Raw genomic sequence first — 228498 nt, 5'->3', positions numbered from 1 at the left:
AAGTTCTACAAGTGAGTAGTGGAAGTTATTACCGATGGAAAAAACAAACAATCACTGCAAGACAGCAACGAAAAATCGCCATAAAAGAAAAGATAACAGTGATTTATTTTGAATCCAAACAACGATACGGAAGTCCTAGAATAACATTAGAACTTAGGAGTATTGGTTATAAAATTTCAAGAATTAGTGTAGCAAAATATATGAAACAGCTAGGCTTACGAAGTAAATTATGCAAGAAATTCAAAGTAACGACCAACTCAAATCATAATTATTTAATCGTTGAAAATATATTAAACAGAGGGTTTATTGTAAAAATGCCTTCAAAAGCTTGGGTTTCTGATATCACCTATATTCAAACCAAAGAGGGATTTGTATACCTGACAACTATTATGGATTTGTACGACCGAAAAATTATAGGTTGGAGTTTGAGCGATGGAATGAGTACGGATGAAACCTCGCTTAAGGCTTGGAAAATGGCGGTTAAAAACCGAAATATTAAGGAAGGTTTGATTTTTCATTCCGACAGAGGTGTTCAATATGCAAGCAAAAAGTTTGTAAATGTTCTTGATTCCTATAAAAAAATAACCCGCAGTATGAGCCGCAAAGGAAATTGTTGGGACAATGCAGTAGCGGAAAGCTTTTTTAAATCCTTGAAAACTGAATTGATTTATGGAAACAAACTTATTTCTAAAGAACAAATGAAACTAGAAATCTTTGAATACATTGAAATTTGGTACAACAGAAAAAGGAGACATTCTGCTTTGAATTATGCAACTATTGAAGAATTTAACAATCAAATTAATTACAAAAATGTAGCTTAACTTAATGTGCAGTTTTCATTTGCATATCCATACCATAAAGTAAAGCATTACATAATAAATTACAAAGCATCCCTAAGATTTATTTATTTTACTCTATCCCCTTTTAAATAAGTACTTACCGGCTTCATTTTAATAATTTTACCCTCATCAATTTTCATTAAATCTTGATTATAAATCACAAAATCAGCCCACTTACCCACTTCTAAACTTCCCTTTTCTTTTTCTTCGAAATTAGAATAGGCAGCCCAAATAGTCATTCCTTTTAAAGTCTCTTGCCTTGTCAATGCATTTTCCATCTGGAAACCACCTTTTGGATAATTCTTACTATCTTTTCTCGCCACTGCAGCGTGAAAAGTTAACATAGGATTTACCTCTTCTACTGGGAAATCAGTACCCAAAGCTATAATTCCAGCTTTTTGAAGTAACTTTTTATAAGCATAGGCATTTTTTATTCTTTCTTTCCCCAATCTTTCACTAGCCCAATACATATCTGAAGTGGCATGTGTAGGTTGCACCGAAGGAATAATTCCAAATTTAAAATAATCAAAATCCTCTTCCCTCAAGACTTGTGCATGTTCAATTTTCCATCTTCGGTCTTTTTTACCAGCTAAAACTTCCTTATATATCTTTAGCAAAACCGTATTTGCCGAATCGCCAATAGCGTGCGAATTCAGCTGAAAAGGAGAAGCTGCAATTTGTTTAGCTATCGATTTTAATTCTGAAATAGGAGACAGCAGTTCACCAAACTGTTTTGGCTTATCTGAATATGGCTTATGCATGCAAGCACCGCGAGAGCCCAAAGCACCATCACCATACATCTTAAAGGAACGCACATTTAGATTATCCGTTTTATAAATCCCCTTTTTTAGGAACAAATCAATATTCTTTTGGTTTGCAGTGACCATAGCATATACATTGAGCTTCATCAATTTTGCTTTCTGCAAACTATCCATCAAATAAATAATATCCGGATCCAATCCTGCATCATTTACGGTTGTCAGTCCGTAATCATACATTACTTTTTCGGCATCCAATAAAGCGGCAATTTGTATTTTACGGGTTGGTTTTGGGATTATTTTAAAAATTAACTCCATGGGATTATCCACTAAAATTCCGGTTGGTTCTCCATTTGCTATTTCAATCTGACCGCCGGCCGCTTTCGTATCTTTTGTAATTCCCGCTAATTGTAACGCTTTACTATTCACAAGTATTGCATGGCCATCTACTCTATTTAAAACAACGGGAATATTTGGAAATTCGGCATCTAAATCTGCTTTTGTTGGGTATTTCTTTACCTCCCAATCATTCTGATCCCAACCATTACCAACAATAAAATCGGGATTTTTTTCTTTTTGAAAAGTCTTTATACGAGTAATTATTTCCTTCATACTCCTAGTTCCGCGCAAATCAACTTCTTGCAAGCTGAGTCCGAAGCCATAATAATGACAATGTGCATCAATCAAACCAGGGTAAATAAATTTCCCTTTACAATCCACCGTATTTTTAGATTCATAACTATTTGTTATTTCTTCATTGGAACCAATTTTAAGAATTTTTCCATCACTCACAGCCATAGCAGTTGCAGTGCCAAATGTTTTGTCCACTTTATAAATAGTCGCGTCCGTAATAATCAAATCAACGGTATTCTTATTTTTTTTAAGACAAGAAACAAGTGAAAATAAAGCAATAATTAAAATATAGCGTTTCATAGAAGGGTGTTTAATTAGGCTAATATAAAAAACTGCAACCAATTATTTAGATAATGCCTGATTTTAAAGTTTTTTGTACTTCCATATTTTCGAATAAAGGTTGTTTTTTCAAACGAAAAAAGACGCTCTCCAAATGGAGAACGCCTTAATCTATTTATAAAATCTTGATTGAATTAAACTTTCATATATGCATCATCATGTACACTAGCAACCGCTCTTCCGGAAGGATCATTCATGTTCTTGAATGCTTCATCCCACTCTAACGCAATTTTTGTACTACACGCCACGCTTGCTTCTTGTGGAACACACAAAGCAGCTGCATCACTTGGAAAATGCTCATGAAAAATAGAACGATAATAATATTCCTCTTTTGAAGTTGGCGTTTGTAAAGGGAACTTGTATTTCGCATTTGCTAATTGCTCATCCGAAACTTCTACCGCTACGACTTCTTTTAAGGTATCAATCCAACCGTATCCTACACCATCACTAAATTGTTCTTTTTGTCTCCAAGCTACACTTGCCGGTAACATATCTTCAAAAGCTTTACGAACTACCCATTTTTCCATTGGGTGTTCTGCATTGATCATTTTATCTTGGGGATTAACTCTCATCGCCACATCCATAAACTCTTTATCTAAAAACGGTACACGTCCTTCAATTCCCCATGCAGCTAAACTTTTGTTAGCACGCAAACAATCGTACATGTGCAATTTACCTAATTTACGCACGTTTTCTTCATGAAATTCTCTAGCGTTTGGCGCTTTGTGGAAATACAAGTATCCTCCAAAAAGTTCATCTGCTCCTTCCCCTGATAACACCATTTTGATACCCATAGATTTAATAACTCTTGCCATTAACCACATTGGTGTTGATGCTCTGATCGTAGTCACATCATACGTTTCTAAGTTGTAAATCACATCTTTAACCGCATCCAATCCTTCTTGGATAGTGAATTTAATTTCGTGATGAATGGTTCCAATATGATCCGCCACTATTTGAGCTGCCGCTAAATCTGGAGAACCTTCTAATCCTACCGAGAACGAGTGCAATTGAGGATACCATGCATCAGCAACATCTCCGGATTCAATACGTTTTTGCGCATATTTTTTGGCCACAGCCGAAGTAATAGAAGAATCTAACCCTCCTGAAAGCAATACTCCATAGGGCACATCACTCATTAATTGTCTATGAACCGCTGCTTCTAAAGCCACTTTAATTTCGTTAATGCTGGTTACATTGTCTTTTACGGCATCATAATCAACCCATTCTCTTTTATACCATTGTACAAATTCGCCATCTTTGCTTGACATATAATGTCCCGGAGGAAACAATTGGATTTTTGTACAATATCCTTCTAATGCTTTCAATTCTGAAGCCACATAGAATGTTCCGTGTTCATCCCAACCAATGTATAACGGAATAATTCCCATGTGATCACGAGCAACAAAATACTCATCTTTTTCGACATCATAAATAGCAAATCCAAAAATCCCGTTCATTTCATCTATAAAATGAGGTCCTTTTTCTTTGTAAAGTGCCAAAATAACTTCGCAGTCACTTTCCGTTTGAAAGTTATATTTCCCTTCAAATTGTTTACGCAGTTCTCTGTGGTTATAAATTTCACCATTTGCTGCTAAAACAAGTTGTTTGTCTTCACTCAATAAAGGTTGTTTCCCGGAAGCCGGATCAACAATTGCCAAACGCTCATGAGACATAATCGCTTTTTCATTACTGAAAATCCCACTCCAGTCCGGTCCACGATGACGGATAATTTTAGACATTTCTAATACTTGTGGTCTTAAAACTTCCGCTTTTTGTTTTAGGTCAAAGGCACATACTATTCCACACATAACTATATATTTTTAATGTTTTATTTATTTTGATAGGGCAAAGATGCAATAACAGTTACAATTGAAAAACACTAATAGTCATTTCAGTTATAAATTATAACTAAAAAATGATTTTTACTATAAAGATGCAAGTATTTTAAAGTACAAAATAGTATTCTGGTTATAATTCTTAATTCATGGCAGATTAATTAAAGAAATATTATAAAATTTCCTCAATCAAATATTTGGTCGAATTAATTTCAAAAGTAAATCCTACCCCATTGCCCATTAATTTATTGCCCAAAGGAGATTGCGGCGACAACGCAATAATACTTACTTCATCGACATTAATTTTAGGGAGTGCGACGCTTAAATACAAATAAATTCCATTGGCTCGAATCAAACTTCCAACAATAATATTTTTAGAGACATTCGCAGCATCAATTTTATCTAAAACTACTTTTTGAGCCATTACTTCTCTTAATTTAGTATTCAGTTTTTCCTGCTCGATATGCATCATAGACAAAGCGGTTTCATGTTTGTCTCCTGCCGAACCTTTAGCGTCGTTTTTAGAATCCTCGGTAAGCGCTAAAATCATATCTTTGAAAACGTCGATACGGTCTTGAACTAGTTGCAGGTAATATTGATGCATTTTTTGTTTAAAAGTCATTGGATGGGATTAACCGCGAAGTTCGCAAAGTTTTACGCAAAGTTCACAAAAAAATAAATTAAAATCTTTGTAAACCCCACGCTTTATTTAATCAATTTTCAATTGAAAAAAAATTAAAAATCGAATTTATAATTTACACCCGCCACTATTTGAAACCCTTGAACCGTATAGTTCAACCATTTTTCATAGGCTTTGTTAGTAATATTATTTGCTCTTAGAAAAGCAGTAAATCTTTCATTGTATTTGAATCCAACGTTAGCATTCAAATCAAAATAAGATTTCAGTACAATTGGATTTTGACTTGGAGCAACTATATAAACTATATCCTTATTCGTTTTATAATCCTTACGTTCCCCTACATAAAACACATTGACACCAGCAAACCATTTTTTAGTTATGGCAAAATCGATGTTTGAATTCACTTTTATTTTTGGCAAATTCCAAGCTTCACTTTCTAAATCATTGGTATAAGTGCTAAAAGTTCCATTGATTCCAAAAGTCACATTTTGTGAAAAATCAGCTTTTAGTTCTCCATAAAAACTCAAAGTTCTCATATCATCATAAACCACTTGCAAGGAATTCCCAAAAGCATAATTTTCATTTGTGCTTCTTTCTGTGTAATCATTGCTTCTAAACAAAGCTTTATTTCTTTCATTAAGATAAGAACCTCTTACATTATAACTTACATTATTCGTCAGTTTTCCTTTCAACCCGGCAAAAATATCATATTGTTTATCCGTTGGTGCAATGTTTACTGTAGGTGAAAGAAATGGGTTTTCCTCAACAAAGTCCTGATAAGAGTTTTGTTCTAAATTGCCTTCGGCTCCAGCGTAAAAAATCATCAAATCACCTACCACTTTGTATGAAGCACTAATTTGTGGGTAAATTAAAAATTTGTTATTGCTTTTTTCATTGTCCAAACTATAAAATATACCGGCTCCAATATTCAACGTCCAATCGTCTTTTAGCACTACAAAACTAGGTTCTATTCCAAAATTAGTAAAACCATATTTTAGCGGTTCTACATTTGTATTTGAATAATTTTTCTTGAAACTTCCCCCTACATAATCAACAACTAAATTTGTTTTTACAGCGGTGTCCATTATATCAACTTTGAATGAAGGTTTTACATAAAACCGATTCTCAGAGGACCCATACATATCTGAAAAATGATTAAACTTAAGAACCGCTTCATCAAAAACACTTTCTGTAAAATCTATTTTTCCGCCAGCCGTAATTGTATTGTAATCCTGTTGTGGTTTTATTCCGTTAATCAAAGTCCTCCTATCCGACGGAGTCATTCCGCTTCCAAAATCAGTAGGCAAGCCATACCAGTTGTATACTTGATTCTGATAACCCAAATCAAAATTCCAAGACAAATCTTTTTCATGAGCTCCGTAAGTCAAATCGATAGCCGTATCATAAAACCGGTCGTCAAGCTCAACACCTTTTATGCCTCCTTGCGAAGAATGGTGTTTAAACATTCCCCCCACATAATTATTGTTGTTAAGATCATAATTAACGAATAATTCTCCAACAAAAGTTCCGTAATTTCCGATGCCAAAAGTCGCATAATTCTTAAATAAATGTTCTTGTTTCTCTTTTTCTACTCCTTCAGCCTTTCCTTTGGATGGCGTAAAAGTCGAAGCTACCGGAAAAGAAAAAATAGTATATTTTATAGTTTCTTTTTTAGCATTTCCTTCCTCTTCCAGCGTAGGTGTTTCCTTAACTTTGAAAGCATCCGAAATTGTTGGTGTGTAGGGTTTCACAACATTTACAGTCTCTGTGCCAATTTGTTCCTTTTTTTGAGCGAAAGAAAATTGGAAGACGAATAAGAACAAAATCCCCAACCCAACCCTGCTCGAAGGGAAGGGAGCCGAAAACGTTGCTATCTTATTTGTGAATGATTTTATGTTTAAATATTTAAATGCCATGTTTTATTTTTTTACTTCTTATTTATAACTCTTACCTTCTAACCTAATAATTACACTTCCCATTCCCCTTTTGCAACGAATTGTGTTTTTCCTCCAATTTTTATATCGAAATGTTTTTCAGATAATTTACCCTTAAAATAAATTTGCGAAGGTCTATTAATATAGTCCCCTTGATGGTTTATGATTTCAATTTCAGTCAAATGATATTTCAAAAGAAAAGCCTGCAAACAAGTACTGGCACTTCCTGTGGCTGCATCTTCTTTGAGTTGGTTGTCTTCTATACACAACATTCTGCTGATTAGTTTTAAATCTTCTAAGCAATAAAAATACAAGGCTCTATGACTGGTTTTGCAATGAGCATGCAACCATTTGTTCATTTTACCTTGATCCAGAATTAAATTTTCTAATGCTTTTTTATTTTGAAGAGGCACAATCACAAAAGCGCTCCCTGTGGTAACTTCCTGAATTGGAAATTTATCATCAAAATCAGAACTGCTTAAATTACTGAAGGATGAAAAATCTTCGGTTGAAAAAGTGTCCATAAACTCCGGTTGAGCTGCCTGCAACCAAACCAAATCGCCCGATTGATTAACGGGAATTTCACCTATTGGAACCGATAAAACTATATTTTGAGGCTGATTTTCAAATATTTTGTTTATCAGAACCCAACAAGTACCTATTATAGGATGTCCTGCAAACTTCATTTCATATTCAGGAGTGAAAATTCTGATTTCTGCCGTATTATTTTCAGGACTAATTTTGGTAATAAAAGTGCTTTCCGCAAAGTTAATTTCTCGGGCAATTTTTTGCATATTGGCATCACTTAAATTTTCTGCATCAAAAAAAACAGCTAATTGATTGCCTGCGTATTTCTTTTCCGCAAAAACATCCACAATATAAAAGGGTATTTTCATTCTTTTTTATTTTTAAGCTTTTAAATTATTTCCAAATTTATTTCTTCAATAAACCCTGAAACAATTCCACTCTTTATCTTTAAATTACTTTGTTACTGATGAATTTGTTTTGGATTCTTCGGCTTTAATAGTATCCAATTCCGTTTGCGCTTCTGAAACAACATTTGGAAAATCAGTGAAATTTTGTATTACATTCTCCAAAATGTAAGTCGCCTGATAGCTGTCTTTCAATCCGTAAAAGTTTTTCGCCATCAATACCAAACCTTTGGCTCCAAAATATTTGTAGCTGGAATAATTCTTCGCTAATTTTTGAACTGCCGTATTCGATGCTTCAAACTTCGCCTCTTTATTTTTAAAATAAGCGTCATAATACAAGGCTTCGGCCGCTAATTCTCCTTTGGCAATTGTCAATAATTTCGCGTAAGCAACTCGTGCTTTCGCCTCATCGCCTGTTTGTATTGCTGCACGTGCTATTATAATTTGAGCATCACTTTTTACATTATCATCCGTTTTAGGATTCATCAAAACTTTCTCCGCATAAATTACTGAATTTGAATAATCCTTGATGTCATAATAACTTTTCATCAAATTGGATTGTGCAAATGTTTTGTTTTGAGATAAATCAGCTTCGTTTTCTAATCGAGATAATACTGGAATTGCTTTATCATATTCTTTGTTTTTTAGAAAAATTTGAGATAATCTTGACAAAGATTGTTCAGTAAATTCACTTCTGGGTTGTGCGATCACAAACTCATAATTGGGAATTGATTTACTTTCTGACCCTTCTGAATAATACGATTGTGCAAGATAATAATTAGCATTTAAAGCATGAATTCCTCTTGGAAACTTAGCCACATAACCACTAAATCCTGCAATAGCCTGTTTTGTATTATTTTGTTGAAATTGTTTCTCGGCAGCTTCGTAGGTATCGTTGTCAAGTTCTGCATCGGTAACCGCAACAAAATCTAAAGTTCGTACCCAGTTCGCATATTCATCCACTCTGCCGCCATCTACATAAATCAGTCTGGCGGTTGCAACTGCTTCTAATGCCTCAGGACTTCTGGGAAAATCAGCAGCTACTTTTTTGAATTTCACTAATGCCTGCTCATCTTTATCCGAATTATAATAAATTAATCCTTGACGCAAAATGGATCTGGAAGTAAAAGAACCTTTCTTAAATTCCGCATTTAATCGTTCGTATGTTTTTATCGCGAGATCATTTTTGTTCTCAGCAACATAGGTATTTCCAAGTTCGAACATTGCATCATCTCTATAATCTGATTTTGGATACAATTGTAGAAAAGCATTTAGATCATCAATTTTCTTATCGTTTTTAGAGATAAATCCATAAGAAATTGCTTTTTGGAAGTAAGCATAATCTGCATCAACACTTTTCGATTCGACCACTTTAGTGTAAGCATCCATCGCCGCTCCGTATTTTGAAGTAACAAAACGACAATCCGCTAAACGCAAGTAGGAATCATTCAAACGTACTTTATCGTCTTTTGAAGTTGCTATTTGGCTTTGGAAATAATTCCCTGCCTGATCGTACTCTTTCAATTTGAAATAGGCGTAGGCAATGTTATAATTAACGTTTTTAAACTCCGGTGTGTCTTTGGCTTGAGCCAAACCCATAAACTGTTTAAAACTCATCAAAGCCTCTTTATAATCATTCAAAACATATTCGGTTTCTCCTTTCCAGAAAGTAGCTCGTGCGGTAAACATGGCCTCTTTTTGTTCGTTTATTGATTTAGTAAACATTTTTGATGCTTCCTCATAATTTCCATCGGTATACAATTCTAAACCTCTGTAGAAAAGGACTTTTTGATACGCTAACTTGTTTTCGGGTGATTTATTTCTTTCCAATAAAACTAAGGCTTCTTTGTAGTTTTTAGAGGAAATATAAGAATCAATCAAAAGTTTTTCTATTTCTGAACGACTTGCATTATCCGGATATTTTTTCACGAAAGCTTGCAAAACGGAAGGAACACTTTGATATGAATTTCCTATTTCATAACTCAATTTTGCATAATTTAAACTCGCATCTTCTTGAATTGCTGCATCAAAATTCATTTCGGATGCATTTTTGAAAGCATTCAAAGCCTGTTGTTTTTTATCGGTATTCATGTAACTTTCCCCCAAATGATAATAGGCATTTTGAGCTACGAAATCTTTTCCTCCTATGATTTTATTGAATTGTGAAATGGCGTTTTCGTAATCTTTTTGTTTGTAATACGCATATCCCAATTGATAAAAATCCGTATTGTTCCATCTTCCTTTTTTCCCTTTATAAGCCACCAAATAAGGAATAGCTTTGTCATATTGTTTTAAATTAAAATAGCTTTCGCCAATAATTTTATTCAATTCTGATTTTTCTGCAGAATTTGATTTGGCCATAGCTTTTCCGCCTAAATCAATTGCTTTTTCAAAATTCCCCAGCTTAAAATTCATATCTGCCTGGTAATACGAAAGCTTTTCTTTGTATTTTTCTTCACCTGAAACTTCGTCAAAATATTTTGTGGCTTGCTTATAATCATCTCCTTCATACGCCATAAAACCAAGATAATACTTAGCCTGAGAACCATATTCAGCGGAGTTTACAACTTTGTTCAAATAGACGGTGGCATCCTTTTTCTTTTTGGCATTAAAAAAACTATACCCTTTCTGGAAATTAAATTTATCGCGATCACTGCTGCTCAATTGGCTTTCATCCACTTTATCAAACCATTGCAACGCTTGTGGATAATTCCCTTGGTCAAAATAATAATGAGCTACTTCAATATAAGCTTGGTTTTGTTTTGTGCTGGTAGGATAATCCGCTACAAATTGTTCCATCAATTCATCAGCATTGGATTGATTGGTACGAATAGCGCAATTTGCGATATAATAAGCACAATCCGATTGTAGCTCTTCGGTGGCAGCCGTTTCTTTTACTTTATCGAAAATAATTTGAGCTGATGCGTATTGCTTATCATTAAATAAAGACAGCGCTTTATTATACTCTTTTAAATCATGTGTGTAAATAGTTGATTTTTGTGCTGAACCTGTAGCAGCTATAATAAAAAGAAGAAATAAGTAGAGCCAAGAAATTTTACGCATTGTATTTTTATTTAATAATTCAAATGTATCATATTCTGTAGTCTATAACGAATCGTTATTCGTTTTTATTATAAACATTTTTTTTAACAATTTAGATTTAGTGAGTCAAGAGGAGTGTATTTTAGATAATCATTCCACGTTCCAGCACTTATTATTTCAGTAATTCTTCTTAATTGAATAAAATTTATTTTGAATACAACCGTTATCTTATTACTTTTACCCAATAAACAAAATCTCCTATGTCTCAACCTGTATTGTCTTTAAAAAATGTAACCATTTACCAAGAAGGAAAAACGATTTTATCTCAAGTAAACTTGGAGGTAAATCACGGAGAATTTCTATATATAATTGGAAAAACAGGTTCTGGAAAAAGCACCTTAATGAAAACTTTATATGGAGATTTAGCATTAACAGAAGGAGAAGGCCATATCGTAGATTTTGATTTAGCTACTTTAAAAGAAAATGACATTCCTTTTTTGAGAAGAAAAATTGGAATCGTTTTTCAAGATTTCAAATTACTGCCAGATCGCACTATAAAAGACAATATGTTATTTGTTCTTAAAGCAACTGGCTGGATTGACAATCAAGAAATGCAACGAAAAATTGACGAAGTACTGGATAAAGTTGGAATGATCGAATTTGGCAATAAAATGCCACATCAACTTTCTGGTGGTGAGCAGCAACGTGTTGCCATTGCAAGAGCTTTGCTAAACGATCCTGAACTAATCCTTGCTGATGAACCTACAGGAAACCTTGATCCACAGACCAGTGCCGAAGTATTGGAAGTTTTAAAAAACATCAATGCTAACGGAAAAACTATAATCATGGCAACTCACGATTATGCTTTGCTAATGAAATTCCCATCGAAAACATTAAAATGTGAAGACGAAAGAATATTTGAAGTAGTTCAGAGAACGGCATAATGCTTTCCATTCTTATTCCTACATACAATTACAACGCTTATCCTCTTGTGCTGGAATTACATAAGCAATGTACAGATTGCGGAATACATTTTGAGATTATAACCATCGATGATGCATCATCGGAATATCAATCAAAAAATAGTTCGATTCAATTTTTAACCAATTGTTCTTTTGTTGAATTATCACAAAACATTGGAAGAAGCAAAATCCGAAATTTACTGGCCTCAAAGGCAAATTATGACTGGTTCCTTTATGTAGATTGCGATACTTTTCCTGAAAATTCCAGTTTTATTTCAAATTATATTAGTCAAATTAATTTATCTGTTAAAAAAGTATTTTTTGGAGGAATAGTTTACACCAAAGAAAAACCGGATAATGACCAATTATTACGATGGATATCTGGACAAAAAAGAGAAGCTATACCCCTTTCTGAACGAAAAAGAAATCCTTATAAAACCACATTTGTTTCCAATCTTTTAATAAAAAAAACAGTTTTTGATATATTTTCATTCGATGAAAAAATAACAAAATATGGTTATGAAGATTTTGCTTTTATTCAAACTTTAAAACTAGAAAATATTGATATTGAACATATCGAAAATCCTGTGTTTCATTTAAATTTAGAAACTTCATCGGTGTTTTTATCAAAAACAAAAACGGCTCTTGAGACACTTTTATTTATTTCAAAAACAAATTCTAAAGTTGAAATCGATAGTAAAATAATTAAGACTCACAAAATGCTGTGTGATCTGAAAATTAATTTATCGATCGCAAAGTTGTTTCAAAAATTAGAATTAAGGCTCGAACATCATTTAACTTCAGAAAAACCTACATTATTAGCATTTGACTGTTACAAAATTGGCTATTTTTGTTATTTAAACAGTAAATAGATGCCTTTTTTTTCTGTAATAATTCCACTTTTCAATAAAGAAAAATTCATTGAAGCCACTTTAAAAAGTGTTCTTAATCAAACATTTATTGACTTTGAAATACTGATTATCAATGATGGCTCGACAGATAACAGTGTTACAATTATTGAAGGATTTGACGATCCCAGAATTCGTTATTTTTTTAAAGAAAATGCAGGAGTTTCATCAGCAAGAAATGATGGAATCGAAAAAGCACAGTCTAATTATATAAGCTTTATAGATGCGGATGATTATTGGTACCCGGATTTTTTAGAGGAAATGTTTAAAATCATTCAAAACTATCCCCAGCAAAAAGTGTTTTCGGCAGCTATCGAAATTGAAACATCAAAAAAAGTTATTCCTGCGAGCTATTCGATTATAAGAACGAACGATTGTGAAATTGTAAATTACTTTACTGCCAGTAGCAAGGAAACCGTTATTTGCACTTCCTGTGCCGTTTTTCATAAAAGCATTTTCGAAGAAACAGGAAATTTTGACATTACAGTAAAAAGCGGTCAAGATACTGATTTATGGATTCGAATCGGGATGAATTACCCTGTTGTCTTTTCTTGGAAAATCTTGGCACGATATATTTATGATGAAAATAGCCTTTCGAAAAACAAAAATTATCTAAACAAAAAAATTAATTTTTCGAAATTTGAAGAACAAGAAAAAACGAATCCAAGACTAAAAAAATTCCTTGATTTGAATCGGTTTTCATTGGCAATAAAATCAAAATTAATTGCTGATGATGAAAATTTCAATTGTTATTATAAAGCTATTGATTTGAAAAACATAACATTCAAAAAACGATTTTTACTAGCCATGCCTTCGCTTATATTAAAAGCATTAATCCATTTGAAATTAATTTTAGCCACTAGCGGCGTGGGTTCGTCAGTCTTTAAATAATTTGAAATCTTGATAATCTCTGATATAATCCCCTTCATCAAACTCATCCGAAGCCAATACCAAACAAACGGAACCCGAAGAAAAATTCTCTAATTCTCTCCAAATTCCCATAGGAATCAAAAGGCCAATATTAGGTTTGTTTAACGTTACTTTTCTTGTTGCCGCACCATCGTTCAAAATAACATCAAAACTTCCGCTTAAAGCAACCAACAGTTCTTGTTGTACTTTGTGTGCATGTCCTCCCCTTTCGCTGCCACTTGGAACATCATATAAATAGTATACTCTTTTGGATACGAATGGTATTGTATCTCTTTCTATAACAGAAAGATTCCCCCTTGAATCACAAATTTTTGGGATTTCGATTAATCGAACATCAGTAGTAACTGTCATAGTTTTAAAATAAAATGGATTCCCACTGTTTTGAAATGGTTTTTAAAGATAAATGTTCTACACTTTTGGACGCATTTTTTTTACAAAAATCATACAAATTAGTATCATCAACCAGTTTCTTCATTGCTGATGCCAAAACAGGTGAATTATTATTTTCTATCAATAAACCATTGAAGCCATCCTTTATCAGCTCTTTAGGACCAGAATCGCAATCTACGGAAATGACAGGCGTTCCTAAAGCTAATGATTCGACTATAGACAAAGGAAAACCTTCATGGCGACTTGTCAGAATCGTAAACTTGGCTTCTTGAACGTATTGAAATGGATTTTTATTAAACGGATAAATTCTAACAAAGTCTTTTAATTGTAACCGTTCAATGTTTTCCTGGATAATCGCTAAATCAAGTCCCTCTCCCATCAAAAGCAATTTATACCCTTGAAGGTAAATTTTTGAAAGATGAAAGGCTTCCAACATTAAACTGAAATTTTTTACTTTTTCGTCAAACCTTCCAAAATACATAATATATTCTCCTGAAATCGGCATTTCCTTTTCTATTTCAATTTTAGAAAAATCATATGGATTGTGAATCGTTATGGTATTCTTCAGATCAAATTTTTGTTTTATTATTTCTTCGATAGCATGAGAAACACTTATAACTTTGTCTGCATTTTGATACAACCATTTAGAAAAAAAAACAGATTTTGGAAAATATGTAACGGTATTATAACTGTGAACCACGTACCATTTCTTTCTTTTACCATATATCCATTTAGCAATTATTTCTCTGGGCAAATTGTTTCTGGGCCTATTGTCAATAATACCATTTATTCCATTTTTTTTTAAATAGTGATTCAGTAGAAATCCTTTTTTAATTTTTTTAAAAAATGGAAAAGAATCCGCACTTTCAATCCCTAAGTTCATTAATTTACCGGCATATTCATAATCAACAACATCGTTTATAATTATGTTGTGTACTTCTATATTTAATTTTTCCAACATAAAACTTAACAAGGAAGCAAATCGCTCTGCTCCGCCACTTCCTAAAGAGGTAGAAATTATGGCGACTTTATTTTTGTTTTGTGTCATTCTGATCTAAAAGTAAATATATTTGTCAAATATACACATAAATGAAAGTTTTACTTGTTGGTGAATTCAGCCGATTACACAACTCTCTTAAAGAAGGTTTGCAGGAATTAGGTCATGAAGTTTATATTTTGGGACATCAGGATGGTTTTAAAAATTACCCGGTGGATTTTCCTATTGAAAAAAAATGGGACAGCGGACTTTTGAAAAAAATAAAAGTAACTTTACATACCATTTTTGGGTTTGATGTAAGTTCTTATCTCACTTATATTCAGTTCAAAAAAAACAAATCCAAATTTACTGGCTTTGATGTCGTACAACTCATCAATGAAAATAGTTTTTATTGCCAATATTATTACGAAAAAAAAATTCTAAATTTCCTCTTTCAAAACAATTCAAAGACTTACTTATTATCGTCCGGTTATGATTATCTGAATGTAAAATATTGTTTTGAGAATCCTGTCTTTAAGTCTACTATTTCTGCATATTTAACTGGGAAAATTAATCCGAAAAGTTTCGAAAATGTATTGAAATTTAGAACTGCATCCTTTAAAAAATTACATCAATTTATATATTCTAATATTCAAGGAATTATAGCGTCAGACATCGATTACCATATTCCGCTGTTGCAAAATTCAAAATATTCAGGATTAATTCCAAATCCAGTAAACACCATTAAAATTGACTTTCAGCCTTTGAGAATTTCTGATACGATTATTATTTTTCATGGAATTAATGAAGCTAATTATTACAAGAAAGGAAATGATTATTTTGAAAAAGCATTGTCTATTATTGAAAAAAAATATGGCACTACCGTTCAAATCATAACAACTCGTAACATTCCTTATTCGACTTACATTGATTTATATAATTCTGCTCATGTTGTATTAGACCAAACCTATGCAAATGACCAAGGATATAATGCACTAGAAGCAATGGCAAAAGGGAAAGTGGTTTTTACGGGAGCTGAAAAGGAGTTTACAGCACACTATAATGTAACGGAAAGAGTCTGCATAAATGCTTTACCTGATATCGATTATTTAGTCCATGAATTGTCATTTTTGATTGAAAATCCTAACGAAATAATCGCAATTGGTAAACGAGCCAGAGCCTTTATTGAGAAAGAACATGACTATATCTTGATTGCTAATAAATATTTGGAGGTTTGGAATTCCAAAACTACTTCTTATTAATTTCTCTTAATTGCTGAATATCTAATTATTATGTTTTTGTCCAATTGATATAAAAGATCAAAACAAACTTTTTCTAAAATAAACGCAAAGCACCACCAAATAAACAAAATTATCAAAAGCTTGTGCCATTACTATTCCTTGAATTCCAAATTCATTAATAAAATAAAGGCTCGAAAGATACAACACGGTAAGCGAAAATAACTCTGAAATTATGAAGGCTACTGTCAACTTTTTGGCAAAAAATTGATATCCTAAAATCAAGGAAGCTACTTTTAGAACATCCCCTGTCAGTTGCCAAAAGAACAAAGTGGTTACGGGAAGAAACGCATTGGTAAAAAGTAAATTGACAATGAAAAAGCGCAAAAAATAGACTATTACAAGCCCAACAATAAAAACAGGCAAAATCATTTTATAAAAACTCCAAAACACTTTTTTAGTCTCCAGATTATTCTGTGCAACAGCCAATTTCGGCAAAAAATAAACACTCAAAATTGTGGTGACAAATAACATGTAATACGTCGAAATTCGGGTAATAGTTTCCCAAAAACCAGCTTGCTCTAAGCCAACAATCTCAATTGCATTTTTTCTAATGACCAAAAAAACTAAAGGTCCTAAAACTGATGACACGAAAGCCATCAAAGAGTACGATGATAAATTTTTTATAATTTGAAAATCATATTGATGCAACCGAATCGTTTTGAAAAAATTAATTTCTTTGTTAATAAAATAGAACATTACAAAAAACATCAAAGCAGGTGAAATAACTAAAGAAAGTAAAGCTCCTAATGTTTCATACTGTAAAATCATACCGATTGACAACAATAACCCAACTGCATTTCCTGTTACATTAATCCAAATTACTTTTTTGAATTGCCCCAGACCATTAATTACGGCAATCATAAAAACAGAAATAGCATACCAAGGTAAAGCCAATGCTAACACTTTAAAAATAATTACGTAATCAAAATTATTTCCAAAAATCGCCTTGTTCCAAAAGGTGGCAAAAAAAAACAAAACGCCACTTAAAACAGTGACAATAGCTAACAAACTTATAAAAACTGTTGCAATTATCTTAGTAAGCTGATTTTCATTTTTTCCGTTTTCGGCAGTATATTTTATAATTCCGTTTTGAAATCCTAAAGTCGAAATACTTTCTAATGAAGTCAAAAAATTTCTAAGATTCCCCACTAATGCCATTCCGCTTGGACCTACAAATACGGCCAATAATTTTGACGTTATTAATCCAATTCCAATTTTAAAAATCACACTCAAACTGTTCAAAGATGAAATCTTAAACAGCTGTGTTTGGGTTATCTTTTTAATACATTCCAACTTAATACTTGTTTAAAACAGCTACAATATAGCTGACCTCATCCATCGTCAAAACTGGGCTTATGGGTAAACTTAACACTTCATCATGAATTTTCTGGGTAATTGGAAAAGACAAATGATTCCACAAAGACAATGCCTTTTGATTGTGCGGAGCAACTGGATAATGTATTACGGTTTGAATACCCTTTTTATGCAAATACTCTTGCAAATCAAGTCTATTTTGCGTTCGAATGACAAACAAATGAAAAACATGATTAGACTGCTCCGTTCCTAGCAATGAAACTGTTGGAAGAATTATTTTCTCGTTTTTAATTTCGGATAAATAGCGTTTGGCGATTGTTCTACGCTTTTCATTTTCATAATCTAAATTCGGTAATTTTACGTTCAGGAAAGCAGCTTGCAATTCATCCAGCCTTGAATTTATGCCGATATAATCATTGTGATATTTCGTTTCCGAACCATAATTCCGGAGTGACTGAATGGCTTTAGCTAATTCCGAATCATTTGTAGTAACTGCTCCCGCATCGCCCAATGCTCCCAAATTTTTTCCTGGATAAAAACTGTACGCAACGCTTGATTTTTGATTGTTGATTACTTCGTCAGTTCGACCTGCGGTCTCGGGCGTTGATTGTTGATTTCTTACTGCGCCATGAGCCTGCGCGGCATCTTCTATTACCAACAAATCATTTGCAACAGCAATTTCATTTATCGCATCCATTTCAGCCAGTTGTCCATACAGATGAACTGCTAAAATGGCTCTTGTTTTTGAAGTGATTTCCCCTTGAATTAAGTCGGGATTGATGTTGTAGGTTTCCAACTTTGGCTCGACCAAAACAGGAATTAAATCAGCTTGTAAAATAGCCAGAATACTAGCTATATATGTGTTTGCTGGAACAATTACTTCATCGCCTTTTTGCAATTTTCCTAATTGAATATATCCTTTGAAAATCAAAACTAAAGCGTCGAAACCATTTCCTGTCCCAATACAATGCTGTGTTCCGCAATACTTGGCAAAACTGGTTTCAAATGCTGCTACTTCATTTCCTAAAATATACCAACCGTCATCTAAAACAGTTTTCAATTTTTCTTGAAAAGCGGCTTCATACAGCTCGTTTATTTTTTTTAAATCAAGAAATGGAATCATTTAATAAGTATGTTTTTTGATTTAGTAAAAAATGAATTTAGTTTAACATAATTAGTGGTTTCTACCTCATAAAAATCATGAATTATTGTACTGGCTCCGAAACTTTCTTTCCAATACGATAATCCATCATTCAGTTTTTTTCCTTGCGATTCATTTGAAATTCCAAAATCAAAAAATCGTTTAGAGGCAAAAGTATCTGTTATTAAAAAATGATACAGAAAGTCTAAACTCCCCAGATTCTCTTCATTTTCATATTTAGAAATGTATTGACAATGCGCTACGTTTTCACTTTCGAAAACAGTTGTTCCCGCAACAATTTTATCATTATGATATACATTAAACTGGCGAATATTTTTAGGAAAAAGGCTTTTTAAAAGTTTCATTTCTGCAATGGAATGAACCGGTTTTACGCTATGTCTTTCGTCTAAATTTGGAATCAAAACTTCGTTCCAAAAAGATTCAAAATCAGTTTCTTCTTTAATAACTAATCCGAATGCTTTTCCTTTTTGAATGCCTCTTTTTCTAATTTTTGAAAAATCATATTTTTGTGATAAAGCAATCACTGACAAACTATCTCTTCGCACTAATTTGGCTTCTGCCAAAAACAAAGCATATTGAATTTCTTCAGCAGGTTTATTATGATAAATTGATGGAATCGTTTTTAGATGCAGTTTTTCTATCTTATTTTCTTTTAAAAACAACAAAACAGCTCTAAAAGCAGTGATTACATTCGTCAATTTAGACTTTCCATTAATCACTAATCCTCCGTACGTCAATCCCTGATGGGAAAAAATTTCATTCCCAACTTTATTCGCCGGAACGACACCAACCCATTTATCCTTATACGAAACAATTAAAGAATAATCCTCGAATCGATCCTCGAATCGATCCTTGTGGTATTCTATGAAATCACGGTGAAACAGAAAAGTAGCATTTTTGGCTTGACCTATGAAGGCATTCCAATTTTCATAATCGCTTTCCTGATATTGTTTGACGAAGAAATTTTTCACTATTTAATTTTAGACTTTGTGAAAGTAATCATTTTTTATTTATGTTCTAAAGTGGGTAAATACCATTTGAATTTCACGGCCATCAGACGAACTGAGATTATAACCAAAGAGGTTGTCAAGTATAAAACATCATTGTCTAAATCCAATTTTCGAAGCAGAAAAAAGACAATTCCACCCAAAATACAAATCGTGGCATAAATCTCTCTTCTGAAAATGACAGGAATCTCAGTACACAAAATATCTCGGATTACACCGCCAAAACAAGCTGTCATGGTTCCTAATGCTATACAAATAACAGGATGAAGACCAACACTTATGCCTTTTTCAAGACCTATTAATGTAAAAACACCCAATCCAATCGTGTCAAATAAAAATAAGGAAGTTCGTAATTTGTAGAATTTTTTTCTAAAAAGTATGGCCAAAATAAATCCAATCGCGATTACATAAACATAATTCAAATCCCGCATCCACCCCACCGGCGTTCTACCAATCATGATGTCACGCAAAGTTCCTCCACCCACAGCGGTTACAAAAGCAATTATAAAAACCCCAAAAGGATCCAGCTTTTTATTCATGGCCGTCAATGCGCCAGACATGGCAAATGCCATCGTACCGATGATATCTAATAGGTGAAACATTTAAAATATAAGATTATGGATTTTTACAAATTTAAAGAAAATACTCCTTAAAAACCGCATTTCTGATAGGTAAACTATTCCATTATAGAATTTAAAAAAAGGTGGTAACTTAGCACCATAATAACTTAGCATCATTTCCATTGAAACAAATCACTTCGATACAAAACCCATACATCAAATCTTTAGTATTATTGCAGGAAAAAGCAAAGGCACGCAAACAATCCGGAACATTTTTAATAGAAGGAAAACGGGAAATTTCAATCGCCATAAAAGGGGGTTATCAAATAGAAACGCTATTGTTTTTGCCTGAAATTTGTTCCGAAACCGAAGCCCGAAAATTATCTTTCAATACCGAGTTAATTGAGATTAACAAAGATGTTTTTCAAAAATTAGCCTATCGGGATACTACCGAAGGTATTTTGGCTGTAGCCAAAACCAAATCACTGGAATTGTCGGATTTGGAATTATCTGAAAATCCTTTGATTCTTGTTGCTGAAGCTCCCGAAAAACCAGGAAATATAGGTGCTTTATTACGCACCGCAGATGCAGCCAATTTAGATGCCGTGATTATTGCCAACCCAAAAAGCGATTTATACAATCCAAATATTGTGCGTTCCAGCGTAGGTTGTTTGTTCACTAACCAAATTGCTACGGGGACAACTTCGGAAATTATTGCTTTTTTGAAAGAAAGAAAAATCAATTTTTATTGTGCAACTTTACAAAATTCAACCTCATACCATACGCAAGATTACACTACGCCAACCGCTCTGGTCGTGGGTACGGAAGCAACTGGCTTGACAGAAGAATGGCGGAAAGAAGCGACCCAAAATATTATTATTCCAATGCAAGGCGAAATCGATTCTATGAATGTTTCAGTTGCAGCAGCAATTTTGATTTTTGAAGCCAAAAGACAAAGAGGGTTTTAGATTTCTGATTGCAGATTAACGATTTTTGATTACAGATTTAAAAAAACAAAAAAATATTAAAGATTTACAATTTTCGACTGATTTCGTCATTTCTTCAGCCGGTTAGAACGAAACCTCATCTTGAAAAAACAAAGTTTATTAAATAAAAAACTATGAAAAATAAATTATTCGTTGCGATAGCATTAATTTCGACCACTCTTTCTTTCTCCCAAATCAGTTCATCCCAAGTTGACGAATTAGTGAAGCGAACCTTAACCGCATTCAATGTTCCGGGAATTGCAGTTGCCATTGTAAAAGATGGAAAAATAATTCACGCGCAAGGATATGGCGTAAAATCAATTCAGACAAAAGAAAAAGTCGATGCGAATACCCTTTTTGGAATTGCATCCAATAGCAAAGCTTTTACAAGTGCTGCAATAGCAATGTTAGTGGATGAAGGCAAAATAAAATGGGATGATAAAGTTATCAAATACCTTCCAAATTTCAGAATGTACAATGATTATGTAACCCAAGAATTCACCATTCGGGATTTATTGACACATAGAAGCGGACTCGGTCTTGGAGCAGGGGATTTAATGATTTGGCCCGACGGAAGTAATTTTACAGCACAAGATATTGTGCAGAATTTGCAATATTTGAAACCGGTTTCGGCTTTTAGAACCAAATATGATTATGATAACTTATTATATATTGTTGCCGGAGAAGTTATTGCTAAAGTAAGTGGTCAAAGCTGGTGTGATTTTATTGAAAAGCGAATTATGAAACCATTAGAAATGAATAATAGCGCCGCTTCCTTTTTGCGATTGAAAGACAGTACCAATATAATTGCTCCTCACGTTCCTATAGATGGAAAACTAAAAGTAATCAAACGGTATCAAAATCAACTATTTGATGCGGCCGCGGGAATTTACTCCAGTGTTAATGACTTAAGCAAATGGACCATCATGCAAATGAATATCGGAAAATACGGCACTGAAAATAAGCAATTATTCTCTGAGAAAGAACACAATCAAATGTGGCAAATGCAAACTATAATTCCGGTAACTACCAGAGCACCTTATAATACCCATTTTAGCGGTTATGGTTTAGGTTGGTTTTTGAGTGATGTAAAAGGATTTAAACAAGTAACACATACTGGTGGGTTAGAAGGAATTGTTACTCAAGTGACCTTGATACCGGAGTTGCAATTAGGTATAATCGTATTGACAAACCAGCAATCCGGAGCAGCGTTTAATGCTATTACCAATACAATAAAAGATAGTTATTTGGGAATTAAGTCTGAGGATTATGTAACTATTTATAGTAATAAATTAAAAGCAAACGAAGAGACTGCTGATAAAGTTACCGATGAAGTTTGGGCTGCTGTCGCAAAAAATAAAACAGATAAAATCAAAATAGATTTCAATACGCTTAAGGGAACTTTCAAGGACAATTGGTTTGGCGAAATCATCATTTCAGAAAAGAAAGGCAAATTATATTTTGCATCAAAACGTTCCCCTCAGCTTACCGGAGAAGTTTTTTTCTATAAAAAAGACAATTATGTGGTGAAATGGAACAATGCCTATTTTCATGCTGATGCCCATTTATTTTTTGAATTTGATCCATCTGGCAAAGCAATTGGTATAAAAATGAAACCAATCTCCGAGTTGACCGATTTTAGTTATGATTTTCAGGATTTGGACTTCAAAAGAGCAGAAAATAGTATGCCTGAAAATACTGTTTCCGGTAATTAAACATTAAATCAAAAAACAAATAATCCTTGTATATCTCCTAACTTATATTTATTTTTAAAAATTGAACCCATGCCGTTATGATAGAAATAGATTTAGAAAAAGAAAATAAAGCGATTGCTCAAGAATATAAAGAGTTACTTCGGATTAGTTATCAAACTTTAAGTGATGAAGATAAAAAACTGATCCGTAAGGCTTTTGATGTTTCAGTAGATGCCCATAAAGATCAACGAAGAAAATCTGGTGAAGCGTATATCTTTCATCCTATTGCTGTTGCAAAAATTGTAGCATCAGAAATTGGGTTAGGAGCTACCTCTATTGCGGCCGCATTGTTACACGATGTTGTCGAGGATACGCTAATGACAGTGCAAGATATTGAACGTTTGTTTAATCCAAAAATCGCACAACTAGTTGAAGGTTTGACTAAAATATCCTTGGTTCAGAGAGATTTGAATGCGTCATTACAAGCCGAGAATTTCCGTAAAATGATATTGACCCTTAATGATGATGTACGAGTAATTCTTATAAAATTAGCCGATCGTTTGCACAATATGCAAACAATGGATTCGATGCAAGAAGACAAACAGACCAAAATTGCATCAGAAACTTTATACATTTATGCACCACTTGCGCATCGATTGGGTTTATACAATATTAAAACAAAATTGGAAGATTTAGGTTTAAAATATACGGAACCAACGATATACAATGAAATTGTAAGTAAAATAAAAGAAACCAAAGAAGAACAGGATGCCTACATCAAAGATATTTCGGACGTAATTAAAGAATCAATGGATGCTGAAGGAATTGATTATGCTATAAAAGGACGCCCTAAATCCATCTATTCGATTCGAAGAAAAATGCAAGCCCAAAACGTAAGCTTTGATGAAGTCTATGATAAATTTGCACTTCGTATCGTTTACAAATCAAGTAATCCGAATGATGAAAAGTTTCTGGCTTGGAAAATATATTCTATGGTAACGGATCATTACAGACCCAGTCCCAGTCGATTACGAGATTGGATTTCATCTCCAAAATCTACTGGATATGAAGCGTTACATATTACGGTAATGGGGCCTAAAGGACGCTGGGTTGAAGTGCAGGTACGAAGTGAGCGTATGGATGAAATTGCAGAAAAAGGGTATGCAGCGCATTACAAATATAAAAATGGAGCTACTGAAGAAAGTGGTTTGGATGTATGGCTTAATTTACTAAAAGAAGCCTTAGAAAATTCGGAGACTAACGCCGTAGATTTTGTGGAAGATTTTAAAATGAATTTATATTCTAAGGAAATATTTGTATTTACCCCAAAAGGAGAAATTAAATCATTGCCCAAAGGTGCCACATCACTCGATTTTGCTTTCAGTATTCATTCCGAAATAGGAATTCGCACTCGAGGAACGCGCGTCAATGGAAAATTAGTTCCTTTAAACCATGTTTTAAAAAGTGGTGATCAAGTTGAAGTAATTACTTCACAACATCAAAAACCCACAATCAACTGGCTCGATTATGTGACCACGTCAAGAGCCAAAACAAAAATAAAAAACGTTTTAAACGAAAATACCAAGAAAATTGGCGAAGAAGGAAAAGAACTGTTGACTCGAAAATTAAAACATTTAAAAATAACTTTGAGTGAATCTGTCGTCAATGAATTAGTTAATTTTTTTAAATTAAAAACGAGTTTAGATTTATTTTACCGAGTAGGAATTGGCGCTATTGAAAACCAGCAACTTAAAGATTACGCTGCGCAAAAAAGCAACACTTTTATAAATTTTTTCAAAAGTAAAATAAAACGTTCTACAAGTAGCACAGCCGATGAGGATATTCACAAACCAATAATAAGCAGCAATTATGATATGCTTGTTTTTGGTAAAGACCATGACAAATTAGATTATAAATTATCTCCTTGTTGTAATCCAATTCCGGGTGATGACGTTTTTGGTTTTGTAACAATAAACGAAGGGATTAAAATACACAAAAAAGATTGTCCAAATGCGATTGGGATGCAGTCTAATTATGCGTATCGAATATTGACCGCTAAATGGATTGACTCTTCACAGGAAGAATTTAAAGCAATAATAAACATAACCGGAATGGATATATTGGGGCTAACTAACCAGTTAACAAAGGTGATTTCAAATAATATGCACGTAAATATCCAGAGCATTTCTTTGAACACTGATGCCGGAATCTTTCATGGCCAAGTGACTGTTATCGTTCAAAACAATACCATTTTGAAAAAGATGATCAACAATATCAAAAAGATTGACGGAATCGATAAAGTAACAAGGGAGTATAAAACATAACAGCGTATAGCTTTAAAGTTTTTAATGTTTGATTACTATTCTTTCATTATCGATAAAACAAATCAAAATTTAACAGAAAAGACAATTCAAATCATTTTTAAAGTATTTGATTTTTCAACTTTAAACACTAAACTTTAAAAAATAAAAATTTATCTTTGCCAGATATGACACTCATTTCCACTGATAATAACAAAAACCAAGAAATTGTAAAAAATGTTTTTACAATGTATCTTGAAAACAAAGGACATCGCAAAACTCCTGAACGTTACGCTATCCTTCAGGAAATTTACGATAGCGAAGAACATTTTGATGTAGAAAATCTGTATATCAAAATGAAAAACAAAAACTATCGTGTCAGCAGGGCTACGCTTTATAATACAATTGAATTACTATTAGATTGTGCTTTAGTGCGTAAACACCAATTTGGACAAAATCAGGCACATTACGAAAAATCATATTTTGATAAGCAACACGATCACATTATCATGACTGATACTGGTGAGGTTATCGAATTTTGTGACCCAAGAATTCAAAGTATTAAGAAAACAATCGAAGAAATATTCGATATAGAGATTACCAATCATTCCTTATATTTATACGGAATAAAAAGAAAAAAAGACAATTTGGATAACTAACTAGTTGTCTTCGATTTAAAAAATTAACTACAAATAACATACAGAATGACGGTAGATTTATTACTAGGATTACAATGGGGAGATGAAGGAAAAGGAAAAATTGTTGATGTTCTTACCTCAAATTATGATATTATTGCTCGTTTTCAAGGCGGACCTAACGCAGGACATACTTTGGAATTTGACGGAATAAAACATGTTCTTAGAACCATTCCATCAGGTATTTTTCATAAAACTGCCATTAATATTATTGGAAATGGAGTTGTAATAGATCCTGTAGTTTTTCAGAAAGAAATTGAAGGTCTGGAGAAATTTAATTTAGACATAAAAAACAAATTAATCATTTCAAGAAAGGCTCATTTAATTTTACCTACACACCGCTTGTTAGATGCAGCTTCTGAAGCGTCTAAAGGAAAAGCAAAAATTGGTTCTACACTAAAAGGTATTGGTCCAACTTATATGGACAAAACCGGAAGAAACGGAATTCGTGTAGGAGATATTGAATTAGAAGATTTCAAAGAGCGTTACAGAGCTTTGGCTGATAAGCATGAAGCCATGATTAAATTCTATGATGTTGCTATCCAATACAATTTAGAAGAACTGGAAAAAGAATTTTTTGAATCTATTGAAGAATTAAAAAAATTAGATTTTATTGATAGCGAAGAATATTTAAACCAAGCTCAAAAAGCAGGTAAATCAATATTATGTGAAGGAGCTCAAGGTTCATTATTGGATGTTGATTTTGGAACTTATCCCTTTGTAACTTCATCAAACACAACTGCTGCTGGTGCTTGTACCGGTTTAGGAATTGCTCCTAATAAAATAAAAGAAGTCTACGGAATTTTCAAAGCGTATGTAACCCGTGTAGGAAGCGGGCCATTTCCAACAGAACTTTTTGACGAAGATGGTGCAACTATGGCACGTGTAGGAAATGAATTTGGCTCGGTTACAGGAAGACAAAGACGTTGCGGCTGGTTAGATTTAGTTGCCCTTAAATATGCGGTTCAAGTTAATGGTGTTACACAATTAATGATGATGAAAGGTGACGTTCTTTCTGGATTTGAAACCTTAAAAGTATGTACAGAATATAATTATAAAGGGAAAAAAATATCTCATTTTCCTTACAACATAGAGCCGGAAAATGTAACTCCGGTTTATCAGGATTTCAAAGGATGGCAAGCTGATTTGACTGGTATGACGACTTACGATGAGTTACCAATTGAATTGAAAGAGTATATCGAATTTATTGAAAAAGAAGTTGAAGTTCCTATCAAAATTGTCTCTGTAGGACCAGATAGAAAGCAAACTATTCTAAAATAATATCACTTAACGCTCTGAAAATTCAGAGCGTTTTTTTTTAAAAAAAAGCATACTTTTACATTCATTTGAAAATAACTGAATCCAAATTACATTCATTTTAAAAAGTAAAATTATTATACTTTCACCGGTAATAATCATTAGTTTGAATACGCTCTTTTCTTGCCAAAAAAACGAACTGCCGATACCGAATAATTCTTCTCAAAAAGATATTACATCCGGATCAAAAAAAAATTTTCATACACAACCTATTCAACTTTCAGGAGCCAATGCTTCAGTAATCACTTATATTTAAAACAAAAATCATTACGTAATCACTTCCCAACCAATGAAAAATCCAGCTATTAAAATACAAAAAACCGAATTACTTTCTGATAATTGGTATATTTTAAACAAAGTAACTTTTGATTATCAAAAAAAAGATGACTCTTGGATTGCCCAAAAAAGAGAAGTTTATGACCGAGGAAATGGAGCCGCTATTCTGCTTTACAATTCAACCAACAAAAAAGTGATTTTGACAAGACAATTTCGCTTACCAACGTATCTCAACGGAAATCAGACAGGAATGATGATTGAGGTTTGTGCAGGACTTTTGGACCAAGACCATCCGGAGCAATGCATCATTCGCGAAACCGAAGAAGAAACAGGATACCGCCTTACAAAAGTCACTAAAATCATGGAAACGTATATGTCTCCAGGTGCCGTAACGGAGATTTTATATTTATTTGTTGGAGAATACGATGAATCTATGAAAGTCAGTGAGGGTGGTGGAGCTCAACATGAAGAAGAAAATATAGATGTTTTAGAAATGTCTTATAACGAAGCCTATGCTATGATTGAGTCTGGCGAAATAAAAGATGCCAAGACAATCCTATTGTTGCAACATGCAAAAATAAAAAATCTAGTTTAATAAATGAGTAATCCAACTAAAGGAGCATTATTTGCTTTATTAGCCACTTTACTTTGGTCCGTAAATATGGTAATTGCCAGCGGTATAAAAGGGCACATTCCTCCCATTGGACTGGCTTTTTGGCGCTGAACAATTGCTTGTATCGTTTTGGCTCCCTTTGCATTTAAAAGTACTATCGAAGATTTTAAAATAGTAAAGAAACTTATCTGGTATCTTGTGCTTACCGCATTGCTGGGCATTACTTTTTTTAATACACTAATTTACTTTGCAGGAAAAACAACAAGCGCCATTAATTTATCATTAATCGCCATTTCGATTCCTTTATTTATAGTTGTATTGTCTAGAATAATTTTTAAAGAGAAACTGTCCAGTTTAAAAATAGCTGGAATTGCAACCATAATTACGGGTGTTATTGTTCTTATTACCAAAGGATCTCTGCTAGCCCTATTGCATATCAACTTTACAATTGGGGATTTGTTGATGCTTGTGGCCTGTTTGTTTTTTGCCTGTTACACCATATTAGTACGGCAAAAACCAGATGAGTTAAGCCCAAAAGTATTTTTATTTAGTGTTTTTGTATTGGGGGTGATTTTCCTTTTCCCATTTTACCTGTGGGAACATTTATTTTATAAAAAAGTAATTTTAGATACTAAAACCATTGTAGTAACGATCTATGTTGGCCTATTTGCTTCAATGGTTTCCTATTATTTATGGAATGAAGCGATTCGATTAATTGGTACTTCAAAAACAGCATTAATCTATTATTTAATTCCAGTATTCAGTGGAATTTTAGCCTATTTTTTTCTGGGTCAGGCTATTGTAATCACTCAAATTATCAGTATGGGAATCATTATTACTGGTTTATTAATTACTAATCGAGGGTAATTATCACTTATAAAAAAAGTACAATGAAAATTTTCATTGTACTTTTTTTATTCTAAATTTTTCTTTGTCAACTACTTATTGGGCTGTGGAGTCATTCTTAAATAAGGTTTCACTCTTTCGTAACCTTTTGGAAATTTAGCCGCAATATCTTCATCTTTTACCGCTGTTGAAATTACCACTCGCTCACCATCTTTCCAGTTAGCTGGTGTCGCTACGCTATAATTAGCGGTTAACTGTAAGCTATCAATTACACGAAGCAATTCATCAAAATTTCGTCCCGTAGATGCTGGATAAGTCAACATTAATTTTATTTTTTTATCAGGTCCAATAATGAAAACGGAACGCACCGTAAAACTTTCATTTGCATTGGGATGAATCATATCATACAATTCTGCTATATGCTTATCTTCATCAGCAATAATAGGAAAATTGACCGTTGTGTTTTGCGTTTCATTGATGTCTTTGATCCACTCCATGTGAGAATCTAGTCCGTCAACACTCAATGCAATAACTTTTACATTTCTTTTTTCAAATTCAGGGTAATAATTTGCCACTGTTCCTAATTCAGTGGTACAAACCGGTGTGAAATCTGCGGGATGCGAAAATAAAATACCCCAAGAATCACCCAGCCAATTGTGAAATTTTATCGTTCCTTGCGTTGTTTCTGCTTCAAAATCGGGAGCAATATCGCCTAATCGTAATGATGCCATAATAATTTCTTTTTTATTGATTATTAGATAACTAAGTTATTAAATTACGAGCAATAAAAATTAAAACAAATCTTAAAGTTGTACTAAAAAATTAACGTGTAAATGCTGATTATTCTCTTCAAAATCATTTGGCTACACCAAAAGTGTGTTTTAAAGTGAAATCTATAGCCCCGATAAAAGTGGAAATCCTTTATAGGAGTAAATCCTGTAAGGTTTACTGCTCTAAAGATTGCAACGGATAGCGGGAAAAAGCTCCTAAAAAAAAGGATTATTTCTTTTTCATATTGGGTAAAAAGTACGTAAAAACACCAATCAACGGTAGAAAAGAACTTAATTTATAAACGTATTCGATGCTAGTTTGATCCGCTACATATCCTAGAATAGCAGATCCTAAACCGCCCATACCAAAAGCAAATCCAAAAAATAACCCCGAAATCATTCCTACTTTTCCAGGCATTAATTCTTGTGCAAAAACCAAAATTGCTGAAAATGCCGAGGCAATAATTATTCCTATAATAACCGATAATGCTCCGGTCCAAAATAAATTAGCGTAAGGCAATAACAGTGTAAATGGTGCTGCGCCAAGTATGGAAATCCAAATGATATATTTTCTTCCAAAACGGTCTCCTAAAGGGCCTCCTATTAATGTTCCTGCAGCTACGGAAGCAAGGAAAATAAACAAATGAAATTGAGATTCCTGTATGGTTAATCCAAATTTATGCATAAGATAAAAAGTGAAATAGCTTGACATACTGGCCATGTAGAAAAACTTGGAAAATATTAACAGCAATAAAACTGCGATTGATAAATTAATTTTTCTTTTGGACAATGGGACCACAAAATCTTCAGCAACTATTTTTTTTGAAGCTCTTAAATTCAGATGATTTTGATACCACAGCGCTATTCGGGACAAAATAATAATTCCTAAAATACCCACTGTCACAAACCATATTATATTCGATTGTCCAAAAGGAGCTACAACTAATGCGACTAACAAAGGACCGATTGCGCTACCTGAATTCCCTCCCAATTGAAAAATAGATTGCGCCAAACCGCGCTTTCCGCCTGATCCTAAATATGCAACACGAGACACTTCCGGATGAAATATGGATGAACCAATTCCTACAAATCCAACGGAAACCAATAACATCCAGAAAGAAGTCGAAATCGATAAAAATCCCAATCCCGTAATGGTAAATAACATCGCAATTACTAAAGAATAGGGCTTTGGATATTTATCAGTATAAAGTCCAATAAAAGGTTGCAAAATAGAAGCTGTCAGTTGAAAAACGAATGTTATCAGTCCGATTTGAGTGAAACTAAGATTAAAATTTTCTTTTAGTATGGGATAAGTCGAAGGAATAACGGATTGCATCAAATCATTTAACAAATGTGCAAAAGCGATAGAAAACAATATAGAGTAAACTGTTTTTTGGACTAAAGGCGCTTGGATTGTTTTTGTCGCACCCGCTGAGGAAATATTCATATTCTAATTAAAATAATATTAACAATAAATCGTAAAAAATTGATTCGGAAAAATTAAATAAACTGTACCACAAAATACCAAAATACCAATGTGATAAACGATAATGGTATTCCAAAACCAATCATCATGCTACTTAATCTGGGTTTTAAACCATGAGAGGATGCTAAGATACTTGCCGTTATCATAGGAGCCATTGCAGACTCCATGATGGCAACTTGAATTGTTTTTGAATGCTGGTGCAAAATTACGACATACAATAAATATATGAGACCTGGAGTCAATATTAATTTATACAAAAGTCCCAGCCCCAAAAATTTCCAATGTTGGCTTCTCTTATCAAACCGCAATTGCAATCCAACGGAAAGCATTGCCAAAGGAGTCATCAAACTACCTACTTTTTGTAAACCAAACTGAATATATTGATGGAAATCAAAATCGAAGATATTCATTAAACAAGCTAGTAAAAAAGTGATAAATGGGGGGAAAAAAATAATTTTCTTTGCAATATGTAGACCGTTTGGACTTCCTGTAGAATATAATGTCGCAATCAGAATTCCTAAAGTAGAGAGCACTACAAAAGAGCCAGGCTGATCTACTAAAATTGCCGTTTTCAAACCTTCTTCTCCATACAAAGCTTGAATTATGGGAAATCCCAAAAACGAAGTATTTCCCAAGCCGGCAGTTATAATCAAACATCCCGTTAGTTTTTTAGACCAACCCAGTCTGTTCCCCAAAAAACTAAAAAAAAAGTAGGAAACAATAAACCCAATCCATGCCACACTTATAGGAAATAACAATTCACTGCTCCATTTTATTTTAGGTATGTAATACAAAGCTAAAGCGGGAAGGCAAATATAAATCACAATGTTGTTTATGACCTTATGACTATTGGATGGTACCCATTTTACCTTTTTCAATACGATCCCAAGCAATAAAAAAACGAAAATTATAATGAAATTGTACATAGTATTGAATTGACCACAAAAATACTATTAAAATTGCTTTAAGAAAAAAGGAAATTGTATTTAAAATTCAATAAAAAAATAACACAGATTTATAAAATAGCTTTTATTTTTATAAAGCTTTTACACTCCGGTTTATAATCTCCCAATAGTATTAATACTGTAGAAACAAGTAATTTTCATTACTTTTACTTTTCAAATAATATGCTTTGCCAAATAAAAAATCCCATCCAAGTGCTTTACACGAAAAAGCTGGAATTTCTCGACCAGAAATGATCAGTTCTGCCTCCGTGAAAAATATTCAGCAATTTAGAAAAGTACAGCCTTCATCAACAGAATTAGTTGACGGAATTTTAGCAGGAAATATAACGGCCTTAAGTCGTGCGATTACTTTGGTGGAAAGCACTAATATCAGCCATTTGGCAAAAGCCAATGAAGTAATCAATGCCTGTTTACCTCATGCCACTAAATCAGTTCGAATAGGTATTACCGGTGTTCCCGGCGTTGGGAAGAGCACATTTATTGAAGCTTTTGGAAAACATTTAACTAGTTTAGGAAAAAAAGTCGCAGTTCTTGCTGTTGATCCCAGCAGTACGATTTCGCACGGAAGCATTCTGGGAGATAAAACCCGAATGGAAGAATTGGTAAAAGATAAAAATGCGTACATACGCCCTTCGGCTTCAGGAGCAACTTTGGGCGGTGTGGCGCGAAAAACCCGGGAAACTATTACGCTTTGTGAAGCTGGTGGTTTTGATACGATTATTATTGAAACTGTGGGAGTTGGTCAGAGTGAAACTGCTGTTCACAGTATGGTAGATTTCTTTTTACTTTTAAAAATTTCTGGTGCCGGCGATGAATTGCAAGGTATCAAACGCGGGATTATGGAAATGGCAGATGCAATTGTCATCAACAAAGCGGATGGTGACAACATCAAAAAAGCCCAATTTGCTAAAATGGAATTCAACCGGGCACTGCATCTTTTCCCGTCCAAAAAATCAGGATGGATACCAACTACTTCTACTTGTAGCGCCATTACTCATGAGGGTATCCCTGAAGTTTGGAAAACCATTGAGCAATTTCTTGAACTGACAAAAGGCAACAATTCCTTGTTTGAAAAACGCAAAGAACAAAACCAGTATTGGATGTTAGAAACCATCGACGAACAATTGAAATTGAATTTTTACAATCATCCTGAAATTCAAAAATTATTGGATTCAACTAAAAAATCAGTTCAAAATGATGAAATCTCACCCTTTGCAGCCGCTAGCTTATTATTGAAAATGTATTTTAAAAAATAAAAAACAAAGTATAAGTTCCGATTTTGCGAGTTGTATGACAACCTATAAAATATTTTGATAAGTTTTTGATTTGGCAAAGTAATTTTTTATCAATAGTAGTAGATTCCTTATTTCTACTTAAATTTGAAATCATGTAACACTCTATAAAACAAATAATTAAAATTATCCAATATAAAAATTCTATTTCGCTGTTCAAACCATTTTAATATTTAATCCCAAATTAATGAAAAACAAAACATTACTTACAGTTCTTATTTTTATTACTTCTTGTACAATTGTCTTTTCTCAGACAAAAATTAAAGCCATAAAAGCAGGAAAACTTATTGATGTCATTAGCGGAACAGTACTTAATAACCAGATTATTTTAATTGAAAACAATAAAATAACTGCTATTGGCTCCTCTATTACCATCCCCGAAAATGCGGAAATAATTGACCTAAGCAAGTCAACGGTGTTACCCGGCTTAATAGATTGTCATACGCATCTTAGCGGAGAACCAACCGATGATTATTATGGAGATATTTTCAGAAAAACACCAATTGACTATACAGTACAAGCACATATTTTTACCAAGCGAACATTGGAAGCTGGCTTTACCACTTGTCGGGATCTAGGATCAAGTGATTTAATTGATATTTCATTAAGAGACGCGATTAATAATGGAATTATTGAAGGTCCCCGAATGCTAGTAGCTTGTTTTACGTTAAGTTCAACGGGTGGTCATGCTGATATGTCAGGATTCAACCCTGCCATTAGAATGAATTCAATTCCTGACTATACTGGCGTCGCTGATGGTGTTGACGAAATTAGAAAACGGGTACGCAACAACATAAAATGGGGCGCAGATGTCATAAAATTTTGTGCTACTGCGGGTGTATTGTCCGAAGAAGAAAGTGTAGGCGCACCTCAATATTCATTAGAAGAAATGAAAGCAATTGTAGACGAAGCCCACATGTGGGGTAGAAAAGTAGCAGCACATGCGCACGGAACAGAAGGAATAAAACGTGCAGTCATAGCTGGCGTAAATTCAGTAGAACATTGCAGCATTGTTGATGATGAAACTGTGAAACTAATGAAAGAAAAAGGTACTTACATGGTACCAACAATGTATGCCTTAGATTATGTTATTGAAAATTTTGGAAAAAAGGGGTATCCTGAAAAAATAATAAATAAAGCGAAAAGTATTGCCAAACAAAAACAGGAAGGACTTGTCAAAATAATTAAAGGTGGTGTTAAAATTGCCTATGGGACTGATGCTTCAGTAATGCCACACGGTCTCAATGGCAAAGATTTTGCATATTTAGTAAAAGCGGGAATGACTCCTATGCAAGCCATTCAATCAGCCACTATGAACGCAGCGGACTTGCTTGACATAACTGCTAAAACAGGTTCGATTACAGTAGATAAATGGGCTGATATTATTGCTGTAAATGAAAATCCAATCAACGACATTAAAGTTTTAGAACAAGTACAATTTGTGATGAAAGATGGAGTCATTTACAAAAATGAAATAGCAAAATAAATAAGAATAATTACATTCGTTATTTTTGAAAATATTTAAAACAAATTCGAATCTAAAAACCTTGATTAAAAAAAGCTAGCGGCAGCAAAAGATAAATTTCCATCTTTTACTGCCGCTATTTTTATTTTATTGAATAAATATTTTAAAAAATTAGAAGACAATTTTAAAAAATAGTATAGTATCTTTTCAATCTATTTTCGTCACAAAACTAGTCATACCATTATTTAATTTAAAATAGATCATTGAAAATTAATTTAAATTGTAAAGAAAAAAGTCCTAAAACTCTTTAAGCAATCATCTCTACTCCAATTAGAACTAAACATGCAACAAATATTTTTTTGATTTACCGTTTAAATTTATAAAAATGAAATTGATAACAATTTTTTAAAATTTAAAAAATAAAACTATTCTTTCTCATAACGCTCCATTTCTCTGTCATAAAACTCATTGGCAAGAACAATTAAACCTTCCATTTCTGTATTTAATTCGCTTTCGTCAAGATCTTCTGCTTCCTCCATGAATTCGACCTCATCATCTTTTAAATTGATAATAAATCGTGGATAATCCAAGTGGATGATAAAAATATCTTCCGGAAAATCAGTGTTATCCCCTAGTAAAAATTTTGGTAATTCCATTTTTTAATGTTTAATCAGTTAATCGTTATTTTTGTAGATTCGCTTAACAAATAACCGAATAAACTTTTTAAAAATCTATTTATCAGAAAGAATAACCGGTGTATTCCCTCTGCCATTCATAAAAATGATTTTAGTGTTAGGAGAAGCAGCCAATTCTTTTTGCGCTTTTATTTGTTCGTATTGTAATTGCTTATCAGATAAGCCCGTTGAAATAATTCGCTGATAATCTGCAATACCTTGGGCTTCCACTCTTTTACGTTCGGCTTCCTGTTTTTCTTTTTGCAATACGAAAGTCATTTTTTGAGCATCTTGTTCGGCATTTATTTTACTTTCAATAGATGCTTTTACTGATGTTGGAAGATTGATATTTCTAATCAGTAATTGCTCAAGAACCAATCCTCTTAACTTGAAATCAGCTTCGATAGTTTTGAAAATTCGTTGTTGAAATTCGTTTCTTTTAGTTGAATACAAAGCAACTGCATCGTAATAAACAGCGTTATCGCGAATACGGGTTCTGGTTACGGGACGCACAATTTTATCAGAATAATTAACCCCAATTTGTTTGAAAATTTTTGGAGCTGATTCTGGTGAAACTCGGAATAAAACTGTCAAGTCAATTACCACTTCCAGTCCGTCATTTGATAAAACTCGAATTGCATCGTCACCAGCTTCGGCCCCTTCGCCGTGAACCGCTGACATGGTGTAATTTTGAGTTTGAATATCAAATTCAGTTACATCTAAAAGCGGATTAATCAAATGCAATCCACTTTCCAGAACATCCGGCTGCACACTACCATAAAGAGATTTGACTCCTACTTTTCCTGCATCAATTTGTTTGAACATGGAAGAAAAAACTCCTAAAACAATTAACAAAATTCCAAAAAATTTAAGAACATTTGCAAATTTTGAAAATGGATTTACATTGCTTTTTAATGTAAAACTTACAATTAATAAAATTATTCCAAGAATAATAAATAGTATCATTTTTTGATTGGTTTGGTTTGTATGCTTGTTATACGATAAAAGAAATTAGAAGTTACATTGTAAGAACATTATTATTATTTATAATTCTCCAAAACTAATTTTCTTGTTAATCTTGCAAAACGAATATACAAAAACAAAGCTGCAGCAGACAATCCTGCCAAAAGTCCAATCCAAATTCCTACCGCTTGTAATGAAGTGTATTTTCCTAAATAATACGAAATAGGAAAACCAATAACCCAATAGGCTACAAAAGTGATATACATTGGGATTTTCACATCTTGCAAACCTCTTAAAGCCCCCAGAACCACTACTTGAATTCCATCTGAAATTTGAAAAACAGCGGCAACTAAAAGCAACTTGGAAGTTATTATTATTATTTCGGTGTTATCAAGAATTTGAGCAGAATCATTCATATTCAGAAATAAATGAGGCAGAAAATTATGGAATAGGACAAAAATTGCAGCAAAAAAAGTTTCTAGAATAATAGCCAACAAAAATATAGATCGGGCTACAACAATCAAACTTTTATAATCGTTCATTCCTTTAGTGTGACTCACTCTAATCATAGCGGTCACACTCAATCCCATAGCAACCATGAAAGTTGATGATGCCAGAATAAGTGCTATTTGATTGGCCGCCTGATTATTTTTACCTAGTGAACCGGAAAGCCAAATTGCAGCTGTAAACAAAGTTACTTCAAATAACATTTGCATCGCAGAAGGCAAACCCAGATTGATGATTTTTTCTAGAATTGATTTTCGGATTTCTTTAAAACTAAAGTTTTTGAAATAGCTTTCAAATGCTTTATTATGTCTCATCAGTAAATCCATAAAAACTACCATCATAATCCTTGAAATTACAGTTCCTAAAGCGGCTCCAAGAATTCCCAGTTTGGGGAAAATCCAAATTCCATAAATCAACATATAATTAAAAAATATGTGGACCACATTAGCCATGAATATTGCATACATGGAATATTTAGTTTCCGCTAAACCATCAGCGAATTGTTTGTATCCTTGGTAAATAATAACGGGAATCAAAGAAAAAGCCACCCAGTCAATATAAGGAGCAGCCATGTCAGCCACTTCTTTGGGCTGGTGCATTAAGTACATTAGTTGTTTAGACAATACTGTCAAAATAAATAAAACAATTCCTAAAATGGTACATAACAGCAATCCATGATGAAAAGTAGTGCGAATTTTTTTTTCGTTTTGTTCCGCATTAGCCTCAGAAACCAACGGGGTGATTGCCGTAGAAAATCCTATTCCCAGAGATAATGCTATAAAAATGAAACTATTACCTAAGGAAACCGCAGCCAACTCAGTAGAACCTAGTTTTCCTACCATAAAATTATCTACGATACCTATTAATGTATGTCCTAGCATTCCTAAAATTACAGGGTAAGCTAATTTGATATTATAAGAAAACTCTTTAGTATATTGAGATAAATTCACTTTTTATTTTTTTTGTTGGTAAAGATAAAAAGAAGGTTTGACTTTTATCAATACTATCAGCAATATATGGTCCTAATTAAAGTCATTATTTATACAAAACAAGGAATTCTATAACAAAACCAAATAATTCTATAACATTACAGGCTTACTCAACTACTACTTTTGCAGAGTCGTTTTGTACCATTAAAAACAAGATGGTAAAAAAATTATTAAACAAAATATTACAATTATGAAAATTTCAGGAAAAATTAAAACAGCATTCGTATTAGCAATCTCAGCAATGTTCGCTAGTAATGTTCAAGCTCAAGAAACAAAAGAAGTTAAAAATTACGATCAAGGATTTCGTTTAGGAGTAGGTATAAATGGTGGTTTTCCAACTAATAATGATGTTTACAACTGGTCATTAGGTGCTGATGTTAGAGGTCAATATGATTTGACTAAAAGATATTCACTTTTATTAACTACTGGTTTTACAAACTTGTTTAAGTACAAAGATGCACAAGATTTAACTAACACTAAAGATTTAGGTTTTATCCCTGTTAAAGCAGGTTTTAAAGCTTTCGTTTGGAATGACGAATTTTATGTATTAGGTGAAGTTGGTGGTGGAATCGCTGTTACAAACGGTCACAAACAAGATACGTACTTATGGTCTCCAGGAGTAGGATATGCAGGTAAAGATATTGATGTAAGTTTGCGTTATGAAGGATACACAGAATATGATACAAATCAAATTGCTTTACGTATCGCTTACGGTTTCAAACTATAAAACATATAGTCTTTTAAAAAAAATGCGCTGAAATTCAGCGCATTTTTTTTGTGTTAATTTTTTATAGTTCTTAAACTTGGACTGATTTTGTCTAAAACTATCTTAAATTAATCTTGCTTCTTCAACATGTCTTTATACATTTCAATATTCTCCCTGATTTTTTCATCCATTTCAGGTACTTTGATATCAGTATGTTTTTGCATTTCTTCCCAAATAATTTGCGCTACAATATAACGGGCCATTTCTTTATCATCTGCAGGAATCACATACCAAGGTGCATAATCCGTAGATGTTTTATTGATCGCCTCTTCATAATACTGCATATAATCGTCCCAACGATCCCTTTCTTTCAAATCACCGATTGAAAATTTCCAGTTGTGTTTTTTTTCTTCCAGCCGGCGTAACAAGCGTTGCCTTTGCTCTTCTTTACTCATATGCAAAAAGAATTTCAGCATAATAGTTCCGTTTTGAGTAATATGCTTCTCAAAATTATTGATTTGCTGCATTCTATTTTCCCAAAACTGCCGCGTAATATCGTGCACGGTTTCAATACCCGGTAAATTTTCATTCATTATATATTCCGGATGCACTCTGGTGACCAAAACATTTTCATAATGCGATCTGTTAAAAACCGTAAACTTGCCTTTTTCAGGTAAAACCAAATAATGTCTCCACAAATAATCATGTTCTATCTCGCTTGAATTCGGCGTTTTAAAACTATGGACTACCACCCCACGGGAATTAAATTCCTTAAAAACTTCCCGAATCAAACTATCCTTCCCCGACGTATCCATGCCTTGCAAACAAACCAAAACGCCATAGCGATTGTGCGAATACATCACATCTTGTATTTCACTCAATTTTCCTTGCACCTTCTCCAGTTTCTCTTCTTTATCATCATCATCGGCTTTGCTAAACAAGTTCGTAGGAATTTTAAACAATTCAATTTTGCCAATCACTTTAAAATCATCGGGTTTTATAGACTTCATAAGAAATAATTTATCTTTACATCTCAAATATAAGAAATAATAGGGATTAATCCTGATGAATTTTAGGAGCTATTTCCTGCTGTACACTTGTATCTTTCTAGTCCTGAACTTATTTCAGGGTCCTGAAATAAGTTCAGGACTAGAAAGGATACCGCTTCCATCAGGGCTAGGGCATTCCGTTTCAAAAATAAAATTTTATGAAGAAATTCACACTTGATTTACTATTTCAAATTATCGGAATTGGTTCCGCCTCAGGACTCATTCACAAAGACGATTCCTTGTTTATAATTTCTGACAATAGCTCTTTTCTTTACGAATATGACATCAAAGAAAAAGAACTCCATAAAATAAAGCTCTTCGAAAACAGTCAGGAAAACATTCTTAAAAAAGACAAATTCGATTTTGAAGCCATAGCCCAAAAAGGAAATAAATTCTATCTTTTTGGTTCTGGTTCTACGCCTAATAGAAACAAACGCATCAGTTACGATTTTACTTCTACAGCAATAGAAGGCAAAGATTTGTCGGCAATTTATGGAAAACTAAAACAAATTGCTTATATTTCAGATGACGAATTAAACATCGAAGGTGCTTTATTTCATAACAAAAAATGGCATTTGTTTCAACGAGGAAATGGAGCACAATCTAAAAATGGAATTTTTGTTCTAAACAAAGAAGAAAATGACATTCACTTTTTTCCAATCTCATTACCAAAAATCCAAAATATCGAAGCTACCTTCACTGATGCAATTCTCGTAGAAGATAAAATCTATTTTCTGGCTGCGGTAGAAAACACGACCTCAACTTATGACGATGGAGAAGTATTTGGAAGTTTCATAGGAGCTTTATCATTCGATACTTTCGAAGTTGTATTTACCCAAAAGATTTCAGAAACCCACAAATTCGAAGGATTAACTTTATTTTCGCATTCAAAAGAAAATATTGAATTCCTGCTCTGTGAAGATAAGGACACCGAAGCTTTGGAAACGGATATTTATAAATTGACTTTGGATTTAAAATAAAAGTTAATCAGATAAAAAAAATGTTTCTTTAGATCAAAATAATATAACGTTAAATTTAGATTAAATAGAAAACCAAAATCGATTTAAAATTTAAAACAAGGTACTTTTACAGTAAACTAAGCCTTTTATTGGCATTAAATAATTAAAAAGATGACTGACTTAAAAAATAAAAACGCCCTAATCACAGGCGCAGGAAAAGGAATTGGAAAAGCGATCGCTTTGGCCTTAGCCAAAGAAGGCGTAAATGTAATTTTGGTTGCCAGAACACAAGACGAAATAGACAGTGTAGCGGCAAAAGTGCGTTCTTTAAGAGTAAAAGCTTTAGCCATAACCGCTGATGTTGCTGATATCAACTCGGTAAATAATGCAGTTGAAAAAGCGTTGGCTGAATTTGGGACCATTGATATTTTAATCAATAATGCCGGAATAGCTGCTTTTGGAAAATTCTTAGAATTGGAACCAAAAGATTGGGAACGCATCATTCAGGTAAACTTAATGGGAACGTATTATGTGACTCGCGCCGTTTTGCCAAATATGATAGAAAGACAAACGGGTGACATCATCAACATTTCTTCAACATCAGGATTAAGCGGAAATGCATTAACGAGCGCTTATAGTGCTTCTAAATTTGCAGTTTTAGGATTAACCGATTCTTTGATGCAGGAAGTGCGCAAGCATAATATTCGGGTAACGGCATTAACGCCAAGTACGGTTGCCACTGATATGGCCAAAGAACTAAAACTGACTGATGGAAATCCGGAAAAAGTAATGCAAGCAGAAGACATGGCCGAATTAATTATCGCACAGCTCAAACTAAACCGACGCGTATTTATCAAAAACAGTAGTATTTGGTCTACGAATCCGTAATTCGTTTTTATTTTTAAACATATAAGACACACAAGCTTAAAATAAAAAACCATTAAGAGATTAAGTTTCATTAAGTTTTACCTTAATTTTCTTAATATCTTAATGGCTAAAAAAACTTACATGACTTATATGGTAGAAAAAAACTTAAACCGTAGTCGTGACAAAATCCATTCGCACACTACCATCCTCATCAATTTTAGTCAAATTGATTTTTTGTAATGTATTGACTAATTCTGGATTCCAAGGTGTTTTTACTTTAACATAGTTTTCGGTAAATCCGTGAATATAGCCTTCTTTATTTTCACTTTCGAATAAAACAGTTCTATTACTACCCAATTGACTTTCGTAAAAAGCACGACGTTTTTTAACGGATAATCCACGTAGCATTTTGCTTCGTTTGGCGCGAACATCAGCAGGAACGACACCTTCCATTGTAACCGCTTCCGTATTATCACGTTCCGAATACGTGAATACGTGCAAATACGAAATATTCATTTCATTCAAGAAATGATAGGTCTCTAGGAAATGTTCATCTGTTTCGCCAGGAAAACCAACAATTACATCCACACCAATACAAGCGTGCGGCATTACTTCCCTAATTTTATTAACTCTTTCTGTATATACTTCACGCTGGTATCGGCGTTTCATTAATTTCAAAATATCGTTGCTTCCAGATTGTAACGGAATATGAAAATGCGGTACAAAAGTCCTGCTTTTCGATACAAATTCTATCGTTTCATTTTTCAATAAATTCGGCTCAATAGATGAAATTCGCAATCTTTCAATACCTTCTACCTTGTCTAATTCCTGAACTAATTCTAGGAAAGTATGTTCGTGTTTTTTATTTCCGAATTCCCCTTTTCCGTAATCGCCAATATTTACTCCGGTAAGAACAATTTCTTTTATGTTTTGCTCTGAAATATTCTTTGCATTTTTCAATACATTTTCCAGTTCATCACTTCTAGAAATTCCTCTTGCTAACGGAATCGTGCAATAGGTACATTTGTAATCACAACCATCCTGAACTTTCAAGAAAGCGCGTGTTCTGTCCCCTATCGAATAACTTCCCACGTAAAAATCCGCTTCGGAAATTTCACAGGAATGTACTTCCCCAAAATCATTTTTAGACAAATCATTGATATAATCTGCCAATTTAAATTTTTCAGTTGCACCAAGAACTAAATCTACTCCATCTACACTCGCTAATTCTTCTGGCTTCAATTGCGCATAACAACCCACCGCCGCGACAAATGCTTTGTCATTCAATTTCATTGCTTTTCGCACCACTTGCTTGAACTGCTTGTCTGCATTTTCAGTAACGGAACACGTATTAATCACATACATATCAGCTACTTCCTCAAAATCTACTCGATCAAAACCTTCGTCTTGAAGATTGCGCGCAATCGTAGAAGTTTCTGAAAAATTCAGTTTACAACCCAGCGTATAAAAAGCAACTTTTTTTCTATTTTCCATAATTCAACTTAAACTAATGAAATCGTTGTCAAAAAATTTAAGTCCGCAAATTTACGCACAATATTCTGGAAAATGAAATCAATAATTTTCATATTGTAGTATCTTGTCAGCAAATAATTAGGCTTTAAAAAATGAAAAAAATAATTATAATTGCATTTCTCTTGATCGCGGTTCAAATAAATGCTCAAAACGCAATAGAATGGGATGGAAAATACCAAATCCAACTTTCCGATTTTAAATCAAAAGCAACTCAAATTGGCAATGTGAGTAGTAATAGCATACAAAATGCTTCTGGACTAAATTTTAGCATACAAATGAGTAACATTGAATTTATGTTTACCAAAAACTTCAATTCCAAAGTAAGTTCTACATTCAAACGAGAATCGGCTTCTATCATAGCAACTGATACTATTACTGCTGAACGTATGGTGAAATTTGCTCAATATGAATTTGATTTATCGGAACTTTATGCTCGAAAACTTAGAAAAGACTTATACGTTAACAAAGGCACTTTTTCAGATATTAGTTTTCTCCAACCGCTTTATGATGTTATCCAAAAAGAATATGTAGAAGAACACGGAGAAGCCTCTAAAAAAACTAATCTAGGACAAAAAAAGGATATATTAAAAAAACTGAACGATGATGTTTTAATAAGAATTCAAGAGCTTTCTGATTTCTGTAAAACTTGTAAACCACTTAAAAAAAAATCTTAATTCAAAATAAATCGTCTGACAACTTCAGCCACACCATGATTATTATTAGAGGCTACAACAAAATCGCCTTTATCTCTCAATTCAGGATCAACATTGTCTACCCAAACGCCCAATCCTGCATATTCAATCATGGTTAAATCATTTCCTGCGTTTCCAACAGCTATGATTTCACTTTGAAGGATATTTAGTTTTTCCGCTAAAAATTTTATACTGGCTCCTTTATCGATTCCATTTTGAGCTACTTCAAGAAAGAAAGGTTTTGACATGCTGACACTAAGATGTGGCATCGCTGCTTTCAAATCTTTCTCTACCTCTTTTAAATAACTTGGCTCCTCTAATAAAATACATTTCACCGCTGAAGATTGAACTTCCTCCTTAAAACTAACCACTTTATTATGCGCTAAACCGGTGATGTTTTTCTCTATTTCAATGTATTCAGAATCTGTTTCACTCACAATTTTTCCATCAACATAAGTAATAATATGGGTATTACTTTTTAAACTGTAATCGTACAATTCATGGATTTGCTGTTGGGTTAACGTTTGTTCAAAAATGACTTTATCTGTCTTCAAATCTGTAATGACAGCGCCGTTGTAAGAAATCATATAGGAATTATTCAATTGCAATTCTATAGCGTACGCAAGCATTGCAGGAGTTGGTCGGCCTGAAGCCAGAATAACATAAACACCCAATTCCTGGGCCTTAGCCAACATCACTTTATTCTCGTTTGAAATGGTATGGTCATCAGTCAACAAAGTGTCGTCCATGTCCAAAACCAACATTTTATATTTCATTTTAATTTTTTAAAAGTAGTAGTAGTTTCAATTACTGCAGATTCACAAATTACTTTTTTAGTTTGAGTGAATTCTGACGAGTATCAAAAATTTGAAGAATACGAATTTCCGTTTCAGAATGAATTTTATAAATAACTTTATAATCTCGAACAATCATTCTTCTGTAAGGTTCTCCTAAGAAATCATCTACTTAATATTGTTCAACAAAATAAATATTTTTACTTTGAATTACAATATCTCTGATAACGTTCCTCGCTCCTTGGGGAGATTTTAACTTAATGAATTCAAATATTAATTTCAAATCGGCTTTGGCATGATTATCCCAAAGTATGATAATTGACGTTTGCATATTACCACTTCTCGATTTCTTTTTCTAAATCTGCAATCGTTGTATATTTCCCCGATGAAATTCGTTCATCAGCTTCTTTTACCATAGCAACGTACTCTTCCTTATCAACTGGATAACCACTTATAGTATGAGCAACAACTTCTTGGTCTAAAACAGATTTAAGCGCAATTATTTTTTTTAGTTTACTTTCATCATCAATATGAAGTAACCAATCCATCAATTCTATTTTTTTTGCAGCTATGTCCATCTTACAGAGATATTTAAATAACAAATGTACTAATTTAAATACTCATTCTAAATTCTTCGATAACCGGATTTACTTTTGAAAACTCGGTTTCCTGAACGAACAATTCAACCGCTAAATCCAAATTCCCAAAACCTCCCAATCGAGCTGATTGTATATTGTTTTTCACAACAACATTTACACCAATCGCTTCGATTTTTTCTTGTAAAGCCATTGCTAGAATTTCACTTCCCGAAAACACTTTCATTAATCCCATCTTGTTATTTATTTAATTATTTATTACCGTTTTCTTCATCACCTTCTTGTTCTTCGAAGTCATCTCCAGCTTCAGGTTTGAAATCTGCTTCCTCCTCAAAATCTTCATCTGCTTCATCGTCTTCATCCTCGTCTTCATCTCCATCAAAATCGAATTCAAAGGGCTCCACCAGCATTTTTTCAGCAAGGACTTCAATTCGTTCCGTGAATTGTTCCGAGAAAATTATACGTTGGGTTCTGACAATGCTATTCGAAATACGCATGATTTTGGTTTCATGACGCAATTTCAAAATTGGGTCTGCATCATCAAGGATAAACATTTTCAATCGGTTGACATTAAAACCTGCCGTTGTGAACATTTCACTCAACCTGTTTGGAGTTCCAATCAACACATCAATTCCGCTAGAAATATAATTTTTATCATATTCCATATCTCCCTTATCATGAACGCCATAGACTTCTAAATTAGAATTCTTTCCGTATTTTTCAAAAAGTGATTCCATTTCCAATACTTTGGCTTTGTCTTCGACAATAATCAAAGCCCGTGGTGATTCTTCGGTTGCGTCTGCCAGTCTCTGGATTACATTCAGCACAATTGTAGTCGATTTCCCGCTTCCTTTTGGTGCAATAATAATACAATCCGAACCACTTTTCAGTGTTGAAAAGGTTTCTTTTTGCATGGCATTGGCCTCAGTCAAACCGTTTTCAATTAAGGCTTGTTGTAACTCTTCGTTTATTTTTTTTAGTTTCATTTCTTATGATTGAAAGATTAAAAATTAAAAAATTTAAAGATTAAAACTTGTTTCAAATCTTTAAATAATTAAATTTTCAAATCATTACATTAATTTATTTACTTGCGAATAACTTCACATCATTCTCGGAAATTTCGCTTCCGCCAAGGATAATCAAGCGCTCGACTACATTTCGTAATTCACGGATATTTCCTGTCCAATCGTATTCTTTTAATAAATTAATCGCTGATGCAGAGAATTTTTTGATGGAATTTCCTTGCTCAGAAGCAATTTTATCTGCAAAATATGAAATCAACATCGGGATGTCATCCCGTCTATCATTCAACGATGGAACCTTTATCAAGATAACAGCCAATCGATGGTATAAATCTTCACGGAAACGCCCTTCGGCAATTTCTACTTTCAGATCTTTATTCGTAGCTGCCACAACACGAACATCTACTTTGATGTCTTTGTCCGCTCCTACTCTGGTAATCATACTTTCTTGTAAAGCGCGCAATACTTTGGCTTGCGCCGAAAGACTCATATCTCCAATTTCATCTAAAAAAATCGTTCCTTTATCCGCAGCTTCAAATTTTCCTGCGCGGTCTTTCACTGCCGATGTAAACGCTCCTTTTACGTGACCGAATAATTCGCTTTCTATCAATTCAGATGGAATAGCGGCACAATTCACTTCGATTAAAGGGAAATTAGCTCTTTCGCTTTTTTCGTGCAATTGATGGGCAACCAATTCTTTCCCGGTTCCGTTTGGTCCAGTAATTAAAACTCTGGCTTCAGTTTGTGCTACTTTATCAATCATCAGTTTGATATGATTGATTGCTTCGCTTTCGCCAATCATTTCGTAGTTTTTACTGACTTTTTTCTTTAGAATTTTATTTTCTACAACGAGTTGTTTTTTATCTAAAGCATTTCTCACCGTGTTCAATAATCGGTTTAAATCTGGTGGTTTTGAAATGTAATCAAATGCACCTAAACGCATTGTATTTATAGCCGTTTCCATATCACCATGACCAGAAATCATAACCATAGGAATTTCGGGTTTAATCTTTTTGACCGCTTCAAGGACTTCAACACCGTCCATTTTTGGCATTTTGATATCACACAAAACGAGATCGTAGTCGTTATTCTTTATTTTTTCATAACCTATCGCACCGTCTTCAGCTTCTTCAACCTGATACGTGTCATTTTCTTCGGAGAGTATTTTTGTGAGTACTCTTCGAATAGCGGCCTCGTCTTCTATAATTAGTATTTTTGACATATTTTTATTTTTTTAGCCCGGATTGAAGTGAAAATCCTTTTTATTTTTTCTTTAAAAATAAAAAGATTGCAACGGAAAGCGGGAAACAGCTCCATAAATTAATTAAATTTTAACGAAGCGGAAACAAACCAAAGTATTAATATTTTAACCATCGGTATAATTCGTTCCATGTTGGTTTTTTGCCATACATGAGTATCCCTACGCGGTATATTTTAGCAGCAAACCAAACCACTGAAAAGAAGGTGCCGAATAATATTGTTATTGATATTGCGATTTGCCACCAAGGTACGCCAAACGGGATTCGCATAAGCATAACGATGGGTGATGTGAGTGGAATCATTGAAAAAATAATTGCAATTGTCCCATGTGGATCATTTATAACGGTAAAAAAACCGATATAAACACTCAACATTAATGGCATTATGATAGGCAAGAGAAATTGTTGAGAATCGGTTTGATTGTCAACAGCAGCACCAATTGCGGCATAAAATGAACTGTAAAGAAAATAGCCTCCAATGAAATAAATGACGAATCCTACCAAAATGCTTGCAATAGGCAAATTCCACAATTCTTTGATATACATTTGAGCAGTTCCGGCAAATTCTTGTTGGGCATTTTGCATTAATTCAGGTGAAATTCTGGCGGTGGGCCCTACATTTACCCCAAAAAACACCGAAGCCGCAAACATTAATGACATTCCGATAATGGCCCAAATAAGAAATTGCAATAATCCTGCTAACGAAGTTCCTATAATTTTCCCCATCATCAGTTGAAATGGCTTAACGGAGGAAATGATAATCTCGACAATGCGATTTGTTTTTTCCTCAATCACGCTGCGCATTACCATATTTCCGTAAATGATGATGAACATCATAATGAGATATCCAAAGGCGCCGCCAATCCCTATTTTAATTTCGTTTAGCCCTTTTACACTTTCCTCGCCAGAAGCTTTTGCTAAGCTGATATTCACTTTCGATTCGGCATTTTTTATGGCTAAGGTATCGAGATGTGCATTTTCCAAATTTGTTTTGGTCAACTTTTTTGCAATTATTTCCTGAACATTTTCGATGAAAGAAATACTCGGACTGTTGTTTGAAATAAATTGTATCTTATTTTCAAAATCCTTTGTGTTTTTTTCTTTTGGGATATATAGCAATCCTTCGAAGCTTTCATTAGTGATACTATCTTTAAGAAATTTCAAATTAATCAAAGACAAATCGAGATATTTAAATTCCCCTTTCTTAGTATTCTGTGAAGTGAATTCTTTGACAAATAAACCCGATTCATCGTGAATAGCAATCCGTTTAGTGTCCGCTTTCATGGAGCTTAAATAGCCCACAAATGCAGCTATTCCCACAAATAATAGTGGACTCAGAAAAGTCATTACTATGAAAGACTTATTACGAACTTTGGAAATAAATTCTCTTTTTATGATTAATGCTATTATAGACATTTTAGTTTATTAAATGATTAGACATTTTAGATTATTAAAATTATAAACCTTTAGATTTTCTAAAAACCTAAGAAGTCTAAGGAAGTCTATTTACTTACTGTTTGAATGAAAATATCGTTAACACTTGGAATTTTTTCTACAAAATGGGTTACTTGTCCGCGTTGTGTCAGAATATTTAATAACTCGTTTGGCGTGGCATTCCCCAATTGAATTTCTAGTTTTAATTCGTTGTTAAGCGATTTGAAATTAGCAGGACCAACCGTAAATTTTTGCGTAATATTATACATCAAACCTTCTACATTATCCGATAAAACACCCACCTCATAACTATTGGTTTTAAATTGTCTTTTGACATCATCCAGTTTTCCTTCAATCAATTTATTCGACTTATGAAGTAAAGCAATATGATCGCACAATTCCTCCACACTTTCCATACGATGTGTCGAGAAAATTATGGTAGCTCCATTTTCTCGCAACGCAAGAATTTCATCTTTGATAATATTGGCATTTACCGGATCAAAACCAGAGAACGGCTCATCAAAAATTAACAGTTTTGGCTTGTGCAACACGCATACCACAAACTGAATTTTTTGTGCCATTCCTTTAGAAAGTTCCTGAATTTTCTTGTTCCACCACCCTTGAATTTCTAATCTGTCAAACCAATATTCAAGTTGCGTTTTGGCTTCTGCTTTTGAAAGTCCTTTCATTTGAGCCAAATACAGGCATTGTTCCCCCACTTTCATCGTATTGTATAATCCTCTTTCTTCAGGAAGATATCCAATATATTGAACGTGTTTAGGCTGTAGCTTTTCACCATCAAGGATAATTTCGCCGCTGTCAGGTAAAGTAATCTGATTTATGATTCGGATTAGTGATGTTTTCCCTGCTCCGTTTGGGCCTAAAAGCCCGTAGATACTGCCTTTAGGAACAGTTAATGAAACTTCGTTAAGCGCTACATAATCACCATATTGCTTCACGACTTTATTAACTTCAAGTATATTACTCATGCTAAATTTTTAATTGGTGTAAAAGTAAATAATTAGTACCGAAATAGTTATAATTGTTACATAAAAAACCCACCCTTGTTTTTTTTACCAGGATGGGTTTTTTTATTTATTTTAAAACAAACGGAATAAATTACGTCTGTATTACGAAAACATATCTTTTACTTTCTCAAAAAATGATTTGTCTGACTTTTCAGGATTTGGAATAAAATTCTCATCCGTTAATGCATTTTCAAAAAACTGTTTTTGTTCTTTATTCAATGTTTTTGGAGTCCAAACATTAACATGCACTAACAAATCTCCGCTACCGTAACCGTTGATGTTTGGAATTCCTTTTCCTTTTAATCTAAGAATTTTACCAGATTGAATCCCTTCTTCCAATTTAATTCTCACTTTACCATTTATCGCTTCAATGTCTTTAGAAATTCCAAGAACAGCTTCAGCAAAACTGATGTATAAATCATAATGCAAATTCTCCCCTTCACGTTTCAAGAACTCATGTTCCAGTTCTTCGATGGCAACAATTAAATCTCCCGGAATACTATTTCCCGGCGCATCGTTCCCTTTGTTAGACACTTTCAATTGCATTCCGTCAACTACACCGGCAGGAATTTTGATTGAAACGGTTTCGTCTTCGAGAATCATTCCTTGTGAATCCGCTTCTGCTGGTTTTCTATCTAAAATCTGACCAGAACCTCCACATGTTGGGCAGGTTGAAGCAGATTGCATTCTACCCAAAATGGTATTGGTAACTCGCATTACCTGACCTTGACCGTTACAAGTAGAACAAGTTTTATACGAAACACCCGGAGCCTGAACTTTACGTTTTACCTTTACTTTTTTCTCAACACCATTAGCAATTTCTTCCAGTGTCAATTTAACTTTGATACGTAGGTTACTTCCTTTAGCGCGACGAACTCCTCCTCCACCGCCGCCGCCAAAACCACCAAAACCGCCACCGAAGATATCACCAAACTGACTAAATATGTCATCCATATTCATTCCGCCGTGACCACCTCCGCCAAAACCACCTGAACCATCAAATGCTTGATGACCGTATTGATCATATTTGGCTTTTTTCTGAGCATCACTTAGTACTTCATATGCTTCGGCTGCTAATTTGAATTTTTCTTCTGCCGATTTGTCTCCAGGATTTTTGTCAGGATGATGTGCTATCGCTTGTTTTCTGTATGCTTTTTTAATTTCGGCAGCATCAGCATTTTTTGAAATGCCTAATATTTCGTAAAAATCTTTTTTCATTTTTATTTTTTTATGTCGTACAGATGCGGTTTATCGCGTCTCTCTAACTAAAAGATGCGATAAATCGCGTCTCTACTACTACTGCCCTATAACCACTTTAGGAAAACGAATAATTTTGTCTCCCAATTTGTATCCTTTTTCAAGAATATCAACAATTTTCCCTTTCATCTTCGGAGCGGGAATTTGCGTTATTGCTTCAGCAAAATCGGCATCAAAAACATCACCAGCCTTAATCTCAACTTGTTCTAATCCTTTGGAAACTAACGTGTTTTTTAATTTTTCATGGATAAGTTCAACACCTTTCAATAAAAGTTCATCTTCTGATTTGCTAATTTCAACCAAAGCTCTGTCAAAATCATCTAAAACAGGAAGCATCGCAAGTAAAACCTCTTGGTTAGCCGTTTTAAACAACTCAATACGCTCTTTTGTAGTTCTTCGTTTGTAATTTTCAAATTCAGCAAATAATCGTAAATACTTATCTTTTTCCTTCGCTAAGTCTTGTGTTAATTGCTCTTCTACACTTAATTCCTCAATAATAAGTTGTTCTCCGTTCGCATTATTTTCTAATGTTACTTCGTCTATTTCTTGATCGATTTCTGTATTTTCAGTAGTCATATTACTTATATTTTTAAAAATATTCTTAAACTTCATTTTTTATTCTTTTCTTTAGATTGCAAAAGTACTGCCAATTCTTTTAAAATGTCAAATTGTCACTCTTTTGTTAAAACACCCCTCAATTTTCGTTTTATTCTTTTTAGAACAATTAAATCTTCAATGTGAAAATTTTAATATAATTTTATGATTATCTCGATATAGTTTGTATAGATTTGTCTGAGTTTTTTTTAATAAAAATTAAACTTAAGGTTCCCTGAAAAATTATTAATTCACCATTGTATTATATTAAAAAAAGCTTCGTTTTTTAAACGAAGCTTTTTTTATGCAGTAAAGTTATAGGACTATGAAAGTGCATTTCTTAAATTTTCAAAATTAAGCGAAACCTGTTCTCCCGTAATCAGATTTTTAAGCAAATAGGAATTGGAAGCCATTTCCTGTTCTCCGATTATCACTGCATAAGGAATTCCTCGTTTATCCGCATGCTGAAATTGTTTCGCCACCTTTGTGTTATCTGGATAAAATTCTACTTTTATTCCTGAAGCTCTCAATTTCTGGATGGCTTGCAAAGCATAAAAAGCTTCTTTATCGCCATAATTAATAAACAATGCTTTGGAAGTTGCCGTAACTGTTTCCGGAAACAAATTTAGCTCTTCGACGACCAAATAAATTCGGTCTAATCCGAATGAAATTCCCACGCCGCTCATATTTTTCAATCCAAAAATCCCGGTCAAATCATCGTATCGACCTCCACCTCCAATGGAACCCATTGCAACCGATTTTGGCGGGGCCACTTCAAAAATAGCTCCTGTGTAATAATTTAATCCTCTTGCTAATGTTACATCTAAATCTAAAATGGAATTACTCAATCCCAATTTGATTACATTCTCACAAATAAAACGCAATTCTTCTACTCCTTTCATTCCTTCTTCTGATTCAGAAAGCAGTACAGAAAGCTGCGTTATTTTCTCAGAAATAGTTCCTGTAAAACTGAAAAGCGGCTGTACTTTTAGAATGGCTTCTTCAGAAATCCCTTTTTCCATCATTTCTTTCTTCACACCATCCTCGCCTATTTTATCCAGCTTGTCCAGAGCTACTGTGAAATCTATCAGTTTATCTGACGCACCAATCACTTCGGCAATTCCAGATAATATTTTTCTATTGTTAATTTTGATGGTTACTGCGTTTAAACCCAAAGCGGTAAAAACAGTGTCATATAATTGTACCAACTCCACTTCTTGCCATAACGATTTAGAACCTACCACATCAGCATCACATTGAAAAAATTCTCTGAAACGCCCTTTTTGTGGACGGTCTGCACGCCAAACCGGTTGTATTTGGTAGCGTTTGAATGGAAATTCAATTTCGTTTTGGTGTTGTACAACGTATCGAGCAAACGGAACGGTTAAGTCATAACGCAACGCTTTTTCGGAAATGTAACTAGTCAAATACTTGTACTTCAATTCATAATAAAAATCAGCAAAAATGATTTTAACAAAATCATCAAACTCCGAATCTGCTTTTGAAAGCAAATCATCTTTTTTAAGACGCTTTAATATAAAATAGAAAACATCATCCAATAATTCTATCTCTGATACTGTTGCATCTTTAAAAATATATAAGTTTTTACTTTTTAAATATGTCGCAAGATTCTTTTTATATAGAAAATCGTAATCTTTCATATCAAAAGATTCATTTTTCTTTTTTAAATAATCTTTATGATATATTATAGAAAAGCGTATAAACTCAACAAGTGTATCGTTAAATTTAGAAACATATTCTCCGGAATTTAATATTTTGAAAATCAGGCGATCGCCTTCTTCTCCGTACTTCCCCATTAAGGTTTCGGAGTTTTCGAATGAAGGTGTTTCTATAGGTTGGAAACCGAATTTCTCGAAATTACTTTTTATAATCTGAATGATATATTGACGTTTTGCCACCTCAGTTGGGGAAAAATCTCTTGTGCCTTTTGGAATGCTCGGTTTTGATGCCATTGTTGATTTACGAATTATGAATTACGAATTTAAAAAAACTATCAAACAACTCAAAATCGCAGATCGGAATTCTAAAATTGTAATTCTTTGCAAATATCTTACTTTTTAAAATAATTCTTTCTAAAAAAATTCGCATTTTATTTCCCGAATCATTAGCCCGGATTGGAGCGGAAATTAAGCGCTAAAAATAATATTATTTTCTTGGCGAAAAGAGCGACCAAAGGAAGCTCCTTTTTGACAATTGAAAATAAATTATTTTTAATGCTTGATTGTAACGAAAGCTGGAAATAGCTCCTAAAAATAAATCAGGATTTTAGAAAAGAAAATTTGTAACAAAAATTGTATTTTCGTGTCAAATAGAAACTATGCTAAAATTATTCAAAGAAAATATTCGGATCGCTTTAGGATCTATCAAAACGCAGTTGTTAAGAACCATTCTTACGGTTTTGATAATTGCTATTGGAATTACTGCATTGGTTGGAATTCTGACTGTTGTTGCTGCTTTAGAAAACACGATTTCATCTGATTTTGCTTCAATGGGAGCCAACACTTTTAATGTCAATCAGTACGAAAATACGGCTCGAAGACAAGGCGGTGAGGAACGAAAAATCATAAATCCAATCATTTCCTACCCGGAAGCCGTTGCTTTCAAAAATAAGTATAAATATCCTTTTACCGAAACTTCGCTTTCTTTTACGGCTACAACTACTGCCGAAGTGAAATATGAAGGGGCTAAAACGGATCCTGAAAATGCAATTGTTGGAGTCGACGAATATTTCATGACCAATTCCGGTTTAGAAACAAGTTCAGGGCGAAATTTTACTGGATTTGATATTCAAAACAATGCTTATGTTTGTGTTGTTGGTTCTGATTTCGAGAAGGGATTGCTCAAAGATGTTAATCCAATTGACAAAATTATATCTATTAGAGGAGCCCGATTTAGAGTTATTGGCGTTTTAAAAGAAAAAGGGGCCACTTTTGGCAATAAGCAAGATTTAAGGATTTTGATTCCTATTCAAGTAGCGCGTTCCCTGTTTACAGCACCTAATATAAATTACACGACAAGCGTCATGGTTTCCAGAAAAGAATTGCTGGATCAAGCCATTGACAACGCCATAAGCACGATGAGAAGTGTTCGCAAATTAAGTCCGGTAAAAGACAATAATTTTGGAGTAGTTCGAAGTGATGACTTAATTAATCGAATCTTGGGAATTACCAAATATCTTGGACTTGCGTCTTGGCTTATTGGCATCATTACCGTTTTTGGATCTTCGATCGCTTTAATGAATATTATGATTGTTTCCGTGACCGAGCGCACCCGAGAAATAGGTGTTCGTAAGGCATTGGGCGCTAAAAAAATAACAATTGCCGTTCAATTTTTTATAGAAACTTTATTAATTGGTCAATTAGGCGGTTTGGCAGGAATAATTTTTGGAATATTAATTGGTTTTGGCATTGCGACAGCCATGAATTTTGTTTTTGTAATTCCATGGGGAGCCATATCAGCAGCCTTTATTACGAGTTTTCTTGTAGCAATATTTTCCGGTTTATATCCTGCTGTAAAAGCGGCTTTGTTGGATCCGATTGAGGCTTTGCGATATGAGTAGTTTTTAGCATTATTGCCAGGAACGAAGCAATCACATTCTGTATTACCCAACTATTTTGGGCGTGAACCCATTAAAAAAAGGGGCTGACTCATCATAGATACAAGTTGCCCCTTTTTTTAATGCGGTCGGGTCATCCGCATTACAAGGTAATTTGCTCCTACCCCTCACGCACACCCTACTAAACCATAACTTTTTGCTTGTAACAATTAAGCTAAATGTGATTGCTCCGTTCCTCGCAGTGACAACTAATCATCCTGTCATTTCCATAAATATCTTTTCGCAATTCGATGTTTTTGAAATTCATTTTTTCGAGTAACTCCACCATTTCTTTTGATAGATATTGATTAATTTCAAAAAATAACTGCCCGTTTTGTGAAAGGTTTTTTTGAGCCAGCTCCGCTATTTTTCTATAAAAAATCAACGCATCATTATCTTCTACAAAAAGAGCCAAATGGGGTTCGTTGTCCAAAACATTTTTCTTGATTTCCTCTTTTTCTAAATTTCGAACATAAGGTGGATTGGAAACAATAATGTCAAAATGCTGCTTCAAATCTTCGGTATCAAGAATGTTTTGATTGCTAAAAGTAACCTTTACGTTATTGAGTTCCGCATTTTTTTTGGCTGTAGCCAAAGCCTTTTCGGAAACATCTACAGCATAAACCTGTGAATTCGGAATGTTTTTTGCCAATGAAATAGCAATGCAACCGCTTCCGGTTCCAATATCCAGAATTTTTAAATTTTTATATTTTTTACTCTTTGAATTACTTTTAATAATCCAATCCACTAGTTCTTCGGTTTCCGGTCTGGGAATCAAAACGTTTTCATTGACTTCAAAATCCAATCCATAAAAACCAGTTTTACCCAATAAATACTGAATCGGAATTTCTTTTTTTAATTGTTCCAAAATTAAGTTCCAAACGACAATTTCTTCTTCTGAAAAATTCAGATCAGGGTGTAAAGCCAAGTCTATTCTTTTCAATTGCTTTTTTTCTTCAAGAATCAAATAGAAAAAACTCTCCGCTTCACCCGCATCATAGATCGGAGTGAGTTCTTGAATAAATTGGCTTCTGTATTCTTTTATTTTCATGTTTTTATTTTAATTGCCAAAATCGTAGAAATTATTTTCAATCAATAATATTTTAGATTGCTGATTTCACATGGCAGACGATCAACAATCGCTAATCATCGTTCACTAATCTAAAATCTTCAACATCCAAACCGGACATGAGGTATGACCCGTGCTGCCCATAGGCGAACAAATATATTCAAAGCCAGTTTTTTTATAGAGTTTCTGTGCATCGAGCATGAAAGGCATCGTTTCCAAATAACATTTTTCGAAACCAAAATCCTTTGCGCTTTGCAAACATTTAGCCATCATTTGGCTTCCTATTCCCAAACCGCGTGTTTCTGGCAAAAAATACATTTTTTGCAATTCACAAATAGTTTCAGCTTCATTTTCAAGTTGAGCCACACCAGCGGAGCCTATAATTCTGCCTTCTTTTTCAACGACGTAATAAACCGATTTTGGCTTGTTGTATTCCTCAAACATTAAATCCAAATAAGGATCTTCATAAGCCGTTCCCACTTTAGGAATATTCAATTCGTCAAAAACAGCTCTAATCAATGCTGCAACTGCACTATTGTCCTCTTTTTTTATTTTTCTAATACGGTAATTTTCCATTTTTTAACAGGTCTAATTTTACTCACAAAAGTAGAAATTGTTTATTGTAATTTTCGAAAGTTTTAAAACAAATCGGGAAGTTTCGGGGCTAAACTCAAAAACAACTACTTTTGCATAGTGAGTATACAGGAAAAATATATAAAACGTTGTATCGAATTGGCCAAAAATGGCTTGGGAACAACCTATCCCAATCCTATGGTTGGAAGCGTAATTGTTTGTGAAAATAAAATCATTGGCGAAGGTTGGCATAAAAAGTCAGGCGAACCACATGCCGAAGTAAACGCGATAAATTCCGTAAAAGACAAATCGCTCTTGAAAAAATCGACTATTTACGTGAGTTTAGAACCGTGCAGTCATTTTGGAAAAACACCTCCTTGTTGTGATTTAATTATAAAAAATGAAATCCCTAATGTAGTTATTGGAACAGTTGACCCTAATGAGAAAGTGGCTGGAAATGGCATCAAAAAATTAATCGAAGCCGGAATACAAGTTACCGTTGGTATTCTTGAAACCGAATGCAATGAACTGAATAAACGATTTTTTACTTTTCATGAAAAGAAAAGACCCTACATAATTTTGAAATGGGCTGAAAGTAAAGATGGGTTTATCGCTCCTTTAGAAAAATTAAAAAAAAAACCAGTTTGGATTACCAACCGTTATTCGAGACAATTGGTACATAAATGGAGAAGTGAAGAACAAGCCATTCTTGTAGGAACCCAAACCGTTATTGATGATAATCCAAAATTAGATGTGAGAGATTGGACCGGAAACAATCCTATTCGGGTGGTTTTGGACCAAAACAATCGCATTTCAAACGATAGTCAAATATTTGACAATCACATCAAAACAATTGTATTTTCAAGATTAAAGCCTACAGTTGAAAAAGAAAATATTATCTTTGAAGTAATTGATTTCAAACAAAATATAGCAATACAAATAGCCGAAAAACTATACAAACATCAAATCCAATCCGTAATTATTGAAGGTGGCAGACAAACTTTACAGACCTTTATTGATTCAATCCTTTGGGACGAAGCACGTATTTTTATTGGAAATATCCAAATTAGCGAAGGAATTAAAGCACCGATATTGATTACGAAACCATTCGAAAAACTTTCAATTGGTGATGATGAATTAATACTATCTAGAAACAATGATTAATACTATTATTTTTGATTTTGGAGATATATTTATCAATTTAGATAAACAAGCCACCATGGATGGCCTGAAAAAACTAGGTTTAACAGAGTGGAATGATGATTTAGATCACTTAAACACTCAGTTTGAATTGGGTGAAATCTCGCGAGAGAACTTCCTTTTTGGTATTCAAAAACACATTTCAAATGCAAGTATTAAAGAAATATTAGTTGCGTGGAATGCCATTCTTCTAGATTTCCCTCTCTATCGATTAGAATTTCTTCAAATGCTCTCCAAAAAATATCGATTATTTTTATTGAGCAACACTGATCCAATTCATATAGAAACTTTTGAACAGAAATCCGGTATTTCGTTTTACAGTGATTTTTACCAATGTTTTGAAAAAGTATATTTTTCTTTTGAAGTTGGAATCAGGAAGCCCAGTCCTGAAATTTTCAATTACATTATAAACAACCATGAATTATCTCCAAAACGGACATTATTTATCGATGATAAAAAAGAAAATACAGATGCTGCACACAAGTTAGGATTACAAGTTTGGCATCTAAAAGTTGGAAAAGAAGATATAGTTAATTTATTTGAAAAAAAAATAATTTAGAAAACAATACCCTTTTGGAATTTAAAGATACGTACAACACCATTGAATTTTCGCCTTCAGCAGTATTATTCAAAGAAAAAAACAGCAAATTCTTTGGTTATGCTTTCCCAATTCAGTCCGAAGATCAAGTAAAACCCATTATAGACATTTTACGAAAAGAACACCCTACCGCGGGGCATTATTGCTATGCCTATCAAATAGGTGCTGATACGATAAGTTATAGAGCAAATGATGATGGAGAACCAAGCAATAGCGCAGGGATGCCAATTTATGGCCAAATTCAGTCATTTTCTGTTACCAATATCCTGATTGTAGTGGTGCGCATTTTTGGAGGCGTTAAATTAGGCGTCGGAGGATTGATCTCTGCTTATAAAACTACTGCCCAAATGATTCTGCAAACTTGTAAAATAGTCGAAAAAACAATTGATATTCATTTTATAATTTCATTTGATTACATAAACATGAATAAAGTGATGCGAGTAATAAAGGAAAAGAAACTGGCAATTGTAACTCAGGAAATGGAAATAAATGAAAATTCAGGACTTCCAATTGGGAAAATAGAGATAAAAACTCGAAAAAAAAATGCCGAAATAATTTTCGACATTTTTAATTCTATTTTTGAAATCAACATAAAAAAATGCTGAATTAGAGTTTAAACAGATTTTTTTAGCACTTAATCGATAGTTTTTAACAATTCCAAAATATAATCTGGAGGAGCAATTGGACGACCCGTTTTTAAGGACACAAAAACTAAAATAAATTGGGCAGTTGTTAATAACTCTTCGGCTTCATTATAAATAGAGCAATCAAATTCTATCTTGACAGAAGTCTGACTTTTGAAAACTGTATGCACCGTGAGCAGCTCGTCATATCTAGCTGATTTTTTATAATTTATATTCATAGAAACGATCGGTAAAGCAATCCCGCTTTCTTCCATAATTTTATAAGAAACCCCTTTGTTTCTAAGCCATTCAACCCTTCCTATCTCAAAATAAGGAATATAATTTCCGTGATAAACTACTCCCATTTGGTCCGTTTCAGAGTAGCGAACTCTAACTTGAATTTGATGATCTTTCATTAATTATTTATTAAAAATTTAAAATTTAAAAAGCTCCTTACAACATTAATTTATAAAATAATTACCTATTATATTTTTTTTTACAGAAAATTGTTCACATATTTGTTACCCTGAAAAATTATAGAAAGACACTCTTTTTTTTGTAGGATAATAAATACCCAAATAAAAATAACTTAACCGAACATATGAACAAAACTGCTCAATCAGTATGGGAAAACTGTTTGTCTTTTATAAAAGACAACATTCAGGATCAAGCCTACAAAACTTGGTTCGAACCAATCAAATCAGTTGAACTTACCGATAACGCATTATATATTCAAGTTCCAAGTAAATTTTTCTACGAATGGTTAGAAGAACACTATGTGAAATTATTAAAAGTGGCGCTTACTAAAGAACTTGGAAAAAACGCAAAGTTACTTTATAAAATCAGAATGGAAAACACTTATGGCAACAAACAACCGTTTACGGAACAATTGCCAAGTGCCAACAGAGTTCCTATGAAGCCTCAAGAAGTTGATGCTCCGTTCAAGAATTTAAACCCAGAATTAAAAAACCCATTTGTAATTCCAGGAATTCGCAATTTGAAAATTGAATCACAATTGAATGCGAACTATAGTTTTGACAATTTCCTCGAAGGAGACTCTAACCGATTAGCCAGATCTGCTGGAATGGCTGTTGCCAATAAACCAGGCGGAACCTCCTTCAATCCATTGTTGATTTTTGGTGGTGTAGGTCTGGGAAAAACGCATTTAGCGCATGCAATTGGTGTCGAAATAAAAGATAAATATCCTGAAAAAACGGTTCTATATATCTCGGCTGAAATTTTCACCCAACAATACATTGACTCAGTAAAGAAAAACAACCGAAATGATTTTATTCATTTCTATCAATTAATTGATGTTTTAATCATTGATGATGTTCAATTCCTTTCTGGAAAGTCTGGAACTCAAGATGTATTTTTTCATATCTTCAACTATTTGCATCAAAATGGTAAACAGGTAATTTTGACTTCGGACAAAGCGCCTGTGGATATGCAAGATATTGAACAACGTTTATTATCTCGTTTCAAATGGGGATTGTCTGCTGAATTGCACCAACCAGATTATGAAACCAGAATCTCTATCCTGAAAAATATACTATACAGAGATGGTGTAGAAATTCCTGAAGAAATCATTGAATACGTTGCTCGCAATATTAAATCGAATGTGCGGGAACTGGAAGGAGCCATTATTTCTTTGATTGCACAATCATCATTCAATAAAAAAGAAGTTACGTTGGAACTTGCAAAAAGTGTCGTTGAGAAATTTGTCAAGAATGTAAAACGAGAAATTTCGATTGATTATATTCAAAAAATTGTTTCTGATTATTTTCAATTAGATTTAGAAACACTACAATCCAAAACCAGAAAAAGACATGTGGTACAAGCCAGACAGTTGGCTATGTTTTTTGCTAAAAAATTCACAAAAGCATCTTTGGCTAATATTGGTTCACAAATTGGTGATCGCGATCATGCCACTGTATTACATGCTTGTAAAACTGTCGATAATTTGATGGCTACCGACAAACAGTTCAAAAAATTTGTGGATGACATCAATAAAAAATTAACGCTATAAAAGCAGTATGCCCATAAAAATCTTAATGGTTTGTTTAGGAAATATTTGTCGGTCACCCTTGGCTGAAGGAATATTGGCTTCGAAACTTCCAAAAAATAAATTCAAAGTAGATTCAGCAGGAACAGGTTCATGGCACATTGGTCGTTCCCCTGATGATCGTTCCATTGCTGTTGCAAAAAAATACAATCTGGATATTTCAACACAAAAAGGAAGACAATTCAGTATTAGTGATTTTAATTCTTTCGACTATATATTTGTAATGGATAATGCCAATTACGATGATGTACTGCAACTTGCAGAAAACAAACAACAAAAAGAAAAAGTCCATCTTGTATTGAATGCTTTATTTCCTGACGAAAATGTCGATGTCCCCGATCCTTACTTTGGTTTACCAAACGGTTTTGAAATTATTTACAACATGTTAGATGATGCGTGCGATGTTATTGCCAAGCAATTAATAGCCAAACATCATTAACCAATTCAGTTTAAAAAGTAACTCGTACAGTCAGCTTTAGAAATATTAAATTACACCCATGAAATCAACTACTCCTTTAGGAAAACTATATTTAATCCCTACCACTATGGGAGATTGTGATCCTATGGATGTTTTGCCACAGACCATAAAAAGAAGCATTGATTTTATTGATTACTACATTGTTGAGAATGAAAAAACCGCACGAAAATCAATCAAAGAAGTCAGTCCTGAAAAGAAACAATCTGAACTCATCCTTTTTGTTTTAAACAAACATACTGAAACCAAAGAGCATTTAGATTTTATCAAACCGTTATTAGAAGGCAAAAATGTTGGATTAATGAGTGAAGCGGGCTGTCCTGGCGTGGCTGATCCAGGTGCTGTGATTGTTAAACTGGCTCACGAAAAAGGAATCCAGGTTATTCCTTTGGTAGGTCCTTCTTCTATACTTTTAGCGATGATGGCATCAGGAATGAACGGTCAAAGTTTTACGTTTCATGGCTATTTACCTATTGAAAAAGATGAAAAGAAAGCCAGTTTTAAAACCTTAGAGAAGGTATCTTTCGAAAAAAATCAATCTCAGATTTTCATCGAAACTCCATATCGCAACAATAAATTACTAGAAGATTTAGTGCAAACACTCCATCCAGAGACACATTTATGTATTGCAACTGATATCACCTTACCAACAGAATACATAAAGACTAAGAAAATTGCAGCTTGGAAAAAAGAAACCATCGATTTACATAAACGCCCGACAATTTTTATCATACACAAAATGTAAAGTTTGTATATTACAAATTATCGTCTAAACAATTCATTTACAGTAATTTCTGTCGTTTATAAATTACCCAAGATATAGACAACAATTTAAAAAATTATAATATTATTTATTTAAAAAGACATTTGATTCTAAAATAAACACTCAGCTATCTTAGAAACAAAATAGTAAAATTAGTAGTTAGCGTAGAGGGAAAGATCCTTAAAATAAAGTAATTACGATAAACTTTAATTAGAAGCTGCCTTAGGGTGGCTTTTTTTTTATACATTTCTGAATAATAATAAATGCCCTTTTCTATGAGCAAACTTCCACATATTGGCACGAGCATATTTACGATTATGTCTAAAATGGCAACCGAGTATAATGCAATTAATCTTTCTCAAGGCTTTCCAAACTTTCCGGTAGATGAAAGGTTAACGGATATTGTAGCCAAACTTGCCAAAGAAAATGTACATCAATATTTACCCATGTCGGGTTATCCCCCACTACTATCAAAAATTGCTGTACTTATAAAAAATTCATACGAAAGAGTTATTCAACCAGAAACAGAACTATTAATTACCGCAGGCGCTACTCAAGCCATTTTTACCACAATTCAAGCTTTGGTAGAAACCAATGATGAAGTAATTATTTTAGATCCAAGCTATGATTGCTATGAAGCGCCCGTACTATTGTGCAGCGCAAATCCGGTTCGGGTAGCGTTAAACGACGATTATACTCCAAATTGGGATAGGATTGAAAAATCATGCAGTTCTAAAACCAAAATGATCATCATCAATAATCCGCACAATCCAACGGGGAAAATTTTAACGGAATCAGATTTTGAATCATTGGAAACCCTGTTGGAAAAATATCCTGATATTATACTTCTTTCTGATGAAGTTTATGAATATATCACTTTTGAACAAAAACATATTTCCGCACATAGCCGAGAAAAATTACTCAATCGTTGCGTGGTGGTTTCTTCATTTGGAAAATCATTTCATGTTACCGGTTGGAAAGTTGGTTATTTAGTAGCACCGGAATATTTGATGAAAGAAATTAAAAAAGTACATCAATTTTTGGTTTTTAGTGTTAATAGTATTTGTCAAGTTGCCATTAGCGGGTATTTGGACTTGGTTTCTGTCACTGAAATCGGAAACTTCTATCAGGAAAAACGGAACTACTTTAGACAATTATTAAAAGAGAGTCAATTTGAACTCATGCCTTGTGAAGGAACTTATTTTCAGGTTGTATCCTACGCCTCCATTTCTGATAAAAATGATGTTGATTTTTGCAAATGGTTGATAATAGAACATGGAGTTGCCGCTATTCCTATTTCGACTTTTTATGCTGATGGAAAAGATCTTAAACTAATTCGTTTTTGTTTTGCCAAAGACAATGCCACGCTGGAAGCTGCAGCTAAAAAATTGTGCGCTGTCCAATAGAAAAATATTATTTTTATTTTTTTATTATGCGTGCATACTATTTAATTATATTTACAATTCAAATTATAAAATACTATGAGTTATACAGATAAAATGTTACGTGATGATGCCCTGAAAGGCAAAGTAATTGTTGTAACCGGAGGCGGTAGCGGTTTAGGTAAAGCAATGACTAAATATTTTTTGGAATTAGGTGCGCAAGTAGCCATTACCTCCAGAGATTTAGAGAAACTAAAAAACACTGCTACAGAACTGGAAACAGAAACTGGAGGAACTTGTTTACCTCTTCAATGTGATGTACGCCATTATGACGAAGTAGCAAACATGTTACAAGAAGTACTGAAAGCATTTGGTAAAGTAGATATTTTACTCAACAATGCAGCAGGGAATTTTATTTCACCAACCGAAAGATTATCTGCAAATGCATTTGACACTGTAATTGATATTGTTTTAAAAGGAACAAAAAACTGTACCCTTGCTTTTGGAAAACATTGGATTGAAACTAAACAAAAATCATCTACCATTTTAAATATCGTAACGACTTATGCCTGGACAGGTTCCGCTTATGTAGTGCCTAGCGCTACTGCAAAAGCGGGTGTTTTGGCTATGACACGAAGTCTAGCTGTAGAGTGGGCAAAATATGGAATTCGTTCTAATGCGATTGCTCCGGGACCATTCCCGACTAAAGGCGCATGGGATAGATTATTACCCGGCGATTTAGCCGAAAAATTTGATATGGCAAAAAAAGTGCCTTTGAAACGTGTAGGTGATCATCAGGAATTAGCCAATTTAGCGGCTTACTTAGTTTCTGATTTTTCAGCATACGTAAATGGCGAAGTGGTTGTTATTGATGGCGGTGAATGGCTAAAAGGTGCCGGACAATTCAATATTCTTGAAGCCATTCCTGAAGAACTTTGGGATCAATTGGAAATGATGATTAAAGCAAAAAAGAACAAATAAAGTTTACAAATAAAAAGAAACTTCAAATAAATTGCAATGCCCCCAAAAAGTTAGACGCTATCTGGGGGTATTTTTATGGAAAGAAAAGTCAAGTACAGTTGTGAATTTAAACTTCGTCATGTAGAAAAAGTTAAAAAAAACAAAATCCTCATTAAGCAACAACTATATTAAATTAGCAAATATTTCTTTAAAAAAAAATTCGCTCGCAATTTAATTCCTATTTTTGCCTTATAAAAACATAACAAAAAATTTATGCTCATTATAGGAATTGCAGGCGGAACGGGAAGCGGAAAAACGACCGTTGTTCATCAAATTATGAATGAATTACCGGAAACAGAAGTTGGTATTATTTCTCAAGACTCTTACTACAAAGAAAATCACGGTCTATCCTTTGATGAAAGAGCGCTAATCAATTTTGATCATCCGCGTGCCATTGATTTCGAACTATTGGTAGCACATCTTAAGGAATTAAAAGAAGGAAACAACATTCATCAACCCGTTTATTCCTTTGTAACGCACAACAGAACTGACGATACTGTTTTTACACATCCTAGAAAAGTGATGATTGTCGAAGGAATTTTAATTTTGGCAAATCCAGAATTAAGAGATTTATTTGATGTAAAAATATACGTTCATGCTGATTCTGACGAAAGATTAATCCGTCGTATGAAACGCGATATTACGGAACGCGGGCGAGACATGCACGAAGTTATCAATCGATACCAAATGACATTAAAACCAATGCATGAGCAATTTATAGAACCTACTAAAGCATTTGCCGACATCATAATACCAAACGACAAATACAATACGGTTGCTATTGACGTAGTTCGTGCGGTAATAAATCAAAAAATTCTATAATTTTATTGTAATTTTATTGCATTAATTATTAGGAGCTATTTCCCGCTTTCCGTTACAATCTTTCTAGTTTTGAACTTGTTTTCAGTATCCTGAAACAAGTTCAAAACTAGAAAGGATTTTCACTACAATCGGGGCTAAAAAAAAGACATTAGATGACAAATCCGCATAAAAACAAAGCTTGGTTTAAATTTTTGAGTAACAAGTATGTTTGGGTCTTGTTATTCTTTTCTACTTGGATGATTTTTCTTGATAATTATTCGTATTTCGATCACCGTTTCCTAGACAAGCAAATGGACGAACTCGAAGATAATGCAGCCTATTATAAAGGCGAAATAAAAAAAGACCAAGAGAATATCAAGCAATTGAAAAATTCAGAACAAATAGAAAAATACGCCCGCGAAAAATACTTTATGAAAAAAGATAGTGAAGATATTTATATCATCGAATTCGAAGGTGACACCGTTGAAAAATAAAATTGTATCCGTAACCCTTCCCAAAGGGTAGAGAGATAAAATTAATAGTAATTATTGAAAATAAAACACTAAGTTTCGGCTTCCTCTCCTTTGCAGAGTGTCGGGGTGAGGAAAATAATAAACAAAATGACAACAAACCTTTTTGATGATTTCAATTCCGTTTCTTCCAAAGAATGGAAGCAAAAAATCCAATTTGAACTCAATGGAGCCGATTATAATGAAACATTAATTTGGAATTCACCCGAAGACATTAAGGTAAAACCATTTTATCATAAAGATGAATTCACGAAGGTTTTTCCGGTTACTACAAAAGCAACCGAATTTAAAATATGTCAAAACATTTTTGTTTATGACATAGAAAAATCCATCGAAAGAGCTTTAGACTCCATAAATCGAGGTGCGGAAAGTTTACGTTTTACGATAGAAAATGATACCATTGATATCGAAAAATTATTGGCGAAACTTCCTTTAGAAAAGGTAACGATTTACTTTAATTTGATTTTTCTTTCAATCGATTTCGTAAAAAAAATTGAAACAATTGCAAAAGAAAAAAACGCAACAATCTTTTGCAATCTGGATCCTATCGGGCAATTGGCCAAAGACGGAAACTGGTTTGTAACCAAAGAAAAAAACAATTTTGAAACACTGAATTTACTTATAAAAGAAGAAACAGCTACTTCTATAATAAGCATTAATTCTGCATTATATCAAAATGCGGGCGCTAACATGGTGCAGCAAATCGCTTATAGTTTAGCGCATGCCAATGAATATTTCAACAAAATAACAATCCTAAATCAGCCCATAGTTTTTGAAGTTGCCGTAGGGACCAACTACTTTTTTGAAATTGCAAAACTTCGTGCTTTACGTTTACTTTTCAATCTAATTGCCAAAGAATACAATCATAATCTGGATTGTAACATCATCGTTTCCCCTACAAAACGCAACAAAACACTTTATGATTATAACGTAAATATGTTGCGAACGACTACGGAATGTATGTCGGCAATTCTTGGTGGTGCGGATGCTATTGCTAATTTACCTTATGACGCATTGTATCATAAAGACAATGAATTTGGCGATAGAATTGCCCGAAATCAGTTATTGATTCTTAAGAATGAAAGTTATTTTGACAAAGTCAACAATCCAGCCGATGGAAGTTATTACATCGAAAATATTACCAATCAGTTAGCCGAAAAATCTTTAGCTTTATTCAAAGACATCGAAGCAAACGGTGGTTTCTTAAAACAATTAAACAATGGCTTAATCAAACGAAAAATCCAAGAAAGCGCAGACAAAGAACAAGAATTATTTGATGCTGGAAAGGAAATTTTATTGGGAACCAATAAATATCCCAACAAGGATGACAGAATGAAACACGATTTAGAATTATTTCCTTTTGTAAAACAAAATCCTAGAAAAACCTTAATCACTCCTATAATCGAAAAACGTCTGGCGGAAAAAATAGAACAGGAGAGACTGGAGAAAGAGTAATTAAGAGTCAGAAGAAAATAAAAACATTCAAACTAATAATCCCGACACTTCGGACTTTAGCTAAAAAAAATGAAAAGGAAAGACTTACAACATATAATCCTTGATAATTCTAATTTAAATTCGGAAATCGAAACTGTAAACTCAAAAGAGTTTATAACCGCCGAAGGTATTGACTTAAAAGAAACATACTCAAAAGAAGACATTGAGAACATCAAACACCTTGATTTTGGGGCTGGTTTTGCACCAAATTTACGCGGACCTTATGCAACGATGTATGTGCGCAGACCCTGGACAATAAGACAGTATGCCGGATTTTCGACAGCGGAAGAAAGCAATGCTTTTTACAGAAGGAATCTTGCCGCAGGACAAAAAGGATTATCAATAGCCTTTGATTTACCTACACATCGCGGATACGATTCAGATCACGAACGTGTTGTGGGTGATGTCGGAAAAGCCGGAGTCGCAATTGACTCGGTTGAGGATATGAAAGTATTATTCGACCAAATTCCTTTAGATGAAATGTCAGTTTCTATGACTATGAATGGTGCCGTTTTACCAATCATGGCTTTTTATATTGTCGCTGCCGAAGAACAAGGTGTAAAACCGGAAAAACTTTCGGGAACGATACAAAATGATATTTTGAAAGAGTTTATGGTTCGCAACACTTATATTTATCCGCCAACTCCTTCGATGAAAATCATTGCTGATATATTTGAATTCACCAGCAAAAAAATGCCTAAATTCAATTCGATTTCGATATCAGGTTATCATATGCAGGAAGCCGGTGCAACTGCTGATATTGAATTGGCATACACACTTGCCGATGGATTAGAATATATTAGAACCGGACTTGCCACAGGAATGAAAATTGATGAGTTCGCTCCTCGCCTTTCTTTCTTTTGGGCCATTGGAATGAACCATTTTATGGAAATTGCCAAAATGCGTGCTGGTAGAATGATTTGGGCGAAACTAGTAAAACAATTCAACCCAAAAGATGATAAATCATTGGCATTGCGTACTCATTGTCAAACTTCTGGCTGGAGTTTAACAGAGCAGGATCCTTTTAACAATGTGGCTCGAACATGCATTGAAGCCTCAGCTGCAGCTTTTGGCGGAACACAATCCTTACATACTAATGCTTTAGATGAAGCGATTGCTTTACCAACCGATTTCTCTGCCAGAATTGCGAGAAACACTCAAATATTTTTACAGGAAGAAACAAAGATTACGAAAACCGTTGACCCGTGGGCAGGAAGTTATTATGTAGAAAGTTTGACGAACGAGATTGCCGAAAAAGCCTGGAAACTAATCGAAGAAGTAGAAGAACTTGGAGGAATGACCAAAGCCATTGAATCTGGAATTCCAAAATTACGAATCGAAGAAGCAGCCGCCCGAAAACAAGCAAGAATAGACAGTAGCCAGGATATTATTGTGGGTGTGAATAAATACCGATTAGATAAGGAAGATCCTTTGCAAATCCTAGATGTTGATAACCAAATGGTACGCAAACAACAACTGGAACAATTAGACAGAATTAAAGCAACTAGAGATACTGAAAAAGTACAAAATTCACTTAAAAAATTAACCCTTTGTGCTCAAACTGGTGAAGGTAATTTACTTGAAATTGCCGTAGAAGCTGCAAGAAACCGAACTACTTTAGGCGAAATCAGCGATGCCTTAGAAACCGTTTTCGGAAGATATAAAGCACAAATTAAATCCTTTAGTGGCGTGTACAGCAAAGAAATAAAAGACGACAAAAGCTTTGAAAAAGCGAAACAACTGGCGGATGAATTTGCTAAAAAAGAAGGCCGTAGACCAAGAATTATGATTGCCAAAATGGGACAAGACGGACACGATCGTGGAGCAAAAGTTGTCGCTACCGGTTATGCCGATGTAGGTTTTGATGTGGACATTGGCCCACTTTTTCAAACGCCAGCGGAGGCAGCTAAACAAGCCATAGAAAACGATGTGCATATTTTAGGGGTTTCTTCTCTTGCAGCGGGACATAAAACGCTGGTTCCGCAAGTTATTGAGGAGCTTAAAAAATACGGTCGTGAGGACATTATGGTGGTTGTTGGCGGAGTAATTCCTGCACAAGATTATCAATTTTTGTTTGATGCAGGAGCAGTTGCCGTATTTGGTCCTGGTACTAAAATTAGCGAGGCCGCAATCAAGATATTAGAAATTTTAATGGACGGAATGGAATAATTTCCTATAACAATCTATTTTTGGATCTCAACGAGGGAAGAACAATAATTATACTTTAAAGCATCAATTTTACAATTGATGCTTTTTTTATTCCTTATCTAAAATAGAGATACTTTTTTCCTATTAAAAAACAATTTATATTAACATTCCCTATAGTAAATATTAACTGAAAGCTCTTAATAAAAAGCCTAACTTTACAAATAAATCCTTCATTTTTGATCCAGCAGTATAATTACAAAATACTGTTTTACAATTGATTAAAATTAAATATTTTTCAGACATTAAAAATCATTATTAATTTAAAACTAAACATTATGAAAACATTTATTATTCTTTTAGTTTTTTTGGCCGTAACAACCTCTTCCTATTCTCAGGATACAGGGAAAATTAAAATAGAAGAATTACCCGAAATTATTATTAAAAGAGCAGGAAAAGATTTTTCCGTTTATTTACCAGGTAATAGTCCAGATCAAATGGTGAAAACTGTAGAAGAAAAATTCATTGCGTATGATCTTGGAAAAGACGCTGAAGGAGCTGAAGAATATCTAGTCATTATGAAAGCAAAAAATGGATCTTTGGCCGCAACTTATGATGATAAAGGAAAATTGGTGCGTGTTGTTGAAGATTTCAAAAATGTAAAACTCCCTAATCAAGTGATTTACTCTGTTTACAGAACATATCCAGGATGGGCAATTGTTAATGATAAATTCCTTTATACACAAGAGAAAGGCGACGTTACAAAAAAACAGTATAATTTAAAAATTAAAAAAGACAAAGACGTTATTAAATTAGTAGTTAAACCAAACGGAGAAATCGTCAAAACAAGCAAACCAACATCAATAAAATAAAAAGAAACCTGTCTTTTGACAGGTTTCTTTTTGCAATAATCTTTTATGAATTATATACTTTTAATTGTTGCATTACTATCAGCAACTATAAATGAGGTGTCATATCCACCGAATGCTTTCATATAACTTTGTATGGAAGTACCATAAGCATCTCGAAAATAACGTTTCCCTTTGTTTTTAAAATATTTTTTTACTGAGCCTGGACCACCAAGATGCGCTGCAGCTAAAATTCCAGATTCCGTAACGTAGATTCCATTGAGCAATGTCCCAGAATATTTTTCAATTTCTTTTTTTAACTCCCATTTATTTTGTGCTAAAAGAGCAACAAAAGCTTTTTCTTGCATTTCGGGACTATTCAAAAATGCGGAACTATTGTGTACTCCAACAGCTTTCAGCGTTTCGATACCAAATTGATATTTACCTAAATATCCTAAAGAATTGATTTTTTTGTATTTACTTTCAGATTCTCTGTAGCCAATTGCTTCTTTGAAACCAATAAAGAAATTGCCGGTAAAAGGGATATTCAAATTGGTGTAATCATTTTGTTTTTCAGATGGGAATAAGTAGTGTGATCCATCTTGTTCATCAATTAGAAACCATGGGGTAGTTTCTAAATTAAAAGGTTTAAAACCAGAGCTTAAAAAAGCTATAATAAGGCCCAAACCAGTGTAAAAATACCATTTCTTTATCATAAATTGTTTTTCTTCTAAACGCTGTCCCGTTAAGAAATTTCTGTCTGCAAAGATACAACAATTTTAATAATACTGAAAATCAATATGTTAAAGAAAATTAAAAATAGATTAAGTGCCATTTAATACCGTTGAACTGCCTTATTTCAATCGTTGGTGCTGGAATTTTCACCGTATTTACAACGGAAAAAATTGTTTTCAAGAAATGGGATTTTGTCTTAATTTTAGTCAAATCGACATCCAAACTCAAATAAAACTGTCTGAATCTTTGCACATTTAAAACCGAATTTTGGGCATAATTTTCTTTATTTCCGGTAACCATTCCATCCCCGCCATAACCTAATGCTAAATTTAACCATTTGGGGATTTTTGAGTCTTTAGAAAAGGAATATAAATTGATCGAAAGCCAATAGGTTTGTCCGTTATAATCCTTCAAAATTTGCTCCGTAAATGAGCTTCCTAAAACTGCCGGCCTTTGATCAGCATATTCTGTGGTATGAAAAGAAAATTTAGGGGTTATTCGCTGTTCTTTCCAGATTAATTCTTGTGAAACATACAAAGCCGTACCCGAAGCATTAGCGATTATATCACCTGTTGACGCCCCCCATTCAGAAGAGAGTCCATCAAAAACCTCAACAGCATTCAGAAAGATAAATCCTAAACCTGCTCCGTAAACTAACTGCTTTTTTTTACTGACTCCGCTCCAATTCAAAGCTTCGGCACCAACTCTTCCTAAATGATACGAAGAGAAGGAATGACCCAGTTTATCCATTTGAAGCCACTCAGAGTTATCATTTATAAAATGAAAATCAGATTTCGGATAATCAGCATACCAAAGTTGATTCAAGCCTAACAAGGCTCCTGATGCCAATACAGTTTCAGAAATGATTACGGCATTTTGTCTTTTGGTATTTAAGGAATCGGATGGTTTCAGGAAACTATCCATTTTATTTTGCCCAAAAATCGCTTGTAATCCAATGAAAAAGAAAATGAGAAAACAACCACTCTTTCTATATTTCAAATCTATCTTTTTACACCTTGACTGTTTATCCAATCGGAATATTTTTTGGCATTTTTATTATGTTCTCCCAAAGTAGCGGCAAATTCATGGTATCCAAAACGGTCAACACTAGCACAGAAATAGATATAATTATTCTTTTCTGGATTTAAAACTGCTTCCAATGCGGTAATATCAGGCATCGCGATAGGTCCCGGAGGAAGTCCGATATTCATATACGTGTTGTAAGGAGAAGACATGGTCAAATCGTTGTAGAATACTCTTTTGATTGTTTGATTAAAATCGTTGGACTTCTTTTTTATGGCATAAATCACTGTTGGATCGGCTTGAAGAGGCATTTGCAGTCTTAAACGATTTAAATAAACACCTGCAATTCTGGGTCTTTCGTCTTTTTTAACAGATTCTTTATGCACGATCGAAGCCAAAATAGTTGCCTCAATTGGGGTTAATCCTTGTTTTGCAGCTTTAGCCACTCGTTCTTTGTTCCAAAAATTTCGATATTCTTTAATCATTTTATCTCGGAATTTTTCAGCCGGAGTATTCCAATATAGTTCATATGTATTAGGAATGAACATCGCCAAAACATTTTCTTCAGTAAAACCATTTTCTTTCAAAAAGATTGAATCTTTAAAAGAGGTCAGTAACGATAAACTGTCAGCTTCAATTTGGGAACCCACACGTCCTGCAAAATTCTCCAATCGTTCTTGATTATTGAAGGCCAGATTTACCGGAACATTAGCTCTCAAAGACTTCACTAAATTATAGCTATTCATTCCTTTTGTAAATAAAAATCGTCCTGGTTTTACATTTTCCGGATAATTCCTTTTTGCAGCGACCATTTCAAACCGATTTACATTTTGAATATAAGGTGCTATGATTTTTTTAACATCCTCATAAGTAGAACCCGTTGGTACGTAAACATATACTTCTTTCTCCGAAAATTTTGTATTATCCGAAAAAATTTGACGCACTAAAATAAATCCGTAAACTAGTAATCCTGTTATTAAAACAACAGATATGATCGTTATAATTTTTTTTAAATTCAAAATATTTATTTTTTAAAATTGCTACGCCAATTCGCTGACGCTCGTGTGACTATTAATTAATTGAAAAATCGCTTCGTCTTTATAAACGCCGTTAACTAAATTCCAATCTTTTTTTATTCCAATGCTTTGAAAGCCAAATTTAGTAAAAAGAGCATTACTAGCTACATTTTCGGTGCCTATATTTGCATACAATTGATGTAAATTAAGATGATGGAAAGCATATTGAATTAATAGTTCTAATGCTTCCGAACCAATATTATGATTGCGATTTTCATTGCCTTGAATTACAATGCCAACTCCTGCTCGATTATTCTTTGGATCAAAATCGAATAAATCGATTAATCCTAAAGCCGGAAAATCTTGGTCCTGGCAAATGGCCAAACGCAATTGCTTGGCTTCATAAATATCCTGATGCGCATTTTCCAAATATTGTTTTACCAAAAACCGACTGTAAGGCGTATGTGTATTGCTTACTTCCCAAATACTTTGGTCGTTTTCAATAGCATAAATAAATTCCAGATCATTGGGCTCTAAAGCACGAATGTAGATATTCTCTCCTTTTAATGTTATCATTTGAAATAATTATGAATTGGCAATCAATTTATTAAAAATAGTAACAAGTAAAATTATTATCACAATAGGAAAAAGTAAATAACCAATCATTGAACGATATTTGTCATAATAATTCATTTTTGAAAATCCACCATTCTTGAATTGAGAATAAAGCAGAAAACAACACATAAATAATAACAAAACTAAAATTGATAAATCTACCATCACAATAATTTAATTACTTTTAAATCCTATTTTCTTCCTTGGTTCTATATTTTCTTTTTTATCAATCAGTTCATCGAGATAGTTAAAACCAGCTCTATATTTTTAGTATGATTAGAAAGTTTCTTTTTAATTTCTTCAATTTCTAATTTCATACTCAATGTATCAGTAAGCATTTCTCTTATTTTAGTAAAAACACGTATAATTTGTATATTGACTTTAATAGCTGTTGAACTGTTGAGCACACTAGACAACATTGCCACTCCTTGTTCTGTAAATGCCATAGGCACGTATCTAGTACCTCCCCAATTTGAGGTGCCAAATTGGCTCCTCAAATTATCGAACTCTTGTTGACTAAGCTCAAACATAAAATCTTCCGGAAATCGCTCCATATTTCTACGAACCTGTCTTTTTAACTGTTTGGTTTCAACTACATAAAGCTCCGCCAAATCTTTGTCTAACATTACTTTTTGATTTCTTATTAAGTAAATTTTACTACTTATAATATCGTCTGGGATGACAATCACTTTGCTCATATTTGCTGTTTCGTTTGTAAAAGTAATTTTCTCTATCTATTTAAATAATAAAACTTTGTAACTACGATTTAAATATCAATTGTCCCTTTGAATACAAACTCCGCTGGTCCTTTCAAGAAAACATTGGTAAATTTCCCTTCTTTTTCATCAAAAGAAACAACCAACTTCCCTCCTTCAACATTCAAGTCTATCGAGTTGGCTTTCGTTTCGCCTAATACATTCATCGCTATTGCTACTGCAGTCGCTCCAGTTCCACAAGCCAAGGTTTCATCTTCTACTCCTCTTTCATAAGTACGAAGTGAAAAAGTAGTTTCATCTATTTTTTTTACAAAATTGATATTGCTTCCTTGTTTTCCATACAATTCGCCATAACGAATGCGCGCTCCGCTTTCTTTGACATTATAATGCTCTAAATCATCTACCAGTTCTATATGATGAGGCGAACCGGTATTCATAAACACATAATCTGGAGTTATCTTTATATCTACAACATCTATCATTTGTAAAGAAACGTTTCCGCTATCCGCAATGGAGGCATGATGCACTCCATCTGTTGCTGTAAAAGTACTATTATCTTGAATCACGTTTAGCTTTTTGGCGAAAGCCACTAAACATCTTCCCCCATTCCCACACATCGAACTTTTATTCCCATCTGAGTTGTAATACACCATTTTGAAATCAGTTTCAATATCATTTTCCAATAAAATCAGTCCGTCTCCTCCTATCCCAAAACGCCTGTCACATAAACGAGCAATAAGTTGAATGTTCTCTTTTGGAAAAAAATTAGAACGATTATCGATCATCACGAAATCATTTCCGGTTCCTTGGTATTTATAAAATTCTATTTGCATTTTATTTTAATTGTGTTAGACAAAAGTACAAACTATTAATGATATGTTAATCATTGTTAAAGAGCGTTAAACTGTTTTTAAAAAAAATATTTTAACGCTATTTTTACTCAAATTAATTTAAAACTTTATTTTAATATGAAACAATTTTCAACCTTATTTTTAGTGTCATTGTTGAGTGGCGCCACTACATTGGGCGCATACAAGTTATTGTTTGACAATAATGGGTATTTTTCTAAAAACAACAACAAAATTGTTACACTTGCCACGGATTCAAATAATAAAAATGTTGGATTCTCAGCCGAAAACGTTGATTTTACGGAAGCTGCAGAAAAAAACAATTCATACTGTGGTTCACGTTAAAAACGTATCCAGAAAAACAGTCACCAATCCTATGTTAGAATATTTTTACGGATACAAAGGTGGAGAAACTCAGGAACAAGTGGGAACTGGATCTGGTGTAATTATTTCTGAAGATGGTTATATTGTAACCAATAATCATGTTATAAAAGATGCTTCGGAAATTGAAATCACGCTGAACAATAAACAATCTTACAAAGCAAAACTTATAGGAACCGATTCAAAAATGGACATTGCCTTATTAAAAATTGATGCTGATGAAAAATTGCCTTATACGGCTTTCGCCAATTCTGACTCGGTTAAAGTTGGGGAGTGGGTTCTGGCAGTGGGGAATCCGTATAATTTGACTTCAACTGTTACTGCCGGAATTGTTTCGGCCAAAGCAAGAAATTTAGACACCAGCGGAATCCAATCTTTTATACAAACTGATGCTGCTGTAAATCCTGGAAACAGCGGTGGCGCTTTAGTAAATACGCGAGGAGAATTAATAGGCATCAACACTATGATTTCTTCTATGACGGGATCGTATGTAGGCTATTCTTTTGCGGTTCCATCGAATATTGCCCGAAAAATAATTGAAGACATTATGGAATTCGGGAATGTTCAAAGAGGGATTCTGGGAGTTGAAGGAGGCGAATTGAATTCAAGCGCATCAAAACAATTAGGTGTTCCAGAAACACAAGGTTTTTACATCAATGGTATAACTAAAAATTCAGGAGCTGAAAAATCCGGACTTGAAAAAGGAGATATTATCATCAAACTGGACAATCAAAATGTAGCGACTTATGCTGACCTGTCTGGATACATCAATACAAAACGACCAAATGACAAAGTTCAGGTTACTTTTATCAGAGACGGAAAAAATAAAGTACTTCCTGTAATCTTGAGCAAAAATGAATTTTTCAGTACGGAGTTTAAAGGAATGGAATTAGAAAATATCAATGCGAATGATAAAAAGAAATTTAATTTGAGTTATGGAGTGAAAATTAAATCGATAACCAATGAAAATTTGAGGCAATATGAAGACGAGCTTAAAGGAAATATAATTCTGAGTATTGATAATGAAAAAACCAAAGATGTTGAAACGGTTTCTAAACTTTTAAATAAAAAAGAGGAAACTCAAAGTGTGCGAATAGAAATGATCAATAAAAACGGACAGCTACTACAAATAATCATCTAATATTTTCAAAATTAAATTTTATAACCATCTTGCCAAAACAAGGTGGTTTTTTTTATTTCAAAAATAAATCACAAAATAGTTTACGAAATCGATTGAAATAGGTATTTTTGCGCCAAATTTAAAAAAAATAAGCACTTAATTTTTACAAATTTTCAACTATGAACAACACAACTTTATACCAAAAAGAAGTTTCATTTCAAGTCGACAGACGACGCGCAGGTGTCGAATTAATCAAAATTATAAGTGATTTATGGTATGACAAATCCATAGAAATGGTTTTGTTTAAAAATCAATTATTGGATAAAAACGTAAATGAGATCATCAACTTGCATCAATATGCAGGTGAATTTGTGGGAAAACCAATTACAGTTTTCGATTCAGTTGAAATTGCCAGAGTTATTTTAGAATTGGATTTACCTCCTTCCAAATTGGACATCGGTAGACTTACTTATGAATATCGTTTAGAAGACGAAAAATATCCAGATGCAAGACATTTTGTAATCGACAAATTAAAAGAAGCTAAATCATTTGAAGAAATTCAACCTAAAGATGTAATCCTTTATGGTTTTGGTAGAATTGGACGTTTGTTGGCTAGAGAATTAATGTCAAAAACTGGAAAAGGAAATCAATTGCGATTGAGAGCCATTGTTACCAGAGATAAAAATGATGCTTCGACTTTAGAGAAAAGAGCTTCTTTATTACGCTACGATTCTATTCATGGTGATTTTCAAGGTTCAGTAACTGCCGATCCTGAAAATAATGCATTAATCATCAACGGGACAACCGTTCATGTAATTACAGCAAATTCACCAGAGGAAATTGACTATACACTTTATGAAATTGATAACGCTTTAGTTATTGACAATACGGGCGCTTTCACCACACATGAAGCATTAAGCAGACATTTGGTCTCTAAAGGAGTTGAAAAAGTATTGCTTACCGCTCCAGGAAAAGGGGTGCCAAATATTGTTCACGGTGTAAACCAAAACGAATACAATCCTGATGAAATAAATATCTTTTCGGCAGCATCATGTACAACTAATGCAATCACGCCAATTCTGAAAGCGGTAGTAGACACTTTGGGCGTGGTAAAAGGACATTTAGAAACGATTCATGCCTATACGAACGACCAAAATTTAGTGGATAATATGCACAAGAAATACCGTCGTGGTAGAGCTGCTGCGCTAAATATGGTAATTACTGAAACGGGAGCCGGAAGTGCTGTTGCAAAAGCATTACCATCACTAGAAGGAAAATTAACGTCCAATGCGATTCGGGTTCCAGTTCCTAACGGTTCACTTGTTGTTTTAAATCTTGAAGTATCAAGAGAAACTTCTGTTGAAGAAATCAATGCTATTATGAAAAAATATGCATTGGAAGGCGAATTGGTAGAACAAATAAAATACTCCTTGAATAACGAATTGGTTTCTTCGGATATTGTAGGTACATCAGCACCATCAATTTATGACAGTAACGCAACAATCGTTTCCAAAGATGGAAAGAATATCGTATTGTACATTTGGTATGACAACGAATATGGCTATAGCCATCAAGTCATTAGACTGGCAAAATATATTGCTAAAGTAAGACGTTTTACGTATTACTAGCAGTTAATTTACAATGCCTTTTTAATTTTTTTTTTAGTTTTTTTTAGATCAAAATTCGTCTCGTTCGCAAGAACTTGGCGAATTTTTTTATTTTAAAAACGCTATCCAAATAATTATTAAAATTAAAATTTTACAGTAGTTTAGAGAGAAATTCTAAATTGGCAAAACGGTTGTACTTTTTACCTCCGAAATAACAAAAAAAGTGTTTATTAAAGAAACCTCCGGCAAAATCGATAATTTTTTTTGATGAAAATGATGGTAACTTTCCATGTCCGGCAGTACTATTTTAAGCATATAATCAAAACTTCCTGACACGAAATTACATTCGACCACTTCAGGGAAATTTAATATCGATTGATTAAATCCTTCCGAGATATCATAATTCTGTTTAATTAGTGTAACCTGACAATAAACAGTAAGGTTTATCCCTAATTTTTTCTTGTTTAAAACAGACACATATTTTTCGATAATTCCCTCTTTTTCAAGTCGTTTCACCCGATCATGAACCGGCGTAAGCGAAAGATTTATTTTATTGGCAATATCTTTTAAGGTCATATGAGCATCTTCCTGCAGAAGACGTAAGATTTTTTTGTCGGTTGCGTCTAAAATCATGATCTATTTCAATTGTTTAAAGATGAATTATCAGATGTTTTTTCTTTTTAGAAAGTTAAAAAAATAATATTCAGAAAATTATACTGTAAAAATACCAAATAAAATGAATATTTTCTTAATTTAATATCATAGAGCACTAATATTTTCTTTATGCATTATTTTTGTTGTAGAAATATTCTCTAATCAATTATACTCATACATATGATAATCGGAATCCCAAAAGAAATCAAAAATAATGAAAATCGTGTAGCGCTTACACCTGCAGGTGTAGCTGAATTCAAAAAACACGGACATATCGTTTACGTTCAAGCAAGTGCTGGAGAAAACAGTGGTTTTAGTGATAAAGCCTATGCTGACGCAGGAGCTGAATTATTGCCAACAATTGAAGACGTTTACGGCATAGCTGAAATGATCATCAAAGTAAAAGAGCCAATAGCTTCTGAATATCCTTTGATCAAAAAAGACCAATTGTTGTTTACGTATTTTCACTTTGCTTCTTCTGAGCCATTAACTCATGCTATGATTGAGCGTGGAGCAGTTTGTTTAGCTTACGAAACTGTTGAAAAAGCAGACCGTAGTTTGCCTTTATTAGTACCAATGTCAGAAGTGGCAGGACGTATGTCAATTCAGGAAGGTGCTAAATATTTAGAGAAACCATTGAAAGGAAAAGGAATTCTTTTAGGTGGAGTTCCGGGAGTCCCTCCTGCGAAAGTCTTAGTTTTAGGTGGCGGAATCGTAGGAACACAAGCGGCAAAAATGGCGGCTGGATTTGGTGCTCAAGTAACTATTATGGATGTAAGCTTAGCGCGTTTGCGTTACTTGTCTGATGTGATGCCTGCTAACGTGACTACTGTAATGTCAAACCATTATAACATTCGTGAAGCAATTGCTACTGCTGATTTAGTTATTGGTGCAGTTTTAATTCCAGGTGCTAAAGCGCCACATTTAATCACTCGTGATATGTTGAAATTAATGGGCCCGGGAACTGTAGTAGTTGACGTAGCTGTAGATCAAGGTGGATGTATCGAAACTTGTACGCCTACAACTCACGAAGATCCAACATTCATCATTGATGATATCGTTCACTATTGTGTAGCGAATATGCCAGGTGCTGTTCCTTATACTTCTACTTTAGCGCTGACAAATGCTACTTTACCTTATGCATTGCAATTAGCAAACAAAGGATGGAAAAAAGCATGTAACGACAGCGAAGAATTGAAAAAAGGATTGAATGTAGCGAACGGTAAAATCGTTTACAGAGGAGTTGCAGAAGCTTGGGGACTGCCTTTTAACGAAGTGGAATCTGTATTGAATGATTTAGCTACCGCTTAATTAATTTGAAAGAATAAATAAACAAGCTCAGACTTGTTACAATAAGTAAAAAGTCCGTCGCGTTAGTAAAACGAGACGGACTTTTTTATAGGTAAAATTTTATGGAACACAGATGATACGGATCAAACAAATTTGCACTTATTTTTTCAAGTCATGAAACTTGTCTGTTAAATTTCAATCCGTCATTCAAATTGAAATCTGCCATCTAATTACTGAAAGTGAAACTGATAACTGATAACTGAACACTGATCACTGAACACTGAAAACTACTCTTTCGCTTTTGTCAAATAATAAATTGGAATTCCGATTAGCATAATCAAAACACCCCAACCACTTGTACTTGTTTTAGTATATAACAGCGCCAAACAAATTGCAGTTGCTATAACAATATAAAGTCCTGGTAAAAACGGATATCCAAAAGCTTTATACGGTCTTTCGGCATCGGGCATTTTCTTGCGAAGAATAAATATTCCTAAAATAGTCAAGATATAAAATATCAAAACGATGATTACCACAAAATCCAATAAATCCCCATATTTCCCTGTCAGACACAAAGCCGAAGCCCAGATACACTGCATCCAGATAGACCATTCCGGAACACTTGCTTTATTCAATTCAGCTGCTTTTTTAAAGAAAAGACCGTCTTGAGCCATCGTATAGTAGACTCTCGCACCTGCCATAATCAATCCGTTGTTGCAGGCAAAAGTCGAAATCATAATCATCACAGCAATAATCAAAGTTCCAATAGATCCAAAGATAACTTGCGAAGCTACAACCGCCACACGATCAGACTCGGCCGTGGCAATACCTTGCAAAGGCACAACAGCCAAATACATCACATTAGCCAAAACATAAATAACACTAACAATCAAGGTTCCTAAAAACAAACTCAATCCCACATTGCGTTTTGGATTTTTAATCTCACCTGCAATAAAAGTCACCCCTTCCCAAGCTACGCTCGAGAACAAAGAACCCACTAAAGCTGCCGAAATTGCTGATATCAATGTTGTTCCGCTTATTAGCATCCAAGAACCCGTAGTCACATCCATAGATTGCGAAGCCCAGGCATTAGTCCAGTTCGCATCCCAAACTTCCGCTTTGGCGGCCATGAAACCAAAAATAATCAACCCTGCCAACGACAGAATTTTGATTACAGTAAGAACCGTTTGTAAAATCTTAGAGTTTTTCACCCCACGGCTATTAATATAACTCAATAAAATAATGGTAATAATAGAAACAATTTGAGCGGCATTGAGTTTGAAATCGCCAATCTGATACAAAATATTTTTATCGCTTAAAGGCGCGTATAAATAGGCGGCAAATTTAGCAAAAGCCACACCCACGGCAGCAATTGTCCCGGTTTGAATCACCGCAAAAAAACTCCAACCGTATAGAAAACCCACCAGTTTCCCGTACGCTTCCTTGATATACACATATTGCCCTCCGGCTTTAGGAAACATCGCGCTCAATTCACCGTAACTCACGGCAGCAATCACAGTAATGACACCCGTAAGCACCCACATGGCAATCAACCAACCGGCTGAACCCAACTGCCGAACCATATCGGAGCTTACAATAAATATCCCGGAACCTATCATAGACCCAACCACAAGCATGGTTCCGTCGAGTAATCCTAATTCTCTTTTAAAATCTTCTGGTTTTTGGTCTTCCATCTATTGGGTTTTTGGTTTTTAGTTGGCTAAAGATATACTTTTTTTGGAAATTTCAGAAAATGGAGCCGAAAATGACAAACTCGTTTTTTGTTTTGGGTGTGCCCCTTCGTAAAAACTTCGGGTCGGGCTGTTCGCTGTATCTTTATTTTCTTAAAAAAGAAAATAAAGGATGCCGCTTCCATCCCTCACGCGCACCGAAATAATTATGACGTTTATTCTTTTCAAGAAAAATTGTAAGAAAATTTTAATATATTTGAGAAATATAAAAAAGAAAATCATTAGCGACAATCTACCCGTTTTTGGGTGTATATACGCTATTTTGTAGCGAGTATATACAAGTTACCAGCAATTAAACCAAAAACAACATGAAAAAAACACTTATAGTTTTATTTATATTCCTGACTAGTTGGGCTTATAGTCAAGAAAATGAAAAATTAATTGATCTAGGAAAAGCATATAAAAACTTTATGTTTAGAAGTGAGCCTCCAAAAGAAACCATTAAACGTTTAAAAGAAAATACTTCTTCAGACTTGCTTACAACAAGTGATTTTATCTTGGAAACTCTAACAACAAAAAACAACCTACTTAAGACAGACTTTCTAAAGTTGCCAGATTCCAAAACCTTAAAGAACATATATATAGTTCGAGCCATAAACTACAACATCAGAAAAGAGGATCAAATCGACAATAATAAGTTGATAGATAGCCTGAAATCAAAAGAGATTCCAAGAAATGAATTAATTGATGCTTATTATGATATATTATTCGCAGGTGTAGGCAACAAAAACCAACCGTTCAACCTAAAGAAGGTTAATTTTGAATTGGACGATTACAATTTAGAAAATGAAACCGAAAAAGGAATTTTCTTTTTAGAGTGTATGAATCTTTGCGGAACGTCAATTTGGGGTTATATCAATGTACCCAAACCACCAAATTATAAAGAAGCTTATTCTTATATTGAAAAATATCCACATTTTAATGGTTTAAATTACTTTGAATATACTGACTTAAATTTCCCGGATTTTGAAATGATAATTGATTCCGAAAAAGGTACAGAAAGTTACAAAGGCTATTACATAAACAAATTTTACGAGACACTTCTTTATAACATGATTTGTTTGAAAAAAGGATTTGGTTCAGAAAAAGAAGTTGAACAACTTCTGATTGCATCAATTTTGAAAAATCAGAATCTCTATAAATACAGTAAGAACAGTGACATCCTGGAAAGCCTATTTAAGACTATAAAAAGAGATTAACTGCTGGTAACACTTGCTACAATTGATTTGGGCAATTGACTTAATGGAAAAATGGTTTTGTATTTGGGATGTTTTGGCAAATCCGAAGATAAGGCTTAATTTAACCCCAAACCACTTGTAGCAAGGGAACGTTATGCAACAGTTTCAGAGCGTTCCAGTTTAAAAACCAAAAGAAGATCTTTAATGTCAAAAGTTTTATTTTCTGAACCTATATTAGTGTCTATCCAAATATTCCCTCTGTGGCTTACGTAGTTGTTTTTAATCAACCAAATTGAAAAATCAATAGCGTGTTTACCCGATCACGCTGATATGCCACAATCGTTAGCGCAGTTTTGCAAACTGTGCCCACAATGGCCAAATAATATAAATGAAACAAAAAGCTATGAATTATTCATGGCTTTTTGTTATTTTTAAAACAAAAAATGTCTACAAAGTATAAAGCCACAACAACAGAAGACGCGTATTTTATTTTTAGAATATAAAAGTGGTTTTTTATTAAAAAGAATTTTAATTATAGTTTAAATCCAATATATTTATTTATTGATTAACTAAAATGAGTTCGTTTGAAGGTTTTTAGACGAACTGACGTTGTGCGTCATACTGCAAGACCGAGGGGCAATACAACAACTAATTGTAACAATTAATAAAATTCTAATACTAATTATAAACCTTTAAATATTAAAAGAAGAAAATGAAAAAAACAACAAAAAGAAAATCACTAATTCTAATGTCAATTGGAATGTTCGTAATCGCAGTTTCACAAATTTTTTCTCATTTTGTAGAATTCCCTGATTTGACAAAAGGCTTATTTTTTGGAATTGGAATTGGAATGTTACTATTGGCAACAATTTTTGGCAATTTTAGAACTGCTCAATAATATTAAATTTAAAACCCGATCACGCTGATATGCAACAATCGTTAGCGCAGTTTTGCAAACTGTGCCCACAATGGCCAAATATTATAAATGAAACAAAAAGCTATGAATTATTCATGGCTTTTTGTTATTTTTAAAACAAAAAATGTTTACAAAGTATAAAGCCACAACAACAGAAGATGCTTATTTTATAACGATTACTACAGTGGGCTGGATAGATGTTTTTACACGATTAAATCAAAAACAAATTATTATTCAAGCGTTACACTATTGTCAAAATCAAAAAGGATTAGAAATCTATGGATATTGTATTATGCACAGCCATATTCATTTGCTTTGCAAAGCAACAAATGGTTTTGTTTTATCAGATGTGATGCGTGATTTTAAAAAATTTACCTCCAAAAAAATTATTCAGACAATTATTGAACAACCGGAAAGCAGAAGAGAATGGATGTTGGATTATTTTAAAAAAGCTTGTGCCCATTTAAAACAAGAACAACAATATAAAGTTTGGCAAAACGGCTATCATGCGGAACATATCTTTAGTAATAACTTTCTAAAACAAAAAATGGATTACATTCACAACAATCCTGTAAAAGATAAGATTGTAACGCTGCCAGAAGATTATTATTTCAGTTCTGCAAGAAATTATGCTGCATTAGAAAATGAATTAGAGGTAATTTTATTAGAATTATATTAGCTCCTAATTGGAATGGGCACAGTTTGAAAAACTGCGCTAACGATTGTCTATAAATCGAGCATTAAAAAAAAACGAAATGGATAAAACCAATATTTTAAGTACCATTACTTTAATCGCCATTTTTGTCATGTTACTTCTAGCGTTTTTTTTGCTGTCTGTAAATGCGAAAAATAAACTGTCCAATAGGCTGTTTCTCCGACCGCACTAATATGCCACAATAATTAGCGTATTTTTACAAACTATGCCCACAATGAGCAAATAATATAAACAACACAAAAATTATGAGTAAATTAAAATTAGGATGGATCGGTCTTGGCAACATGGGAAATCCAATGGTGATGAACCTACTCAAAGCAGGTTTTGAAGTTTCGGTTTTCAATCGTACCAAAGATAAAGAAGCGCCATTACTAATAGCTGGAGCAAAAGCAGCAAACAGTTTGCATGAACTAATGGAAACTTGTGACGTAGTTTTGACTATGTTATCCAATGATGCAGCGGTCAAAGAAGTTTTTGAAGGACCAACAGGTTTATTGTCTTCAGCATCTGCGGGTAAAATCATCATCAACATGAGCACGGTTTCCCCGGAAACCTCCCGTTATTTAAAAACTATTTGCAACCAACATAACGTGCATTTCATAGATGCTCCCGTTTCTGGAAGTGTAAAACCGGCGCAAGACGGAACGCTGGTCATTCTTGTAGGAGCTGCAAGCGAAGACTATGAACTTGCCAAACCAATATTTGATGTTTTGGGTAAAATTGCCATTCACGTTGGAGAAGCGGGCGTAGCAAGTTCAGCTAAATTAGCCATCAATTACTTGTTGGGATTAAATCTTCAAGGATTAGCCGAAACCGTTTTATTTGCCGAGAAAAATGGCGTGAGCAAAGAAGACATGCTCAACATTATCAATCAAGGCGCCTGCGGTAACGGAATTACGAATATCAAAACACCTAACATTCTAAGCGACTCCTATCCCGCAGCATTTGCGTTGAAACACCTGGTTAAAGATTTACGGCTGGCCAAAGAAGCCGGACTCGATTCCCCGTTGATTCATCCGTTGTATGACAGTTATGCTGCAGCAGAAAAAGAAGGACTAGGTGATCAAGATGTTATGGCAATAATCAGCAGTTTAAAAAACAAGTAATATCCAAAATTTTCTGGAAACCATTGTAACGCTTCTGTTTCACAAATAACAATAATAAAATAAATAACTTTAAAAATAAAAAATTATGAGCTTTAAAAATATAACTATTGCCGGTAGCGGTGTTTTGGGTTATCAAATAGCCTTTCAAACTGCTTTTAATGGATATAATGTTACCATATATGATATTAATGACGAAGTTTTGGCCAAAGCCAAAACAAAATTCAGCGTTTTAAGTGAAGCCTATAAAAGCGATTTGCAGGCATCGAAAGAACAATTAGAGGCGACTTATGCTAATTTAAGTTATTCATCAGATTTAGCAGAAGCCGTAAAAGATGCTGATCTATTGATTGAAGCCGTTCCTGAAAACCCAAAAATCAAAATTGACTTTTATGAAAAATTAGCGGCAGTTTCTCCGGTTAAAACCATATTTGCTACTAATTCTTCTACTATGTTACCAAGCCAATTTGCAGAGTTTACCAAACGTCCCGAAAAATTTTTAGCATTGCATTTTGCAAATGAAATATGGAAGCACAACACAGCAGAAATAATGGGACATCCAGGAACTGCGAGCGAAGTTTTTGATGCTGTTGTAGCCTTTACAAAAACTATAGGAATGGTGGCCTTACCATTATATAAAGAGCAACCTGGTTACATTCTAAATTCTCTGTTAGTACCATTATTAAATGCTGCAACCAACTTATTGATAAAAGGAGTTTCTGATGTAGAAACAATTGATAAAACGTGGATGGTTGCAACAGGAGCGCCTGTTGGTCCTTTTGGAATTTTAGATGTTGTAGGCATCACAACTGCCTACAATATCAACAAAATGGCTGCGGATGCTACCCAAGATCCGATTAAAATTAAAACGGTAGAATATTTAAAAGAAAATTTTATTGACAAAGGTAAACTAGGAGTGGATACAGGTGAAGGATTTTATAAATATCCTAATCCAGCATACAAGAAAGAGGGTTTTTTGAAATAAAAAATCATCTTTCTTTTTATTTTTTTTACTAATATATTGCAATTCTTCTCATTACTTTGCTTTCTAAAATTGGCGCTCGTTTGCAACGAGTGCCAATTTTAATTTAGAGTACAATCGCAGCGGTTTCCAATTGGCGCTCTCTTGCCCCTAACCTTTCCAAGCTGCCAAACGTTAGGTTAAAATACCGAGAGAAAATATATTTGCCATCATTCAAAACAGAAAACTAAAAAATCAAAAATAATGAAGAAAATTTTTTTTATCATATTAGCGTCGTTTGCTTTAACAATTACTTATGCACAAAACAAGAAAGAGCAAATTGCGCAGTTGACTTTTTCACGCGATAGTCTAACTGTTGTATTAGGGAATGAACGAAACAATTCCAACACAAAAGTCATTGAATTCAACTCAACTATTGAGCAACAAAAAAACACAATTGTTCAGTTGACTAAAGAGTTCGAAATAAAACAAAATGAATTAACTGCCAATCATGTTGAATTAGAAAAGCAACTGAAAGAAATGGATCGACTGACCAAGCTTTTGATAATAAAAACGAAGGAATTTGAGCAGTTGAAAGCCATACCATCTTCGGATTATTTAGTAACTAATAATTCTGCTGGATATTTCAAAATAGGAGGATCTTGGCAAAACTTCGCAAAAAATAATTATGCCTATAAATCTGTTCAAGGTTTCGGTACTTGCACTGATGCTTGCTGTGATGGCGGTTTTAATTTGGGAACAGTCATTAGTAACGGTAAAGATGGTCAAACCATAGAAAAACCGGAAATAACTATTGGAGCTTTAGATTTTGGCAAAAGCATATCTAAAACTGAGCATAAAGGCAATCCAAATGTCTTTTATATTTCGTCAGCCAATTGTAATGGCTGGTATTGGAAAGACAAAATAAATTATATAATTATTTATTCAGAGATATTTAAAACCAAGGAAGGAATTGGAGTGGGGAGTACTTTAGAAGAATTACAAGAAAAATTAGGAAAATTACAATTTTATGTTGGTTGGATCGAGGAGCAAGAAAATGCTTTACAAATTACAGTAAAATCCTATCCTAATATTCAATTTATTTTGGACGTAGATGATTACAAGGGAAATTGGGAAGATATTAGTTTAAAATTGGATAAAAATTCTTTTACTATTTCAGATTTCAAAAAAGATACAAAAATTAAACGATTAGTTGTAGATCCTGTAAATTAAAATAAAGAATCCCATTGGCGCTCTTTTGCAACGAGTGCCAATTTTAATTTAGAGCAGAGTCGTAGCGTTTGCAACGCAGTTACTTTAAACTTTAAGAATTCGTTCCCCACAATTAGGAGTAAATAAAACAACAAACTAAATGCGATTGCTTCGTTCCTCGCAATAACTTTACCACTGTGATTATATCTTCTAGCAAGATTCCCGCTCTACTACGTTTTATTCATACTGATTTTTCCTGCGCATAAATTTTTAACACCGGACGGAGGACAAATCCTCCTAGCCAAAATAAGCAACAACAAATCAATTAGAAAATTAAAAAGGTGGCCTGTTTAGTTTACAGACCACCTTTTTAGTATTATATAATTAATTTTTAATACGTTAGATCGAAACGATCAAGATTCATCACCTTGTTCCAAGCTGCAACAAAGTCTTCTATAAATTTATCTTGAGAATCAGCACATCCATAAACCTCAGAGATAGCTCTAAGCTAAGAGTTCGAACCAAAAATAAGATCAACACGAGTTCCAATCCACTTCAATCCACCTGCTCTGCGATCACTACCGACAAACAAATCATCAGTTTCTGAAGCAGCTTTCCAGGTCGTACCTAAATCAAGTAGATTCAAAAAGAAATCGTTGGTAAGTACCTCTGGACGGTTTGTAAAAACACCGTTTTGAGACTGATAAAAGTTAGCATTTAGAACACGCAAACCACCAACAAGAACCGTCATCTCTGGAACAGTCAAAGTCAACAATTGCGCTTTATCTATCAACATTTCCTCTGCTGATACCTTATATGTCGTCTTAGCATAATTGCGGAAACCGTCTGCTTCAGCCTCTAAGACAGCGAATGATTCAATATCTGTTTGCTCTTGTGAGGCATCCTCGCGCCCAGGAGTGAAAGGTACTTTAAGTCGTGACCTGCTTGCTGTGCTGCTTTCTCAATACCTGCGCAACCGCCTAAAACGATCAAGTCAGCAATTGAAACTAGTTTCCCACCAGACTGAACACCGTTGAATGCTAGCTGAATATCCTCAAGTGTATCAAGAACTTTCTCCAGTTGGGACGGATTGTTAACTTTCCAATCCTTCTGTGGTGCCAAACGAATACGACCACCATTTGCGCCACCACGTTTATCAGAACCACGGAACGTAGATGCTGATGCCCAAGCGGTAGATACCAATTGGGAAACAGTTAATCCCGTTTCCAATATTTTTTCCTTAAGTATATCGATGTCAGTATCATCAATCAGTTGATGCGTAACGGCTGGAACAGGATCTTGCCAGATTAGTTCTTCCGTAGGCACTTCTGGACCAAGATAACGCGCTATTGGTCCCATATCGCGATGTGTCAATTTGAACCAAGCACGAGCAAATGCATCTGCAAACTTATCAGGATTTTCGTAGAAGTATCTCGAAATTGATTCGTAGATAGGATCCACTCTCAAAGCGAGGTCAGCTGTAAGCATTGTTGGCGCGTGACTCTTTGATGGATTGTGTGCATCCGGAACTGTGCCGGCACCTGCGCCACTCTTTGGTTTCCATTGATGCGCACCCGCTGGACTCTTCGTTAGCTCCCATTCAAATTTGAAAAGGTTTTCGAAGTAATTATTACTCCACTTTGTAGGGGTGGTAGTCCAAGCACCCTCAAGACCACTGGTAATTGTATCTTCTCCATTTCCGCTACCAAATGTATTTTTCCAACCAAGACCTTGCTCTTCAATAGACGCTCCCGCAGGTTCTGCTCCCACGTACTCGTTTGGATCGGCAGCACCATGGGTTTTCCCGAAAGTATGTCCACCGGCAATAAGAACAACAGTTTCTTCATCATTCATTGCCATACGAGCAAAAGTCTCCCGTATGTCGCGTGCAGATGCCAATGGATCAGGATTACCGTTAGGACCTTCCGGATTTACATACACAAGCCCCATCTGAACAGCTGCGAGTGGATTTTCCAATTCGCGATCTCCAGTGTAGCGCTTGTCATCCAACCATTTTCCTTCGGAACCCCAATAAATATCTTCTGCAGGCTCCCTAACATCAGCGCGTCCACCAGCGAAACCGAAGGTCTCGAATCCCATCGACTCAAGAGCACAGTTACCTGTAAGGATCATCAAATCAGCCCAAGAAATTTTCTTACCATATTTCTGTTTAATTGGCCATAGTAGCAAACGAGCCTTATCGAGATTTGCATTGTCAGGCCAACTATTCAGTGGCGCAAATCGTTGCGTACCAAAACCCGCACCACCACGACCTTCAGCAATACGATAGCTACCTGCACTATGCCAGGCCATACGAATAAAAAACGGTCCATAGTGACCATAATCTGCTGGCCACCATTCTTGAGATGCCGTCATTTAATCAAAGAGGTCTTTCTTGATTGCAGCCAGATTAAGACTCTTGAATGCCTCAGCATAGTTGAACTCCTCGCCCATCGGATTGGACAGGGAAGAATGTTGGCGTAAGATATTCAAATTCAATTGATTAGGCCACCAGTCATTCTTTCTCGTACCAGAGCGAGCGATTTGTTTTTGAGCTCCTTGAGAATACGGGCACTTGCTTTCACTGTTTACATTGTAACTTGTATCATTAATTACCGTGCTCCATTAATATTATTATCCATGATGCAATTTATTTTTTATTTATTAACTTTCAGTGCAAACTTAATGATTCATATCTATCAATATTATTTTTTTGATAGATAAAAATTATAGTGGTTATTAGAATCCGTTATGCCTACTGACTAAAAATAGATATTTAATAAGATATCAAGGCATTGGATATTATCCAATCAACACTAAATAACCCCTATAAGGCTACAAATCAAATACTTTACATAATAAAAACAGAAAGAATTACCTCTGCGATTCTTCAAGTAAATTGATACAATTATAAAAAAATCAAAAAATGAAAAGTCCATTCCGTGTCTTGCAAGTATTTTTTCATACTTTAGCTTTGACAATAGTGAGAGCATTTACGAAATCAAGATAGATAACCTAAAGTAACATTATCCGGACATGTATCAGAAACTACTTTGGCTTTACAATTTTGATTGTTTTTATTGAAGTCATGATTGTTTTTTTTGTCCAAGACGGTTCACGAGGCCTCACCTGAATGATATTTTGGTTGCTATTTTAGTCTATTATTTTTTAAACTCTTTTCTTCAATTACTGGTTTTAACTGTTACGATATTTGCCTTAATTTTCTCTTTCGATGTAGAATTTCTTCAATTTTTAAATATTGTCAAAAACCTACATTTAGAAAAATAAAAAATTACCATAATAGGATTAGAACCTCATTCTCTTGTGCTGATTTGCTAACATATATTGTGATAGTTGTTATAAAAATTGTTATCGAAAAGTATTGGTTTGTAAAATAAATAAGGAGAGAACTTATAATAGTTTAAAAAGTTTTATTTTTAGGACTAAACGGAACATTCCGGTAAAAAAACTAAAAATAAAAAATAAAACAAATAAAAATATATGGCACATTTAGTAAATGACTTTTAAAAAATCTACTAAAAATAAGTCTGTATAGGAAATAATGCAGGGCGTATATAATTCGGTAGAATCGACTGAGTTTTTTGACCAACGAGATACAAAGGTGTGAATAAACGCTTATAAATATTATGATATTGGAAAGACAAAACACGGCTTAATTCCTATTCTCGCTGGGATATTAGGAGGGAAAGACCCTTTTTGAAAGCACTCCATCGAAAGCGATTATTAAAAACTTTAAAATAATATTTCCTTAAGTCTGTGTGCTATCGATAAGCATCAATAATTTTAAAAAATCAACAAAGTGCAATAAAGCAATAGTTTAATTCATATTTAACTTGCTTGTTAGAACGGAAAATCTTTTAGCTTACTTCAACAGCAATCCCAAACTAAAATTGAAAATCATAATTTTTTTTTTAAAGTGTGATTTTTTCGCAAAGTAGTACACTAATCAAGTATCGGAAACATAATTGTAAATTATTAGTGGATAAAAAAGGAACATTTATAGCAGCAATAAAAGAGAACGAAGGTTTTATTTTCAAAATAGCAGCTGTTTATACCAACAGCACGGATGATAAGAATGATTTAGTTCAGGAAATTATTTACCAACTTTGGAAATCTTATGATTCTTTTACTCAAAAGTCAAAGCTTAGTACTTGGATGTACAGAGTTGCTTTAAATGTTGCCATTTATCAACTTAAAGTGTCAAAAAAAAGAATTTTCACCATTCTGATAGACGAGCAAGTTTTAGATTATCACGAAGTTGACAATAGTAAAACCGAAGAGAACTGGCAAATATTTAGACAACAAATTGACACTCTAAATCTACTTGACAAGGGCATTGTAATGCTTTATTTAGACAACAAAAGTTATGATGAAATTGCAGAAATCATCGGTATTTCATCGAGCAATGTCGCAACAAAGCTATCACGAATTAAAGAAAAGTTAAAGACACAAATTTTTAAAAAAATGTAACCATGCAATTAGACGAGTTAAAAAACACTTGGGATAATCCAAACAATCCAGCAGAGCAAAAACAGCATTTAACAACTAAAATGATTGAGCAAATGACACAAAAAAAATACAATTCTAAAATTAAAAAAATAGCTTATCCCGAGATTATAGGCGTAATCATTTGTTTAATAAGTGTGCTCTTCATCGGTATAAATTTCTACAAATTAGACACTACATTTTTGCAAGGTGCGGGTATTGTTTCCGTTTTACTATTAGCGACACTTTCAATCCTTAGTCTTTTAAGTCTTCGACAATTAACCATTCCCGAAGATGTAAACAGACCTTACGCTGCAACGCTGAAAATATTTGCTACTCAAAAATTACAATTTTTCAAATTGCAGAAAATAAATGCCGTTTTAAGCTACTTGCTTCTGGTGTCAATTCTAATTTTGATGTCCAAATATTTTGACGACAGAGATATTACAGGCATCAAATATTTTTGGATTTACTCTTTTAGTTTTGGATACTTATTTTTGTTGTTTTACTCCAAGTGGGTAGCTAAATATTACAAGAAAACAGTGAAACAAAGTGAAGAATTATTGCAGGACTTACAACAGTTCTATAAATAATTAGGCAGTTTTAATGCAGTAACATACAGTTCAAAAAAAGAAAAAGCTAAATCCGTAACGATTTAGCTTTTCTTATTTAATTGAATTAGAAAACGATATTACTTCGTTTTCACTGGTGGTAAATCAAATGCGGCTGATTCATGCTCAAAACCATTGCGGTGTGAACCATCACAAAAAGGCTTATTGGCTGATAATCCGCAACGACAAAGACCCAAAGCCGTTCTTCCTTCTAATCCGTATGTTTTTCCTTCGCAGTCTGTTATTTTGAAATCGCCTTCTATTTTTATAGATCCGTTGCGATTAATTGTTAGTTTTGTCTTACTCATAATGCCTTTTATTTTTTTAGAGTTCAAAGATTGCAAAATATATTCTGACTGTTTAGAAATAGTATTTTTTTTATGTAGCAAAAGACTAATTTAAATTAATTCTATATTATGCAAAATGCCAACTGCAATTCCAGTTCTTTTGGTCGTGGCTTACCCTAATCCTGCAACTGATTTAGCTACTATTACTATAAAAACTGATGTACTAAAAAACATGACATTGAAACTATATGATATCTTTGAAATGTTAGTTGGATCACCTATTAAAATTCGCGAGACATCAACTGAAAATGCGATTAAAATCAATGTAAGCGATTTTATAAGAGGCGTTTACGTTTACATATTAAGTACAGAAAACAAAGTGTTATTTAATGACAAAATAATAAAAAACCTGTTTCCTACTATTAAAAATGCCAAATTCTTTAATAAGTTCTGCGTTTTTTTTGTATCCATCAAAAAAAGGTACGATACTAAAAAATCATTCTGACCCACATAGTAATTAACAGTTTGATTAAATCTCTTTATTGCTTTATATTTTAGTTTAGAATTAAATTATTATTTACTTTTAACAGGCAAAAAAACCTAATAAAAAACCAAAACTAATTACCCAATGAAAAAACTAACCTTTTTACTACTTGCTTTTATATTTACCGGATCTATTTGGGGGCAGAATTCCTTTACTTTAAAGATGGATCACTTAGCTCTTTCAGTAAATAACTTGGATCGTTCCGTTGATTTTTATACCAACGTTCTAAAACTACAGGAAATCACTAATCTTACCAGAAAAGAAGGTATTCGTTGGATTTCTTTAGGAGATGGAAAAGAGTTGCATCTCGTATCAACTATTAAAGACCCCGTTACAATAAATAAAGCAGTGCATGTTGCTTTTAAAATAGCCAACTTTGATGCGCTTTTAAAGGTGCTGGAAAATAAAAACATCATTTATTCTGACTGGCCGGGAGAGCTTCATAAAATTAATATTCGTGCTGATGGTATTAAACAAATTTATTTTCAGGATCCTGATGGGTATTGGATTGAAGTAAACAGTGTGAAACTGGACTAAATATTTCTGAACTTTTTACTACTTATAAAGAGAAGTGTGAAATATGATACTTTTTGTTTAAATTGTATAATGTTTACATCCTGTTAGTTGCGCATCTTTGTATTATAGAAATACGGTTTCTTTTGAACTATTCTAAAAGCAAACAATAGCGATAGCAGCAACCTATAAATACTAAAAAAGTTAAAACAGGAATGACTAAAAAACAAAAAAACTCCCCATTTACTTGAAGAGTTTCCACTATATATAATAAGACGTATAATTTTCTAAAATTTCATTATTACAAAACTCTATTAACTTGAACGACTTTCTTCTTATAATAATTTTCTTTGGTTGATGAAATAATTACGCCATTTCCTACTGAGGCATGAATAAATTTTATTTCACCATCACAGACTTCAACTACCATACCAACATGGTTAATGTGGTTTCTGCCGTTTGTTTTAAAGAAAATTAAATCTCCTTTTTTAGCTTCTTCGGCGTCTACTTTAGTACCGAAACCAGACTGCTCAATAGAAGATCGTGGTAATTTGATGTCAAAAGCACCAAACGTATTACACATTAAACCGGAACAATCAAAACCAGATTTTGAAGTACCACCAGTTTGATATCTTGTTCCAATATTTTCCGCAGCTTTTTCTATCAGTTGATTCAAAAAATCACTGTTTCTTGACATACTGACAAAAGTTTTTATGTCTTGTTTTGTAGTTTCAATCGAGTTGTTCTCTGCTACTGTATTCCCATTATTACTATCTACTTTATTATTGTCTACTTTATTATTAACATCGGTATTTGCAATTATAGCCACTTCTTCTTTACGTGTATAAGAAGGATGAATATTTAACTTGTAACCTACAGGCAGACTCTTTTTAACTTCAGGATTTTGCTTTTCTAATTCATGAACTGTGATCCCGTATTGTTTTGCGATTCCGTATTTTGTTTCTTTTGGTAAAACTTCCCGAATAATAACTTCTGCAGTTGGAGTTGCAGTACTAATTGGTTGATTATTTTCAGCTAATTCTACTTTTAATTTTTCGTTTTTGGATTGATGAACAATAGCTATTTCCGGTTTTGGTGAATCTTTTACGGATTGAATATTACTAACTGGTAATTCTTCAAGAGTTGGTTTATTTTCTTGAGATAGGAAAGCAACATCAGTAGCTATTGAAGCATTTGCAGGAATATTTATTTTCTGTCCAACTCTTAGAGATTTAACTCCTAATGCCGGATTGACTTTATCTAACTCTTTTAAAGTAATTCCATATTTTTTTGCAATAGAATATTTAGATTCTTTTGGTAAAACTTCTATTGTGGTAACTTCTATTGTGGTAACTTCTGCATTTAAATTTGTGGTTTCATTACTTTGAGAGACAGTTTCTATTGGAAGTTTTTTTGAAGTTTTTTTGAATTGAGAGGCAACTGCTATTTTAGTATTTGAATTTGCGTCAGCAGGAATTATAACTTTTTGACCAATTTTTAATCCTGAAGTTTCTAATGAAGGATTGGCTTGGTGTAATTCTTTTAATGTGATTCCGTATTCTTTTGCAATTCCGTAAAGTGTTTCTTTGACAAGCACTTCATGTTCTTTTTCGGAGTAATTTATTGCAATTTTAGTTTTGGTATTGTTATTTTTTTCAGCAGCTGTAGGAATTAATAGTACTGAATTCAGTTTTAGCAGGTTCTTGGCTTTTGGATTCAACTTATAAATTTCACTGGGTTTTACCTCGTATTTTTCTGCAATACTCGAAACAGTTTCTCCTTTTACGATGGTATGTTTCTTGGTTTTTTCCTGTGAAAAAAGAACGATACTATTAAATAAAAACAATGTTACAACTAATCTTAAATTCATATTCATTTTTTTCAAATTACTTACCCCTTTTATTCTGCATAGCGATTTCGGGATATAATTATTAAATCTCGCTATGGTTTCCTGCTAAAATCATTTGCTTAAAAAAAAATAAAAAAAACTTATCTCTTTTGTAAAAAGAGGGCGTAATAAAAACAATTTAAAAACTTGTGATTTTTGTTCCGATTGCAAAAGCAACTTAAACAGTAACGCAGTACAATCCTAATGTATTGTTGCGCTGAAAATAAAAATTCAAAAGAAGTTCGATTCCTACTAGTAATCAAAAAAAATACTTCTTTTTAAAATTTACTTTTTCAAAAAAGCTAATATAACTGATTTAATCAAAAAAACGCTGTTTTTTTTTGATTTTAACGTGTTAAAAAAACAAAACGCAGGTTTTTCAGCATTTTTAACTGTGTTTTGAAACAAAAAATTTCATTTTTCATAAAATAATTATATTTCCAACTTTTAAAAAAAAGTCTGAAATTTTAAAAAAAAATGACGGTTTTTAGTTCTAGCCCTGATGAAAGTGGAAAGCCTTTTGAAGTAGAAATGCATTTTTTCCTGAAAAAAAACAGCGACCAGCGGAAGCTCGTTTTTTGTTTTGGAAAAAAACAATTCTATAAAAAAGCTTGAAGCGGCGAGCAGGAAATAGCTTCTAAAAAAATAGAATATAAAAAAACTCCCAAGTTGCCCTTGAGAGTTTTGAATCTAAAAAATACAATTTATTTATGCGTTACTGGCAGCAGCGATTAAGTTTAATGCGGAACCTGCTACGAACCAACCAATTTGTCCTTCGTTGTAGGTATGGTTTGCTAAGATAACATCTTTGGTTCCATCAGCGTGAACGAATTCTATTGTTAATGGTTTTCCTGGAGCAAAATCTACTAAATCTGTGAAGTTGATGGTATCATCTTCCTGTATTTTATCGTAATCTGCTTCGTTAGCAAATGTCAATCCTAAAAGACCTTGTTTTTTAAGGTTTGTTTCGTGGATACGAGCAAATGATTTTACTAATACCGCTTGAACACCTAAGAAACGAGGTTCCATAGCCGCATGTTCTCTAGAAGATCCTTCTCCATAATTGTGATCTCCCACAACAATAGATGGAACTCCAGCGGCTTTGTATGCGCGTGCCACTGCAGGAACTGCATCATAGGTTCCAGTCAATTGGTTTTTAACTGAATTAGTTTTATCTGTGAAAGCATTGACTGCTCCAATCAACATATTGTTAGAAATATTATCTAAGTGACCACGGAAACGCAACCATGGACCTGCCATAGAGATGTGATCTGTAGTACATTTTCCAAAAGCTTTAATCAATAATTTAGCTCCTGTAATATTTTTACCGTCCCAAGGTTGGAATGGTGCCAATAATTGCAAACGATCTGATGTTTCACTTACTAAAATTTGAACTCCTGATCCATCGGCAGCTGGTGCTTGAAATCCTGCATCTTCGACAGCAAATCCTTTTTTAGGTAATTCATCACCAAAAGGTGCAGTCAATCTTACTTCTTCACCGTTATCGTTGATTAAAGTATCCGTTATAGGATTGAAATCCAAACGACCCGCAATTGCTAAAGCAGCAACCATTTCTGGAGACGTTACAAAAGCGTGTGTGTTTGGGTTACCATCTGCACGTTTAGAAAAGTTACGGTTAAAAGAGTGAACGATTGTATTTTTCTCTCCTTTATCCGCTCCTGCTCTATCCCATTGTCCGATACATGGTCCACAAGCATTAGTAAATACTTTGGTTCCCATTTTTTCGAAAGTAGCAATGATTCCGTCTCTTTCGATTGTATATCTGATTTGTTCCGAACCTGGATTGATTCCAAATTCCGCTTTTGGGCTAATTCCTAATTCAACCGCTTGGTTTACAATAGACGCAGCACGAGCCATATCTTCGTAAGAAGAGTTGGTACAAGAACCGATTAATCCCCATTCTACTTTTAAAGGCCATCCGTTAGCAGCAGCTTCTTTTTTCATTTGGGAAACTGGTGTACCTCTGTCCGGAGTAAAAGGACCGTTAATATGTGGCTCCAATTCAGAAAGGTTGATTTCAATGACTTGATCAAAATACGTTTCTGGATTTGCATATACTTCGGGATCGGCAGTTAAGTAAGACGCTACTTTATCAGCAGCATCTACAACATCCTGACGACCAGTTGCAGAAAGGTATCTTCTCATGGACTCATCATAACCAAATGTAGAAGTAGTAGCACCAATCTCGGCACCCATATTACAAATAGTTCCTTTTCCAGTGCATGACATTGAAGTAGCTCCTTCTCCAAAATATTCAACAATAGCTCCCGTTCCACCTTTTACAGTAAGAATATCAGCTACTTTAAGAATTACGTCTTTTGGTGCAGTCCAACCAGAAAGTTTTCCAGTTAATTTTACACCTATTAATTTTGGGAATTTTAATTCCCATGACATTCCTGACATTACATCTACTGCATCAGCTCCACCAACACCAATAGCTAACATTCCTAATCCACCTGCATTTACAGTATGTGAATCCGTTCCAATCATTAGACCTCCAGGAAATGCATAGTTCTCCAAAACGATTTGGTGAATAATTCCTGAACCTGGTTTCCAGAAACCAATTCCATATTTATCCGAGACTGAAGAAAGAAAATCAAAAACCTCTTTAGATTGCGTATTTGCTGCAGCTAAATCAAATTCAGCTCCATTTTTAGCCAAAATCAAATGATCACAGTGAACTGTTGTAGGAACAGCGACTGTTTTCTTTCCAGCGTGCATGAATTGCAATAATGCCATTTGAGCAGTTGCATCTTGACAAGCAACTCTGTCTGGAGCAAAATCAACATAATCAGCACCTCTTGCAAAAGCTACAGATGGCATTCCATCCCAAAGGTGGTTGTATAAAATTTTCTCTGTCAAAGTAAGTGGGCGACCAACTATCTCACGTGCTATATCAACACGAGTTGTCATGTTGTCGTACACTTTTTTAATCATTTCAATATCAAATGCCATAAGATTTATATATAATTGTTACTATTCTATTTTAAAAATACAAGATACAAAAAAATAGAGTATAAAAAAAGCCTGAGTCATAGACTCAGGCTTTTAAAATTATAATTACCTACTTCTGTAAATTATTTAACTAATAACTTATGAGATGGTGCAAACTTAGTTAGGTTGATACCTTCTACTGCAGTTTTATATTCTTCTATTGTCGGAGTTCTACCAAGGATTGTAGATAATACCACAACCGGTGTAGACGAAAGTAAAGATTCTCCTTTTTTACCTTCCGTATCTTCTACAACTCTTCCTTGGAAAAGACGAGTAGATGTTGCCATTACAGTATCTCCTTTGGCAGCTTTTTCTTGATTACCCATACAAAGATTACAACCTGGACGCTCTAGATATAGCATATTTTCATATGAAGTACGGGCTGCAGCTTTAGGGAGATTATCGTCAAATTCGAAACCAGAGTATTTTTGTAAAATTTCCCAGTCACCTTCTGCTTTTAATTCATCAACAATGTTATAAGTAGGAGGAGCTACAACTAGTGGCGCTTTGAACTCTACTTTACCTTCTTGCTCATCAATATTCTTAAGCATATGCGCAAGGATTTTCATATCTCCCTTGTGAACCATACAAGAACCTATAAATCCAAGATCTACTTTTTTAACTCCTCCATAGAAAGATAGAGGTCTGATGGTATCGTGCGTATATCTTTTAGAAACATCAGCATTATTTACATCAGGGTCAGCAATCATTGGCTCAGCAATCTGATCAAGATCTACAACAACTTCAACGTAATACTTAGCATTTGCATCTGGTCTTAGCGCTGGTTTCTCACCTGAAATAATCTCGGCGATTCTCTTATCAGCAATAGCAATCAATCCTTTAAGAACTTCATTTTTGTTGTCCATTCCCTTATCAATCATAATCTGAATTCTACCTTTTGCAATCTCTAAAGATTCAATCAAGGTATAATCTTCAGAAATACAGATAGAAGCTTTTGCCTTCATTTCTGCAGTCCAGTCCGTAAACGTAAAGGCTTGATCAGCATTAAGAGTGCCAAGGTGAACCTCAATAATTCTTCCTTGAAATACATTTTCTCCACCAAAAGTCTTAAGCATCTGAGACTGTGTAGCATGAACCACATCCCGGAAATCCATATACCCTTTCATTTCTCCTTTGAATGTTACTTTCACAGATTCTGGAATCGGCATTGAAGCTTCACCAGTAGCCAATGCAAGAGCAACTGTTCCTGAATCAGCACCAAAAGCAACACCTTTAGACATTCTTGTATGAGAGTCGCCACCGATGATGATAGCCCACTCGTTTACAGTAATATCATTAAGTACTTTATGAATTACATCAGTCATTGCATGATAAACACCCTTCGGGTCACGAGCTGTGATTAATCCGAAATCGTTCATGAATTTCATCAATCTAGGAATATTTGCCTTAGATTTATTATCCCATACCGAAGCAGTGTGACAACCCGATTGGTAAGCACCGTCAACGATTGGAGAAATCACCGTAGCAGCCATAGACTCCAATTCCTGTGAAGTCATAAGACCAGTTGTATCTTGCGAACCTACAATATTAACTTCTACACGAACATCAGAACCAGCATGTAAAACTTTACCCGGAGTTGAACCAACCGCGTTTCTATTAAATATTTTTTCTACAGCCGTAAGACCTTGTCCTTCAATAGAAACCTCTTTTGACGGAGCAAATACAGGTACAATATCAATACCAAGAGTCTTTGATGCAAATGTTTGAAGTTTTTTTCCAAATACAATAGCGTAAGACCCACCAGCTTTTATAAATTCAATTTTCTGAGGCGTGAATGCCTGAGAAATATCTATCAGTTCTTTCTCGCCATTATAAAGTTTTTTTGTCTTTGTGTTGATTGTAAGAACAGTACCAGTAGCAACAGAATAAACCTGCTCTAGAATAGGATCACCGCTTTCATTACGAAGAACGGTACCGTTTTCATCTAATTTTTTTACCCAGTTTTTAAGGTCAAGACCAATACCACCAGTAACATCAACAGTTGTAAGGAAAATCGGAGATATACCATTTGTTCCTGCAACAATTGGAGCAAAATTAACAAATGGGACATAAGGACTTGCTTGTTTACCAGTCCAAAGAGCCACATTGTTTACACCTGACATTCTTGATGAACCAACACCCATAGTACCTTTTTCAGCAATCAACATCACGCTTTTGTCAAGATGCTGTGCTTGTAGTGCTTTGATTTCATCTTGTGCTTCAGGAGAAATCAAACATTTACCATGAAGTTCACGATCTGATCTTGAATGCGCTTGGTTACCTGGAGAAAGTAAATCAGTTGAAATATCTCCTTCACCAGCAATAAAAGTAACTATCTTAATTTCTTCTGCTATTTCCGGTAATTTAGTAAAGAACTCAGCATTAGCATAGCTCTTTAGAATTTCTTTCGCTATTCCGTTACCGCTTTTGAAAGCAGCTTCTAAACGATCTGTATCTGCTTCATAAAGAAAAACTTGTGTCTTTAAAACTTCCGCAGCATCTTTTGCAATAGCAACATCATTACCTAAAGCTAAGTCAAGTAATACCTCTATAGAAGTTCCACCTTTCATATGCGACAATAACTCTAAAGCAAAAGCGGGCGTAATTTCAGCAACTACTGATTGACCTAGAACGATTTCTTTTAAAAAACTAGCTTTTAAAGTAGCGGCAGGAGTAGTTCCTGGAACAACATTGTAAATAAAGAAGTTAAGAGAATCTGCTCTGTACTCATTATTTAAATCTTTAATTTGCACAATGATTTCGCTTAACAATTCGCCGCCATCAATTGGCTTTGGGTGAAGCCCTTGGCCTTTTCGTTCTTCAATCTCTTGAATGTAATCCTTATAAATATTCATAATAAAAGTCTTTTCTTGGTATTTTTATTTTCTGTACGCAAATTTAGGAATTAAAGCCGAGAATTAAAAAAAATATAATAGATGTAGCTTTTTCAAAAATTATTATTACAAAATAAAGAGTTTCACTGCTTTTTATTGTCAAAAATTCAATTTTAAATTAAAATAATGAATTATCAATAATTTAAAATCTTTTCGTTAAGAAAGTTGAAATTTAATGTTACTTCTCTAGTGAGATTTTACACTGCTTTCAGCTAAGAACCTTTCTAAATCATCACTTATAACGTTGTAGTTGTATTTTTAAATACTCTTTTGGTCAAACTAAAATATTAAATAAAAACAAAAAAAGCCAAACAAGTTTTAGAAATTTGTTTGGCTTTTTTCTCAATATTAAAAATTACTACATCAGCTTCTGAATAATAGCTTCTTCGGTAATTCCTTCAGCATCCGCTTTATAATTTTTAATTATTCGATGTCTTAAAATACCGGTTGCCACTGCTTTTACATCCTCTATATCCGGTGAAAATTTACCATTGAAAGCAGCATTGGCTTTTGCAGCCAAAATTAAATTTTGCGAGGCTCTTGGTCCTGCTCCCCAATCCAAATAATTCTTCACAAACTCGTTTGACAATGGATTATCAGGTCTGGTTTTACTAACCAAAGTCACTGCATATTCAATCACATTATCAGCCACTGGAATTCTGCGAATCAATTGTTGAAAATCAATAATCTCTTGTGCAGTAAATAACGGATTTATAGTTTCACTCGAATCTGACGTTGTACGTTTTACCACTTGAACTTCTTCCTGAAAAGAAGGATATTCAAGTTTTATGGCAAACATAAATCGGTCTAATTGTGCTTCAGGCAAAGGATACGTCCCTTCCTGCTCAATTGGATTTTGAGTAGCTAAAACAAAATAAGGCCGATCTAATTTATAATTCTCCCCGGCAATAGTAACCGAACGTTCCTGCATTGCTTCAAGTAGTGCTGCCTGAGTTTTAGGAGGCGTTCTGTTTATTTCATCCGCCAAAATAATATTCGAAAAAACAGGTCCTTTTATAAACTTGAACTTACGACTTTCATCTAATATTTCGCTTCCCAAAATATCAGATGGCATCAAATCCGGAGTAAATTGAATTCTTTTAAAATCCAATCCCAAGGCTTGCGCCAAAGTATTTACCATCAAAGTTTTTGCTAACCCAGGAACACCTACTAAAAGTGCATGCCCTCCAGAAAAAATACAAAGTAAAATTTGATCTACCACTGCATCCTGACCCACAATTATTTTTGCTATTTCGTTCTTTAGTTCATTCCTTTTTTGAACTAGGTTATGTATTGCAGCTACTTCAGACATTTTCGACTGTTTATTAAATTAAAAAAGAGTTAGCGATATGAATTCATAAAGCTAACTCTTTTTATTTATTTTATAAAAATTATTTTTTTAACCAATTGTTGGTGAAAGCACAATCTCTGTATTCTCCAATAACTTTAATATAGGTTTCTTTAATTTTCTCGTCAAACCATTTTCCGATGGTTTTAATTTGTTTTTCTTTCAAAGCCAATTCTTTAATTTTGATGTAATCCTTACCATAATCAGCAGTGTGTTCATCAATTCGATTCGTTACGGTAATTAATTTGTATTTTTTCTTACCTTGTTCGTCTTCCAATAATGGTAAAGAAACTTCTCCTTCTTTCAAATTTGAAACCTGACTGTACAAACTAGGGTCCATTTTAGTCAATTCAAAACGAGTATCTTGCGTTTTAGGATTGATTAAAGCTCCACCATTTACTTTAGTTTCTTTTTCGTCTGACATAGATCTAGCAGCTTCCGCAAAGTTAACTTCTGTGCTTTCAATCTTTTTTCTGATTAATTCAATTTTTTCCTTAGCTTCTTTCATAGACGCTTCAGTAACAGATGGCGTCAATAAAATATGACGTAATTCTATTTCTTGTCCTTTTATTTTTTCGATATAAATTATATGAAAACCAAAAGATGTTTCAAACGGCGCCGAAATTTCTCCTTCAGCAAGACTAAAGGCAACATCTTTAAATTCTTTTACAAATGGAGTCCTGCGATTCATTTTGTAATATCCCCCATTAGTGCTAGAACCCGGATCTTGCGAGTACAGCACCGCTTTTGTAGCAAAACTTGACCCTTCTTGACATTCTTTCTTGAAGCCATTCAATTTATCAATAACTATCTGTTTGTCCGCATCAGACACTTTTGGAGTAACGATAATTTGCGCTACTTCCATTTCTGCGCCAAAAAGAGGAAGATCAACAGTAGGAATTTTTTTGAAAAAATTACGAACTTCTTCTGGTGTAATTTCCACTTCGTCTACAATCTTTTTTTGCATTTCTGAAGTCAGTTTTTGTTCCTTCAAAATATCAAAAAAATAGGTTCTAAACTCTTCTTCATTATTTTTCTTGTAATACTTCACTACTTTCTCAAGAGACCCTAATTGCTCCGTCATATAACTCACGCGATCATCCATCATCCCTTTTATTTCAGAATCAGACACCTTGATACTATCTTGTATAGCTTGATGCGCGTACAATTTATCTTCCATTAATTTTCCCAACATTTGACATCTTGTAATATCTTTTACAGAACCGCCTTGTCCTGAAATTTCCAAATAGGATTTGTCTATATCTGAATCTAATATAATATAATCTCCAACAGTAGCAATGACGCCGTCTATTTTTTGTTTTTGATTAGATTGTGTTTTTTTTACAGAAACAATCGTACTGTCTTTAATAATTTCTTGTGCCTTTGTAATTGCACTTGAAAATACTAAGAGAAAGAAAGTTAGTGCAATTTTATTGTTTATGAACCTCATTTGTACTGTTTTTAATGGCATTTTTATGATATATTAATAGCGTAATGTATTGTAAATTTTTTCTTTAAATCTGTTTCAAAAAGATTATATTGATTTTGGCCAAATATACACTTTAAGAGTCAAGAAACGGTTTGAATTTACAGTACAAATACTGACAATTCTTTAAAGTAAAAACCAACAAAAATAACAATTCAATTACATAATACAAGTTTCCTTGGTACTATTAACAAAAATTTGTAAAACGCATTAATTTATTACTTTAAATACTTCCTAAAAGTCCATAACTTAACGTAACAATTTAAATTAAAAAGGAACAAAATAACGTCAAATAATTATAAATCAGTTGTTCTTTAAATCAACATCTCCTTTTTTACTTTCTCAAATTTTATTCATTTACCATAATTGTTCAATCTTCTATTTATTTTTTAGTTGCCATTTCTTTAGAAAACCTACCACCTTTTCTGTAAAATTAAAATCAAACTGGATTGAAAACTATTAAAACTCTCATTTTAGACTACATTTTAAAAAACTTTTTTAACACTATTATGTTTTCGTAAAAACATTACAACGATTATTATAGGACCAGTTACTAAATATATAAATTAACTGAACAATAGCCGAGGGTAATTAGAAAACAACCTTTTTACAGGAAAACAAACTTATACTAATTTTACGTTTGCGTCCTCATGAAAATTACCTAGAACTAAAGCAGATTTTTATAAAAACTAATTCGAAAATAACGGCAAAGTAGCTTTTAAAGGATTTTATGATTTTTGCCGCCGCAAATGTTCAAAATTGGCTGCGGTTGAGAGCGGATATAGTAGAAAAATATTATAAAAACATTATAAAATTTGAAGGATGGAGATTTTACTACGGAAAAGGTTTTGGTTCATGGGTTGTCATTAGTTGGAATGCACATACATGAGGATTTTCTGTGGGTGAATTGCGGCATTCAAACGTAAACACATTCAACGATTGGACGAACAACGACAACCGTTCTGTATTTTATTTTTCTTGTTACTATAAAATAACTGATGCTTTTGACGGTGATAATCCTACGGTTTTTAACGATGATGTCATGTGTAAAAGAAACCCTTGCACAGCGGTTACTTTTGTTACAAACCACGATACAGATGAAATTTGGAAAGAAAGAATTGGCTTATTCTATTATTTTAACTCTAAAGGGCATCTTGCAATTTTTTTACGGAAATTACCAAGAATGGTTAAATAAAACGAATTAAACAACTTAAGATAGATTCATAAAAACAAAGCAACTGCTACGACTTCTATTTTATACGCTGAAAATGATAAGTATGTTGTAAGAAGAAATGGATATAATGGAAATTTCGGATTAATACTAAATATCAACAAATCATCCGTTTGGCAAGAAAGAGGTATCCAAACTAAGTGGGCCCATGCGCAAATTAAGGATTTTACTGGTAAATCGACTTGGACACCAGCAACCTAAGCAGATAAATGGATAAAAATCCAGTGCCTCCAAATGTATATTCTGTTTGGTTCATCAACATGTAAAACATAAATATTCTGGAGATTGGCAGAATAGGCAGCCTTTCTCCTATTAATCAATCAATCTATTTAATTCTTTTATGATATAAAATTAGCGCAATACTATCTTCCGAATTAACATAATTAATTAGAGTATACTATTTTTTTAATTGGCATTTATAAATAGTACTTTTGCATACTATTTATATTATACATGAGCTTTTTAAAAGAAATACAACGTAGAAGAACATTCGGGATTATCTCACATCCTGATGCTGGAAAAACAACACTTACTGAAAAACTTCTCCTTTTTGGTGGTGCTATTCAAGAAGCAGGTGCTGTAAAAAACAACAAAATCAAAAAAGGTGCTACTAGTGACTTTATGGAAATTGAACGTCAGAGAGGAATTTCGGTTTCTACTTCTGTTTTGGCATTCAATTATCAAAACAAAAAGATAAACATTCTCGATACACCAGGACACAAGGATTTTGCTGAGGACACTTTTAGAACTTTAACTGCTGTTGACAGCGTTATTGTTGTAATTGATGTTGCCAAAGGTGTGGAGGAACAAACAGAGAAATTAGTTGCTGTTTGTCGATTGCGTAAAATTCCAATTATTGTATTTATCAATAAATTAGACAGAGAAGGAAAAGATGCTTTTGACCTTATGGACGAAGTGGAACAAAAACTGGGCTTAACAGTTACTCCTTTAAGTTTTCCAATAGGAATGGGCTATGATTTTCAAGGAATTTACAACCTTTGGGAACAAAACATCAACATATTTAGCGGTGATAGCCGCAAGAATATCGAGGAAACTATCGCTTTCTCAGATGTCAAAAATCCTGAGTTAGAGAAAATTATTGGCGAAAAACCTGCTGATAAATTGCGTGAAGAATTAGAGTTAATAGACGAAGTATATCCAAAATTTGATCGTCAGGATTATTTAGATGGAAAATTACAACCAGTATTTTTTGGTTCTGCCTTAAATAATTTTGGAGTGAGAGAATTATTGGACTGTTTTGTAGAAATTGCCCCCTCGCCTAGACCTAAAGAATCAGAAACTCGATTAGTAGATCCAAAAGAAGAGAAAATGACTGGATTTGTTTTTAAAATTCATGCTAATATGGATCCAAAACACAGAGACCGTTTGGCCTTTATAAAAATTGTATCCGGGACTTTTGAAAGAAACAAACCTTATTACCACGTTAGACAAAAAAAGAATTTAAAATTTTCTAGTCCGAATGCTTTCTTTGCTGAAAAGAAAGAAATCGTAGATATTTCTTATCCTGGTGATATTGTAGGTTTACACGATACCGGGAATTTCAAAATTGGAGATACTTTAACAGAAGGTGAAATTATGAGTTTCAAAGGAATTCCAAGTTTCTCTCCCGAACATTTCAGATACATTAATAATGCAGATCCCATGAAAGCGAAACAGCTCGACAAAGGGATCGATCAGTTAATGGATGAAGGGGTTGCGCAATTATTTACCTTAGAAATGAATAACAGAAAGATCATTGGAACGGTAGGTGCACTTCAATATGAAGTTATTCAATATCGTTTAGAACATGAATACGGAGCAAAATGTACGTATGAAAATTTCCCAGTACACAAAGCATGTTGGGTAAAACCTACCGATCCAAAAAGTGATGAATTTAAAGAATTTAGAAGAATCAAACAAAAGTTCTTGGCGCATGATAAATACGGACAATTAGTGTTTTTAGCCGATTCTGATTTTACAATTCAAATGACACAAAATAAATATCCGAACGTTAAATTATTCTTTACATCAGAATTTGAATAATTATCAAAATAGTACTTCATAAAAAAACGCTAATTTAATAAATTAGCGTTTTTTTTATATTTGGATATTTGTATCTAAAACTTATGCGATTGTACTTTCTAAATTTATAGCTTTCTTCAAAAATGCTTTAATCAACAAACGATTTGGTGCCATCCCAGAAGTCATTATCTGCGTCTTAGTATTGATACTATCTGTTGAAATAGTTCTGTTAGGATTTTGCTTAGATCCCATGAACCAAAGAACAAAATTTATGTTTGAAGAAACAGAAGTATTTTCTTGTTTTGCGATAGTGTTACTTTCATTTGCAGTATTCACAACTTCATTTTTTTCTATAGTTTGACCAAAAACAGAAACATTACAAAATAAAGTAAAAACTACCATTACAAAAATAATGTTAATTTTGTTGTTCTTGTCTTGTTTAGAAAAGTTGTTCATAAAATAATTTTTTATAAAAGATAACTGTAATCTTTTCTTCTGCGGCGAAACTAAAACATTAAAATAGTAGTAAAAAATATTTCCGATGAATAGCGTTTTTATCGGTTAAACTACAAAATCGATATTTTTTGTTTCTTAATTATCAAAGTATTGGGTAAAATCAAATCAAAAAACAACAAAAAATTGGCACAAAAAAAGGCTCCATTTCTGGAGCCTTTTCTACAATTCTATTACAATTAAGCTTGACCTGCAGGACCAAAATTAAGAGGAATTGGAGGTTGTTCAGTGTCTTTTATTTCGCCATGAGCGACTTCAAAACGGTGAATATTTTCTCCGATAGCCTTCAATAATCTTTTGGCGTGTTGCGGTGTAAGGACGATTCTTGCTTTTACTTTAGCCTTGGGAATACCTGGCATGATACTTACAAAATCTAAAACAAATTCAGAAGAAGAATGATTAATTATTGCCAAGTTGGAATAAATTCCTTCCGCGATTTTTTCATCCAACTCAATGTTAATTTGCTCTTGTTGTTGATTAGAATTACTCATACCTTAATAAATATATTCTTCTTTATTAGCCATCATATCATTATAATCTTCTTTTGAACCTACAATTGTATTATCATATTCTCTCATACCAGTTCCGGCAGGAATTCTATGACCTACAATTACATTTTCTTTTAATCCTTCTAAGTAATCGATTTTACCTGCAACAGCAGCTTCATTCAATACTTTAGTAGTTTCCTGAAACGAAGCAGCAGAGATAAACGATTTAGTTTGAAGTGACGCTCTAGTAATACCTTGTAAAACTGGTGTTGCAGTTGCAGTAACAACATCACGAGCCACAACAAGATTTTTATCAGTACGTTTCAATAAAGAGTTTTCATCACGCAACTCACGAGGCGTAATAATTTGTCCTTCTTTCAAAGTACTAGAATCTCCAGCATCTTCAACTACTTTCATACCATATAATTTATCATTTTGAACGATAAAATCTTTCGTGTGAATTAATTGATCTTCTAAGAATAAAGTATCACCTGGATCTTGTACTCTTACTTTACGCATCATTTGACGTATTACTACTTCAAAGTGTTTGTCGTTGATTTTTACTCCTTGTAAACGGTATACTTCTTGAATTTCATTTACCAAATACTGTTGAACAGCTGCTGGTCCTTGAATTCTTAAAATATCATCCGGAGTAATAGCTCCATCAGATAAAGGTACGCCTGCTCTTACGAAGTCATTTTCCTGAACTAGAATTTGACTTGATAATTTAACCAAGTATTTTCTAATATCACCAAATTTAGATTCGATAACGATTTCACGGTTACCTCTTTTGATTTTTCCAAAAGAAACAACACCATCAATCTCAGAAACAACAGCTGGGTTTGAAGGATTACGAGCTTCTAACAACTCTGTAATTCTTGGTAAACCTCCTGTAATATCTCCTGATTTAGAAGAACGACGTGGAATTTTTACCAATACTTTACCTGCTTTAATTTTCTCCCCGTTTTCAACCATCAAGTGGGCTCCAACTGGTAAGTTATAAGAACGAATCAATTCATTGTCTTTACCGTAAACCAATAAAGTTGGAATTAATTTTTTAGCTCTAGATTCAGAAATTACTTTTTCTTGGAAACCAGTTTGCTCATCAATTTCAACTATGTATGATTGACCTTGCTCTAATTCTTCGTAAGCAATTTTACCGGTAAATTCAGAAACGATAACTCCGTTATATGGATCCCATTTACAAATTACATCTCCTTTAACAACAGATTGACCGTCTTTAACAAAGATACTTGAACCGTAAGGGATATTATTAGTACTTAATAAAATACCTGTTCTTTCATCAATTAATTTTAACTCAGTCGAACGAGATACTACAATATCAACTGCATTACCTTCACTATCTTCTCCTTTAACAGTTTTTAAATCTTCGATTTCAAGTTTACCATTAAATTTCGTAACGATACTTGATTCTTCAGATATACCACCCGCAACCCCACCAACGTGGAACGTACGTAATGTTAACTGTGTACCAGGTTCTCCAATAGATTGCGCTGCAATAACACCGACAGCTTCTCCTCTTTGAGTCATTTTTCCAGTAGCCAAATTTCTACCGTAACATTTAGCACAAATTCCTTTCAGTGCTTCACAAACAAGAGGCGAACGAACTTCCACTTTCTCAATTGGAGAAGCTTCAATTTGTTTCATTAATGCCTCAGTGATTTGCTCCCCTGAACGAACAAGTACATCATTAGTTAAAGGATTGATTACATCTTGCAATGCAACACGTCCTAAAATTCTTTCTCCTAAAGTTTCAACAATTTCTTCATTCTTTTTCAATGCTGATACTTCAACACCTCTAAGAGTACCACAATCGTCAATGTTAACAATAACATCTTGAGACACATCATGCAATCTTCTTGTTAAATATCCTGCATCGGCCGTTTTCAAAGCCGTATCCGCAAGACCTTTACGCGCACCGTGAGTAGAAATAAAGTACTCAAGGATAGAAAGACCTTCTTTAAAGTTAGAAAGAATAGGGTTTTCAATAATTTCACCACCACCAGCAGTAGATTTTTTTGGCTTAGCCATCAAACCACGCATACCAGTTAACTGACGAATTTGTTCTTTGGAACCCCTTGCTCCAGAATCAAGCATCATATACACCGAGTTGAAACCTTGTTGGTCTTCTCTAATGTTTTTCATTGCTAATTCTGTCAACTGAGCATTTGCTGAAGTCCATACATCAATAACTTGGTTGTAACGTTCGTTATTAGTAATAAGACCCATATTATAATTTACAGAAATCCCCTGAACTTGTTCTCTGGCGTCTGCAATTAATTTTGGTTTTTGATCTGGAATTCTAATATCCCCAAGAGAGAATGACAAACCACCTTTGAAGGCAAATTTGTAACCCATATCTTTCATGTTATCCAAGAAAGCCGCAGTTGTAGGTACATCGGTAGCGCTTAAAACGTGTCCGATAATATCTCTAAGGTTTTTCTTAGTCAATACATCATTGATATATCCAGCTGCTTCCGGTACTACTTCATTAAATAATACACGACCAGCAGTAGTTTTAATAATTTGGTAAACCAAGTCACCAGCTTCATTAAAATGTTTTGCTCTAATTTTCACAGAAGCATTCAATTCTAATCTGCCTTCATTCAAAGCAATATTTACTTCTTCAGCAGAATAAAAAGTAATTCCTTCTCCTAAAATTTTAAGTTCAGGAGTAGATAAACGTTCTTTGGTCATATAATATAGACCCAAAACCATATCCTGAGAAGGTACCGTAATTGGCGCACCATTTGCAGGATTCAGAATATTGTGAGAACCCAGCATTAACAATTGCGCTTCCAAAATAGCTTCTGGTCCTAAAGGCAAGTGAACTGCCATTTGATCCCCATCAAAATCCGCATTAAATGCAGTACAAACTAAAGGGTGCAATTGGATTGCTTTTCCTTCAATTAATTTTGGTTGGAATGCTTGGATACCTAATCTGTGCAAAGTAGGAGCACGATTCAGTAATATTGGGTGACCTTTAATTACATTTTCAAGGATATCCCAAACTACTGGCTCTTTCTTATCTATTATTTTCTTAGCTGATTTAACCGTTTTTACAATTCCTCTTTCTATCAATTTACGGATAACGAAAGGTTTGTATAATTCTGCTGCCATATCTTTTGGGATACCACATTCAGATAATTTCAATTCAGGTCCAACAACAATTACCGAACGAGCCGAATAATCCACACGTTTTCCAAGTAAATTTTGACGGAAACGTCCTTGTTTACCTTTAAGGGAATCAGATAAAGATTTTAATGGTCTGTTTGATTCCGTTTTTACTGCAGATGCTTTACGCGTATTATCGAAAAGTGAATCTACAGATTCCTGCAACATACGTTTCTCATTTCTTAAGATAACTTCTGGAGCTTTGATCTCCATTAATCTTTTCAAACGGTTGTTACGTATAATTACACGACGGTATAAATCATTTAAATCTGAAGTTGCAAAACGACCTCCATCAAGTGGCACAAGCGGACGTAATTCTGGTGGAATAACCGGTACCACTTTCATAATCATCCATTCCGGACGATTCTCACGGTTCAAGTTAGACTCACGGAAAGATTCAACAACTTGTAATCTTTTTAACGCTTCCGTTTTACGTTGTTTAGACGTTTCATTGTTAGCATTGTGTCTTAATTGGTAAGACAATTGATCTAAATCAATTCTTGCTAATAAGTCCATAATACACTCTGCTCCCATTTTGGCAACAAATTTATTAGGATCAAAATCATCAAGATATTGGTTATCAGCAGGAAGGGTATCTAAAATATTCAAATATTCTTCTTCTGTCAAAAAGTCTAATCTTTGTACTGATTCACCTTCTGCATTTTTAGCTATACCTGCTTGGATTACTACGTATCTTTCGTAGTAAATAATCATATCTAATTTCTTAGATGGAAGACCAAGGATATAACCGATTTTATTAGGAAGAGAACGGAAATACCAGATATGAGCAATAGGCACAACAAGATTGATATGACCTACTCTGTCTCTACGTACTTTTTTCTCAGTAACTTCAACACCACAACGGTCACAGATAATTCCTTTGTAACGTATTCTTTTGTATTTACCACAAGCACATTCGAAATCTTTTACTGGTCCGAAAATACGTTCACAAAAAAGACCGTCACGCTCTGGTTTGTGTGTTCTGTAATTGATCGTTTCTGGCTTTAATACTTCACCTCTTGATTCTTTCAAGATCGATTCAGGGGAAGCAAGGCCTATTGAGATTTTATTAAACCTTTTTACAGGGTTTTTATCTTTATTGTTATTATTTCTATTATTCATCATAGTTTTTACTATTGATTTATTTGCAATTAAAAAATTAATTTTATTTCAGTCTTAAAGTCAAATATCATAAAGTTTTTAAAGCCACGGATGACTTGAGACTTTAGACTTTCAAACTTTTGACTTAAACATTACCTCGAATTACTTCTCTAAACTTCAAACAAAAAAAATTTGAAGTGCTAATTATAAAACCTCTTGGTTCTAAATAAAAAATCGGAACGGGTTACGGGTATAAATCCTAAAAACTTTTATAAATGAGTAATCAGTCCCGATAAAAACCGAGACTGATTGCTACAAATATTATTTATTCTTCTAAACGAATGTCAAGTCCAAGACCTTTCAATTCATGCATTAATACATTGAATGATTCAGGTAATCCTGGTTCTGGCATAGATTCACCTTTTACGATTGCTTCGTAAGTTTTAGCTCTACCGATAACATCATCAGACTTCACAGTCAAGATTTCTCTAAGAGTACTTGACGCTCCATAAGCCTCAAGTGCCCAAACCTCCATCTCTCCAAAACGTTGACCTCCAAATTGAGCTTTACCTCCAAGTGGTTGTTGAGTAATCAACGAGTATGGACCTATAGAACGTGCGTGCATTTTATCGTCAACCATGTGTCCAAGTTTCAACATGTAGATAACTCCTACTGTTGCTGCTTGATGGAAACGTTCTCCTGTACCACCATCATATAAATGTGTATGTCCAAAACGCGGTACTCCAGCTTCATCAGTCAATTCATTTATTTGATCTAAAGTTGCTCCGTCAAAAATTGGAGTAGCAAATTTTCTACCCAAATTTTGTCCAGCCCAACCTAAAACAGTTTCATAAATTTGACCTATGTTCATACGTGAAGGTACACCTAATGGGTTCAACACAATATCAACTGGCGTTCCGTCTTCAAGGAAAGGCATATCTTCATGACGAACGATACGAGCAACAATACCTTTGTTACCGTGACGTCCTGCCATTTTATCCCCAACTTTCAATTTACGTTTCTTAGCAATATAAATTTTAGCTAATTTCAAAATTCCAGCTGGTAATTCATCTCCAACTGTAATTGTGAATTTCTCTCTACGTAAAGCTCCTTGTAAGTCGTTCAATTTAATTTTATAGTTATGAATTAAATCATTAACCATTTTATTAGTAGCATCATCAGCTACCCATTGACCTTTACTTAAGTGAGCAAAATCTTCAACAGCATAAAGCATTTTTTGAGTATATTTTTTACCTTTTGGTAAAACTTCTTCACCCAAATCATTCATTACACCTTGAGATGTTTTTCCGTTTACGATCAAGAAAAGTTTTTCAACTAATTTGTCTTTTAATTCAACGAATTTAACTTCAAACTCCATTTCAAGTGCTCCTAAAGCATCCTTGTCTTGTGTACGTTTACGTTTATCTTTTACTGCTCTTGCGAACAATTTTTTGTCTAAAACAACACCGTGTAAAGATGGAGATGCTTTTAATGAAGCATCTTTTACATCACCTGCTTTATCGCCGAAGATTGCACGAAGCAATTTCTCTTCCGGAGTAGGATCTGATTCCCCTTTTGGAGTAATTTTTCCGATAAGAATGTCACCAGGTTTAACCTCGGCTCCAATTCTAATCATACCATTTTCATCTAAATCTTTAGTAGCTTCTTCAGAAACGTTCGGTATGTCGTTCGTTAATTCTTCGTTACCTAATTTAGTATCTCTAACTTCTAATGAATAATCATCCACGTGAATAGAGGTAAAAATATCGTCACGAACCACTTTTTCAGAAATTACAATCGCATCCTCGAAGTTGTATCCTTTCCATGGCATAAACGCAACTTTTAGGTTTCTACCTAAAGCCAATTCTCCATTTTGAGTCGCATATCCTTCTGATAATACTTGTCCAGGAACCACTCTATCCCCTTTTCTTACGATAGGTTTTAGATTGATACTTGTACCTTGATTGGTTTTTCTAAATTTAATTAGATTGTATGTTTTCTCATCTGGCTCAAAACTCACCATTCTTTCTTCTTCAGAACGATCGTATTTGATAGTGATGATATTCGCGTCTACATATTCAATAACTCCATCTCCTTCAGCATTAATCAATACTCTAGAATCAGAAGCAACTTGACGCTCTAAACCAGTTCCAACAATTGGAGCTTCAGGACGAATTAATGGTACGGCCTGACGCATCATGTTAGATCCCATCAAGGCTCTATTCGCATCATCATGTTCTAAAAAAGGAATCAAAGAAGCTGAGATAGACGCAATTTGATTTGGAGCAACATCAGTATAATCTACCCTTGTTGGTTCAATTACTGGGAAATCACCTTCTTGACGTGCAATTACGTCTTCGGCAGTAATTTTTCCAGTAGCATCCATTTGAATGTTTGCCTGAGCAATCATCATTCCTTCTTCTTCTTCTGCGCTTAAGTACACTGGAGTAGAAACTAAATCTACAGTTCCATTAGTTACTTTACGATACGGTGTTTCAATGAAACCCATTCCGTTTACTTTAGCATAAACACCTAGAGAAGATATCAAACCAATGTTTGGTCCCTCAGGAGTTTCAATTGGACATAAACGTCCGTAATGCGTATAGTGAACGTCACGTACCTCAAACCCTGCTCTTTCTCTCGAAAGTCCACCTGGTCCTAGTGCAGATAATCTTCTTTTGTGTGTAATCTCCGCTAGTGGATTTGTTTGATCCATAAACTGAGACAACTGGTTTGTTCCAAAGAAAGAGTTAATAACAGATGATAATGTTTTAGCATTAATCAAATCTATTGGTGTAAACACCTCGTTATCTCTAACGTTCATGCGCTCTCTAATAGTTCTAGCCATACGTGCTAAACCAACACCGAATTGTTGAGACAATTGTTCACCAACTGTTCTAACACGACGGTTTGATAAGTGATCAATATCATCTATCTCTGCTTTAGAGTTGATTAATTCGATCAAATATTTTACAATGGTAATGATATCTTCTTTGGTAAGCACTTGCTTTTCCATTGGAATATCTAAACCAAGTTTTTTGTTCATTCTATAACGACCTACTTCACCTAAGTTGTAACGTTGATCAGAGAAGAACAATTTATCAATAATACCACGAGCAGTTTCTTCATCAGGCGGTTCTGCGTTACGCAATTGTCTGTAGATATGCTCAACAGCTTCTTTTTCAGAATTTGTTGGATCTTTTTGAAGCGTATTGTGAATAATAGCATAATCCCCTTGATTAGCATCTTCTTTATGCAACAAAATAGATTTAACGTTAGAATCAATGATCTCTTCCACATTATCTTTATCGATAATCGTATCTCTATCAAGAATTATTTCGTTACGTTCGATAGAAACTACCTCACCAGTATCTTCATCTACAAAATCTTCGTGCCATGTGTTCAATACACGAGCAGCTAATTTTCTACCGATATATTTTTTAAGTCCTGTTTTAGAAACTTTAATTTCCTCTGCAAGATCAAAAATCTCTAGGATATCCTTGTCTCTTTCGAATCCAATTGCACGGAATAAAGTTGTTACAGGTAATTTTTTCTTTCTGTCGATATAAGCATACATTACACTGTTTATATCTGTAGAAAATTCTATCCAAGAACCTTTAAAAGGAATTACTCTGGCAGAATATAATTTTGTTCCATTTGCATGGAATGATTGACCAAAGAAAACACCTGGTGATCTATGTAATTGCGAAACAACTACACGCTCAGCACCATTTATAACAAAGGTACCGCTTGGTGTCATATAAGGGATTGTACCAAGATAAACATCTTGAACAATAGTTTCAAAATCCTCATGTTCTGGATCTGTACAATACAGTTTTAACCTCGCTTTTAAAGGCACACTGTAAGTAAGACCTCTTTCTATACATTCTTGAATTGTATAACGTGGTGGATCTACAAAATAATCAAGGAATTCCAATACAAAGTTATTTCTTGTATCAGTAATAGGGAAGTTTTCCATGAAGGTGTTGTAAAGCCCTTCGTCGCCTCTTTCGTCAGATTTAGTTTCTAATTGAAAAAAATCTTTAAACGATTTAACCTGAACATCTAGAAAATCTGGATAATCAGGAATATTTTTTGTTGAGGCAAAATTCAATCTTTCAGTTTGATTTGTTATCATCAATGGACAAAATTTTGATTAAAAAAGTAATTTTTTTGTACAAATATTAATTTACTTATACATTCTTTTACTACCATTACATCTTTAAAAACCAATTTAAGATAACTACTTTCTTATTATCTGTTAATTTTTTTTCCTCGTAATGCGTAAAATGAATTTGTTTTTAAAGACTAATATGTAATAATACAAGCTAGACTTTTGTTATACGAAAAATGGTTTAGGTCATTGAATTTGCATCCAAGACCTAAACCTAATTCTCAAAAAGAGTTAAACTATTTAAGTTCAACCTCAGCTCCAGCTTCTTCTAAAGATTTTTTAAGCCCTTCAGCTTCCTCTTTAGAAACACCTTCTTTTACATTACTTGGTGCGCTGTCAACTACATCTTTAGCTTCTTTCAAACCTAAACCTGTAAGTTCTTTTACTAATTTTACAACTGCTAATTTAGAAGCACCTGCTGCTTTTAATACAACTGTAAATTCTGTTTGAACATCTTCAGCAGCAGCTTCACCACCACCTGAAACTACTACAGCTGCAGCAGCTGGTTCGATTCCGTATTCATCTTTTAATATTGTTGCTAATTCGTTAACTTCTTTTACCGTTAGGTTAACTAATTGTTCTGCGAATTGTTTCAAATCTGCCATTTTTTCTATCGTTTTAAAATGATTTGTAAAAATATAATTTATTTATTGTGCGCTTTTTTAAATAAAACTAGAGTAAAACTCTATTTTTATTATGCTTCCACTTCTTCTGCAGCCTCTTCGCTTTTTGCAAATTGGTTTTGAAGAGCAGAAATAACTCTTTGTGCTGGTGACTGCAATAATCCAATAAGTTCGCCGATAAGCTCTTCTTTAGATTTAATAGTTGCTAATGCATCTAATTGATCGTCTCCAATATAAATCTCAGAATTAATATAAGCTCCCTTTAGTACAGGTTTAGCTGATTTTTTTCTGAAATCTTTTATGATCTTACCAGGAGCGTTTGCTATGTCAGAAATGAATATAGCGCTATTACCAGTCAAAACTGAAGGTAAATCACCATAATCATTAGCCGAAGCTTCCATTGCTTTTGCAAGCAAAGTGTTTTTAACAACTTCTAATTTTATACCTGCTTTAAAACAAGCCCTTCTCAAATTTGAAGTAGTCTCTGCATTAAGTCCAGAAATATCAGATACATAAACAATGTTTGTACCAGCTAACTGTGCAGTTAAAACTTCAATCGCGATTGATTTTTCTTCTCTAGTCATACTAAAAATTTTTAACTACCAATTATACTGCTTTAGGATCCAATGCAATTGCAGGACTCATAGTGCTAGTTAGGTAAATACTTTTGATGTAAGTTCCTTTAGCCGCAGTTGGTTTAAGTTTGATTAATGTTTGAATAATTTCGTGAGCATTGTCAAAAATTTGTTCAGCTCCAAAAGAAACTTTACCAATTCCTGCATGCACTATACCAGTTTTATCAACTTTGAAGTCAATTTTACCAGCTTTTACCTCTTGAACAGCTTTTGCAACATCCATAGTTACAGTACCCGTTTTAGGGTTAGGCATTAAACCTCTAGGTCCTAAAATACGACCTAATGGACCTAATTTACCCATAACAGAAGGCATAGTGATGATTACATCAACATCTGTCCAACCGTCTTTTATTTTTTGTAAATAATCGTCAAGACCTACATAGTCTGCTCCTGCTGCTAAAGCTTCCGCTTCTTTATCTGGAGTAACCAATGCTAATACTTTTACATCTTTACCAGTTCCATGAGGTAATGTTACCACACCTCTAACCATTTGATTCGCTTTTCTTGGATCTACACCCAAACGAACTGCGATATCAACAGACTCATCAAATTTTGCAGAAGCAACTACTTTTATTAATGCCGCAGCATCTTTAAGAGAATATAGTTTGTTCTTTTCAATTTTTGAAGCAGCCTCTTTTTGCTTTTTTGTCAATTTTGCCATGTCTTTCTCTTAATTAAAAAGGAGAATCTCCTGATACAGTTATACCCATAGATCTAGCTGTTCCAGCAACCATACTCATTGCAGACTCCATAGTGAATGCATTTAAGTCTGGCATCTTGTCTTCAGCAATAGCTCTAATTTGTTCCCAAGTAACACTAGCTACTTTTTTACGATTAGGCTCACCAGAACCAGATTTTAGCTTTGCAGCTTCCATTAACTGAACTGCTGCCGGAGGAGTTTTTACAACAAAATCAAATGATTTGTCTTTATACACAGTAATTTGTACTGGGCATATTTTGCCGGGTTTATCTTGAGTTCTGGCATTAAATTGCTTACAGAACTCCATGATGTTTACCCCAGCAGCTCCTAAAGCAGGTCCAACCGGTGGCGATGGATTCGCAGCACCTCCCTTAACTTGTAGTTTAACTACCTTACTAATTTCTTTAGCCATTTTTTAAAAAATTTAACACAACAATCATTGGAAGCGATTGTAGTGGATATTATAGATGTAACAAAAATTATACTTTTTCAACTTGCATAAAACTTAACTCCAATGGTGTTTTTCTTCCGAAAATCTTAACCATCACTTCAAGTTTACGCTTCTCTTCGTTAATTTTTTCAACAGTACCATTGAAACCATTAAACGGACCATCAACAACTTTTATAGTTTCCCCCAAGTTGAATGGTATAGATCGAGTATCTGTATTAACAGCCAATTCATCAACTTTACCTAACATTCTGTTTACCTCAGAAACTCTTAACGGAACAGGTTCTCCATTTTTTGTTTCACCTAAAAAACCGATAACACTTGTTATAGATTTAATAATATGAGGAATTTCTCCAATTAGGTTTGCTTCAATCATAACATAACCAGGAAAATAAACCTTATCCTTGATTATTTTTTTTCCTTCTTTAACAGTAACCACTTTCTCAGTAGGAACCAAAACCTGCGAAACATAATCACCCATACCTAATCTTGCGATTTCAGTTTCGATGTATGCTTTCACTTTATTTTCCTGTCCACTTACTGCTCTAACGACATACCACTTTTTTATACTACTATCTGCCATGACAAAAAAATTATGCTTTTATCCAGTTAAAAAATCCGGCTAATGCTTTTGCAAAAATTTCATCAACTCCCCAAGTTGCCAAGGCGAATACTACTGAAAATACAGCCACAATAATTGTTAGACGTTGTACTTCAGCCCAAGCTGGCCAAGTTACATTTGACTTCAACTCCTCAAATGCTTCTGATATGTAATTAACAACTTTTGTCATTGTGATTTAGTTTATTTGCACGGGCGGAGGGATTCGAACCCCCATCAACGGTTTTGGAGACCGCTATTCTACCCTTGAACTACGCCCGTAGTTAAAAAGCCAGCAACAACCAAAGCGGTTACTGGCTTTATAATTTATTTATAGGATTAAGCTACTATCTCAGTTACCTGACCAGCACCTACTGTTCTACCACCTTCACGGATAGCAAAACGTAAACCAACATTTAATGCAATTGCACTAAGCAATACAACATCAATTGTTAAGTTATCCCCAGGCATAACCATTTCTACACCTGTAGGCAAAGTAATGATACCTGTTACGTCAGTTGTACGTACGTAAAACTGTGGACGATAATTATTGTGAAATGGTGTGTGACGACCACCTTCTTCTTTTTTCAAAATATAAACCTCAGCTTTGAAAGTAGCATGTGGTTTAACTGAACCTGGCTTACAAATAACCATTCCTCTTTTGATGTCTTCTTTCTGAATACCTCTTAAAAGAATACCTACGTTATCTCCTGCTTCTCCTCTATCAAGGATTTTACGGAACATCTCAACTCCAGTAATAGTAGAAGTTAATTTTTCAGCTCCCATACCAATGATTTCAACTGGATCTCCAGTATTAGCAACACCAGTTTCGATACGACCTGTAGCTACAGTTCCACGACCAGTAATTGAGAATACATCTTCAACAGGCATTAAGAAAGGTTTTGCAACATCTCTTACTGGCTCTTCGATCCAAGAATCTACAGCCGCCATCAATTCAAGAATTTTTGGTACCCAAACTGGATCATTATTCAATCCACCTAAAGCTGAACCTTGAACAACAGGACCATTATCTCCATCATATTCATAGAAAGATAACAAGTCTCTGATTTCCATCTCAACTAATTCAAGTAATTCCTCATCATCAACCATATCCACTTTATTCATGAATACAACCATTCTAGGAATACCTACTTGACGACCTAAAAGGATATGCTCACGTGTTTGTGGCATTGGCCCATCAGTCGCAGCAACTACAAGAATAGCACCATCCATTTGAGCAGCACCTGTAACCATGTTTTTTACGTAATCTGCGTGACCTGGACAGTCAACGTGAGCGTAATGACGATTAGCAGTTTCATACTCAACGTGAGATGTATTAATTGTAATACCTCTTTCTTTTTCTTCTGGAGCATTATCAATTTGATCAAATGATTTTGCTTGACAGTAACCTGCATCAGACAATACTTTTGTAATTGCCGCAGTTAATGTCGTTTTTCCGTGATCCACATGCCCAATTGTTCCAATGTTTAAATGGGGCTTGTTACGGTTAAAATTTTCCTTTGCCATTTTACTTAATTTTTAATCTTAGTTATATATTAATTTCTATTTCCTACTTACTTGAGCCAATGTCGGGAATTGAACCCGAGACCTCTTCCTTACCAAGGAAGCACTCTACCCCTGAGCTACACCGGCAGAATCCTTGATGTCAGAATTTGATTTGAGATTTCAGATTCAAAAAAAAATTTAAAACCTTAATTTCAACATCTACTTTATTCTGTGGGGAGAGCAGGATTCGAACCTGCGAAGTTTACACAGCAGATTTACAGTCTGCCCTCGTTGGCCGCTTGAGTATCTCCCCTACTTTTATTATTGTCAAACCGTTACAATTTTGAGCCGGCGGAGGGACTCGAACCCACGACCTGCTGATTACAAATCAGCTGCTCTAGCCAACTGAGCTACGCTGGCGAATCAATAAAAAAAGTCCGCTATTTCTAACGGACTGCAAATGTAGAGATTTTATCTCTCATTCAAAACATTTTTTAAAAAAAAATTTATATTAAATGTGTGAACTTATTTTTTCTTTCCTTTTTACCAACAATCTTTCTAAAGATTCAGCACAAAGCTCCACCGCTTCTTCAAAAATTTTACACTGCTTTTTAACTACAAAATCATCTCCTGGAACATTAATTTTTATCTCGGCAATTTTATTCTCTTTATCGCTTGTCTTTTCAACTTTCAAAAAAACATCTGCCGATACTACTTTATCGTAATATTTTTCCAATTTGTCCATTCTTTCTTGAACAAAATCCACCAGTTTTTTGTCAACAGTAAAGTTAACCGCTTGAACATTTACCTTCATAATCATTTTTTTTAATAGTTAAACATTTCCGAATTACTTCTGATTCCTTGGATGCGCATCTTTGTACACTTTTTTTAGCTCCGTTAAACTATTGTGCGTGTATATTTGCGTTGATGCCAAACTGGAATGTCCCAATAATTCTTTCACCGAATTTAAATCAGCTCCATTATTTAATAGATGAGTAGCAAACGTATGTCGCAATATATGCGGACTCTTTTTTACTTTCTCGGAGACAGCACTAAAGTAAGAATTTATTAATCGATACACAAAGGTATCGTTCAATTTTAACCCTTTTTTTGTGAGAAAAAAATAATCATTATCTACGATAGATTCTAAACACAATCTCTCTTGTACATACAACGAGAATTGCTCTGTAATTAGTGGCAAAACAGGAAGTATTCGTTCTTTATTTCTTTTACCAAGCACTTTGATGGTACCACCGGACAAATTAACATTTATGCTTTTAAGATGAATTAACTCCGTCCTACGCATTCCGGTGGTGTAAAATAAATCTATAATGAGTTTATTTCTTATTTCTTCAAAACCTATTGTATTTGGCATGTGATTTAATACATCCAGAACTTCTTTTTCAGAAAATGGAATTTGAAGTGTCTTAGGAGTCTTTAGCGCTTTGTGTTTCACTAGTGGACTAACCTCAATTTGTTTAGTTTTTAATAGAAATTTATAAAATGCTTTTAAGGACGCAACCTTTCTATTGACAGATACATTTGACAAGTTATCATCCACAAGCGATACGATCCAACTTCTAATTTGATTGTAGTTTACCTGATCTATATTTTCTTGATCAAATTGATGCTTGTTGAATGTTTCGAAGTATCCTAAATCATTCAAATAGGCATTTACGGTATGCGGAGAATATTTCTTCTCCATTTGTAAATAATCCCGAAATGCGTCTTTATTATTCATAAAAAAACCGTTAGCATCAAAGTTATAAAACTTTTAATGACTAACGGTACTTTATTTTAATAGATATTGACTAACTCTCTAAGTTATCTCTCATATTTTGGATATAAGCCGCTTTTTGAATTTTGATTCTATTCGTTACTGAAGGCTTAATAAAAGCAGTACGTGCTCTTAGTTGACGAACAGTTCCTGTTTTATCAAATTTTCTTTTGTAGCGTTTTAATGCTCTATCGATATTTTCTCCGTCTTTAATTGGTATAATTAACATAATATAGACACCCCCTTTCTTTAAGTGTGCAAAAGTAAACATTATTTTGAATTACGTGTTATGTATTGCAAATTTATTTTTAATGTGCTTGCCAAACATCAATTCTGTTCTGATTTGCTGTCAGGATATTCGCTGCAATCTTTTCTGTTGCTAAGCACCAGCAAAGGATTTTCACTACTATTCTTGCTACAAAATTAAAAGTCAAGCAACAAATTGACTCTTTTTTATTTATTAAATACTCAATTTAGTAAACCCAAAGCACCACGTTAAGAAAAACTTATGCACTTTAGACATAATCGTATCAAAGTCGAACTACTTCACTGCAGGCTCATAATTTTGATTATCAATGATCATTTTTCCTAAAATCTCTTTAAGAATTTCTGAAGTTCCTCCGCCTATTGGCCCTAAACGACTGTCTCTAAACAAACGTGCTAATGGATATTCCTCCATATAACCATAACCACCTAACATTTGTAAACAACTATAGATAGTCTCATCTGCAACTTTTGTAGATTTCAGCTTAGCCATAGTCGCCTCCTTAACAACGTATTCTCCTTTGTCTAAACGAGCGACTGCTGCGTAGTTAAACACCTTACAATGTTCTACCTCCGTTGCATGCTCAACAAGAGTATGTCTCAATGCTTGAAACTTACTGATTTTTTTTCCAAATGCTTCTCTATGCGACATGTAATCTATTGTATAATCTATCGCATATTCTGCTCTAGCATGTGCGTTTATCGCCATAATTAAACGCTCCAAAGCAAAATGTTGCATGATGTAAGGAAATCCTTTCCCCTCTTCACCCATTAAGTTTTCTGCCGGAATCTCTACGTTATCAAAGGCGATTTCAGCAGTGTCCGATGCTCTCCAGCCTAATTTATCCAGCTTAACTGCCGAAACTCCTTTTAAATTAGTATCCATCAAAAAGATACTAATCCCTTTGTTCCCTAGTTCAGGATTAGTTTTTGCTGCAACAATGTAATAGTCTGCATAAACACCGTTAGTAATAAATGTTTTAGAACCATTAATAATATATTTGTCTCCTTTTTTCACGGCATTAGTGCGCATCCCCGCAACATCACTACCTCCAAAAGGCTCTGAGATACATAAAGCACCTATTTTTTTTCCAGCGATACTTGGTACTAAATAGTCTTGTTTTATTCTTTCGTCACCCTCCGCATTCAAATGGGTCATGGCTAAATAAGAATGAGCCCACATTGCAGCAGCAAAACCTGAAGACTTAATTTTCTGTAATTCTTCGAGAAAAATAACAGTGTAAAATAAATCTAGATCCAGACCGCCATAAGCCTCTGGATATGCAAGACCGAAGTACCCCATCTCGCCAAATTTCTCCCAAATAAAACGGTCTATCGTACCTGTTTTTTCCCACTTTTCAATGTGCGGAACAACTTCTTTCTGCAAAAAATCTTTTAAACTTTCTCTAAATGCTTGGTGTTCTTCAGTGAAATAAATTGAATTCATATGTAATATATTTTTTAAACAAATAGGATTAATTGAAACATAATAATGTAATGACGTTTCATGTTTTGTTTTTTAAAGGATAAAAATAATCAGCGAATAAAAAAGTAATGGATATGTTTTACAATGTATTACAATCCTACTATCTGTCCCTGTGAATTTGAATCTTCTAATTAAAGTTCAAATATAAGGCAATTATCTTTGCTTTATCAACAGGAAAACCCCTAATTTTTGTTAAATCCTCAATATTTTTAATATCTCCATTCATACTTCTATACGTTACAATTTCTTTTGCCAATGGATATCTGAAATAAGAAAATTGAGAAAGTTCCTTTAATGAAGCGTTATTAATATCTATTTTTTTTAAATTTGGCATCGCCGTAACTTTAAAATGAGTGTTTAAATTTTTAATAACTTCGGGCGATAATCCCCAAATATCGTTCATCTGTTCCATAGAAACAAATCCTCCAAGACTCTCTTTTAGTTTTAAGATTCGAAGAGAAATTGCCTCGCCTACTCCATAAATATTTATCAAGTCTTTTTGAGTCGCTTGATTAATATCAATAAAAACTATTTTCTCTTTTTTGGCGAAAGCCTTATTTGAATATTTCTCATAGACTTTAAACTGTTTTTTATTATTAACCCAATCTGGAAATTTAAAAAAGGGAGCTATTGCATTTAATAACGAATCCGAAACCTGAGTTACGTTTTGAAATTCTTTCGATGAATTAACGTATTTATTCTCTTTTCTAAAAGCTAGCAGACGATCAATCTCCGGAACAGACATTCCCAGCTTATATCCTTTATAGTCGGTAATAAAATTAGGATTGAAAAGATAAATTTTAGGCGACTCCCTTTTCTCTTCCATTTTCATGGAATCAATTTGAGATTGTAGCGCAAGCCATTTTTGTTTTTCTGGAAACTCTTTTGCCAAGGCATTAAAATTTCCAAAAAAATAAAGCAATTGTAAAACAATAATAATTCCAAACAAAACAAAAATACCTTTTCGTTGTTCTCGTGAAAAAATAAAGTATTCACTCCTTGTTTTAAACGCCATATTTTGTGATTAGGTTGCTATTATCTGATTTAATTTTTCAAAATCTAAAAATAAGAAATATTTTACGTCTTTAAAAAATATTCGAAAAATAAAAATGACAGATATTAAAATCAAGCATATTATTAAGCTTTTATTAGACCAAAAAGCAATCTTGCAAAAGAACGTCCTCAGTAAAAGATTGCTGAATTATAATTTTATGACTTAAATTCTAATTATTATTTTTATTTTTTATAAAAAACAATACATTTGGTGCTTAATAATAAAAAAAACATAAAACATGTCTATTTGGAAAAGAAAACCGTTGGCTCAGCTTTTAGCAGAAGCAGCCGATTCTGAAAAGGGATTAAAAAGAACATTAACCGCCTGGTCGTTAATTGCATTAGGAATTGGTGCCATAATAGGTGCAGGGTTGTTTGTAAGAACTGCAATGGCTGCTTCTCAAAATGCGGGTCCATCAGTAACAATTGCATTTATTGTTGCCGCAATAGGATGTGCTTTAGCCGGATTGTGCTATGCAGAACTTTCTTCCTCAATTCCTATTTCTGGTAGCGCCTATACGTATACTTATGCTACTATGGGTGAGTTTTTAGCCTGGATCATTGGTTGGGATTTAATTCTTGAATACGCTGTAGGAGCTGCAACAGTAGGAATCGCCTGGAGTGAATACCTAAATAATTTACTAATTAACGTACTCCATGTGAGTCCAATTCCTTATTCATTATCCCATTCTCCATTTCAAACTGATGCCATAACTGGAGAACATGGAATGATTAATATACCAGCTTTATTTATTGTGGGTATCATTAGTTTATTGTTAATAAAAGGAATACAAGAATCTGCTTTTGTAAACGGCATTATAGTTGTCGTAAAAGTAGTTATCGTAGTATTAATTATTATTGTTGGTTGGAACTTTATCAATCCAGCAAATCACACTCCTTACATTCCGGCAAGTTCTATTTTTACGGATGAACATGGTATTGATCATAAATTTGGAGGATTTTGGGGAATAATTGGAGCCGCAGGAACTGTATTCTTTGCTTTTATCGGTTTTGATGCAGTAAGTACAGCAGCACAAGAAACGATAAACCCTAAAAGAAATATGCCAATAGGTATTCTAGGGTCTTTAGCGGTTTGTACTGTATTATATATTCTTTTCGCTCACGTATTGACAGGGGTTGCAACTGTAGAAGATTTTAGAACAGGTGGAAAAGAAGCTTCTGTGTCATTCGCAATTACAAAATATATGATTGGATATTCATGGTTAGGTCAGTTAGTAACTATTGCCATTTTAGCCGGATTCTCTTCTGTAATTTTGGTTATGTTATTAGGACAATCCAGAGTATTTTACGCAATGGGTAAAGACGGTTTATTACCTAAAGCATTCAGTGATTTACATTCAAAATACAAAACTCCATACAAAGCTAACATTGCAATCTTAATAATTGTTGGATTATTCGCTGCTTTTATTCCTGGAGATATTGTAGGAGATATGACAAGTATAGGAACACTATTCGCCTTTTCACTGGTTTGTGTTTCTGTTATTATCCTTAGAAAAAAAGAACCTGATATGGTACGAGAATTTAAAACTCCTTTTGTTCCTTTAGTTCCAATTTTAGGGGTTATAACTTGTGTGTTAATGATGGCTGGTTTAGGCTGGACAAACTGGTTAAGACTTTTTGCTTGGATGGCAATAGGTGTAATAATCTATTTTGCATACGGAAAGAAAAATAGCGTATTAAACAATCCAAAAGAATAAATTTATTCTTTTAAATTAAAAAGGGACTATAAAATATATCAATTTTATAGTCCCTTTTTTTATGTAAGCAAAATTGCAGTTACAAATCAAAAACCGAGGTACGTTTAGCTCGAATTAAATCCTTTAGACGAATCCAAAAAGCCAATGTCAAATAAACGGCAAACCACAATCCAACGGTAACAAACGACAAGTAGATAAAAAACAATCGTACACTACTGGCGCGCATTCCTAATGTGTCCGCCAAACGCGAAGAAACATGAAATCCGTGCTTCTCAAAAAAAAACTTGAGCTTGATTACTGACATTTTTTAGTTTAATTGATTATTCATTCGAAAGACAAATTTACAACATTAACACATTCTCAGGTAAATAAATCCTAAAATTACTGAATTAACTTTTTTTCAGTAGTTCCATCCCGATAGCACATTCCAAACACTTACTTTTAGTACAATACTCGTTCTTAAGTTGCAACAAGGATTGTGTTTCAAAAGCACTTTTTGGTTGTATTCCAAAAGACCTAAATTTATCTATAATCGCATTTTTCTCGGGAGCGACCTCATTCAAAAGACTTATCAAATCCTCAGAAATTTCCTTTCCCTGACTTTTTGCGAAAGCAAACTGAAGTGGAATAATCGTATTTATAACAATCAAATCGATGAAAGATTTAGAAAGCGGCTTCTTTTTCTTCGGACTTTCTTTGTCAAATTGATAATGATTTAACCAATACTTAGAAGTACAAACTTGGAAAACTTCATAAATATCTTTTAACGAACTTAATGTACTTATTTTCGAAAATAAATTTTGTTGACTGTGGTATAAATTGGCTAATTGCGAAAGTCGTATCGTAGGAAAATTGTCGGGACGATGCTTAAAAAACTGTAGTGGTTCCCTACAAATTTTTTGTATTTGATATTTATTTAATAAGTATAAATACCTGAATTTTAAATCTTTGAAATAATTATCTTCTTTTTCTGAATCCAATAATCCAGAAACTCCAAAAATCAAAGCTTCAAGATTCTCCTCTTCAAAACTTTCTTTTCTAATGATTGAAAAGGGAATTGATTGGGCAATTTTTAAAAAGGTATCGCCATTCGTATTTAAGCCAAAATTTTTAGCCAAAAGACAAAACAACACCGCTTCCCAATCTCGATTAGTTTGTTCCAATACATCAAAAACAGGTTTGGATTTTCTTTCTAAACGCTCAAAAAACAGGCGCTCCTGCCAGTTTTTAAACACAAATTCGTCAATGTTTTTGAGTTGGTTTTCGCAAAAAATCCATGATTTTAGAGCCATTAAAGATTGGTAGTTTTCTATGGTATCTTTTTCGACATAATCTTTAAGTTCTAAAACTGGAATTTCCGAATTATCACTTCTAAAAATTTCTGTATCATGCTCCCAAACCACATGCAAAATTACATTTTCATAATTCGTATCTTTTTCATGATGATGCACATACCAATCAGACGATTTGAGGTGAATTTCTACATTTCCAGCCCATTTTTGAGTTCCAATAGTAATTTGTGCATTGAAAAAATCAGGACCTGCTAATTCAAGGTATTGACCAGAATTACTAATTGTGATTTCCTCATTGTTAAAAGTTTTTAAATTCAAGGCATCAAACTTCTTGAATTTCCAAAGGTAATGCAGAAAATCTTCTTTCATATTTTTTTTAGATAATAGAGTTTAGACTTAAAAATAAAAGACTCTAAAGTATGAAAAAACAACAACTTACCTTACAAAATAAAAAAAATATTCTTCAATTCACCAAAAAATTACTTTTTTTTGTAGTAACGATAGTTACTTCTCCCTATCGGATTGCTTTACCACGTTCCTCGCAACACCTCGCCATGACTAGCGAAGTAAATACAATTTGGCACAAGCCCGAGCATCAGATAATGCCTCGTGATGATTTAAAGCGATATTCATTTTCCGGCAACAATCACTTAATTTGGTTGGTTTTAATCCTTTGGCTTTATAAATCTTAACCGTGCATTCCCAACGAGGCGACAAATTCAAATCAGCATAATCCAAATTATAAAGCGCCATTGATTTCGCAAGAACATTTCTGTCGAAACTCTCATTATGAGCCACAATCACTCTGTTTTGAAGGCGTTTTTGTATTTCAGGATATACTTGTGCAAATGATTTTGCATTGACCGTATCTCGCGGATATATCCCATGAACTTGAATTGTAAAGGGAGAATATAAATTATTTGGCGGTTTAATTAAACTAACAAACTCATCTACAATTATTCCGTTTTCTACAGTAACAATCCCTACTGAACACGGATGGAATGCCGTTGCGGTTTCAAAATCTATGGCGGTGAAGGTCATATTATAAGTTTGTTATAAATCGAAAAAGCCACAAATTTAACGAAATAAACTCGTCAAATTCATGGCTGTAAAAATTTTAATATTTTGGATAATAAAAATTTATTTTATTGACCCAATAATATCATATTTAGTAATAATATGGTGACTTCCATTCTCTAATTCAACCAAAACCGCATCGTTTTCTTTGGTAAATAACTTCGAGACTTCTTCAATTGCCGTTCCTAATTTTACAATTGGAAATGGTTTTCCCATAATTTCTTTTATCGGTCTGTCCGCTACATTTTTATCGGCAACATAACTTTGGAACAAATCACTTTCATCAACCGAACCTACAAATCCCGTGACGTCAATCACTGGAATTTGAGAAATCTTGTATTTACGCATTCTTTCTATAGCGTGTGAAACTAATTCTTCGGTACGAACTACTATCAATGGTTTGTCGATATGATCTTTGATAACATCTTCTGCTTTTTTGATTTCCTCGTCAAGAAAACCTCTTTCTCGCATCCAATCGTCATTGAACATTTTGCCTACATAACGGCTTCCTGAATCGTGAAAAAGAACCACAACCACATCTTCAGGTTTAAAATGTTCTTTAAGCTGTAATAATCCTTTTACGGCCGCACCAGCAGAATTCCCAACAAAAATCCCTTCTTCAAGAGCAATTTTTCGGGTGTAAACTGCCGCATCTTTGTCGGTTACTTTTGTAAAACCATCAATCAATGAGAAGTCAACATTCTTTGGTAATATGTCTTCGCCAATACCTTCAGTTATATAAGAATAGATTTCATTTTCATCAAAAATTCCTGTTTCATGGTATTTTTTAAAGACAGAACCATAGGTATCAATCCCCCAAATTTTAATATTTGGATTTTTCTCTTTCAAATATTTCCCAACTCCTGAAATTGTTCCTCCAGTTCCTACACCCGATACAAAATGCGTTATTTTACCACCCGTTTGTTCCCAAATTTCTGGTCCCGTTTGCTCGTAATGCGCTATCGCATTTGAAGGATTATCGTATTGATTCACATACCAGGAATTGGGCGTCTCTTCTGCTAATCGTCGAGAAACAGAATAATACGAACGCGGATCAGTTGGCTCAACATCCGTAGGACAAACTATTACTTTAGCGCCGACTGCACGAAGAATATCCATCTTTTCTTTGGACTGTTTATCTGAAATCACACAAACCAGCTTATACCCTTTTATTATAGCAACTAATGCTAATCCCATACCTGTATTCCCGGAAGTTCCTTCTATAATGGTGCCCCCTGGTTTTAATCTACCGTCGGATTCAGCATCTTCAATCATTTTAACGGCCATTCTGTCTTTTACGGAATTTCCCGGATTAAAAGTTTCTACTTTAGCAAGTACCAAAGCATCTATTCCATCAACAACTTTATTAAGTTTGACTAATGGTGTGTTGCCTATTGTGCCTAATATGTTTTCTGCGTAGTGCATTTTATTATTCATTTAAAAGTGTGAGTTGTTATAAATCGCCATACAAAGATAGCATTTTGTTACAAAAAAATAAGAATTACCAAATTATGCGTAAATCACTACTTCACAAAAATTTTATGAAATAATAGTCGTGTAAATTTCATTTAAAACAACATTTTTTATTTTGCTATCTAACTGAGTAAAAATATATTGGATACGATGATAAATACGTTTTCCCGACAAATGGCGTACTAATATTTATTAATTGAAGAAATTCCAAACCAATCCAAAACGAATTGTAAAATCACGGTAAGGATTGTTAGGTGAAGAATAAAAATTATTACCCGATAAAGCTGAATTAAAATGCTCTGCTTTTAAGTAAATTCTGGTTCTTTGAATCTTTGCATTAACAAAAAAATCCAGGTTTGGATAGTTCCCAATTTCTTTTTTATTTTGAACAAAAAATTCACCAATTACAGGATTGTATTCATTTCCAAAGTATTTAGTGAAATAATTCAGTGAAATACCGGTTTGCAAGAACAATGCATTCTTTTTGAAAAAATAAGCTGAGTAGTAAAAAGTATTTCTAGTCACAATTTGAGGTACATTTAGGATTTTATCTTTCTGACCTACTTTTTGGTACAAAACAGTATTATCTAACGCAAATCTCCCGAATTTTAATTCTTTACTCACTTTAATTGATAAATAATTTATGGTCTTTTCGTACTGTGTTGGCGCAACTATTTGTGTGCGGACCAGTATTTGAGCATCAGTTGAAACATCGGCAAAATAAAGATGATCATTTAATACAGAATACTGAAGCGAAGCAGTGACCCACGGTGTAACTGCATTGACAGACACAGAATTTATTTTTTCATTTTTAAAAGCATTTGACCAGTTGTATTGAACGTAACTGCTTTGGTACAAATCATAATTGTTATTTGGCAATTTGTTTATGTTTTGATATTGAAATATCAATTCCGTTTCGTCATTGTAATCATATTTCAACTTGGCATCTAAATTCGATAATGATTGATTGGTAACTGACCTAGAATATAAAAAATTTCCGTTCCACTTATTTTTTTGATACGCATATTGGCCACCAATATTATTTATATTTTGGCTTAAAGAACTTGGAACCGTCTTACCATCAAAAATCAAAATTTGACTGTAATAATAATTCGATCTAAAATCATCTGCAAAAAATTGGAATTTTCCTAAAGTTGTGTTTTCATAAGTAAACCCAATTTTATTGTACATTTTATTGTAATGAGTTTGATCATTTATTTCGCTATTTTTAAAAGATTCACCATAACGAAACACTACAGTTGCTCCTACAGAGGACGGGACTGTGGCTTGATTGTATTCGAAAAACTTATTTTCGTAATTAAACTGATGGTTTATATATAAATTATTAGCTCCTTTTACAGGATTAATTCTAAAACTGTGATCTAAAAATACCCTTTTCCCTTTCAGAAATGATTTAGCATCATTCAAAAAAACTTCTAATCGTTGTCTGTTATTAAATTTCGGATCTTCACTTTCAAAATCAAGATCTGTTGTGATTCCCCCATTTTCATAATTTAAAATATCCTGATAAGTATAATGCGCATTGGAGTAATATCTTTTATTTTTCGTGTTGTAACTTACCGTGAATCTGAAATTTCCTGTACTTGATAATTGATTTATGTATAAACCCTCAGAACGTAAGCCTTTATAAGCAATAGAAAAATTAAGATTTTCAAAAGTATTTAACGTTATAAATGAATCTGCCGATTGGCCTTTTTTTATCGTAGTTTTAAAATATAGTTCCGTAACAGGAGTTGCCACAGAGCTATATCGTATCTGATTTGCTTCCAGAAAATTGAAATGTTTTGCTTTGAATCCAAATTCAGGGAAAGGGGAAAAATCAGTTAAACTGTATTGCAGCGTATTATACGTTTGTCCATCATTAGCGAAAGCTAAAAGCCCAAAAGTATCTTTTCTTAAATAATTATGACTGTATTCTCTTTGAATGCTCAGTGAAGTATCTATATAAGTAGTATCCCGATCTAATGTAATAACGCGGTACTGATCTATGGTGGCCAAAGGTTGTTTTGGTTTTTTTATGGAATCTGAGCGATTGTATTTACTATTGGTGTCTAAAGTCTTGCTGTTTTTCTCCTGAGAAAACAACAAAGTGGAGAATGATAAAAAAATAAAAAAAAAGAGTATTCTCATATGGAAAAGGTATAATTAGGCAATTGTTTTTACAATTTTAATCAAGCAAAGATAGATGATAATCACCTTAAATAAAAAATCCGCCTAAAAATTACTTTTTAGGCGGATTACTATAAATTTAATTAATACTATTATTAATTATTAATTAGAAATTAAAATTTTGAACCATATTTGGATTACCATTCATCTCTGCTTGAGGAATTGGAAAAGCCAATCTATAATCTCCATATGCAAATGGAGCTAAAATATTAGGATTCTTAGGAACACCCTTACCGTTTCTAACCAAATCATCAAATCTGAAACCTTCAAACGCAAGCTCTCTTCTTCTTTCTAATAAAATATTAGCCTTACTAGCAACCAAATGAGCGACAGCCCCTCTTTGAGCAGTGATTCTATTCAATTGAATAAGAGCTTGTGGAGCATTACCTGTTTCAAATAAAGCCTCAGCATAATTTAATACAATTTCTTCATAACGAATAACTTTAGTATTCGTAGCAAATTTAGTATACTTACCGATATTTCTGGTAGCACTAATCATACTTGCAGACCTTCTAACATCAGTTGCATCAAATATTGAAGAAAAAGCAACCGTGTTATTAAGCACAATATCTCCATAAACAGTAACACCATAGATTTGAAATAATCCATTAATTCCATTATTATCATTCGATAACTGAACTAATTCAAAAATTGAATTAGATTGCTTACCATCTGCAGAAAAAGAGGAAACGAAAGAAGATTCTGGAACAACACTACCACCTAATGTAAGAGCTTCTGATGCTGCATCACGAGCAATAGTCCAATCGCTAAAATATATTGCAACTCTAGATTTAATTGCTTTAGCTGATTGTAAATTAACTTTCGTATAATTTAAAGGTGTTGGTATAAATTTAGGAATAGCCGAATTTAAATCATCATAAATGAATTTTTTTACTTCTGCAACTGTATTTCTTGCAGGTGTTAATTTAAATAAATCTCTATAGGTAGTTACATAAGGAACACCTAATGCACTCATATTCATCGAAGTCAAAGATGACCCAACATTTTGTTGACCATATAATTTTAACAAATCAAAATGAGCCAAAGCTCTTACAGTTAAAGCCTGCGCTTTCAAGTCATCAACAACTACCTGGTCACCAGTTATAGTTGAATTGATAATAAGATTCGCATTAGTAATTACAGCATAAATTTGAGCCCACGTATCAGTTGGATAAGCAGCAGACGCTGTTAAAACACCTTGAGTTACATTTAAAAAGCGATTTGAAGCTCCTGTTGAATAGGCATTATCAGTTCTACATTCATTAAAAATAACATAATCTCTACCATAATAAGGAACTGCAACCATTCTCTTATGCATACCGTTTGCCAACAATTGCAAATCACTCACTGTACTTGGAGGATTTAAAATAAAATCTCTATTCTGCTCTAATGAAGGCTCCAAAGAGTCTTGTGAACATGACGTCATCACTGTAGAAAAAATAGCGAGTGACATAACAATTAAAAATATTTTTTTCATAATTCTTAAAATTTAACATTTAATGAAAACACAACAGATTTTACTGGTGGAGAAGTCAATCTTGTAAAACCGTCTGCACGTACTTCTGGATCATACTTTAATCTATCATCTTTAACCCAAGTCAACAAGTTAGTACCTCTGACAGATGCAGACAAACCATCAAGTTTTAATTGTGACAAAACAGCAGATTTAAAATTATAACCAAAAGTAATATCTCTTAATCTCATATAATCTCCATCATATAAAAATCTTGTAGAAGTAGCAGCAGCTTGAGCATTCCCAGCTGTAGCTGTATACTCAACTTTTGGAACATTTGTTATATCTCCAGGATTCTGCCATCTGTCAAGTATAGCTTCAGAACCATTATAAGTCAATAAAGATGTTCTACCAGAATGTTGTGTAAAACCAGCCCAATCTTCATATACTTTGTGACCTCCAGCTGCATACAAAGATACATCTACATAAAAATTATAAACATCTATATGCGTGTTCAAACCACCTGTAAATTTAGGTAAAGCACTATCACCTTGCCATTCTACCTTAGCAGTATTATAGCTTGTAGTTGTCGCTCCACTTACACCATCAATATACCAAAGCGCATTACCATTAGCAGGATCAACACCAGCCCACTTTCTCATGTACCAACCTGCAACAGGATATCCAACCTCCGTTCTTGTAGTACCACCTGTTATAGTAACTTGTTTACCATTTATTGTAGGCATACCAACTACTTCATTTTTAACTGTTGCATAGTTACCACCAATACTCCAATTAAAATCATCTGAACGAATTATATCAACATTTAACTCAAACTCTAATCCACTATTTCTTAATGATCCAAGATTTTGATTTTGACTACTATGACCTGTAGTTAAAGATAATGGCAAGCTCAACAATAAATCTTCAGATTTATTATTATAATAAGCAGCAGTACCCTTAATTCTATTATCCCAAACACCAAATTCTAAACCTGTATCAAGTTTTTTCTGAGTTTCCCATCCAAGATCTGCAGTACCAAATTGAACAGGAACCAGACCACCTTGATTATTATAGTTTGTAGTACCCAATAATGTTTGATAAGAGTTAATATCAATATTATTATTACCTGATGTACCATAAGACCCTCTTAAGCGAAGTAGATCTACAAAAGTTAGATTTTTCATGAAACTTTCGTTATTAACATTCCATGCAGCACCTGCTGAATAAAAAGTCCCCCATCTATTATCTGCAGCAAATCGAGAAGAAGCCTCTCTTCTTCCTGTTAAATCTAGAAGGAATCTATTTTGAAATTTGTAGTTAACAATACCTACATAACCCAAATTAGACCAATCATCGTAAGTTGAACTAGCATCTTTATTAGCTGCAGTATTACTAACATTTGTAAAACCAAGTGGAATTACTTCTCCAAAAGCTGAAATAAAATTTTGCTTGTTTTTTTGATATTCAACTAATGCTTTGAAATCAAATCTGTGATCTTCATTAAGAGATAAACCATAATCTAATGAATTTTGAGCAACATAATTAAAGTTTTTTCTTACAGAAGCTGTTGCATTACCTCCCACAGACAAACCATCTCCATGAACTGCATTATTGAAGCCTTTGTATGAAGCTAATGTATAATCAAAAGACACATCTGTCCTAAATTTCAGATCTTTAGCAATTTGATAGCTCAAACTATTGTTTGACAACACTCTTGTCAAGTCATTAGCTCTAACATTATTAACAGCAGTATACAAAGCATTATGCAATGGAGTTATTGCTGTAGACAAAGAACCGTCAGCATTATATGGATTATTCCATGGGCTCATAAATGCTTTTGTCAAGTTTGGATTTGAAAAAAATGCGCCTTGCTCTAAAACACCATTTTGTCTAATATTAGAAACATTCATACCCGTTCTTAACTCAAATTTATCTGTTAATTTCCTAGAATAATTTAAAACTCCATTAACACGTTTAAAATCTGATCCAATTACAGTCGCTTCTGTTTTATTATATCCAATTGAGGCATACAAAGTTGATTTTTCATCACCAGCAGAAACAGAAAAATCAAGACTATTAAAAACAGCATCTTTATTTTTCATGAGTTCATCCCAATTATACTCATTCTCCCCAGCATTAACCCAGTTAACCAATGCAGTCTTATTTCCTGCTGAAATTAATGAAGTAGGACTAGTAAGCATCCAAGCATAAGTATTATCCTTTGTAAAAGTAGTGCCATTATTACTAAAAGTATTGTAAATAGCCTCCAGATACAATTCTTTTTTCTCAGCACCTGTAAATGGTCTCAAACCAGCAACTGCATTATTTTGAAAACCTACTGTTGAACTAAAGCTGAACTTTGCCTCTCCTTTTTTCCCTTTTTTAGTTGTAATCAAAATTACCCCGTTAGATCCTCTTGCGCCATAAACTGAAGTAGCACCTGCATCTTTCAGTACCGTCATAGACTCAATATCTGCTGGAGAAATCGAAGCCAACGTCGACAATGAACTGATATTCGCAGATCCTGTAAAATCTCCATTAATAACAGGCACACCATCAATTACAAATAAAGGCGAGTTTCCAGCACTTATTGAATTTCTACCACGAATTCTAATATCTTGCACAGAACCAGGAGTACCCGAAGAAGCTGACATTTGCAAACCAACAACTTTACCTTGTAAAGCTTGATCCACAGAAACCATTGGAGCTTGCTTAATAACATCCCCTGAAACTGAAACCACATTTCCTGTTATTTCATTTTTCTTTTTTACTTGTCCATAACCAACAACAACTACCTCTTCAAGAGTTTGTGAAGATGATGCCAATTTCATGTTAACAGTATTAGAAGCCCCAACAATTGCTGAAGAATCATTCATTCCTACAAAAGAAAAAACCAAAACGTCTCCAGTTTTTGCTTTTATAGAATACTTACCATCGAAATCGGTTTGAACACCTGCTTTAGTACCTTTAATCAAAACGTTTGCGCCTGGTAATGTTCCATTACCATCTGAAACAACACCTGTGATTGTTTTTTCTTGGGCAAACATAAATTGCATTGACATTGCCAATACTAACGAAAAAATCCATTTGAATTTTAATCTCATTTTAAATTATTTTTTATTAGTTATTTGACAAACTTCTTAATAATTTCTTAAAGAAACAAATTTATTTCATAAATAACGAAAGTAACATTTGTTAAAGTTTCAACTTAAAATAATAGATTACCTCTTATATTTTGAGACTTTATACTTATTATATGTTGATACCGCTACAAAAAACTATATTTTTGTCAAAATTAATTTAATGTTAAGACAATTTTTTTTAACAACATATTTAGAAACGGGAACTGACGAAGCGGGTCGTGGTTGTCTGGCAGGTCCTGTTACTGCAGCCGCTGTAATATTACCTGTAAATTTCCAAAATGAGTTTTTAAATGACAGTAAACAATTATCTGAAAAAACAAGAGAAAAATTAAGACCCATTATTGAGCAGCAAGCCGTATCATTTGCAGTAACACATCTGGAACCTTTAATAATCGATCAAATTAATATTCTGAACGCCTCTATTAAGGCTATGCAGGAAAGTATTCTAAAATTAGATCCAAGACCGGAATCTATTATATTAGACGGAAACAGTCCATTTATACCCAAAGGCGGAATTACAAACCGTGGAGGCAAAATTTTCACTGACGCGGAAATTGAAATCCTAAATTCAATTCCAAATGCCAGTATCATAAAGGGAGATTCTAAATTTATGAGTATTGCCGCTGCTTCGGTATTAGCAAAAACCTATCGGGATGATTATATGAACCGGATTCATGAAGAATTCCCGATGTATAATTGGAAACAAAACAAAGGATATCCCACCAAGGAACATCGTGAAGCAATTCGGAAATATGGGACCACTAAATACCACCGAATGACATTTCGATTGTTACCGGAACAATTAAAATTAGAAATTTAGATTTTTGATTGCTGTTTAACTATTTCAAATTTCTCAAAAGTTGCTTCAAAAAGAATGGAGAAATGTTTCAGGATTTTTTCTTTCACTTCTGCTTCATTTACTCTTTCAACGCCAAGTTCTACGTTTAAAGAGGTTACGGCTTTACCGCGAATCCCACACGGAATGATATTGTCAAAATAACCCAAATTAGCATTCACATTTAGTGCAAATCCATGCATGGTTACCCAACGCGAAGCGCGAACGCCCATAGCACAAATTTTTCTGGCAAATGGAGTTCCCGCGCCTAACCAAACGCCGGTTTCCCCTTCGCTTCTGCCACAAACAATTCCGTATTCTTGAAGGGTAAGAATAATTGCTTCTTCCAGAAAACGCAAGTATTTATGAATATCAGTGAAGAAATTTTCTAAGTCAATTATTGGATAGCCCACAATTTGACCTGGCCCGTGATAGGTAATATCACCTCCACGATTGATTTTATAAAAAGTCGCTCCTTTGGCTTCGAGTTGTTTTTCAGATAACAGTAAATTACTCAAATCACCACTTTTTCCCAAAGTATAAACATGAGGATGCTGAACAAAAAGAAAGTAATTGGGCGTTTCCAAATTAGTTTCTTCCCTCCTGTTTTTAATTTTTAAGTCAACTATTCCTTTGAATAATTCTTCTTGGTATTCCCAAGTTTCTTTATAATCTTTAATTTCTAAATCTTTAAGTTGGATGATTTTGTTCATTTTTTTTGAGATGCCAAAGGTTTTGAAGAACAAAGGTACAAAGGTTTGAAATATGAATTTTGAAAATTAGACCACAATATATATGACAATAACAATAAATGGATATTAATAACCTATTTGTATAGAATTATTAATATCCATTTATTCATTTATAGAATCTAGCAAAAAGCTGTAAATACTTACGTTCCAGTTTGTACTTACAACAATAAATAATTAAATAATTTATGATTTTTTACCCGTAACCATCTCTGGTTTTAGGATCACTTTTGTCCATCCATTGTCACGGGCATCAAAATGTTTATAGGCATCAGGAGCCTCATCTAATGAAAGTTCATGCGAGACGATTAATGATGGTTTTGCTTTACCCGTAGAAATCAACGTAGAAAGTTGGCGGTTATATGATTTTACATTCGCCTGCCCCGTGGCAATTTTTTGCCCTTTCATCCAAAACTGACCAAAGTCAAAATCCATGTGTCCTTCTTTTTGTAACTCTTCTTTTGATTTCGGATCTTTTGGCACAAAGACCCCTACAACTCCAATGCAACCTGTTGCTTTTACGGCTTGTACAAGTTCGTTCATCGTTATATTAGAATGCTCTGTACCATGTTTATCACAACACTGATAACCTACGCATTCGCAACCTTTATCGGCACCCATTCCTTTGGTTAGTTCTAGCACTTGTTCCACCGCAGAACCTTTTGAAAAATCAATAGCTATAGCACCCAGTTCTTCAGCAAGTTTTAATCGGTCAGGGTGATTATCAACCACCATTATCTGGCTAGCGCCTTTGATACTTGCCGAATGTGCTGCCATAAGTCCTACTGGACCTGCGCCATAAATAACTACTGAATCCCCCGGTTGTACACATGCCAATTCAGTGGCGTGATATCCAGTCGGGAAAATATCAGATAACATTACATAGTCATTTTCCTTTTCAACAGCGTCTTCCGGTAATTTGAGACAATTAAAATCGCCATGAGGAACGCGCAAATATTCGGCCTGCCCGCCACTAAAAGGGCCCATTCCGGCAAAACCATAAGCAGCACCGGCCATTCCCGGGTTCATTGTAAGACAGAAACCCGTTAAACCACTTTCACAATTGCGGCAATGACCGCATCCAATATTGAATGGTAGACAAACCATATCTCCCACTTTAATTTGTGTTACGGCTTTACCCACTTCCACAACTCTACCCATATTTTCATGTCCAAAAATCCTTCCCGATTCCATATCCGTTCGACCTTGATACATATGGAGGTCAGACCCACAAATATTGGTTGCGGTTATTTTAACCAATACGTCTGTCGGTTGCTCAATTATGGCATCCGGCATTTCTGTGACCCTTACATCTCGGGGGCCGTAATAAACAATTGCTTTCATACTATCTATATTTAATCGTTATACTTATTGATTAAGGTATTTATTCCTTATGATTTCAATACATTTTTGATATTTAATAAAGATTTAAAGTTATAGTTATTTTTTTAAGTATTTATATGTCAATTAGTTAATATAATGTTATTGTTTATTTTTAAGTGAAATCATGCTTGAAAATAAGTTTTAATCTTGAAACTGTTTCTTTCCTTTAAAAAAAAATACGGAAGTAAAACTACTCTAAAATCACTTCTAAAGACGTGATCTCAGGATTTTGTAAACAATCTGTTATAGAAAATTGTAGTTCCATTGATTTGCGGTCTTCACTAATTTTTGCTTTCGGATTTGAAACCGATTTTATTTTTTTAGGAAAATAATATTTTAAAACATAGTCTTGCGTAATTTTGAATTTAGAAACTTGCGTTTTATACCCGTCAATCTTATCCTGCTGTTTTTTTAGTTCAACTGCATCTGTAATTTTGACTATCCTATTAAAAACACTTCCGTTAAAAGTGTAGTTCACACTGTAATAATGCTCCTCGGCGACCAATGCATAATTATTTTCGATATCATCTGCGTATTCTTCAGTTTTGTATAAATCGGCAACTTCCTCTATTTTAGTAAAATTCTGAGTGATTGTTGTGCGAAATTCTTTCTCGAAAGAACTTTTCTTGATATGCACTTTTACAGTATTAAATTTTTCAAAAATGGCTTTTTCAAAATCTGGTAATCTGGAAAACGTTTCGGAATGTTTTGTTATTAAATCCTTAAAAATATAAGTAGTATCCCTAAAAACATCTTCTTTGGAATATTCCTCACCCATCAATTGCATGTAACTATGTTCCTCACGAAGTTTGCTAATTTCTATATTCCCAGTTCCATCTTGTTTTAAATGGACGGTTTCTGTGACTTGACAACTTGTTAAGAATACTGTTAGAAATAATGTGATGTATTTTTTCATGGCATTTTTTGCGAAATAATTTGATTTCAAATATACATGATTTGTACTATTTTTCATGTTTTTATGAAAAATAGAAGTTGTTGCATAGCCCCGATAGCAGCGGCATCCTTTTTTTCTTGTTTTTTTCGAACAAGAAAAAAAGATAGAGCGAATAGCGGGACAAATCCTCTTGAAAAAACGAAATATTCTGCTTCAAAAAAGGGTACATTTTAAACTTTTAATTTTAAATCTTATATAGTATCTTTGCGCTCTTAAAATCAGAATAAAATGGCATTATCCGAACAAGAAATATTACGTAGAGAAGCACTTACCGAATTACGCAATTTAGGTATTGAGCCTTATCCGGCAGCTGAATTTATTACAACCGCTTATTCCAGCGAAATCCTAGCCGATTTCGAGAAGTACGAAGGTAAGGAAGTTGTTTTAGCAGGACGCTTGATGGGTAAGCGTATCATGGGAAAGGCCTCATTTGCAGAATTAAAAGATGCTGAAGGGCGTATTCAAATCTATGTTTCGAGAGATGATATTTCGACTGATGAGGAGAAGACAATGTACAATGTAGTTTTCAAAAAACTATTAGATATTGGAGATTTTATTGGGATTCGTGGAACGGTTTTCAAAACACAAGTGGGTGAAATTTCAGTGCATGTTTATGGATTGACTGTTTTGGCAAAAGCCTTAAAACCACTTCCTGTAGTAAAAACGGATGCTGATGGGAAAACGTACGATGCTTTTGCTGATCCGGAACAAAGATACCGCCGTCGTTACGTGGATTTAACCGTAAACGACCATGTGAAAGAAACGTTTATCAAAAGAACTAAATTGTTCAACGCAATGCGTTCTTTCTTTAATGACAAAGGATATCTTGAGGTAGAAACGCCTGTTTTACAACCAATTCCTGGTGGTGCTGCAGCGCGTCCATTTGTTACGCACCACAACGCGCTTGACATCCCTTTGTACATGCGCATTGCGAATGAATTATACTTAAAAAGATTGATTGTTGGTGGTTTTGATGGGGTGTATGAGTTTTCGAAAAACTTCCGTAACGAAGGAATGGACCGAACCCATAACCCAGAGTTTACCGCCATGGAAATATATGTAGCCTACAAAGACTACAACTGGATGATGAAATTCACCGAAAACTTGTTGGAACATTGCGCCATAAGTGTGAACGGAACTTCAGAAGCGACTTTTGGGGAACACACGGTGAACTTCAAAGCGCCTTATGCTCGTGTTACAATGACAGATTCTATTAAACAATTTACTGGTTTTGATATTTCAGGAAAAAGTGAAGTGGAATTATTTGATGCAGCAACAGGAATGGGTATTATTGTGGATGCAACCATGGGTAAAGGGAAATTGATTGATGAGATTTTTGGCGCTAAATGCGAAGGGAACTATATTCAGCCAACTTTTATTATTGATTATCCAAAAGAAATGTCTCCGCTGTGCAAACAACACCGCGATAATCCGGAATTGACAGAACGTTTTGAGTTAATGGTTTGTGGTAAAGAAGTAGCGAACGCCTACTCTGAATTGAATGATCCAATTGACCAAAGAGAACGTTTTGAAGAGCAAATGCGATTGGCTGAAAAAGGAGATGATGAAGCTACCGGAATTATTGATGAAGATTTCTTAAGAGCATTGGAATATGGAATGCCACCAACATCCGGATTAGGAATTGGAATGGATCGTTTGATGATGTTCCTGACAAATAATGCTTCTATTCAAGAAGTATTGTTATTTCCACAGATGCGACCAGAGAAAAAACAAGTAAAAATTGAATTGGAAGAGGATGAAAAATTAATTGTCTCGCTATTACAAGAAAATGAAAACCAAATGGAGTTTGGTCTTTTAAAAATAAAATCAGAATTGAGTGGTAAAAAATGGGACAAAGCCATGAAAAACTTATCTTCTTTAGGCTTGACTGAAGTCGTCGTAAATGACGATGTGAAAGCATGTAAATTGAAAGAATAAGTTTATTCGAAAAATATATTTTTAAAAAGGAGCTTCAATTGAAGCTCCTTTTTTTTATAGAATATTATCTTTATATTTGAGTAAAATTAATCAAGATGGAAAATCTAATTTCACGAATTACAATAAACCCCGATGTTTGCCACGGAAAGCCAACCGTAAGAAATATGAGATGGCCCGTGGAAGTAATATTAGATATGTTAGGTTCTGGTATGGAAACCAGTGAAATCTTAGACGATCATCCTGAATTAGAGAGAGAAGATATTTTAGCATCATTATATTACGCCAAATTATCGATTTCAGGAGATATTCTAAAAGAAGTAAGTTAATGAAATTTCTATGTGATGTACATATTTCAATGAAATTTACAAAACACATCAACAATCAAGGATTTGAATGCATTCATATCAATACTATTTTAGATAAATGGTTTACAACAGATAGTACTATTGCTAAATTTTCCGACCAAAACGATTTTATATTAATCACGAAAGATTTTGATTTTAAAAACTCGTTCCTAGTACAAAAAAGTCCAAAAAAATTAATAAAGATAAATTTAGGCAATATCTCAAACGCTCAATTAATTAAGGTCTTTAATCATTTTATCAGTGAAATAGAAACGATTAACAAAACCCATAATCAATATATGATTGAAATTGATAGCCATTTTATCAAGGTGACCACTATTTAATAAACTGATGCAAAACTTAAAAAATTGTCTAATTTGAACTTTTTGTAGTTTTTTTGAAATTTGATTTGATAGTTTGGTGATTCATTCTTAAAAAAAATCATAAAAAAAAGAGCTTCAATTGAAGCTCCTTTTTTGTTCCAAACTATAAATCTGATACTTTCTAAAACCCAAAACTAATATTCAAAAAGAAATTTCTTCCTTTACGAGGAATATTGTTCCAATCTGAAAAAGTAGAATAATATGCATCTAAAACATTCTCTATTCCTGCTTTTACATTCCATTTGCTTTTATCAATCTGAAATGAATAACTCGATGCGAAGTTTAAAATCGCATAATCTGGCGTTCTGTCTTCTCCGTAAAAAGGACTGTATTGCGTTTGAACTGCATTTCCCTGAACCGCGATTTCAGAAGAGAATTTATTTAGTTTATAAAGCAACGTTGACGAATACCGCAACGGACTTATAAAAGGTAAATTCTCTTTTTTATAATCCTGTCCATAGCTGTAAACCAATTGCCCCGACCATTTAAAGTTAGTGTCAAATTGGTACTCGATATTCAAATCAGTATTAAAAATAGTAGCATAATCCAGTGCTGTGTAGATTTTTATTCCGCTTGCGCCAATAGTCATCGGAATCAAATTCTCAGCTGGTTTACCAACAATATAATTCGAGATATGAAAATAGGAAGACGAGATTTTAGTGCTTATTTTTTTGGTTTTGTAACCAACAAAAGCATTCGCTTCTGCTGATTTTTCGTTTTTTAATTCCGGGTTTCCAATATAATCGTATCGGTCAAAACTATTGAATAAATAAAATCCATATCCCTCAGAAACCGATGTAGCACGCTCGCCATAAGCAAGTCCAAATCCGTACTGAAACCCATTTTTATAGTACGTATAATTTGACGAAATACTTTTTAAAATTCTATTTTTGCCGTCTTTCATATTTGGATAAAAAATCTGCAAACTTTCCAGTCCCAACGCATCGGCAACTTTATTAAAATGATTCGCAATGCTTGCTGAAAACCTCAAACTGGATCGACTGTTCAAAATGATATTATCTTCCATAAACACCGCATTATAAAGTGTTCGCACATCCGGCCAGGTAAACATAAACATCAAACTTTCTTTTGGATCGCTCGGATACATCGTCATTTCGGCAATGGAACGGTTGTAAAACGAATTCAAATCGACCAGAAAATGATGTCTTTTATAAACTCCTTTGGCTTTTGAATAGAATCCGTACGTATCGCTCCAGCCCGGCATATCCATGCGAATTGGTACAAAAGGTCGTTTGGTGTCATCCATTATGTGTGTAATGGTGTTGTAATAAATTTTAGTCTCCCAATTTTCAATTTTTGATGACTTTGGCACATATTCAAATTTCAATGAAGTGATCAAAGCTTCCGCCAAAGAAACATCCATCGGAAGTGCCGGATATCCCACATCAGTTGCTTTATCATAGATTAATGAAGCTTCCAACATTTTATTTTCATCAAAAGAAAAACCAGAAGTGGCAGAAATATTGAATTTTCTAAACTGTGAATACAAAACTTCTTGATTGTTTCCTGCTGAATAATTTTCGGCATCGCGATACATGAAATCAGTATCGATATAAAAACGATTGTTTGCGTAATTGACTGCCGATCCAATAATTTTTTGATTGCCGTTACTTTCAAAACCGGAATGCAATGAAACATCCCAACCGGAATTCATAAATCCGCTGCGATTTCTTTTTAAATCAATAGCTCCGCCAATAGTTGCCCCATGACAACCGCCCAGCTGTCCCGATGTGATTGTGGCTTCCGATAAATTGGAAACCTCAACATAAGAAGTTATCGGGTCCATTTTGTCCGTACAAGCCCCAAAAACGCGCATTCCGTCTATAGTAATCAACGTTCTTTCGGTAGCCATACTATTAATAATTGGCTCCCATGCATAACCGCCTCTTTTAATCATTCCAACTTTTCCGGACTGTTGCAAATACTCCTCCACTGTAGCCAGAGGTTTGGTTTGTTTTTGATATAATTGGGTTTTTTTACCAATGACAATCACTTCATTTAGTTTTTTTGGAACAACCGTATCTGCAACTTGGTCCTGCGCATAAAGAGTTATCGAAGCGAAACATGAGAGTACAAAACCATATAATTTCTTTTTCATCATAGAAAAATTAAAAAAAGGCCAAAAGAACAGTTGTAATTACATTTGATTTTTTTGACCTTTTTTAGTTAAGAAAATGAAACAGAATTAAAATTCTATCTCCAAGTAAATACTGCTTGCCGGAACTAAATCCGTAATGGTTTCGCCTTTCAAAACAATATCAGATGCGTTCAAAAGCTGCAAGTTAATTTTCCATAAACCGGTCATGGTCAATGATAATTTTCCATGATATAATTTGTCCAAAGTAGACTGCGTAAAATCAACATTGTTTGGCGAACCATGATTCCCCATGCTTGGCATTCTTGGATCAATTTTTACTTTAAAATTATCAACTACTGGAAAACTCATCATCGATTCCATTTTATAAACACCAACGGTAATATCGTTCAGCGCCACTTTTGGATGATGTGGTTCAACATAAGCCACAATATATCTTACATTGTCCGAACCTGTAAAAGTAGTCACTCTTTGTTTAGCCGAAGCCGGAACGTCAATCACTGAAGTTGCTGCATAAGCAGTTCCATTAATCGTATAATCTATTTTTAAATCCCAATATTCTGTGGCGTTTTGAGCCATTTGAAAAACAATATTTCCTTTGTATAAAGTTCCATCAGCCGTTACTTTCTCAACTCCCGAATTTGGACAGGAATGCGTAATCATAGTCATGTGCATCAGTGGAATCCAATTGACAGTAGCATTTTTTACGTACTGCCCGCTTGCTTTGTCTTTAATTCTTAAACTGATTTCGTTATAACCTTGTTCCAAAGCTCCCGTATGAGCGTACAATTCGATAGTATGGGTGGTGTTTGTGATTTCTTTGAATTTGGTCAGTTCTGCCAATTCATTTACGGCCGGAGTTTCGCTGTCTGAGGAACAGGAGAATAATGTAATTGAAATAGCCACTACAGCTAGTATATTTTTTAATTGAAATTTCATTTCTTTAGTTTTTATTTTAAATATAAGTATTGATTTGCATGCCATTTTTGGATTATTTATTTCCAAAAAAACCACACAAAAACTCATCCGTTGCATGAAACGGATTTATAAAAGCACACGACGTGCATTAAAATTTTAAGAAATGAAAGTGGGTGGGTGAAAAACAGAAGCGCTATTCAAGTGAAAGTATAAATTAGAATAGTACGGGTTTATTTTTTCTTTGGTACCAAAACAAACGGGTCCAATTTCGAAAGATTTGATTTCCTCAAAAATAAGTAAGTCAAGTATTGGAGCAGTTCCTTTTTTATCTGAAGAAAGAGGTTTTTCAGCATCAGAAGCCTTAACCAATTCTTTCATCAAGTGACATTTTCCGTTGCAATGCATCGCAGGTTTTGCTTTATTTACACAAAGCACTTTTGAAATATATTCATAATTAACTGCATATTCTAAAACCGGGAATAGTGGTTTTAGAAACATAAACAATACAATTATGAGTGCTATTTTTTTCACGGTGTAAAGGTATGTGATCAAGCGTTATGGATTATATGACTTTGGTCATGTTTTAAAAAAAATTTCACACTTTTATTTCTCTTTTCAGAAGGATTTGAACTTTCTATTTTGTAACTTTCTCTACTTATTTGATTTCCAAAACAAAAACGAAATTTTAAAAAAATACCTCATTTTAACTTTTTTAAAATGAGGTATGTTGCTCTGAATCAGTAATCGGTCTATTTTAAAGTAAATAATTTAGGGCTAAAAGAAATCATTACCCAAACCCAATTATTGGTATTTGAAGCGTCCGCTACATTTTTAACTCTTTCTAAAGTTGCTGAACCAAACATTTGGGAATATCCCCCAGTAGCCACAATATCTTTTTGAAAAGTATAACCGGCAGTAAAATCAAGTTCTGTTCCTAAGTAGCTATCCATTTTATTATTTGATGCATCCAAAACAGTATTCGGAGCACAGAATACATGTGGAATTATATTAAATTGCCATTTGTTTTGGGTGTAATTTAATTTCAAATAACCATCTTGCAATCCAACACTATTCAGGTGATTCCCTACGTAGAAATAGTCCATAAATCCATTAAATCCATGGTTTGTTCCAAAAATAGGATTGAATGATTTTATTTTTGCACCAGAATCATCTTGGTCTTTACCAGAAAGATATTCATATCCTAAAGTAGCTTTAAATGTATTTGTAACTGCATATCCCACATTTGCACTAGCATACCAGGCACTCACACTTTTATCATTACTTTTTCCAGTTTGTCCGTACAAACCTAGATTAGTATCCCATTTTTTATCGTTAAATGTGAGATATGTTCCAAAAGTTTGTTTGTAATCGACTTCTAAATTACCAATTGATTTTTCAAACTCATAACCGGTATTCAAGAATAACAAACTCATATTTAGTTTACTAAATTGAGTGCGATACCACGCATATTGCAAAGATTTGTAGTTAGTTGTGTACGCAGTTTTAGGATCTAATAAATTTTCTTTATCAGCATTCAAAGCAAAACCTAAATCCAATTGATGATTTTTGGGATGAAACGTAATCACTGCGGCATCATGGCTTTGTCCTTGCTGTGCCCAATCAATTTCTCCTAAAATTCTTTGGTTGTCATAAGACAATACTTGACGTCCTAAACGCGCACTCCAACTGGCATCAAAATCATATTGTGCCCAAGCCTCGAATAAAGCGATTCCGTTTTTATCGGCTTGTGTAGTAGTAGCGACATCTCCCCAAGTACGGACATTTTGTAACGTTAATTTTGCCTTTAATTTATCTTGTTTGTAATTTAAATTTAAACGGGAACGCTGCGAAATAAATGAGGTTGCATTTTCACCCTTTGGCATCAGGCTTTTAAAACCATTTCGGTATTCGTAACGCGGTCTGATTTGCAGATTTGCATCTAATTCTTGAGCGTAAGTTCCCATGCTTACCATTGTTACCAATGATACGCTGATTGTTTTGAGTAATTTCATGTTTAATTTAATTTTTGAGCTTCTTCAGTAATTTTTTTTATGGTTTCGTCAGAGTTTACACCCAAACCTTCTTGTTGGTAAGCTAATTCCCCGTCGGAATTAAAGACGCTTATTATATTAGAATGTGAGAACTCTAAAGGCGCTATTTTTTTGTAATTCACGGCCAAAACTGCTGCAAATTCTCGTGTCTTTTCTTCTGTTGAGCGTAAGAAAATCCATTGTTCACTATCCATTTTATTTTCGATAGCAAAGGATTTCAATCGTTTTGGGGTATCAACAACAGGATCGATACTCACTAAAACTAATTTTACATTGTTCTTGATATTCTCTGGCAAATGCTCTTCGATATTACGCATATCAGCCAATAAACGAGGACAAGCAGATTTACAGGAAGTATAAATCATAACCATGACAAGGACTTTTCCTTTCAATTCTTTCATTTCTATATTCTCCCCATTTTGATTGGTCCATTTTGAAGGAAGGTTATATATAGACAAATCAGATATTGGCTTATTAACGGTATTTGGTTTGGGTTTGTTTGAATTACAACTCTGTAATGCTAAAAAGATTACGAGTAATCCCAAAAATATTTTTTTCATTTTTAATGTTTTATGTAGATTCTCAGTGTCTATTTTAAATCTTTTGCACATCGAAAACCAAGGTTTCTTGTAGTGTATTTTGCTTTTAAACTGGCTCGAAAACCGTAGCGCATAAAAGCAGCATAATTCATTAAGTCAGTGGCATTAATGGAAGCGCTTCCGCAAAAAAGGTTCTTGTCCGTATCTTTATCTTTTCTAGATTCTCCAGATAGAAAAATACTGTTGAAGTCTGAAGTCCATTCCCAAACTAATCCATGCATGTCATAAACTCCCCAATAATTTTTGAAAGTACCGCCTACAGGATTGGCATAGGTTTTTGGTTTTTCATACCAACTTAGGATGTAATGATTGAAAGATTCTTTTATTCTTGCGTCGATTCGTTTTTCATCGGCCATAGCTACATATTCCCATTCATCCATAGTAGGGAGTCGTTTCCCTTGGCACTCACAGTATTTTTTGGCTACAAACCATGAAACATTGGTCACAGGTGCATTACTTAAATTGTTTTTTCCATAATTGAAATCACTTTCCCAATGTGCCAAATAACTTTTTTCTGCAAAAAGGCCTTTAATTTTGGAGCGGCTGTATTCTGGATTTTTTTTTAAAAAAGCAATAAATTGAGCATTCGTAACCGGATAAACATCCACATTAAAACCTTGCACTTCTACTGTTTTTTTGTCAGTAGTGCCATAAAGGGGAACATAAGCCCCCCTTTTAATTAAAACCATTTTAGTGTCTTGGGCAAGTATAGATGTTGTTACTAATAAAGAAAATAGTAGTAAAATTATTTTCGCTTTTGGTATTGCAAACATCGTGTTTAGTTTTAAATTATTATTTTCTTTGCGCTTTAACCATAGCAGTGGTCACTACCGTTTTATTATTTCCCCAATTAGAATAAACATAGGTCAATGCATCTGCTATTTGTGCGTCACTAAGAGCTTGAGCAGGCATATTTCCATTGAATTTTTTACCATTTACGGTAATTGCACCTGATAATCCTTTAACTACGCCTTTAATAGCTCGATTAACATCTTTATTCAAGTAGTCTGATTTAGCCAATGGAGGGAAAGCTCCCGGTATTCCTGATCCGGTAGCCTGATGACAAGCTACACAAGTTTGATTGTAGACACTTTTTCCTTTATCAGCACTTGAATAGACTCCTTTTTTAGCTTCTTTTTTTGTGATATATCCGTCATTTTTATCTTTAGACAGGGTGCTAAAACCTTGTAACACTAACGCAATTATTGCAATTGCTAAAACATACTTTTTCATAATCGTAATTTTTAATTTGTTTATTTGAATTTAAAATAGGAGCGGTTTATTCCTTTTAATCTAAACCGCTCCCGATTTTTATTTTAATGACTTCCTCCAGATTGTGGTGTTGAATTTGCTCTTTGCGCTTTAACCATGGCAGAGGTAACTCGTGTTTTATTATTACCCCAGCTATCATACACGTAAGTCAATGTATTAGCGATTTCTTCATCCGTAAGGTTTTGACTGGTCATCACGTTATTGAATTTTTTTCCATTTACTTTTACTTCACCACTTAAACCATGAAGAACGGCATCAATGGCTCTTTTAGGATCTGCATTTAAGTAATCTGATTTGGCAAGAGGAGGAAACACGCTAGGTATTCCTTGTCCTTCAGATTGGTGACAGGCAAAACAAGTCCCTCCAAAAAGTTCTTTCCCCGCTTTAAGCTGTTGCGGTAATGTTTTGGCAACTACAATTTTCGGTTCATTTTTAACTTTTGGCATGTTTTGAATTGTTCCTCCTTCGGCTAAATAAATTCCTTCTTGCGTGGTCCCAGAATAGATTTTTTTGTCAGCAGGACCTTCTACTTTCAACATTCCAATAGCCCCTTTGTTAAACGCTCTGAAGATCGAATGATCCACTATAATAAAAGTTCCCGGAACATCGACTTTAAATTCAACAATGGCGGCACCTCCGGCAGGAATTAAAGTGGTTTGAACATTTTTATTAATCATATCACCCCCTTCAATATGCACTTTGTCAAAAATCTCGCCTATCACGTGGAAAGAAGAAACCAAATTAGGACCACCATTACCCATGTAAATACGAACTGTTTCTCCAACTTTGGCCGTAAGGGAATTATCTCCGGTAATACTTCCTACTTTTCCGTTAAAAACAACATAATCAGCATCTTCTTTTACTGCTTTATCCATGTCAAAAGGTTGAAGACCTTGTTCTCCGTATTTTCCTTTGGTATAAAAATCTCCTTGCATAACATAGTATTCTCTGTCCACAGGTGGTAATCCTCCTTCTGGTTCAACTAATATCAACCCATACATCCCATTAGCAATATGCATCCCTACAGGCGCAGTCGCACAATGGTATACATACAATCCTGGATTTAATGTTTTAAAATTGAACACTTTTTCATGTCCTGGGGCAACCAATGAAGAGGTGGCTCCTCCACCTGGTCCTGTTACTGCGTGTAAATCGATGTTGTGAGGCAATTTATTATCAGGATGGTTTTTTAAGTGAAATTCCACTTCATCCCCTACTCGAGTTCTGATGAAACTTCCGGGAACTGAACCTCCAAATGTCCAATAAGTGTATTTCACACCATCGACCATTTCACCTTCAATCTCTTTGATTTCCATGTTAACAATAAGTTTCGTAGCTGCACGATTTCCTATTGGTTTTGGAACTAATGGAGGAGCTGTAAGTTCAGCGACTATTTCTCCTTCAACAGGTATTTTTGAATAGTCTGTTGGTGAATTGTCTCTGAAAGAGAATAATCCTGCTGTAATAGCAGTCGCTGCCAACACACAAGCAGCAATTTTAAATTTAGTTTTCATAATTAAAAAGGTGTTAAAATTGTCCTAATTTATACTACAAAAATAAAAGACAATTTTATCCTTTATTATGATATTTATCATGTATATAAAAAAATTTAGACCTTATTTTAATGAAATAAGCACTAAAACAATCACACCTAAAACAAAAATCAAACTCCCCTTCCAAAAAGAATTTGCTTTTTTTAATTCCATGAATTGAAAAGAAACCAAGAAAAATTTAAGCATTGATAAACCCATAATTAAACCAACCGCAAGGCCTGAAACTGCAACTAAATTCGAAATCAAAGCGGTACTTATGGTCAATAAAATCAAGAACCCGTAGGTAAAAAGCAGTGTTTTTTTCATTTTCTAAAAAATTAAATAGAGAACAGGAAACAAAAGAAGCCAGATTAAATCGCACATATGCCAAAAAGCGGCGCAAGCCTCGATGTCTTCAACTCCTGTATCCGATCTTTTTTTCATCATTCCATAGTTGGTCCAGATTAAAATAACCAAACCCATAATTACATGAATAAGATGAAAAGCGGTTAACAACCAATAAAAAGTAAAAAAGACATTGGTTTCCGGAGTAATACCAGCTTCTATTTTATGGTAATACTCAACGCTTTTTAATATTAAAAATAACAGTCCGCCAAGCATGGTTAATTTAAAATATAAAGAGGATTTTTTTAAGTTATTCTCTTTAAACTCAAGTACAGCATTGGCCATAAAAAAACCACTTGTCAGCAGAAAAACGGTATTTATAGCGCCAAATGTACTGTTGAGTTGCATTCTGGAATGATGAAATAATTCTGGTTCTTCACTTGCGTAAAAAGCAAATGCAACAATCGCCATCCCGAAAGTAATGAGCTCCAGAAATATAATAATCCACATCAGTATTCCTCCTGGAGGGTAGTAGATGTTTTTGTAATCGATTTTAAGTGTATCCATTTTAGTCTATTTTAAAGATAAATCTAATCCCAGTCCAACAATCGTTTTTCGCCTTCTATTTTCTTGATATCGGTAATATCTTGTGACATTTCGATGACGCCTTTGTAATTCTTATCAACATCCCTGACCGCAAAATAGCGGATATAAATCAGGCGTTCTTTATAATTAATCCAAAATGAGGATTCGTTTTTTGTTCCTTTTCTAAATTCGTCCAGAATTTTAAGAACGGTTCCTACACTTTTTGGTGGATGGCAAAACTTGACTTCACGACCAATAATACCGGCACTTCGTGGAAATACGCGTTCTTCTCCCCGATTATAGAAAATCACTTTGTCGTTTTCATCAACATAAGTCAAATCTAACGGCATCGTTTTAAAAAGTAAATTCACCTGCTCCACCGTCATATATCCTTCATCGTAATGAGCCGTATTTTCGAGCGAAAAAGACATTTCTCTTTTGGTAAAATCTTCACTTGGGTGAATGTATTCTTGTTTTGGATAAGGAGAAGGAGCTTCTGGCAGCATCCAGCCAATTTCTTCTTCGCCTTTGCGCATTTCAATCCAGTCTGCTTCAGTAAGGAGTTCTAAGGCATTTGGAAACAAAACCGCTTCTTCCATTTGCATCAATCGGTCGATTCCATTCACCAGAAAAGGAGTATTGATACTAATTTTTTCTGGATTATTCATTTTAAGATAGTACTGAATTAAACGGAATTGCTCTCTTAAATTATCATGAAAGGACCACATTCCCTGAGAAGGACCGTTCCAACCTTTTTTTTCTAAAAACGGAAAAAGCTGATTTTCTTTACGGGCAAATCGTTTCTCGATGGTATGAAGCTGATTGAATATATTAGTATATTTCTGCAAATCATCCTCAGGATTTACAGCGGATAATTCTTTTAAAAGTGCCTGAATAATGTCGTTTTCCTGAAAGTAAATCTGAACCGGATGTCCTTCGGGAAGTGTTGTGGTATTTGAAAAATCATTCATTATAGTATTTATTTTTGATGTTTAATTTTTTCGTACAATTGCACCAAGGATCGCAATAATTCGACTGGTGTTGTTAGAATTTGATAGTGATTTTGCCCGAACATTTGTGGCAGATAATATTTTGCCTGAGCTTCAATAGCCAATGCATAGGAATTAATATTCCTGTTGTTGAGTTCCCGGAGTGCTTGTTTCACATCATTGATGCCGTACTTTCCTTCGTATTTATCATAATCATTGGGTTTTCCGTCAGAAATCAGGATGACCCATTTATTTTTTGTGTTTCTTTTATCAAGTCTTGCACCGGCGTGACGTAAAGCGGCTCCAATTCTGGTATAACCATTCGGTTCCATCGCTCCAATTTTATGTTTAGCGATGTTCCAGTTTTCATCAAAATCCTTTACCGTTAAATAGGTCGAAAAATTGCGGGTTTTGGAGTAAAAACTGTCAATGGAAAAATCAATATTGAACTCGTTTAAGATTTCTCCAAAAAGAATAGAAACTTCTTTCTCCACATCAATTACGCGATTTCCTGCGGCATATCCATCACTGGAAAGACTGATATCCAAAAGGATTAAAATCGATAAATCCTTCTCTTTTTTCCGATTTGAAATGTATATATTTTCCGAAGGTGTCCGTTTCGAATGAACATCAATATACAAATCCGTAATAGCGTCAATATCAAATTCGTCTCCTTGTGTCTGTCGTTTTTGCTGTTGCATTCTGTTATTGACATTGGTCAGCATTTTGCGCAAACCCAATAAGGTCGAAGCATTTTTCGCAATGGTCTTTTTGTAGTAATTAGGATCCGTTTTCTGTTGTGATTTCGGATACACTTTACAGAAATTCTCCTTATAAATACGCTTGCTAAAATCCCATTCGTTATATGTAAGATGGAATCCTTTGGCATCAATTTCGGCACTTTCGGAGATGGAAGTATTCTCAATAAAATCAGATTGATATACGGAATGTGCCGTATCATCTACCCGAACCGTGTATTTCATATTCAACTCTTCCAAGGCCTCCTGATGCTCTTCTAATTCGTCCGAACCATCAAAGTCACGCCAAGTTCCATTGAATTCTTCGGCAGTTTCCACTTTTTCGAAATTGTGAAGCAGGACATAATCTTCCTGTTGTTTTTTATCGATCTCAACAGTAATCACTTCTTCTACCGCTTTTGTTTTTAAAGTTGTTAAAGCCTGATTTTCATTTGCTTTTTTAGTTTTATCAGAGAAATTTTCGAGAATGGTACTGCTGTTTTTTTCTGTTTCATTTTGCATCCATTTGCCATACAGCCAAGAAAAATCAGGAGCATTTTTCCCGTTCTCTTTCTGAATAAAATGCAATTTTGTTTCGGTATGAAATTTTTTATCGATAGAAAATTCTTCAAACAAAATGGCAAGAACAGCTTCTGATGTTTCAAATGCTTTTTGTTGAGAAAGTGCCAAAGGTTGGTCTTTATCTTCAAAAGTCCAATTCAAATTCAACCGCTGCTGTATGCTCAAGTAGAGAATTCTGAAAAGGTAAAAAGTAAGGTTCTCTTTTTTTGTTGACAATTTGGAAAAAGAAATAGGAAGAAAAAAATTATTATTTTTATATCCTCCTTCTCTTTCGGCAGGGAAAATTTCGATTGGTTTCCCCGTCAAAGCACGAGCCAAAATAGTCAATCGAGGTTTTATGTCATTAAGCGTTACAGTTCTTGCAATAATTTCGGGATGTATCTTTTTACTTTTTTTTAAGTGTCTGAATAACTTCCCAACTATATATTCGTCTATTTCGAAACCCATAATATTAGCCCCCAACCCCCAAAGGGGGCTTCCCTAAATTGGCCTAAGGGAATGATTATTTTTTTATTTATAGCTCTCTAAATTCCCCCTTCGGGGGTTAGAGGGCTTATATCATCAAATCACACAAATCCTTCAATGCTTCCACCGTTTGTAAATCATCGGTTAACGGTTCTACAATAGCCACATGAACCGACAATCGTTTTGGAAGACCAGAATGAATAATTTTAGCGGCATCCACTAAAAGTCGGGTCGAAACGGTTTCTGTCAACCCCAATTCGGTTAGGTTTCTGATTTTGTTTCCAATGGCTACCAGTTTTTTGGCAACATCAGGATCAACATTCGTTTCTTTTACCAAAATTTCAATTTCAATTTTCGTTTCCGGATACTCAAAAGAAACGGCAATAAATCGCTGACGAGTCGATGGTTTTAGCTCTTTAAAACCTCTTTGATAACCGGGATTAAAAGAAGCAACCAACATAAAATCGTCATGCGCTTTTACGGTTTCGCCTAATTTGTCAATGAATAATTCCCTTCTATGATCCGTCAGGGAGTGAATGGCTACAATAACATCTGGCCGCGCTTCGGCGATTTCATCCAAATAAATAATCGCTCCTTCTTTTACGGCAGTGGTCAATGGTCCATCCAGCCAAACTGTTTCGGCACCTTTAATGATAAATCGTCCAATTAAATCCGTTGATGACGTTTCTTCGTGACAACTAATCGTGATGATTTTTTTATCCAAATGATGTGCCATGTATTCCACAAAACGGGATTTTCCTGTTCCAGTTGGTCCTTTCAACAGGAAAGGAATTTTGTTTTTATAGGCGTGTTCAAAGACCTCTTTTTCTTTGCCTACCGCGTGATAATATGGGATATTTACTAACATTTTTATTATTTTAGAAAAAAACCAGAACACGATAACTATTGTTTTTTCGGAAATGCAATTCTAAAAAACGGTGGTTAAAGCATTCTGGAAATTTTATTTTAAGTATTCCGTTACACAAAAAAGGTTTCAGTTTTAAATCACTGTTTTTCCTTTTTTCTCACTTGTTCCTGTTAGATTTTCAATTACAGTGCCATCGATTTTATATCCATCTGCTCGATGTCCATGATTGTCTGCTTCAAGAGCTTCATCTGTAGGTCTTCCGTATTTAATAAAATCAAAAATAAACAGACCAATTCCTATTGTAAACATGGTAGCACAAATAAGAAGCACTACAAAATGGATACTGATTTCGCTTTGAACAACCATGAAATCCATTTTCATTTTTCGCTCCATATACACTTGAGCAACTCCTGCAACACCAAAGGCTACCGTCATCCCCAAGATTCCAATATTCGATAACCAAAAAGCCATCATACCTTGTGCGCTTTCGTAACGTTTACGCCCCGTTAAATTGGGTAAAGCATAACTAATCATCGCTAGAACAATCATCGCATAAGCGCCCCAGAATGCATAATGAGCGTGCATTGCAGTTACTAAAGTTCCATGCGTATACAAGTTTGTTTGTGGCAATGTATGTGCAAAACCAAGTAATCCAGCACCTACAAAAGAAACGATAGCTGAACCGATTGTCCAGAATAACGCGATTTTATTTGGATGGCTTTTTTCCCCTTTTCTGTACATATTCACAGCAAATAATGCCATCGCTAAGAAAGCCAAAGGTTCCAAGGCTGAGAAAATACCACCAACGATCAACCAAATTTTATTTACTCCAATGTAATAGTAGTGATGCCCAGTTCCCAAAACTCCGGAAAGGAAAGTTAATCCAACAATTACGTACAACCATTTTTCGATAACTTCTCTGTCCACTCCAGTCAACTTGATCAATAAGAACGAAAGGATACCTCCCATAATTAATTCCCAAACACCTTCAACCCACAAGTGAACCACCCACCAACGGAAAAAAGAGTCCATTACCTGGCTGTCAAACCAAATCATTCCGGGTATATAAAGCAACGCTGCAAAAAACAATCCCATTGATAATACTAGAGCCGTTGTAGTTTGGCGTTTTCCTTTATAAAGTGTACCCAAAATTATGAATAAGAACAACAGTACATTTATGACTACCAAATAGTCTAATTCTCTTGGAATTTCAAGAAATTTTCTTCCTTCCCAATGGTTGAAGTGAAAGCCAATTATAGTAACAACGCCCACAATGGCTAATGAAATCAGTTGAACATAAGCCCATTTCACGCTTATTAATTCGCGTTGCGCTTCTTCAGGAATAATGTAATATGCCGCACCCATAAAACCGGTTAATAACCATACCACCAACAAATTAGTATGCACCGCTCGTGCCACGTTAAAAGGAATAATTTCATGTAATCCTTGGATTCCTATTCGGTCAAAGCCCATGATAAAGCCATAGACAATTTGCAGCGAGAACAAAAGCATGCACAATGCAAAAAACCAGTAGGCTACTTTCTGTGATTTATATTTCATTTTTAAAAATTTTAATTATTTTCTTTAGCTAAAGGGGAAACGATGCGGTCGAAACCATTTAAATCTAATTTTCCAATCCATTCGAAATAGGCAACCATGGCATTGGCATCCGCTTCATTCATTTTATAAGCCACCATTTTTCGCCCATTTGGTGCCCAAGGAATTGGCGACATCAAAACCGCTTTGATGTACCCTTCGCCACGACGCTCCACTACTTTTGTTAACTCGGGAGCATAATAGCCTCCTTCGCCCATAATAGTATGACAGCCCATACAATTGTTGGTCTCCCAAATTTCTTTTCCTCTCACTACTTCTTTAGTAATCTTACTGTAGTTTGTTTGATCATTCCTTGGCATGAACGAATAAATAGTCAGTCCTATAAAGATTAAAAAGGTGACTAATGTTCCTCCTAAAAAAAATGCTCTTGCCTGTGATTTTGAAAGCATAAGTATTTGTTTTTGTTTGTTAATAAATTTACTCTAATTCTAATAAAAGACAAAAGTGTCTTTTATTTGTTTGTTGCAAATTAATAACTTTAAAAAAAGCTAAAACATGATATAAATCATCTTTTTATTATTTTTTAAATTATAACATTAATATTAATTAAAAATGATTTTAAAAAAATACATACTCCTTATAATTAGCACTTTATAAATAAAATTAAATTAAAAAATTAATTAAGGATAAATTTGTCTTTTATTAAAAATAATGATTATTTTTGTATAAATAAATTTTAATCGAAAACAGATCTTATGGAAACTTTAGAGAAAATAACAATTGGAGAATACGTTGCAAAAGATTTTAGAACCGCAGCAATATTTTCAAAATATGGAATAGATTTCTGTTGCAAAGGCAATAGAACAATCGAGGAAGCTTGCGAAAAAAAAGGCGTTGATACGGATCAATTAATGAACCAGATAAACACGGTTTTGGCAACCAAAAATGACAGTGCTATTGATTTTAAAACATGGCCTTTGGACTTGTTGGCCGATTATATTGAGAAAACGCATCACCGTTATGTAGAAGAAAAAACGCAAATTTTACTTCCTTTTTTAGATAAACTGTGCAAAGTACATGGCGCAAATCATCCTGAATTATTCGAAATCAATGAACTCTTTATTGGTTGTGCAGGCGAATTAGCGCAACACATGAAAAAAGAAGAACTGATGCTGTTTCCTTTTATCAAAAAAATGGCAAAAGCAGCGCTTGCAGAGGAACAAATTGCGAAACCACAATTTGGAACTGTTAAAAACCCAATTGCCATGATGATGCAAGAGCATGAAACCGAAGGCGATCGTTTTGTTAAAATAGCAGCATTAACCAATAATTATACGCCACCGGCCGATGGTTGCAGTACGTTTCGTGTGACTTATGCCATGTTAGCTGATTTTGAGCAGGATTTACACAAACACATTCATTTGGAAAACAACATTTTGTTTCCAAGCGCGATGCTTTTAGAAAAAAAATTCTCCGAACAAGAATAAAATACACTCCAATTCTATAATTTAAAATCATCACGTGCTATGGAAAAATATGTTATCAAAAGAAACGGCGAATACAAACCTTTTGAGCTTTTCAAAATAAAAGACGCAATTGAAAAAAGCTTTCAGAGTGTTTCCATAGCATTTGATGAAATTCTTTTCGAAAAAATTATTCAGGATTTACAATCCAAAGAAACCTGGGCCGTTGAGGAAATTCAGGATTTAATCGAGAAAAACCTTTTTGAAAAACAATATTTCGAAGTCATGCGTTCCTTTATGTTGTTTAGACATACTCGCAAATTGCAACGCGAACATGTAAATGGCTTAAACGAAGACACCACTTATGTTGACAGCACGCAAACCATCGAAGAATACATTGAACAAACGGATTGGCGCATCAATGCAAATGCCAATACCTCCTACTCTAATGCGGGATTGGTCAACAATGTTGCCGGAAAAATTATTGCTAATTATTGGCTCGATAAAGTATATACAAAAGAAGAGGGTTATGCGCATCGCAATGGCGACATTCATATCCATGATTTGGATTGTTTGACCGGATATTGTGCCGGTTGGAGCCTGCGGGTGCTGCTCAACGATGGTTTTAATGGTGTTCGCGGACGCGTGGAAAGCAAAGCGCCTTCGCATTTTAGAGAGGCTTTGGGACAAATGGCAAATTTCCTTGGGATTTTACAAAGCGAATGGGCCGGAGCGCAAGCCTTCAGTTCGTTTGATACCTATTTGGCGCCTTATGTTTTCAAAGATGATTTGTCTTTTGAGGATGTCTTGAAAGCCGTTCGCAGTTTTGTTTACAATTTGAATGTTCCGGCGCGTTGGGGACAATCGCCTTTCACAAATATTACTTTGGACTGGGTTGTTCCCGATGATTTGAAAACCCAAATTCCAACGAAAAACGACTTTCATTTTTTCGAAAATAATTTTGATTATGATCTCTTATTGCGAGCTAGGGAAAGAGGTGTTACAAAAGTAACCGAATTGCGTTACGAACATTTTCAAAAGGAAATGAACCTTATCAACAAAGCGTATTACACCGTAATGACCGAAGGCGATGCCAACGGACAACCGTTCACTTTCCCTATTCCAACAGTAAACATTACCGAAGAATTTGATTGGGATGGCGAAAATACCGATTTACTATTTGAAAATACAGCCAAAATCGGTTCTTCTTATTTCCAGAATTTCATTGGAAGTCAATATATTTTGGATGAAAATGGCAATAAAACAGAAAACGAAAATGCGTATAAACCGAATGCCGTTCGCAGTATGTGCTGTCGTTTACAACTCGATTTAAGAGAACTGTTAAAACGAGGAAACGGACTTTTTGGAAGTGCGGAAATGACAGGAAGCATTGGCGTAGTGACCATTAATATGGCGCGTTTGGGTTATTTATTCAAAGGAAACAAACAAGAATTATTCAAACAATTAGATCGGTTATTATATATTTCTAAATCTACTTTGGAGAAAAAAAGAGTGTTTATCCAAGAAATGTACGACCGAGGTTTGTATCCGTACACCAAACGGTATTTACAGCATTTCAGAAATCATTTTTCGACCATTGGTGTAAACGGAATGAACGAAATGATTGCAAATTTTACCGGAAATCAAGACGCTATTACTTCATCGTCAGGAATCGAATTTGCATCAGAAATCTTGGAGCATATTCGGAATCGAATGAAAGAATTCCAGGAAGAAACCGGAAATTTATACAATCTGGAAGCCACACCAGCGGAAGGAACTACCTACCGATTTGCCAAGGAAGACAAAAAACGTTTTCCAAACATTATACAAGCCGGACAAGGAGACAATATTTATTATACAAACAGTTCCCAGATTCCGGTGGATCACACCGAAGATCCTTTTGAAGCGTTGTTTTTGCAAGATGAATTACAATGCAAATATACTGGAGGAACGGTTTTACACTTGTATATGAGTGAAAAAATCAGTTCTCCCGAAGCCTGCAAACAGTTTGTGAAGAAAGTGATATCCAATTTTAAATTGCCATACATTACCGTTACGCCCGTGTTTAGTGTATGTCCAGTTCATGGGTATTTGAATGGTGAACACGAATATTGCCCGAAATGTGATGAAATTCTAATTGAAGAAAAAAGTTCAAAATTTAAAGTTGAGTTATAAAACTTTAAAACCATTAAGAAATTAAGTTTCATCAAGCCAAATCACACTTAAATTTCTTAATGGTTCAAAAAATAATTTTAATTTTTTAAACCATAAAAAAATATGAAAACAGAAACTAATCCTATTTTAGAACAAAACCAACATTTGAGAACAAAATGTTTAGTATACACAAGAGTAATGGGCTATCACAGACCCGTAGAAAGTTTCAATATTGGAAAAAAAGGAGAACACAAACAGCGAACTCATTTCAGTGAAGGAAAATGTTAGTAAACCCATTTACAGCATAACGCCTTTTACTTTATTAGATTATGCGCATAAATCAGCTTGCATTCTTTGGTTTGCAGGCTGTAATATGCGTTGTTTGTATTGTTACAATCCTGAAATTGTGCTTGGAAAAGGAACAATTTCATTCGAAAAAGTGCTCACTTTTCTTCATTCCAGAAAAAATTTGCTGGACGCGGTGGTTTTTAGCGGAGGCGAATGTTTATTGCATAAAAACAGCATTCAACTCATAACCGAAGTTAAAAAAATGGGCTTTTTAGTAAAAATTGACACCAATGGATCACGACCTGAAGTTTTGCAACAATTACTTGAAAATCAATTGATCGATTATGTGGCGCTGGATTTTAAAGCCATGCCTATACATTTTGAAAAGATAACGCAGTCCAATCTTTTTCTCCCTTTTGAAAAATCGTTGCATTTATTATTAGAAAGTGGGCTTCCGTTTGAAGTTCGCACCACGGTACATTCAGATTTGATAGATACGAATCACATGCAAGCCATGATACGATATTTAGAACAGCAAAACTATCAGGGAAATTATTACATCCAGCATTTTGTAAATGGAGCGAACACGTTAAAAAAATTGGGCTATTCTGTTAGGGAATTGGAAAAGGAAAATCTTTCAAGCGCACGCATTAAAGTACATTTTAGAGGTTGATTCTAAAGTAAAGTTGCTGACAAAAGCGTATCTTTAAAAACAAATAAAATTTTACATGAACCATCATTTTTTGTTAATTATCCATCTTTTAAGTGCTACAGTTTGGGTTGGCGGCCATTTGTTGTTGGTCTTTGGTCATTTGCCACAAGCCCTTAAAGAGAAAGACCCGAGCATTATTTTAAATTACGAAAAAAAGTATGAGCCTGTAGGAATGACAGCATTGGTTTTACTGGTCGTTACCGGAATTTTAATGGCGTACAAATACGGCGTTAGCATCGAATATTGGTTTCAGTTTGCCACTCCTGTTGAGAAAGTAGTTTCAACAAAATTACTTTTATTGTTTTTGACGGCAGCCTTCGCCTTGAGCGCACAGTTTAGGGTAATTCCCAAACTTAAAAATAATCCAGACAAATTGCCTGAAATGGCTTTTCACATACTATCCGTAACGACAATTGGTGTATTGATGCTCATTTTTGGCTCTTACATCCGTTTTGGCGGGTTTTAAATTTATACCTCATGATATCAAATAAACCATTAAAAAGAGCTCCGGAACTACAACCTTTAAGCCACGATCATCATCATGGTTTGCAATTGTGTTGGAAAATACGAACCGGTTTTTCAAAGCAAATTGAACCCGATCGCATCAAAAAATATTCGGACTGGTTTTACAAAACGCATTTAAAACCGCATTTCGAAATGGAAGAAAAGTACGTCTTTCCCATTTTAGGTGCAGAAAACGACCTTGTAAAAAGATCGTTGACGGAACATCGTCGTTTGAAACGTTTATTCAAGCAAACTACCAATATAGAAAAGTCTTTAGTACTCATTGAAGAAGAATTGGAAGCACACATTCGTTTTGAGGAACGCATTTTATTTGTTGAAATTCAAAAAATAGCCACCCAAGACCAATTGGCTAAAATTAAAGAAATTCATACTGAAGAGTCTTTTACAGAGAATAACGATGATCCTTTTTGGATTTAAAAAATAGCCAACACAAAGAATAAAGGATAGCACTTATTTCTATAAATTTGTAAAAAAACAATTATGTTTTCTAAAACCTGTGAATACGGAATTCGCGCCACCATTTTTATAGCATCCGAATCCTATCAAAATAATAGAGTTGGGCTTAGAGATATTGCTAAAAAAATAGATTCTCCCGAGGCCTTTACGGCCAAAATTTTACAGATACTATCCAGGAATAATATTATCCATTCTATTAAAGGAGTTGGTGGCGGATTTGAAATTCCAAAAGAAACCATGAGCCAAATAAAACTATCCCAAATTGTAACGGCACTAGATGGAGATCGCGTTTTTACCGGTTGCGGTCTAGGATTAAGTCACTGCTCCGAAGATCACCCTTGTCCAGTTCATGATAAATTCAAGGCTATCAAAAACGAATTGGCTTTCATGCTCGAAAACACCAATCTGGAAGAATTAGCAATGGGAATAAAATCAGGAGATACTTTCTTGCGGTATTAACCAAAAGTAATCTTATATTTACAAAATAAAGCCATCCGGTTTTGGTTGGATTCTAGCCAATCTATGGCTGGTATATAAAAGTTGGCAATTATTTTAAACGGAACAATGAGCAATTTAATTTTTAATAAAATTTTAGAAGAAAAGATAGAATTCTTTAAGTACTCTTTTAAGGAAACATCTCGCAATATATTCTATTCCGAGAAATTAAATCGTTTAATTCATCCTGGTGAATTTGGTACGCACCGAGAGCAAATTTGTAAAGATTTTTTAAGATCAATAATTCCTATGAGATTAGATATAGGAAGTGGCTTTATTATTACTGATAAAGGTGACGTTAGCACACAAATTGATCTGATTATTTATGATAGAAACAATACACCTTTAATAGAAAATAGCGAAAGACAGAAGTTTTATACTGTTGAAACAATTACTGGTATAGTTGAAGTCAAATCTGACCTCAGTAAAAATGATCTTAAATCTGCATTAAATAAATTAGCTAGAAATAAAAGATTAAAAGAGAATATGTCAAATCCTGTTAAGATTAAAAGGGATAATGAAGGTATGTTTGACGCTATGAATTATCCTTATGACAATATTTTTTCAATTCTCATTTGTAATAAACTAAATTTTAACATAGATAATATTAGTGCAGATATTGACGATCTATATGATGACGACATACAACCTTGGCAAAAACACAATCTAATATTAAGTCTCGAAGATGGTTTATTAGCATACTACGATGATAATAAAAAATCTATAATGTACCCTTATCTTAATGTAAAATTAAAGAATAGATTTATTAGACCAGACAAAAATATAAATTCACATTTTTATTTTGCTAGTTCTTATATTTTTATGGGAACTACAAGTTCTAGTATTTATTACCCAGAAATCACTGACTATATAAATGATAGTTTTAATGGTGGACTAAATTATGATCAACAATAAAAACCCGACAGCGCGGTTTTGTAGCCCCGATGTCACGGATTTGATAGCGCGGATTTGAAATCCGTGTCCCCAAACATAAGCAACAACAACAATAATTAAAGTTATTATTTCTTCATCCTTTTAAAATAAAAACTCTTTACGGACTTATCAAAAAACCCTCTTCACCTTTCGAAAAACGAATGTGAAGAAGGTTTATTTTTTAAAACTACATTGAAATATACTTTATGTCAATTTCAATTCCGGAATTTTAATACCAAACAATTCCTCTTTATAAAAATGCAACAGGTATTGTGTACTTTGATTGTTGTTTTCAGCAGCATCCGATGAAGAGAACAGAGATTGATAATACCCGATTCCTTCCGCCAAATTATTCTTGAACAAGTTCCATTTTTTTATTTGCGGTGCCGTAATTTCGGCAGAAACCGTTACAATTTCGTTCTTTAAATAATCCAAATACATTTTCAATTCTTTGACAAACATATTCGGACGATTGGTGACAGTCAACACCGAAGTGTTTCCATAAATGTGCTGCACCATTTCAGAAAGTGAAACTTCATGGTCAAAATAAGCCATATTAGGCCCAGGACAAATGACAACACCTTGCGCCTGTCCTTTAATCTTAATGTCATTTTCCAGATAAGAAGCATTGGCTAAACCAACACAAAGACAGGATTTTTCGGTGATTTTGTTTTTAGCATTTTCGAACATTTCGGCAGTCAAAGTATCTTTCTTACTGTCTAATTCCTCTAATTTTAAATCTTGGAATTTTTTGGAAGCAGAACAAATTCCCTTTGCCCCGTATTCTTTGCTTAACGCCAAAAACTTTTTCGGACAAGAACTTCCTGCATTATTATCATGAATACGTTTTTCCTTTAAGTGCTCATTAGTTGTTCCTCTCAAGGTATTAAAAGGAATTCCCAAAGGAGAAATATGACTCAGGTATAAATCTTCTTCTTTGGCTTTTGCCAATAATTTACGAGTTGCTTCATCTACAGAAGTGGCTTCGGGAACCAATAAAAATGGAGATCCCCAACCTACAGAATCCACATGATAATAATCCAATAAAAAGTCATGTTCTTCGGCTGTACCAACTCCGCCCTGAACAGTAATTTTTAATTCCAATGGCTGTTCCGGAACGTGCATTCCCTTTTGCGCTAAAGCTTTCACCATTAAATCATGCGCAGACTGGATCAATTGTTCTTTTTTCTGTTTGAATTCTTCCAAAATAGGACCTAACAGATACCCATCAGTAGCAAAAGCGTGTCCGCCACAGTTCAATCCGGATTCAATTCGGTATTCAGAAACCCAAAGTCCTTTTTTGGCCAAGAAGTTCCCTTGAATCATTGCCGAACGGAAATCGCTCACTTTTAGAATTATTTTCTTCTTTAAAGTATTATTGCTGTCCGGGAAAAAGACATCGAAATTTTCGAAATAACTGTACAATCTTGGATTCATTCCTGCCGAAAGTACTACAGAAGAAGTTAAGTTGCTATTGGCAAAACCACGAAGTGAAGCATGAGCATCATTAAAAGCTACCGGTAATTGTTCGTCTTTAATGAAATTGTCCTTATCGACTTTGGTCATAATATTTACATCAATGGCACCCGCGCTCAAATTATTTTCAAGATAATTTTTGATATTTTCTTTAAAGGCAATTCCGTCATCCATTAAATTCTGAAGTCCTTTTTTTATCTCCGACTTGTTGGGCAACATGGCAATATAATTCTCTAACGCCAATTTACTTTCAGCCAGTTCATTCTTAAAATTCTCGAATTTGTCTTTTACGATTTTGTCTACCAAATTTAGATACGACGTAATGCGCTCTGCACGATAATCGTGCATTTTTTGAGAAATCTCCTGATATGGAAGGCTTAATTTTTCGCTGTAAAAAGCATTCATTTTTTCTATCAGATCATCATCTATAATCGAAATCACAGAGGATATCCCATACTTTGCCACTCGAATTGGACTGTCTATTGTGTAAGCAAGTCCCATCACGGGAATATGAAAAGTATGTAATGGTTTAGTTGTTGTCATGCATTAAATAATTTATTAAATAGATCACAAATATCGTAAAAGGGAATAGTTTAAAACCTGATAAATATCATATCCAGTAGCCTGTTATTAAAGTACTTTTATAGCTTTTAAAGCAACTTAAAAACAGAAAAATAAGAAATACTGCGAAAGGGTTGAAAGTCTTTTTTTTTGTGTCGTTAGGCACTAAATATAGGTAGTAATTAGGTTTTAAATTTGGTAGTGTATACCCTACAACACGCTAAATCTGTTCTAATTCATTTCTCTACTGAAATTCAGTGCCTAACGGCACATTCCAACCGTTGATTAGCATAAATACCTGATTTTAAATTTAGCAGTAGCATTTAAATAGTAAAACCAGAAAAATTAAAAGTATGAATAGTCTTAAAGAACGAATATTGGCATTAAAAAAAGAGAAAAATGCGGTTATTTTAGCCCATTATTATCAGGAAGCCGCTATTCAGGATGTAGCAGATTATGTGGGAGATAGTTTAGGATTGTCAATAGAAGCCATGAAAGCAGATGCAGATATTATTCTTTTTGCCGGCGTCCATTTTATGGCCGAAACCGCAAAAATTTTAAACTCGACCAAAAAAGTAATTTTACCCGATTTGAAAGCAGGATGTTCTCTTGCCGAATCCTGTCCTCCTGATTTGTTTCAGAAATTTATTGACCAGCATCCCGATCATATTGTTATTACCTATGTAAATTGTTCTGCCGAGATTAAGGCGTTAAGCGACATTGTTTGCACGTCATCTAATGCGGTAAAAATCGTAGAAGCAATACCAAAAGACACTCCAATTATTTTTGCTCCAGATAAGAATTTAGGAAAATATATCATCAGCAAAACGGGGCGTGACATGTTACTTTGGGACGGTTCTTGTGTGGTACATGAAGCTTTTTCTTTGGATAAATTAATAGAAGTCCACAAACTGCATCCCGATGCTAAAATCATTGCGCATCCCGAATCTGAAACGCATATTCTGGAAACCGCCAGTTACATTGGTTCGACAGCCGGAATGATTGATTACGTAAAAACAAACCCAAACAATAAGTTTATCGTCGCTACTGAAGCGGGAATTCTTCACAAAATGCAACAGGAAGTGCCACATAAAATATTGATTCCGGCTCCTGCAAAAGAGGATAATACCTGCGCTTGCAGCGAATGTGGCTACATGAAAATGAATACGTTACAAAAAGTTTATGACTGTTTGCTTCATGAAACTCCCGAAATTATCGTTCCGGAATATATTAGAAAAAAAGCATTGCTTCCTATTGAACGAATGCTAGAATTATCCAAATAATGATTACTACGAATTACTTAATCATTGGTTCAGGAGTCGCCGGATTGACTTTTGCCATAAAAATTGCAGATTGTTTTCCCAACAAAAAAGTGACTATTGTAACCAAGTCAAATGCCGATGAATCCAATACAAAATATGCGCAAGGCGGGATTGCCATAGTTACTGACGAAACCGAAGATTCCTATCAAAAACACATTGACGACACCCTCATTTGCGGTGATGGTTTGTGTGATGTTGAAGTCGTTAAAATAGTTGTTACCGAGGGCCCAAAACGATTAAAAGAACTCATAGCATGGGGCGCCAAATTTGATAAAACTGCCAAAGGAAATTTTGATTTAGGCAAAGAAGGCGGACATTCCCAAAACAGGGTTGTACACCATAAAGATCAAACCGGCCAAGAAATTGAACGCACTATTTTAGACCAAGTGCATCAAAAAGGAAATATTACGGTTTTAGATCACCATTTTGCACTGGATCTGATCACAGAAGATAATCAGTGTCTGGGCGCTTTTGTTTTAAATCAAAAAACAAATGAAATTATCACCTTCCAATCTGATTTTACGATTCTTGCCACTGGCGGAATTGGGCATCTTTACGGACACACCACTAATCCTATAATTGCAACAGGCGATGGAATTGCGATGGCTTTTCGGGCGAATGCGACCATTAAAGACATGGAATTTATTCAATTTCATCCTACCGCATTGTACGACACTTCCATTGGATCGAAGTTTTTAATTTCGGAGGCAGTTAGAGGTTTTGGAGCGTATTTGCGCACTAAAAACGGCAATCGATTTATGCTCGATTATGATAAGAGAGCGGAACTGGCTTCTCGGGATATTGTTTCTCAAAGTATCGATTTGGAACTCAAAAAATCAGGTGACGAATGTGTTTATTTAGATTGCACACATTTGGATTTAGAGGCTTTTATGAAACACTTTCCTATGATTTACGAACGATGCAAAAGCATTGGAGTTGATATTACAAAAGATTGGATTCCGGTGGTTCCAGCTCAACATTATCTTTGTGGAGGAATTGTAGTTGATAAAAACGGGAAAACGGCTATCGATAATTTATTTGCTTGTGGAGAATGTTCCAGAACTGGTTTGCATGGCGCGAATAGACTAGCATCCAACTCTTTGCTGGAAGCTTTGGTGTATTCGGACAAAATTTATAATTATTTGGTAGACACTACTTTAAAAAAAAAGGATTTAAACCCTATTCTTTCCGATTGGAAATTAGGCAAAAAACCTAAAATAAGTTCCGATTATATTGTGAAGATAAAAACCGAATTGCAACTTTTAATGCGTCAAAATGCCGGAATTGTGCGTTATGACAGTGATTTGCTTAAAGCAAAAGAAAAACTGATGCAATGGCAAGACGAAGTAAAAACAATAAGCAAAAACAATGAAATTTGTAGCGAGCTTTACGAATTGTACAATATGATTACTATTGGTAATTTAATCGTTCAACAATCTATAATAAGAAATGAGAATAAAGGTAGTTTTAAGAAAAATAATTAATTATAAATACCATATCGTTAAAAAAACAAATAAAAAATAATTAATTCCACTTTTTTATGATTTAAATCATATGGAAAATTATTGTACATTTATAGGATTATTGGTCTGTTTTTAATTTATGTATAGTTCAGAAGAAAAAAAATAATTCAAAAAAACCATGCAAATAGACATAGATTTACTTTTCTCCTGGGGTGCTGTAGCCAAAAAATACAAAAAAAATGAAATCATTTTTGATGAGGATGAAGTGGCTCACTTTTATTACCAAATCATTGAAGGAAGCGTCAGAATGTTTAATTCTAATGATGAAGGAAAAGAGTTTACACAAGGTCTTTTTTGTAAAGGAGAGAGTTTTGGCGAACCACCATTATTTATTGATCAGCCTTATCCATCAAAAGCAATTACTATTCAGGACAGTACAATCATAAAGTTATCGAAAGACAAATTCTTAAAAATTCTTGACGAATATCCGTCCATTCAAAAATCCTTTTTGCTTTTACTTGCAAACAAAATCCATTCTAAATCAAACACTTCAAAAGAGATTATAAATCAAAAACCCGAGTTTAGAATTGTCGCTTTTTTGAATACACACAAGAAAAAATCCGAATGCTGTAACGAGAAAGTATTAATTCCTTACACGCGGCAGGAAATTGCAAATTTCACCGGTTTGAGAGTAGAAACAGTGATTCGCGTTTTATGCAAGATGAACACTTGCGATAAACTAGAGATTGTCAATCATAAAATATATTATTAGGATGAAATTAAATATAAAGTTTTGGTTAAAATTATCGTTGTTGAATCTCTGTATTGTAGCCACATTAGGCGTTTTGATGCGTTATAAAATTGGTTTCGAATTTCCTTATTTAGACCAAAAACACCTGCAGCATTCCCATTCCCATTTTGCATTTTCCGGTTGGGTCAGTCATACTTTGATGACTTTGATGGTCTATTACCTTCAAAACAAAACAGCTTATTTTCAAGTAAACAAATACCGAAAAATAATTATTGCCAACTTGATTATTTCTTATATAATGCTAGTCTCTTTTATTATTGAAGGCTACGGACTGTTTTCTATAATAGCGTCTACAGCTTCTATTTTTATTTCTTATGTTTTTGGCTATTATTACATAAAAGATTTAAGAAAAATAGACAGCGATTTATTATCTACATATTGGTTCAAAGCCGCTATTTTTTTTAATATCATTTCCTCATTCGGCACATTTTATTTGGCTTACATGATGGCGAGTAAGAATATTGTTCAAGATTATTATTTATCTTCTATCTATTACTTTCTTCATTTTCAATACAATGGTTGGTTTTTCTTTGGTGGTATGGGTCTAATTTTTGGATTCTTAAACTTAAAAAAATCAGAAAATCCATTTTACGAAACATCCTATAAACTATTAGCAGTTGCTTGTATTCCGGCTTATTTTTTATCAACGCTATGGCAGGATTTACCCGTTTTACTCTATATACTTACCGTTCTTGCTGCAATAGTTCAGGTTTTTGCCTGGTTTAAACTTCTTTATATTTTAATACCGGCCAAAAAAGATTTTTTGAAAAACTTCTCCCCATTACTGCGTTACATTTTGCTCATTGCAACTGTAGCATTGAGTATAAAATTATTGCTTCAGTTGGGTTCCACCGTTCCTGTTATAAGTGATTTGGCTTTTGGTTTCAGACCCATTGTAATTGCGTACTTGCATTTAGTTTTATTAGCCGTAATTAGCTTATTTTTATTGTTTTACATTTATGCCAATCACCTGATATTTATCAGTAAAAGAATAAAAATTGGATTGTTCCTGTTTTCAATTGGCGTTTTATTAAACGAGTTAGTTTTGGCCGTTCAAGGTGTTGCATCGTTTAGTTACACCATTATTCCTTATGTAAATGAGCTTCTTTTTGCGGTAGCAGTCATTTTGCTTTTCGGAATAGGATTCACAGCTTATTTTTCTATAAAAAAAGTCAAAAACAATCCTCCTTTATGATTTCACTCATATAATAAAGCGTTGATAATAAAGTACTTTGTTATACAAAACTTAAGTAACCTTATTATGAAAAAATCTATTCAATTATTATTAGTCGTTAGTTTCTTAGCTGCATTTAGCTGCAAACAAAACAGTGCTACTGCGGCTCCAACGACCACAGAAGAGACACCTTCTCAAAGTGTGGGACAATCTGCCGTGAAGGACGATTCATCTAGTCCAAACATTGTTCAAACGGCTTCCGGAAGCAAAGATCACACTACTCTTGTTACAGCAGTAAAAGCGGCCGGTCTGGTTGACGTTTTAAGCAATGCAGGCCCATTTACCGTTTTTGCTCCAACAAATGCCGCTTTTGATAAACTTCCAAAGGGAACCGTTGAGGGATTATTAAAACCCGAGAAAAAAGATGATTTGAAAAATATATTAGAATACCACACTTACGTTGGTACGTTAAAAACAGAGTATATGCAGGACGGCCAAGAGTTTGAGCAAGTGAATGGCGGTAAAGTAAAAATCACCAAAAAAGGAGACAAAGTATATGTAAATGGTTCCGAAATAGTAGCATCTATCACAACATCAAATGGAATTATCCATGTAATAAATGAAGTATTGCTTCCTAAATAAAATTATTAATTCTTCTTACTCAGTTGAAAAAAGCGTGAATTAACAGTTCACGCTTTTTTTTATAAAAGTATTTTTAACCTAATGTTTTATACATCATGGCCGTTGCTATATTTTCAGCTCTTTGTTTTATTTCCTCTGCTTTTTCCCCAGCAAATAATTCATCAACTGTTTCATCAAACAAGGCATTCCAATGCTGGAAATGAGCTTTGGTCATCGTACTTTTCTGATGTAATTCTTTGTGTTTAGCCATAGGATTCCCGACAAAATCACCTGTAGAAAACATAATATTTTCCCAGAAATCATACATTCTAGGCAAATGTTTCTCCCAGTTCACATGAGCAACTTCTGTGAAAAAATAACCAATTTTGGTATCGATTTTTATTTTACCGTAAAAGGTATTTATGAGTTTCTCGATGTCAGCTCTGTTCTTTATATCTGTTTTCATTTGGAGATTTTATCCTTTAAATAATAAACACAAACTGTCTTCGATAGCTTCAACGGAATGAAGAACTGCGGCCGGAATATCTTTTTCATCATATAAAAAGAGTTCTTCTTGTTGATTTTGCTCTTTATAGATCACATTCCCTTTTATCACTAATAATTTAGCAGGAATATCTGTTTTATGTTCTTTGAGTATCATTCCTTTTTTGAAAGCAATAACTATCACTTTACTGCAAGAGGTGTTCTGTACAACCTGCGCCACCGGGTTTACGGCGTTTTCTAATTTCTGAAGAATTTCTTTAAACATCATAAATCTTTGTTTTTAAATTTTATTAATGATATGAAAAACGGAATAATTACCCAAGAGCATAATAACAGAAATGAAATTAACAGTCCTAATGAAGTGCCGAAAGAATTTTTGAAAATAGCTCCTGTATAACCCATCATTGCTGATGCGTCAAGTTGTAATAAAATTTGAATTCGGGCTAAATCAATTGGACTTAACGCCGTTACGGCAACCATTGCTTTTTCTATGGGATAATCTGAAAATTGGAACAATAAAAACAATACAATTCCATCAAAAAGCAAAGCAAAATACAACCAGCTCATTATGGCAATTCCAATTCCTTTTGATTTATCTCTTGTAAGAATAGAACTCAAGAACGCCAATGCCACAAAAACCAGCGAAATCAAACATCCTACAACCAGCATCATCAACCCGACAGAATCTGCCGAGTACACTAATAACGGTATTCCCGCACCAATAAAAAAGGCCAAAATCATTGACAAAGACAATCCAAGAAACAAACTCAACCATATCTTTTTTCGTTTAATAGGCTGGCTCAATAGAAGTTCTATAAACTCGGAACTATTGTATAAATAGATGGTCGCAAAAAGGATAGAAACTAACGGAACGGTAAATAAAATTATATTCAAAATGGTAAGCAATCCTTTGGCAGAGTTATCTTCTAACCCAAATGAGCTCCATGAAAGTATGCCCAAAATTATAGTATATGCTAATATAATTTTGTTTTTTAAAATATCTAAAAAAATAATTCTGATAATTCTATTCATTGCTTTGGCTTTTGAGAATTTTTGCAATTGCTTTTGATATTTTTTGTTCATTAGTCGATTCCAGTAAATCAGCAATCGTTTTATGAAAATGAACTTTTCCGTCTTGCATGAAAATAATCTGCGTAATCATATCGTCTAATTCGCTTAATAGATGGGACGTAATCAAAATGAGTTTGCCCTTTTCTTTCTCTTTAATAATTTTATCTTTCAATATTTCGGAAGCCAAAGGATCTAAACCTGCCGTTGGTTCATCTAAAATCAACACCTCAGGATTAAATAAAAAAGCTAATGTAGCACTCACTTTTTGGGTCGTTCCTCCGGAAAGTGTCCGCATTTGTTTGCCAAATATTTTTTCGAGGTCAAAAGCCTTTAATAAATCTTCGTCCAAAGTCTGATTTGAATTTCGGATTTTTTTAATCATTTCAATAATTTGACCAATAGTCATATAATCCGGATAACGTCCAATTTGAGGCATATATCCTATTTGTTCCCGATACAAATATTCTTTGAGTATAGACTTTTCATTAAATAAAACATCGCCTTTGGTAGGAATTACCATTCCTAAAATAGTTTTTATCAACGTCGTTTTACCACAACCATTAGGTCCAATTAGTGCAATGCATTCTCCTTTTTTGAAAGTAAGATTCACATCGCTTAAAACTTCTAATTTTCCGAATTTTTTGTTTAAATTTTTTATTTCAATCATAAAGCTAAAGAATGCATTAAGGGGGAATTATCAATGAAATTATCGGGAGTGATACTAGGCAAAATCTTTTCTGATTTATCCAGAAGTGTGATCATGAAACTTCGAAAAAGTAACATGGCAGAAGGATTGGTTTCGGTAAGCACCGCAAATAAACTCAAGGGATGAAAAGGGACATCGCCCACTCCATTTTTGTCTAAATCATAGCCTTCATATTTATCCCAATAATTATTGTTGAATGTATTGAGGACCAAACTTCCATTGGTACTTATATCAAAAGTATTGCCTAAAAAATTATTGTTTTTTATTACATTATCGGAGCAACTCGCCAGGATTTTCATTCCCCAACCATTAGCTTCAAAAACATTTTTTTCAACTTGAATTCGGTTGGTTCCTTCCATGTGAATTCCTGAAGTGTTTTTGCTGAATTTGTTTCCAATAATATAACTGTCTGAGATTTCTTTTAGGAACAATCCGTAAGCGGCATCGCCCCAGTTTTCTTCAAAAAAATTATTAAACATCTTCACGTTTTTGGTGAACATTACGGCTACACCGGCTCCGTTATTCTTGAAAATATTGGAAATATACGCATCATCATTAGAAAACATAAAATGCAAACCGTAGCGAATATTTCTGGTTGAAATATTCCTCCAGATTATCGAATTGGTTACAAATTCAAAATAAATCCCATCTCGATGTCCCGAAATAGTGTTACCAATAATTTGCAGGCTGTCACTTTTCCAACAATGAATTCCATTTCCTAATTTTTGTTCTTCTGTTCCGTACGCAACAAGTCTATTATTTTTAATGATACAACGCCTTCCATTTTGAATGTAAATTCCAAAGAAATTATCATCCAGAACATTGTTTTGAATAACAACATCATTCCTGTTGTATACTTTTATTCCGCAAGGATCTTCTAATGTAGCATAACCAGATTTTATAACTTTAAAACCATCTACAACTACGCTATCCGCTTTAATAGAAAGTACTTCATATTTTTTTTGCCCATCTAAAACAGGTAAGTTTTTACCCAGAAAGACAATCTTTTTATTGATGATTATATTTCCTTCCTTATACAATCCTTGATGAACCATTATTGTATCTCCAACTTTAGCTAAAGAAATGGCTTTTTTAATTGATTTTATAGGTTTAGTGGGACCTACTTCAATCACATTGGCATAAAGTAAAGAAGAAAACAACAAACATATATAGAGAACTATTTTCATTATTTCTGATCGAAAATTGTATTAATAATAATGCATTTATTTTTTCAAAATAGCATCCCAAGTAATGAGTTCGGCGTTTAATTTAGTTCCAAATTCCTTAGCATCCTTCTCTGATGAAAAAGCAACAACTCCTCCTCTCATTGGACTTTTAATAGTACCTCCTGAAATGAAATGAGCCGTTGGAGCAGGAATTAAAACATTATCCTGAGTAAAATCATGAACGTAATACCAACTGATTTTTGTGTTTAAATTTTCTTTACAATAATTCATCATGCACATAATATCGTCAAATTTATAAGTTCTTCCTTTTTCGGTCAGAACTTCTGCTCCGTATTTGCCGTCAGCAATACTCATTTTACAAAAATCGCAACTGTCCACATTTAATTTTATGGGAACCGCTTTGGTATTATCCGCGCAGGATAAAAAGAACAAAGACAAAAAGAATAACAGAGCTGTTGCAGTTTTAGGCTTTTTAAATTTTTGCAAAAGATTGGATTCTTTTATAACAATAATAAATAATAAAAATCCAGAAGCGATCAACAGCCATCCGCCAATATCAGGAATAGAATAAGCACCAAAATTCAGTAATTGCTTATAGCCTAGCATCGGTGGTTGATATGACATTCCGGGTACTTGGATCGCCGCATTTGGATCTAAATTATGTCCGTATTCATAATTCCATCTGTAAAAATCGACAGCGGCTAAAGCTCCAAAAAGTATAAGTGAAATGAATAAAACATAAAGTACTTTTTTCTTTGCAAAAATAGCTGTCGCCAAAGCAAAAACAGCAAAAAATACAAATATATAGGGCAACACCGTAAACTCAACGAAATCTTCTTTATGCAGGGTTTTCATTCCTATATAATGGTTTAATCCATTGATAATATCAACATCCCCAGCAATTTTATCGGCATGTAATTTAAGTACTAATCCTTCCGGATATTGCGGTGCAGTTAACTCAATTCGCCACATTGGAACAAAAATAGAAGACACCAATAGCACCATCACTAACAAAAGCACGCCTTTTGAAAGTGTTGAAATTTTTGAATTGTTCATGATTGTTGATTTAAAAAAGGGAACATAATAATTATGTTCCCTTTTTATTTAAAATTTATAATTACTTGGTGGCAGGTAAGTTAGTTCCCAGACTAAAAGTTAGCGGAACATTGCTTCCTGCAGGCGATACCCTAACATATCCTGACATTTCCTGGTGCAATGCACTACAGAAATCTGTACAATAGAAAGGGAAAATCCCTACTTTTTCAGGTATCCATTTCAAAGTGGCAGTTTCACCTGGCATGACCAAAAGTTCAGCATTATCAGCGCCTTTTATAGCAAATCCATGAGGAACATCCCAATCTTGTTCTAAATTAGTAACGTGAAAATAAACCGCATCACCCAATTTTATTCCTTCAATATTATCAGGAGCAAAATGAGAACGGATGGAAGTCATGTACACATCTACTCTGTTCCCTTGTCTAACCACTTTTGATTCTTTCTCTCCTTTAGTTACAAAAGGATTATTATTTTCTTCAATTTTATAAAATTTCAACTGACCATTGTTTCTAATTAAATCAGCTGGAGCAGATTGTGCATAATGGGGTTCACCAATAGTTGGATAATCTAATAAAAGCTTCATTTTATCTCCGCTAATATCAAATAACTGGGCAGCTTGCGCCAATTCCGGTCCTGTTGGTAAGTATCTGTCTTTAGTAATTTTATTGTAAACAACCATGTATTTACCAAATGGTTTTCTACTGTCTCCACCAGGAATAGAAAGATGTCCAGGAGAATAATAAACAGGTACTCTGTCTAAAATTTTCAATGATTTAATGTCCCATTTCACCACCTCTGAAGAAACGAAGAAAGTAGTGTAGGCATTCCCTCTGCCATCAAATTCCGTGTGCAACGGTCCTAAACCTGGTTTTTTAACTTCACCATACAAAGCAGCTTCGTATTTAATAACTGGAATACCTTCATATTGTCCATCAAATTGTTTAGCAGCAATCGCTTTTTGTATTTTATCGAAACTAAATACAGGAATTAAAGCGGCTAATTTTCCACTTCCTACAATATATTCACCAGTAGGATCAACATCACAACCATGAGGAGATTTAGGACATGGAATCATGTAGCAAATGTCTTTCAACTCTTTTGAATCAAGGACTAAAACGGAAGTTCTAATTTCTGATTTTGCAGTATGTGTTTTTTCATCCCAAGTATTGTGGGCATATTTTGCAGCTATCTTTTTTCCTTTACCAGCTTTTATGTATTCTTCCGCTTTTTTCCAATTTACAGCCATGATAAAATCTTTATCCTTTTGCGAAGCATTAACCTCTAACAGCGTATTGGCCTGTTCTGTATTGTAACAAGAGAAGAAAAACCAACCATGAGATTTGCCTTTTCCAGCGTGACTTAAATCAAAGTTTACACCGGGAGCTTCTATTTGGAAAGCGATATCCATTTGACCTTCTTTACCTACTTTTACAAAGCTTAAATAGCCTTTAAAATTTTTCTTATACGTATTAATAGGAACATCCCCATTGGCATTGTCTGGCGGAACGCTGAAACGAGTTCCTGCCACCACATATTCTGTGTTTTCAGTAATAAATGGAGAGGAGTGATTTCCTGCACTGTTTGGCAACTCAATAATCTCCACCGTTTTGAACGTTTTCAAATCAACACGTGCAATTCTGGGAGTGTTATTCGCATTGGCAAAAATCCAGCGACCATCCACTTCACCGTTGGTTTGCGACATATCTAAATGGTGTTGGTCATCCCAAGGCACAAATCCATTTGAAGTATTTAACATCGGTTTTGTTTCCTCGCTATATCCATAACCACTTTGAGGATCTACGGAAAAAATAGGAACAACTCTTAACAAACGGGCACTTGGTAAACCATATACACTCATTTGACCACTAAATCCTCCAGAAACAAAATTATAAAATTCATCGTACTTACCAGGAGCTACATATACTTTTTGTGCAGCATCACCACTTACGGCATCACTAGAATCTTTGGGCTTGCAAGAAGTAAAGAATGCGCTTGCTAAAATAATTGCAAAAGTTACTTTTACTAATTTATTTTTACTCATGGTGTCTATTGCTTTTATTGTGTTCATGAATATTTGATTTCATATTTACTATTATATAATTAAATTGTTTGCCAAAAACTATTTTACACCATCATTTTTACGCATAAACTCCAATAAGTTTCTAGCATCTTTATCGCTAAGTGCTTGATTCGGCATACGAACTAAACAAATTTCCAACTGAGCTTGAAGTTTTGGATCTTTATCAATCATCGGGTCAGGATTGGTTATAAAATTCATAATCCATTCTGGTTTATGACGAGAAGTAACCCCTTTCCAACCTGGTCCAACTAATTTTTCATCCGTCATTTTATGACAAGAAGAGCATTTTACAGATTGAATTTTATCCCCTTCAGCAGCCATAGCTACATCCAGTTTATCGCCTAAATCAACAGTCGAAAATTTTCCAAGACCTCTATTTGGGTCATAAGTGGAAACGTCTGGAGCAGCTTCTGGCGCTGCAGGCATTCCTTCATCAGATGAAGTGGTTGTTGGAGCATTCTCCTCGGATTTGGTTTTTTTATCGCCACATGAAGTTAGCATTACAAATGCAACTACAAAAAAAGATAATTTGTACATAAGAATTAGTTTAAAATTTCTTTAACAAATGTCCAATTATATTAGCGTACTGATTATGACTTCAATCATACTTATGTTTGTTTCTTTTTCTTTTTTTTAAATAATTACATGACAAATTTTTGTTAACAGTTAAACCTTAGTCAACTATCCGCATCTTATAACCATAACTTAAAAACAATAAAAATGAAAAAATTAATAATTGTCGCTTTATTGGTTGTTGGGATGACAAGCTTTGCTCAAAACAAGAAAGAAATAGGATCACGACATCATCGAGATGAAATGGAAAAATTCACTCCGAAACAACAAAATCAATTAATGTTAAAAAAAATGACATTAGAATTAGATTTGAATGCTTCACAACAGAAAGATATGAGTAAAATCATTGCTGAAAAAAGTGATAAAAGGCAAGCAAGAATGAAGGAAATGAAAGCTAACGAAGATTCTAGTACAAAACCCACATCTGATGAAATGTTTGCAAGAAAAAATAAAATGCTAGAGGAGAAAATTGCTATGAAAGAAAGAATGAAAAAAATTCTTTCTACGGAGCAATATAAAAAATGGGATGACATGAACGGGAAAAGACATCACGGAATGAAAAACAGAATGATGCGTCATAAAGACGGAAAACCAGCAAATATGGGTGACAAAAAATAATCCATTTACTTGAAATATTTCATCCTGTTTTATAAAAAAAGACCCGTATTCGGGTCTTTTTTTGTTTAAAATGTTTTGGAAACTTTATCTACCGCCTGAATAGTAAAATCTAAATCTTCATAAGTTAATGCGTCCGTAATAAACCAAGTTTCGTAAGCCGATGGTGCGATATAAATCCCTTCCTGCAATAATCCGTGGAAGAATTTTTTGAAGGTTTCATTATCTCCTTTTGCTGCAGTTTGAAAATCAACTACAGGATCAGCATCAAAATGAACTGAAACCATAGAGCCTATTCTATTGATAGTAAAAACAACATTGTTAGCTTTCAAAACTTCTTCCATTCCTGCAGCCAAATAAGCGGTCTTTTCTTCTAATCTTTGAAAAATTGCACGGTCAGCATCTAATGCCTGTAACATTGCTAATCCTGCAGCCATTGCCAAAGGATTCCCAGACAAAGTTCCTGCCTGATAAACTGGACCCAATGGAGCCAGATAATTCATAATTTCTGAACTGGCAGCAAATGCTCCTACCGGCAAGCCACCTCCTATTACTTTTCCGAAACAAACAATATCGGCATTGATATTAAATAATTCCTGAACACCTCCAGCAGCAAGTCGGAATCCGGTCATCACCTCATCGAAAATCAGCAAAATTTTATTATCAGTACACAGCTGACGCAATCCTTCCAAGAAACCTTTATTAGGCGGAATACAACCCATATTCCCTGCAACAGGTTCTACAATTATCGCGGCAATTTCGTTTTTATTGGCTTCAATTAATGTAGCTACATTTTCTAAATCATTGTATTTTGCCAGTAACGTATCCTTTGCAGTACCGGCAGTAACTCCAGGACTATTTGGTGATCCGAAAGTAATTGCTCCACTTCCGGCCTGAATCAGGAAAGAGTCAGAATGTCCGTGATAGCAACCGGCAAATTTTATTATTTTATCTTTTTTGGTAAATCCACGAGCCAGTCTTACGGCGCTCATACAAGCTTCAGTACCGGAATTTACGAATCTTATTTTATCAATATTTGGAACCATAGAAACGGCTAAAGCAGCAATTTGTGTTTCTAATTCTGTGGGCATCCCAAACGAAGTTCCCAATTTGGCTTTTTCAATCACGGCTTGTACCACCGGTTCAAAAGCATGTCCTAAAATCATTGGTCCCCATGAATTGATATAATCGATTAAACGATTTCCATCTTCATCATACAAATAAGCACCTTTGGCACTTTTGACAAAAATCGGGGTTCCACCTACTGCTTTAAAGGCTCTTACGGGGGAATTTACACCTCCTGGAATTACTTTTTCTGCTTCAGCAAAAAGCTGACTACTTCTTGTATATAACATTTTAAAATTTGGATTTTATATTTGGCTTCTTATAAAGAATGAATCGATACGTTTACATTATATTTCTACTAAATTTTCAATTGTTGTCCAACTGAAAGCGTATTGGCAACCAGATTGTTTTTTTCTTTTAACTCATTAATTCCTAAATTAAATTTTTTGGAAATAGAATATAACGTATCTCCTTTTTGAACTTGGTACAATGATACCTCACGAGTTAAATTTTTTATCGGTCCGATAGGAATTTTTCCAGTCAATTGCTTTTCTAATTGTATATTTTCATTCCCTAAAACCTGATCATCATATTGGTTTAAATTATAACGTTCGATGTAAGAAATCAATTTATTAGGATATTTTGGGTCGGTAGCATAACCGGCATTTCTTAATCCCCTTGCCCAAGCTTTATAATCTCCTTTTGGCAAAGCAAATAAATTAGAATACCTTCCTCTATTTGTTAAAAACAACGCATGATCTTTGAACGATTCTGATACATTATCATATTTCCTGAAACATTCCTGCGCGGAATCATCATCGTGTTTGATAGTTTCTCCTGTCCAGTCTTCATGGCATTTTATTCCAAAATGGTTATTGGCGTTTACCGCCAAATCCCCTCTTCCTGCTCCAGATTCCAGAATTCCTTGAGCCAACACAATACTCGCCGGAATACCGAAAGTCCTCATATTATCCATGGCTACATTTTTGAACTGAGCTACATAATTAACCACAACATCACTACTGACAACAGTTTGTGAAGTTGAAACTATTACTTCCGTTATTTGAGTAGGATATTCTTGTTTGGTCGAATTTGTTACAACCGGTTTTTTTACAGGTGTCTTTGCAACTACTGGTCTTGAAACAATTGCTTTTGTCGTAATTGGTTTTTTAGCAGTTCGAACTATTTCTGTTTTCGGTTTTGAAGGTATTTTCTTTGTCGTTATAATAACAGGCTTTGCGGCATTACAGCCCACTAAAGTCAGTATTACAAGAATCAGTATATATTTTTTAACCATTTATATCTATTATTGGTAATTTTTTATTTCTTAAGCTAATGTTCATTCCCTGAATTCCTTGAATTCCACCAGTATGAATGAGTAAAATTTTTGATTGTGGAGAGAAATAGTTCTTTTGTATTAAATCTATAACGCCAAAAACCATCTTTCCAGTATAAATAGGATCCAAAGGAATGTTATTTTCTGCATAAAACTGGTTAATAAATGCGATTAACTCAATATTAACTTTTCCATATCCCCCAAAATGATAATCCGTTACTAAATCCCAATTATTATTATTTACCATATTACGAATTTCCTCTTTTAAAAAATCTCCTTTTAAAGCTGGGAATCCCAAAATTTTTTGATGCGGTAAAATGCTGTTTATAATTCCACAAATAGTTCCTCCTGTTCCTACAGAACAGCCTATATAATCAAATTCGGCATCTTCTTCAGTCAAAATTTCCTCACAACCTTTTATTGCTAACTCATTAGTTCCTCCTTCAGGAATAAGATAAAAATCACCGTATTTTTGTTTTAAATCTTCTAAAAATGCTATTTCATTTTTCAAGCGGTAGTTTTCCCTACTTACAAATTCAAATTGCATTCCGCAGTTTTTAGCAAATTGCAAGGTTGGATTTTCCAAAATTTTATCCCGTAGTTCATTCCCTCTAATAATCCCAATCGTTTTAAATCCTTTCTCTTTTCCGGCAAAAGCCAGAGCGGCAATATGATTAGAAAAGGCTCCGCCAAAAGTAAGCAGTGTTTCCTGCCGTTCTTCTTTTGCCTGAAGCAAATTATACTTTAGTTTTCTAAACTTATTTCCTGAAACAAAGGGATGAATCAAATCTTCCCTTTTGATATGAACGGTAATACCGTCTGGAAAACCCATTGTTAACTGTTGATTCAACTTAATTTATTTTGGACAAAGGTAAAATTTATATATAATAAAAGTGCAACCTCAATAGATTGCACTTTAGTTTTTACTATTATAAGAGCTTTAGTTCTTAATGATAATCTTTTTTCCTACTTCTATTTTGTCTTTTGTCGCAAGCTTAACGATATAAATACCATTACTTAAACCTGCTGTAGAAAATTTATAAGAGGCATTTGTACCTAAATCTTTTTTGCTGAAAATTATTTTTCCTGCTACATCATACAAACCGCAAGTGTCAAGATCCATTAATAGTGCATTACTAATTGTTAGGCTTTTTTCAGCGTTATTTTGGTATACCACAAAGTTTTGAATTGCTTTTTCTTCTATACCTAAAGCCGTACGATTTTTAAAAGTAAGTTCATATTGTGTATTATTAACTCCCGACGGTAAGATTATCTCGTGAAAACTATTTTTGATGTCATAATATATATCCCTAACCTTATCGTGTAAGTAAACATTTGAAACTTCCGTAAAATTTAAAATTTCTTTAACGGTGATTTTATAATTAGCTTGTCCACTATTTCTAAAACCAATAGGAATACTTTTATCGATATCAAATTTTAAAGCATTAATGACAAATTCTGAATCGTTTAATACAAAATAAACATCCGCCGTCGAATCATCACTTGAAGACATGGCGTCCATTGCACGATCCACGCCGTCTGTAGCTTCCGGAATGAATGCCAAAGCTAGTTGTCGAACGCCTTGGTTATTCATCAAGGTGTTAAATCGGATTTGGGGTGTGGGAGCCAAGCTAACCGTGGCATAATCAAAACCCGATACGGATTGAATTGTATTTAAATAGCCCGAAGTATTTTTCGATTTATTTTGATTTGCATTCTTTTCAAATTGAGAATTATTTATCTTACCTTCCTTAACGAAAACTCGGTAACTATTTTTCATCTCTACAACTCCGTTAGCCGTTCCATCAATTAGAAATCCTTGCCCAACGGGACAAAAACGTCTTTCATACGCTCCTCCTGGCCCTGCAATACTAACTTCATTCCCTGAACCATCATAGGAATAAAAAGTTGCAGCAGCATAAACCCCCATCCCAGTCAGTCCACCGGGAGAAAAAGCGCCATATCCCCCTTTATACTCCGCAATGTTATGTGAATTCACGTGCTTATCCTGTTCCCAAAAATAAGCGATACCTGTAGTACTCGTAGCTCCAACTAAAAAAGCGGATAAATCTATGGCTGAGGGATACGGATTCCCCGTTAGTGTAAATTGTTCAATGCCGACTGGAATAGAAATAGTTCCGTCATTTGGTTTTCCTCTAAAATCATAGCGTTGATTATTCCCGGGATTGTTCAAAACGCCATTTACGCTAGTTGAATTAGTTCCCGAAGTTCCTTTCATCGTAAAGCCTTCCCCGGCATTCAAATTTGAGTTTGAACCCACTTGTGTCCAATTTGAATAACCAGCGGCGACAACTAGTTTATTAATCCAGTAAGGTGCAATGGCAAATGGAGTAGCCGTACCGTCATAATTATTTGCCGCCAAAATTGTTGCATCATTACTGTTAGTCAAAGTAGTAATATCTTTAAGCTGCGTAATTCCAAAAGGCGCATTCCCAGCACTTGCTATATTTCCTCCTACCGGTGAACACCAATAATTGAATTGAAAATTATTAGTAGTTCCTTCCTGAAAAACCGATAAGTTACCCAAACCTTTATTTTTACTTTGTGGCTCTAACCTTTGCATCTCCGAACCTTGCAAAAGTTGACCGTCTTGACGTAAATAAAAATTGCTAGTGGCTGCATTTAATTCTACGTCTTGCTTTACGTAAACCACCTCGTTGTTTACTAACACATTTGTATTTGCACTTACAAAAAGTTGCGCATTTGCATAGCTATGAAATAAAAAACCTGCAAAAAACAGGAATAATCGATTAAGTATTTTTGAGCTCATAGACGGCGAATTTGGTTAATTTATATTTTTTTAAAAGTAATTCAATTGCATGTAAAATATCCTCAGTAATAAACAATGAAGGTATTATAATACTACCTAAATTCAGATTGGTTTATAATTCCAATTTTCAAAAAACTAAAACCTCTAACTGAATATTTTAGCTAAAGTTAAAAAAAAATAATATCACCTCCAGGGCAAATACCGTCAAAAAGCTCAATTTATCGTTTAAATACGTATTTTTTATCCTTAAATATATAATTTCTTACGTTATTTTTATTACAATAAAATAAAAAAACAGCAAAATGTAAGAATAAAATTACCAACAAATCTAACTTTACTTTCATACTAAAAAACTAAAAATAAAGGCAAAAACACCAACTATTTTCAATTACTTTTAGATATAATGCTTGGTGTGTTTATAAATTTTTCTAATTAATATCTAAAATCAAATTTATCTTTTTTTGCATCGCTACTATCTAACACTCATTATCATTAAGATTCTATTTTTCAGAATTATTGCATCTGAATCAATTTCCCATCTAATGTCAATATTCTGCCCTGAAGAAACTGTAGCAATTGCCTGTAAGGAAATTGATCCAGTATTCAAATTACTTGCACAAGTTCTACTCGAGTTAGGCACGAGAACTCCATTTTGATAAATACTAAGAGTTGCTAATGCTTTGCTGGTGGTCGCTACAGTAGTAATGCCAGGTTTAAATAGAGAGCCATTCACGCTTGAATATTCAAAACCTGAAATATCACCCAAATTCGTACCTATATCCCCAGTCAAATAAGAATTTGCAGTATTACTAACTGCACCATTACTAGTGAACATAACAAAAGTAGCTAATATCCCTAAGTCAAGATAAGAGCAACTTAAGGGCATGTACGCTGTTCCCGGACCAAAACTAATAGCCCCTGTTGTGGAGAATATTCTACCTTCAAAAGTTCCATTAGCGCCCATAAAAACAGCTCCATTATTAGCAATGATAGTTCCTTTCATTACAGTTGAAGCGGCCATGGAGACGGCTCCTTCTACGACCCAAAATACGTTACATGCTGAGGCTCCGTTAATCAATACAATATTAGTTGCTGATCCCGTAGTTAAAGCTCCTCCAATTTTAAAAATAAACACTGCATTGGGCTTTCCTTGCGCATCTAAAAATAAAGTTCCTGCAACAGATGCTGCAGCTCCTATTGCATACACTCCGGCAATTAAAATCTCTCCACTACCAAAAGAAGGTGCATGACTGGCATTAGTGTTGGGAACAACTATCAAATGATCGTATGCCGTTTTTAAATCTAATTCGCCTTGTGCCGTATTTACTGATCTGGAAGTATAGCTGGTAGGTATACTATATTGACCATTAAACATAACCAGATAAGTGCCAGCCGCAGGAGTCAATGACATTTCTGGAATTACAACAGCGGTATTTGAATTAGTTTCTATTTCCTCCGTTGCATTAACCGAATTAAAATTATCTGAATTAGCCAGTACAAAAGCTGTAGTTGCTAATTGTGTCGTATTTGTCCCAATTGCTGCAGTTGGAGCCAACGGTATTCCTGTAAACGTTGCCGAATCTGAAAAAACCAACTTTCCGGTTCCAGTCTCATCAGTCAATGAATTCTGTATTTGTACTGAAGTTGTACTTCCAGTTTCCGTTCCGTACAAAGTTCCAGAACGAGGCAACGTAACGTTTGTTAATCCAGTAGTTGTAATTGTAGTTGCAAATGCTCCCGGTAAAGCAAGCGTTGACGCGTTACTATTGGCTATTCCAGTTCCCCCATTTATTGGCAAAACTAAACCTGTAATAAAATCTTTCCAACCCAAATCATAAAAATTAAAAATTGATGTGGTCGTGTTGTAAATAAGAAGTCCTGTGGTAGGCAGACTAATAGCATCTCGCTGCACTGTAGTCAGACGCGGCATCAAAAATCCTTTATTGGTAGAATAAACATCCAAAACTGATGAAGCTTCGGGATTAGCAGTACCTATTCCTACTTGTGCACTGCTCATTTCTGAAATTATAAGGAATAAAACATATAAAAACAGGGTATTATTCCTCATTTATCTAAAATATTAATACTTTGAAAACAATATATTTTGTAATTTGACAACTTATTTTTAAATTTTACAGCATCAAAATGACCTGCCATTAAACCCTTGAAATATATCACTTTGAGTCTGTAAAAAACAATACTGATTAAATAAAAGTAATCCTCTTGGCACCATTTTTCAAAACATCATTTCAGGTGTTTTTATGCAGTAGAAAGGAATAAAAAATGTATCGATAACCGTTATTACTAATAATTTCATACTTCTCAATACCGTTTTCTATCAAAAATTGCTTGAACTGACGAAAATTATAATTAAAAACTAATTACACCCAACGAGCTATCATTATTCATTTCTTATTTTAAAAAAACCTCTTCAACAAGATTTAAAAAAATATTTCCACATAGCACTACTTTAAAAATCATCTAACACTAATTAGTGTTAATATTCTGTTATCCAGCTTTACTGTTCCTGAGTCGATATTCCACCTTACGTCAACATTTTGTCCCAACGAAACATCGGCAATAGCTTGTAGGGACACATCTAGGGTATTTACAAAACTTGATCTCGTTCTGCTTGAGTTAGCGATTAAAACTCCATTTTGATAAATACTAAAAGTAGCTATAGCACTATCGATTCCGGGACTCACAAAAGTACCATTCACTACTGCATTTTGAAAACCTGAAAAAGTACCTGCACCCACACCAATGTCTCCAGTAATATTTGAAATCCCTGAATTGCTTACGTTACCAGAAGAAGTGAAGATAGTAAAGGAAGACAAAACACCTAAATTGGCATGTGAACTATTTGCAGTTTTAGTTATGATTGATGTATCAATTCCCATGGCCCCGCCAGTAGATAGCATTCTTCCTTCTAATGTACAATTAGCTCCTAAAGAAACTGCACCAGTATTAGCAAGGAGGGTTCCTTTCATGATAGTTGAAGCTCCTAAAGTAATAGCTCCTTTAGCCAACCAAAAAACATTAGCTGCCGATGCCCCATTCAGCAACACTATCGTTGTGCTTGCTCCTATACTTAAGGCCGCTCCCATTTTAATAACAAAAAGAGCGTTTGAATTTCCCTGTGCATCTAAAGTGAGGGTACCTGCGACGGAAGCTGCTGCAGCTACACTATGAACCCCCGGATACAAGGTCTCCGTTCCAAATGTAGCTCCGTGCACTACTGTAACGGGAATATTATCCAGCTGACTAAAAACCGCTTGTAAATCTGCTACCGCCTGCGCCGCTTTATTACCTGGCACAATAGTATATTGCCCATTAAAAGTAACAGCATAAGTTCCAGTCAAAGGACTTATTGACATACCCGGTATTAATATATCCGTTGCTGAACTGGTAGATATTTCTGCTGTACTGTTAACGGATTTATAATTATTTGAATTAGCCAAAACAAATGCTGTAGTTGCTAATTGTGCAGTATTAGTTCCTACAGCTGCTGTTGGAGCTACCGATATACCTGTAAAAGTTGGAGATTCAGAAAAAACCAACTTTCCACTCCCTGCCTCGTCTGTCAGTGAATTTTGTATTTGTGCTGAAAGTATACTTCCTACTTCTGTTCCAAATAAAGTTCCTGTTTTTGGTAATGTAATATCTGTTACTGCCGTTGTTGTAATTGTAGTAGCAAATGCTCCTGGTAATGCAAGCGTTGCTAAGTTACTGTTGGCTATTCCAGTTCCCCCATTTATTGGCAAAACTAAACCTGTAACAAAATTATTCCAGCCCAAATTATAAAAATTGAATAGTGAAGTTGTAGTATTATAAATAAGAAGTCCTGTTGCAGGTAAACTTATTGCGTCTCGTTCCGCTGAAGTCAAGCGAGGCAATAGAAATCCTTTACTAGTAGATTGAATGTCTAAAATCGACGAAATTTCAGGAGTAGTTGTCCCGATTCCTACTTGTGCATTTGATACTATCGAAATTAATAATAGAATGAATAAGAACGAAATACTATTTTTCATAAATTTTTGATTATTCTATTGGGACTTATCTTGACCTGTAGAAAATCAAAACTTTTTTAAATAAAAAAGTATTAAAATCCATCAAGATCTGTTTGATTTCGGGTTGTTGTTCCTTTTACTACTATAAAATCGCGGGAAGCAGACCACAAAGAGTAGCTACTGTATCGGACACATTTTGAATAAATCAAACTTGTACAAAGTATAGATAGAAACAACATCAAGCCTTTTGTGACTATTTTTTGTTACAAATAAAATAATTAGGTCAATAATTGACTAATCGTTCGATTTAACGCGAAATTAGTTGTAATTTTATGATAATTTTATGAATGTTTTCAATTACAACGTTTTCGTTACAACGAAAACGTTATCGTTTTTAAAAATAGACACTTTAATAGTTGTCCAAATTATTTAAATAACTTGATTATAATACATAAACAGAAAGATTCTGATTTACAATAAACTAAATCCACGACATAGTAATTTAGACAAATTATTTAAACAGTGATTGACCGAGGGGTAAACACAATGTTGATTGACAACAACCAGATCGGTATGTGTTTGCTGCTATTTTACTTAAAAATCAGGATTATTTTTTTGTTAAATAATTTAAAAATCGCAAAAAAGGGCGCTTTCTCAAATACGCTAAATTTAATTCATTTGCGTAGGCTTCCCGCTCGAAACTAATGTTTCTATACGCTAAGTCGGTATTTTTATATTGAATCAAGCGAAACAAATATTCTATAAAATACCAAATAAAAAAAAGAACTATAAGTAACTCCAATTGTTGCCGAATATGGATTTTTTCATGATTAAAAAAAACCATATTTTTTTTATCAGCCCTATATTTTACAAATACAAAAGGAAATATAGCCAATCCACGATAGCCTTTGGGAACTAAATATTTATTGACAATTAAAAACATGCAGCAACGAGATTTCGAATTGATTAAGTAAAATCACAAAGGAATAAATTTAAATACAATTTACGTAGAAATGGCCTCTGTTTATAAAAAATTTAACCGAAAAAAAAATCCTCACAGAAACTGTCCATAAAAACTTTGCAATTATTTAAAATCAAATTGTAATACCTAAACTTTTTTGATAGCAATTAATTGAAAAATAAATGAATACATTTTTTTATTAAAAAAAACCATCTACAAATCATACCATTTATCACTATTTTTTAAAAAAAAACAAAAATATTTAAAAATAATCGATTAAGTACATAGAAATTAGATGAAATACATAAAATATTTACAATCAGAATAGTGATTTTCTGATAAAAAAAACTATTTTTGAAATCCAAATTCTACAAATAAAATGAAAGAAAGTTATTTATTTAAAAAGACTGAATCTGCAAAATTTACAGCGAATCTTGATACTTCTTCTTCCATTATTGCAAAAAATAAAAAAAATAATTTCCTTTCTTTAATTTCCTCTTTGAGTTTGCTGATGATGTTTTTCCTAGGAAATAAGATTAATGGACAGACAACTACAGTGACCATTTCTGCAACTGGTAATGGAACATGGACTGTGCCAACGGGAGTAAGCGGATCAATAACCGTGGAAGCATGGGGATCTGGGGGGTCTGGTGGTGGATGCTTAACAAAAGACAGAGGTGGCTCCGGTGGAACTGGAGGTACTTATGTAAGTAGTACTTTCACTGGGATCATAGCTGGCACCGTGTACAACTTATATGTTGCACCATCAACTCCAGGGATTAATGGCAAGGATGGCTCTAATGGTGATAATTCATGGTTTAACACTATTGGAACTCTTTCTGCAAATGGCGGACTTGGTGGTAATCTTGGTAATGGTGCTGCTAAAACGGCAGTGACAACAGGTTCGATAGGAACAATTATTAATATAGGAGGATCGACTACGGCGGGCACTGCTAATAACGGTAGCGCAGGTGGTGCGGGTGGTAATAGCGGTGGTTTGGGTGGGACGTTTACTTCCGCTACAACCTCCAATAGCTCAACACCAGGTAATGGGGGTTCAATAGCTGGAGGAGGCGGAAGCGGGGGTTCAACTGGAGGCGGGAGCCCGGCAGATAATTCTGGAGGCCCAGGAGCACGTGGTGAAATTAGAATAACCTATACAACCCCAACTTGCAGCACGCCAACAGCGCAACCAACAGGTTTAATTTTAACTTCTACAAGTACAACAATAAATGGTTCTTTTACGTTAGCTAGTCCCACAGTGGATAATTATTTGGTCGTACGAAGTACTTCTGCAACAGCTCCAACTCCTGTAAACGGAATAACATATGCTGTTGGTTCGACTGCTTTGGGAGGATCTAATGTGGTGGTAGACATTGACAACAACAATACGTTTTCAGCAACCGGCCTTACTGCAAATACAGCCTATTATATCTACGTTTTCTCCTATAATTCATTATGTAATGGTGGACCAATATACTATACAACTTCTCCATTAAATGGAAACACAACGACATTAACACTATCATATTGTACCCCAACTGGCAGTTTAGATTGTAGTGGCGGTTATACCATAAATAATGTTACTATAAATACATTAAACAATACCTCAACTTGTGGTGCTGGGGGATATACAAATTATCCAGCAACAGGAACACAAACCACTTCAATATTAAAAGGATCAAGTTATAATTTAAGTTTAACCGTTGGAAGTGGCTCTGGCACACATAGTGCAGCAGTTTGGATTGACTTCAACCAAAATGGTCTTTTTACGGATGCTGGAGAATATTTCTTAATCAGTAATACTATTACGGCAAGTTCAACAACGAACGTTTCCATTCCAATTCCCACAAATGCTCTAAGTGGAAGCACAAGAATGCGTGTACGATATTCGAACATTGCCACTGTTACTTCAACAACAAATTGTGTCATTTCTGGTACTTACGGAGAAACTGAAGATTATACGATTTCCCTTGTAACACCCGCAGCATGTTTGACACCTACCGCACAACCAACCGTCTTGAGCTTGACTCCAAGTGGAACTTCAGTAGGAGGTTCCTTTTTAGTTGCAAGCCCTGCACCTGATAACTATTTGGTGGTAATAAATACAACAGGAACAACACCTACCATTGTCAACGGAACTACTTATACTATTGGAGCAACCGTTGGCACGGGAAATACAATCGTAAATACTGAAAACGAAAACACTTTTACCGCAGCTGGACTAACACCAAACACAAAGTATTATTTCTTTGTTTATTCGTTTAATTCCGCGTGTACAGGAGGGCCATTATACAATACAACCTCGCCATTAATAGGAAATACAACCACAACATCATTCTCTTTTTGTCCGCCTACATCAAATGTTAGTACACGTTACATAAATAGTGTTCAAACTGTTGGAAATCTCACCAATATGACCAATTTAAACACGGGTCGACCTAATACAAATGGATATAGTGATTACACAACATTTCCTGCCACAACACAAATTCCAGGAGGTGGTATAAACCTTGACGTCACTCTCGCAATATCAAGACAGTACTTAAAAGCATGGGTAGATTGGAATAATGATGGTACCTTTACAAACTCCGGAGTTGAATTAGTATATAGTTCAAGTGGCGTTTTATCAATTGCTACTTCTTTTGGTTTTGTAGTGCCTTTGTTGACTACTCCCGGAAATTATAGATTAAGAATACGTTCCTATGAAGCCTCACAAACTTTTACGCCTTGTGGCAATCTAGCCACAGGAGAGACTGAAGACTACGTAATCACAGTTGTTCCCGATTGTCCAGCAATCATTTCCTCCGTAACAGACAAATCACGTTGTGAATCAGGTGTTGTAGATTTAGTAGCTACTGCTCTTGGAAGCCCTACGCAATTTCGCTGGTATAGCGCCCTCACTGGCGGTTCCCTTATTGGAACCTCTCCCAATGGAAACTGGACCACTCCTTCATTAAGTAGTACAACTAATTATTATGTAACCGCGTATAATGGTACTTGTGAATCATTAATACGTACTAAAATTATCGCCAAAATAAATTCTTCCTCAATTATCAATGTAACTCCATCAACACCCGAAGTTTGTGGTGAAGGCAACATTGTGACCATCGCAGCGTCTGGAGATAATATGGTAGATGACTTAATTAATGAAAATTTTCAAGGAGGGCTAGGCAGTCTTACTTCGGTAATAATTGGTGGTGCCGGTGATGCCACTACTCAGTGGCAAAGTATGACTAGCACGTATGTTCCGAATTTGAGTGTTTGGAAACCCGCTATCAGTTCTCGAAGTATCGGTGATAAGTTTGCTTTTTGCACCTCAGATAAAAACCTATTAGTAAACACTTCATTAGAATCCGCAAATTTGCCTACTACCGCCTACACCGATTTAACCCTAACGTTTAGACAGTATTATTCTTATTATGGAGTACCAACAGACTATGCCTATGTAGAGGTATCAACCAATAATGGCGTGTCTTGGACCGCGGTTCGAACTTATGTGGAAGATCACGCTATTGCCACAGATTTTGAAAGTGTAACGATAGATTTAACTTCCTATATCAACAATCCTAATTTTAAGATTCGATTCAGATACAATGCACAATTTTGCGATGGGTGGGCTATTGATGATATACGCTTATTTGGAACAAAACCAATGAATACGACCTTTTCTTGGAGTGCAGGAACCGTCGATGCCTACATTGACTTAGCCTGTTCAACTCCTTATACAAATCAATCTGTCACTACTGTTTATATCAAACCTACCCCGACTCAGTTATCATCAACATCATGGTCATTTACGGCCAGCGCAACTCTTTCTAACGGCTGTCCTGTTTCAAAACTAGTTACCATTTATAACAAAACTAAACAATGGCTGGGCACCACTTCCAACTGGAACGATGCTAACAATTGGAAACCGGTAGGAGTTCCTGATTTAACAAATTGTGTTTTCATACCTAACACATCAGTAATTCCTGGCACTAATTATAACGCTTTTGCAAAAAATCTAACGGTTAAATCAACTGGAAACTTAGAGCTGCCTTCAACAAGTAACCTCACAGTTACCGATTTTGTAAATGTAAATACTGGAGGAATTTTCAACATAAGAGATAAAGCCAGTTTGGTACAAAAAAACAATGTGGCTAACACTGGAACTGTAAATATTGAAAGAGTTACGCAACCGATGCTGAAACTTGATTATACGTATTGGAATTCACCAATAACATTGGCTTCTAATTTTACTTTAGGATCCTTATCACCAAATAGTCCTTTAATGTTTTCCTGGATACCAACAATATCTAACGGTCCAGGTAATTGGCAAACCGAAACGACAGCTACCATAATGGATCCACGAAAAGGATATATTGTACGCGCTCCAAACTCGTTTAGCAGCTCAATTAAAACACCCTATACCGCAACCTTCGCTGGAACTCCTAATAATGGTGACATAACTGCTCCTATATCGAAAGGTAATTTAAACGGAACTGCTTCCACTTCAACTTTCGATGGTACGGATGAGAATGACGAATGGAATCTAATTGGAAATCCATATCCATCAGCACTTGACGCTGCAGCATTCTTGAATTTTGCTACTAACAAAAACATTATTGACGGCACAGTTTATATTTGGACCCACAATTCACAGCCAGACGCTGCCACTATTGATCCATTTTATGGGGATTATGCGCTCAACTATACGGATAATGATTATGCCGTTTTTAATTCAACTGGAGGAACTGCAATCGCTTCAACTGGAGGCACTTCTTCAGGTTTTATAGCAAGTGGTCAATCATTCTTCGTGAAAGCGGCAAATACCATGGCAAATGGGACAACTGCTGATGTAACTTTCAATAATACTATGCGTGTTGCAGGAAATAATAGCAATTTCTTTAAATTGATTAAAAACAATAAAGAACAGGCCATTCCAAAAACTATTACAGACTTAGAGCGGCACCGTATTTGGGTAAACTTAACCAATAACTCCGGAGCTTTTAGCCAAACATTGGTCGGGTATGTTGCGGGTGCTACTGAAGAATTAGACCGAAGTTTTGATGCAGAATCTTTAGGAGGAAATGACGTTAGTTTTTACTCTATTATACCTGAGGCTGAATTAACGATTCAAGGACGTGCGTTACCATTTGATAAAAATGATCAGGTTACTTTAGGATATAATTCGGAAATTTCTGGAGAACTATCAATTAGAATTGATCATATCGACGGTCTTTTTGATACGCAAAACATCTATTTAAAAGATAAAGAATTGAGTATTATACATGATTTAAAAGATAAACCGTATGTTTTCAACACAGAAAAAGGAACTTTCAACAATCGTTTCTACCTACGTTTCACCGATAAAACATTAGGAACGGATTCCTTTAATTTATCAAAGTCTGATGAGGTAATTGTGATTGTAAATCAAAACGTTACCATTCAGTCTTCAAACCAGCTGATAAAAAGTATTGTCGTATACGATTTGTCGGGAAGAAAAATAGATAGTTATAAAAAAGTAAATGCTCTAAAATTTACATTGAGTCATTTAAACAGAACAACAGCCGGTTTAATTGTGAAAATCACTTTAGAAAATGACACTGTAGTTTCTAAAAAAATTATATATTAATCAAAAAGCATAACTGTAAAATCCACTCCTGACCGAGTGGTTTTTTTTTTGAAAAATTTAAAAGTATTTACGGCAATAAAACAATTTTATTTGATTCAAAAAATAGAAAGAAATTCATTCTAACTTCCCTTATAAAATTTCTAAATTTGTATTGCTAAGATAATTCTGTTTTAATGAAAAACTCAATCGTTTGAGAGAATCGTATAAATTGAAATATTGAAAATAATTTTCACAAAAGAATATCCCAAAACATGATTGACGAGAAGAATGAAAATAAATTAATTGAAGGTGAAGATTTCTATTTTACACCCGAAGGTTACAAATGCTTTACAGAAAAACACCATTTAAAAAGAGGGTATTGTTGTAAAAGTGGCTGTCGTCATTGTCCGTATGAAAGCCCCCTAACCCCCAAAGGGGAAAAAAGAAGAGATTATGAATAATAAAACGTAACATTACTATGAATAATTTACCTCAAATAACCCTTAACCCAATTTCCTCTTTGGAGGCGAGCGGGACTTTCCAAGAACAAATTAAACAAGGAATTCCTGCTATACTACCTCAGCCTAAACAATACGAAACCGACATTAATCATGCTCCAAAACGTAAAGAAATCCTTTCGGCTGAGGAAAAAAAATTAGCTCTTCGCAATGCTTTGCGTTACTTTGAACCAAAACATCATACTGAGCTAATACAAGAATTTCGACAAGAATTAGAAATATACGGTCGTATTTATATGTATCGCTTTCGTCCAGATTATGAAATGCGTGCGCGTCCAATTAATGAATATCCTGGAAAAAGCGAACAGGCCAAAGCGATTATGTTGATGATTCAAAATAATTTAGATTATGCAGTTGCACAACATCCGCATGAGTTGATAACTTATGGCGGCAATGGAGCTGTATTCCAAAACTGGGCACAGTATTTATTGACAATGCAATACTTATCAGAAATAACCGATGAGCAAACATTGACGATGTATTCCGGACATCCAATGGGATTATTTCCTTCGCATAAAGAAGCTCCTCGAGTTGTTGTGACAAACGGTATGGTAATCCCTAATTATTCTAAACCGGACGATTGGGAAAAAATGAATGCATTAGGCGTTTCTCAATATGGACAAATGACGGCCGGAAGTTACATGTATATTGGCCCGCAAGGAATTGTACACGGAACAACTATTACGGTTTTGAATGCTTTTCGTAAAATAAAACGCAGTCCAAAAAGTGGCTTATTTGTCACTTCTGGTTTGGGCGGAATGTCCGGCGCACAACCTAAAGCCGGAAATATTGCCGGTTGCATCACCGTTTGTGCCGAAGTAAATCCCAAAATAACGCGCATTCGCCACAGTCAAGGATGGATTAATGAAGTCATTGAAAATATTGATGCACTGGTAAAAAGAGTCACTTTGGCGAAAGCCAATAAAGAAATTGTCTCTATCGGATATCTTGGAAATGTGGTTGATGTTTGGGAAAAATTTGATCAGGAAAATATTCATATAGATTTAGGATCCGATCAAACTTCGCTTCATAATCCTTGGGCCGGCGGTTATTATCCTGCTGATGTTTCCTTTGATGAAGCTAATGAAATGATGGCTAATAATCCTGATTTATTCAAAATAAAAGTACAAGAAACATTACGCAGACACACTACTGCTATCAATAAACATACTGCCAAAGGAACGTATTTCTTTGATTATGGAAATGCTTTTTTATTGGAAGCCTCCCGTGCCGGTGCTGATGTCATGGCAGAGAATCATATCGATTTCAGGTATCCGAGTTATGTACAGGATATTATGGGACCGATGTGTTTTGATTACGGTTTTGGCCCTTTCCGATGGGTTTGTGCCTCTGGAAAACCAGAAGATTTAGCCAAAACAGATGTAATTGCTTGCCGGGTTTTGCAAGAAATGGCCAAAACAGCTCCCGAAGAAATTCAGCAACAAATGCAGGATAATATTCATTGGATAAAAGGCGCACAGGAAAATAAATTGGTTGTGGGTTCACAAGCCCGAATTCTATATGCTGATGCCGAGGGGCGTGTAAATATTGCCGAAGCTTTTAATCAGGCTATTGCCAAAGGCGAAATAGGAATTATAATTTTAGGCAGGGATCATCATGATGTTTCCGGCACCGATTCTCCATACAGAGAAACTTCTAATATCTATGATGGTTCAAAATTTACAGCCGACATGGCGATACAGAATGTCATTGGAGACAGCTTTCGCGGAGCTACCTGGGTATCCATTCACAATGGCGGCGGCGTAGGCTGGGGCGAGGTAATAAACGGTGGATTTGGTATGGTTCTTGATGGTTCAAAAGAAGCGTCAAGACGTTTAGCATCAATGCTTTTCTGGGATGTTAACAACGGAATTTCCCGAAGAAGCTGGGCGCGAAACGACGGAGCATTATTTGCAATTAAAAGAGCGATGGAGACCCAACCTTTGTTGAAAGTGACCATCCCGAACATGGTAGCCGACAATTTGTTGGATTTTTAAAAATTTGAACGTATCTTTAATAAACATTTAATAATCAAATAATTAAATCATGAAAGCAATTAAACTACTTCCCGTACTTCTACTTTTCGTAATTGCATCATGCACTTCCGTAAAAGTATATTCCGATTATGATAATAATGTGGATTTCAATCAATACAAAACGTATGCTTTTCATAAAAAAGGTATAGATAGAGTTGAAATTTCAGAATTGGATAAGAAAAGAATCCTCAATGCCATAGACACAGAATTAAGCAGAAAAGGAATGACCAAAAGTGAAAATCCAGATTTACTGATTAATATACTAACAAAAGAAAGAGAACGAATAGATGTAAACCAATACAATGCCGGATGGGGTTATGGATGGGGTTGGGGCTGGAATCCCTACTTATGGGGAGGTCGTAGCACTTATGTTACCTCATCAACGGAAGGAACATTGTATATTGATTTAATTGATGCCAAGAAAAAAGAATTGGTTTGGCAAGGCGAAGGAATTGGCTATTTAACTGAAAACCGCAATGAAAAAGAAAAACAAATCAATGAATTTGTGGCTAAAATTTTAGAGCAATTCCCGCCGAAAGCGAAATAGTTTCCCATCAGATTCAAACATAAAAGCTTACCTTTGCGTAGGCTTTTTTTATACCCAATCATGACACTACAAACCGACATTACTACGCTCGAAGATATTAAATTGCTCGTTGATACTTTTTATTCCAAAGTTCAAAAAGACGAATTTATTGGACCTATATTCAACGAAAAAATAGGCAACCGCTGGCCAGAACATTTAGAAAAAATGTATCGTTTTTGGCAAACTATTTTACTCGAAGTTCATTCTTATTCCGGAAGCCCATTTCCGCCACACAAACAATTGCCAGTTGCTAAAGAACATTTTGATCGTTGGATGGAAATTTTCACGGAAACCACTGACAGCTTATTTTCTGGTCCATTAGCTGAAGAAGCTAAACTTCGCGCAAAAAATATGGCTGAAATGTTTAATTACAAAATTGACTACTTCCGCAATCTTGAGAAAAATCAAACAAACAATTCCTAGTATTAGAGTGGCTTTTTAATCCAAAATATGTTCCTTTTTGCAAACAGCAACACATTCTTTTATGCGCAATTTATTATTACTTGTCGGTTTACCAGCTCTTCTTTTTTCTTGTTCCAATTTAAAGCAAACGGCTGAAAACAAACCAAATCCGAGTTTAAAATTAATAAGCTCCATTGAAATTCCTTTTGACAAAACTTTTCAAAATACTAAAGTGGGCGGTTTATCAGGAATCGATTATGATGCAAAAAATGATTTGTATTATTTGATCAGTGATGATCGATCAATGTTCAATGATTCAAGATTTTATACTGCAAAAATTCGTTTGCTCGAAAATAAAGTAGAAGGTATCGATTTCCAAAGTGTCACCACTTTAAAAAATGAAACCGAAAAAGTGTATGGCAATTGGAACACCACGCCAACTACTTCAGCAGACCCGGAAGACATCCGATTCAATCCAAAAACGAACACTTTGGTTTGGAGTAGCGAAGGCGCACGAGTGATTACTGCAGATAAAGAAGTTTTACAAAATCCTTCTCTAAATTTTATGGATTTAAAAGGTGATTTTTTAGGAAACATAACCTTGCCAGAAAATTTGGCAATGCAAAAACTTGAAAAAGGTCCAAGAAATAACGGCACATTAGAAGGGATAACTTTTGACAAAAAATATAAAAATATCTATACTAACATTGAAGAACCTTTGTTTGAAGACGGCACCCAAGCCAATACCAGCAAAGGGGGTTTGATCCGGTTGTATCAATTTAATGTCAAAACAAAAAAGAACACCGCTCAATTTGGCTATCAACTCGAACCTATTGCTCGTGAACCTAATCCGAAAGGCACTTTTGCAGTGAATGGCGTTTCGGCAATTCAGTATTATGGCAAAAATCAGTTATTGGTTGTGGAACGTTCCTATTCTACCGGTACACAAGCCTGCACGGTGAAAGTATTTTTGTGTGATTTAAATAAAGTAACTAACATAAAAGATTACCCTTCCTTACAAAACCAAAAATTGGAATTGGTTTCTAAAAAACTGATGCTCAACATGGATGATTTGGGAATTTTTGTTGATAATATCGAAGGATTGACTTTTGGGCCAAAATTGGCAAATGGTAATCAATCTCTACTATTTATATCTGACAATAATTTTTCAGACAAACAGAAAACGCAGGTTTTGGTGTTTGAAGTGTTGGAGTAATAAATTACTATTTCGCCAAAATATAACTTCGAACTTGTTCTGAAGTATAGGTTTCCGTTCCATCTACAACAGATTGACTAATAGATTCAATATGTTCTATATATTGGGATTTAGTCAAAGATTTGCCATCAAGACTATATGCAACAATAGGATTTCCATTTAAAACGACATCTATTTGCTCCAATAAATTTTCATCTGGAACAGCTATTAGTTTTTTGATTATCTGATTTTTATACGCCTCAAGATTCATAATCATTTTATTTTATAGAGTAAAGATACAAATTCTTAGAAGAGGAAATTTACTTTCTACAAAACCGATTCTTTCATTTTTGTTGATAACTTAGAAGTAATCTTTTTCTTAAATAGGGTATATTAGCGATTGAAATATTTTTTTCCTTTTTTTTAATAAATTGAGAAAATTAAATTAAACAATCAATGAACAAAAAACTATCATTCTCATCTCCTGAACCCACTGGGGCCATTATTACACAGTTTTTAATCGCTGTTCAAAAGTGCTTTGAAATGAAAGTAGATAATTGTGTTTATATAGAAACCGATGGTGATGTCAGTATTTTCAATACATCAAATAATGAAAACAATAAACAAATAGAAGTAAAAGAATATTTTGATCCATTAACTGATTCACATTTAAATTTTTGGAAAACATTAAATAATTGGATGAATCCTAAATTTAACCATGAAAAATATAATGAATTAGTCATACTAACTACTCAAGAAATTGGTGTAAAATCAATTTTTAACAAATGGAATGATTTAGATCTCGATTCGAAGTATGCTGAATTAAAAAACATAGTGGTTAAATCTAATGGAAGATTCATAATGAGAGAGAAAGAATGGAAAAATGGCGATAAAAAAGTCACTAAACCAAAATCTTTAAAATTGATGGAAAATATTCTGGAAACCAATAATGAAGTTAAAATAAAAAATATTATCAATAAAGTCTTCATTATTGATTCGGCAACTAAAAGAGATTTACTTCCAAAAGAGATTATTGAAAGAGAATTAAAACATATTCCAGAAAACAACAAAAATCAAGCTTTTAATTCTTTATTAGGTTTTGTAATTAGAAAAGAGATTTACAATGTAGGATGGGAAATAAGTTATTCTGACTTCATTCAGGAGTGTAAAGATATAAATCAAAGATTTAAAGAAGAAAGTATTTTATTTCCAATTATAGATTCCTTTAAAGAAACTAATGAATTTGAAATAGAAGAGAAAAAAAGTTATGCATTTGCAATAAAAATCGAAGAAATTAAGCATGAAGAAGAAGTGATTATTGAAGCAATAAGTGATTACTGTTTCACGATTAAAACATTAATGTCTGAATTTAATCATAGAAGTTCAAAATTAAAATCAGTGAAAAGTTATGAAAGTGATTTATTAAGAACATTCAAATCAAAACATAGAATTGCTTCAAATAATTGTAATGTAAATAAAACAATCCGTGAATCACAAATTTTTTATGATGAAACAATTAGTGCTCCTGTCCAAAGTTTTGACATTTTTAACGACACCCCCATGATTTATAGAAATGGAGTGATTCATAATTTAATAAATGAAAATGATAATTTATATTGGAAACTAAATCCTAAAAACTCATGAGTAAAACTATTGATAACATTTACACTTTATATAACAATCCATTTTTATTAACACCAATCATTGTTAAATTTTATGAATCATACAAAGGAAAACAATCCAAAGACTTATTGTTAGCTTATCTTGTTTTACCGATTGTTTTATATGAAGAAAGTAGTAAAGTATTAATTACTAAAAATAAGAATAGAGAACTACGAACATTTATCAATTATGAAAAAGAAAAACATAAAAAAAATAACAAACTATTTGGTCTACCTGACAGAGTTGACGAATATAAAAAAATCACCAACTTATGCATTCAATATGCAATAGATAGAGGGAATTTAAAAATAGAAGATGATTTGTCTATTTTGTTTTTAAAAAATGATTTTTTAAACGACAATACAATTATTCATTTTTTAAAAGCATCTGAAAATTTTGCAGAAATGCTTAAAAAAGAAAAATTAATGCATATTTACTTAAAACTAGGAATTAAAAATTTATGAAATCATCTGTTAAATATATTGCCGTAATAGATACTAATGACACAATACACCATGTTGAATTCAAGGAAGGAGTAAATGTCATTACAGGAAAATCGTCCACAGGTAAAAGCGCAATGATTGAGATATTTGATTATTGTTTCGGAAGTTCAGAATACAACATTCCGGAAGGGATAATAACTCAAAAAGCTCTTCTGTATTTTACTGTTATGAAAGTAAAAGATTCTTTTTTAATTTTAGCTAGAAGTACGGACAAAAAGAAAGCTAAATATTTTGAAGAAACAAATATTGAATTTGTAAATAATATTGACAATTTTAACGCTGAATACTTTAACTCAAAAGAATTTAGCGATTTATCAACTTATAAAAAAGATTTAGGAAAATATTTCGGTATTGACATTGTTGATACCGACATAGATTTGGAAGACAGAAAAAGAAGAAATAATAACGCCAAAAAAGAGGCTCCATCCGTTAGACACTTTACTTCATTTATGTTGCAACATCAAAATTTAATTGCAAACAAGCATGCTTTATTTTATAGATTTGATGAAAAAGAGAAAAGAGACCAAACTATAGAACAATTTAAAATTTTTATGGGATTTGTAGATGGTAGTTATTTTCCCAAAATGCAAACTTTGGCTGAAAAAAGGAGAGAATTAAAAACCAAAGATTTCAATTTAGACAAACTAAAAGATTACAACGAAACCAAAGTTATACAAATAGACAATTTACTTGACGATTATGAAATAACAACTAATAAAAAATTAGTCGATGAAAGAGGTATTGATATTGTTTTAAAACCAAAAGAGTTTCTATTTAAATTAGAAAATAAAAAAGTAGAAACTTCTGAAGGAAATAATGAGAATGTTTCGCTAAGAAATAGTCTACAAAAAGAATATAATTCTAAAATTGCTGAAATAAGAAAGACACAGAATGTATTAAGTAACATTGATGTCTCCATAGTTTATGTCGATGAATATAAAAAACAGAGCAATAATATTTCTAAAATTCAGGATTCTAATGTAAATGACACAATCTGTTATTTCTGTGGAGAAGAACACAATCAAATGAAAGTAGAGCAACAAAAATTAGTTGAAGCTGTAAACTGGTTCAATAATGAAATGGAAAAATCTTCTTACACCATAGAAACTTTTGTGAGCAATAAAAAACAAATTGAACTAAATATACAAGCTCTAAAAAAGGAATCATTTGAAATAAAATTGAAGCTTGAACAGTTTAACAAAATAATTAATGAACTCAATAATAATAAGAGCGAAGAAGAACAAGCAAGAAAAATTATTTATAAAATTGAAAGTATTTTAGAGAGCCTCCAAGATAGTAACATTCTCTTTTTAGAACAGGAGATAGAGGAAATAAAAGATAATATTAAATTAATCGAAGATGATATTAAAGATAATTATAATGTAGATAAAAAGGAAAATCTAGCAATTAGACAAATAAATCAACAAATGAATTTATTTGGTAAAGAATTAGATTTTGAACCATTTTATAAAAAAGATTTAAATTTAAAATTTGATCTAAAAACATTTGATTTGTACCATCTTTCAAAAGAAGATAAAATTGAAAAAAAAATATATTTACGCGCAATGGGAAGTGGTGCAAATTGGCTTTATAGCCACGTATCTTTATTTACGAGCCTTTTATATTATTTTTGTTCTTTAAAAGATAAATGTTTAATTCCTCCTATTTTATTCATTGATCAACCTAGCCAAGTTTATTTTCCAAGTCAAATTGATAATGAAGAAAAATTCGATCCAGAAAAACTTAAAACTAAGATTTCTAATGAAAAGGATAATAACGCAAAAATAGTTAAAAGTGCAAATGAAGATGTTACTTCTGTAACTAATTTATATAATCAATTAGTTATATTTTGCGAAGACACTCTTAAAGAAACGGGAATAAAACCTCAAATTATAATTACTGACCACGCTGACCATTTAAATCTAAATACAAAAGGTATAACTTTTGAAAGTTTAGTTAGAGAAAGATGGAGAAATAGAGGATTTATTCAGGAGTAAAAAAACCAATTATCCCCCAACTCCCCTAGCCCCGAGTGAAATGAAAAGCTTTTTGCGAAAGCCGTTTTGGTTTTTCTAGTTTATAAAAAGCGACCAAAGGAAGCTCTTTTATGAACTTCAGAAAAACAAACGGGTTTGCAAAAACTTGCAATGAAAAGCGGGAAATAGCTCCTGAAATTCGTACTTTTGCACTATAACTACAAGGTTTTCGATATGAACTCAACTATAGTAAGCAATCCGTTATTAGACCGATTGCCAAAGCACTTAAAACAATTCATCAAACCTCAGGATTATAGCGATTATACGCCCATAAATCAAGCGGTTTGGCGTTATGTGATGCGCAAAAATGTAGCTTATTTATCAAAAGTGGCGCATAGTTCCTACCTGGAAGGATTGAAAAAAACGGGAATTGAGATTGACAATATTCCGAGCATGTATGGCATGAACCGTATTTTGACCGAAATAGGTTGGGCAGCGGTTGCGGTAGACGGATTTATTCCACCAAATGCTTTTATGGAATTTCAGGCGTATAATGTGCTTGTAATTGCTTCCGACATTCGTCAACTCGAACATATAGAATACACGCCTGCACCGGATATTATTCACGAAGGTGCAGGTCATGCCCCTATTATTGCAAATCCGGAATATGCAGAATACCTGCGTCGTTTTGGAGAAATAGGGTGCAAAGCGATTTCTTCGCACAAAGATTACCAAATGTATGAAGCCATCCGACTGCTTTCTATCCTGAAAGAAGCCGAAGATACACCGCAAGCTGACATTGATGCTGCCGAAAAAGCGGTGGAAGATTTGCAGAATAACATGGGCGAATTATCTGAAATGGCGCAAATAAGAAATCTGCATTGGTGGACTGTGGAATATGGTTTGATTGGAACTATCGACAATCCAAAAATTTACGGTGCCGGACTGCTTTCATCTATTGGAGAAAGTGCGTGGTGTATGACGGATAATGTGAAGAAAATGCCTTATGACATATCAGCAGCGAATCAGAGTTTTGACATTACAAAACTGCAACCTCAACTTTATGTCACTCCAGATTTTGCGTATTTAAGTTTGGTTTTGGAAGAGTTTGCCAATAAAATGGCATTGCGCACCGGAGGATTATCAGGAATCAATAAGCTGATTCATTCGAATGCTTTAGGAACGATTGAACTGAGTACTGGAATTCAGATTTCGGGAGTTTTTACCAATGTTATTGAAGAAGAAGGAAAACCTGTTTATATACAAACTACAGGAAAAACAGCATTATCATATCGAGAAAAAGAATTAGTGGGTCATGGAACGGCCAAACATCCGCAAGGTTTTGGAAGTCCTATTGGGAAATTAAAAGGTATAAATCTCGCGATTGAAGACATGAGTCCAAGAGATTTAAGCGCTTATTCCATCACTGAAAGTAAAACCGTAACACTTGAATTTGAAGGAGATATTACCGTAAAAGGAGAAATTATCACCGGATCAAGAAATCTGCACGGTGAAATAATTTTAATCAGTTTAAAGAATTGTACAGTGACACACGGAGAAACTATTTTGTTTCAACCGGAATGGGGAATTTACGATATGGCTGTTGGTAAAAAAGTGATTTCGGCTTTTTCAGGTCCTGCTGATGTAAATAGTTTTGATATGATTTCGCATGTTCCAACCAGTAAAACCATTAAAGCAAAACATACCGCAGAACGCGATGATTTAGAGGTTTTATACCAAACAATTCGTAACATGAGAGAAACCAAGGATACGGAAACTTCTTTGGCACCAATTTTTGAAAAATTACGAGATAATCATCCAAACGATTGGTTGCTGGCTGTTGAAATCGCAGAGCTTTTGAAGGACCGAAACGAACCGCAATTACTACAGGAAATAATGGTTTATCTCGATCAATTAAAACAAAAAAGACCTGAAGTAGCGCATTTGATTGCTGGCGGTTTGGATTTAATTTTCGACAAAGAGAAAGCGTAAAAAATTTAACCGCAACTTTAGCAATTTTTAGCATTAGCTAAAATCTCTTTATTTGCGGTTCATTTTTTAAATTATAATTTAATTTGCTTTCCAAAATCTTTTTCGCTTTCAATTACTTTTCCTTCGTATTGTAATTTCCAACCCATGGTGTTGGTCAGAATCAATATTTTGGACAATTCGCTTATCAATCGATTTTGAGCATTTGTTTTTAGTGACGATTTTTCAATTTTCTTGGCTAAATTTGCTTTTACAGATTTATTAATTTTATTGTAATCATCTCCAGTAAATGGATTCAATTTACTTTGTTCGACGTTGTAAAACTGAATATCAGGGCTGATTTTTATTTCTTCTTTGGGAATACTAATAATTGTGATTGTTTTATTTTTTTCATCAATATCGTATTTCATTTTGTGCAAATCATAGGCAACAGTTACATCGGCATTGACAATCACTAATGCTTTTTTCTCGAATGAAAGCATATCCAATAAGTATTTCTGCTGATTCTTATAGGTAATCACTTCTGAGAAATGACCTTCAGTAACAACTAATTTTCCAACATTTAGAATTTGTTGTTGAATGAGATTAGTATTGTAACTGATGTCTTCATCATCGTTTTTCTTAAAGTCACAAAATTTGAATAATAAAAATATTCCACCGATAACTGCTATTGCAATAAGTATTCTTCTAAGCATAATTAAAATTTCATGAATGAATATTCTGATTCCAATTTAGTGATTTTTTCTCTGACTTTAGACTCAAATTTCAAATGACTTTCGGAATTCGGATTAAAAGGCTTGTGCGAAAGACTTTTTTGAATAGTTGAAACTTCATCCATCGTAGTAAAAGCAGTTTCAGAAATCGTAGTTTCCTTAAAACGTTTCCAAATATAATTGATGGCCACTTGATTAGGATGTAACATATCTTCGGCATAAAAACGGTAATCCCGAAGTTCATCCATCATGATTTCGTAGCTGGGAAAGTATTCGGTATTCATTTTGCAGTCTTCAGTATCTAAAACGCTATGAATAGCCGAAATCAAGTTAGATTTGCTCCACTGATTTTCGACAAAACCATCTTTGATGTGACGTACCGGCGAAACCGTGAAAATAATATTGCAATCCGGATTTACAGCATGTAGTAATTTTACTGTATTTGTAATACTTTTTTTTATTTCTTCAACAGAAAGTAATTCTTTTTCGAACAACTTTTGTGGCACTTTATGGCAATTCGCCACAATAGAATCGCTTTCAATATTTCGATATACCCACGACGTTCCATAAGTGATAATGAAATGTGTTGATTCGGTTATTTGTTGATTTGTTGATTTGATTATTGCGTTTAATGATTCTAATAATTCCTCTTTACTTGAATTACTCGAATCAGAATGCACATCAAAACAATGCCATCGTTCATCGTGAAAAAAAATGTCGTTTTCTGTAAATTGCTTTTTGGAAACAGCAAAATCTATTAGTTTTTCAATCGCCAACGGATGGAATAAAATCCCAAATGGATTACAACTATTTTGAAACTTAAAATAGTCCAGTTTCTCCGCCATATTTACAGCAAAACATGAACCCAAAGAGAGAATTTTAGAATTATACTGTATTGGACAATTACTTTTGGAAATGGGGATTTGGGTTCTGAAGTTCATATTTATTTCTCGCAAAGTCGCAAAGACACAAAGGTTAGAGATTATTTATAATTCTTGTAATTCCGATTTTAATTAGTGGTTCGTTGAAATTACGTAACAAGTCCAATTTCACTCCTGTAATTTTCAGATACGTTAAAATTACTTTGGATTTACATTAGCAATTTGTTCAACTAATTTTATTTCTAAAATGACTTTATTTTCTAATATCAGGAAGTTCTAAATCCAATACCTAATTTTACTTTGTCACAAACAACGGAAAATGGTTTTTGACTTTCAACTATTAATCCTCTTTTTGTTAACTTACAAAACAAAATACCTTCATAAACTGATTCTAATAAACCCGGACCAAGCTTAGTGTATATTTTGTAAAAAACATCAACAACAATTTATGAAATCTCGTTTTTCAATCATTTTTTTATTTCTCGCTACTACATTAAAAAATCTCGCAAAGTCGCAGAGCTATTATTAACGGATATTTTTAAATATTTATCCAAAAATACTTTGCATTTCTGAGACTTTTCGAGACAAAAAAATACGAGATTATTACTTTACAAACTCAATTGCCTTCTCCAAAGCTTGCTGAATTCCAGCTACATTCTTCCCTCCTGCTGTCGCAAAAAACGGTTGCCCGCCGCCGCCACCTTGGATAAATTTACCCAATTCGCGAACTACTTGCCCAGCATTTAGGTTTTTCTCCGCAACTAATTCTTTAGAAACATAACAGGTTAACATTGGTTTTTCTTCCTCGGCTGTAGCCAAAACCAAAAATAAGTTATTTCCTAAATTTCCTAATTCATACGCTAAATCTTTTGCTCCTTCCGGATTCAAATCCACTTGTTTTGCCAAAAATTGAACACCGTTTATTTCCTGAATTTCAGCAATTAAACTTGATTTCAAATTTTTAACTTTGTCCTTCACCAAAATCTCAATTTGTTTGGCCAATTTGGCATTTTCTTCCTGCATCAAATGAACGGCTTTCAAAATATCCTGAGGATTTTTTAACGCTGTTTTCACTTCATTTAATGTATTTTCATACGAAGCAAAATGTGCTTTCACAGCATCACTCGTAATCGCTTCAATACGACGAATTCCCGCAGCTACCGCTCCTTCAGAAACGATTTTGAAATGCCAGATTTCAGCCGTGTTTTTGACGTGAATTCCACCGCATAATTCCATGCTTTCACCAAATTTTATGGCACGTACATTATCTCCGTATTTTTCACCAAACAACGCCATTGCGCCTTCTTCTATAGCTTGTTGAATTGGAATATTTCTTCTTTCTATAAGTGGTAATTGTTCTTGAATTCTTGCGTTTACAAAATCTTCCACTTGTTGCAATTCGGTTTCTGTCATTTTAGAAAAATGAGAAAAGTCAAAACGCAAATAATTTGGATTTACTAAGGAACCTTTTTGTTCTACATGAGTTCCAAGAATACTTCTCAACGCCTGGTGCATTAAGTGTGTAGCAGAATGATTTCTAGAAGATAAACTTCTCAAATCCTGATTTACTTTAGCAACAAAACCAGCGTTTATATTTTCCGGTAATTGTTTTGTAAAATGCAAGATCAGGTTATTTTCTTTTTTAGTATCGATGATTTCAATCGTTTCATTTGCAGAAACCAAAGTTCCTTTATCACCCACTTGCCCACCACCTTCTGGATAGAATGGCGTGTTATCTAAAACGATTTGGTATAAAATCCCGTCCTTTTTACTGTCAATTTTACGAATACGAGTGATTTTTACGTTACTTTCTGATTGATCGTAACCCACAAATGTTTCTACATTTCCTGAAATCAACACGGACCAATCTTCGGTAGAAAGTTCTGATGCAGCGCGGGAACGATTTTTTTGAGCTTGCATGGCAGTGTTAAAACCTGCTTCATCCAGTTCCAATCCTTTTTCTTTAAGAATTAATGCTGTTAAGTCAATTGGAAATCCAAAAGTATCATATAATTCAAATGCTTTAGTACCGGAAATCCTCCCCAACCCTTCCGACGGAAAGGCTTTTTCCTCCTCGATAACTTTATCTAACAATTGTAATCCTTGGTCTAACGTTCTTAGGAACGATGCTTCTTCTTCGCGAATTACATTCGTAACCAATTGTTGTTGCGATTTGATTTCTGGAAAAAATTCACCCATTTGATTGGCTAAAACGGCTACCAATTGATTGATAAACGGTTCTTTAGTATTCAAAAACGTAAATCCGTAACGAATTGCACGACGTAAAATTCTACGAATTACATAACCTGCGCCTGTATTGGATGGCAATTGTCCGTCGGCAATAGCAAAAGCCACGGCACGAACGTGATCGACCACTACACGAATAGCGATATTGGTTTTATTTTGCTCTTCGCTCTCTTCGACTCCGCTCAGAGTAACATTATTCGGTGTATATTTTAATCCTGTAATTTGTTCTACTTTTTCAATAAGTGGCGTAAAAACATCCGTGTCATAATTAGACGTTTTTCCTTGTAATGCCATACACAAACGCTCAAATCCCATTCCGGTATCCACGTGTTTTGCTGGCAATTTTTCCAGAGAACCGTCTGCTTTACGGTTGAACTCCATAAATACGTTGTTCCAGATTTCCACTACTTGTGGGTGGTCATTGTTTACCAAACTCTTTCCTGATACTAAAGCTTTCTCTTCAGCAGAACGAATGTCAACATGAATTTCTGAGCACGGTCCACAAGGTCCTTGGTCGCCCATTTCCCAGAAATTATCTTTCTTGTTTCCAAGAATGATTCGGTCTTCATCAATCAATCCCTTCCAAATATCCCAAGCTTCCTGATCGAACGGTACATTTTCTTCTGGATTCCCTTCAAATACGGAAACGTATAAATTTTCTTTTGGGATTTTATAAACTTCCGTCAAAAGTTCCCAAGCCCAGTTGATGGCTTCTTTTTTGAAATAATCCCCAAAAGACCAGTTCCCAAGCATTTCAAACATGGTATGGTGGTAGGTATCAAAACCTACATCTTCTAAGTCATTGTGTTTTCCTGAAACACGAAGACATTTTTGTGTATCGGCAATTCTATTGCTTTTTGGCGTGGCGTTCCCAAGGAAATATTCTTTGAACTGCGCCATTCCTGAGTTGTTGAACATCAGGGTTGGATCATCTTTTAGAACTATGGGTGCTGATGGAACGATTAAGTGTCCTTTTGATGCGAAAAAATCTAGAAATTGTTTACGTACGTCTTGTGATGTCATTTTTATTGTTTAATCGGTTATTAGTTAATTTATATAATCGATTGTATCGCAAAAACGAATAATCAAATCAACGAATTAACATTTTGCCCCAGATAGCAGTGAAAAGCTTCGCGGTTTTGAAATTTATTTTTTCTTGAGATAGCAGAGCGACCGGAGGAAGCTCCTGCTGGCTCATTAGAAAAAAATATTTCAAGACGAGAACTTGCAACGAATAGCTGGAATAGGCACATTATTATATTTATTCCTGAAAAAAGGGTTGAACAAATGAAACATTTATTAAATTTGTTCGACTAACCTTTTAAGAAGGTGCAAAAATAGGGTATTTTAAAATATGGCGAAAGTAAAATATTATTACGATTCCGAAAATCTAGCATACCGAAAAATAAAAGTAAGAAAAAGAAAGAAATTTGGCGTTGTAGCCTTATTTTTAATCGCATCGGCATTGTTCGGATTTTTATGTTTTATAGTTTTATTGAACACTCCGTATTTTGAAACGCCAAAAGATCGTTTGCAAGCGCGTGAAATTGACAATTTGAAGTTGAATTTTTCTATTTTAAATAAAAAAATGGATCAGGTTGATGGTGTTGTTGAAGACGTTGAAGATAGGGATAATAATTTATACAGGATCTATTTTAATACTTCTGCGATTCCTGACTCCGTGCGAAAATCAGGTTTTGGTAATATCAATCGCTATAAAGCATTAGAAGGTTATGACAATTCTCAGCTGGTAATCAATACGACAAAAAGAGTTGATGTGCTTAGCAAAGAATTGGCAATTCAGTCGAAATCTCTGGATATTATTTTAGACTTAGCAAAAGCAAAAAATAAATTATTGGCAGCTATTCCAGCTATTCAGCCCGTAAGGAATGAGAATTTAAAACAATTGGCGTCTGGTTTTGGATATCGAACGGATCCTTTTACTAAAGCGAGAAAAATGCATAAAGGCATGGATTTTAGTGCAAATACAGGAACTCCCATTTATGCTACGGGAGATGGCGTAATAGAGAAGGCTGATAATACGGCGTCAGGCTATGGAAATCATATTGTAATTAAACACGGTTATGGTTATGAAACCTTATATGGGCACTTAAGTAAATATAAAGTTCGGGCTGGACAACATGTAAAACGCGGCGATATTATAGGATATGTGGGCAGCACTGGGAGATCCGAAGGACCGCACTTACATTATGAAGTACACAAAGATGGGAATGTTGTAAATCCATTAAATTTTTATTACGGAAATATTTCAGCAATTGAGTATGTTGCCATTTCAAAGTTGGCTAACCAAGAAAATCAGTCATTAGACTAACACAAAAATAGTGTTCAGTGTTCGGTTGGCAGTGTTCAGTAAGAAGATAAAAAATAGTATTCAGTGGCTAATTCAACTGGACAAAAAAAATAAAAACAATATGCATATTGAACTTTCTAAAGATAAAAGGTATTACGGCATTGGTGAAGTGGCCAAAGCATTTGATGTGAATGCCTCACTGATTCGTTTTTGGGATAATGAATTTGATATCCTTAAGCCGAAAAAAAATGCCAAAGGAAATCGCATGTTTACTCCTGAAGATGTGACTAATTTACAACTGATCTTTCACTTGGTAAAAGAAAGAGGTTTTACACTGGAAGGTGCCAAAACACATTTGAAAGAAGGCCAGAAGAAAACCTTGGATAAATTTGAAATTATTCGAAAACTGGAAACCATACGAACACAATTATCAAACATTAAAAATCAACTGTAGATTGTTGATTGCAGATTTTATAAAATTAAACACTAAACTTTAAATTAAACAAAAATGGATTTTAAAAAATTTTTACCGTGGATTATTGCAATAGTTGTAATTATTGGAATTTATAGCTGGGTTAAAGGGATAAACAATACCGCAGTAACTTATGAACAAAACATCAACGAATCTTGGGGTAATGTTCAAACTTCTTACCAAAGAAGAAATGACCTTATTGGAAATTTAGTAAACACTGTAAAAGGAGCGGCTGATTTTGAAAAATCAACTTTGACTGCCGTGATTGAAGCACGTGCCAAAGCTACAGCGATAACAATTGATCCAAAAAACATTACTCCGGAACAATTAACACAATTTAATCAGGCTCAAAGTGGCGTGAGTAGTTCATTGTCTCGCTTATTGGTATCAGTGGAGAGATATCCTGAATTGAAAGCCAATCAAAATTTCCTGAAATTACAGGACGAATTGGCAAGTACTGAAAATCAAATCTTAACGGCCAGAACTCGTTTTAACGAGGCAGTTAAACCTTACAACACACATGTCAAAACATTCCCTAATTCTTTATTTGCAGGCATGTTTGGATTTAAAGAAAAACCATATTTTGAAGCTGCTGTAGGTGCCGAAAAACCTGTTGAAGTAAAATTCTAATCCAAAACAATGTCAAAAGTAGAAAATTTTTTAACGCAAGAAGAAGAACTCGCCATTGTTGAAGCCATTCGCATGGCTGAAAAAAATACTTCTGGCGAGATTAGAGTGCATATAGAAAAAACAACTTCCAAAGTTCCTTTTGACAGGGCTTTGGAAGTTTTTCATGAATTGAGAATGGACGAAACCCAACTTCAAAATGGCGTTTTAATTTATTTGGCTGTCGCTGATAAAAAATTTGTGATTTGCGGAGACAAAGGAATTAATGACCTTGTCGCTGATGATTTTTGGGATACTACAAAAGAAATTATGAAAAACCATTTTAAAAACGGAAATTTCAAACAAGGACTTATTGATGGAATTTTAATTGCTGGTGAACAATTGAAAAAATATTTTCCTTGGCAGGATGGCGATACTAATGAATTATCAAACGAAATATCTAAAGGATAATGATTTTACTTAAAAAGAATACCAAAATTTTCCTAACGCTAATAGTTTGTTTTTTATTTACACAAATTAGTTTTGCTCAATTTACCATTCCTGATAAACCAAGTTTTCAGACTTCTGTTTATGATTATGCTACTGTTTTAAGCGCAACCGAAAAAGCACAATTAGAAGAAAAACTTATTAAATATTCTGATTCAACTACAACCCAAATTGTCATTATTACCATTGAAAGCCTTAAAGGCGAAGACATAGGTATTCTTACGCCAAAATGGGGACAACAATGGGGAATTGGAGGAACTGCAAAGGACGATAATGGTGTCCTTATTTTATTAGCTAAAGCCGAAAGAAAAATTTGGATTTCTGCTGGTTATGGACTTGAAGATCGTTTATCTGCTGGAATAGGCGGCGAAATTACCCGAAATATTATTATTCCAGAATTTAAAGCCGGAAGTTATTTCAGAGGTCTTGATAAAGGTACCGATGCTATAATTGATGTTTTTAAAGGGAAATATAAAGGGGAACGAAAACAAATTAAAGGAAAAGAAAAAGGTTTTCCAATTATGCCAATTATAGTTATTGTCATCATTATTCTTGTACTAATTTCAAGAAATAAAGGTGGAGGTGGAAATTCCGGTAACAGAGGTGGCGGACCTAGTTTGCTAGATGTTCTCATTCTTAGTAGTCTAGGCAGAAGCAGTGGTGGTGGCTTTGGAGGTTCTTCCGGTGGTGGTTTTGGAGGTGGCGGTGGCGGCTTCGGCGGAGGATTTGGCGGCGGAGGTTTCTCCGGCGGTGGATCTGGCGGAGGTTGGTAAGTGGCAATATTTAGCCTCACTATCACTATCCCGTTCTATGTGTGAAATAAACACATTGATGATTGAAATTACTAAGTAAAAAACAAGGGTTACTTTAAATTATAAATAGTTTCTATTTTTTATTTTTAAATATTTGCAGAGTCTAACCAATCAAAAAACATAAATCAATTACATTAAATGCTTTCACATAAAGCCAAATACGCGCTCAAAGCATTACTGTTTTTAGCGCAACAAGACGAAAATCACATTTCCAGAACTATTGAAATTGCTGAAGCAGCTTCTATTCCAAAAAAGTTTTTGGAGCAGATATTATTGGACTTAAAGCGGGGATATTTCGTAGGAAGCAAACAAGGTAAATTTGGCGGTTATTATCTTTTAAAATCCAAAAACGAGATTACTTTGGCTGATATTCACCGATTATTTGATGGTGCAATTGCACTACTTCCATGTGCATCATTAAATTTTTATGAACCCTGTTCCGATTGCACAAGTGAGTCTGAATGCCTGTTACGACACGGATTGATGACTATAAGAGACGAGACTTTGAAAGCTATGCAGGGCATTACTATAGCGTCATTAGTAAAAAAATAAAAAAATATATCTTAAACTCTACTAATTTTATAGAATTAGTAATATATTTGCCTCGAATTTAATAATTAATTAACAATCCAAATTTAAACATATGAAAACGTATGTCAACACGTTCGTTATTTTAAATGAACAAAAAGGAAACAAGCAACTAATTGCAACTAATAAAGAGCGTAATGAAATGATGTGTATGTGCCAGTAAAAAAATTTAATTTAAACTCTACTTATTACATATAATTTATATAATATATTATTCATGAAAATTAATTTTCTTAAAAAAGGTTTGCTAAACCTAGATTTAAATACAACCCTTCTTTTTAATTTCAAAAATGTGTGCATTTTCTATTATATGTGCCCTCGGGCATAAGAACACTTTAGGGGAATTTTAGTTGAAAAACATAGTTCCATCAAAAAAATAGATAGTTAAACACAAAGAAAAAAATTAAAAAAAAAATATAAAATGAAAGCTAAAAAAATACTGTTCCTTGTAATCGTCTTTTTTACTATTGGAACAGCGACAGCACAATCATCTGATGATGTGCTTAATTTATTAATCCAAAAAGGGCTAGTGAAACAAAATGATGCAGACTCGATTCGTGCGGATTACGCTTTCAAACAACAAGAAGTAAAAGAAAAACAAAAATTATTTAATGTCCTTTCCAGTCGAAATATAAATATTGGTGGCTACACACAAGTGCGCTATCAATCCTTGCAAGAACCAGGAAAAGCTGACGGATTTGATATAAGAAGAGCCAGGTTAGACATAAAAGGTAATTTTTCTGCGGAATGGGAATACCGATTACAAACAGATTTCGCTATCAATACAAAAATAATAGATGCCTATTTTGTTTACAAACCTTTTGATTACTTAAAAATAACCGGTGGACAATTTCTAATTCCAAATTCATTAGAAAGCACTACTTCAGATAGTTCACTTGAAACAATAGATCGTGCACAAATAAGTGGTTTAACAGGAAGAAATAAAGATGCATTAGGAGATCAAAATGGTCGTGACATAGGACTTCAAGCTAGTGGTAGCTTATTCAAAACAACCGAAAACCGTTTTCTTTTAGATTATTATTTGGCTTATTTCGATGGACAAGGAATTAACATTGCCGGAGATAAAAACGAATCTAAAGATATTGCTGTTAGAGTTGTAGCACATCCTTATCAATTTTTAGATTTTGGTGTCTCCTATTCTAACGGGTACGACTGCTGGACAACACCGGCTATAAACCAAGATCAAATTCGCATTGGCGCAGATGTAGCGGTAAACTATAACGACTTATCCATAAGAGCTGAATATTTACAAGCACAACAAGGTACTTATATTGTAAACGGGGTAAACAGAGATCTTCTTAAGGACGGTTGGTATGCACAAGTGGGTTATTTTTTTCTACCAAAAAAACTTCAATTTGTAGCGAAATACGATACATACGACCCAACAAAAAACAATCCCAAGAATGACATTACTTCATTCTACACCCTTGGTGCTAATTTATATCCAAACAGTTTTGTAAAATTTCAAGTCAACTACAAGCACAAAAGCGAACAAGGGTTTTCAATCAATAAAGATGAAATTATAGCACAATTGCAATTAAAATTTTAAAAAAAATAAAATGAAAATATCTAAAATATCATTCGTAGCCGTACTAATTTTATTATTGGTAAATGCAACTACTACAAAAGTAGGTGCACAAGATTTAAAAGGAAATATAAGCATATCTGGGGCTTTTGCCTTGTATCCAATTACTGTAAAATGGGCAGAAGAATTCAAGAAAATCAACCCAAATGTCAAAATTGATATTCAAGCCGGAGGAGCAGGAAAAGGAATAACCGATGTATTATCTAAAGTAACCGACATAGGATTGGTTTCTCGAGACCTAAATGCAGCAGAGTATAAAAAAGGAGCTTTTGCCGTGGCAGTAACTAAAGATGCTGTAATCCCGACTATAAGTGCTTCAAGTCCATACAGAAAAGTGTTATATGAAAAAGGAGTGAAAAAGGATGCTTTCAATCATATTTTTATTACTGGCAAATACAAGACTTGGAATACTTTAGGATTCAAAAGTGAAGCTCCAATACATGTATATACACGTTCGGATGCATCGGGCGCAGCAGAAACTTGGGCAAAATATTTCAATAAAAAGCAAGAAGATTTACAAGGAGTAGCTGTGTTTGGTGATCCAGGATTGGCGCAAGCTGTAAAAAGAGACCCGTCAGGATTAGGTTTTAATAATATTGTATATATCTATGATGCCAAAACAAATAAACCAACGAACGGAGTAGTTCCTGTTCCAATTGATTTAAACAACAATGGAAAATTAGATCCAGATGAAAATTTTTATGATGATGTCGATCAGTTGATTGCTGCTATTGTTGCCGGAAAATATCCTTCTCCTCCTGCAAGAGATTTGTATTTTGTAACTGTAGGAAAACCAAAAAATCCAATCGTAAAAGAATTTATAAAATACATTCTTACTGATGGACAGAAATTTGTTCAGGAAGCAGGCTATATCAAGTTTTCCAAAGAGAAAATTGCAAAAGAGTTAGAAAAGGTAAAATAATATTCTTTTAAATCCCCAATATCCACCCTAATGCAACTCCTTTTAACCATTAGCGGCTTAAAACGCAGTTTATTAGGGTGGTTTTACTAAAATGAAAATGAAAAATATAAGATTACTAAAAGATCGTTTCCTCAGTAAAGCATTTTTAACACTCACCATACTATCCATATTTACAGTAGTTTTAATAGGTCTTGGTTTGTTTTACAAATCATTACCACTTTTGCATAGCACCTCATTGTGGAATCTATTATCGTCATCCGAATGGAAACCGTTTAAGGAAACTTTTGGGTTTTATCCTTTTATAGTGGGTACATTTTGGGTAACAGGAATTGCCATAATTATAGCCCTACCGTTATCCATGCTTACTGCAATCTATCTTTCGGAATATGCAAACATTCGGGTTCGGAAATTGGTTTTACCATTAATCGAATTACTATCAGGAATTCCACCGGTTCTTTTTGGAGTTTGGGGTGTATTAGTAATCGTTCCTTTAATCCAAGATAGAATTGCACCTTATTTTATTGAATTTACAACTGGATATTCCGTTTTGGCAGGAGGAATTGTATTAGCGATTATGATTTTTCCGTTGATTATAAGTATTCTGATAGAGGTGTTTGACAACGTTCCACAGGAATTAAGAGATGCGTCTTCTGCACTAGGAGCAACGCAATGGCAAACTACTAAAAAAGTACTTCTTAGAAAATCAGTCGATGGAATTATAGCTTCAGTAGTGCTCGCAATTTCGAGAGCTTTTGGTGAAACTATAGCCGTTTTGATGGTTTGCGGAAATTTGGCACAAGTTCCTAAAAGCGTATTCGATTCAGGCTATCCTTTACCTGCTCTTATAGCTAACAATTACGGAGAAATGATGTCTATTCCCATGTATGACTCGGCGCTGATGTTTGCCGCTTTACTCCTATTTGTCATTATCTTTTTATTTAATGCGATTTCTAGAATTATTTTATTTAGAATTGAAAAAAGAACCAACTAAAACCCATCAAAAATGAGAAAAACAGAAGAAAATATATTTAAATTTTTGATGATACTCAGTACAATCATCATTAGTAGCACCTTATTCCTGATACTGTACACCATTTTTTCAAGAGGTGTCGGATCGTTGAGTTGGAATATGATTTCAAAAATACCGGAGGGAGGCTTTTATATTGGCAAAGGCGGTGGAATTCTGAATGCCATAATTGGATCTGTCTATATTACTTTCGGTTCCACCTTATTGGGGCTTTTAGTGAGTATTCCAATTGTCATTTACATCAACGTATATGCAAAAAAAAATTCATTATTAGCGAATATCACCCGATTGAGTTATGACATTTTGTTCGGGATTCCCTCAATTGTTTATGGGGCTTTTGGTTTCGCCATAATGGTTTATATGGGATTAAAAACTTCCCTTTTAGCAGGAATAATAACTGTAACGCTGATGATTATTCCCATATTGGTTCGAGCCATAGACGAAGTGGTAAGAGTCGTTCCTGAAGATATGAGCAACTCCGTATATTCTCTTGGTGGCACGCGTTATGAAACCGCAAAAATCTTATTACGACAATCAATCCCTGGAATTATTACTGCGATATTATTATCATTTGGCAGAGCAATTGGTGACGCTGCCTGTGTGCTTTTTACTGCTGGTTTCACAGATAGCATTCCAACATCACTTGACCAACCAGCAGCTACCTTGCCTCTGTCAATATTTTTCCAATTGAGTAGTCCGATTCAAGAAGTTCAAAACCGAGCGTATGCTGCAGCAACTATTCTTACCATAATTGTTTTAATCATTAGTATAGCCGCAAAAATTGCGAGCAAAAACCTTTCAAAAAATATAATATGATCATTCAACCTCACATAAGTATCCAAAATTTAAACGTACACATTGGAGAAAACCACATCCTAAAAAATATCAATTTGGACATTCCGGATAAAAAAGTTACTTCATTAATAGGTCCTTCCGGTTGTGGAAAGACAACCCTTCTTAAAACGATGAACCGGCTACTCGACCGTCAAACCGATGTGCGTGTGGAAGGAAAAGTTTTAGTAGACGGCGAAAACATTTATGATCCAAAAGTGGAAGTAACTCACATTCGTAAAAAAATGGGATTGCTCTCTCAAAGACCATTTCCATTACCCATGAACATTTATGACAACATTGCTTACGGACAACGAATTCATGGAAATAACAACAAAAAAGACCTGGACGAAATCGTCGAAAAACATCTGAGAGGTGTCAATCTTTGGGACGAAGTAAAAGACCGCTTAAAATCTCCCGCCACTCGATTATCCATCGGGCAACAACAACGATTGTGTTTGGCAAGAGGACTTGCTATCGAACCCGAAATTATTTTGGGTGACGAACCAACATCAGCGTTAGATCCAATTTCTACGCAGCACATCGAAGAATTATTTTTGCAACTTAAAGAAAAATACACCATTGTATTGGTAACACACATACTTCGTCAAGCGCGCAGGGTTTCGGATTATATTGGATTTGTGTACATGGGAGAAATAATAGAATTTGGTCCAACGGAAGAAATATTATTAAACCCAAAAGAAAAACTAACAAGAGATTATGTAAAAGGTTTCTTGAGTTAGAAAGAAATACATTTATAAAATACAATTGACACAAAAGGTAGGAGAAATCAGGACTTTTTCTATTTAAAATATATTCACATCTAAATCATAGTATTTTTGTAGAAATCATAAAAGAAAATTCCTTTTAAAAAAATACTGCTTTCACTTCAATTTTAAGTATTGATTAATAGTATATTAACTAAATTTTTAACATTTCTGGCGTAAATTTAATAAAAGATATAGCCATGAAAAATTTTGCAATCAAACTTGTGTGGTTTACCACCATTTATGTTTTTGTATTTGCCGCTTTATGTCAAACTGACGTTACTTTGCCGGTATTAATGACCCTATATTGCATTGGTATACCATTAATCTTATTTATGGTATATACAGTTCTACATGATGATTACGAAACGGTTAGAACTTTTAAAGATTGGTACGGTGACCATCCAGTGAAAACTTTAGAAGAAGAAGAAGAAGAAGAAGAAGAGAATTAGAATTATTCCATTTCTGATCAATTAATTTAAGTTAAAAAAAAATCCCGATTTCTCGGGATTTTCTTTTATTTCTCTCTAATGTAAATATCGATTGGTACTCCTGAAAAGTCCCAATTTTCTCTAATTTTATTTTCCAGATAACGTTTGTATGGTTCTTTTACATATTGTGGCATATTAGCAAAAAACACAAATTGCGGTGTTGGCGTTGGCAATTGCATGCAATATTTAATTTTTACATATTTCCCTTTTGTTGCTGGTGGCGGATATGCTTCAATAACTTTCAACATAAATTCGTTGAATTTTGACGTAGCGATACGTTGTTGTCTGTTTTCAAAAACTTTTACGGTTGCTTCTAATGCTTTTAATAAACGTTGTTTCGTTAAAGCAGAAACAAAAAGAATAGGCACATCCGTAAATGGCATTAATTCTTCTCTAATTTTAGCTTCATAATCACGAGTTGACATCGTTTCTTTTTCAACTAAATCCCATTTGTTCACTAAGATTACAACACCTTTTCTGTTTTTCTCAGCCAACCAAAAAATACTTTGATCCTGACCTTCAAATCCACGAGTGGCATCAATAATCAAAATACATATATCTGCATGTTCAATTGCACGAACCGAACGCATTACCGAGTAAAACTCTAAATCTTCCTTTACTTTCGCTTTACGACGAATTCCTGCCGTATCGACTAAGTTAAATTCGAAGCCAAAACGGTCAAATTTTGTATCAATAGAATCACGAGTAGTTCCCGCAATATCAGTAACAATATAACGTTCTTTACCAATTAAAGCGTTGATAAAGCTCGATTTTCCAGCATTGGGACGACCTACAACTGCAAAACGAGGCAATACAACTTCTTCCTGAGTTGGTTCTGGTTTTACAGGAAAGGCATCAATCAATGCATCCAATAAATCTCCTGTTCCACTTCCTGAAATACTGGCAAATGTATAATATTCGCCCAAGCCAAGATTGTAAAACTCAATCGCATCTTTCTCACGCATCGCATTATCCACCTTATTTACTGCAAGTAAAACCGGTTTCGTTACTTTACGCAACAATCTCGCAACCGCGTCATCCATAGGAGTAATACCTTCCTCTACATCAACCACAAAAATGATTACATCGGCTTCATCGATAGCAAGTTCAACTTGTTTACGGATTTCTGCTTCAAAAACGTCATCCGATCCACGAACATATCCTCCCGTATCAATCACAGAAAATTCTTTTCCGTTCCATTCGCTTTTTCCGTAATTTCTATCACGGGTCACACCCGAAACCGAATCTACAATCGCTTCTCTTCTTTGTATCAATCGATTAAAAAGTGTCGATTTCCCTACGTTTGGTCTACCTACAATGGCAACAATGTTATTCATAATGCTAAATTCAAATATTTTGCAAAGGTAGTGTTTAATACCATGATTATCAATTTTTTTGGTATATTAGCATTACCTTATCATTTAATTCTTACAATATTATTATTATGGATAGCAATAATGAACTAAGACTTCGTTTACGATTTTACAAAGATGTTCCAGAAAACGTTGATAATTTGTGCCTTAAATTCAAGAATCACACACAAAAAATCTCCGAGGATTATTCGATAAAAATCGAAAGATCACATATTTGGCTGGATATAAAAGGTCCGAAAAAAGTGTACTATTCCCCTCACTTACACTTACAATTAGAACCTAAAAGCGACACCGAAACGCACATAAGAGGTTTGTTTGGTCCCGATCCCACATTATGGACCTTTTTCATGTTTCTCCATTTTATAATTGCCGGTGTATTTATAATTTTTGCAGGCATAGCCTATTCTGATTATATTTTAAAAAACTCCGTAACATTCGATTTGACAGTCATGGCACTTATGGTTTTCTCATGGTTTTTAATGTACCTCATTGCAAAACAAATCAGGCAAAACGGAAATAATCAAATGAATGAATTAGAAACGTTATTCTTAAAAATTATAAAATCTTAGTTTTATTAGGAGCAATTCCAGCACTTCATTACAACTCCTCGTTCGAAATGCTTTTTTTCTAATGCGTTTTCAGCAGCTTCCTTTGGTCGCTCTGAAAACACAAGAAAAAATTGCATTCTCACTGCGGGGTTTTCATTTCGATCTGGGCTAAAAAAAAATCAATATCAGAAATTGAATTCCAATATTGATTTTAAAAATTTTAAGTTATTTAGGATTTACTGATTGTAACCAAAACGTTTCAACATATTAGCGTTGCTTCTCCAGTTTTTATTCACTTTCACCACTAACTCAATATGAATTTGTTTTCCAAAGAATTTTTCTAAATCCACACGCGCTTCCATTCCTACTTTCTTCAAAGCAGCACCTTTGTGACCTATAATGATTCCTTTTTGAGTTTCACGTTCCACCATAATCAGAGAACGAATTCTAATGATATTTTCATCTTCAAAAAACTCTTCTGTAACAATTTCTACTGCGTATGGAATTTCTTTGCTGTAATTCAATAAGATTTTCTCACGGATTGTTTCGTTTACAAAAAAACGTTCCGGCTTATCTGTCAATTGGTCTTTTGGATAATAAGCCGGTGATACAGGTAACAATTCTATTATTCTTCCAAAAACTTCTGGCACATTAAAATTCTGCAATGCTGATATTGGAAAAATTTCAGCATTAGGCACTTTCGCAGCCCAGAAAGCAACTTGCTCTTCTAACTGCACTTGGTTTGAAGTGTCAATTTTGTTCAGTAAAAGCAATACTGGGATTGTAGCGTGAATAATTTTATTAAAAAAAGCTTCATCTTTCAAATCTTGCTCTCCTATTTCTACCATATAGATCAAAACATCAGCATCTTCAAAAGCCGACTTAACAAAATTCATCATCGATTCCTGCATTTCGTATGCTGGCTTAATGATTCCTGGCGTATCGGATAAAATCATCTGAAAATCTTCCCCATTTACAATTCCAAGAATTCTATGACGAGTTGTTTGTGCTTTAGATGTAATAATTGACAATCGTTCTCCAACAAAGGCATTCATTAATGTTGATTTCCCAACGTTTGGATTTCCTATGATATTTACAAAACCTGCTTTATGTGACATTTCTATTATAATTTATTTTGCAAAGGTAGTTATATCAAGTCAATAGATAAAATAAAACATTTTTTAAAAATTTTATTGGAAATACGGAAATTCGTTGTACATTTGCACCCGAAACAACGCGGGATAGAGCAGTAGGCAGCTCGTCGGGCTCATAACCCGAAGGTCACAGGTTCGAGTCCTGTTCCCGCTACTAAGAATTTTATTGAAATTAC

General features: G+C 34.0%; 201 protein-coding genes, 5 tRNA genes and 3 pseudogenes. 94 read left to right on the top strand and 115 right to left on the bottom strand.

All coding sequences use genetic code 11. The features are described 5' to 3' along the window. Positions 1–821: IS3 family transposase (locus C4S35_RS08455; protein ID WP_146059528.1), on the top strand; the 821-nt coding region annotated here is incomplete at its 5' end. A gap of 83 nt (positions 822–904) precedes the next feature. On the opposite strand, the gene C4S35_RS08450 is transcribed toward C4S35_RS08455, so the two are convergent. The 6 genes from C4S35_RS08450 to C4S35_RS08425 all read right to left on the bottom strand — a co-directional run bounded on the left by C4S35_RS08450 (position 905) and on the right by C4S35_RS08425 (position 10976). Continuing rightward, positions 905–2530 (bottom strand): amidohydrolase, encoded by a 1626-nt coding sequence (locus C4S35_RS08450; protein ID WP_103999753.1) that lies wholly within the window; start codon positions 2528–2530, stop codon positions 905–907. Positions 2531–2703: 173 nt separating this feature from the next. Next, positions 2704–4380 carry an asparagine synthase B gene (gene asnB / locus C4S35_RS08445; RefSeq protein ID WP_103999752.1) on the bottom strand — a complete coding sequence of 559 codons (1677 nt, stop codon included), beginning with the start codon at positions 4378–4380 and terminating at the stop codon, positions 2704–2706. Positions 4381–4579: 199 nt separating this feature from the next. Further along, positions 4580–5029, bottom strand: coding sequence for a hypothetical protein (locus C4S35_RS08440; protein WP_103999751.1), 450 nt, complete (start codon positions 5027–5029; stop codon positions 4580–4582). Positions 5030–5142: 113 nt separating this feature from the next. Further along, positions 5143–6963 carry a porin family protein gene (locus tag C4S35_RS08435; protein ID WP_159916691.1) on the bottom strand — a complete coding sequence of 607 codons (1821 nt, stop codon included), beginning with the start codon at positions 6961–6963 and terminating at the stop codon, positions 5143–5145. A 50-nt stretch (positions 6964–7013) separates the two neighbouring features. Next, positions 7014–7877 carry a PhzF family phenazine biosynthesis protein gene (locus C4S35_RS08430; RefSeq protein ID WP_103999750.1) on the bottom strand — a complete coding sequence of 288 codons (864 nt, stop codon included), beginning with the start codon at positions 7875–7877 and terminating at the stop codon, positions 7014–7016. Between the two features lie 84 nt (positions 7878–7961). Further along, on the bottom strand, positions 7962–10976 hold the full coding sequence (locus C4S35_RS08425; RefSeq protein ID WP_103999749.1) for a tetratricopeptide repeat protein: 3015 nt from the start codon (positions 10974–10976) through the stop codon (positions 7962–7964). 239 nt (positions 10977–11215) lie between these two features. On the opposite strand from C4S35_RS08425, the gene C4S35_RS08420 reads away from it, so the two are divergent. Genes C4S35_RS08420 through C4S35_RS08410 form a run of 3 tightly spaced genes read left to right on the top strand, consistent with a single transcriptional unit; the run spans position 11216 to position 13716 of the window. Next, entirely contained in the window at positions 11216–11899 is a 684-nt protein-coding gene (locus C4S35_RS08420; protein WP_103999748.1) for a cell division ATP-binding protein FtsE, read from the top strand. Beyond that, a complete protein-coding gene (locus tag C4S35_RS08415; protein ID WP_103999747.1) occupies positions 11899–12789 on the top strand; it encodes a glycosyltransferase family 2 protein in 891 nt (296 codons plus the stop codon). The genes C4S35_RS08420 and C4S35_RS08415 overlap by 1 nt, the downstream gene beginning before the upstream one ends. Next, complete coding sequence (locus C4S35_RS08410) at positions 12790–13716, top strand: glycosyltransferase family 2 protein (RefSeq protein ID WP_103999746.1); 927 nt, start codon at positions 12790–12792, stop codon at positions 13714–13716. On the opposite strand, the gene C4S35_RS08405 is transcribed toward C4S35_RS08410, so the two are convergent. Then, positions 13702–14106 carry a sugar 3,4-ketoisomerase gene (locus C4S35_RS08405; protein WP_103999745.1) on the bottom strand — a complete coding sequence of 135 codons (405 nt, stop codon included), beginning with the start codon at positions 14104–14106 and terminating at the stop codon, positions 13702–13704. The two genes, C4S35_RS08410 and C4S35_RS08405, sit on opposite strands and share 15 nt — an antisense overlap. A gap of 4 nt (positions 14107–14110) precedes the next feature. Continuing rightward, positions 14111–15193, bottom strand: a complete 1083-nt coding sequence (locus C4S35_RS08400) for a glycosyltransferase (RefSeq protein WP_103999744.1) — start codon at positions 15191–15193, stop codon at positions 14111–14113. Between the two features lie 41 nt (positions 15194–15234). Between C4S35_RS08400 and C4S35_RS08395 the strand changes: the two genes are divergently transcribed. Next, on the top strand, positions 15235–16383 hold the full coding sequence (locus C4S35_RS08395; RefSeq protein ID WP_103999743.1) for a glycosyltransferase family protein: 1149 nt from the start codon (positions 15235–15237) through the stop codon (positions 16381–16383). A 57-nt stretch (positions 16384–16440) separates the two neighbouring features. Here C4S35_RS08395 and C4S35_RS08390 read toward each other — a convergent pair whose 3' ends face one another. From C4S35_RS08390 to C4S35_RS08375, 4 genes are read right to left on the bottom strand one after another with little or no spacing between them, the layout of a single operon-like run. Continuing rightward, complete coding sequence (locus tag C4S35_RS08390; protein ID WP_279627782.1) at positions 16441–17664, bottom strand: O-antigen translocase; 1224 nt, start codon at positions 17662–17664, stop codon at positions 16441–16443. Positions 17665–17716: 52 nt separating this feature from the next. After that, a complete protein-coding gene (locus C4S35_RS08385) occupies positions 17717–18859 on the bottom strand; it encodes a DegT/DnrJ/EryC1/StrS family aminotransferase (protein WP_103999741.1) in 1143 nt (380 codons plus the stop codon). Then, complete coding sequence (locus tag C4S35_RS08380; RefSeq protein WP_103999740.1) at positions 18856–19869, bottom strand: GNAT family N-acetyltransferase; 1014 nt, start codon at positions 19867–19869, stop codon at positions 18856–18858. The genes C4S35_RS08385 and C4S35_RS08380 overlap by 4 nt, the downstream gene beginning before the upstream one ends. Before the next feature lie 35 nt (positions 19870–19904). Beyond that, on the bottom strand, positions 19905–20507 hold the full coding sequence (locus C4S35_RS08375; protein ID WP_103999739.1) for a trimeric intracellular cation channel family protein: 603 nt from the start codon (positions 20505–20507) through the stop codon (positions 19905–19907). Positions 20508–20647: 140 nt separating this feature from the next. Here C4S35_RS08375 and C4S35_RS08370 point away from each other — a divergent pair, with 140 nt between their 5' ends. The 8 genes from C4S35_RS08370 to C4S35_RS08340 all read left to right on the top strand — a co-directional run bounded on the left by C4S35_RS08370 (position 20648) and on the right by C4S35_RS08340 (position 29213). Next, positions 20648–21433, top strand: coding sequence for a TrmH family RNA methyltransferase (locus C4S35_RS08370; RefSeq protein WP_103999738.1), 786 nt, complete (start codon positions 20648–20650; stop codon positions 21431–21433). A 152-nt stretch (positions 21434–21585) separates the two neighbouring features. After that, positions 21586–23166, top strand: coding sequence for a serine hydrolase (locus C4S35_RS08365; protein ID WP_103999737.1), 1581 nt, complete (start codon positions 21586–21588; stop codon positions 23164–23166). A gap of 77 nt (positions 23167–23243) precedes the next feature. Then, positions 23244–25469: a RelA/SpoT family protein gene (locus C4S35_RS08360; protein WP_103999736.1), complete on the top strand. Its 2226-nt coding sequence runs from the start codon at positions 23244–23246 to the stop codon at positions 25467–25469. A 164-nt stretch (positions 25470–25633) separates the two neighbouring features. After that, a complete protein-coding gene (locus tag C4S35_RS08355; protein WP_103999735.1) occupies positions 25634–26104 on the top strand; it encodes a Fur family transcriptional regulator in 471 nt (156 codons plus the stop codon). Between the two features lie 45 nt (positions 26105–26149). Then, entirely contained in the window at positions 26150–27421 is a 1272-nt protein-coding gene (locus C4S35_RS08350; protein WP_103999734.1) for an adenylosuccinate synthase, read from the top strand. Positions 27422–27746: 325 nt separating this feature from the next. After that, complete coding sequence (nudK, locus tag C4S35_RS08345) at positions 27747–28328, top strand: GDP-mannose pyrophosphatase NudK (protein ID WP_103999733.1); 582 nt, start codon at positions 27747–27749, stop codon at positions 28326–28328. Positions 28329–28331: 3 nt separating this feature from the next. Beyond that, positions 28332–28457, top strand: coding sequence for a hypothetical protein (locus C4S35_RS16190; protein WP_279627780.1), 126 nt, complete (start codon positions 28332–28334; stop codon positions 28455–28457). Positions 28458–28460: 3 nt separating this feature from the next. After that, positions 28461–29213, top strand: a complete 753-nt coding sequence (locus C4S35_RS08340) for a DMT family transporter (RefSeq protein WP_341865125.1) — start codon at positions 28461–28463, stop codon at positions 29211–29213. Positions 29214–29284: 71 nt separating this feature from the next. Here C4S35_RS08340 and C4S35_RS08335 read toward each other — a convergent pair whose 3' ends face one another. The 3 genes from C4S35_RS08335 to C4S35_RS08325 form a co-directional block, all read right to left on the bottom strand. After that, positions 29285–29923: a peroxiredoxin gene (locus C4S35_RS08335; protein ID WP_103999732.1), complete on the bottom strand. Its 639-nt coding sequence runs from the start codon at positions 29921–29923 to the stop codon at positions 29285–29287. A 268-nt stretch (positions 29924–30191) separates the two neighbouring features. Continuing rightward, positions 30192–31409, bottom strand: a complete 1218-nt coding sequence (locus C4S35_RS08330; protein WP_103999731.1) for an MFS transporter — start codon at positions 31407–31409, stop codon at positions 30192–30194. Between the two features lie 53 nt (positions 31410–31462). After that, positions 31463–32374, bottom strand: a complete 912-nt coding sequence (locus C4S35_RS08325; RefSeq protein ID WP_103999730.1) for an AEC family transporter — start codon at positions 32372–32374, stop codon at positions 31463–31465. A 206-nt stretch (positions 32375–32580) separates the two neighbouring features. On the opposite strand from C4S35_RS08325, the gene meaB reads away from it, so the two are divergent. Both meaB and C4S35_RS08315 read left to right on the top strand, forming a co-directional pair. Further along, positions 32581–33669 (top strand): methylmalonyl Co-A mutase-associated GTPase MeaB, encoded by a 1089-nt coding sequence (gene meaB, locus C4S35_RS08320; RefSeq protein ID WP_103999729.1) that lies wholly within the window; start codon positions 32581–32583, stop codon positions 33667–33669. A 223-nt stretch (positions 33670–33892) separates the two neighbouring features. Next, positions 33893–35191: a Xaa-Pro dipeptidase gene (locus C4S35_RS08315; protein WP_103999728.1), complete on the top strand. Its 1299-nt coding sequence runs from the start codon at positions 33893–33895 to the stop codon at positions 35189–35191. A gap of 404 nt (positions 35192–35595) precedes the next feature. Here C4S35_RS08315 and C4S35_RS08310 read toward each other — a convergent pair whose 3' ends face one another. The 3 genes from C4S35_RS08310 to C4S35_RS08300 form a co-directional block, all read right to left on the bottom strand. Continuing rightward, positions 35596–35826 carry a hypothetical protein gene (locus tag C4S35_RS08310; protein ID WP_103999727.1) on the bottom strand — a complete coding sequence of 77 codons (231 nt, stop codon included), beginning with the start codon at positions 35824–35826 and terminating at the stop codon, positions 35596–35598. Positions 35827–35901: 75 nt separating this feature from the next. Beyond that, the gene (locus C4S35_RS08305) at positions 35902–36810 is read right to left on the bottom strand and encodes a prohibitin family protein (RefSeq protein WP_103999726.1); all 909 of its coding nucleotides are present in this window, start codon (positions 36808–36810) and stop codon (positions 35902–35904) included. Between the two features lie 74 nt (positions 36811–36884). Further along, positions 36885–38264, bottom strand: a complete 1380-nt coding sequence (locus C4S35_RS08300) for an MATE family efflux transporter (protein WP_103999725.1) — start codon at positions 38262–38264, stop codon at positions 36885–36887. Positions 38265–38493: 229 nt separating this feature from the next. Between C4S35_RS08300 and C4S35_RS08295 the strand changes: the two genes are divergently transcribed. Next, entirely contained in the window at positions 38494–39030 is a 537-nt protein-coding gene (locus C4S35_RS08295) for a hypothetical protein (RefSeq protein ID WP_103999724.1), read from the top strand. A gap of 107 nt (positions 39031–39137) precedes the next feature. On the opposite strand, the gene C4S35_RS08290 is transcribed toward C4S35_RS08295, so the two are convergent. Beyond that, entirely contained in the window at positions 39138–40019 is an 882-nt protein-coding gene (locus C4S35_RS08290; RefSeq protein WP_103999723.1) for a PPK2 family polyphosphate kinase, read from the bottom strand. 197 nt (positions 40020–40216) lie between these two features. Between C4S35_RS08290 and C4S35_RS08285 the strand changes: the two genes are divergently transcribed. Both C4S35_RS08285 and C4S35_RS08280 read left to right on the top strand, forming a co-directional pair. Continuing rightward, a complete protein-coding gene (locus C4S35_RS08285; RefSeq protein WP_103999722.1) occupies positions 40217–41038 on the top strand; it encodes a DUF6929 family protein in 822 nt (273 codons plus the stop codon). Between the two features lie 150 nt (positions 41039–41188). Further along, positions 41189–41905, top strand: coding sequence for a 3-ketoacyl-ACP reductase (locus C4S35_RS08280; protein WP_103999721.1), 717 nt, complete (start codon positions 41189–41191; stop codon positions 41903–41905). 144 nt (positions 41906–42049) lie between these two features. Here the strand turns inward: C4S35_RS08280 and mtaB are convergent, their stop codons facing one another. Next, positions 42050–43378: a tRNA (N(6)-L-threonylcarbamoyladenosine(37)-C(2))-methylthiotransferase MtaB gene (mtaB, locus tag C4S35_RS08275; protein WP_103999720.1), complete on the bottom strand. Its 1329-nt coding sequence runs from the start codon at positions 43376–43378 to the stop codon at positions 42050–42052. A gap of 131 nt (positions 43379–43509) precedes the next feature. Between mtaB and C4S35_RS08270 the strand changes: the two genes are divergently transcribed. Then, a complete protein-coding gene (locus C4S35_RS08270; protein ID WP_103999719.1) occupies positions 43510–44091 on the top strand; it encodes a hypothetical protein in 582 nt (193 codons plus the stop codon). On the opposite strand, the gene C4S35_RS08265 is transcribed toward C4S35_RS08270, so the two are convergent. The 10 genes from C4S35_RS08265 to hisS all read right to left on the bottom strand — a co-directional run bounded on the left by C4S35_RS08265 (position 44088) and on the right by hisS (position 54066). After that, complete coding sequence (locus C4S35_RS08265) at positions 44088–44885, bottom strand: Cof-type HAD-IIB family hydrolase (RefSeq protein ID WP_103999718.1); 798 nt, start codon at positions 44883–44885, stop codon at positions 44088–44090. The two genes, C4S35_RS08270 and C4S35_RS08265, sit on opposite strands and share 4 nt — an antisense overlap. A gap of 350 nt (positions 44886–45235) precedes the next feature. Beyond that, on the bottom strand, positions 45236–45481 hold the full coding sequence (locus tag C4S35_RS08260) for a hypothetical protein (RefSeq protein WP_103999717.1): 246 nt from the start codon (positions 45479–45481) through the stop codon (positions 45236–45238). Positions 45482–45515: 34 nt separating this feature from the next. Continuing rightward, positions 45516–45734, bottom strand: coding sequence for a DUF2007 domain-containing protein (locus C4S35_RS08255; protein WP_103999716.1), 219 nt, complete (start codon positions 45732–45734; stop codon positions 45516–45518). 16 nt (positions 45735–45750) lie between these two features. After that, on the bottom strand, positions 45751–46485 hold the full coding sequence (locus C4S35_RS08250) for a DEAD/DEAH box helicase (protein ID WP_103999715.1): 735 nt from the start codon (positions 46483–46485) through the stop codon (positions 45751–45753). Positions 46486–46579: 94 nt separating this feature from the next. Next, on the bottom strand, positions 46580–47743 hold the full coding sequence (locus tag C4S35_RS08245) for a sigma-54-dependent transcriptional regulator (protein ID WP_103999714.1): 1164 nt from the start codon (positions 47741–47743) through the stop codon (positions 46580–46582). Positions 47744–47879: 136 nt separating this feature from the next. Further along, positions 47880–49196, bottom strand: a complete 1317-nt coding sequence (locus C4S35_RS08240; RefSeq protein WP_103999713.1) for an ABC transporter permease — start codon at positions 49194–49196, stop codon at positions 47880–47882. Between the two features lie 86 nt (positions 49197–49282). Further along, positions 49283–50203 carry an ABC transporter ATP-binding protein gene (locus C4S35_RS08235; RefSeq protein ID WP_103999712.1) on the bottom strand — a complete coding sequence of 307 codons (921 nt, stop codon included), beginning with the start codon at positions 50201–50203 and terminating at the stop codon, positions 49283–49285. A gap of 141 nt (positions 50204–50344) precedes the next feature. Further along, positions 50345–51460 (bottom strand): molecular chaperone DnaJ, encoded by a 1116-nt coding sequence (dnaJ, locus tag C4S35_RS08230; RefSeq protein ID WP_103999711.1) that lies wholly within the window; start codon positions 51458–51460, stop codon positions 50345–50347. 78 nt (positions 51461–51538) lie between these two features. Next, positions 51539–52111, bottom strand: a complete 573-nt coding sequence (locus tag C4S35_RS08225) for a nucleotide exchange factor GrpE (protein WP_103999710.1) — start codon at positions 52109–52111, stop codon at positions 51539–51541. 305 nt (positions 52112–52416) lie between these two features. After that, the gene (gene hisS, locus C4S35_RS08220) at positions 52417–54066 is read right to left on the bottom strand and encodes a histidine--tRNA ligase (protein WP_103999709.1); all 1650 of its coding nucleotides are present in this window, start codon (positions 54064–54066) and stop codon (positions 52417–52419) included. A 365-nt stretch (positions 54067–54431) separates the two neighbouring features. On the opposite strand from hisS, the gene C4S35_RS08215 reads away from it, so the two are divergent. Beyond that, a complete protein-coding gene (locus tag C4S35_RS08215) occupies positions 54432–55673 on the top strand; it encodes an ABC transporter permease (protein WP_103999708.1) in 1242 nt (413 codons plus the stop codon). A gap of 211 nt (positions 55674–55884) precedes the next feature. Here the strand turns inward: C4S35_RS08215 and prmC are convergent, their stop codons facing one another. Further along, entirely contained in the window at positions 55885–56760 is an 876-nt protein-coding gene (gene prmC / locus C4S35_RS08210) for a peptide chain release factor N(5)-glutamine methyltransferase (protein ID WP_103999707.1), read from the bottom strand. 105 nt (positions 56761–56865) lie between these two features. Next, positions 56866–57354, bottom strand: coding sequence for a GNAT family N-acetyltransferase (locus tag C4S35_RS08205; protein ID WP_103999706.1), 489 nt, complete (start codon positions 57352–57354; stop codon positions 56866–56868). A gap of 117 nt (positions 57355–57471) precedes the next feature. Between C4S35_RS08205 and ribD the strand changes: the two genes are divergently transcribed. The 3 genes from ribD to C4S35_RS08190 are packed head-to-tail and all read left to right on the top strand — an operon-like array spanning position 57472 to position 59754. Further along, entirely contained in the window at positions 57472–58515 is a 1044-nt protein-coding gene (gene ribD / locus C4S35_RS08200; protein ID WP_103999705.1) for a bifunctional diaminohydroxyphosphoribosylaminopyrimidine deaminase/5-amino-6-(5-phosphoribosylamino)uracil reductase RibD, read from the top strand. Then, positions 58508–59110 carry an HAD family hydrolase gene (locus tag C4S35_RS08195; protein WP_103999704.1) on the top strand — a complete coding sequence of 201 codons (603 nt, stop codon included), beginning with the start codon at positions 58508–58510 and terminating at the stop codon, positions 59108–59110. The genes ribD and C4S35_RS08195 overlap by 8 nt, the downstream gene beginning before the upstream one ends. A 14-nt stretch (positions 59111–59124) precedes the next feature. Next, positions 59125–59754 (top strand): IMPACT family protein, encoded by a 630-nt coding sequence (locus C4S35_RS08190; protein ID WP_103999703.1) that lies wholly within the window; start codon positions 59125–59127, stop codon positions 59752–59754. Between the two features lie 29 nt (positions 59755–59783). On the opposite strand, the gene C4S35_RS08185 is transcribed toward C4S35_RS08190, so the two are convergent. Further along, positions 59784–60188 carry an acyl-CoA thioesterase gene (locus C4S35_RS08185; protein ID WP_103999702.1) on the bottom strand — a complete coding sequence of 135 codons (405 nt, stop codon included), beginning with the start codon at positions 60186–60188 and terminating at the stop codon, positions 59784–59786. Positions 60189–60373: 185 nt separating this feature from the next. Here C4S35_RS08185 and dnaA point away from each other — a divergent pair, with 185 nt between their 5' ends. From dnaA to C4S35_RS08135, 10 genes are all read left to right on the top strand, one after another. Beyond that, entirely contained in the window at positions 60374–61801 is a 1428-nt protein-coding gene (dnaA, locus tag C4S35_RS08180) for a chromosomal replication initiator protein DnaA (RefSeq protein WP_073210580.1), read from the top strand. Positions 61802–61808: 7 nt separating this feature from the next. Continuing rightward, complete coding sequence (locus C4S35_RS08175) at positions 61809–62276, top strand: low molecular weight protein-tyrosine-phosphatase (RefSeq protein WP_103999701.1); 468 nt, start codon at positions 61809–61811, stop codon at positions 62274–62276. Positions 62277–62334: 58 nt separating this feature from the next. Then, positions 62335–63057, top strand: a complete 723-nt coding sequence (locus C4S35_RS08170) for an SAM-dependent methyltransferase (protein WP_103999700.1) — start codon at positions 62335–62337, stop codon at positions 63055–63057. Between the two features lie 293 nt (positions 63058–63350). After that, positions 63351–64481, top strand: a complete 1131-nt coding sequence (locus tag C4S35_RS08165; RefSeq protein ID WP_103999699.1) for a methionine aminotransferase — start codon at positions 63351–63353, stop codon at positions 64479–64481. Positions 64482–64556: 75 nt separating this feature from the next. Then, on the top strand, positions 64557–65438 hold the full coding sequence (locus C4S35_RS08160) for an SDR family oxidoreductase (RefSeq protein WP_167386516.1): 882 nt from the start codon (positions 64557–64559) through the stop codon (positions 65436–65438). Between the two features lie 252 nt (positions 65439–65690). Next, positions 65691–66299, top strand: coding sequence for a uridine kinase (gene udk, locus C4S35_RS08155; RefSeq protein ID WP_103999698.1), 609 nt, complete (start codon positions 65691–65693; stop codon positions 66297–66299). 152 nt (positions 66300–66451) lie between these two features. Next, entirely contained in the window at positions 66452–66772 is a 321-nt protein-coding gene (locus C4S35_RS08150) for an FtsB family cell division protein (protein ID WP_103999697.1), read from the top strand. Between the two features lie 126 nt (positions 66773–66898). Further along, positions 66899–68263, top strand: coding sequence for a methylmalonyl-CoA mutase subunit beta (locus C4S35_RS08145; protein ID WP_103999696.1), 1365 nt, complete (start codon positions 66899–66901; stop codon positions 68261–68263). A 69-nt stretch (positions 68264–68332) separates the two neighbouring features. Beyond that, a complete protein-coding gene (gene scpA, locus C4S35_RS08140) occupies positions 68333–70471 on the top strand; it encodes a methylmalonyl-CoA mutase (protein ID WP_103999695.1) in 2139 nt (712 codons plus the stop codon). Positions 70472–70785: 314 nt separating this feature from the next. After that, positions 70786–71319 (top strand): hypothetical protein, encoded by a 534-nt coding sequence (locus C4S35_RS08135; protein WP_103999694.1) that lies wholly within the window; start codon positions 70786–70788, stop codon positions 71317–71319. A gap of 50 nt (positions 71320–71369) precedes the next feature. Here C4S35_RS08135 and C4S35_RS08130 read toward each other — a convergent pair whose 3' ends face one another. The 6 genes from C4S35_RS08130 to dapF all read right to left on the bottom strand — a co-directional run bounded on the left by C4S35_RS08130 (position 71370) and on the right by dapF (position 76233). Then, entirely contained in the window at positions 71370–72011 is a 642-nt protein-coding gene (locus C4S35_RS08130) for a peptidoglycan-binding protein LysM (protein WP_103999693.1), read from the bottom strand. 97 nt (positions 72012–72108) lie between these two features. After that, a complete protein-coding gene (locus C4S35_RS08125) occupies positions 72109–72954 on the bottom strand; it encodes a DUF2279 domain-containing protein (protein ID WP_103999692.1) in 846 nt (281 codons plus the stop codon). A 77-nt stretch (positions 72955–73031) separates the two neighbouring features. After that, the gene (gene mltG / locus C4S35_RS08120; protein ID WP_103999691.1) at positions 73032–74072 is read right to left on the bottom strand and encodes an endolytic transglycosylase MltG; all 1041 of its coding nucleotides are present in this window, start codon (positions 74070–74072) and stop codon (positions 73032–73034) included. Positions 74073–74093: 21 nt separating this feature from the next. Further along, complete coding sequence (locus C4S35_RS08115) at positions 74094–74645, bottom strand: GNAT family N-acetyltransferase (protein WP_103999690.1); 552 nt, start codon at positions 74643–74645, stop codon at positions 74094–74096. Between the two features lie 269 nt (positions 74646–74914). Beyond that, positions 74915–75382 (bottom strand): ORF6N domain-containing protein, encoded by a 468-nt coding sequence (locus C4S35_RS08105; RefSeq protein WP_167386515.1) that lies wholly within the window; start codon positions 75380–75382, stop codon positions 74915–74917. 68 nt (positions 75383–75450) lie between these two features. Continuing rightward, a complete protein-coding gene (gene dapF / locus C4S35_RS08100) occupies positions 75451–76233 on the bottom strand; it encodes a diaminopimelate epimerase (protein ID WP_103999688.1) in 783 nt (260 codons plus the stop codon). Positions 76234–76368: 135 nt separating this feature from the next. Between dapF and C4S35_RS08095 the strand changes: the two are divergent. Together C4S35_RS08095 and C4S35_RS08090 are read left to right on the top strand one after the other, a co-directional pair. Then, positions 76369–77770 (top strand): annotated as a pseudogene (locus tag C4S35_RS08095) (trypsin-like peptidase domain-containing protein). Between the two features lie 158 nt (positions 77771–77928). After that, entirely contained in the window at positions 77929–79377 is a 1449-nt protein-coding gene (locus C4S35_RS08090; protein ID WP_103999687.1) for a glyceraldehyde-3-phosphate dehydrogenase, read from the top strand. A gap of 153 nt (positions 79378–79530) precedes the next feature. Here the strand turns inward: C4S35_RS08090 and C4S35_RS08085 are convergent, their stop codons facing one another. Further along, positions 79531–79989, bottom strand: coding sequence for an Lrp/AsnC family transcriptional regulator (locus tag C4S35_RS08085; protein ID WP_073211776.1), 459 nt, complete (start codon positions 79987–79989; stop codon positions 79531–79533). A 201-nt stretch (positions 79990–80190) separates the two neighbouring features. Here C4S35_RS08085 and ald point away from each other — a divergent pair, with 201 nt between their 5' ends. Further along, entirely contained in the window at positions 80191–81321 is a 1131-nt protein-coding gene (ald, locus tag C4S35_RS08080; RefSeq protein ID WP_103999686.1) for an alanine dehydrogenase, read from the top strand. Positions 81322–81587: 266 nt separating this feature from the next. Here ald and C4S35_RS08075 read toward each other — a convergent pair whose 3' ends face one another. Then, positions 81588–82994, bottom strand: coding sequence for an APC family permease (locus C4S35_RS08075; RefSeq protein WP_103999685.1), 1407 nt, complete (start codon positions 82992–82994; stop codon positions 81588–81590). 365 nt (positions 82995–83359) lie between these two features. Between C4S35_RS08075 and C4S35_RS08070 the strand changes: the two genes are divergently transcribed. From C4S35_RS08070 to C4S35_RS08045, 6 genes are all read left to right on the top strand, one after another. Next, positions 83360–84250: a hypothetical protein gene (locus C4S35_RS08070; protein WP_103999684.1), complete on the top strand. Its 891-nt coding sequence runs from the start codon at positions 83360–83362 to the stop codon at positions 84248–84250. A gap of 691 nt (positions 84251–84941) precedes the next feature. Continuing rightward, entirely contained in the window at positions 84942–85127 is a 186-nt protein-coding gene (locus C4S35_RS08065; RefSeq protein WP_103999683.1) for a hypothetical protein, read from the top strand. A gap of 142 nt (positions 85128–85269) precedes the next feature. Then, the gene (locus tag C4S35_RS08060) at positions 85270–85824 is read left to right on the top strand and encodes an REP-associated tyrosine transposase (RefSeq protein ID WP_103999682.1); all 555 of its coding nucleotides are present in this window, start codon (positions 85270–85272) and stop codon (positions 85822–85824) included. Between the two features lie 281 nt (positions 85825–86105). Continuing rightward, entirely contained in the window at positions 86106–86966 is an 861-nt protein-coding gene (locus C4S35_RS08055; RefSeq protein ID WP_103999681.1) for an NAD(P)-dependent oxidoreductase, read from the top strand. 85 nt (positions 86967–87051) lie between these two features. Next, positions 87052–87948: a 3-hydroxyacyl-CoA dehydrogenase gene (locus C4S35_RS08050; RefSeq protein WP_103999680.1), complete on the top strand. Its 897-nt coding sequence runs from the start codon at positions 87052–87054 to the stop codon at positions 87946–87948. Between the two features lie 240 nt (positions 87949–88188). Next, a complete protein-coding gene (locus C4S35_RS08045; protein WP_103999679.1) occupies positions 88189–89157 on the top strand; it encodes a hypothetical protein in 969 nt (322 codons plus the stop codon). A 370-nt stretch (positions 89158–89527) separates the two neighbouring features. Here the strand turns inward: C4S35_RS08045 and katG are convergent. Then, positions 89528–91749: pseudogene (gene katG, locus C4S35_RS08040) on the bottom strand (catalase/peroxidase HPI). Between the two features lie 510 nt (positions 91750–92259). Between katG and C4S35_RS16345 the strand changes: the two are divergent. The 3 genes and pseudogenes from C4S35_RS16345 to C4S35_RS08025 form a co-directional block, all read left to right on the top strand. After that, positions 92260–92424: pseudogene (locus tag C4S35_RS16345) on the top strand (DUF2809 domain-containing protein); the annotation flags it as partial. 711 nt (positions 92425–93135) lie between these two features. Next, entirely contained in the window at positions 93136–93627 is a 492-nt protein-coding gene (locus C4S35_RS08030) for an RNA polymerase sigma factor (protein WP_103999767.1), read from the top strand. A gap of 2 nt (positions 93628–93629) precedes the next feature. After that, positions 93630–94235 (top strand): hypothetical protein, encoded by a 606-nt coding sequence (locus C4S35_RS08025; RefSeq protein WP_103999677.1) that lies wholly within the window; start codon positions 93630–93632, stop codon positions 94233–94235. Positions 94236–94333: 98 nt separating this feature from the next. Here C4S35_RS08025 and C4S35_RS08020 read toward each other — a convergent pair whose 3' ends face one another. Further along, positions 94334–94561 (bottom strand): CDGSH iron-sulfur domain-containing protein, encoded by a 228-nt coding sequence (locus C4S35_RS08020; RefSeq protein WP_103999766.1) that lies wholly within the window; start codon positions 94559–94561, stop codon positions 94334–94336. 115 nt (positions 94562–94676) lie between these two features. On the opposite strand from C4S35_RS08020, the gene C4S35_RS08015 reads away from it, so the two are divergent. Together C4S35_RS08015 and C4S35_RS08010 are read left to right on the top strand one after the other, a co-directional pair. Beyond that, positions 94677–95045, top strand: a complete 369-nt coding sequence (locus tag C4S35_RS08015; protein ID WP_103999676.1) for a T9SS type A sorting domain-containing protein — start codon at positions 94677–94679, stop codon at positions 95043–95045. 123 nt (positions 95046–95168) lie between these two features. Further along, on the top strand, positions 95169–95621 hold the full coding sequence (locus C4S35_RS08010) for a VOC family protein (protein ID WP_244175221.1): 453 nt from the start codon (positions 95169–95171) through the stop codon (positions 95619–95621). A gap of 277 nt (positions 95622–95898) precedes the next feature. Here the strand turns inward: C4S35_RS08010 and C4S35_RS08005 are convergent, their stop codons facing one another. From C4S35_RS08005 to C4S35_RS07985, 5 genes are all read right to left on the bottom strand, one after another. Next, on the bottom strand, positions 95899–97467 hold the full coding sequence (locus C4S35_RS08005; protein WP_244175220.1) for a C40 family peptidase: 1569 nt from the start codon (positions 97465–97467) through the stop codon (positions 95899–95901). Between the two features lie 726 nt (positions 97468–98193). Next, positions 98194–100461 carry an aconitate hydratase gene (locus tag C4S35_RS08000; protein ID WP_103999673.1) on the bottom strand — a complete coding sequence of 756 codons (2268 nt, stop codon included), beginning with the start codon at positions 100459–100461 and terminating at the stop codon, positions 98194–98196. A 122-nt stretch (positions 100462–100583) separates the two neighbouring features. Then, a complete protein-coding gene (locus C4S35_RS07995; protein ID WP_103999672.1) occupies positions 100584–103355 on the bottom strand; it encodes a bifunctional aconitate hydratase 2/2-methylisocitrate dehydratase in 2772 nt (923 codons plus the stop codon). A 397-nt stretch (positions 103356–103752) separates the two neighbouring features. After that, positions 103753–104706, bottom strand: a complete 954-nt coding sequence (locus C4S35_RS07990) for an AAA family ATPase (protein ID WP_103999671.1) — start codon at positions 104704–104706, stop codon at positions 103753–103755. Positions 104707–104785: 79 nt separating this feature from the next. Further along, complete coding sequence (locus C4S35_RS07985; protein WP_103999670.1) at positions 104786–106213, bottom strand: peptidylprolyl isomerase; 1428 nt, start codon at positions 106211–106213, stop codon at positions 104786–104788. A 745-nt stretch (positions 106214–106958) separates the two neighbouring features. Here C4S35_RS07985 and C4S35_RS15995 point away from each other — a divergent pair. From C4S35_RS15995 to C4S35_RS07975, 4 genes are all read left to right on the top strand, one after another. After that, the gene (locus C4S35_RS15995) at positions 106959–107117 is read left to right on the top strand and encodes a hypothetical protein (RefSeq protein ID WP_244175219.1); all 159 of its coding nucleotides are present in this window, start codon (positions 106959–106961) and stop codon (positions 107115–107117) included. Between the two features lie 9 nt (positions 107118–107126). Beyond that, positions 107127–107423: a hypothetical protein gene (locus C4S35_RS15990; RefSeq protein ID WP_244175218.1), complete on the top strand. Its 297-nt coding sequence runs from the start codon at positions 107127–107129 to the stop codon at positions 107421–107423. A gap of 24 nt (positions 107424–107447) precedes the next feature. Next, positions 107448–107660, top strand: a complete 213-nt coding sequence (locus C4S35_RS16340) for an alpha-amylase domain-containing protein (protein ID WP_425269143.1) — start codon at positions 107448–107450, stop codon at positions 107658–107660. A 252-nt stretch (positions 107661–107912) separates the two neighbouring features. Further along, a complete protein-coding gene (locus C4S35_RS07975; RefSeq protein WP_103999669.1) occupies positions 107913–109502 on the top strand; it encodes a peptide chain release factor 3 in 1590 nt (529 codons plus the stop codon). 81 nt (positions 109503–109583) lie between these two features. On the opposite strand, the gene C4S35_RS07970 is transcribed toward C4S35_RS07975, so the two are convergent. The 20 genes from C4S35_RS07970 to C4S35_RS07875 all read right to left on the bottom strand — a co-directional run bounded on the left by C4S35_RS07970 (position 109584) and on the right by C4S35_RS07875 (position 128004). Next, a complete protein-coding gene (locus C4S35_RS07970) occupies positions 109584–109937 on the bottom strand; it encodes a hypothetical protein (protein WP_103999668.1) in 354 nt (117 codons plus the stop codon). Between the two features lie 236 nt (positions 109938–110173). Then, complete coding sequence (locus tag C4S35_RS07965; protein ID WP_103999667.1) at positions 110174–110485, bottom strand: DUF3467 domain-containing protein; 312 nt, start codon at positions 110483–110485, stop codon at positions 110174–110176. A gap of 3 nt (positions 110486–110488) precedes the next feature. Next, on the bottom strand, positions 110489–114802 hold the full coding sequence (rpoC, locus tag C4S35_RS07960; RefSeq protein WP_103999666.1) for a DNA-directed RNA polymerase subunit beta': 4314 nt from the start codon (positions 114800–114802) through the stop codon (positions 110489–110491). A gap of 301 nt (positions 114803–115103) precedes the next feature. Then, positions 115104–118916 (bottom strand): DNA-directed RNA polymerase subunit beta, encoded by a 3813-nt coding sequence (gene rpoB / locus C4S35_RS07955; RefSeq protein WP_103999665.1) that lies wholly within the window; start codon positions 118914–118916, stop codon positions 115104–115106. Positions 118917–119188: 272 nt separating this feature from the next. After that, the gene (rplL, locus tag C4S35_RS07950; protein ID WP_039109063.1) at positions 119189–119557 is read right to left on the bottom strand and encodes a 50S ribosomal protein L7/L12; all 369 of its coding nucleotides are present in this window, start codon (positions 119555–119557) and stop codon (positions 119189–119191) included. An 89-nt stretch (positions 119558–119646) separates the two neighbouring features. Beyond that, positions 119647–120159: a 50S ribosomal protein L10 gene (gene rplJ, locus C4S35_RS07945; RefSeq protein ID WP_103999664.1), complete on the bottom strand. Its 513-nt coding sequence runs from the start codon at positions 120157–120159 to the stop codon at positions 119647–119649. 22 nt (positions 120160–120181) lie between these two features. Further along, entirely contained in the window at positions 120182–120871 is a 690-nt protein-coding gene (rplA, locus tag C4S35_RS07940) for a 50S ribosomal protein L1 (RefSeq protein WP_103999663.1), read from the bottom strand. 13 nt (positions 120872–120884) lie between these two features. Further along, positions 120885–121322, bottom strand: a complete 438-nt coding sequence (gene rplK / locus C4S35_RS07935; protein ID WP_035619182.1) for a 50S ribosomal protein L11 — start codon at positions 121320–121322, stop codon at positions 120885–120887. A 67-nt stretch (positions 121323–121389) separates the two neighbouring features. Next, on the bottom strand, positions 121390–121941 hold the full coding sequence (gene nusG / locus C4S35_RS07930) for a transcription termination/antitermination protein NusG (protein ID WP_103999662.1): 552 nt from the start codon (positions 121939–121941) through the stop codon (positions 121390–121392). Positions 121942–121951: 10 nt separating this feature from the next. Further along, positions 121952–122149 (bottom strand): preprotein translocase subunit SecE, encoded by a 198-nt coding sequence (gene secE / locus C4S35_RS07925; RefSeq protein ID WP_103999661.1) that lies wholly within the window; start codon positions 122147–122149, stop codon positions 121952–121954. An 18-nt stretch (positions 122150–122167) separates the two neighbouring features. Beyond that, positions 122168–122238 (bottom strand) — tRNA-Trp (locus C4S35_RS07920). Between the two features lie 57 nt (positions 122239–122295). Next, on the bottom strand, positions 122296–123483 hold the full coding sequence (gene tuf / locus C4S35_RS07915; protein ID WP_103999660.1) for an elongation factor Tu: 1188 nt from the start codon (positions 123481–123483) through the stop codon (positions 122296–122298). A gap of 54 nt (positions 123484–123537) precedes the next feature. Further along, a tRNA-Thr gene (locus tag C4S35_RS07910) sits at positions 123538–123609 on the bottom strand. An 85-nt stretch (positions 123610–123694) separates the two neighbouring features. Then, positions 123695–123775 (bottom strand) — tRNA-Tyr (locus C4S35_RS07905). Positions 123776–123808: 33 nt separating this feature from the next. Next, positions 123809–123882: transfer RNA gene (locus tag C4S35_RS07900), tRNA-Thr, on the bottom strand. Between the two features lie 91 nt (positions 123883–123973). Beyond that, positions 123974–124276, bottom strand: coding sequence for a ribosome hibernation-promoting factor, HPF/YfiA family (gene hpf, locus C4S35_RS07895; RefSeq protein WP_103999765.1), 303 nt, complete (start codon positions 124274–124276; stop codon positions 123974–123976). A 33-nt stretch (positions 124277–124309) separates the two neighbouring features. Further along, positions 124310–125203, bottom strand: coding sequence for a tyrosine-type recombinase/integrase (locus C4S35_RS07890; RefSeq protein ID WP_103999659.1), 894 nt, complete (start codon positions 125201–125203; stop codon positions 124310–124312). Between the two features lie 70 nt (positions 125204–125273). Further along, entirely contained in the window at positions 125274–125468 is a 195-nt protein-coding gene (gene rpsU, locus C4S35_RS07885; RefSeq protein WP_035670421.1) for a 30S ribosomal protein S21, read from the bottom strand. 312 nt (positions 125469–125780) lie between these two features. Further along, on the bottom strand, positions 125781–126950 hold the full coding sequence (locus C4S35_RS07880; protein WP_103999658.1) for an acyl-CoA dehydrogenase family protein: 1170 nt from the start codon (positions 126948–126950) through the stop codon (positions 125781–125783). A gap of 166 nt (positions 126951–127116) precedes the next feature. Beyond that, positions 127117–128004, bottom strand: coding sequence for a ComEA family DNA-binding protein (locus C4S35_RS07875; RefSeq protein ID WP_103999657.1), 888 nt, complete (start codon positions 128002–128004; stop codon positions 127117–127119). A 277-nt stretch (positions 128005–128281) separates the two neighbouring features. Here C4S35_RS07875 and C4S35_RS07870 point away from each other — a divergent pair, with 277 nt between their 5' ends. Continuing rightward, positions 128282–129760 carry an amino acid permease gene (locus C4S35_RS07870; protein ID WP_103999656.1) on the top strand — a complete coding sequence of 493 codons (1479 nt, stop codon included), beginning with the start codon at positions 128282–128284 and terminating at the stop codon, positions 129758–129760. A gap of 79 nt (positions 129761–129839) precedes the next feature. Here C4S35_RS07870 and C4S35_RS07865 read toward each other — a convergent pair whose 3' ends face one another. The 7 genes from C4S35_RS07865 to C4S35_RS07835 form a co-directional block, all read right to left on the bottom strand. Further along, the gene (locus tag C4S35_RS07865; RefSeq protein WP_103999655.1) at positions 129840–130064 is read right to left on the bottom strand and encodes a PspC family transcriptional regulator; all 225 of its coding nucleotides are present in this window, start codon (positions 130062–130064) and stop codon (positions 129840–129842) included. A gap of 85 nt (positions 130065–130149) precedes the next feature. Next, complete coding sequence (locus C4S35_RS07860) at positions 130150–131421, bottom strand: DUF2851 family protein (RefSeq protein WP_103999654.1); 1272 nt, start codon at positions 131419–131421, stop codon at positions 130150–130152. A 189-nt stretch (positions 131422–131610) separates the two neighbouring features. Next, complete coding sequence (locus C4S35_RS07855) at positions 131611–132093, bottom strand: 3'-5' exonuclease (RefSeq protein ID WP_103999653.1); 483 nt, start codon at positions 132091–132093, stop codon at positions 131611–131613. A 99-nt stretch (positions 132094–132192) separates the two neighbouring features. Next, complete coding sequence (locus C4S35_RS07850; RefSeq protein WP_103999764.1) at positions 132193–133554, bottom strand: pyridoxal-phosphate dependent enzyme; 1362 nt, start codon at positions 133552–133554, stop codon at positions 132193–132195. A 240-nt stretch (positions 133555–133794) separates the two neighbouring features. Then, positions 133795–135753 (bottom strand): putative porin, encoded by a 1959-nt coding sequence (locus C4S35_RS07845; RefSeq protein WP_103999652.1) that lies wholly within the window; start codon positions 135751–135753, stop codon positions 133795–133797. A 145-nt stretch (positions 135754–135898) separates the two neighbouring features. Then, positions 135899–137245 (bottom strand): RagB/SusD family nutrient uptake outer membrane protein, encoded by a 1347-nt coding sequence (locus tag C4S35_RS07840; RefSeq protein WP_159916685.1) that lies wholly within the window; start codon positions 137243–137245, stop codon positions 135899–135901. Between the two features lie 29 nt (positions 137246–137274). Then, positions 137275–140352 (bottom strand): SusC/RagA family TonB-linked outer membrane protein, encoded by a 3078-nt coding sequence (locus C4S35_RS07835; protein WP_103999650.1) that lies wholly within the window; start codon positions 140350–140352, stop codon positions 137275–137277. Between the two features lie 199 nt (positions 140353–140551). Here C4S35_RS07835 and C4S35_RS07830 point away from each other — a divergent pair, with 199 nt between their 5' ends. After that, positions 140552–141211 carry a ribonuclease HII gene (locus tag C4S35_RS07830; RefSeq protein WP_103999649.1) on the top strand — a complete coding sequence of 220 codons (660 nt, stop codon included), beginning with the start codon at positions 140552–140554 and terminating at the stop codon, positions 141209–141211. Here the strand turns inward: C4S35_RS07830 and lipB are convergent. From lipB to C4S35_RS07815, 3 genes are all read right to left on the bottom strand, one after another. After that, the gene (gene lipB, locus C4S35_RS07825) at positions 141208–141939 is read right to left on the bottom strand and encodes a lipoyl(octanoyl) transferase LipB (protein WP_103999648.1); all 732 of its coding nucleotides are present in this window, start codon (positions 141937–141939) and stop codon (positions 141208–141210) included. The two genes, C4S35_RS07830 and lipB, sit on opposite strands and share 4 nt — an antisense overlap. 222 nt (positions 141940–142161) lie before the next feature. Next, positions 142162–143271 carry a glutathione-independent formaldehyde dehydrogenase gene (locus tag C4S35_RS07820; protein WP_244175217.1) on the bottom strand — a complete coding sequence of 370 codons (1110 nt, stop codon included), beginning with the start codon at positions 143269–143271 and terminating at the stop codon, positions 142162–142164. Between the two features lie 277 nt (positions 143272–143548). After that, a complete protein-coding gene (locus tag C4S35_RS07815; RefSeq protein ID WP_244175216.1) occupies positions 143549–144331 on the bottom strand; it encodes a hypothetical protein in 783 nt (260 codons plus the stop codon). Between the two features lie 210 nt (positions 144332–144541). Between C4S35_RS07815 and lysS the strand changes: the two genes are divergently transcribed. The 3 genes from lysS to C4S35_RS07800 all read left to right on the top strand — a co-directional run bounded on the left by lysS (position 144542) and on the right by C4S35_RS07800 (position 146939). Continuing rightward, positions 144542–146251, top strand: a complete 1710-nt coding sequence (lysS, locus tag C4S35_RS07810; RefSeq protein WP_103999646.1) for a lysine--tRNA ligase — start codon at positions 144542–144544, stop codon at positions 146249–146251. Between the two features lie 95 nt (positions 146252–146346). After that, a complete protein-coding gene (locus C4S35_RS07805) occupies positions 146347–146577 on the top strand; it encodes a DUF433 domain-containing protein (protein ID WP_091202359.1) in 231 nt (76 codons plus the stop codon). Continuing rightward, positions 146577–146939 (top strand): DUF5615 family PIN-like protein, encoded by a 363-nt coding sequence (locus C4S35_RS07800; RefSeq protein ID WP_103999645.1) that lies wholly within the window; start codon positions 146577–146579, stop codon positions 146937–146939. The genes C4S35_RS07805 and C4S35_RS07800 overlap by 1 nt, the downstream gene beginning before the upstream one ends. Before the next feature lie 160 nt (positions 146940–147099). Here the strand turns inward: C4S35_RS07800 and C4S35_RS07795 are convergent, their stop codons facing one another. From C4S35_RS07795 to C4S35_RS07725, 15 genes are all read right to left on the bottom strand, one after another. Next, entirely contained in the window at positions 147100–149097 is a 1998-nt protein-coding gene (locus tag C4S35_RS07795) for a TonB-copper family protein (protein ID WP_103999762.1), read from the bottom strand. 87 nt (positions 149098–149184) lie between these two features. Beyond that, the gene (locus C4S35_RS07790) at positions 149185–150033 is read right to left on the bottom strand and encodes a hypothetical protein (RefSeq protein WP_244175214.1); all 849 of its coding nucleotides are present in this window, start codon (positions 150031–150033) and stop codon (positions 149185–149187) included. 135 nt (positions 150034–150168) lie between these two features. After that, on the bottom strand, positions 150169–150543 hold the full coding sequence (locus C4S35_RS07785) for a hypothetical protein (protein WP_244175213.1): 375 nt from the start codon (positions 150541–150543) through the stop codon (positions 150169–150171). Between the two features lie 218 nt (positions 150544–150761). Then, a complete protein-coding gene (locus tag C4S35_RS07780; RefSeq protein ID WP_103999643.1) occupies positions 150762–152024 on the bottom strand; it encodes an alginate export family protein in 1263 nt (420 codons plus the stop codon). Between the two features lie 2 nt (positions 152025–152026). After that, entirely contained in the window at positions 152027–152623 is a 597-nt protein-coding gene (locus C4S35_RS07775) for an SCO family protein (RefSeq protein WP_103999760.1), read from the bottom strand. 29 nt (positions 152624–152652) lie between these two features. Then, a complete protein-coding gene (locus tag C4S35_RS07770) occupies positions 152653–153435 on the bottom strand; it encodes a formylglycine-generating enzyme family protein (RefSeq protein WP_103999642.1) in 783 nt (260 codons plus the stop codon). 19 nt (positions 153436–153454) lie between these two features. After that, positions 153455–153895: a c-type cytochrome gene (locus C4S35_RS07765; RefSeq protein ID WP_103999641.1), complete on the bottom strand. Its 441-nt coding sequence runs from the start codon at positions 153893–153895 to the stop codon at positions 153455–153457. A gap of 83 nt (positions 153896–153978) precedes the next feature. After that, complete coding sequence (gene nirK / locus C4S35_RS07760; RefSeq protein ID WP_103999640.1) at positions 153979–155448, bottom strand: copper-containing nitrite reductase; 1470 nt, start codon at positions 155446–155448, stop codon at positions 153979–153981. Between the two features lie 102 nt (positions 155449–155550). Then, positions 155551–155793 carry a cytochrome C oxidase subunit IV family protein gene (locus C4S35_RS07755; RefSeq protein WP_103999639.1) on the bottom strand — a complete coding sequence of 81 codons (243 nt, stop codon included), beginning with the start codon at positions 155791–155793 and terminating at the stop codon, positions 155551–155553. Between the two features lie 3 nt (positions 155794–155796). Beyond that, entirely contained in the window at positions 155797–156378 is a 582-nt protein-coding gene (locus tag C4S35_RS07750) for a cytochrome c oxidase subunit 3 (RefSeq protein WP_103999638.1), read from the bottom strand. 23 nt (positions 156379–156401) lie between these two features. Beyond that, positions 156402–157367 carry a DUF438 domain-containing protein gene (locus C4S35_RS07745; RefSeq protein ID WP_103999637.1) on the bottom strand — a complete coding sequence of 322 codons (966 nt, stop codon included), beginning with the start codon at positions 157365–157367 and terminating at the stop codon, positions 156402–156404. 8 nt (positions 157368–157375) lie between these two features. Next, on the bottom strand, positions 157376–159151 hold the full coding sequence (locus tag C4S35_RS07740) for a nitric oxide reductase activation protein NorD (RefSeq protein ID WP_103999636.1): 1776 nt from the start codon (positions 159149–159151) through the stop codon (positions 157376–157378). Positions 159152–159257: 106 nt separating this feature from the next. Beyond that, positions 159258–160037 carry a CbbQ/NirQ/NorQ/GpvN family protein gene (locus C4S35_RS07735; RefSeq protein WP_091204659.1) on the bottom strand — a complete coding sequence of 260 codons (780 nt, stop codon included), beginning with the start codon at positions 160035–160037 and terminating at the stop codon, positions 159258–159260. Between the two features lie 132 nt (positions 160038–160169). Beyond that, positions 160170–161597, bottom strand: a complete 1428-nt coding sequence (locus tag C4S35_RS07730) for a cbb3-type cytochrome c oxidase subunit I (RefSeq protein WP_103999635.1) — start codon at positions 161595–161597, stop codon at positions 160170–160172. Between the two features lie 11 nt (positions 161598–161608). Then, positions 161609–162043, bottom strand: a complete 435-nt coding sequence (locus C4S35_RS07725) for a c-type cytochrome (RefSeq protein WP_103999634.1) — start codon at positions 162041–162043, stop codon at positions 161609–161611. Positions 162044–162349: 306 nt separating this feature from the next. Between C4S35_RS07725 and ric the strand changes: the two genes are divergently transcribed. The 8 genes from ric (at position 162350) to C4S35_RS07690 (ending at position 168602) form a co-directional block, all read left to right on the top strand. Next, positions 162350–163081 (top strand): iron-sulfur cluster repair di-iron protein, encoded by a 732-nt coding sequence (gene ric / locus C4S35_RS07720; protein ID WP_103999633.1) that lies wholly within the window; start codon positions 162350–162352, stop codon positions 163079–163081. 39 nt (positions 163082–163120) lie between these two features. Further along, entirely contained in the window at positions 163121–165232 is a 2112-nt protein-coding gene (locus C4S35_RS07715; protein ID WP_103999632.1) for a ribonucleoside triphosphate reductase, read from the top strand. Between the two features lie 102 nt (positions 165233–165334). Further along, complete coding sequence (gene nrdD / locus C4S35_RS15495; RefSeq protein ID WP_131477748.1) at positions 165335–165499, top strand: anaerobic ribonucleoside-triphosphate reductase; 165 nt, start codon at positions 165335–165337, stop codon at positions 165497–165499. After that, positions 165444–166172 (top strand): anaerobic ribonucleoside-triphosphate reductase activating protein, encoded by a 729-nt coding sequence (locus tag C4S35_RS07710; RefSeq protein ID WP_244175212.1) that lies wholly within the window; start codon positions 165444–165446, stop codon positions 166170–166172. Before nrdD ends, C4S35_RS07710 begins: the two co-directional genes overlap by 56 nt. A 55-nt stretch (positions 166173–166227) precedes the next feature. Beyond that, positions 166228–166677: a CopD family protein gene (locus C4S35_RS07705; protein ID WP_103999630.1), complete on the top strand. Its 450-nt coding sequence runs from the start codon at positions 166228–166230 to the stop codon at positions 166675–166677. 11 nt (positions 166678–166688) lie between these two features. Then, positions 166689–167153 carry a hemerythrin domain-containing protein gene (locus tag C4S35_RS07700; protein WP_103999629.1) on the top strand — a complete coding sequence of 155 codons (465 nt, stop codon included), beginning with the start codon at positions 166689–166691 and terminating at the stop codon, positions 167151–167153. Positions 167154–167216: 63 nt separating this feature from the next. Then, positions 167217–167651 carry an RrF2 family transcriptional regulator gene (locus C4S35_RS07695; RefSeq protein ID WP_103999628.1) on the top strand — a complete coding sequence of 145 codons (435 nt, stop codon included), beginning with the start codon at positions 167217–167219 and terminating at the stop codon, positions 167649–167651. A gap of 81 nt (positions 167652–167732) precedes the next feature. Then, positions 167733–168602, top strand: a complete 870-nt coding sequence (locus C4S35_RS07690; RefSeq protein WP_208618874.1) for a DUF6602 domain-containing protein — start codon at positions 167733–167735, stop codon at positions 168600–168602. 222 nt (positions 168603–168824) lie between these two features. Here C4S35_RS07690 and C4S35_RS07685 read toward each other — a convergent pair whose 3' ends face one another. Then, a complete protein-coding gene (locus C4S35_RS07685; RefSeq protein WP_103999626.1) occupies positions 168825–170639 on the bottom strand; it encodes a hypothetical protein in 1815 nt (604 codons plus the stop codon). Between the two features lie 371 nt (positions 170640–171010). Here C4S35_RS07685 and nadA point away from each other — a divergent pair, with 371 nt between their 5' ends. The 5 genes from nadA (at position 171011) to C4S35_RS07660 (ending at position 176069) form a co-directional block, all read left to right on the top strand. Then, positions 171011–171940: a quinolinate synthase NadA gene (gene nadA / locus C4S35_RS07680; RefSeq protein WP_103999625.1), complete on the top strand. Its 930-nt coding sequence runs from the start codon at positions 171011–171013 to the stop codon at positions 171938–171940. Further along, positions 171940–173463 (top strand): L-aspartate oxidase, encoded by a 1524-nt coding sequence (nadB, locus tag C4S35_RS07675; RefSeq protein WP_103999624.1) that lies wholly within the window; start codon positions 171940–171942, stop codon positions 173461–173463. Before nadA ends, nadB begins: the two co-directional genes overlap by 1 nt. Before the next feature lie 157 nt (positions 173464–173620). Beyond that, positions 173621–174214: a Crp/Fnr family transcriptional regulator gene (locus C4S35_RS07670; RefSeq protein ID WP_103999623.1), complete on the top strand. Its 594-nt coding sequence runs from the start codon at positions 173621–173623 to the stop codon at positions 174212–174214. A gap of 1 nt (position 174215) precedes the next feature. Further along, positions 174216–175448 carry a hypothetical protein gene (locus C4S35_RS07665; protein WP_103999622.1) on the top strand — a complete coding sequence of 411 codons (1233 nt, stop codon included), beginning with the start codon at positions 174216–174218 and terminating at the stop codon, positions 175446–175448. Positions 175449–175514: 66 nt separating this feature from the next. Beyond that, positions 175515–176069, top strand: coding sequence for a fasciclin domain-containing protein (locus C4S35_RS07660; protein ID WP_103999621.1), 555 nt, complete (start codon positions 175515–175517; stop codon positions 176067–176069). A 73-nt stretch (positions 176070–176142) separates the two neighbouring features. On the opposite strand, the gene C4S35_RS07655 is transcribed toward C4S35_RS07660, so the two are convergent. From C4S35_RS07655 to C4S35_RS07620, 8 genes are all read right to left on the bottom strand, one after another. Then, positions 176143–176514, bottom strand: a complete 372-nt coding sequence (locus C4S35_RS07655; RefSeq protein WP_103999620.1) for a group III truncated hemoglobin — start codon at positions 176512–176514, stop codon at positions 176143–176145. Positions 176515–176523: 9 nt separating this feature from the next. Continuing rightward, positions 176524–176820 carry a cupin domain-containing protein gene (locus tag C4S35_RS07650; protein ID WP_146059527.1) on the bottom strand — a complete coding sequence of 99 codons (297 nt, stop codon included), beginning with the start codon at positions 176818–176820 and terminating at the stop codon, positions 176524–176526. Continuing rightward, positions 176817–177584: an ABC transporter permease subunit gene (locus C4S35_RS07645; protein WP_103999759.1), complete on the bottom strand. Its 768-nt coding sequence runs from the start codon at positions 177582–177584 to the stop codon at positions 176817–176819. Before C4S35_RS07645 ends, C4S35_RS07650 begins: the two co-directional genes overlap by 4 nt. Next, positions 177577–178290: an ABC transporter ATP-binding protein gene (locus C4S35_RS07640; protein ID WP_103999618.1), complete on the bottom strand. Its 714-nt coding sequence runs from the start codon at positions 178288–178290 to the stop codon at positions 177577–177579. Before C4S35_RS07640 ends, C4S35_RS07645 begins: the two co-directional genes overlap by 8 nt. After that, a complete protein-coding gene (locus C4S35_RS07635; RefSeq protein WP_103999617.1) occupies positions 178287–179516 on the bottom strand; it encodes a nitrous oxide reductase family maturation protein NosD in 1230 nt (409 codons plus the stop codon). The genes C4S35_RS07640 and C4S35_RS07635 overlap by 4 nt, the downstream gene beginning before the upstream one ends. 36 nt (positions 179517–179552) lie before the next feature. After that, positions 179553–180572, bottom strand: coding sequence for a nitrous oxide reductase accessory protein NosL (locus tag C4S35_RS07630; protein WP_244175211.1), 1020 nt, complete (start codon positions 180570–180572; stop codon positions 179553–179555). Between the two features lie 61 nt (positions 180573–180633). Beyond that, entirely contained in the window at positions 180634–182613 is a 1980-nt protein-coding gene (gene nosZ / locus C4S35_RS07625) for a Sec-dependent nitrous-oxide reductase (RefSeq protein ID WP_103999757.1), read from the bottom strand. Between the two features lie 78 nt (positions 182614–182691). Next, positions 182692–183189, bottom strand: a complete 498-nt coding sequence (locus tag C4S35_RS07620; protein WP_103999616.1) for a c-type cytochrome — start codon at positions 183187–183189, stop codon at positions 182692–182694. Positions 183190–183372: 183 nt separating this feature from the next. Here C4S35_RS07620 and C4S35_RS07615 point away from each other — a divergent pair, with 183 nt between their 5' ends. Beyond that, the gene (locus C4S35_RS07615; protein ID WP_103999615.1) at positions 183373–183843 is read left to right on the top strand and encodes a hypothetical protein; all 471 of its coding nucleotides are present in this window, start codon (positions 183373–183375) and stop codon (positions 183841–183843) included. 65 nt (positions 183844–183908) lie between these two features. Here the strand turns inward: C4S35_RS07615 and hemL are convergent, their stop codons facing one another. The 6 genes from hemL to C4S35_RS07585 all read right to left on the bottom strand — a co-directional run bounded on the left by hemL (position 183909) and on the right by C4S35_RS07585 (position 193063). After that, positions 183909–185195 carry a glutamate-1-semialdehyde 2,1-aminomutase gene (gene hemL, locus C4S35_RS07610; RefSeq protein ID WP_103999614.1) on the bottom strand — a complete coding sequence of 429 codons (1287 nt, stop codon included), beginning with the start codon at positions 185193–185195 and terminating at the stop codon, positions 183909–183911. A gap of 68 nt (positions 185196–185263) precedes the next feature. After that, on the bottom strand, positions 185264–186202 hold the full coding sequence (locus tag C4S35_RS07605; protein WP_103999613.1) for a glucosaminidase domain-containing protein: 939 nt from the start codon (positions 186200–186202) through the stop codon (positions 185264–185266). Next, positions 186195–187073: a 1-aminocyclopropane-1-carboxylate deaminase/D-cysteine desulfhydrase gene (locus C4S35_RS07600; protein WP_103999612.1), complete on the bottom strand. Its 879-nt coding sequence runs from the start codon at positions 187071–187073 to the stop codon at positions 186195–186197. Before C4S35_RS07600 ends, C4S35_RS07605 begins: the two co-directional genes overlap by 8 nt. A 108-nt stretch (positions 187074–187181) precedes the next feature. Continuing rightward, positions 187182–189032 carry a T9SS type A sorting domain-containing protein gene (locus C4S35_RS07595; protein ID WP_103999611.1) on the bottom strand — a complete coding sequence of 617 codons (1851 nt, stop codon included), beginning with the start codon at positions 189030–189032 and terminating at the stop codon, positions 187182–187184. Between the two features lie 472 nt (positions 189033–189504). Then, a complete protein-coding gene (locus C4S35_RS07590) occupies positions 189505–191100 on the bottom strand; it encodes an ice-binding family protein (protein ID WP_103999610.1) in 1596 nt (531 codons plus the stop codon). Between the two features lie 409 nt (positions 191101–191509). Beyond that, the gene (locus tag C4S35_RS07585) at positions 191510–193063 is read right to left on the bottom strand and encodes an ice-binding family protein (protein WP_103999609.1); all 1554 of its coding nucleotides are present in this window, start codon (positions 193061–193063) and stop codon (positions 191510–191512) included. A 1319-nt stretch (positions 193064–194382) separates the two neighbouring features. Here C4S35_RS07585 and C4S35_RS07575 point away from each other — a divergent pair. From C4S35_RS07575 to C4S35_RS07550, 6 genes are all read left to right on the top strand, one after another. Beyond that, complete coding sequence (locus C4S35_RS07575) at positions 194383–199620, top strand: GEVED domain-containing protein (RefSeq protein WP_103999607.1); 5238 nt, start codon at positions 194383–194385, stop codon at positions 199618–199620. Positions 199621–199871: 251 nt separating this feature from the next. Beyond that, a complete protein-coding gene (locus C4S35_RS07570; RefSeq protein ID WP_103999606.1) occupies positions 199872–200060 on the top strand; it encodes a C1orf53 family protein in 189 nt (62 codons plus the stop codon). A gap of 17 nt (positions 200061–200077) precedes the next feature. Beyond that, complete coding sequence (locus C4S35_RS07565; RefSeq protein WP_103999605.1) at positions 200078–202114, top strand: urocanate hydratase; 2037 nt, start codon at positions 200078–200080, stop codon at positions 202112–202114. Positions 202115–202163: 49 nt separating this feature from the next. Next, positions 202164–202700, top strand: a complete 537-nt coding sequence (locus tag C4S35_RS07560) for a DUF4136 domain-containing protein (RefSeq protein ID WP_103999604.1) — start codon at positions 202164–202166, stop codon at positions 202698–202700. Between the two features lie 60 nt (positions 202701–202760). Further along, the gene (locus tag C4S35_RS07555) at positions 202761–203162 is read left to right on the top strand and encodes a group III truncated hemoglobin (RefSeq protein WP_103999603.1); all 402 of its coding nucleotides are present in this window, start codon (positions 202761–202763) and stop codon (positions 203160–203162) included. Positions 203163–203223: 61 nt separating this feature from the next. Next, positions 203224–204357: an esterase-like activity of phytase family protein gene (locus tag C4S35_RS07550; RefSeq protein WP_103999602.1), complete on the top strand. Its 1134-nt coding sequence runs from the start codon at positions 203224–203226 to the stop codon at positions 204355–204357. Positions 204358–204364: 7 nt separating this feature from the next. Here the strand turns inward: C4S35_RS07550 and C4S35_RS07545 are convergent, their stop codons facing one another. Further along, a complete protein-coding gene (locus C4S35_RS07545; protein WP_103999601.1) occupies positions 204365–204613 on the bottom strand; it encodes a hypothetical protein in 249 nt (82 codons plus the stop codon). 179 nt (positions 204614–204792) lie between these two features. Here C4S35_RS07545 and C4S35_RS07540 point away from each other — a divergent pair, with 179 nt between their 5' ends. The 4 genes from C4S35_RS07540 (at position 204793) to C4S35_RS07525 (ending at position 210469) form a co-directional block, all read left to right on the top strand. Continuing rightward, a complete protein-coding gene (locus C4S35_RS07540) occupies positions 204793–205980 on the top strand; it encodes a hypothetical protein (protein WP_103999600.1) in 1188 nt (395 codons plus the stop codon). Then, the gene (locus tag C4S35_RS07535; RefSeq protein ID WP_103999599.1) at positions 205977–206462 is read left to right on the top strand and encodes a three component ABC system middle component; all 486 of its coding nucleotides are present in this window, start codon (positions 205977–205979) and stop codon (positions 206460–206462) included. Before C4S35_RS07540 ends, C4S35_RS07535 begins: the two co-directional genes overlap by 4 nt. Next, the gene (locus C4S35_RS07530; RefSeq protein ID WP_103999598.1) at positions 206459–208498 is read left to right on the top strand and encodes a DUF3732 domain-containing protein; all 2040 of its coding nucleotides are present in this window, start codon (positions 206459–206461) and stop codon (positions 208496–208498) included. The genes C4S35_RS07535 and C4S35_RS07530 overlap by 4 nt, the downstream gene beginning before the upstream one ends. Before the next feature lie 213 nt (positions 208499–208711). Beyond that, complete coding sequence (locus C4S35_RS07525; protein WP_103999597.1) at positions 208712–210469, top strand: aromatic amino acid hydroxylase; 1758 nt, start codon at positions 208712–208714, stop codon at positions 210467–210469. A gap of 71 nt (positions 210470–210540) precedes the next feature. On the opposite strand, the gene C4S35_RS07520 is transcribed toward C4S35_RS07525, so the two are convergent. The 4 genes from C4S35_RS07520 to alaS form a co-directional block, all read right to left on the bottom strand. Continuing rightward, the gene (locus tag C4S35_RS07520) at positions 210541–211161 is read right to left on the bottom strand and encodes a DUF4230 domain-containing protein (protein WP_091202430.1); all 621 of its coding nucleotides are present in this window, start codon (positions 211159–211161) and stop codon (positions 210541–210543) included. Positions 211162–211163: 2 nt separating this feature from the next. Further along, complete coding sequence (locus tag C4S35_RS07515; protein WP_103999596.1) at positions 211164–212120, bottom strand: GSCFA domain-containing protein; 957 nt, start codon at positions 212118–212120, stop codon at positions 211164–211166. Positions 212121–212326: 206 nt separating this feature from the next. Beyond that, positions 212327–212482 (bottom strand): GxxExxY protein, encoded by a 156-nt coding sequence (locus C4S35_RS15980; RefSeq protein ID WP_244175224.1) that lies wholly within the window; start codon positions 212480–212482, stop codon positions 212327–212329. Between the two features lie 181 nt (positions 212483–212663). Then, positions 212664–215330, bottom strand: a complete 2667-nt coding sequence (gene alaS / locus C4S35_RS07505) for an alanine--tRNA ligase (protein ID WP_103999595.1) — start codon at positions 215328–215330, stop codon at positions 212664–212666. Between the two features lie 331 nt (positions 215331–215661). On the opposite strand from alaS, the gene C4S35_RS07500 reads away from it, so the two are divergent. The 12 genes from C4S35_RS07500 to C4S35_RS07445 all read left to right on the top strand — a co-directional run bounded on the left by C4S35_RS07500 (position 215662) and on the right by C4S35_RS07445 (position 225208). After that, complete coding sequence (locus tag C4S35_RS07500; protein ID WP_103999594.1) at positions 215662–216639, top strand: M23 family metallopeptidase; 978 nt, start codon at positions 215662–215664, stop codon at positions 216637–216639. Positions 216640–216739: 100 nt separating this feature from the next. Further along, positions 216740–217072, top strand: coding sequence for a MerR family transcriptional regulator (locus C4S35_RS07495; protein ID WP_103999756.1), 333 nt, complete (start codon positions 216740–216742; stop codon positions 217070–217072). A 54-nt stretch (positions 217073–217126) separates the two neighbouring features. After that, on the top strand, positions 217127–217720 hold the full coding sequence (locus tag C4S35_RS07490) for a LemA family protein (RefSeq protein ID WP_103999593.1): 594 nt from the start codon (positions 217127–217129) through the stop codon (positions 217718–217720). Between the two features lie 9 nt (positions 217721–217729). Continuing rightward, complete coding sequence (locus C4S35_RS07485; RefSeq protein ID WP_103999592.1) at positions 217730–218167, top strand: TPM domain-containing protein; 438 nt, start codon at positions 217730–217732, stop codon at positions 218165–218167. Next, entirely contained in the window at positions 218167–218976 is an 810-nt protein-coding gene (locus C4S35_RS07480; protein ID WP_103999591.1) for a TPM domain-containing protein, read from the top strand. Before C4S35_RS07485 ends, C4S35_RS07480 begins: the two co-directional genes overlap by 1 nt. 177 nt (positions 218977–219153) lie before the next feature. Continuing rightward, positions 219154–219567, top strand: a complete 414-nt coding sequence (locus C4S35_RS07475) for an RrF2 family transcriptional regulator (protein WP_103999590.1) — start codon at positions 219154–219156, stop codon at positions 219565–219567. Positions 219568–220024: 457 nt separating this feature from the next. Next, positions 220025–221173 carry a porin gene (locus tag C4S35_RS07470; protein WP_103999589.1) on the top strand — a complete coding sequence of 383 codons (1149 nt, stop codon included), beginning with the start codon at positions 220025–220027 and terminating at the stop codon, positions 221171–221173. A 10-nt stretch (positions 221174–221183) separates the two neighbouring features. Further along, on the top strand, positions 221184–222131 hold the full coding sequence (locus C4S35_RS07465; protein WP_103999588.1) for a PstS family phosphate ABC transporter substrate-binding protein: 948 nt from the start codon (positions 221184–221186) through the stop codon (positions 222129–222131). A gap of 97 nt (positions 222132–222228) precedes the next feature. Further along, a complete protein-coding gene (gene pstC, locus C4S35_RS07460) occupies positions 222229–223122 on the top strand; it encodes a phosphate ABC transporter permease subunit PstC (RefSeq protein ID WP_103999755.1) in 894 nt (297 codons plus the stop codon). A gap of 12 nt (positions 223123–223134) precedes the next feature. After that, positions 223135–223974, top strand: a complete 840-nt coding sequence (gene pstA / locus C4S35_RS07455; RefSeq protein WP_103999587.1) for a phosphate ABC transporter permease PstA — start codon at positions 223135–223137, stop codon at positions 223972–223974. Further along, entirely contained in the window at positions 223971–224732 is a 762-nt protein-coding gene (gene pstB, locus C4S35_RS07450; RefSeq protein WP_103999586.1) for a phosphate ABC transporter ATP-binding protein PstB, read from the top strand. The genes pstA and pstB overlap by 4 nt, the downstream gene beginning before the upstream one ends. 224 nt (positions 224733–224956) lie before the next feature. Continuing rightward, on the top strand, positions 224957–225208 hold the full coding sequence (locus C4S35_RS07445) for a hypothetical protein (protein WP_103999585.1): 252 nt from the start codon (positions 224957–224959) through the stop codon (positions 225206–225208). A gap of 65 nt (positions 225209–225273) precedes the next feature. On the opposite strand, the gene der is transcribed toward C4S35_RS07445, so the two are convergent. Then, the gene (gene der, locus C4S35_RS07440; protein ID WP_103999584.1) at positions 225274–226584 is read right to left on the bottom strand and encodes a ribosome biogenesis GTPase Der; all 1311 of its coding nucleotides are present in this window, start codon (positions 226582–226584) and stop codon (positions 225274–225276) included. Positions 226585–226691: 107 nt separating this feature from the next. Here der and C4S35_RS07435 point away from each other — a divergent pair, with 107 nt between their 5' ends. After that, on the top strand, positions 226692–227189 hold the full coding sequence (locus C4S35_RS07435) for a hypothetical protein (protein WP_103999583.1): 498 nt from the start codon (positions 226692–226694) through the stop codon (positions 227187–227189). A gap of 215 nt (positions 227190–227404) precedes the next feature. On the opposite strand, the gene era is transcribed toward C4S35_RS07435, so the two are convergent. Beyond that, positions 227405–228286 (bottom strand): GTPase Era, encoded by an 882-nt coding sequence (gene era, locus C4S35_RS07430; RefSeq protein WP_103999582.1) that lies wholly within the window; start codon positions 228284–228286, stop codon positions 227405–227407. A 117-nt stretch (positions 228287–228403) separates the two neighbouring features. On the opposite strand from era, the gene C4S35_RS07425 reads away from it, so the two are divergent. Continuing rightward, positions 228404–228476, top strand: a tRNA-Met gene (locus C4S35_RS07425). The last annotated feature ends 22 nt before the right edge of the window (positions 228477–228498 follow it).

This window comes from Flavobacterium urumqiense, from assembly GCF_900108015.1.
Classification (GTDB): Bacteria; Bacteroidota; Bacteroidia; order Flavobacteriales; family Flavobacteriaceae; genus Flavobacterium; species Flavobacterium urumqiense.
This window is presented reverse-complemented; position numbering and strand designations above follow the sequence as displayed.

Bases quoted from the DNA above. Each gene is read 5' to 3' on its own strand.
- C4S35_RS08395 (WP_103999743.1), top strand. From the start codon at position 15,235: ATGAAAGTTTTACTTGTTGGTGAATTCAGCCGATTACACAACTCTCTT.
- C4S35_RS07515 (WP_103999596.1), bottom strand. From the start codon at position 212,120: ATGAACTTCAGAACCCAAATCCCCATTTCCAAAAGTAATTGTCCAATA.
- C4S35_RS07700 (WP_103999629.1), top strand. From the start codon at position 166,689: ATGATATCAAATAAACCATTAAAAAGAGCTCCGGAACTACAACCTTTA.
- C4S35_RS08165 (WP_103999699.1), top strand. From the start codon at position 63,351: ATGAGCAAACTTCCACATATTGGCACGAGCATATTTACGATTATGTCT.
- C4S35_RS07715 (WP_103999632.1), top strand. From the start codon at position 163,121: ATGGAAAAATATGTTATCAAAAGAAACGGCGAATACAAACCTTTTGAG.
- C4S35_RS07805 (WP_091202359.1), top strand. From the start codon at position 146,347: ATGGAAAATCTAATTTCACGAATTACAATAAACCCCGATGTTTGCCAC.
- C4S35_RS07635 (WP_103999617.1), bottom strand. From the start codon at position 179,516: ATGAAAATAGTTCTCTATATATGTTTGTTGTTTTCTTCTTTACTTTAT.
- C4S35_RS07565 (WP_103999605.1), top strand. From the start codon at position 200,078: ATGAATAATTTACCTCAAATAACCCTTAACCCAATTTCCTCTTTGGAG.
- C4S35_RS07600 (WP_103999612.1), bottom strand. From the start codon at position 187,073: ATGGGTTTTCCAGACGGTATTACCGTTCATATCAAAAGGGAAGATTTG.
- C4S35_RS07745 (WP_103999637.1), bottom strand. From the start codon at position 157,367: ATGAATGATTTTTCAAATACCACAACACTTCCCGAAGGACATCCGGTT.
- C4S35_RS08065 (WP_103999683.1), top strand. From the start codon at position 84,942: ATGAAAAAAACAACAAAAAGAAAATCACTAATTCTAATGTCAATTGGA.
- C4S35_RS07650 (WP_146059527.1), bottom strand. From the start codon at position 176,820: ATGATGTTTAAAGAAATTCTTCAGAAATTAGAAAACGCCGTAAACCCG.
- C4S35_RS07820 (WP_244175217.1), bottom strand. From the start codon at position 143,271: ATGCCGGATGCCATAATTGAGCAACCGACAGACGTATTGGTTAAAATA.
- C4S35_RS08270 (WP_103999719.1), top strand. From the start codon at position 43,510: ATGAAAAAAATAATTATAATTGCATTTCTCTTGATCGCGGTTCAAATA.
- C4S35_RS07850 (WP_103999764.1), bottom strand. From the start codon at position 133,554: ATGCACTACGCAGAAAACATATTAGGCACAATAGGCAACACACCATTA.
- rplK (WP_035619182.1), bottom strand. From the start codon at position 121,322: ATGGCTAAAGAAATTAGTAAGGTAGTTAAACTACAAGTTAAGGGAGGT.
- nrdD (WP_131477748.1), top strand. From the start codon at position 165,335: ATGAAAACAGAAACTAATCCTATTTTAGAACAAAACCAACATTTGAGA.
- C4S35_RS07555 (WP_103999603.1), top strand. From the start codon at position 202,761: ATGACACTACAAACCGACATTACTACGCTCGAAGATATTAAATTGCTC.
- C4S35_RS07870 (WP_103999656.1), top strand. From the start codon at position 128,282: ATGTCTATTTGGAAAAGAAAACCGTTGGCTCAGCTTTTAGCAGAAGCA.
- C4S35_RS07520 (WP_091202430.1), bottom strand. From the start codon at position 211,161: ATGCTTAGAAGAATACTTATTGCAATAGCAGTTATCGGTGGAATATTT.
- C4S35_RS08075 (WP_103999685.1), bottom strand. From the start codon at position 82,994: ATGGAAGACCAAAAACCAGAAGATTTTAAAAGAGAATTAGGATTACTC.
- C4S35_RS07770 (WP_103999642.1), bottom strand. From the start codon at position 153,435: ATGTTTGCAATACCAAAAGCGAAAATAATTTTACTACTATTTTCTTTA.
- tuf (WP_103999660.1), bottom strand. From the start codon at position 123,483: ATGGCAAAGGAAAATTTTAACCGTAACAAGCCCCATTTAAACATTGGA.
- C4S35_RS07860 (WP_103999654.1), bottom strand. From the start codon at position 131,421: ATGAAAGAAGATTTTCTGCATTACCTTTGGAAATTCAAGAAGTTTGAT.
- C4S35_RS07445 (WP_103999585.1), top strand. From the start codon at position 224,957: ATGAAAAATTTTGCAATCAAACTTGTGTGGTTTACCACCATTTATGTT.
- C4S35_RS08170 (WP_103999700.1), top strand. From the start codon at position 62,335: ATGAAATCAACTACTCCTTTAGGAAAACTATATTTAATCCCTACCACT.
- C4S35_RS07585 (WP_103999609.1), bottom strand. From the start codon at position 193,063: ATGAAAAATAGTATTTCGTTCTTATTCATTCTATTATTAATTTCGATA.
- rplA (WP_103999663.1), bottom strand. From the start codon at position 120,871: ATGGCAAAATTGACAAAAAAGCAAAAAGAGGCTGCTTCAAAAATTGAA.
- C4S35_RS07535 (WP_103999599.1), top strand. From the start codon at position 205,977: ATGAGTAAAACTATTGATAACATTTACACTTTATATAACAATCCATTT.
- C4S35_RS07465 (WP_103999588.1), top strand. From the start codon at position 221,184: ATGAAAATATCTAAAATATCATTCGTAGCCGTACTAATTTTATTATTG.
- C4S35_RS08150 (WP_103999697.1), top strand. From the start codon at position 66,452: ATGACAAATCCGCATAAAAACAAAGCTTGGTTTAAATTTTTGAGTAAC.
- C4S35_RS07530 (WP_103999598.1), top strand. From the start codon at position 206,459: ATGAAATCATCTGTTAAATATATTGCCGTAATAGATACTAATGACACA.
- C4S35_RS15995 (WP_244175219.1), top strand. From the start codon at position 106,959: ATGATTTTTGCCGCCGCAAATGTTCAAAATTGGCTGCGGTTGAGAGCG.
- C4S35_RS08205 (WP_103999706.1), bottom strand. From the start codon at position 57,354: ATGGAAAATTACCGTATTAGAAAAATAAAAAAAGAGGACAATAGTGCA.
- C4S35_RS08215 (WP_103999708.1), top strand. From the start codon at position 54,432: ATGCTAAAATTATTCAAAGAAAATATTCGGATCGCTTTAGGATCTATC.
- C4S35_RS07755 (WP_103999639.1), bottom strand. From the start codon at position 155,793: ATGAAAAAAACACTGCTTTTTACCTACGGGTTCTTGATTTTATTGACC.
- C4S35_RS07595 (WP_103999611.1), bottom strand. From the start codon at position 189,032: ATGAGCTCAAAAATACTTAATCGATTATTCCTGTTTTTTGCAGGTTTT.
- C4S35_RS07985 (WP_103999670.1), bottom strand. From the start codon at position 106,213: ATGCCATTAAAAACAGTACAAATGAGGTTCATAAACAATAAAATTGCA.
- C4S35_RS07550 (WP_103999602.1), top strand. From the start codon at position 203,224: ATGCGCAATTTATTATTACTTGTCGGTTTACCAGCTCTTCTTTTTTCT.
- C4S35_RS08160 (WP_167386516.1), top strand. From the start codon at position 64,557: ATGAGTTATACAGATAAAATGTTACGTGATGATGCCCTGAAAGGCAAA.
- C4S35_RS08330 (WP_103999731.1), bottom strand. From the start codon at position 31,409: ATGAATATTTCCTCAGCGGGTGCGACAAAAACAATCCAAGCGCCTTTA.
- C4S35_RS08415 (WP_103999747.1), top strand. From the start codon at position 11,899: ATGCTTTCCATTCTTATTCCTACATACAATTACAACGCTTATCCTCTT.
- C4S35_RS07485 (WP_103999592.1), top strand. From the start codon at position 217,730: ATGTCAAAAGTAGAAAATTTTTTAACGCAAGAAGAAGAACTCGCCATT.
- secE (WP_103999661.1), bottom strand. From the start codon at position 122,149: ATGACAAAAGTTGTTAATTACATATCAGAAGCATTTGAGGAGTTGAAG.
- C4S35_RS07570 (WP_103999606.1), top strand. From the start codon at position 199,872: ATGATTGACGAGAAGAATGAAAATAAATTAATTGAAGGTGAAGATTTC.
- C4S35_RS07750 (WP_103999638.1), bottom strand. From the start codon at position 156,378: ATGGATACACTTAAAATCGATTACAAAAACATCTACTACCCTCCAGGA.
- C4S35_RS08315 (WP_103999728.1), top strand. From the start codon at position 33,893: ATGAAAAACAAAACATTACTTACAGTTCTTATTTTTATTACTTCTTGT.
- C4S35_RS08195 (WP_103999704.1), top strand. From the start codon at position 58,508: ATGATTAATACTATTATTTTTGATTTTGGAGATATATTTATCAATTTA.
- era (WP_103999582.1), bottom strand. From the start codon at position 228,286: ATGTCACATAAAGCAGGTTTTGTAAATATCATAGGAAATCCAAACGTT.
- ric (WP_103999633.1), top strand. From the start codon at position 162,350: ATGGAAACTTTAGAGAAAATAACAATTGGAGAATACGTTGCAAAAGAT.
- ald (WP_103999686.1), top strand. From the start codon at position 80,191: ATGATAATCGGAATCCCAAAAGAAATCAAAAATAATGAAAATCGTGTA.
- C4S35_RS08000 (WP_103999673.1), bottom strand. From the start codon at position 100,461: ATGGCATTTGATATTGAAATGATTAAAAAAGTGTACGACAACATGACA.
- C4S35_RS07545 (WP_103999601.1), bottom strand. From the start codon at position 204,613: ATGATTATGAATCTTGAGGCGTATAAAAATCAGATAATCAAAAAACTA.
- C4S35_RS07780 (WP_103999643.1), bottom strand. From the start codon at position 152,024: ATGAAATTACTCAAAACAATCAGCGTATCATTGGTAACAATGGTAAGC.
- C4S35_RS08090 (WP_103999687.1), top strand. From the start codon at position 77,929: ATGAACAACACAACTTTATACCAAAAAGAAGTTTCATTTCAAGTCGAC.
- C4S35_RS07845 (WP_103999652.1), bottom strand. From the start codon at position 135,753: ATGAGAATACTCTTTTTTTTTATTTTTTTATCATTCTCCACTTTGTTG.
- C4S35_RS08225 (WP_103999710.1), bottom strand. From the start codon at position 52,111: ATGAAGTTTAAGAATATTTTTAAAAATATAAGTAATATGACTACTGAA.
- nirK (WP_103999640.1), bottom strand. From the start codon at position 155,448: ATGAAAACTAAATTTAAAATTGCTGCTTGTGTGTTGGCAGCGACTGCT.
- C4S35_RS07995 (WP_103999672.1), bottom strand. From the start codon at position 103,355: ATGAATATTTATAAGGATTACATTCAAGAGATTGAAGAACGAAAAGGC.
- C4S35_RS08350 (WP_103999734.1), top strand. From the start codon at position 26,150: ATGACGGTAGATTTATTACTAGGATTACAATGGGGAGATGAAGGAAAA.
- C4S35_RS08440 (WP_103999751.1), bottom strand. From the start codon at position 5,029: ATGACTTTTAAACAAAAAATGCATCAATATTACCTGCAACTAGTTCAA.
- C4S35_RS08375 (WP_103999739.1), bottom strand. From the start codon at position 20,507: ATGTTTCACCTATTAGATATCATCGGTACGATGGCATTTGCCATGTCT.
- C4S35_RS08335 (WP_103999732.1), bottom strand. From the start codon at position 29,923: ATGGCATCATTACGATTAGGCGATATTGCTCCCGATTTTGAAGCAGAA.
- der (WP_103999584.1), bottom strand. From the start codon at position 226,584: ATGAATAACATTGTTGCCATTGTAGGTAGACCAAACGTAGGGAAATCG.
- nusG (WP_103999662.1), bottom strand. From the start codon at position 121,941: ATGGCAGATAGTAGTATAAAAAAGTGGTATGTCGTTAGAGCAGTAAGT.
- C4S35_RS07640 (WP_103999618.1), bottom strand. From the start codon at position 178,290: ATGATTGAAATAAAAAATTTAAACAAAAAATTCGGAAAATTAGAAGTT.
- C4S35_RS08240 (WP_103999713.1), bottom strand. From the start codon at position 49,196: ATGTCTATAATAGCATTAATCATAAAAAGAGAATTTATTTCCAAAGTT.
- C4S35_RS08020 (WP_103999766.1), bottom strand. From the start codon at position 94,561: ATGAGTAAGACAAAACTAACAATTAATCGCAACGGATCTATAAAAATA.
- C4S35_RS07975 (WP_103999669.1), top strand. From the start codon at position 107,913: ATGAGCTTTTTAAAAGAAATACAACGTAGAAGAACATTCGGGATTATC.
- C4S35_RS08050 (WP_103999680.1), top strand. From the start codon at position 87,052: ATGAGCTTTAAAAATATAACTATTGCCGGTAGCGGTGTTTTGGGTTAT.
- C4S35_RS08260 (WP_103999717.1), bottom strand. From the start codon at position 45,481: ATGGACATAGCTGCAAAAAAAATAGAATTGATGGATTGGTTACTTCAT.
- C4S35_RS07735 (WP_091204659.1), bottom strand. From the start codon at position 160,037: ATGTTAGTAAATATCCCATATTATCACGCGGTAGGCAAAGAAAAAGAG.
- C4S35_RS08385 (WP_103999741.1), bottom strand. From the start codon at position 18,859: ATGATTCCATTTCTTGATTTAAAAAAAATAAACGAGCTGTATGAAGCC.
- C4S35_RS07590 (WP_103999610.1), bottom strand. From the start codon at position 191,100: ATGAGGAATAATACCCTGTTTTTATATGTTTTATTCCTTATAATTTCA.
- udk (WP_103999698.1), top strand. From the start codon at position 65,691: ATGCTCATTATAGGAATTGCAGGCGGAACGGGAAGCGGAAAAACGACC.
- C4S35_RS08325 (WP_103999730.1), bottom strand. From the start codon at position 32,374: ATGTACAATTTCATTATAATTTTCGTTTTTTTATTGCTTGGGATCGTA.
- C4S35_RS08010 (WP_244175221.1), top strand. From the start codon at position 95,169: ATGAAAAAACTAACCTTTTTACTACTTGCTTTTATATTTACCGGATCT.
- C4S35_RS08355 (WP_103999735.1), top strand. From the start codon at position 25,634: ATGACACTCATTTCCACTGATAATAACAAAAACCAAGAAATTGTAAAA.
- C4S35_RS07875 (WP_103999657.1), bottom strand. From the start codon at position 128,004: ATGGCGTTTAAAACAAGGAGTGAATACTTTATTTTTTCACGAGAACAA.
- C4S35_RS07800 (WP_103999645.1), top strand. From the start codon at position 146,577: ATGAAATTTCTATGTGATGTACATATTTCAATGAAATTTACAAAACAC.
- C4S35_RS07670 (WP_103999623.1), top strand. From the start codon at position 173,621: ATGCAAATAGACATAGATTTACTTTTCTCCTGGGGTGCTGTAGCCAAA.
- asnB (WP_103999752.1), bottom strand. From the start codon at position 4,380: ATGTGTGGAATAGTATGTGCCTTTGACCTAAAACAAAAAGCGGAAGTT.
- C4S35_RS08410 (WP_103999746.1), top strand. From the start codon at position 12,790: ATGCCTTTTTTTTCTGTAATAATTCCACTTTTCAATAAAGAAAAATTC.
- C4S35_RS07470 (WP_103999589.1), top strand. From the start codon at position 220,025: ATGAAAGCTAAAAAAATACTGTTCCTTGTAATCGTCTTTTTTACTATT.
- C4S35_RS07525 (WP_103999597.1), top strand. From the start codon at position 208,712: ATGAACTCAACTATAGTAAGCAATCCGTTATTAGACCGATTGCCAAAG.
- C4S35_RS08025 (WP_103999677.1), top strand. From the start codon at position 93,630: ATGCAATTAGACGAGTTAAAAAACACTTGGGATAATCCAAACAATCCA.
- C4S35_RS08285 (WP_103999722.1), top strand. From the start codon at position 40,217: ATGAAGAAATTCACACTTGATTTACTATTTCAAATTATCGGAATTGGT.
- C4S35_RS07605 (WP_103999613.1), bottom strand. From the start codon at position 186,202: ATGGTTAAAAAATATATACTGATTCTTGTAATACTGACTTTAGTGGGC.
- C4S35_RS07740 (WP_103999636.1), bottom strand. From the start codon at position 159,151: ATGGGTTTCGAAATAGACGAATATATAGTTGGGAAGTTATTCAGACAC.
- pstA (WP_103999587.1), top strand. From the start codon at position 223,135: ATGAGAAAAACAGAAGAAAATATATTTAAATTTTTGATGATACTCAGT.
- C4S35_RS08450 (WP_103999753.1), bottom strand. From the start codon at position 2,530: ATGAAACGCTATATTTTAATTATTGCTTTATTTTCACTTGTTTCTTGT.
- C4S35_RS08235 (WP_103999712.1), bottom strand. From the start codon at position 50,203: ATGAGTAATATACTTGAAGTTAATAAAGTCGTGAAGCAATATGGTGAT.
- rplJ (WP_103999664.1), bottom strand. From the start codon at position 120,159: ATGACTAGAGAAGAAAAATCAATCGCGATTGAAGTTTTAACTGCACAG.
- alaS (WP_103999595.1), bottom strand. From the start codon at position 215,330: ATGACATCACAAGACGTACGTAAACAATTTCTAGATTTTTTCGCATCA.
- C4S35_RS08295 (WP_103999724.1), top strand. From the start codon at position 38,494: ATGAAAATTTCAGGAAAAATTAAAACAGCATTCGTATTAGCAATCTCA.
- C4S35_RS07475 (WP_103999590.1), top strand. From the start codon at position 219,154: ATGCTTTCACATAAAGCCAAATACGCGCTCAAAGCATTACTGTTTTTA.
- C4S35_RS07630 (WP_244175211.1), bottom strand. From the start codon at position 180,572: ATGAACAATTCAAAAATTTCAACACTTTCAAAAGGCGTGCTTTTGTTA.
- dnaA (WP_073210580.1), top strand. From the start codon at position 60,374: ATGAACAAAACTGCTCAATCAGTATGGGAAAACTGTTTGTCTTTTATA.
- prmC (WP_103999707.1), bottom strand. From the start codon at position 56,760: ATGAAAATAAAAGAATACAGAAGCCAATTTATTCAAGAACTCACTCCG.
- C4S35_RS07890 (WP_103999659.1), bottom strand. From the start codon at position 125,203: ATGAATAATAAAGACGCATTTCGGGATTATTTACAAATGGAGAAGAAA.
- C4S35_RS07765 (WP_103999641.1), bottom strand. From the start codon at position 153,895: ATGAAAAAGTATGTTTTAGCAATTGCAATAATTGCGTTAGTGTTACAA.
- scpA (WP_103999695.1), top strand. From the start codon at position 68,333: ATGAAAAGGAAAGACTTACAACATATAATCCTTGATAATTCTAATTTA.
- C4S35_RS08070 (WP_103999684.1), top strand. From the start codon at position 83,360: ATGAAAAAAACACTTATAGTTTTATTTATATTCCTGACTAGTTGGGCT.
- C4S35_RS07500 (WP_103999594.1), top strand. From the start codon at position 215,662: ATGGCGAAAGTAAAATATTATTACGATTCCGAAAATCTAGCATACCGA.
- C4S35_RS08435 (WP_159916691.1), bottom strand. From the start codon at position 6,963: ATGGCATTTAAATATTTAAACATAAAATCATTCACAAATAAGATAGCA.
- dapF (WP_103999688.1), bottom strand. From the start codon at position 76,233: ATGCAAATAGAATTTTATAAATACCAAGGAACCGGAAATGATTTCGTG.
- C4S35_RS08310 (WP_103999727.1), bottom strand. From the start codon at position 35,826: ATGGAATTACCAAAATTTTTACTAGGGGATAACACTGATTTTCCGGAA.
- C4S35_RS07685 (WP_103999626.1), bottom strand. From the start codon at position 170,639: ATGACAACAACTAAACCATTACATACTTTTCATATTCCCGTGATGGGA.
- C4S35_RS07435 (WP_103999583.1), top strand. From the start codon at position 226,692: ATGGATAGCAATAATGAACTAAGACTTCGTTTACGATTTTACAAAGAT.
- C4S35_RS07560 (WP_103999604.1), top strand. From the start codon at position 202,164: ATGAAAGCAATTAAACTACTTCCCGTACTTCTACTTTTCGTAATTGCA.
- C4S35_RS07730 (WP_103999635.1), bottom strand. From the start codon at position 161,597: ATGAAATATAAATCACAGAAAGTAGCCTACTGGTTTTTTGCATTGTGC.
- hemL (WP_103999614.1), bottom strand. From the start codon at position 185,195: ATGTTATATACAAGAAGTAGTCAGCTTTTTGCTGAAGCAGAAAAAGTA.
- C4S35_RS07490 (WP_103999593.1), top strand. From the start codon at position 217,127: ATGGATTTTAAAAAATTTTTACCGTGGATTATTGCAATAGTTGTAATT.
- C4S35_RS07660 (WP_103999621.1), top strand. From the start codon at position 175,515: ATGAAAAAATCTATTCAATTATTATTAGTCGTTAGTTTCTTAGCTGCA.
- nadB (WP_103999624.1), top strand. From the start codon at position 171,940: ATGATTACTACGAATTACTTAATCATTGGTTCAGGAGTCGCCGGATTG.
- C4S35_RS08265 (WP_103999718.1), bottom strand. From the start codon at position 44,885: ATGAAATATAAAATGTTGGTTTTGGACATGGACGACACTTTGTTGACT.
- C4S35_RS07540 (WP_103999600.1), top strand. From the start codon at position 204,793: ATGAACAAAAAACTATCATTCTCATCTCCTGAACCCACTGGGGCCATT.
- rpoC (WP_103999666.1), bottom strand. From the start codon at position 114,802: ATGATGAATAATAGAAATAATAACAATAAAGATAAAAACCCTGTAAAA.
- C4S35_RS07840 (WP_159916685.1), bottom strand. From the start codon at position 137,245: ATGTCACTCGCTATTTTTTCTACAGTGATGACGTCATGTTCACAAGAC.
- C4S35_RS07965 (WP_103999667.1), bottom strand. From the start codon at position 110,485: ATGAGTAATTCTAATCAACAACAAGAGCAAATTAACATTGAGTTGGAT.
- C4S35_RS07695 (WP_103999628.1), top strand. From the start codon at position 167,217: ATGTTTTCTAAAACCTGTGAATACGGAATTCGCGCCACCATTTTTATA.
- C4S35_RS08115 (WP_103999690.1), bottom strand. From the start codon at position 74,645: ATGATAACATTAAAAGGAGAGAATATCTACATTCGTGCTTTAGAGCCC.
- rpsU (WP_035670421.1), bottom strand. From the start codon at position 125,468: ATGTTAATTATACCAATTAAAGACGGAGAAAATATCGATAGAGCATTA.
- hpf (WP_103999765.1), bottom strand. From the start codon at position 124,276: ATGAAGGTAAATGTTCAAGCGGTTAACTTTACTGTTGACAAAAAACTG.
- C4S35_RS08185 (WP_103999702.1), bottom strand. From the start codon at position 60,188: ATGAAAGATCATCAAATTCAAGTTAGAGTTCGCTACTCTGAAACGGAC.
- C4S35_RS07865 (WP_103999655.1), bottom strand. From the start codon at position 130,064: ATGTCAGTAATCAAGCTCAAGTTTTTTTTTGAGAAGCACGGATTTCAT.
- C4S35_RS08085 (WP_073211776.1), bottom strand. From the start codon at position 79,989: ATGATTTTAGACGCAACCGACAAAAAAATCTTACGTCTTCTGCAGGAA.
- C4S35_RS07990 (WP_103999671.1), bottom strand. From the start codon at position 104,706: ATGTCTGAAGTAGCTGCAATACATAACCTAGTTCAAAAAAGGAATGAA.
- C4S35_RS08360 (WP_103999736.1), top strand. From the start codon at position 23,244: ATGATAGAAATAGATTTAGAAAAAGAAAATAAAGCGATTGCTCAAGAA.
- pstB (WP_103999586.1), top strand. From the start codon at position 223,971: ATGATCATTCAACCTCACATAAGTATCCAAAATTTAAACGTACACATT.
- C4S35_RS08135 (WP_103999694.1), top strand. From the start codon at position 70,786: ATGAAAACATTTATTATTCTTTTAGTTTTTTTGGCCGTAACAACCTCT.
- C4S35_RS08400 (WP_103999744.1), bottom strand. From the start codon at position 15,193: ATGACACAAAACAAAAATAAAGTCGCCATAATTTCTACCTCTTTAGGA.
- C4S35_RS08245 (WP_103999714.1), bottom strand. From the start codon at position 47,743: ATGTCAAAAATACTAATTATAGAAGACGAGGCCGCTATTCGAAGAGTA.
- C4S35_RS07835 (WP_103999650.1), bottom strand. From the start codon at position 140,352: ATGAGATTAAAATTCAAATGGATTTTTTCGTTAGTATTGGCAATGTCA.
- C4S35_RS08125 (WP_103999692.1), bottom strand. From the start codon at position 72,954: ATGGATAGTTTCCTGAAACCATCCGATTCCTTAAATACCAAAAGACAA.
- C4S35_RS08130 (WP_103999693.1), bottom strand. From the start codon at position 72,011: ATGATAAAGAAATGGTATTTTTACACTGGTTTGGGCCTTATTATAGCT.
- C4S35_RS16190 (WP_279627780.1), top strand. From the start codon at position 28,332: ATGAGTAATCCAACTAAAGGAGCATTATTTGCTTTATTAGCCACTTTA.
- C4S35_RS08425 (WP_103999749.1), bottom strand. From the start codon at position 10,976: ATGCGTAAAATTTCTTGGCTCTACTTATTTCTTCTTTTTATTATAGCT.
- C4S35_RS08420 (WP_103999748.1), top strand. From the start codon at position 11,216: ATGTCTCAACCTGTATTGTCTTTAAAAAATGTAACCATTTACCAAGAA.
- C4S35_RS07795 (WP_103999762.1), bottom strand. From the start codon at position 149,097: ATGAAAAAGAAATTATATGGTTTTGTACTCTCATGTTTCGCTTCGATA.
- C4S35_RS08250 (WP_103999715.1), bottom strand. From the start codon at position 46,485: ATGAAACTAAAAAAAATAAACGAAGAGTTACAACAAGCCTTAATTGAA.
- C4S35_RS07790 (WP_244175214.1), bottom strand. From the start codon at position 150,033: ATGAAATTTCAATTAAAAAATATACTAGCTGTAGTGGCTATTTCAATT.
- nudK (WP_103999733.1), top strand. From the start codon at position 27,747: ATGAAAAATCCAGCTATTAAAATACAAAAAACCGAATTACTTTCTGAT.
- C4S35_RS07575 (WP_103999607.1), top strand. From the start codon at position 194,383: ATGAAAGAAAGTTATTTATTTAAAAAGACTGAATCTGCAAAATTTACA.
- C4S35_RS08280 (WP_103999721.1), top strand. From the start codon at position 41,189: ATGACTGACTTAAAAAATAAAAACGCCCTAATCACAGGCGCAGGAAAA.
- C4S35_RS07855 (WP_103999653.1), bottom strand. From the start codon at position 132,093: ATGACCTTCACCGCCATAGATTTTGAAACCGCAACGGCATTCCATCCG.
- C4S35_RS08430 (WP_103999750.1), bottom strand. From the start codon at position 7,877: ATGAAAATACCCTTTTATATTGTGGATGTTTTTGCGGAAAAGAAATAC.
- C4S35_RS08305 (WP_103999726.1), bottom strand. From the start codon at position 36,810: ATGATACTATTTATTATTCTTGGAATAATTTTATTAATTGTAAGTTTT.
- C4S35_RS08015 (WP_103999676.1), top strand. From the start codon at position 94,677: ATGCCAACTGCAATTCCAGTTCTTTTGGTCGTGGCTTACCCTAATCCT.
- C4S35_RS07655 (WP_103999620.1), bottom strand. From the start codon at position 176,514: ATGAAAACAGATATAAAGAACAGAGCTGACATCGAGAAACTCATAAAT.
- C4S35_RS08145 (WP_103999696.1), top strand. From the start codon at position 66,899: ATGACAACAAACCTTTTTGATGATTTCAATTCCGTTTCTTCCAAAGAA.
- C4S35_RS07665 (WP_103999622.1), top strand. From the start codon at position 174,216: ATGAAATTAAATATAAAGTTTTGGTTAAAATTATCGTTGTTGAATCTC.
- C4S35_RS07775 (WP_103999760.1), bottom strand. From the start codon at position 152,623: ATGAAAAAAATATTTTTGGGATTACTCGTAATCTTTTTAGCATTACAG.
- C4S35_RS07615 (WP_103999615.1), top strand. From the start codon at position 183,373: ATGAAAAAATTAATAATTGTCGCTTTATTGGTTGTTGGGATGACAAGC.
- hisS (WP_103999709.1), bottom strand. From the start codon at position 54,066: ATGGCATCAAAACCGAGCATTCCAAAAGGCACAAGAGATTTTTCCCCA.
- rpoB (WP_103999665.1), bottom strand. From the start codon at position 118,916: ATGATAACAAATCAAACTGAAAGATTGAATTTTGCCTCAACAAAAAAT.
- C4S35_RS08045 (WP_103999679.1), top strand. From the start codon at position 88,189: ATGAAGAAAATTTTTTTTATCATATTAGCGTCGTTTGCTTTAACAATT.
- pstC (WP_103999755.1), top strand. From the start codon at position 222,229: ATGAAAAATATAAGATTACTAAAAGATCGTTTCCTCAGTAAAGCATTT.
- C4S35_RS07815 (WP_244175216.1), bottom strand. From the start codon at position 144,331: ATGAAAAATAGTACAAATCATGTATATTTGAAATCAAATTATTTCGCA.
- C4S35_RS07725 (WP_103999634.1), bottom strand. From the start codon at position 162,043: ATGCTTTCAAAATCACAGGCAAGAGCATTTTTTTTAGGAGGAACATTA.
- C4S35_RS08365 (WP_103999737.1), top strand. From the start codon at position 21,586: ATGAAAAATAAATTATTCGTTGCGATAGCATTAATTTCGACCACTCTT.
- C4S35_RS07830 (WP_103999649.1), top strand. From the start codon at position 140,552: ATGTTAAGACAATTTTTTTTAACAACATATTTAGAAACGGGAACTGAC.
- C4S35_RS08175 (WP_103999701.1), top strand. From the start codon at position 61,809: ATGCCCATAAAAATCTTAATGGTTTGTTTAGGAAATATTTGTCGGTCA.
- nadA (WP_103999625.1), top strand. From the start codon at position 171,011: ATGAATAGTCTTAAAGAACGAATATTGGCATTAAAAAAAGAGAAAAAT.
- dnaJ (WP_103999711.1), bottom strand. From the start codon at position 51,460: ATGAAAAAAGATTTTTACGAAATATTAGGCATTTCAAAAAATGCTGAT.
- C4S35_RS07705 (WP_103999630.1), top strand. From the start codon at position 166,228: ATGAACCATCATTTTTTGTTAATTATCCATCTTTTAAGTGCTACAGTT.
- rplL (WP_039109063.1), bottom strand. From the start codon at position 119,557: ATGGCAGATTTGAAACAATTCGCAGAACAATTAGTTAACCTAACGGTA.
- C4S35_RS07880 (WP_103999658.1), bottom strand. From the start codon at position 126,950: ATGAATTCAATTTATTTCACTGAAGAACACCAAGCATTTAGAGAAAGT.
- lipB (WP_103999648.1), bottom strand. From the start codon at position 141,939: ATGAACAAAATCATCCAACTTAAAGATTTAGAAATTAAAGATTATAAA.
- C4S35_RS08005 (WP_244175220.1), bottom strand. From the start codon at position 97,467: ATGAATTTAAGATTAGTTGTAACATTGTTTTTATTTAATAGTATCGTT.
- C4S35_RS07970 (WP_103999668.1), bottom strand. From the start codon at position 109,937: ATGAACAACTTTTCTAAACAAGACAAGAACAACAAAATTAACATTATT.
- nosZ (WP_103999757.1), bottom strand. From the start codon at position 182,613: ATGAGTAAAAATAAATTAGTAAAAGTAACTTTTGCAATTATTTTAGCA.
- C4S35_RS08405 (WP_103999745.1), bottom strand. From the start codon at position 14,106: ATGACAGTTACTACTGATGTTCGATTAATCGAAATCCCAAAAATTTGT.
- C4S35_RS07495 (WP_103999756.1), top strand. From the start codon at position 216,740: ATGCATATTGAACTTTCTAAAGATAAAAGGTATTACGGCATTGGTGAA.
- C4S35_RS08060 (WP_103999682.1), top strand. From the start codon at position 85,270: ATGTTTACAAAGTATAAAGCCACAACAACAGAAGATGCTTATTTTATA.
- C4S35_RS07480 (WP_103999591.1), top strand. From the start codon at position 218,167: ATGATTTTACTTAAAAAGAATACCAAAATTTTCCTAACGCTAATAGTT.
- C4S35_RS08105 (WP_167386515.1), bottom strand. From the start codon at position 75,382: ATGAGCAAAGTGATTGTCATCCCAGACGATATTATAAGTAGTAAAATT.
- C4S35_RS08255 (WP_103999716.1), bottom strand. From the start codon at position 45,734: ATGGGATTAATGAAAGTGTTTTCGGGAAGTGAAATTCTAGCAATGGCT.
- C4S35_RS08290 (WP_103999723.1), bottom strand. From the start codon at position 40,019: ATGAAGTCTATAAAACCCGATGATTTTAAAGTGATTGGCAAAATTGAA.
- mtaB (WP_103999720.1), bottom strand. From the start codon at position 43,378: ATGGAAAATAGAAAAAAAGTTGCTTTTTATACGCTGGGTTGTAAACTG.
- C4S35_RS07620 (WP_103999616.1), bottom strand. From the start codon at position 183,189: ATGTACAAATTATCTTTTTTTGTAGTTGCATTTGTAATGCTAACTTCA.
- C4S35_RS08055 (WP_103999681.1), top strand. From the start codon at position 86,106: ATGAGTAAATTAAAATTAGGATGGATCGGTCTTGGCAACATGGGAAAT.
- C4S35_RS07645 (WP_103999759.1), bottom strand. From the start codon at position 177,584: ATGAATAGAATTATCAGAATTATTTTTTTAGATATTTTAAAAAACAAA.
- lysS (WP_103999646.1), top strand. From the start codon at position 144,542: ATGGCATTATCCGAACAAGAAATATTACGTAGAGAAGCACTTACCGAA.